This is a genomic window from Cupriavidus sp. GW821-FHT02F09 (assembly GCF_059421605.1).
Map to the genome: position 1 here is coordinate 1 of NZ_JBWKVH010000009.1, position 226,890 is coordinate 226,890.

Sequence of the window (226,890 nt, forward strand, 5' to 3'; positions counted from 1 at the left end):
TCGTGCGCCGTGATCCGCCGCGCGCCGCTGCTGGAAGTGGGCGGCATCGCGGTGGAAACCGTGACCGAGGACGCGCACACCGCGCTCAAGCTGCACCGCAAGGGCTATGGCACCGCCTACCTGGCGATCCCCCAGGCCGCGGGGCTGGCCACGGAAAGCCTCTCCGGCCACGTCGGGCAGCGCATTCGCTGGGCCCGGGGCATGGCGCAGATCTGCCGGGTGGACAACCCGCTGTTCGGGCCGGGCCTGTCGATCCCGCAGCGGCTGTGCTACCTCAATGCCATGCTGCACTTCTTCTACGGCTTGCCGCGGCTGGTGTTCCTGACGGCGCCGCTGGCGTACCTGCTGTTCGGCGCCCACGTGATCCAGGCCCCGGCGCTGACCATCGCCACCTTCGCGCTGCCGCACCTGTTGCACGCGAACATGACCAACTCACGCATCCAGGGCAAGTTCCGCCATTCGTTCTGGAACGAAGTCTACGAATCCGTGCTGGCGTGGTACATCATGCGGCCTGTGCTGGTGGCGTTCGTCAATCCCGCGGCCGGCAAGTTCAACGTGACGCCCAAGGGCGGCGTGATCGAGGAAGCCTACTTCGACTGGGTGATCTCGCGGCCTTACCTGGTGCTGCTGCTGTTCAACTTGCTGGGCGTGGTGGTGGGCTTCCTGCGGCTGTTCCTGTGGAACCAGTTCGAGGCCACCACGGTGGTGCTCAACCTGATCTGGACGTTCTACAACCTGATCATCCTCGGCGCCTCGATTGCGGTCGCCAGCGAGACGCGCCAGATCCGCGTGGCGCACCGCGTGGCGATGAAGCTGCCCGCCACGCTGCACTTTCCCGATGGCCGCACGCTGGTGTGCGAGACCATCGACTTCGCCGAGGGCGGCATCGGCATGCGGCTGCCGCCGGGCATGAAGGCCGCCGTGGGCGAGCAGGTGCAGATCTCGCTCTACCTGCAGAACGACGAGCACATGTTCCCCGCCAAGGTGGTGTTCCAGGGCGACACGCACACCGGCCTGGAGCTGGCGGAAATGAGCCCGCGCGAGGAGATGGCTTTCGTGCAGTGCACCTTTGCGCGAGCCGACGCGTGGATCGATTCGTGGGGCCGCAAGCGGCCGGATGCCCCGGGGCTGGCCGCCGGCCAGATCCTGCGCATTGGCCTGCTTGGCTTCCATAACGTGATGTTCCACCTTGGGCGCGAGATGCGCCAATTGTTGCGCCGTCCAGAACCTGGCGCTTCCACCCGTTGATCGGCCTCGTCGGCCCAGCGCCGCGTCCCGCAACGGTTCGGGTCGCGGCTTGAACACGCACCGGACCACTGGCAAAAAGACAGAGAATGCGTTTGACCAAGACACCACGCCTGACCGATCGCACGCCTGCGCGCTCAACCGCGCACCGCACCGCGCGCCTGCCCGCCGCGACCCGCCTTAGCGCATTGCTCGCGCTCGCCATGCTGACGGTGACCCCGGCCGGCGCCCAGCGCGCCGGCGTGCCCGACACCACGCGCGACGCGGTCGCCGCGCAGTCGCCCGCCGGGGTGGCGGCGCAGGCCGCCGCCGCAGCGCCCCGCAGCGGCGCGCGCACCGTGCAGCTCACGCTCAAGCAGCTGGGTGCCACCGCGCCGTTCCAGTTGCGCGGCGTGGACGCCATCAACGGCGTGCCGTTCTCGATCCGCGCCGACGAGGTCGTGACTGGCGCGCGCCTGAAATTGCGTTACACGTATTCGCCCGCGCTGATACCGGCGCTGTCGCATATCAACGTGATGGTCAACGGCGAGGTTGCCGGCGCCGTGCCGGTGCCCAAGGACACCGCGGGCACCAGCCTGGAGCGCGATGTGCCGATCGAGCCGCGGCTGATCACCGAGTTCAACCGCCTCAACCTGCAGCTGATCGGCCACTACACCACCGATTGCGAAGATCCCTTCCACTCCAGCCTGTGGGCCACCGTTGGCAACAGCAGCGTGCTGGAGCTCACGCTTACGCCGGTGGCGCTGGCCAACGACCTGGCGCTGCTGCCGCTGCCGTTCTTCGATCGCCGTGACGTTAGCCGCCTCAGGCTGCCCTTTGTGTTCGCTGGTGCGCCGTCGACGGCTACGCTGGAAGCCGCGGGCACGGTCTCGTCATGGTTCGGCGCGCTGGCCGGCTATCGCGGTGCGTCGTTTGCCGCCACGCTCAACCAGGTACCGGCTACCGGCAATGCGGTGGTGTTCGTCACCAACGAGGAAAAGCCCGCCGGCGTGCAGGTGCCCGCCATCGGCGGGCCGTCGATCGCGGTGGTGCCGAATCCGGGCGATGCGAACGGCAAGCTGCTGCTGGTGATGGGCCGCGACAGCGCCGAGCTCAAGACCGCGGCGCAGGCGCTCACGCTCGGCGCGCGCGCGTTGTCCGGGCAGAGCGCCACCATCAACAAGCTCGACGACGTGGCGCCGCGCGTGCCCTACGACGCGCCCAACTGGATCCGCAGCGACCGCCCGGTGCGCTTCGGCGAGCTAGCCGAAGTGCGCGACCTCAATGTCTCGGGCTACAACCCGGACCTGGTGCGGGTGAATTTCCGGCTGCCGCCCGACCTGTTCGGCTGGCGCAGCAAGGGCATCCCGATCGACCTGAAGTACCGCTATACGCCGCGCCCGGTGGTGGACAAGTCCACCCTCAACATCAGCGTGAGCAACCAGTTCCTGCGCGCCTACGCGCTGCGCTCGGTCAAGAACCAGGAGGGCCGTGCCAGCCAGTTGCTGGCCAAGGTGCTGCCGGATGGCTCGGTGCCGGTCGACGAGCGCATCGCGCTGCCGCTGTTCATGCTGCCCGCGCAGTCGCAGCTGCAGTTCCATTTCTACTACGACTACCTCAAGCAGGGCGCGTGCAAGGACGTGATGCTGGACAACGTCAAGGGCGCGATCGACCCGGACTCGACCATCAACATCACCGGCCTGCCGCACTTTATCGCGCTGCCTGACCTGGCGGTGTTTGGCAACAGTGGCTTCCCCTTCACGCGCATGGCCGACCTCTCCGAGACCGCGGTCATCCTGCCGGACAAGCCCGCTGCCGAGGACTACTCGACTTACCTCACGCTGATGGGGCGCATGGGCGAGTCCACCGGCTATCCCGCCACCGGAGTGGCCGTGAGCGGCGCCGCGCAGGTCGACAAGCAGGCCGCGCGCGACCTGCTGGTGATCGGCACCACGCAGAGCCAGCCGCTCTTCACGCAATGGGCCGAGCGCATGCCGGTCACGCTGGCCGGCAATGAAAAGCGCTTTGCGCTGACCGATCTGGTCTCCGCCGTGACGGGCTGGTGGAACGGCGCGGATGGCACGCGCAACCACCCGGTCGAGACGCGCATGTCGATCAGCAGCGCCAGCACCGATGCCGCGCTAAGCGCCTTCGAGTCGCCACTGGCGTCCGGGCGCAGTGTGGTGGCCGTCACCAGCAACGCGCCGCAGGGCCTGCAGACCGTGACCGAGGTGCTGCTCGATCCCGACCGGGTCACGAAGGTGCAAGGCAGCCTGGCGCTGGTGCGCGGCAAAGAGATCGACAGCCTGGCGGCACAGCAGAACTACCACGTGGGCCAGCTGCCGCCCTGGACCTATGTGCAGTGGTGGCTATCGCAGCGCCCCCTTGTCATGGTGCTGATGATCGGCGGCGCTGCGCTGCTGCTGGCGGTGTTGATGTATCTGTCGCTGCGGGCGCGCGCCGCGCGCCGCAAGCTGGGGGAACACAAGTGAGCGTGAACCGCACACGCCGCCGATGGATCGCGGGCTTGCCCGGCCTGGGCGCGCTCGGGGTGCTGGGTGGCTGGCCCGCGCTGGCGCATGCCGCAGCGCCGAAGGCATCGCCGCAGGCTGCCTGTGCGTGGCCGCTGTACCAGCAGTTCCTGTCCCGCTTCGTGCAGGCCGACGGCCGCGTGCTCGACCCGTCCACCAAGGAGCAGCAAAGCACCTCCGAGGGCCAGTCCTACGGCATGGTGTTCGCCCTGATGGCCAACGACCGCGCTACCTTCGACCGCCTGTGGCAATGGAGCGTTGCCAACCTCGGCGCGGGCAACCTGCAGGACAAGCTGCCCGCCTGGCAGTGGGGCCACCGGGCCGACGGCTCGTGGGGCGTGATCGATGCCAACCCCGCATCGGATGCCGACCTGTGGTTCGCCTTCGCGCTGCTTGAAGCTGCACGGTTGTGGAAGCAGCCGCGTTATGGCGAGCAGGCGCGCGCGCTGCTCAAGCTGGTGGCCAAGCAAGAGGTGGTGTCGCTGCCCGGCTTTGGCACCATGCTGTTGCCGGCGCCGCAGGGCTTTGTCCAAGGCAATGCCGATGGCCCGCGCCAGTGGCGCCTCAACGCCAGCTACCTGCCGGTGCCGTTGCTGCGCCGCCTGGCCGCTGTCGAGCCGTCCGGCCCGTGGGGCACGCTCGCCACGCAGGCCGGCAAGCTGGTCGACGCAGTGGCCAAACAGGGCATCGTGCCCGACTGGTCGGCCTACCGCAGCGACGCGGCCGGCACCGGTTTTCTCACCGACCCGGACAAGGGCGACGTCAGCAGCTATGACGCCATCCGCGTCTACCTGTGGGCCGGCGTGACACCGCGCGGTGACGCTGCTGGCCGCATGCTGATGAAGGCACTGGCGCCGCAGGCGCAGCGCATGGCGGGACGCGCCGCGCCGCCCGAGCGCATGCACGCCGACAGCGGCGCAGTGGACGGCGACGGCCCGGCGGGCTTCTCCGCCGCACTGGTGCCGTTCCTGCAGGCGGCTGGATCGCCGGCGGCCGCGGTGCAGCGCACCCGGGCGGAGACGATGATCGACTCGGCCACGGGCAAATCCGCCGCCACGTACTACGACACCGTATTGGGATTATTCGGCCTCGGCTTTGCCGAAGGCCGCTACCGGTTCGCGCCTTCGGGGCAACTGGAGCTGGAGTGGGAGAAGACATGTCGAACCGCAAGCGCCCGGCCATGAACGGACGCGCGAACACCCCCCGCTCGGCGAGCGGGCAGCACATTGTTGCGGACACCGCGCGCGGCAAGGGCCTGCGTGCCAAGACGCTGGTGCTGAGCCTGCTGACGGCGTTCGCCGCGGCCGCCACGGCGCAGGAAGACCCGGTCAAGCTGTTGGTGGACCAGGGCAAGTACTGGCAGGAACGCGGCCGCAGCGACCGCGCTGCCGAAGCGTGGCAGAAGATCCTGCGCCTGAATCCGGCCCAGCCGGAAGCCCTGTATGGCATGGGCGTGGCCGAAGCCGAGGCGGGCCGCCCCGATGGCGCGCGCACCTACCTGGAGCGCCTGAAGAAGGCCCAGCCCAACTCCCCGCTGGTGGCGCGCCTCACGCAGGTGATCAGCAGCGGCGGCGCGACCCGGCAGGTCGAGCAGGCGCGCCAGCTGGCGCGCAGCGGCCAGAGCGAGGAAGCGGTCAAGCGCTATCAGCAAGCCGCGGGCGGCGCGGTGCCGCAAGGCAACCTGGCGCTGGAGTACTACCAGACGCTGGGCGGCACGGCGCAGGGCTGGGATGAAGCCCGCAAGGGCCTGGAGCAACTGGCCCGTGCCAATCCGTCGGACAACCGCGCGCAGCTCGCGCTGGCGCAGCACCTGACCTATCGCGAGTCCACGCGCCGCGACGGCATTCGCCAGCTGGAGGCGCTGTCTAAAAGCAGTGACGTAGCTGCTCAGGCCAGCGAGAGCTGGCGGCGGGCGCTGACCTGGCTGGGCGGCCGCCCGGCGGATGCGCCGCTGTACCAGGCCTGGCTGGCAAGCCATCCCGACGACGCCACCATCCGCGCCAAGCTTGATGCGGTCAAGGCCCAGCAGCAACAGCAGCAAGCCACGCAAGCGGCAGGCGCCGCTGGCAACCCCGTGCGCCAGATCGTGCAACAAGGCTTCGATGCCATGGATGCCGGCGACCTCGAACGCGCCGGCGACCGGTTCCAGGCCGCGCTGCAGGAGCGCCCCGGCGACGCAGACGCGCTCGGCGGCATGGGCGTGCTGCGCCTCAAGCAGGAGAAGTTTGCCGAGGCCCTGGATTTCCTCGACCAGGCCGCCAAGCGTGGTGCCGGCGGCCGCTACCGCAGCGCGCAGAACAGCGCCACGTACTGGCTGCTGTCCGAGCAGGCCAGCACCGCGCGCGGCGCGGGCAACCGCGCCGAGGCGCGCAGCCTGCTGGAGCGAGCGGTCAAGCTCGACCCGCGCGAGCCTTCCGCCCAGGTGGCGCTGGCCGACGTGATGGCCGAGGAAGGCCAGTACGCCCCGGCCGAAGCCGCGTATCGTCGCGTGCTCAAGCAGCAGCCCGACAACCCCGACGCTACGCGCGGCCTGGTTGGCGTGCTGGCGGCGCAGAACAAGAGCGCGGAAGCGCTCGCCATCGTGCAGAACCTGACGCCCGCCCAGCAGGACAAGGTCGGCTCGCTGGGCAAGCTGCGCGCCGAGGAGGCGCGTGGCCAGGCCCGCGCCGCCTTGCAGCGCGGCGATGCCGCCGGCGCGCGCCGCGCGCTGGAAGACGCGATGGCGGCCGACCCGACCAACCCTTGGGTGCGCCTGGATGTAGCGCGCGCTTATGCGTCGATGGGCTTGAAGGAGCAGGCGCGCAGCGTCATGGACGGCCTGCTGCTGTCCAACCCCAATATGCCGGACGCGCTGTATGCCAGCGCGTTGCTGTCCGCCGAAACCGGCGACTGGCAAAGCGGGCTTGAAGCGCTGGAGCGCATTCCCCCGCAGAGCCGCACCCGCGACATGGGCACCCTGCAACGCCGCCTGTGGGTGCACGCCGAAGCCGAGCGAGCCAGCGGGCTCGCCGCCGCCGGGCAGCAGGCCGCGGCGCTGGGCGTGCTGCAGCAAGCGGAACGTTACGCCCAGCAGGACCCCGACCAGCTCGGCGCGCTGGCGCTGGCTTACGCCGATGCGGGTGACGAGGCGCGTGCGCTCTCGCTGATGCGCAACGTCATGGGCCGCACGGTGCGCCCGGACGTCGGCATGCAACTGCAGTACGCCGCCATTCTGCTCAAGACCAGGCAGGACGTGGAACTGGCCGGTGTGCTGCGCCAGCTCGCCAACGCCAGCCTGAGTAGTTCGCAGCGCCGTGACTATGACGATCTGCGGGTCGCCTACATCGTGCGCCAGGCCGATGCGCTGACCGAGAGCGGCGACCTCGTGGCTGCCTACGACATGCTGGCGCCGGCGCTCTCCGAGCGCCCCGGCAACAGCGCCGTGCGCGCCAGCCTGGCGCGCATGTACGCGCAGGCGGGCGAGAACAAGAAGGCTCTGACGCTGTACGAGAGCGTGCTGGAGAAGGATCCGCGCAACCTTGACCTGATGCTGGCGGCGATCGGCACCGCCACCGCCGCCAAGGAGTACAGCTGGGCCGAAGGCACGCTGCAGATGGCGCTGGCGCAGGCGCCCAGATCGCCCAAGGTGTTGACCGCCGCCGGGCGGCTCTACCGCGCCCAAGGCAAGACCTCGCGCGCCGCCGAGTACTTCCGCGCAGCAGTGGCGGCAGAGAATGCCGCGGGCATAGCCTCGGCCGGCGCGCGCCCGGATGGCGCGGGCTTCGACCGCGTGCCGTCCAACCCGTTTGTCGGCCTGCCCGGCCAGCGCGGCAGTTCGCAGTTGCCGCCGCCCGGGTCGCAGGCGCCGTACCTGATCGTGCCCGGTCCCACGCGTGCCGCGGCCGCGCCCCAGCCGGCAATGGCGCCCGCGCCGGTGATGATGAACGCCGGTGCACAGGCCTCGCAACCCTACATCCCGGCGCCGGTGTCCGCCGCCGGGCAGGGCATGGCACCGGAGATCCAGCAGCCGCAGGCCTACTATGCGCAGCAGGTGCAAGCGCCGATGCCGATGCAGGCGCCCGCCAGCACGCGCGGCAAGAATACGCGCGCGGCCAAGGCGCCGGCGCAGGCTTATCCAGCCAATCAGGCTTATCAGACTGGTCAGGCTGGCCAGGCCTACCCCGCCTATCCAGCCAACGCGCAGGTCGCCCAGCAACCGGGTGTGCCCTATCCCGTGCCGCAGCAGGCCATGGCACCTCAGTATCCCGCTGCGCAGTACACCGCGCCGGCGGCCGGCGGCTACGCGGCGGCACCCGTGCCCGCCGCGACTGCGCGCCAGCCGATTGGCGCGCAGTCGCGCGCGCCCTGGCTGGCCGAAGCCGATTCGCAGGCCAACCCGACCGGCCCCAAGACTGCGCAGCAGGAACTCAACGAGATCGAATCGCAGCGCACCAGCACGCTCGCCGGTGGCCCTGTGCTACGCGGGCGCAATGGCGACTCCGGCATGAGCCAGCTCACCGAGATGCAGGTGGTGGCCGAAGCCAAGATAGCCGTCGGCAACGGCAAGCTGGTGGCGCGCGTGACACCGGTCGCGCTGGACGCGGGCTCCGTCGGCAGCGACTTCAACAGCGCCTCGCGCTTTGGCGGCGGCCCGCTGGCGGTCCCGGTGGGCGGCGCGCCCGTCAACTCGGCCGGCACGCCGCTGCGGTCCACTTCCGCCGGCCAGCAGAATGCCTTTGGTGTGGCGCTGGGCGTGGCCTATGAATCGGACCGCATCAAGGCTGACATTGGCAGCACGCCGCTGGGCTTCCGCTACACCGACGTCAATACCGGCGTGCGCTTCAACCTGCCGCTGACGCAACGTACCACGCTGTCGCTTGGCGCATCGCGCCGCCCTGTCACCGACAGCTTGCTGTCGTACGCGGGCGCGCGCGATGACCGCACCGGCCTGCAGTGGGGGGGCGTGATGAACAGCAGCGGGCGCGTCGACCTGGGTTGGGACGATGGCTTCTTCGGCATCTACGGCTACGGCGGCTATGGCTTGCTGACCGGCCACGATGTGAAGCGCAACACGCGTTGGGAAGGCGGTGGCGGGTTCTACCTGCGCCTGATCGACAGCACCGAGCAGCGCCTGATGAGCGGGGTGAACTTCACCTCGATGGGGTACGCGGATAACCTGCGCTACTTCACCTTCGGCCAAGGCGGTTACTTCAGCCCGCAGACCTACTTCGCCGTGACCGTGCCGCTCTCGCTGGCAGGGCGCAGCGGCCGGCTGGCCTACAATGTGCGCGGCGCGTTAGGCATGCAGGCGTTCCGCGAGGATGCGTCGGACTATTTCCCGACCGATCGAGCGGCCCAGTCGGCGGCCGGCAATACCGTCTATCCTGGCCAGTCCAAGACCGGCCTGGCCTACAATCTGGTTGGCTCGATGGAGTACCAGGCGGCCCAGCAGCTGTTTGTCGGCGGCATGCTTGGCATCGACAACGCGCGCGACTATCGCCAGTGGTATGCCGGCGTCTATGTGCGCTACGCGTTGCAGCGCCAGACCGGGCTGATCGCGTTCCCGCCGGTGGCGCCGCAGTCGGCCGTGGGCCCCGCGCCGTTCTGAGGGGCGCGCAACGGATGAATCAATCAAGTGAAGCGCAGCCAGGCGGCTGCGCAAAGGAAGTCCATCATGGGTGAAGCAAAACAACGGGGCAGCCAGGCAGAGCGTGCCGGCCAGGCCCGCGCGCGGCTCGAAGGCATGCGGCCCGCGCAACTGGTGTGCGGCGCGTGCAAGACGGCGTTCAGTACCTTCGATGCCATCGACGCCCCCAACCTGCGCGGCATCGATGCCGTGTTTGGCGGGCAGTGCCCGAACTGCGGCAATGACGTGCTGGTGTTCAAGGGCGAGCCTCAAGCCGTGGCGGATGCCATGGTGGCATGGGAGCGGATGATGGGCGCGGACACCAAGCTGGGCTATCAGTCGCGCGACGGTAAGCATGTGCCGTTCGAAGAAGGCAAGTAAGTCAGCCAGGCGAGCTAAGTCAGCTGTCCAGTAGTTCCGGCGGTCCCATCTCGAAGCGGCCCCGGCCTGCCGCCTTGGCGCGGTAGAGCAGGGCATCGGCCTGGCGCATCAGCTCCTGGTCCGGCATGGGTGCGCCCTTGTAGAGCGCCACGCCGATGCTCACATCCACATCGGCAAACACCCCGTCGATGAAAAAGCGCCGGCTCACCGAGTGCACGATGGCCTGCGCAATGCGCTGGGCATTGGCCGCGCCGCCGATATCCTCCAGCACTACCGCGAACTCGTCGCCGCCCAGGCGCGCCACCGTGTCGCGCTCGCGCACGCAGCGCTGCAGGCGCCGCCCGAAGGCCTGCAGCAGCAGGTCGCCGGTGATGTGGCCGTGGAAGTCGTTGACCGCCTTGAAGCGATCCATGTCCAGGTAGAGCAGCGCCATGAGCCGGCCGTCTTCGCGGCTGCGCGCCATGGCGGCCTGCAGCAGCGCCTCGAAGGCGTTGCGGTTGAGCAACTGGGTCAGGTGGTCGAGCCGGGAGATGCGCGATAGCCGCAGGGTCTCCAGCTTGCGCTGGGTCACGTCCTGCACATGCACATGCACGCCCACCACATGGCTGCCATCCGCGCTCCATTCGGGGCGCAGGCTGGTCTCCATGCAGCGGTAATCCGGATCGCTTTCTTCCGTCTCGAACGTCACCGCGTTGCCTGCCAGCGCTTTTTGCAGGAACGGCCGGGCGCGGGCATAGCGGGTGTCGCCGATCACCTCGCGCACGGTCATGCCGCGCAGCGCCTGCACCGTGATGCCGAAAGTCCGCTCGTAGGCGAGATTGTTGAAGACATAGCGCTCGTCGGGCCCGATAAACGCCAGCAGCGCAGGCAGCGTATCGGTGACCGCGCGCAACTGGCGCTCGCTCAGGTCGAGCTGCTCGCGCCGCTCGCGCACGTCATGCATCAACTGCCCGAAGGCGCGCGCCAGATCGCCGATCTCGTCACGCTGCTGCGCTGGCAGTTTCTCGTAGGCCGCGAGGTCGTGCGCGCTATCGCTTACCACCTGGTGCAGGCGCGTGAGCGGCGTCAGCAGATGCCGCACCGTCAGCCAGATCAGCAGGGCCACCACCGCCAGCGACAGCAGCGCCAGCGCGAGGAAGCGCACCTGCATGGCGTGCAGCGGCGCGAACGCCTCCTGCGCTGGCAGCACCGCCACCAGCTCCCATCCGGTGCTCTCCATCAGGTAGCGCGAGATCAGCGGCCTGGCGGGCGAGAGAAACTCGACGCGCCCGCTGCGGTCGTCGACGCCGCAGGTGTCTCCCAGCGCGCGGGCCGGCTGCGTGGCCTTGGCCGGATCGGGGTGCCGCACATAGACCGGCATCCGCCCTCCCGATACCAGGCAATAGAAGCCGGTGGTGCCGAGCCGGTTGTGGGTGATCTCCACCAGGAAGTTGGCGCTCGACAGGTCGAGCCAGCCCCCCAGCAGGCCAAGGAATTCGCCCTGCTTCGAGACGATGGGCACCGCCACCAGCACGCCGGTCGCGCCATTGATACGGGCGCGGATAGGCGGGGTGATCACAGGCTCAAGGGTGCGCGCGGCTTCGCGGAAGTAGTCGCGGTCGGCAATGCTGACCTGCACGCCATCCCGGGCCAGCACGCGGCCCTGGGCATCGGCCAGCATGAACGCATTGAAGGTGCCGGGCACGGGAATCCGCCGCTCCAGCAGCAGGCGCAGCTCGGCGCCCGGGCGGGAGAGCTCGCTGGCCAGTTGCGGCGCTACATGGGACAGCAGGGTGATGCGGTCTTCCATGGCAGTGTCGAGCTGGTCCGAGGCTAGCTTGACGATGGAGTCCTGCTGGTCTTGCAGCGCGGCGCGCAAGTCGTCGTGTGCGTAATAAAGCGATGCCAGCACGATGCCGGTACCAAGCACGGCGGCAAGCGCCGTGGTAATCAGCGCGAGACGCGCCTTCAGGGAAAGCGAAACTTGGGGCATGCGAGCCGGCGGAGTCGGGGGACGGCGCGCGCCTTCTGGACGGCCGGCCCGCATGGTTGCCGGGAGTCGGGCTTCGGCAGGCTTGCAGGCCCGCCAACCCTACCACAAGCGCCAGCCCCGCGCGAGTCTGGCATGGGCGCACGCGGGCCGCGCCCGCCAGCGTGTGGCGCCGCACGTTACAGTGGCGCGCCGGGGGTGGGCGAGCCATTGCCGCCACGGTATAGTGGACCGTCGCCCTGCGGCGGCTGGGCGAGGCCACCGAGGGCTCCCATCCGCACTCCCAAGTCATGAAACTGCCCTCAATTTCGCCAGTCCTGCTGTCCCTGCTGGTCGCCGCGGCCGGCGCCCTGGCGACTGGCGGCGCCTGGCGTGGCATGCATACGCTCGAGCGCGAGGTGGCGCGGGGCGATTTCGAGGCGGTGTTCTCGCCGGTCTTCTCCGCCTTGCAACGGCGCCTGCTGGACAACGAGCAGCTGCTGCGCGGCACCACCGGGCTGTTCGCCGCCGATCCCGCCCTCACCCGCGAGCAGTGGCGCAACTACCTGTACACCACCCAGCTGGATGACCTGCCGCCCGGCACGCATTCGATCGGTTATGCGCGCCTGACCCCGCCACGGGAGCTCGACTGGCTGGTGGAGACGATGCGCCGCGAGGGCCAGCCCGGATTCGAGGTCTACCCGCTGGGCCCGCGCGACGTGTACGCGCCGGTTGTGTATGTCGAGCCCTTCGCCGGGCGCATCACGCGGGCGCTTGGCTTTGACATCATGTCCGATCCCGTGCGCCGCGCTGCCGCCGAGGCTGCCCGCGATAGCGGCGAGGCGCGCCTGAGCGGCGGCGTGGAACTCACGCGGGAGAGCGAAACGCAGGCGCCGCAGCGTGGCGCGGTGCTGTACCTGCCGGTGTACGGCAGTGGCCTGCCGCTGAACACCCCTACCCAGCGGCAGCTGGCCGTGACCGGCTATGTCTATACCTCGCTGCGCCTGGAAGACCTGCTGCGCGGGGTCAGCCTGCCCGCGGCCGGCACCTTGTCGCTGCTGCTTTATGAAGGACGCGACACCAAGCCCGGCGCGCTCCTGGCCGGTGACGCCGAGCCCTTGCCGGCTGGCGCGCCGGTCCTCGCGCCATTGCTGCAGGCCGAACGCGAGCTGACCTATGGCGGCAGGGTCTGGACCTTGCGCGCCACCACCACGCCGGCCTTCGAATCGGCGCATCGCCCGCGACGCTCCATGCTGGTACTGGCGCTCGGCACGGCAGGCACGCTGCTGCTAGCCTGGATTGTGTTTGGCCTGGCACGCCAGCGGCGCAGGGCGTGGCAGCTCGCGGCGCGGGCGCGCCAGGGCCGGCAGGCGGATGGCGCCCTGCAGCGCGCGGGCCTGGCCAGCGCCAGCGATGCCTTCCTGGTATGCGATGCCGGCGGCCGTGTCCAGATCGCCAGCGCGGCGGCCACAGGGCTGTTCGGCAAGGCGCCGGACCAGTTCCCCGGCACCATCATCGCTACCTTGCTGCCCGATGCCGCCACGCTGGCCGCGACGGCGCTGGAGGGGCGGCTGGAGAGCCACGCCCGCAGGTCCGACGGCACCATCATCCCCGTGCGCGTGGCGGTGGCGCCGGTGCCTGCTGCCGGGCCCGGCCGGGTGCTGTGGGTAGTGACCGACCTGAGCGCCATCCGCCGCGCCGAACTGGCGGCCGCCGATGCGGCAGAGCGCAGCGCGCGCGTGCTCGATCACACCGCGCTGTGCGTCATCACTTTCGACCGCAACGGCACGGTGACCGGCATCAACCGCGCCGGCCAGCGCATGCTGTGGTACCAGGCCAGCGAGGTGGCCGCAGGCATGCGCTATCTGGACTTCCTCGATCCCAAGGAGGTTGCGGCGCGCGCTGCCGTGCTCACCAACGAGCTGGGCGAGCCGGTGGCGCCGGGCCTGGCCGCCGTGGTCGGCAAGGCCCGGCACGGGCTGACCGACGAACAGGAGTGGACCTATGTCCGCAAGGGCGGCTCGCGCCTGCCGGTGCAACTGACGCTGACCGCGCTGCCCGAGGCGCACCTGCCCGGCGGCACGGGGAACCCGCCGGCCCCGGCCTTTGCTGGCGAGGCCGGCAACGGTGGCCTGGATGCCGGCGGCTATCTCGCCATCGCGCATGACCTGACGGAGCGCAAGCGTGCGGACGAATACATCCGGCACCTGGCGCATCACGACGCGCTTACGGGCCTGCCCAACCGCGCCCAACTGCATGCGCGCACGGAACTGGTGCTGCAGCGCGCGCTGCGCAAGGGCGAGCGCATCGCGCTGCTGTTGCTCGATCTCGACCAGTTCAAGCGCATCAACGAATCGCTCGGCCACCACATCGGCGATGAGGTGCTGCGTATCGTGGCCGATCGCCTCAAGGCCGCGGTGCGCCACGCCGACCTGGTTGCCCGCATGGGCGGCGACGAGTTCGTGGTGGTGCTCGACCCGTTGAGCCAGGACAGCGAGGCCGAGCTGGTCGCCGCCAAGATCCTGGCCCGCCTGTCGGAAGACCTGCAGCTAGGCAACCAGCGCCTGCGCGTGACGCCCTCGATCGGCATGGTGCTGTGCCCCGACGACGGCGACAACCTGGCCGACCTGCTCAGGAACGCCGATGCCGCCATGTACGCGGCCAAGCGCCGCGGCGGTGCGCAGCTCAGCCGCTTCTCCAGCGAGATGGCCGAGGCATCCATGGCGCGTTTCACCATCGAGGGGCTGCTGCGGCGCGCGCTGGCCGCGCAGGCGTTCAAGCTGCGCTACCAGCCCATCGTCGACACGGCCACCTTGCGCATTGCCGGCGTGGAAGCGCTCATTCAATGGGAAACGCCCGAGCGCGGCGTGATCCCGCCAACCGAGTTCATCCCGATTGCCGAGCAAAGCGGCCTGATCATGCCGCTGGGCGAGTGGATCCTGGCCACGGCCTGCCGCGAGATCCAGCACCTGCGCAGCGAGCTTGGCGTGGAGCTGGATGTGGCGGTGAATATCTCGCCGCTGCAACTGCGCCAGGAAGGGTTTCCCGCTATGGTCACGCAATGCCTGGCGGCCGCCGGGCTGCCGGCTTCGAGCCTCACCATCGAGGTGACGGAGGGCATCCTGATCGAGGGCGGGAGCAAGACCATCGACACCTTCGAGCGCGTGCGCGCGCTCGGCGTGGGATTGTCGATCGACGATTTCGGCACGGGCTATTCGGGCTTGAGCTACCTGACGCGGCTGCCGATCGACAAGCTGAAGATCGACAAAGCCTTCGTCGACGACGTCGCGCACGATGAACATCACCAGGCCGTGGCGGCCGCCATCATCACCCTTGGCCACCAGCTCCACCTGCAGGTGGTGGCCGAAGGCGTGGAGTCGCCCGCGCAGTTCGCCTTCCTGCGCGAACACGGCTGCGATGCCGTGCAGGGCTACCTGTTCTGCCAGGCGGTGCCGCTGGCCGGCCTGATGGAGATCTGCGCGGCAGGCGGTGAAGCGACCATGCAGGCCTGGGCGCAACGGGTGCCGGCCGCGGATTGAGCCGCATCCCCAAAATCCGCCGATACCTGCATCGGGATTCTTTGCCCAACTGCCACACGGCTGGCATGCGCCGCTCCTATGCTGCCCGCTGTTATCAAAGCGCAGAGGGTTGTCCATGCAAGCAGGTGAGTCCGCGCCGGGCCGCGCGTTCCTGGCGGTCGAGCAGGTAGGCAAGCGTTTCGGAGGGGCGGGAGGGTTCCAGGCGCTGGACGGCGTTTCGCTGTCGGTGGCGCAGGGGGAACTGCTGTGCCTGCTGGGCCCTTCGGGTTGCGGCAAGACCACTTTGCTGCGCATCATCGCGGGGCTGGAGCGCGAGGACACGGGCCGTATCCACGCCGGCGGGCGCGAGCTGACAGGCTTGCCACCGCAGGCGCGCGACTACGGCATCCTGTTCCAGTCCTATGCGCTGTTTCCCAATCTGCCGGTGGCCCAGAACGTGGCCTACGGCTTGCAGGGCCGGGGCATGGGACGTGCGCATCGCGAAGCCCGCGTCGCGGAAATGCTGTCGCTGGTAGGCCTGGCGGGCAGCGAGCGCAAGTTCCCCGGCCAGCTCTCGGGCGGCCAGCAGCAGCGCGTGGCACTGGCGCGCGCGCTGGCGCCGGCACCGTCGCTGCTGCTGCTCGATGAGCCGATGTCGGCACTCGATGCGAGGGTGCGCGAGCATCTGAGGCTGGAGTTGCGCCAGTTGCAGCGGCGCTTGAACGTCACTACCGTCATGGTCACGCACGACCAGGATGAAGCCATGGCGATGGCGGACCGCATCGCCGTGATGGAGGGCGGGCGCATCGCGCAGGTCGGCACGCCCGGCGAGATCTACGAGCGCCCGGCCTCGGCCTTCGTGGCCGAATTCATCGGTCAGGCCAACTGGCTGGATGGCCGGCTCAGCGGGCGCGATACCTTCAGCGTGGGCGAGCTCGACCTGGCCGTGTCCCCGGCCCGCGCCGGCGAGGTGGCCGAAGGCGCAGCCCGGCTGTGCTGCCGCCCGGAAGCCATCCGGCTGCACCCCGTGGAAGGCGAGCCCAACCGCCTGCTGGCGCGCATTGTCGACCAGACCTATCTGGGCAGCCGCTATCGCCTGATGCTGGAGGCCGACCGCCTGCCGGGCCACACGCTGTTTGCCGACGTACTGCGCGAGGAGCGCCACCTGCTGCCGGCGCCGGGCAGCCACAAGTTCTGGGTGTCGCTGCCCAGCCAGGCGCTGCAGGTGTTCGCATGACGCGCGCATTGCCCGTGGCCGGGGCGAAGGCCGATCGCGATGCCACTGTCAGGCGCGGGCGTGGCGCCGGCAGCGCGGCGGACCGCATCGCGCATGCCGCGCCCGCTGCGATGAAGTGGCTCTGGCTTGCCGGGCTGGCCGTGGCGCTGGTACTGCCGCTGCTGGCGCTGTTTGGCCAGGCATGGTTCGATGAAGCCGGGCGCTGGGCCTTGCCTGCGCGCGTGGCCGAGATGGTCGCCAACGCGAATTTCCTGCCGCTGCTGGGCCGCAGCGTGGCCGTCTCGCTGACCGTGGCCGCGCTGGTGGTGCCGCTGGCCTTTGGCTTTGCCTACGCGCTGCAACGCTCCCGTATCGCGTTCAAGCCGCTCTGGCGGGGCATTGCGCTGCTGCCGCTGTTCGCCCCTTCGCTGCTGCCGGGCATCGCGCTGGTTTACCTGTTCGGCAACCAGGGCGTCTTCAAGGGGGCATTCGGCGCAGGCGGCATCTATGGTTTCTGGGGCATCGTGCTGGGCGAGGCCTTCTATACGTTTCCCCATGCGCTGATGGTGCTGATGGCCGCGCTCTCGCTGGCCGACGCGCGCCTGTACGAGGCCGCGCGCGCCATGGGGGCCTCCGCCTGGCGCACCTTCCTCACGGTGACGCTTCCGGGTGCGCGGCACGGCCTGTTTGGCGCGGCGTGCCTGGTGTTTACGCTGGTGGTGACGGATTTCGGCGTGCCCAAGGTGGTGGGCGGCGGCTATCCGGTGCTGGCGCTGGAAGCCTACAAGGCCGTGGTGGGGCAACAGCAGTTCGCGCGCGGCGCGCTGATCGGCATGCTGCTGCTGTTGCCGGCGCTGCTGACGTTCGGCGTGGACATCGCCATGCAGCGCCGGCAACGCGCGCAGATGTCGAGCCGTGCCCAGGTCTATGTGCCGGGCCGCGACGGGCTGCGCGACACGTGTTGCACGCTGGTGGTGACGGTGATCGGCGCCGCCTTGCTGATCATGCTGGCGGCGGCGGTGGGCGCTTCGCTGGTCAAGCTGTGGCCGTACAACCTGCAGCTCACGCTGGCGCATTACGACTTCGACAATATGGATGGCGGCGGCTGGCTGGCCTACCGCAACAGCTTGCGCCTGGCCGCGCTGAGCGCACTGGCCGGCACGCTGGCGATCTTCTTCGGCGCGTGGCTGACCGAGCGCACGCGCGGGCCGGCGTGGTTGCATGGCGTGCTGCGCGCCGGCTTTGTGTTGCCGATGGCGGTGCCCGGGCTGGTACTCGGGCTGGGCTATGTGTTCTTCTTCAACGCGCCCTCCAATCCGCTGCACGGGCTCTACGGCACCATGACGCTGCTGGTGATCTGCAACGTGGCCCACTTCTACACCACCGGCCACCTTACCGCCGCCGCCGCGCTGCGCCAGCTCGATGCCGAGTTCGAGGCCGCCGCGCTGTCGCTGGGCGTGGCGCCGCTGGTCACCTGCTGGCGGGTGACGGTGCCGATCTGCCTGCCCGCGCTGATCGATATCTTCCGCTACCTGTTTGTCTCGGCCATGACCACGGTATCCGCGGTGATCTTCCTCTATAGCCCCGATACCGTGCTGGCCGCGATCTCGGTGCTGAACATGGATGATGCCGGCGACACCGCGCCAGCCGCGGCCATGTCCACGCTGATCCTGCTGACCTCGGCGCTGGCCTGCCTGCTGCTGATGGGCGCCGCGCGCGGCTGGCTGCGCCGCACGCAAGCCTGGCGCGCGCCGGCGCCTTGATTTGCCGTCGCTAACCAGCGCCGGCGCCGCGATACGCATTTCACGACCCGAACTTCACGACACGCCTTCCACCAAGGAGAAACCATGACTCACCTGTTCCGCACCGCCACCGCCGTGGCCGCCTTCGCGCTGCTGGCCGGCGCCGCCCATGCCAATACCGTGCTGACGGTTTACACCGCGCTGGAGGCCGACCAGATCGCCGCCTACAAGGCCGCGTTCGAGAAGGCCAACCCGGACATCGAGATCAAGTGGGTGCGCGATTCCACCGGCATCGTGACCGCCAAGCTGCTGGCCGAGAAGGCCGCGCCGCGCGCCGACGCGGTGTGGGGCCTGGCCGGTTCCAGCCTCGCCATCCTCGACAAGGAAGGCATGCTGCAGCCGTACGCGCCGAAGAACCTGGCGGCGGTGGACGCGCAATACCGCAGCGCCGCCAATCCGCCGGCATGGGTTGGCATGGACGTATGGGGCGCGGCAATCTGCTTTAACACCATCGAGGCGCAAAAGCAGGGCTTGCCCAAGCCCACGTCGTGGGCCGACCTGGCCAAGCCGGTATACGCGGGCAAGATCGTCATGCCGCATCCTGCGTCGTCGGGCACCGGCTACCTGGACGTGAGCGCCTGGCTGCAGATGATGGGCGAGCAAAAGGGCTGGTCCTACATGGACGCCCTGCACAAGAACATCGGCCTGTATACGCACTCCGGCTCCAAGCCCTGCAAGATGGCGGCGCAAGGCGAGTTCCCGATCGGCATCGCGTTTGAATACCGTGCGATGAAGTCCAAGAAGGAAGGCGCGCCGATCGACATCGTGCTGCCGTCCGAAGGGCTGGGCTGGGACATCGAGGCCACCGCGATCATCAAGGGCACCAAGAACCTGGATGCGGCGCGCAAGCTGGCCGACTTCTCCGCTTCGTCCGACGCCATGGCGCTGTACGAGAAGAACTTCGCGGTGCTGGCCATCCCGGGCATCGCCAAGCCGGATCCGCTGCTGCCGGCCGACTACGAGAAGCGCCTGATCAAGAATGACTTCACGTGGGCCAGCGCCAACCGGGACCGCATTCTCGCCGAGTGGAGCAAGCGCTACGAAGGCAAGGCCGAGAAGAAGTAAATCAGTAAAGAAGCAAAGAAGTAAAACCTGGCGATCAGCGTCAGCCGGTAAGCCCGGGCAAGCGGTGCGCAATCCAGCGCGTACGGCTTGCCCGGGCGCTTTCATTGATGCAAAGCATGGTGGTCCACGCAGAAACGGGTACGTTATTCGTCGCATGACGAGTTGCGGCAAAACGACCCCGTTTGGACGTTTTGGGTGGGCAGCGTGCGGGGGGATTGTGAGGAGAGGCGAGGGCGTGAGTGTGGACTCACGCTGCCCCGGCGCGAGCGCCGCCGGGGCGCTGCGCAAAAGCGGCCAAGCCTGGCCGCCCGTGCTGGCAATCAACCGTGGGACGCTTCCGAGGGATCGTTGCGCGAGTGCAGCCGGCGATACAAGTCGTCAACATGGCTGCGGCTGCTGCGCAGCTCTTCCCGGCCACGTTCCGTGATCAGGTAGACACGCCCGATGCCGTCACGCAGGACGCTTTCCATGTAGCCTTCCATCTGCAAGGCGCGCAGCAAGGGACGGACGGTGCCAATATCCACCTGGAACCCGTACTCCATCAGCATCTCGGCGAGCATGGCCACGGTGGCCGGCACCTCGACGGCAAATTGGAGGACGTAAATGCGGGCTAGCAAGCCAAGGAACTGTCGTTTCATGACGCTGCAAACGCGTCATCTCCCATTGCGGTTGACGTTGATTTATAGTTGTGAACCGTGCGCCGCAAAAAAAAGAAGCCGCCACGTAAGTGGCGGCTTGTCGGGAATGCGTCGGAGGGGTCAATTAACTCTGGCGCAGATCAGATTTTAAAATAACTAAACACGACTTGTCACGCAACTCATGTGACTGCCCCCTCGTCAGTAGGGTGTCAGTGTGGCGATTCCTCCAAAAAGCGCATTAAAACGCACTTTTCAGCGGTAATCTGGGACAGGGAGATGTCCGAAACCAGCTTGCGGCCACACTGGCACCGGGGTTTAATCCGGGCACGCCATCCTCGTTTTCTCTCCCCACCATGAAACCCACCGACCTGATCCGCCTGCTCAGCCTTGCCGCCATCTGGGGCGCCAGTTTCCTGTTCCTGCGGATCAGCGCGCCGGTGCTTGGTCCCCTGACCGCCGCCTTTCTGCGGGTACTGATCGGGGCGCTGACGCTCGTGGCCTGCCTGGCGATGATGCGCGTGCGCTGGAACATGCGCGGCAAGTGGCGGCAGGTCATGGTGCTGGGCGTGATCAACTCCGGCATCCCATTCGCCATGTACTCGTTCGCCGCGCTGTGGCTACCGGCCGGCTACTCCGCCGTGTTCAACGCCATGACGCCGCTGATGGGCGTGTTGATCGGCGCGCTGTGCTTTAGCGAGCGCCTGACGCTGGCCAAGGCCGGCGGCGTCGTCCTCGGCGTTGCCGGTGTCGCGGTGCTGACCCGCACCGGGCCGGTAGCGTTCTCGCCCCAGGTGCTGCTCGGCGCCGCCGCCTGCCTGGTGGCGACCGCATGCTACGGTCTGGCGGGCTTCCTCGCGCGGCGCTGGATCACCGCGCAGGGCGGTCTGGACGCGCGCCTGGTGGCAACGGGCAGCATGGTTGGCGCCACCCTGTTCCTGCTGCCGTTCAGCGCGGTTGCACTGATGCGCGAAAACACGCTGCCGGCCGCCGGCCCAGGCGTTTGGATGGCGATGCTGGGGGTGGGGATGCTTTGCACGGCGATTGCGTACATCCTGTACTACCGGCTGATTGCCGACCTGGGCCCGGTTCGCTCGCTGACCGTGACCTTCCTGATCCCGCCGTTCGGCATCGTCTGGGGCGCCATCTTCCTTGGCGAGCAATTGTCGTGGGCACACGCCGCCGGCGGGGCGCTGATCGGGATGGCCGTCTGGCTGGTGCTGCGGCCCGCGGCCCCGGCTGCCAGCGCGAATGTGGTGGCGCCGGGGCCGGGCCGGCCCTGACGGCGAAAGGCTCGGCCATCCCGCTCATCTAGCCCATCTCGCGCTACCTGTGCTCCCCGCGCTTAGCGGAACCGGTAGGTCACGGCCCCCATGGTGGTCCATTGCTGGCGCCGCTCGGTGATCGGGCTGCTGGCCGCATCGCCCTGCAGCCGGGCAAAGGTCACGGAGGCCAGCGCGGACCAGTTGCGCGAGATCTCGTAGGTGACGATGCCATTCGCATGCCACTCGCGCAGGCCAGCACCCACGGCATGCGTCTGCAGGCCGGAACGCGCGCTTTGCTCCGCCGTGACGCCGAAGAACGTCTGCATGTACTTGCTGTTGGTCCAGGTCACCCCTGGCCCCAATGTGAATAGCCACTTACCGGCTGGCAGGCTGAACAGCACATCGCCATTCGCAATCAAGCCCTGGCCCTGGCCAGCGATATCCTGCGCCACATCCGCCGAGAACGTTACGAACGACACCTGCGCCTGCGCGAATGCGCGCGCCCGCATGGTCATGTTGACGTCGCCCAGGCCCCTGAGCCGGCTGTCATTCTTGCTTTTGCGCCAGGTCGGGTCGAACTGGAAGTCGGCGCCGATCTGCCAGATATCGTTGTTGACCGCGTAGACCCCTAGCAGGTCGAAGCCGCGCGAGAAGAAGCGGCCGCCGTAGTCGATGTCCTGGTAGATGATCGGATAAACAAGCGTGCTGCGGGAGCCGGGGAAATCCGGCGCGGCGTACACGCCCGGGCCGGCCGAGATCTTCCAGTTACTGGTGGGCGCGGTGGTGGCCGGCGCGTCAGGCGCTGCCCAGGTGGCTGTGGCGCCCAGGGTGAGGGCTAGAGCCAGAAGTGCGCGGCGGGGCGCGAAGGGGATGGGCATTTGGACGCGGAGCGGGTTTGAGTGGGGCCGCGCTGCGCGCGGGGGCTAGCGGGGGATTTTAACTGGAGGGGGAGGGGGTGGGGGGATTTGGCAGGGTGGAAAACGCTCACCCATGTGCCTGCACTCAAGTGCCACCTGCTTGTGTGAACTGTGCCGGGGGCTCAAGCCAGGCTCAAGCCCGGTTCGCCCATGTTCATCCGCTCCACATTGAAGCGCTCCCTGACCATCACGACTACCCGGCGTGCCAGTGGCAAGCTCCGCATCGCTTCTTCGTCGCTCGTCCCGGGGAAATCGACCTCCGCGCTCCAGTTGCACCCGGTGTGGTCCGGCCGGTGCACGCACACGGCGTGCAGCTGGCAGCCCTGGCAGCCGGGTTGCGCATGCAGGCAATCGTTCAGCAGGCGCTTGAGTTCGGTCAGGGGCTTGGTCTGGCGATCCATGATGGACTCCGGTTGCGCACCCGTGCCCGCGACGGGCGGAGACGGGCGAGGCCGTGGTTCCGACAATGGGGGGCGGTGGAACGAGGGCCGTATCAGTTGATGGATTTGTCGGCTCGGCATCCAGGGCAAAGGCCGTATAGCACCAGCATGTGCTCGCGCAGCACGAAGGCATTGGCGCTTGCCACTTCGCGCTGGCGGATTTCGATGGCTTCGTCGCGGAATTCTTCCACGCGGCCGCAGGCCACGCAGATCAGGTGGTCGTGGTGGCCACCTTCGTTGAGTTCGAACACTGCGTGATCGGCTTCGAAGCTGTGGCGCAGCAGGATGTTGGCCTGCACCAGCTGGTTGAGCACGCGGTAGATCGTCGACAAGCCGGCATCGACTTCCTGTGCCAGCAGGATGCGGTAGACGTCTTCGGCGCTGAGGTGGCGCCGTGGGCTGGCACGGAAAACTTCCAGCACGCGAACGCGCGGTGACGTTGCCTTGAGTCCGGCACGCTTGAGGTCAATGGGTTCGGTACTGTTGGGAGGCATCAGCATGCTGCGGCTTAGCGCCCGCACGGGGCGCATCAATCGGAAATGAAGGTGTCTGGGCCGGCTGCGCCATCACGCGCATTGGGCGGACGTTCGCGATTCCAACCGTAGGCGTGCAGCGGGCGGCGTCCTGCAAGGAAGGCCGCCCGCTGCTGCGAGCCGTGGCGCACGGCTCGCGGAATAAAAAAATGGCTTGGCTTGTCGGCCGAAGAGGCGATCGGGAAAGCGGGGTCTGGTTGCTTTCCCGATCCTCCGGTGACTGGCTACTGCCAAACGCTCCGCGGTACGGAGCGGTCCCCACAAAAGACGGTGATGGATGCCGCGTTGCGACATCTCAAAATTCTTGTTGCCGCGGACTTGCCGCTGGCCTTGCTGTGTTCTGGTGCCTGGCGCCAGGCCAAGCTTGTCTTGCTTCCTTGCTCGCCTGCGTCAGTCAGTGAGGCCATAGTAAATGGGAATTAATCTCATTACAAGGAAAATTTTCAACTTATTTCGGAAGGGCTTTGCGGATGGCGCGGCCACCAGTTGCGTGCAAGCGCGGGAGGAAACGCAGGGAGGAGCGCGGAAAAAGAAAACGTGCGCCGGGCAAGCGGGGAAAGTCCCCGGCGCACGCGAAGCGCGCAGTCAAGCGCGCGATGGCGGCGCCCGGCATGCCGAGCCCGGGGCGCCGCTGGTTACCGCCCTATGCGGATCTCACGCGCCCGCCAGCCGGAACGTGCCAACGGCGCGGTGCAGCGCATCGGCCTGGTCTTCGAGGGAGGCGGCCGCGGCGGCTGCCTGCTCCACCAGCGCGGCGTTCTGCTGCGCCATCTGGTCCATCTGCGTCACGGCCTGGTTGACCTGCTCGATGCCGCCGGTCTGCTCTTCGGTGGCGGCGCGCATCTCGCCCATCAGGTCGGTCACGCGCTTGACCGCTTCCACGATCTCGTCCATCGCTTGCCCGGCGGTTTCCACCAGCGCCGAGCCATCATCCACCCGCTGCGCGGAGTTGCCGATCAAGGCCTTGATCTCCTTGGCGGCGGTAGCGCTGCGCTGCGCCAGGCTGCGTACCTCGCCGGCCACCACCGCGAAGCCGCGGCCCTGGTCGCCCGCGCGGGCGGCTTCCACCGCCGCGTTGAGCGCCAGGATATTGGTCTGGAAGGCGATGCCTTCGATTACGCCGATGATGTCGACCACCTTGCCCGAGGCGGCCTTGATCTCGCCCATGGTGTTCACCACCTTGCCCACGATGACGCCGCCGCGCACCGCGATCTCCGATGCGCCCTCGGCCAGGCGGCTGGCCTGGCGCGCGTTGTCGGCGCTCTGGCGCACGGTGCCGGTGAGCTGCTCCATGCTGGCCGCCGTTTGCTCCAGCGACGCCGCTTGCTCTTCGCTGCGGCGCGACAGGTCGGCGTTGCCGGTGGCGATCTCCCTGGCCGCTCCGGCGATCGAATCCGCCGAGCCGCGGATGCTGCCGATGGCGCCGGTCAGGCGGGTTTGCATCTGCTGCATGGCGAACAGCACGCTGTGGTTGTCACCGGGCGCGGTGTGCACTTCGCTGGCCAGGTCGCCTTCGGCGATGCGCGCGGCGATGCGTGAAGTCAGCGCCGGCTCTCCGCCCAGCTGTTTATGCAGGCCGTTGGCGATGCGCAGCACCACCACAGTCATCACCGTGCCGATGCCCAGCAGCAAGGCCAGCGACTTGAGCAGCGCCTGGCGGAACGCCGCGTCGATATCGTCCAGGTAGACCCCGGCGATGAAGTTCCAGTCCCACGGCTTGAAGTTCGCCACGTAGCTCAGCTTGGGCTGCGGCGCCTCGGCGCCAGGCTTGGCCCACAGGTACTGCACGTAACCCTGTCCCGCGCCTTTGCCGATCGCGGCAATATCGCGGAACAGATAAGTGCCCTTCGGGTCCTTGGTGTCTTCCATGTTCTTGCCGTTCATCTCCGGTTTGAACGGATGCATCACCACAACCGCGTTGGAATGCATCAGGGTGAAGTAGCCGTCCTCGCCAAAGCGGATGGCGCGCACGCGCTCCAGGGCCTGCTGCTTGGCCTCTTCCATCGGCATCTTGCCGCTGCGCCCCAGTGCCTCGTACGACTGGACCATGGACAGCGCGGTTTCGGTGACGTGCGCCAGGTCGAGCTTTCTCTCCGCCAGGCGCAGCTCGCGCATCTGCCAGGCGTCCCATAGCGTCAGCCCGAGCAGGCAGACCCAGCTCAGCAGCAATGGCAACAGCAATTTTTTCCTCAGGCTCAGGCGCTCCAGCATTCTCTCTCCCCTTTTTCTAGCTATGGATTTACGGCACTGCTGAGGCGATAACGGCGGCCCGGAGGACAAACTTGACGACCGCTCGCTAGGGGATTTCCTCAGGTGCAGCAAGGCTCGCAGGGGAATTTGGCAGTGGCATGCACGCAACCGCACAAATGATCTTTTGGCTGCGGATGACGCTGCACTTTAAGGGGCGTTCCGAGTGTGGAGCGTGTAATGGAACGTAATGCCTGATCGCCAGCGCAAGCATTGCGATTTCAAATGAGAACCATTATCTTTTCGCTTTGCTTGCCTGGGCCGTCACCTGGCATGGGGCGCGGCACCTTCGCGCGGACGCGGCAAGCTGACCAGTGAGGCACCGGAGCAGCAGGTTGCCGGGCGCCGGAAGATCAACAGACATGACTGAAACATCGCTAGCGGCAGGCCAGCAGCGCCGGGCATTCTGGCTCAAACACCTGCATCAGTGGCACTGGATCAGTTCGGCAATGTGCCTGATCGGCATGCTGCTATTTGCCGTCACCGGCTTCACGCTCAACCACGCTGGCCAGATCGAGGCTCGCCCGCAAGTGGTCACACGCACGGCGAGCGCGCCGGCCAGCCTCACGGCGGCCTTGCGCCGGGCCACGCACGCAGACAAGGGCCCGGTGCCAGCGGCGCTGGCCAACTGGCTGTCGCAGGAACTCGATATCAACGCCCATGGCCGTGAAGCCGAGTGGCAGGCCGATGAGATCTATGTCGCATTGCCGCGCCCGGGTGGCGACGCCTGGGTCAGCGTGGCACTGGACAGCGGCGATGTGCAGTACGAGAAGACCACGCGGGGCTGGATCTCCTACCTGAACGACCTGCACAAGGGCCGCAACACCGGCCGCGCATGGAGCCTGTTCCTGGATGTGTTCGCCGCAGCCTGCCTGATCTTCAGCGTGACCGGCTTGTTCCTGCTCAAGCTGCACGCCGGAGGCCGCATGGCGACCTGGCCGCTGGTCGGGCTGGGCGTGGTGGTGCCGCTGCTGCTGGCGCTGCTGTTCATCCACTAACGATCACTAGCGATTACTAACGATCACCTGATCCCATTTACCGTTCAAAGACGAGGTCCCGTTATGCGCCGATTGCTTACCGTCACCCTTACCGGCCTGGCCGCGGCTCCATTCGCCAGCCCGGCCGTGGCGGCCGAAATGAACGTCAAGGTAGAGATCCCGCGCCTGAACGTCGCGGAATACCACCGGCCCTATGTCTCGATGTGGATCGAGCGCGCCGACCAGAGCCCGGCCGCCACGCTGGCCGTCTGGTATGACGTCAAGCACAAGGACGGCGAAGGCACCAAGTGGCTCAAGGACATGCGCCAGTGGTGGCGCAAGGCCGGGCGCGACATGCAGATGCCCGCCGACGGCATCTCCGGCGCCACGCGCGCGGCCGGAGAGCACACGCTCACTTTCACGGATGCCAAGGCGCCGCTGGGCAAGCTGCCCGCCGGCGAGTATCAGCTCGTCGTGGAAGCCGCCCGCGAGGTCGGCGGCCGCGAACTGCTGCGCGTGCCCTTTGCCTGGCCGCCGAAGGCAGCCGCTTCGGCCAAGGCCAAGGGCGAGCATGAGCTTGGCGGCGTCTCGGTCGACCTGAAGCCCTGAAGCCCTGAGCCCCGAACCCCGAACTGATCAACCAGCCCCGCATTCAATAGCAAGAGGAATAGGAGCATGACGATGAAGACCTTCGCCACCAAACTGTCCGTCCAGGCCGCCGCGCTGGCCCTGGCCGCGCTGATGCCGCTGGCCGCCCACGCACACCGCCAGTGGCTGCTGCCGTCGGCGACCGTGCTGTCGGGCAGCGACCCGTGGGTGACCGTCGACGCCGCCGTGTCGAACGACCTGTTCTACTTCGAGCACGTGCCGCTGCGCCTCGATAACCTCGCCGTGACCGCGCCGGACGGCGCCGCGGCCAAGGTCGAGAACGCCAGCACCGGCCGCTATCGCAGCACCTTCGACGTGCACCTGACTCAGCCCGGCACCTACAAGGTGGCCATGGTCAACCACGGCCTGTTTGCCAGCTACAAGGTGGACGGCCAGGCCAAGCGCTGGCGCGGTTCGCCCGAAGCCTTCGCCAAGGAGGTGCCGGCCGGCGCGCAGGACCTGCAGGTGACGCAGGCCGACAGCCGCCTGGAAGCCTTCGTGACGGCGGGCAAGCCCACCGCCAAGGTGCTGCAGACCACTGGCCGGGGCCTGGAGCTGGCGCCCGTGACCCACCCGAACGACCTGGTCGCCGGCGACGCCGCCAGCTTCCGCCTGTTGCTGGACGGCAAGCCCGCCGCCAACGTCAAGGTAGCCGTGGTGCCGGGCGGTATCCGCTATCGCGACCAGTTGCAGGAAATGGCGTTCACCACCGACGCCGACGGCAAGTTCAGCGTCAAGTGGCCGGCCCCGGGCATGTACTGGCTGGAAGCCGAGGTGCGCGACGACAAGGTTGCCGTCAAGGAAGCCAAGACGCGCCGCGCCAGCTATGCGGCCACGGTGGAAGTGCTGCCGCAGTAAGCGCAATGCCACGCCGGCAGGCGGCGGGGCGTGAGTCCCGTCGCCTGCGCAAGCCCTAAGCCCCCAGCGGGCTTTTTGTGTTTTCGTCATTTCCGTCTCCTGTCCGTCTCCCGTCCGTCTCCCGTCCGTCTCATATGCAGCGTGTCCTGGTTCCCCTTTCGCTTGGTGCCGTTCCGCCCGTGCCTGCCGCGGCGTCACGCCTGTGCTGGCGGCAAGGCGAGACCATGGGCACCACATGGTCGGTGGCGTGGGCCGCATCGCCCGTGGCAGTCGATCAAGACACGCTCGACGCCGGCATCCGCGCCGTGCTGGCCGAGGTCGTCGCGCAGATGAGCAACTGGGACGAAGCCTCGGACGTGAGCCGCTTCAACCGCGCCGCGGCCGGCAGCTGGCAGGTGCTGCCAGCCGACTGCTTCACCGTGCTGAAGGCGGCGCTGCAAGTGGCGCGCGACAGTGGCGGCGCCTTTGACCCCAGCGCGGGGCCGCTGGTCGACCTGTGGGGCTTCGGCCCGGCGCCGCAGCGTGCCCAAGCGCCCGCGCTGGCGGCGCTGGAGCAGGCGCGCGCGCAATGCGCATGGCAGCGCATCGCCATCGACGAGGCCGGTAGCCGCGTGCAGCAGCCCGGCGGCATCCGGCTGGATTTCTGTGCCATCGCCAAGGGCTTTGGCGTGGATGCGGTGTCGCGCTACCTGAGCGGGCAGGGCATCGACAACCACCTGGTGGAAATCGGCGGCGAGCTGCGCGGCCATGGCGTCAAGCCCGACGGCATGCCGTGGTGGGTCGCGCTGGAAACGCCGCCGGGCGGTGGCGCGGCGGGGCACGAGACGCTGGTCGCGCTGCATGGCTTGTCGGTGGCCACCTCGGGCGACTACCGGCGTTACTTCGATAGTGGCGGTCGCCGCTATGCGCACACGCTGGACCCGCGCACGGGCTACCCGGCCAGCCACGCGCTGGCCTCCGTCACGGTGCTGCACCCGCAATGCATGATGGCCGATGCGCTGTCCACCGCGCTGACCGTGCTGGGCCCCGAGGCGGGCATGGTATTCGCCCGCCGCCATGCGCTGGCCGCGCGCTTCCTGATCCGCCGCAGCGACGGCTTCGACGAACGCTTGTCGCCGGCCTTCGAGGCCATGCTGTCATGACCACGCCTGATACCGCCTCCTCCCTGCCTATGGACCCGCCGGCCGCGGCTAGCTCGCGCCGGCAGGGCCACGAAGGCCATGCCGGCAATTCCCGCAAGCGCTTCCGCGTCATCGACGCCGTGATCCTGCTGGGCGCGCTGGCTGGCGTGGCCGGCACCGCTCTGGGCTTTCTCGCACCCAGCCGCGCGGGCATGGCCGCCGGCGTGGTAATAGCCTATGCCGGGTTCTGTGCCGCCGTGATCGGCCGGCATCGCCGGCGGCGTCCGCGCGCCGGCCAGCTATCGGAAGCCAAGGACGGCGCCACGGTCGTGGCCTACGCGAGCCAGAGCGGCTTTGCCGAGCAGCTTGCGCTGCAGACCGCGCAGGCGCTGCAGGATGCCGGCGTGCCCGCGCAGTTGCTATCGTTCGACCAGCTGGTGGCCGGGCGTCTTGCCCATTGCCGTCAGGCGCTGTTCGTGGTCAGTACCACGGGCGAGGGCGATGCGCCAGACAGCGCCTCGGGCTTTGCACGCCGCCTGACGGCCGCCGCCGGCGCAGGTGGCCTGCGCGCGCTGCGCTACGGCATCCTCGCGCTTGGCGACCGCAGCTACGCGAACTACTGCGCCTTCGGCCACGCGCTGTCGGCATGGATGCAGCGCCAGCATGCGCAGGCGCTCTTCGACATGGTGGAAGTGGACAATGGCGATGCCGGGGCCCTGCGCCACTGGCAGAACCATCTCAGCGCACTCGCCGGCGGCGCCGAAATCGCCGACTGGGAAATGCCCCGCTACGCCGACTGGCGCCTGCACGAGCGCAGACTGCTCAATCCGGGCAGCCCGGGCGCACCAGCCTTCCACCTTGCGCTGGTGCCGGCCACAGTGGGCGGGGGCGCGCCGTCGTGGCAGGCCGGCGACATCGCCGAGATCGGCCCGCGTCTTGCGCCGTCCGAAGTGGCGCGTGTGCTGGCAAAGCTCTCGCTGGACGGCGACACCGCCGTGCGCTGCGATGGCGCATCCACCACGCTGGCGCAGGCGCTCGCCATGCGCATCGTCCTGCCCGATCCGCATCTTGCCGCACTGGCCGGCGTCACGCCGCAACGGCTGGTGGATACGCTGCCGCTGTTGCCGCACCGCGAGTATTCGATTGCCTCGCTGCCGGGCGACGGGCAACTGGATTTGCTGGTGCGCCAGACGCGCCATGACGATGGCCGGCTCGGCCTGGCATCCGGCTGGCTCACCGCGCATGCGGAGCCAGGCGCGGGCATCGCCCTGCGCATCCGCACCAATCGCGGCTTTCATCCGCCTGCGGATGATCGCCCGCTGATCCTGATCGGCAACGGCACCGGCCTGGCCGGCCTGCGCGCGCACCTGAAAGCCCGCGCCGCGGCCGGGCATCATCGCAACTGGCTGCTGTTTGGTGAGCGCACCGCGGAGCACGACGCGTTCCACCACTCTGAGCTCACCGCATGGCAGGCCAATGGCGTGCTGCAGCGGCTGGACCTGGTCTACTCGCGCGATGGCGGCTCGCTCCATTACGTGCAGGACGCCGTGCGCGCATCGGCCGACGCATTGCGAGAATGGATCGAAGCCGGCGCGGCCATCTACGTTTGCGGCAGCCTCAAAGGCATGGCCGGTGGCGTCAACGCGGCGCTGTCGGAGGTGCTGGGCGAAGAGGCCCTGCTGCGCCTTGGTGAGCAGGACCGGTATCGGCGCGATGTCTACTGAGCCTGGCTGGAAAGCGATCAGGCTGGCGTAGCGTCCCCTGCCACCTCCATCAGCGCATCCACCACCACCGCCCCGCCCGCACTCACCATCACCGGGTTGAGGTCAATCGAGCGGATCGCACCGTTGGCGTCAAGCATCAGCTGGCCCACGCGCACGGCGATCCGGCATAGCGCCGCCACATCGACAGCCGGCTCGCCGCGCACGCCCGCCAGCAGTGGCGCAATGCGCAGGCCGGCCACGGCGCGCGCCACCGCGGCCTCGCTGCACGGCGCCAGCAGCACGGCCGTGTCGCGCAGCACCTCCACATATTTGCCGCCGTCTCCCACCAGCACCACCGGCCCGAACACCGGGTCCCAGTGCGCGCCCACCATGCATTCGCGCTGGCCGCGTTCCATGCGCGCCACCACCACGCCCTCGCAGGCCGCGCCGAGCTTGTCCAGGATGTCGGTCTGCGTGAGGAAGGCCTGCGCCACGGCGTGTTCATCGTTGCAGTTCAACGCGACAAGGCCGTGCTCGCTCTTGTGCGGCACTTGCGGCGAGCTGGCCTTGACTGCGACGGGCCCTTTCAACTCGCGCCACGCCGCGACCGCTTCATCCACGCTCTGGCACAGCTTGTGCGCTACCACCGGGATGCCCGCCAACGCCAGGCGCGCGAGGCTCGCCGCCTCGCTCAGCGTGTGGCCGGTAGCGCTCGACGCAGCGCCTGCTGCATCGCTTGCCGCGGGCCGATGCGCGGCGACGGCCGTGTCTTGCGCGGCCACATCGCGCAGTTGCTGCTGGTGCGTGACCAGTTGCGCGAACGCAGCCAGCGCCTCGGCGCCGCTGGCATAGGTGGGCACGTTGGCCGCGCGGAACGCAGCTGCCACCGGCGCCTGCCAGGCCGCCACGGCAATCGGCTTGCCGGCGCTGTCTGCAAAGCTGGCGGCGTCGCGTGCAAAGCGCGGCAGGTCGTAGCCCATGCCCGCCACCGGGATATCGAGCAGCAGCAGGTCGGCGGCCGGGTCGGCGGCCACCACCGGCAGCACGTCGCCAAACAGCCCGCTGTTGGTCAGCAGCGCGGCGGTGACATCGACCGGGTTTGCGGTTGAGGCGAATCCGGGCAGGCGCTGCGCCAGCGCCGCTTGCGTGGCCTGCGACAGCGGCGCCAGCGCAAGCCCGAGCGGCTCCGCCGCGTCGGCCGCCATCACGCAGCTCGCGCCGGAATTGCTCACCACCACCAGTTGCCGCCCGCTGGCCTGCCAGCCGCGCAGGTAAAGCGGTGCACAGCGCGCCAGCGCGTGCGCATCATCCACGCGGCAGATGCCGTGCCGCGCCAGGAAGGCACCCACCGCGAGGTCTTCATTGGCAATGGCGCCGGTGTGCGACGCTGCCGCGCGCTGGCCCGCGCTGGAGCGGCCCGCCTTGACGGCAACGATGGGCACGCCACGGCGGCGCGCCACCGCGGCGGCTCGCGCAAGCATGGCCGGATCGGTCAGGCTCTCCAGGTACAGCAGGATCAGTTGCACATCGGGATCGTGCGCCACGGCCAGCGCCAGCTCGCTCACTGTGATGTCGGCTTCGTTGCCGGTGGCGTGCATATGGCGCACGCCGATGCCCTGGCCGCGCAGCAGGCCGTAGACCATGGCGCTGACGCCGCCGCTCTGGCTCACCACCGCCACCGGGCCATCCTGCGGCGGCACTTCGATAAACATGGTGGAGAAGCTGGCAATGGTGCCGGTGCCGAAGTTGGCCAGGCCCTGGCTGTTCGGGCCAACCAGGCGCAGCCCCGCGCCGGCGGCAATCCGCACCATCTCGTCCTGCTGGCAGCGGCCTTCCTCGCCGGCTTCGCCGAAGCCCGAGGCGATCACGATCGCGGCCGCCACGCCCAGCCGCGCGCAATCGCGCACCGCCGACACGGCTGCGTCGCCGCCCACCACGATGATGGCCAGCTCCGGCACCTCGGGCAGCGCATCGAGCGAGGCAAAGGCGGGCAGGCCCTGGATGGTGTCGCGCTGCGGGTTCACCGGGAAGAGCTTGCCGGCGTAGCCATGCTCGCGCATGTAGTAGATGGGCCGGCCACCGATCTTGTGGATATGGTCGGAGGCGCCGATCACCGCGATCGAGCGCGGCGCCAGCAAGGCTTGCAAGGTCTGGTTCATGATGAGTGCGATCCGGAATCAAAGGCCGGCATGTCCGGCTTCAGGGAACAGCGTGAATGGCTCAATCGATGGTGGCGCCGGAGGCCTTGACCACCTTGCCCCATTTGTCGATCTCCCGGGTCAGGAACTGCGCCGTGGCGCCAGGCGCCGTCCATTCCGCGGCGAAGCCCTGCGTAGCGAACTTGGCGCGTACATCCTCCTGTTCAAGCACGGTCTTCAGCGCGCTGCTCAAGGTGGCGATCACGGCCTGTGGTGTCGCCGCCGGCGCGAGCAGAGCGTTCCACGCGGTGGCTTCGTAGCCGGGCAGGCCAGCCTGCGCCATGGTGGGCACATCGGGCGCGGCGGGCGAGCGGGCTGCGCCGGTGATCGCCAGCGCGCGCAGCCGGCCCTCGCGCACGAAGGGCATGGCGGAGAGCATGGTGTCGAACATCACTGTGGCCTGCCCGCCCATCACATCGGTGAGCGCGGGCGCGCTGCCTTTGTACGGCACGTGGGTCATGTGCGTGCCCGCCATGCTGTTGAACAGTTCGGCGGCGAGGTGCGTGGACTGGCCGTTGCCGGAGCTGGCAAAGCTGACTTGTCCCGGCTTGGCCTTGGCCAGCGCGATCAGCTCCGCGACATTGGCCGCCGGTGTGGCGGGCGCCGTGACCAGCACCAGCGGGCCGCGCGTCAGCAGCGAGACCGGGGCGAAGTCCTTCTGCGTGTTGTAGCCGGGCTTGGTGAACAGCGTCATGTTGATGGCGTGCGCCGTGGTCGCCACCAGCAGCGTGTAGCCATCCGGCGCGGCCTTCGCGGTGGCCTCGGCACCGATATTTCCGCCCGCGCCGGGCCGGTTCTCGATCACCACGGGCTGCTTGAGCTGCTCCGACAATTTCTGCCCGACCACGCGCGCCACGATGTCGGTGGGGCCGCCGGGCGGGTAAGGCACAACCAGCCGCACCGGACGCGTTGGCCAGTCCTGCGCGCGTGCGCCGGGCGCGGCCAGCAGCACGGCGGTCATTGCCATCGCGCCCACCAGCAAGGCGCGCGCGGGCCGCCGAAGCGGCAAGGTTCGGAGCATGTCGGTCTCCAGGGTGTCGATGTATGTTGCTGTGTCGTGCTGTGTCGTGCTGTGTCGTGCTGCGTCGGGCCATGCGGCTTACTCGCGCTGGAAACGCAGCAGCGTGCGCTCGCCATGGCGCATGAACCCCGCGCGCACGCGCTCGCCGATCGTCACGCCGGGCTCGGCATGCCCCATCACGCGCGGGCCTTCGTCAAGCGTGGCCAGCACCAGCGTGTAAGGCGCCAGCGCGCGGAAATCCTCGGTGGGCGCGCGCGCGACTTCGGTGACGCTGTGCACGGTAGCGCGACCCGTGGCGTCGCGCCACGTCAGCCGCGTGCTGCCGCAAGCGCGGCATGCATGGCGCTGCAGCGGTTGCCACGCGGCGCAGTCCTCGCACGCCTGATAGCGCACCACGCCTGCGTCGAGGCCGGCTTGATAGGGATGGTCATTGCTCATGGCGATGTCCTTGGCGAAGCGGTGGGTATTGCAAGCGTTCCCGCCTCCAGCACCAGGCTGACATGCGAAGACAGCACCCCGCCATCCGCGTGAAACAGCGCGCGCTTGCGCGGCGGCAACTGGCGCGCGCCAGCCTTGCCCGCAAGCTGCCGCGTGGCTTCCGCCAGATGCATCAGCCCGCCGGCCACGCCCGAGTGCCCGAAGGCAAGCAGGCCGCCGTGCGTGTTGAGCGGCAGCGCGCCGTCGCGCGCAAAGTCGCCTGCCGCAAGCCGCTGCGGCGAGCCGCCGCGCGGGGCTATGCCAAGCTCTTCCAGCAGCATGGCCAGCGTGATCGTGAACGAGTCGTAGATTGCCAGGTAGTCGATCTGCCCGATCGTGTTGCCCGCTTGCGCGAGCGCGCGCCGCGCGGCGTCTGCAGCGCCGGTAGCCAGCACGCTGTCGAGCGCGCACAGATGCTGGTGGCGATGTGCCTGCCCCGCGCCCGTGATGCGCACGGGTGTGCCGCCACCCGGCTCGGCGGACACCACCAGCGCCACCGCGCCATCGGAGATCGGGCAGCAGTCCGACAGCCGCAGCGGCGTGGCGATGGGCTTGGCGGCGCGTGCCGCATCCAGCGTGAGCGGCTCACGCAGGTGCGCATCGGGGTGCCCCGCCGCGTGCTCGCGCATCAGCACCGCGAAGCCGCTGAGCGCGTCGGCGTGCATGCCGGTCTCGGCCAGATAGCGCGAGGCCAGCAGCGCGTAGTAAGCCGGCACGGAAGCGCCGTTGGGCACTTCCATGTCCGGCTCGCCAACCTGGGCCAGCGTCTGGATGGACTGGTCACGGCTCTGGCCGGAGAGGCGGTTCTCGCCGGCTACCACCAGCACGTTGCGGCAGCGCCCTGCGCCCACCAGCTCGCGCGCCAGCATGGCCATCACGCCGCCGGTGGCGCCGCCGGAGGCCACGCCGTGCGCGTAGGCCGGATCGAGCGAGGCGTACTCGCAAAAGCGCGTGGCCAGCATCAGGTGCGGCAGCGTGGTGGCGTAGCCGCACAGCACGCCGTCGATGTCGGCGCGGGCCAGGCCCGCGTCGGCCAGCGCGGCGTCGGTGGCCTGCGCCATCAGCGTCAGCGGCGTGCTGCCCTCGACGCGGCCAAAGCGCGTATTGCCCGCGCCGCGCAGGTAAGCTGCGTGTGGCATGTCGTCTCGCTTCACCGTCACCGCTTCACCGTTTCAGCAGCGGGCACTGCGACTTGGCCACCGGCATGAAGGCCTGGTCGCCTGGCACCGTGGCCAGCAGCTTGTAGTAGTCCCATGGGTACTTCGATTCCGCCGGCGTCTTGACCTCGAACAGGTACATGTCGTGAATCATGCGGCCGTCTTCGCGGATACGGCCGTTCTTGGCGAAGAAGTCGTTGATCGGCATCGCCTTCATCTGCTTCATGACGGCAGCGGTTTCGTCGGTGCCCGCGGCCTGGATCGCCTTGAGGTAATGCATCACCGACGAATAGGTGCCGGCCTGGCTCATGTTCGGCATCTTCTTGAGCTTCTCGAAGTACCGGCGCGACCACGCGCGCGTGGCGTCGTTCATGTCCCAGTAGAAGCCCTCGGTCAGCAGCAGCCCGGATGCGGTCTTCAGGCCGATGGCGTGGATGTCGTTGATGTACAGCAGCAGCCCCGCCATGCGCTGGTTGCCACCTTTGGTCAGGCCGAATTCGCTGGCCGCCTTGATGGCGTTGACGGCATCGCCGCCGGCATTGGCCAGGCCCACCACCTGCGCCTTGCTGGCCTGCGCCTGCAGCAGGTAGGAAGCAAAATCGCTGGCGCCGATGGGATGGCGCGCCGCGCCGAGCACCTTGCCGCCGGTCTCGTTGATCACGGCGGTGGCGGACTCCTGCAGCGTGTGGCCGAAGGCGTAGTCGGCGGTCAGGAAGAACCATGTCTTGCCGCCGCGCTGCACTACCGCGCGCGCTGTGGAATTGGCCAGCGCGTAGGTGTCATAGGCGTAATGCACCGAAACCGGCGTGCACAGGTCGTTGGTGATGCGCTCGGTGCCGGGGCCGGAGAACACCACGATCTTGTTCTTCTGCTTGGCGACCTCCAGCACCGCCAGGGCCGGTGCCGAGGCGGCCACGTCCAGGATGGCGTCGACGTGGCCCGTATCGAACCACTCGCGCGCCTTGCTGGCGGCGATGTCGGCCTTGTTCTGGTGATCGGCCACCACCAGCTCGATCTTCTTGCCCAGCACCTTGCCGCCAAAATCGTCGATGGCCATCTGCGCGGCGGTGGCGCTGCCGCGCCCGGTCACGTCGGCGTACAGGCCGCTCATGTCGAGGATCAGGCCGATCTTGACCTCGTCATCGGAAATGCCGGCCTTGGCCGGCTGCGCATTGGCCTGTCCTGCGCCGCACAGCAGCGCGGCGGCGATGGCGAGCGCGCCCAGCGGGCGGCGCAGCAGCGATTGGTTTCGGTTCATGGTGGTCTCCTCCAGCTTTGGTCTTGTTGACTTGCTTTCTTGTGGGTGCCTAGACGGTAGCGATCGGCGTGGTGGGCGAGCCCACCGCGCCCGGCAGCCGCAGCGGCGGCGCGGTCAGCATGAAGCGCGAGCGCTGGTTGGCGCGCAGCCACTGCGCGAGCTCCTTCAGGTACCAGAGTTCGCCCAGCGGCAGGCCGAGCTTGAACAGGCAGTGATGGTGCAGCGGCAGCAGCGGATGATTCGGCTGGTCGGCCGGCGCGGGCCGCGCCGGATAGCGCTCCACCGCGTAGTTGTCGGCGATCAGCGCGGCGATGCCCGCATCGGTGATCCAGTTCAGCAGGCGGTCGTCGCGGCCGTCCAGCGCGCAACAGCTGTGATGCAGCACGGCTTCATCCGGCTCGCGCTGCATCGACAGCACCACTTCGGCAAAGCCCGTGCGCAGCAACAGCATGTCGCCGGGTTCCACCTCCACCCGGTCGGCCTCCAGCACGTGCATCAGGTCGTCGTAGCCCACGTTGCGCAAATCCTGGCCAAACGCATTGGCCAGGTCCACCAGCACGCCGCGCCCCTGCATGCCCTTGACGGCGAAGTTCTCGATGCCGAGCGCGCGCGCCTCGCTGTGGTCGTGGCCGCAGGCGTGCGCGGCAAAATGATCGTCCTCCGCGTAGTCCACCGGGCCCACGATGTGCTCGTTGGCCCGGTAGCCGTTGTAGTAGACCCGCTCCGGGCGGCCATCGCCATCCGCATCGAACAGCGCGCCCACGTGGGCGAGCGAGTCCCACTGCGTGGAGTACTGCAGCGACAGCAGCACCTGGTCGTCGCTGATCACGTCGGTGGCGCTTGGGTCGACCTTGGCCAGCGGGAAGTTCACATAGGGTATGTCGTCGCGGAAGGTGGGGCGCAGCACTGGCGGATGGCGGCGCGGGTTGAGCTTGTTGCCGCCGGGATAATCAAGCGGCAGCGACAGGCAGAACGACAGCCCGGCCTGTATCTCGCGCGCGCCCTTGCGCACCTGCTCTGCGCCGATCAGGTTGACGCGGCCAAGCTGGTCGTCGGGGCCGAAGTCGCCCCAGTTGGAACCTTGCGGTCGTTGCTTCCAGCGCATGCTGTCTGTCTCCGGTTACAGGTCGGTCGTGATGGTTCGCCGCGTCTTGCGCGCAGTCGGGGTCTTGGTCGTTGGCGTGGCGCTGGCCATGGTGGCGTTGCGCCGGCGTGCCGCCGCCGAGTTGGGCGCCGGCGGTGTCCAGGCAGCGCAAACGGTTTCGGCTTCGCGGCGCAGCGCGCGCGCGAGCGCCGGCTCGCGCTCACTGATGCGCTCATTGAGCGCGGCAATGCTGATGGCGCCAAGCGGGTAGCCATCCGGGTCCGGCAGCGCGATGGCGATGCCGCCCATGCGTTCCACCACCACATCCAGCAGCACCGCGTAGCCGCGCGCGCGGGTGGCCTCCACCTCGCGCAGCAGCATCGCCGCGCTGATGCGCGGATAGCGCTTGAGCGCGGGTGCGATGGCGTGCAAGGTGGCTTCCACCTCCGCATCGGGCAGTGCCGCCAGCAGCGCCAGGCTGCCCGCGCCGACCCCAAGCGGGCGCCGGCTGCCCACGTCAAGGTAGTTGGCGCGGATCGGGAAAGTGCCGGGGCGCAGTTCCAGGCAGACGGATTCCCAGCCGCTTGGCACTGACAGGATGGTGGTGTCCTCGAAGGCTTGGGCAAGCCGGATCAGCGCCGGCCGCACGCTGGCGCGCGGGTCGATGCGGCGCACGCTGGCCGCGCGCAGCGCCAGCCATTCGGGGCCCAGCGTGAACGCCTTGGTGTCGGGGTCACGCTCGATAAAGCCTTCGGCCGCCAGCGTGTCCAGCAGGCGCAGCGCCGAGGCCTTGTCGACGCCGGCCGCCACGGCCAGGTCGGTCAGGCGCGTATTGCGCGCGTCCGACAGCACGCGCAGCAGCCTGCAGGCCTTCTGGAGGGAGGTAGTCGGTACCGTCACGCGAGCGCACTCCGGAGTCGGCCGGTTTCGAAGAGTGAAACCGGTTTTGGGGTTATAGGCTTCCACGTGTGCCCCGTCATTCTGCACTGCATCAAAGTTTTGCCTGATGAAATTCATGGAAAGCCGCGCCAGTTGGGTGTTCGCGGCGGTTCCCGGAGCGTGAGCCGGGTTGCAATCCCGCAAAAACGGGTAGCCCGATTAGGCTCGCCGGTGCGACTTCCGCTATCCTTGGCGGCGATTCGCCGCGCCAGCACGGCTCGCGACACCCGATTTTTACCTGATGCGATCCCCACGTCCCCAAGGAAACACCATGGTTTGCCGAGCCCGCCGCCTTGCCGCGCTGCTCATCCTGAGCACTGCCGCCGCCCAGGCCGTGCCACCGGCCGCCACAACCGCAGCAACCGCCGCGGCCCCCGCCAACGAACGCTTCCAGGTGGCGGGCCTGGAGAAGCCCGCCAGCATCCTGATCGACCGCTGGGGCGTGCCGCATATCTACGCCAACACGCTCTACGACGCCTTTTATGTACAAGGCTTCATGGCCGCGCGCGACCGCCTGTGGCAGATCGACTTGTGGCGCAAGCGTGGCCTGGGCGAGATGGCCAAGGACTTTGGGCCGGCCTATGTAGAAGGGGACCGCATGGCGCGCGGCGTGCTGTTCCGCGGCGACATGTACCGCGAGTGGCTGGCCTATGGCTCGGATGCCAAGCGCGTGGCGGAGGCGTTCGTGGCCGGCGTGAACGCCTATGTGGCGCAGACGGAGAGCAGGCCGGACTTGCTGCCGCCGGAGTTTCGCGTGCTGAACTACAAGCCCGCGCGCTGGCGTGCGGAAGATATCGTGCGCATCCGCCATCACGGGCTCACGCTCAATTTCATGGGCGAGGTCAATCGCGCGCAGGTCTACTGCCAGGTCAAGCCCGACGCCGCCCGCACCGACTGGGTGCAGCGCGAGCTGGATCCGCCGATCCAGCCCAAGCTGCCGGACGGCCTCGACCCCTGCGCGCTGCCGACCGTGGAGCTGCGCCGCGCCTATGAACTCGCCACCGCCGCGCCGCGCTTTCCGAAAGAGTGGTGGGCTTCGGCCAAGGCGGAGGGCATCCCGCACGAAGCGTTGTATGCGGTGCTTGACACCAACAGCGACACCGCGCGCAGCCTCGGCTCCAACAACTGGGTGATCTCGGGCTCGCGCACCAGCACCGGCCGGCCCATCCTTGCCAATGACCCGCACCGCGCGCACGGCGCGCCCAGCCTGCGCTACATCAGCCACCTGAACGCGCCGGGGATGTCGGTGATCGGAGCCGGGGAGCCGTTCCTGCCGGGGATCTCGATCGGGCACAACGACAACATTGGTTTTGGACTGACCCGCTTCTATATGGACCAGGAGGATCTCTACGTCTACGAGACCAACCCGGCGCAGCCGCATGAATACAAGTACCGCGGCCGTTGGGAACCGATGGAAACCGTGACTGAGGAGATCGCTGTCAAGGGCGAAGCCGCGCCGCGCAAGATCAGCCTGGAATTCACCCGCCACGGCCCGGTGCTGGTCACCGATGCCAAGGGCAATCGCGCCTACGCGCTGCGCGCGGCCTGGCTGGATCTGGGCATGGCGCCGTACTTCGGCTCCATGGACTACATGCGCTCCCAGAACTGGGACCAGTTCCGCGCCGCGATGAACCGCTGGGGCGCCCCGGGCGAGAACCAGGTCTACGCCGACCGCGAAGGCAACATTGGCTGGATCCCCGGCGGCCTGACCGTCATCCGCCCCAACTGGGATGGCCTCACGCCAGTGCCGGGCGACGGCCGCTACGAGTGGGCGGGCTACCGCAACATGGACGAGCTGCCGTGGGCCTACAACCCGGCCGCCGGCTATGTGGTGACCGCCAACGAGAACAACATCCCGCCCAACCACCCTGCAGCCAAGATGGGCGTGGGCTACGAATGGAGCGACACGGCGCGCGCGCGGCGGCTCAAGAGCCTGGTGGCGGCGAACCCGCATTCCTCGGTGGCGGACAGCATGGCGTGGCAGAACGACACCACCTCGCTGCCGGCGCTGCGCGCGGTGGCGTTGCTGGCCAACGTACGCACCGAGGACGCCCAGGCGCGGCGGGGACTCGACCTGCTGCGCGGCTGGGACGGCAACGAGCGCGCCGACAGCGCGCCGGCGGCGTTGTTCGAAGTCTGGTTCAGCAAGTACCTGCGCCCGGCGGTGGTGCGCGCGGCGCTGTCGCCGGAAGGCGCCAAGCTTGCGGGCTACGGCGACGCCAGCCGCGTGCTGGCGGTGCTGGAAAAGCCCGAGCCGTGGATGCCGGTGGAGCGCCGCAACGAAGTTATCGTGGCCTCGCTCAAGAGCGCCATGGCGGAGGTGGAGCGCAAGCTCGGCCCGGACCCCAAAGCCTGGCAATGGGGCAGGCTGCACACCGCGGTGTTCAATCATCCGCTCGACCCGCTGCTGGACAACGCGGCGCGCCAGCGCTACGACGTCAACGCCGGGCCGATCGGCGGGTCTTCCTTCACGCCGATGAACACGAGCTACCGCAACAGCGACTACCAGCTCACCGCGGGCGCGTCGTTCCGCATGGTGCTGGACGTGGGCAACTGGGATGCCTCGCGCGTGGTCAACGCACCCGGGCAATCCGGCAATCCCACCAGCCCGCACTATCGCGACCTGGCGCAGATGTGGGCCAGGGGCGATTACTTCCCGCTGCTCTACACGCGCAAGGCGGTGGAGAAGGAGACGCGGGAGAAGGTGGAACTGGTGCCGCAGTAAGCCCGCGGCGGGCTCGTTCAGCTCGGGCCTGGCTGCAGGCATGTGGCGCGCCGGCCCGCGCTATGACAAACTGGATGGCTATCATCAGCCCGAGCCACCATGGAAACGTTGGTCATTCGCCGAGCCGGCACCGAAGACGCTGCCGCCATCAGCGCGCTTGCCATGAGCGTCGCGCACTATTTCACGATCGAGGCGTCCGGGGCCGGCGCGGAGGACTTTCTCGCCAGCCTCTCGCCGGATGCGATTGCCGGTTATGTCACCAGTCCGCGCTTCCACTATCTGGTTGCCTACCGCGGCGAGCAGCTGGCCGGCATCCTTGCGATGCGTGACGTCAGCCACCTCTTTCACCTGTTCGTCGCTCCACAGATGCATCGGAGCGGCGTTGCCGGATCCCTCTGGCAAGCCGCCAGCCAGGCCGCGATCGCCAGCGGCGAGGTGCGTGCATTCACCGTCAATTCGAGCCCGTTCGCAACCGTGGTGTACGAGCGCTTCGGCTTCCAGGCCATCGGCCCTCGCGCACAGACGAAAGGCATCGCCTATGTGCCGATGCGCCTGGCGCTCGAGGACGCCAGGGGCTAGCCCACGTACCAGAGAATGCTGACAAATTGGCAGGCGCTGCCGGCCAGCACGAACAGGTGCCAGATGCCGTGGAAGTGCCGCACCTTCTCGTCGAACAGGAAGAACCCGATGCCGGCCGTATAGAGCGCACCGCCCGCCACCAGCCAGTACAGGCCGGCAGCCGGCAGCGCCGCCACCAGCGGGCCAAAGGCAAACAGCACCAGCCAGCCCATCAGTACATAGATCAGCAGCGAGAACACGCGCGTGCGGTGGCCAATCAACAGCTCCTGCGCGATGCCGATCACCGCCAGTCCCCAGTTCACCCCGAACAGCGTCCAGCCCCAGGGCCCGCGCAGCGTGACCAGCGCGAAGGGCGTGTAGCTGCCGGCGATCAGCAGGTAGATGGCGCAGTAATCGAGCCGCCGCAGGATGTCCTTGGGGCGGCCGCGCAGGCTGTGATAGAGCGTGGAGATGGTGTAGAGAAAGACCAGCGTGGCGCCGTAGACGATGGAGCTGACGACCTTCCAGGCGTCGTGGTAAAGGGCAGAGCTGGTGATAAGGACTGCTGTGCCGGCCGCGGCCAGGACGGCGCCCGCCAGATGGCTGTAGCCGTTGAAACGTTCTCCACGGTACATGTTGTTCATTCTCCTGTAGTGGTCGCTGGTAGGGGCGATTGCAGGGGGCTTTGTTGCGGTGCGTTATCGGGGTATTTTTGCATGTATTTCGAAGGGGCGTGGAAAGTGGGCCGTCGGGGCCTGCCGATGGGGCTCCCCGGGATGGCATAACCATCTGCAAAACCATTCGTTCCCGGCCTGGGTTCCCACCGCTATCGTCTCGCCATCCAACCCTTAGCGAGACTCCCCATGCGTATCCCTTCGCCGCTGTTCAAGGCTGCCCTGACGCTGCTCACCGGCCTCACCGTCCTCGCTTCGAGCCCCGCCATGGCGGACCGCCTGGATGACATCAAGAAGGCCGGCGTGCTGCGCGTGGGCGTGTTCGACGCGAACCCGCCGTTCGGCTTTGTCGAGGCCGGCAGTACCACCCCTGTTGGCCTCGACGTGGACTACGCGGCCGAGATTGCCAGGCGGCTGGGCGTCAAGCCTGAGTTCCGCGCGACCAACCCGGCTAACCGCATTGCCCTGCTGGCATCGCAGAAGGTAGACATCGTTGCCGCCAATTTCACCATCACCGATGAGCGCCGCCAGCAGATCGGCTTCTCCACGCCGTACTTCGCCAGCGGCTTGCAGTTCATCGCCAGGAAGGGCGCGCTTAAGCAGCCGGACGACCTGAAGGCCTGGCGCCTCGGCGTGGACAAGGGCACCACGCAGGAGACCACACTGCGGCAGAAGTATCCGGACGCGCGCGTGATTGCGTATGACGATTCCCCGCTGGCGCTGACCGCGCTGCGCAGCGGCGCGATCCAGGCGTTTGCGCAGGATGGCGCCAAGCTGGGTGCGTTGCTGGCGACGTTGCCCAACAAGGATCAGTTCGAGATTTCGTCGTTCACGCTGACGCGTGAGTACATGGGCGTGGGCGTTCCCAAGGGCGAGGACCGGCTGACCGCGGAGATCGATCGCATCCTGGCGGAGCTGGAGAAGAACGGCACGGCGGCGCGCATCTACGACAAGTGGTTCGGGCCGAAGAGCACGGCGCCGCTGGCGCGGGATTTCACGATTGGCAGCGCGCTGAAGTGAGGATGGCTTTCTTCTTTCCCGGCAAGGGCTAGCCATGCAGGGACCAGCGATCCTGCTGCAGTCGCTGCCGGCAACGTACGTCGGCTGGATCACCGCCGGCTTTGGCCTGACCGTGGCATTGTCGGTGGCGGTGTTTGTGCTTGGCTGCGCGATTGCCGCCGGCTGGCTGGTGCTCGCGCGTAGCCCGATCATGCCGCTGCGCCTGGCGGCGCGCGGCGCCGTTGGTTTCCTGCGCCGCACGCCGTTGCTGGTGCAGTTGTTCTTCTGGTATTTCGGCGCGGCGCAGCTGCTGGGCGAGGGCGCCATCGGCGCGCTGTATGACTGGCAGGGATGGCGCATCGGCGGCTTGCACGTGCCCGCGCCTTCGCTGGAGGCGCTTGCGAGCCTGGCCGGCATCGGCCTTTACGCCAGCGCATTTTATGCGCGCGAGTTCGAGGCGGGCCTCGCCAACGTGCCGGCGGGCCAGGGCGCGGCGGCGCTGGCGCTGGGCTTTACGCCCGCCGCCGCATTCTGGCGCGTGGTGCTGCCGCAGGCGCTGCGCGTTGCCGCGCGGCCGATGGTGGGGCAGTTCTGCCAGACCATCAAGAACACATCGCTGGCGATGGCGATCGGCTTTGCGGAGATGTCCTACACCGCCCGGCAAGTGGAAACCGACAGCCTGATGACCTTCCAGGCCTTCGGCCTGGCCACGCTGCTTTACGTCGCGCTGATCCTGTTGTTGCAGGTGGCGGCGCCGGTGCTGCTGCGCCGCCTGGGATGGACGGAGGCAGCGCGTGCCTGATGCCGATCTCTCCGGCTGGGCCGTCGTGCTCAAGCAGTTGCCCTATCTGTTGGCTGGCACGTTCCCCAACGGTCCCCTGGCGGGCGCCGCGCTGACCTTGTGGATGGCGCTGCTGGCCTGCGCGGGTGCCACCGTGCTGGGCATTGGCGTTGCCGTGCTGCTTGACCTGGCGCCGGCACCGCTGGCGCGTGCCGTGCGTGCGTTGCTGGCCTGCCTGCGCGCGATTCCCGTGTTGATGCTGATCTTCTGGGCTTACTTCCTGTTGCCGATGCTGGCGGGCGTTCACGTGGGTGAGGTGCAGACCGTGGTGCTGGCGCTCGCGCTGATCGGCGCAGCCTACATCGCGCAGGTCATGGCGGCGGGCTTCGACGCGATTGGGCGCGGCCAGCGCAATGCGGCGCTGGCGCTCGGCATGACGCCGTTGCAGGCACTCTGGCAGGTGGTGTTGCCGCAGACGCTGCGCGCCATGCTGCCGTCGCTGGGCAATGTGTGGGTGTCGCTGGCCAAGGATACGTCGCTGGCCTATATCGTGGGCGTGGTGGAGTTGTCGACCGCGGCAACGCAGGTCAACGGGCGCAGCGTGGGCTATGCGGCGCAGGTGTTCCTTGCCGTCGCGTTGCTCTACTTCCTGATTTGCCTGGCGATCGAGAGCGTGGCGGCGCTGGCCTGCCGTATGACGCAGCGGCAGGCCGCCGTCTCCGCGCGGCGAGGCCTGCCCGAGGCGCATGCGCTTCCACCTGTCCGGCCAAGGCCCGGGGCCGGCATGTAGCGATCGGACCCCGCTAGCTGCGGTGCGCTTCATCGTGCCGGTGTTACGTCCGCGCTTTGCGCCACGGCGGCCGTGTGCTCCGACCATCCTCCGCCAAGCGCCTTGTACAGTGCGACACGGCTGGTCAGGCGGGCCAGCCGGATGGTGGCCAGGGTTTGCTGCGCGGTATAGAGCTGGCGCTGGGCATCGAAGACGGCAAAATAGTCGTCCACGCCATTCTTGAACCGCATCTCCGACAGGCGCTGGGTTTCGCTGGCTTCCTTGACCAGGGTTTCCTGCGCGGCGGCCTCCCGGTCATAGGTCCCGCGCGCGGCCAGGCCGTCTGCCACTTCGCGAAAGGCCGTCTGGATAGTCTTTTCGTAGGCGGCAATATTGATGTCCTTCTGCACCTTGGAGGCATCGAGCCTGGCCTGGTTGTTGCCGGCATTGAAGATCGGCAGGGTGATCTGCGGCGCGAAGGTCCACGCGCCCATGCCTGCGGAGAACAGCCCTGCCAGATTGGTGCTGGCCGAGCCAACCGCGCCGGTCAGCGAGATGGTCGGGAAGAAGGCCGCCCGCGCGGCGCCGATGTCGGCGTTGGAGGCTTTCAGGCGGTGCTCGGCGGCCATGATGTCGGGCCTTTGCTGCAGCAACGCCGAAGGTAGGCCGGCAGGCAGCTCGGCAACGAGGCTTGTCGACTCGAAGGGCTCGGGCGGTGGCAGGTCTTGCGGCAGCGGGCCGCCGATCAGCAGGCTGATGGCATTCTCGTCCTGCGCGACCTGCCGCGTGTATTGCTCCACGCCCACGCGCGCGGTCTGCACCTGGGTCTCGGCGCGGTGCAGGTCCAACTGTGCCATGGCGCCCGCGCGCTTGCCGCGCCCGATCATCTCGGCGGCAGCTTGCTGGCTCTTCAGCGTGTCCTCCGAGATTTGCAGCAGCACCTGGTCGGCGCGCCAGGTCAGGTAGGCGCTGGCGACTTCGGCGACCAGGCTGATATGGGCGCTGCGGCGCGCTTCCTCCGTGGCGAGATATTGTTCGAGTGCCTCGTGCTTGAGGCTGCGCACGCGTCCGAAGAAGTCCAGCTCGAACGCGTTGAATCCCACGCCCGCGCTGTACTGCGTGATGACCGCCGGCTGCCCGGGCGCGCGCAGTTCGCTGGGCACGCGCTGGCTGAGCACGCCCGCGCTGGCACCGATCGCGGGGAACTGCGCGGCGCGCTGGATACGGTACTGGGCGCGTGCCTGTTCAATGGCGAGCGTGGCCACGCGCAGATCGCGGTTGTTGGCCAGCGCCAGTTCGATCAGGCGCCGCAGGCGCGCATCGACGAAAAAGTCCTGCCAGCCCAGGTCGGCCGCCGCTGTGCTGGTTTCGGCCGCTGCCGGCGTGCCGGCAGCGTAGGCCGGGCCGGTGGGCCAGGCCTCTGGCACTGGCTGCGCGGGGCGCTGGTATGTTGGCTCGAGGGTGCATGCGGCCAGCGCAAGCGGCAGGGCCATGCCGAGAATGCGCAGCATAGGGGCGAGAGTCTTGTGCATGGGATTCATCCGGAAAAGGCGCGCCACACGAGCCGCGAAATGGCCAGCCGGGGATTGCCCTGGCTGGCGACGTTGTGGGTGGGCTCGCTGAAGAGCAACCGTATCAAACGGTGGCGCGTCGCCATGTCCAGATGCAGGGCGAGCCCAAGCAGCTTGCCCTGGCGGCGCGCGATCCGGCATGGCACCCAGCCGGTCGCCTCCATCCAGACCGCGCCCTCGGCGCCGACCGGAATCGCCGCCGCCATCGCGCTGGTAATGGCGACGCCATTGCAGGACAGGTTCACGGTAGTGGCGGTGTACTCGTGCCCGCCGCAAGCTGCCTTGCCGTTGATCCGCAGCAGGGCTCGCTCCCGGTAGGGGAAGCGTTCCTCCTTGCGCGGCCGTGGCAGTTCCACGCAGACCAGCAGCGAGGTAAGGTAGAGCACCATCGACACGGCGGTCCACGCGATGTTGAAGACGAGTCCCGAGGCTGCCGCGTCGGCGGCCACCGCGCGCGCCAGGCCCATGCCCGAGAGCAAGATCAGGCAGCCGTAGAGCGTGGCGAACTTCCCGTGGATCACCAGCTTGCTGCGATCCAGCCCCTTGTTGGTGACCTTGAAAGGACGCCCGAACGGCTTGAAGAACGCGCTGACCAGCGTCGCGCTGACCGCCAGCGCGGATACGATCTGCGTGACTTCAGTAAAGATGGGCAGTGCGCGCGAGCCGGTTACCCAGATGCTGTAGGCCCAGTAAAGCAGCAGCGCCGGCACGCCATAGGCAAGGAACTGCATCGGTTCGCCGTACAGCGTCGGCACGTCGAAGTACCAATACAACAGTGGCCCGGCCAGCAGCATGAGCGTGAAAGGGCGGCTCAGCCAGTGCAGCAGGCCGTGCACGTAATGCACGCGCTGGCCCAGCGTGTAGCCGCGTCCGCGCAGCGGCCCGTCGGCCGTGAGCGCCACCTGGATCGTGCCCAGTCCCCACCGGCTGCGCTGGCTGATGTACTCGGGCAGGCCTTCGGCGGACAGGCCCACGCTCAAGCGTTCGTTGAGCCAGCGCGTGACATAGCCGTGGGGCATCAGGCGATACGTCAGGTGGATATCCTCCGTGACCGTGCCGGTCGGGAAGCCGCCGATCAAGCCTAGTGCCTCGCGCCGGACCACGAACGACGTACCGATGCAAAAGGCGGTGCCCCAGGCGTCCTTGGCGGGCTGCATCACATCGAAGAAGGCCCGCTGCTCGTCGACCCAGCATTCGGTCGAGCGCAGGTTGTACTGGATCGGGTCCGCGTTGTAGTAGAACTGCGGCGTCTGCACTACGCCGACCTTGGGGTCGGCGAACAGGCCGATGGTACGCATGAGGATGTTCTTGTTCGGGGCGAAGTCGGCGTCGAGCACCATGATGTAGGGTGCGCCGCCGCCATGCTCCGCACGGGCGCTATGCTGCAGGCCATTGTTGAGGTTGCCCGCCTTGGCATGCGTGTTGTCGGGACGCGTGACGTAGTTGGCGCCGACCTGCGCGCAGAACGCCTTCAGCCAGTCGCGCCGGGTGTCGTCGAGTACCCACAGGCGAAAATCCGGATAGTCGATCGCCAGCGCGGCAACAATGGTCTTCTCCAGAATTTCCAGTCCTTCGTTGTAGGTTGCGATGAAGATATCGACGCGGGGCACCGAGCGGCTGCGCCGCAGCGCTGCCTCGCCTGCATCGGCCGCTGGCGCGTGGTTGCTGCCGCGCGTCAGCGTGACGATGGAGATCACGGTGTACGCGATCGTCATGATCTCGAACCCGAAGAAGGCATGTGCCCACAGGCTCGGGAAGGTCATTTGCCATTCGGGCAGCGTCTGGGTCCAGCGCCAGGCGAGGTAGACGAGCAGCAGGGTCGCGGTGATGGCACCGAACACGCAACGGTCAGAGTCCCGGGCGCGGTCTGCCCGCATGCAAAGCCAGGCGAGCAGCAGTGTGGCGGCGTTGATGAGGAGCAGCGCCCTGCCATCGAGGAAGAATGCAAACATCGTTACTCCTTGGACGGAGAGGCGGAAATGGCGCTGGTGCAAGCGGCATCGACACATCCGGAAGGACGGAAGGGGTTCCAGCCTGCGGCGGCCAGCACCGCCCATGCGGTCGCGCCGAGGTGGGGCAGGTGGTAGTAGTAGAAGTCCTCCGTGGTGGAGGTCGGCCCGATCGAGAGGCCGGTGCGGATGCGTTGTTCCGGCGTGGCGTAAAGCAGGCCGGAGGGCGCGCGCTGTGACAGCAGCAGTGGCCAGAGCGATGAGGCATCCTGCACGCGGCTGCTGGCGCGCAGCACCAGCGCGGCCTGCCCCGTGCCTTCGGTCCAGACGCCGTCGGGGTTGCCGTTGAAGCCGTAGCCGCCCTTGACGCCATGACGCTCGCGGGTCCAGTCCAGGCCCCTGCGCCAGTCCGCGGGCGCGTCTGGCACGGCGATCAGCGGCCATAACACCGCATCGAGAGCGGAGGGGCCGCTATTGAGCGAGCGGCCATCGTCGCGCGTGCCGATCACGAAGCGGCCTTCGCGCGGCTGCCACATCGCCTCGACGAAGCCGCGCGCGCGCCGCGCCGCCACCGGCCAGCGCGGATCGTTGCTGAGGCGGGCCAGCCAGCTGAACGCGGCATAGGCATCGACGTTGTGCTCGGTGGATTTCCAGGACTGGCGGGTGGGGCTGGGTTCCTCGCCGAAGTAGCCGCCGATGAAGCCGCCCGGGGGACCGGCATCGAAGAGCGTGGCGTCGACCCAGCCCATCAGCGCCGCGGCACTGTCGAGATAGCGGCGTTCGTGGGTGCTGTCGTAGACGGCCAGCAGCATCAGCGCGGCCCACGCCACATTGCCCGTGGCTGTGCCGGCCTGGTACGCGTCCTCGAACCAGCGCTGGCTCGGCGCGTCCCACCAGCCGGGCAGGGGCGCGGGGCCCGCCGGCAGGGCGCCGGCGCGGTAGGCATTGCGCAGCCGGTTATCGTGGTAGTGACGATCGCGCGCGCTGGCAGCAACCATGGCGTCCGCTATGCGGCGCGCATCTCCAACGCGGCGGCAGGCCACCAGCGCGATGCCGGCGAGCGCGTTGTCATAGACGAACGCCGCTTGCTGCAAGGCGGGTGCGAGCGGACCCTGCCCCGGTGCAGGCTCGTAGCTGCCGAGCATCACCGGGCCCTGGCCTGGCACCGCCGCGACCCGCGCGGCAATGGCCTGGCAGGCGCCTGCCAGCAACTGCTCGCGCGCTTGCGCTGGGGGCGCCTGGGCGGCAGCGGGCGGCGCCAGGATCGTGGCCAGGCCGGTCATGCCGGCTAGCAGCGGCGGCAGCATTCGGCGGCGTAAGGTGAGTAAAGTGGATAAGGTGGGTAAGGCCCGGTTCATGGCGATCTCCTGCCTTGCGTCGGATTCGCTGCCGTCAGATCAGCGCGCGCATATGGCCCCACCAGGGCTGGTCGAGGCTGACCTTGGCCCAGCGGCCCAGCGCACAGCGATCCGCCGCCGCGCCGGCGCTCTGCTGGGGCAACGCCGGCAAGCGCTTGTCCAGTTTGGCGATCAGGTAGATCTCGTTTTTCTCGATGGGCGGGAACGGCACGAAGTAGCGCGCCTGCTCGCCATCTGGAGCGCGCGGCAGGATTTCAGCAACCTTGCCGGCCAACGGCGCGGCCACGCCATCCACGCGCACCGTCACCTTGGTGCCGGGCAACAGGTCGTTGCTGAGGCTGCGGGGGAACACGGCCACCACCCGGGGTTGCGCGCAATTGGTACTGCGCAGCAAAGTCGCGCCGGCCGCGACGCGCGTGCCGGGTGGTGCCAGCACGTCCTGGACCATGCCGGAATCGTAGGCTTTGATATCCAGGTTGGACATGCGTTGGACGCGCTGCTCTTCCTGCGCGATCAGGGAGTCAACCGACTTGCCATACTGCTCAAGCTGGGTCAGCTCCGCTTTGAGCTGGGTGATCTCCGCGCTCAGTTCGTCGTGCCGCTGCGCCAGCGTGGAGACCGCGCCATCGGTGCTGGAGAGGTACACCTTGCCCTTGGCTGCCTGGCTGTTGCTAAGCGCGTTGTCGAGCTCGGCGCGGATCGCTTCCTTGGAGTTCGACAGGATCGACAACTGGTATCGGGAGGCGTTTGTGTAGGCCTCGCTGACCGCGCCCGCCCATTGCATGGCCTGGTTGCGGTTCACCACGTCTTCCTGCTGGTCCACCTGTTCCTTGGCCATTGCCATGCGGGCCTGGATGCCGCGGATCTTGGCGGCGTGCTCGGCTTGTGCGGCTGCCTGGTATTTCTTGGTCTCCTGGTCGGTTGCATCAAGGCGGGCCTGATCGCCTTCGAGCTTGGCTTTGGCCGCATCGTAGCGCTGCTGGTTGTCCAGCTTCTTGCCCGTCAGTTCCACCAGCAAGGCGCGGTCGATATTCTGGTTCTGCACGCTCATCAGCGTGTCTCCCGGTGCAAATGAGGCGCCCACCGAAATCCGCTGGCCTGCCACCACGCCTTCGACCGGCGTGGTGACCAGGTTGACCGGTCCATCGACCACGGCGCGTTCCGACGAGCGCGTAAACACGGGGGGGAACATCACGGCCAAGATCACCCAGACAATAAAGGCGGCTACGCCGTAACTGGTCAGGCGAGGCACCACATGCCAGAGGGGGCGTTTGCTCAGCTCGCGGCTGCCTCTCGCAGGCGCCAGATGGTCTGTGCGCAAGTCCGGCAGGTGCGTGGCCGGGGGACGGCTTTGTTCGATTTTGTCGCTCATGGCATCCTCACTGGCAAGTTTGCGCGATCGGGTTCGCAAAACGAGCGGCAAGCCGTTGGCACCGGGCGTGTCGGCAAGACGCACGTTCCCTGTAAAGCAAGTCCCCCAATTTTTCTTCCGCGATGCGTTGTTTCACGGCCCAGCCGGACCGCTTGCGCATCTGTGTGTGGACCAGGACATGCCGGGTCCGTTGATCTGCCCGCGCTCCGGCTGAGCACAGGAGCGGGGCGAATGCGTATGGCCCGAGGGCCATCGACGATACTCGCGGATGTGCAGGACTCGGGTTCGCTGCACGGTGGCGAGTAAATGAAGGCTAGCCAAGAAGCGGCGCTAGTGCTGTAAGAATGTGTAAGAGCAGGATGTCACACCGTTGAAATCAACGGCATCCGATACCCCCATTTCCCACGCGGGCAGAGACCTGGCTTTCACATGCGCATGGGCACATTTTCGGAGGGTGAGGCATTCCCCGCGGCCTCTGCAGACATTGTTTCTTCTCATCGCGCGATGGCCTGTGCGCCATGCTCGCCACTTGATCGCTTGCCGCCCGGCGGGGCGGGCAATGGGTGTTTTCTGTCTTCTGTTTGCAACACGCACTGTGAAGAAGCAGCGCGCATGAAAAAAGGCCGGCGCAGGGCCGGCCTCTCGATCATGCCACGGCGACGAATACACGCCATGGCACTCGGCAATTCAGCACATCAACATCAACGTGCGCTTGCGTCCGCGTACACGCGCTCACCTGCCACCCACGTCTGCGTCACACGGGTCTTCCAGATCTCGGCCGGCGCCACCTTGAACAGGTCCTGGTCGATCAGGATGAAGTCGGCCCACTTGCCCGGCTCCAGCGAGCCCAGCGTCTTCTCCTGGTGCTCCGCGTAAGCAGCGTCCAGCGTGAAGGCGCGGAAGGCCTGGGTCAGGGTCATGGCTTCCTCCGGATGCCAGCCCTTGATCGGGCGGCCTTCGTGGTCGGTACGCGTGACCGCCGCATGCAGGCCGTAGAAGGGGTTGGCGGATTCCACCGGGAAGTCCGAGCCGCCGGCAATCACGGTGCCTTGCTTGAGCATGGTCTGCCAGGCGTAGGCGCCCTTGATGCGTTCCTTGCCGATGCGGTCCTCAGCCATGTTCATGTCGCTGGTGGCATGGGTGGGTTGCATCGAAGCGATCAGGTCGAGCTGCTTGAAGCGCGGGATGTCCGGCAGCGCAACCACCTGGGCGTGCTCGATGCGGTTGCGCAGTTCGCGGCCGCCGACTTCCTTGTAGGCGACCTCAATCGCGTCCAGCACCTGGTGGTTGGTGGCGTCGCCGATGGCGTGCACGTTGACCTGGTAGCCGGCCTTGATCGCCATCTTGACGCTCGCCTGCATGGCCGCGTCGCTCATGAACAGCAGGCCGCTGTGCACGTGGTCATCCGAGTACGGCGCCATCAGCGCCGCGCCACGGCTGCCGAGTGCGCCGTCGCCGTACAGCTTGACCGCGCGCAGGTAGTAGCGGTCGTTGCCGTAGCCGGAGAGCGGGCCCTTGGCGCAGAGCGCCTTGAAGTCGTCGCCGGTGTCGCGGATCATGCCGTAGATGCGCGTGGTCAGCTTGCCCTGGTCGGCGAACTCGCGGTAGATGCGGTCTTCCTGCGCGGTCACGCCGGCGTCGCCCGCGGCGGTCAGGCCGAGCGCGTTCATGTGCGCCAGCGCGGCGGCCAGCGCGGCGCGGCGGTCGTCGTCCGAGTACGGCGGGATCACGTTGTTGACCAGCGCCATGGCCTTGTCGACCAGCACGCCGGTGGGGTTGCCGTTGGCGTCGCGCTCGATGCGCCCGCCCGCCGGGTCCTTGGTGTCGCGCGTGATGCCGGCGGCTTGCATGGCCTTGGTGTTCAGCCAGGCGGCGTGGCCGTCCACGCGCACCAGGCGCACCGGGCGGTCCGATACGGCGGCGTCCAGCTCGGCGGCGGTGGGGAAGCGGCCCAGCTTCCAGTTGACCTGGTTCCAGCCGTAGCCCAGCAGCCATTTGCGCTGCGGGTTCTTGTCGCCGTAGGCGCGGATCATGCCCTGCGCTTCGGCCAGGTCCTTGGTGCCCGACAGCGAGATCTCGGTGGTCTTGAAGCCCAGGCGGAACACGTGGCCGTGGGCGTCGATCAGGCCCGGAAGCAGGGTCTTGCCCTGGCCGTCGATGCGCCTGGCATCGGGGTATTGCGCGCGCAGCGCGGTGGCGTCGCCGGTGGCCAGCACCTTGCCCTGGTCGAACACCAGGCCGGAAAAGCTGGCGACCTGGTCGTTCTTCAAGGTGTAGCCCTGCACGGATTCGATCAGCGTAGGCGCGGCGTGGGCCGACATCGTGAAGCCGACGGCCACTGCCAGCAGGCTCTTGTGGATCGCGTGTTTCAAGTCAACTCTCCTTGTTGTTGTCGTACTGCGGCTGTAATACAGCGCTTTGGTTTTCTTATGTGTTCTCAGGATGCTTACTGCTTACTGCTCTTTATTCGCCGGTCGCCGTGGCGGGAAAGACGGAACCGGTTGCCTGCGTGCCGCGGGCCGGCGGCAGCGGCGGAAATTGCATGTCCGCGTAGCGCACGAAGCGCGTCTTGCGTACGAGGCGGTAGCCTAGCCAGATGGCGAGGAAGATCGGGATGCCGATATAGGTGGCGGTCACTGCCACCCAGTCGATCTTGCCGTCCATGAAGGCCTGGTAGTTCTGGCCCAGCGTGACGATCAGGCACAGCGCAAAGGCAAAGATCGGGCCGTACGGGAAGAAAGGCGAGCGATACGGCAGGCGGGAAAGGTCCAGCCCTTGCGCGACAAAGCCGCGGCGGAAGCGGTAATGGCTGATGGCGATGCCGAGCCAGGCGATGAAGCCGGTCATGCCCGACAGGTTCAGCAGCCACAGGTAGACGGACTTGCTCTCGAACATGGAGGTCAGGAAGCACAGCGCGCCCACCGCGGTGGTGGCCAGCAGTGCCGCCAGCGGCACGCCGTTGCGCGTGAGGCGTGCGAAGATGCGCGGGGCGCGGCCTTCGGTCGCCAGGTTGTAGAGCATGCGGGTGGAGGCGTACATGCCGGAGTTGCCGGCCGACAGCACGGCGGTCAGGATCACCGCGTTCATCACTCCTGCGGCAAATGCCAGTCCCGCATGGCGGAACACCAGCGTGAACGGGCTCACGCCCACCGTTTCCACATCGCTCTTGAGCAGGCTGGAATCGGTGTAGGGAATCAGGATGCCGATGATCAGGATCGCCAGCACGTAGAACAGCAGGATGCGCCAGAACACCTGGCGCACGGCGCGCGGGATGTTCTTGGCGGGATCGGCCGATTCACCGGCGGCCACGCCGATCAGCTCGGTGCCCTGGAAGGAAAAGCCCGCGATCATGGCCACGCCGATCATCGCCGGCAGGCCGCCGACGAAGGGCGCGTCGCCTGCCGTCAGGTTCACCAGCCCGGCCGGCACGCCGCCCGTATCGCCGCGCAGGATGCCGAAGATCATCAGCACGCCGATGACGATAAACGCGATCACCGTCACCACCTTGACCAGCGCGAACCAGTATTCGGCCTCGCCAAAGCCGCGCACGGAGATGGCATTGAGCAGGAACATCAGCGTGAGGAACAAGGCGCTCCACAGCAGCCCGGGCGTATCCGGAAACCAGTACTGCATCACCAGCTGCGCCGCAGCCAGTTCCACGGCGATGGTCACCGCCCAGTTGTACCAGTAGTTCCAGCCCAGCGCGAAGCCGAAGCCTTCCTCCACGTAGAGCGCGCCGTAGGTGGCGAACGATCCCGACACCGGCATGTACGCCGCCAGCTCGCCCAGGCTGGTCATCAGGAAGTACACCATGGCGCCGATCAGGATGTAGGCCGCCAGCGCGCCGCCCGGGCCGGCCTGCGCGATGGTGGCGCCGGAGGCCACGAACAGCCCGGTGCCGATCGAGCCACCGATGGCGATCATGGTGAGATGGCGCGCGCGCAAGGTGCGGCGCAGGGCGGGTGGCGGAGGGTGGGATGCGGGTTGCTGGCTGGTCATGGATAAGAGGAATTGGAGCGCGGAAGCAGGATGTGCCGGCGTGGCCCGCATTGACTGGCGCTGCCGGCATCCGACCGGGCCCGGCCAGCACAAGGCAGGATGCACGGCAGTACATTTACCGGCTGGTACATTGGGCGGCATCATAAGAGAAAAAGCCGCCTGGGGAAAGGCGCGGGGCGGGGCTGCGGCGGGTTTTGCCCTGGTTGCGGTGCGGCATGGCTAGAATCTGGGGTTTGCATCCTCGCGGTATCCGGACCGATCCTCATGAACCTGCCCTTCAACGACAGCTATCTTCTACACATCGCGCTTAGCGTCGGCATCGTGCTGGCCGGCATGCTGGCAGTGAAGTTCATCAACCGCTTTTTCCAGGCCCGCCAGCAGGGGGACAAGGACAACCGCGGCAGCTATCGCACCTGGACCGTGGCCTCGCGCAATGCGGTTGCCGCGGTGGTGTTCCTGCTGCTGCTGGGCATCTGGGTGTCCGAGCTCAAGAGCGTGGCGATCTCGCTGACCGCCTTCGCGGTGGCCCTGGTGATCGGCGGCAAGGAACTGGTGATGTGTTTCCTTGGCGCCTTCCTGCGCATGATGGCGCGCCCCTTCCAGCTTGGCGATATCGTCGAGATTGGCCCGCATTCCGGCGAGGTGGTGGACATGGACGCGCTCACCACCACGCTGGTGGAAATTGCCGGGGCGCGCCAGTTCACTGGTTCCACGGTGCAGATTCCCAACAGCATGTTGCTGACAGTCGCCGTGCGCAACCACTCCCAGGCGGGCAAGTACACCCTGGACACGCTGCGCATTCCGTTGCCGGAGAAGAGCGACCCGGACCGCGTCGAGGCCGACCTGATCGCGATCACGGAAGAGGTGTGCGCCGGCTTCCTGGCCGAGGCCCGGCACAGCCTGGAGGAATACGGCGGCTCGCGCTTTCTCGATCTCTCGCAGTTCGAGCCGCGCGTGATGTTCGAAGCCATGGCGGCGGACCGGCTCGATGCGCTGGTGCGGTTCCCGGTGCCGGTGGGCTCGCGCCTGTCGATCGCGCAGCAGATCCTGCGCAAGTACCACCAGCGGCGCAATGCGGAACCGGCCGCTGCTGCTGCTGCTGCTGCGGAGCCGGCGCCCGCGCAACAGGACAAGGCGGCGTCGCATTCCTGATCCTCGGGCGCGTGGCCGGGCGGCAGGCCGGGGGCGGGCGCTGTTTTATGGCTTCACTGAACGGCGTTTCGGTTGTATGGTAGCCGTGCCGCCGCCGTTGCCGGGGACGGGAATCTTAGCGAATTGTGCCGAACAAGATCGAACAACGAGGAGACCCATGAAAGCCGCTGTCCTGCATCAACCCAAGACCCCGCTGGTGATCGAAGACGTCGCCATTGGCAAGCCGGGCCCGCACGAGGTGCTGCTGCGCACGGCGGCGGTGGGCGTTTGCCACTCGGACCTGCATTTTCTAGATGGCGCCTATCCCTTCCCGATGCCGGTGGTGCTTGGGCACGAGGCGGCCGGCGTGGTCGAGCAGGTGGGTTCCGAAGTGCGCACGGTCAAGCCCGGCGATCACGTGATCACTTGCCTGTCGGCCTATTGCGGCCATTGCGAGCACTGCCTGACCGGCCACCTGTCGCTGTGCGTGGAGCCGGACACCAAGCGCCGCGAGGGCGAGGAGCCGCGCCTGCTGGCGGGCAAGGGCGGGCCGATGAACCAGTTCCTGAACCTGTCGGCCTTTGCCGAGCAGATGCTGATCCACGAGCACGCGCTGGTGGCCATCCGCCGCGATATGCCGCTGGACCGCGCCGCGCTGATCGGCTGCGCGGTGACCACCGGCATGGGCGCGGTCATCCACACCGCGCGCGTGAGCCCGGGCGAGACCGTGGCGGTGATCGGCTGCGGCGGCATCGGGCTGGCCACCATCAACAGCGCGGCCATCGCCGGCGCGGGCCGCATCATCGCGATCGACCGGGTGCCTGGCAAGCTGGAGCTTGCCAGGCAATTCGGCGCGACCGATGTGATCAACGCGGCTGACGTGGATGCGGTGGAAGCCGTGCGGGAGCTGACCCGTGGCGGCGTGCACCATGCGTTCGAAGCCATCGGCCTGAAGCAGACCGCCGAGCAAGCCTTCTCCATGCTGCGTCGCGGCGGCACCGCTACGGTGATCGGCATGATCGCGCCAGGCGTGAAGATCGAGATCAAGGGCACGGACTTCCTGGCCGAGAAGCGCATCCAGGGCTCGATGATGGGCTCCAACCGCTTCCCGGTGGACATGCCGCGGCTGGTCGATTTCTACCTGTCGGGCAAGCTCAAGCTGGACGAGCTGATCTCGCGCCGCATGCCGCTGGAGAACATCAACGAGGCCTTTGACGAACTGCGCCGCGGTGAACTGGCGCGCTCCGTGATCCTGTTCGAGCACTGAAGCCCTGCGGCGGCCTGGGCCGCCGTTTTCCCCGCCACGCCAGCGCGCGCTCGCAACAGGCCGGCACTGGTGCTTGGCTTCATGGCAAAAGCTCCTCCCGCTCTCCGTGCGGGAAATTCGCCACAGATCGGGGACAAACGCACCAGAAGCCTGTGGGGCCGGGTGGCTATCCGGCTATGCCAGCGGCCGGCCCGGCGTGGCCGACGCCGCTGCCTCGGCCGCCCGCCGCACAGCTTCCGGGTAGCGCACCGTGAAGATGACGGCGCCGGCGAACGCAGCCACCGTCGCCGCCACGTCGACCCACAACGGGATGGTGCTGACATATTCCGCCGCCGCGTCGGCGGCTACCATCACCGCCAGCGCGGCGGCCCACGCCAGCGTGATATGTCGGTTCACCGCCAGGAAGCGCGGCGATTCCCAGTATTCCTTGGGCACCTGTTCGCGGGCATATTGCAGCGTGAACGGGCGTCCGATCGCCAGCGAGACCAGCACGATCGCCAGCAGGCCTGCATCCACCGCGAGCCGCACCGTGGCCACCGTCCATTGCGGCGCGGCGCTGACCGTATAGAGCAACAGCAGCGCGAACAGGGCCAGGCTGCCCAGCTCCAGCACCTTGAGCGATTCGCCGCGCCGCCACATGCGCAGGCACAGCAACAGCGAGACCACGAAGGCCGCGGCCAGGCCGGCCAGCGGCGAGATGCACCGCATGGCGATAAAAAAGGCGACGAACGGGGCAAAGCCAATCAGTATTCCCATGCTGCTCTCCTTGGGTTGGTTGCGGCCCGGACCAAGCCCGGCCGCCAGGCAGTGGATGTCGATGCGTGTCTTGTTGCGGGATCAGTCCGCGCCGCACCAGTTGCCATGAAAGCCGAACGGCACCCGGTGCGAAAGCTGTACCGTGGCAACCGGCCCATCGGCAACCGCGCCGGCATCCAGCACGACCAGGTCGCTGCGCGCTTGCGCGCCCCGGTAGACGGTGGCCAGCAGCCAGCCATCGCCTTCGGCGCTGTCGGCTGCGCGCGGCACAAACACCGGCTCGGAGAAGGCATCGCCCTCGGGCAACTGGCAGGTGGCGCGCTTGCCGCTGCGCAGGTCCAGGTGGGCCAGGCTGTCGTAGCTGCCACGCTCGCTGCTCTCGTACTGGCGGAACGCGTAGTAGCCATGGTGATAAGGCAGCGTGGAGAAGCGCTCGTCGAAGCGCGGGAACTCGCCCGCCGTGTCATCCAGGTATTCGCGCGTGAACGTGTCTGACTTGCCGGCCATGTCGAAGGTCCAGCGGCACAGCCGAGCGCCGCTGCCGCTGCCGTCGGGATTGAAGATGGGGGAGGATTCATACTGCATCACGTCAGCGATGACCTTGTTGCCGGCGTCCCAGGCATTCATCACGTGAAACACGTAGCAGGCCTCGCCGCGGAACCAGCGCATCTGCACGGTGCCGCCATTGCGCGGCATGATGCCGATGTGCGAGCCCTTTTGCGGCTCCCACGCGTAGGCCGGCTCGCCGCGCATGGCGCGCTCCATGCTGCCGGCCAGCGGCAGGATGGGAAACAGCACATGCTTCTGCGTGACCATGAAATCGTGGACCATGCTGGGAAACGGCGCTTCGAAGTGTTCGAGGCGCTGCAGCTGCCCGTTGCGATCCACTACGCCGTAGCGCATGCCGGGGGTGAAGGGGCCATCGGCCGAGTACGCGAAGAACACCATCTCGCCGGTCACCGGGTCCACCTTGGGGTGCGCAGTCATCGCGCCGGTGAGCTTGCCGCCGTAGTCGACATCGCCGCGCGTGGCCAGGGTCTGGGCGTCCAGCTCCACCGGCAGGTCGGCTTCTTCCAGCGCCAGCAGGCGGCCGGCGTGGCTGAGGATATTAGTGTTGGCCACGCCGTCGTTCTGCCCGAGCACTGACGGATCGGTGGTGGCCGGGTTGCCCCAGCTGCCGAACAGCGCCTGCCCCGCGGCCTGCTCGCGCTGGAACTTGTTGGTGCGTACCCAGCGGTTGCGGTAGCGCACGCGGCCGTCTTCAATGTGGAAGGCGTGCACCATGCCGTCGCCGATGAACCAGTGGTAATGCGCATCGCGCGGGGCGTACTGCGGGTTTGGCCCGTTGCGGTAGAGCGTGCCGCGCAGCGCGCGCGGCAGCTCGCCAAGCACCGGCAGGTCGGGCGCATCGCACTCCATCAGGATGGGGGCGAAGTTGCCGCTGAGATAGGGCGTGGACGGGAACGGCTGGCTCATTGGGAGCTCCTTTTGCGCTGCTGCCGGATTGGCTTTGGCGTAGCTGGGGGGGCGGGTTCGTTAACAGGTTCGTTATCGGCTTCGTGACCTGCTTCGTGATCCGCATCGAACCTGGCCTCGGGCATGGGCGCGCGCATGCCCGCAGCCAGCAGCCGCAACATCTCGGCGTGGATGACGCGGAAATCGGGGTCGCCGGGCAGCTTGCCGGCCAGGCGCAGCATCACCAGCCCGTGGATCGAGGCCCAGATCACATAGCTCAGCACCTGCGGGTCGCCATGGATCAGGCCGCGCTGCGCCATGGTCTCCAGATGCGCGCTCATGGTGCGGCGCGCACGCGAGCCGGCGCGCTCCAGGTCGGGGTAGCGGTCGTCGTCCGGCTGGGTCATGTCGAACATCAGCCGGTAAGCATTGGGCTCGGCAAAGGCAAAGGCGAGATAGGCCTCGCCCACCGCGCGCGCGCGTTCGCGCGGCTCGGCAACGCTGGCGCCGGCGGCTTCGAGGGTGGCGGCGAAACGGTCGAACGCGGCGGTGCGCACCGTGGCCAGGATGTCGTCCTTGTCCTTGAAGTAACGGTAGGGCGTCATCGGGCTGCAGCCCAGTTCCTCGGCGAGCTGGCGCATGCTCACGCTGGCTACGCCGCCTTCTGCGAAGCGCCGCTCCGCTACCGCGCACAGGCGGGCCTTGAACGCGTCGATCTCTTCCTGGGTGAGGTTTCTTGCCATGTCTGGTGGGGTGAGGCGATCAGTGTGTGTGCTGATTGAAGCATGTCGCCTTCTGCTGCGATGCTGCTTCGGCAACGATAATTTACAGTGTAGATTTACGATGTAAATAGTCAAGGAAAGAATTGAAGGCAACTCTGCCCGCTAGTCGCCCGCGCGTCATTGTTCGCCGCATGGGACAATCCGCAACATTGACGCGCACGACTCACGAGGCGCGCCACGTGGCACGGGGATGGCGAATGAAGACGATCGAATGGAAGGACTGGGAGATTTTCTGCCGGGTGGTGGAGGGCGCCAGTTTCACCAAGGGGGCGGATCTGGCCGACGTGCCGAAGTCATCCGCCAGCGCGGCGGTGTCGCGGCTGGAAGTGCAGCTGGGCGTGCGCCTGTTCGAGCGCACCACGCGCCGCGTGCGGGTGACCGAGCGGGGCCAGCAACTCTACGACCGGGTCGCGCCCCTCTTTAACGAGCTGCGCGAAATCAGCGCCGAGGCGGTGTCGGTCAGTGAGCAAGTCAGTGGAACGCTGCGCATTTCCACACCCTACGAGGTCGGCTCCCTGCACATCTCGCCCATCCTCACGCAGTTGCTGCGGCTGCATCCCGAGCTGCGCGTGCAGGTCGACGTGAGCTGGGAGCAGCCCGACCTGGTCGAGCAAGGATACGACCTGGCCTTTGTGATGACGACTACCGGCCTGCACGACAGTTCTTTTGCCAGCAAGCGGGTGGTGCGCATCGAGCGTGCCTTTTTTGCCGCGCCATCGCTGATCCGCGCGCGAGGCTTGCCGCGCACGCCACAGGAGCTGGCCGGCTGGCCCATGCTGGGCGACGCCGAGGACCGGCGCTGGGAGTTCCAGCGCGATGGCGTGGAGGTGGCCAGCATGGCGGTGGAGCCGCGCATGCGCACGCAGAGCGCGGAGATCCGCCTGAAAGCCGCCACCGATGGCCTTGGCGTGGCCCGGCTCTCGCCACGCTACGCGCAGGATGAGCTGGATCAGGGGCGCCTTGTGCGGGTGCTGCCGGCGTATACGTCGTCGCCGCTGAAGGTGTTTGTGCTGATGCCCGCGCGCAAGCTGATGCCGGCCAGCGTCAGGGCATTTCTCGATGTGCTGGAGCGCACCTTGGGTGCCACGGATCGGCAGGGCGCGGTTGGCGTGGGGATCACTGGCTGAGGCCGCGGCGCGACCCGGGCCAGCTCGGCAGCCTCAATACGCCTGGTCGCCGGTCCTGATCTCCAGCCCCAGCGTTTCGGCCAGGGTGGTCATTTCTTCATCATCCTCGCCGCGGGCGATCCAGCCCGCATAGGCATCGCCATCGGTGTTCCAGTTCCAGAGCGTGATGCCCGCCAGCCGCAACTGCTCATGAGCCAGTTCCATCAGATCCGGCACGCTGGCTTTCTCCAGGAACTCCTCGTCCTGCGGATCCTCCACGCCCCAGTCCAGCTCGATATCGACCCTGGCGCACAGCTCGTCCATGCAGCTGATGAAGGACGTGGTGTCTTTCCAGTCCACATAGAAGCCCGCTTCCCAGTCGATCACGTCCTTCAGGATCCAGAGGAGCTCCTGGCCTTCGACCGCATCCGCGTCGTCCGAGTTGGCGAGGGCTTCGTCGAACAGCATCTGGTGCTTCTCCACCATGGCTGCGTCGTCGAAGTCGATCAGCTCAATCAGGCGCCAGAGCGCCTCGCGCGCCTCGTTACTCAGTTCGTCGCTCATTGCATCAGCCCTCCATCGGTGCGGCGCCGGCTTGGCGCATTGAAAATGGAAATGGTGTTGTCCACGGATGAGCCTGTGCTCAGCCGGCAATGCGCACGATCTCGCGTTGCCCGTGCGGCGTCACACGCAGCGCGCGCGATGTGGTCGTGGGCTCGATCCAGCTGTTGGCCATCATGCTATCGAGCAGCGCCGCGCCAAGCGCGCCGCCAAGGTGCGGCTTGCGCTCGCTCCAGTCGGGGCAGGTGCAGGCAAACTGCCGCCGCTTGCGGCGCGCCAGATCCAGATCCACGCCAAGCTGCATCATGCCCGCACTGCCGCTATCGGTGAGGTCCACTGACGTGCCGTCCACCACGATCCAGTTGGCATGCGACATGCGTTCGAACAGGGAAACCGCAAGCTCGCCCGCCAGGTGGTCATAGCAGGTGCGCGCCTGGCGCAAGGCTGCCGGCGCGGTACGCGACGCGGGCACCGCGCGCACGCGCGGCGGCTGGCTGGCCAGCGATGCACTGGCGAGCGCCTCGATGGCGACGCCGATCTCCGGCGTGGCGAGCCGGTAGTATCGATTGCGCCCGCGCGTCTGCACGGCGAGCAGGCCGCCTTCACTGAGCCGCGCCAGGTGGCCGCTGGTGGACGATGCCGACAAGCCGGCGATGGCCGCAAGCTCGCCGGCCGGGCGGGCGCTGCCGTCCATCAGCGCCCACAACATGGCGGCGCGTCCCGGGTCGGCAAGCAGGCCAGCCATCTGGCTGATGCTGGGAGCGTATTCCATAGTTCATTCCGCAGTGAAGCAACGAATGCAGTATAGACTGTCGGTGGGCGACGGGTGGACCTTGGACTTCAATGTGCTTGCAAGACATTAAAACCCTTCCAGCGACATTAAAGCGCTTGCAGAAACATCAAAGAACTTCCGGAATGTCTTTTGTACAGGTTCCATCGAAGACAAAGTGCTTTATTCGTGCCATTTTGTGACGGTCACGACGACTCCACGACCGCTCGCCTAGGGTCGCTATATAGGGTTAGCTCCGCCGAGCTCGCGCGCGCCCTTGATGTCTCACGCCACCCACTCGAAATTCAAAAGATGGCAGAAATGTTACGGCAACGACGAGGGCCGACCCGGCGGCGCACTCTGCCATAGAGTTCGATGGAGTTTCAATCAGAACTGCAAACAAGGAAGCCGTGAGAGCCAATCGCTGGACTATCTTTGCGATTGGGGACCTCCCCTCACTCCCGGCCGATGGGGTTCTTTCTCGCACCTACATCGTGCCTGCCTCACCTGCATTGCCAGCCTGCATACTAGAGCCCCCGGTTGAGACGAAGCCGGATAGAAGGTAGCGAATTGCAGAATTCTTGGATGCGGAGCAAAAGGAGACCAGGCTGGACGTAGAAGAGACACCGAGGGCCCCTGGGAGGAAGCGGTACCAGCGAAAGTACGTGATTCCAGAGAGGTAACCGGGAGAAAGCACATGAGCGCAAGCACAATCATTGAAGAGCCGGCGCCAGCAATCCATCTCGTGACCAAAGCGTATTCACATTTTTTGGTTGTCGGCTTTGCACTGCTCCCAGCTTACCTTATTGCCACTCACCGGAGCGGCGAACCGCCGCACGTTCATCGAGCGTGTCGACGCCGAAATTGCGCGTGCCAAGCGAGAGGGGGCACCGTTTTCTCTCCTCGCGCTCGACCTGGATAATTTCAAGCAGATAAACGACTACTATGGACATCAGGTCGGCGACAAAGTCCTGCAGGGGTTCGTGCAGCAATGCCTCGATGCAATCCAGCCGTATGACGGCGTAGCCCGTGTGGGCGGAGAGGAATTCATGGTGTTGCTACCTCAAGTTGCCCTGGGGTTCGCTTGTTCGATTGGCGAGCGCATTAGGTCAGCCATAGAATGCGCCGTGTTCGAAAGCGCGATCGGGCGCAAGGTCGGAGTCACGCTCACTGTCAGCATCGGTGTTTCTCAGTTCGGGCGCGACGGTAGCACAATCGACGCGATTCTGCGCGCCGCTGACGAGCGTCTCTATCGCGCGAAGGCTGGAGGCCGCAACCGCGTAGTCGCAATGTAACGCGGCTTTCGGTCAGCCTCAAGCTGTACCAAGATTTGACGGGAATGGAGCCCGTTGTGTTTGAGCGTGTCAGTCCGAGGGGGCGAAGGCGGTAGTGGACAGTGCGACGCTAGCCAAGAAGGGCGAGAACCAGACCGCAACACGAAATTAGCGGCGGCAGAACGGAAGCGGATTTGAAGGCCGTCGTGCTGAACCAGAGCACAAAGGCGGAAATCAACTCGATTCACAAGAAGTGCAACAAGTTCATCTCGGGCACAAGTTCGTCCTTCAAGAAATAAAAAGACTACCTCTTATGCCTGCCTGGCTAATACCGCGCGGGCTTTTTTTCGGTGTGGTGAGCAGTGTCAGCTTTCGTTTTCGTGTTGGCTGCGTTCCTCACGGCTGCGATGGCCTTGGTCGCTATGCTCTTCCTGTTCGCGCCACCTCCGTTCACTCCAGTATTCCTCCCGTTGTTCGCTTTCACCCCTATAGGGTGAGTATCGCGAGCTTGGAACAACAACATAGACAGGCCGGGGCGCAACATAGACTGGGGTGGGTTCCGCATGTGCAACACCAGGAACGTCAACGCCAATGTCGACATTCGCTGCGGCAAAGGCCGACGAGACGACGACGAACAGCGTGCCGACAATGGCCCTACCGATTGCACGGCGCTTCATTCCCGATTTCTCCTGGCTTTTCGCGGTCGCCATTCTATGGATGCAACCTCGTCCCTTGGATGACGATTGCTAACTCGCTCTTTCGAGGCGAGCATTTGGGCGTGGCTCAATCCTCCTCCCCATCATGCCAGCGACGCCACTCCCGATGGTGAATGCGCCACTCACGCTCGCGCCAACGCCTTTCTCGCCACTGCCGCTCTTGCCACGCACGAGCGCGCCAATCGCCGTAATAGCCGGGTGCAACAATAATCGGCTGCGGTTCGACATAAACGGGGGCCGGCTCATAGTAGACGGGAGGCGGCGGGTAATAAACGGGAGGCGGTGGAACCACGTACGCTGGCCCGGGAAGGCCAATCCCAATGCCCACATCCACACGCGCCTCAGCGACGCCGGAGGTAAGGGCGGCACCTGCAGCCAGTAAGCAGATGGCCAAGGCCTTTTGCATGATAATGCTCCTTACGTTTCTACCGGCACTCTATACCGCCAAACGGGGCCGTCAATCTGGCCGTCTCCGCGCTAGCGCAATTCGCACCGCATGCAGAGTGCGGACGTTTGAATAGCACGTCGAAATGCTCTTGAGGCCGTGACTTCCGGTGGCGCTTCTTCGGCAGGGATTAGGGAGAATCCCCAACGCGCGAAATAGGCTGGGGCCGCAGTGGAGAGGAGATAGGCGTCTCGTACTTCATTGCCGCGTGCACGTATCAAGAGCGCCTCAACCAATCGGCTGGCGATGCCTCTTTCGCGATATGCGGGTTCAACTGCTACGGAGCGGAAGAGGATGGCCTGTCCATGGGGCTCTGTCGCTGCGCAGCCAACGACGCGGCCATCACACAGGGCGACGTGGAAGTTCTCGATAATTTCGACAACATCTGCGGCAGGTAGCCTGCAGCGCTCAAGCAATGCAACGATTTGCTGCAAGTCCGAGTGAGAGGCCGAGCGTAGGTGAACGTCGGTCAACATGATGAAGTGACTCCAATCTGCGTTTCCTTAGGCTAGGAGAAGCCTGCGGCACGCTCGCGTATTACTAAAGGCATATGTTTGTTTTCTTTGTCACCTAACAGCGCTAACGGCGCTAACAGCGCGATGGTCATGCGCCACCGTCGACAGTCATGGTGCTAAACCTAGCATCGAACATGCAATCGACTTGTAAGCGATTGTGAGGCTACTCGCGGTGCGGTTGTTTCCACGCAAGCTCCGGCTACCAGCTGATGACAATCGTGTTCTCGCCGAACTCGCCCCACCGTTCGCCGGGGTATGCAACCAACGCAGGAACGGGGGGACTATGACGCCCAACGATGGGGCGCAGACAGGTGCCGGAGCGTAGCGGCTACCTCTCAGCACTGGCTTCCGGTCAACGTGATTCTCGAACAGGCTGTAGTGCCCATTGGGCTGTGGAGGCGCTTCCGTCCACGCTCGCGACTTCGGCTTACCTGTTTCAGAACTTACGGATTGTCACGAGTTTTGAGTCAACTCGGGTCGGGACAGTACCGTTTCTACCGGTAAGCACGGCGCATTGCCGAGCCGCTCAAAAATCCTCAGGAGTTCACGTCATGAAGAAGCTGTTCGCTGCTCTCGCCTCTGCAGCCCTCGTCGGTACCGTTTTCGCTCAGGCTGGTGTGCCAGCTTCCGCGACTCAGCCGCAAGCAGGGGCGATGAAAGACCAGGTAAAGGTCGTCAAGGAAAAGAGCGCCACGCAGGCAAATGCCGACAAGGACAAGAAGGGTGTCAGCGCGCAGGGCGATGTAGCAAAGGCCCAGGCCAGCGCCGGCAAGGAGAAGGCTGATGTAAAAGCTGACGCCAATAAGTCCGCCGCCAAGGGCACCCACCACAAGGCGAGCAAGATGGGGGCCGCCAATACCGAGGGTGGTAAGGCGAAGGTTGAAGTAAAGAATGATGTCGACAAGGCGAAGGCCAAGGTAGATATTCCGAAGCCGGAGGCGCAGGCCGACGCAGCGAAGGCTGCAACCAGCGCCAACGTAGACAAGACGAAGAAGCAGTAAGCTGCTCCCATCGAGCGGACGGGGGTACGTCGCCAAGGCAAAGGCCAGCGCGACGAAGCTCGAGTGCAGGAGCTTTTTGGAGAGCGCCAGTTTGCTGGAAGGCCCAGCCTGGCCTCTCCGCGCTTGTTCAAGATGAGGGAAGCGTCATGAAAGCCTTTCTCGCATTACTAATTGTCGCATCCACACTGCTCGGTGGTTGCGTCGTGGTGCCATACGATGGCGGGTACTATGGTGGATACGGGTATTGGGGCCACGGGCACCACGGATACCATGGACACGACTAACGCGGAATTTGACGCTTTCGTTGCAACCGAAACTCTAGCCATTCATCCTCGGCATTCGATAGAACGGCATCGGCCTGCGCGTGTCGCCAGTTATGGGAGCATAGGTCGCAATAGCTCCGTTGTGCCCTTGACTTAGGAACTCAGCAGAAATTCCGGCTTCATGTAGCCAGACTGTCCAGCATGGGTGATAGGTCGACGAGGTGCTGCGCAATGAGATGTCGAACCTCTCCGTCACACTGCCATTTGCCATTTGCCATTTGCCATTTGCCATTTGCCATTTGCCATATGCGCCGACGAGCGTGGCGGTCAGTACTTCACGGCGTTGCCTCTCAAGGACCGATGGCCAAGCGATGACATCAATGGGTTCGGTCTCATCTTCCAGGGTCAGAAAGACGACGCCTTTGGCCGTGCCAGGGTTTTGAATCGGAATGGCCATCGCACAGCCGCGTGCGTGGAAAGAAAGGTGATCTCCGGTATTCCTCGCTAAACGGCGGCCTCAGGCCTTAGCCTGTCTTCATGCAAGGACGCAAGAGAGATGGCGCGGCTAACGCAGGTTCATCGCGCCTTCAGCTTCATCTTGCCCGCCAGCCGCATACCGTCACGAAAGCTCATGCCAAGCAGGGTCAGCTGCAAGGCACCCATTGCCAGTTCGATGGCCTGGACGACGTAGAACAACGTGTCGAACTCGCCGGCCTGCGCCTTGGCGCTCAGGAAGAGCGCGCAGGGCAACAGGATCAGCAGGCCGTTCGCGGCGATCAGGGGCATGCGTTTCTTCTTGGCGTGCACGATGCGGCCCCGCCTGTGCCGGGAGAGGGCAAAGCCGGACGCGCCGGTGGCGGCCATGGCCGTAATCAGCAGCACCAGCCCGTACACCACACATTGCTTGACCAGCGCCACGGCAGCGTGGTCGAAGAACGCCTCGGAGATGACCGTCGACATCCAGAAGGTGGCTACGGTCAGCATTGCCACGCTGCCGGCGATGCCATGCACGATCGGTTTCATGGATCTCCTCCTTCTGCTTTCAAATGTTGACAACTAGTTTCCATAAATGGAAACTAGTTGTCAATATAGGGTTCGGCAGAAGAATGCAAGGAGGCGCGACGCCACCAGCATGCCAGGCGCCTGCTGCTGTCGCCCCCCTATGATCGTGCTTTCCCAGGCGCGTGTGCGCTATGCGCCGGCGTCCACTTCGGCGTCGACCTCGGCATGCATCGCAGCAAGCCCCTCGACCACCCTGGCGGCGGCCTCCAGATCGGCCGCGCTGAACGCGGTGGCAAGCTTGGCCGCGTGCTCCCGCCACTGCTGGTCCACCGTGCGGTAGGTGCGTTGGCCGCGCTCGGTGAGCACGTATAGTGGCGAGCGCTTGTGCAGGGGGTTGGGACGCGCTTCGATGAAGCCCTCATCGGCAAGCAGATTGAGCTGCTTCAGGGCGCCTTGCCGGGTCACGCCCATCTTGGCCGCGATCTGCGGCGCGGTCAGTGATTTGCCGGCAAGCGCAAGCGCGCCGAGCATTTGCCAGCGCGCGCTAGTCAATCCCAGTGGGGCCACGAAGCTGTCGCCCCAGGCCAGGAGCCTGCCGTTGAGCTGAAACACCGACAGGACGATGCTGGTCAATTGTTCGCTCTTCTGAATTCGCATGAAGGTCCTCGTAATTGACAACCAGTTTACGATGATGGGGTGAATTGTCAAACGCCCGTACCGCTTGGCGCGGGCGCATGGCGGGCATGGTGGACGTGACATCCCCCGCCTTTGCTGCCCCTGTCCGCATTCCACATTTCACATCGTCATGAAACGTCGCGCGGCGCGCGACGGCATACTGCTTGTGTGCTCTCGATCCGCCTCCCCATGCCCTTGCCGACCGCCATGCCGATGCCGTCCGACCCGCTTTGCGCCGTGACGCACCCCGATCCGGCGCCGTATTACCGCACCCTTGCCGCGCAGCGGCCGTTCTATCGCGATGAAACGCTCGGGCTATGGGTTGCCGCCGGCGCCGCCGAGGTGCAGGCCGTGCTGACCCATCCCGCTTGCCGCGTGCGGCCGCCCGCGCAAGCCGTGCCGCCGGCGCTCGCGGGCAGCCCGGCCGGCGCACTGTTCGGCGGGCTGATCCGCATGAACGATGGGGACTGGCATGCGCCACTCAAGGGCGTGCTGCGCAAACGCATGGCGTGCCTGGCGTTTGCCGGCATGGGCGCGCGGGTATTGGCGCTGGCGCGGGATCTGCCGTTCGACGCCGTCCGGCCCGGTGCCGCCGTGAACCACTGGATGTTCACCTTGCCGGTGCTGACGGTGGCTGATGCACTTGGACTGCCGTTGGCCGGCAAGCCCGGCGTAGCGGGCCAGGTGGCAGCCTTCGCGCGGGCCATGTCGCCGCTGGCGACAGCGCAGGAGATTGCCGCGGGGAGCGAGGCCGCCACATGGCTCCAGGCCTGGATGCGCACGAGCCTGTCATCCGCGCCGCCGCTGGACGCACTGGTGCAGGAAGCGCTTGCCGCCGGCGTGGCGCGGGAGATCATCGCAACCAATGCGATCGGCCTGCTGATCCAGGCATGCGAGGCCACCGCCGGCCTGGTCGGCAACATGCTGCTGCGCCTGGGCCGGGATACGTCCCATGGGCGAGAGCTGCCCGCGTTGGACTGCGTGGCCGCACGCGTGCTGCGGGAGGATCCGCCGGTGCAGAACACCCGGCGCTTCCTGGCCGCCGATGTCCGCCTGTGCGGTGCGCAACTGATGGCGGGCGATACGGTGCTGGTCGTGCTGGCGGCCGCCTCGCTCGAACAGAGTGAGGCGACGACGCCTGCGCCCTGGACCTTCGGGCGCGGCCACCACGCCTGCCCCGGCGACGCGCTGGCGTCCACGGTGGCGCAGGCCGTGGTGGCCGCGCTGCTGGCGCGCGGTGCGGATCCGGCGCCGCTGGCGCGCGCATTCCGCTATCGGCCCTCGGTCAACGCGCGCATTCCGCATTTTCTGTGAAGCAAGTCAAATCAATAGGACCCCACCATGATCGCAGTCATCTTCGAAGTCGAACCGGCCGAGGGCCGCAAGGACACGTACATGCAGATCGCCGCGCAACTGCGGCCCACGCTGGAGGCCATCGACGGCTTTATCTCGGTGGAGCGCTTCCAGAGCCTGACCAATCCGGGCAAGCTGCTGTCGCTGTCTTTCTTCCGCGACGAGGCCGCGGTCATGGCGTGGCGCAATACCGAGGAGCACCGGCTGGCGCAGTCGGCCGGGCGGGGCGGCGTGTTCGCGGGCTATCGGCTGCGCGTGGCGCATGTGCTGCGCGACTACGGCCTGAAAGAACGCGACGAGGCGCCGGCGGACAGCCGCGCCGTGCACGCACCCATTGCGGCGCCCGCGTCGCCGGCCCGGTGAGGGCGGCATGGAGTCGACTTTCCTGAATGGGCAGGCCACGCTGATCGGCTTTACCTTCTTGCTTGCCGGCCTGGTCAAGGGCGTGGTGGGGCTTGGGCTGCCTACCGTGGCGGTAGGGCTGTTGGGCCTGGCGATGCCGCCTGCGCAGGCCGCCGCGCTGCTGGTCGCGCCTTCCATGGTAACCAACGTCGTTCAGCTCTACACCGGGCCGCGGCTTGGAGAGCTGGCGCGGCGGATGTGGCCCTTGCTGGCCGCGATCTGCGTGGGCACGTGGCTGGCCGCCGCGCTGCTGCCGCCCAGCCTGATGGTGCATGCCACCGCATGGCTGGGCGCGGCGCTGGTGCTGTACGCGGTGCTGGGGCTGGTGGCTTTCCACCCCAAGGTGCCGCCGGCCGCCGAGGGCTGGCTGGCGCCGCTGATCGGTGTGGTCACCGGTGCGATCACGGCGGTCACGGGCGTGTTCGTGATTCCGGCGGTGCCGTATATCCAGGGGCTGGGCCTGGAACGCGAGACGCTGGTGCAGGCGCTTGGCTTGTCGTTCACGGTGTCCACCATCGCGCTCGCGGTGAGCCTGGCGATGCATGGCGCGCTGTTGCACACGCCGGTGCTGGGGGCGTCGCTGCTGGCGCTGGTGCCGGCGCTGGCCGGCATGTTCATCGGCCAGTGGCTGCGCCATCGCATCAGCGCGGCGCGTTTTCGCAAGCTGTTTTTTTGCGGGCTGCTGCTGCTCGGGGCCGAGCTGGCGCTGCGCGGGTTGTTCTGATCGGGATGGAGGCGAAGGCGCATTCTCTCGGGGTTGCGCGCGACGCGCCGGTGCCGCTGCCGGATGCGTGCCGCGTCGTGCTGTAGGAATGCGCCCACGTGGCGCGGTTTGCACGCAATCGGGCTGACAGCACGTCCTTGCGCGCGGCATACTGGCTGCTGCGCCGCGGCGAAACACCGCGCATCCAAGCCGGATGCGCACCGCAGGCCGCGCATTCCCGCAACCCCGCGCTGGAGATGCCGCCAATGGCATATCGCCGATGACACGACGCAATCGCAGCGGCACCAAGCTCTGGAATACCCTGAGCAAGATCGCCACCCGCAATGTCCGGCGTGCGCAGCGCACGGTCACGAAGTCCGCGATCCGTTCAGCGGTCAGGCAGGGCGAGGCGATGAGCAAGGCGGCGCAGCGCGTGCTGACCGGCGTTGCCTCGCCGGTGCCAACGCCGGTCAGCCGTGGCGGCGGACGCTGGGAGGAAGGCAGCTGGGGGCTGGGGCCGCTCGTGCAGCGCCGTTACCGGCTGTTTATCCCACCGGGCGTGAGCGCGTCGCGTCCCGCGCCCTTGCTGGTGTTGCTGCACGGCTGTGGCCAGGACACGGCCAGCTTTGCCGCTTGCACCCGCGCGGCTACGCTGGCGCGCAGCGCGGGCTGCGTGGTGCTGATGCCGGAGCAATCGTCGCAGGCCAACGCCCAGCGCTGCTGGAACTGGTTCCGCTCCGCGGCGCGCGTGGTGGCAGAGGCCAGCCTGTTGATGTCAATCGTCGAGCATGTCTGCCAGCAGCAGCCGGTTCGGCGCGAACGCGTCTTCGCGCTCGGCTTGTCGGCGGGCGGGGCCATGGCGGTGATACTGGGGCTGCGCTACCCGGACCGTTTTGTCGCGGTCGGCTCGCATTCCGGGGCGGTGCCGCTCAGCGCGTCCAACGCCGCGCAGGCGGCGCGCGTGATGCACGGCAAGGGCCAGCCGGATGTGGACGCGGCGCGGTTTCAACTAGCGGGGCGCCGCCCGCCGCCGTTGTTGCTGCTGCACGGCGATGCCGATCATGTGGTGCACTTCGATAACGCGCTGGCCAGCGCTGCCCTCTGGCAGCAACTGTTGCCGCAGCCGCCCGTGCTGGCCAAGCCGCGCCGGGTCCAGCGTGGGCAGCGCCGTGCCTACAGCATCTTTCCCTGGTCGAGCGAGGGCGAGCCCTACATCCGGCTGGTGCGCATCGAAGGGCTGGGGCACGCGTGGAGCGGCGGCCCGTCCAGCCAGGCCTTTGCCGATCCGTCCGGCCCGGATGCACTGCGGATCGCGTGGCAGTTCTTCATGCAGTGCCTGGCGGCGCGCCAGCGTGCCGCGCCAAGGCGGGTGCGCAAGGTGGCCGCCTGACGCCTGTGCCTGGCTAGGGCAATTGCGGCGCTTCTATCACCACGTCGCTCTCGGGGTACGCCACGCACGGCAGGATGAACCCCTCGTCGCGCTCGTCGTAGCTCACGCCCGGCCACTCGATGCGGTAGCCGATCCGCCCGGCGGCCAGCCGGCACAGGCAGGTGCGGCAGGTGCCGTTGCGGCAGGAACTGGGGAATTTCAGGCCGGCCTGCAACGCGGCTTCGAGCAGCGTCTGCGTGGGCAGGGCGGGAAAGGTGCTGCCCTGCGGCTCCAGGCGGGCGACAAACGCTGCCGGGACCACCGGGGCTGCGGTGATGTCGCGGCTCATGACTGCGCTTGCCCCTCGTCCGCTTCGGGAAAGCGCGCACGGCCATGGGTGGCGTCGCGCAGCGCGGCCCGGGCCGGTGCCAGCAGGCTGGCCGGCAGCCGAATGGTCAGCCGGGCGGCAGCACTGTGTTCGGCATGCGCCAGCTCGTGGCTCTCCTGCTCGATCCAGCGGCGCACGCGGGCTTCGTCGGCGTAGTCCACCTCCACAACCAGCTCCGCATAGGCGATGCGCTCGATGCGCTGCGCATCCTTGAGCGCCACCGCAATCGCGTCCGTATAGGCGCGTACCAGCCCGCCCGCCCCCAGCTTGACGCCGCCGTAATAACGCACCACGGCCGCCAGCACGCCTTCCAGCTCATGGTGGCGCAGCACTTCCAGCATGGGCCGGCCGGCGGTGCCGGATGGCTCGCCGTCGTCAGACATGCCCGACTGGCCCCCCGCGAGCAGCGCCCAGCAGACATGGGTGGCGGTAGCGTGGTCGGCGCGCAGGCGCGCCACTTCGGCCATGGCTGCGGCGCGGTCGGGCACGGGCAGTGCAAAACCGATGAAGCGGCTCTTGCGGATTTCCAGGTCTGACTGGACGGGAGAAGCGAGGGTGTAGGTCGGCACGGGTTGGGCCGCGTCACGGCGCGCGATGCGCGGCGCCGGCGGGCTGAAAGCTAAAGGAATCGGGGCACCGGATTGGGGCCTGCGCCAGTGTACCGCAGCCGGCCCGGCCGCCCGGATTGTGCGAGAGGCCTCCTGGATGTCTGCAAGTTCAGTCAGTTTAAACAAGCTGTAACAAATCATTCATAGGATACGCATCGGCCTGAACGCCGCGCGGTTGTCCCCACGAGCGCGCTGCATGGCAGCGCGCATGGCGCGCCGCCTAATCCTTCACATAACGAAACGGGAAAGAAGAATGCTCGACAAACCGGACGCATCCCGCCGCAAGGCGCTTAAATTCCTGGCTGGCGCCCCCATGCTGCCGCTGGGCCTTGGCGCTACCGCCTTTCTGGTCGGTTGCGGTGGCGATGGCGACGCAGTAGCCGCAACGGCTCCGGCGCCGACGCCCGTCACGCCTGCCGGCGCTACGTTTACGACCGCCGAATTCACCGGCATGGCCGCGCCCGCGCTGACGAACGCGGCCGCGATGGCTACCACCACGGTGGGTTCCAGCCTGAAGGTATCGTTCAGCGACGGCAGCAGCCAAACCTACAAGCTGGCCTACCAGCCCTTCTTCATCACCGGCGACATGGTCCCGGATGGCAAGGGCGGCAGCATCCTCGCCGGCGGCTACTTCGACATCAACAACCAGCCGATCATCGACAAATCGGTGGCCGGCAAGGAACGCCAGTTCTACTCCGATTCGCCCGACGGCACCTCGCTGCTCAAGATCGACGGCGCCAAGGTGGCCGGCGTGAAGGGCAACACGGTCTTCGCCGTGGTCCAGTTCGAGTACACCACGCGTGACCAGGCCGGCGCGAGCGCCTACGGCCGCCTGCCGTCCCCGATCGGCGTGCTGACGCTGGACCAGGACCCCGCCACCGGCAAGCTGACGCTGGTCAAGTACCACAACGTCGATACTTCGTCGGTCAATGGCCTGTGGATTACCTGCGGCGCCAGCCTGTCGCCGTGGAACACCCACCTGTCGAGCGAGGAGTACGAGCCGGACGCCTTCACGGCCAGCACCAACGCGCAGTTCCTGGCGTTCAGCAAGAACCTGCTCGGCACCGCAAGCGTCGTGGCCAACCCGTACTTCTATGGCCACATGCCTGAAGTCACGGTCAATGCCGACGGCACCGCCAGCATCAAGAAGCACTTCTGCATGGGCCGCATCTCGCACGAGCTGGTGCATGTGATGCCGGACAACCGCACGGTGCTGATGGGCGACGACGCCACCAACAGCGGCCTGTTCATGTTCGTGGCCGACAAGGAGAAGGACCTGTCCGCCGGCACGCTGTACGTGGCCAAGGTGGGCGCGGGCTTCTCCATCGACCCGGCCGCCCCCGGTGCCGACCTGACGTGGGTCAACCTGGGACACGCCACCAGCGCCGAAGTCGAGGCCATGGCCAAGTCCAACCTGCCCACCGACATCATGGACGTGCGCACGGTCGACCCCTCGGACCCCACTTTCACCAAGATCTTCGTTGGCGGCACCGCCAACTGGATCAAGGTCAACCCGGGCAAGGAGAAGGCCGCGGCCTTCCTGGAAACCCATCGCTACGCCTACCTCAAGGGCGGCAGCATGGGCTTCACCAAGATGGAAGGCACCACCGTCAATATCAAGGACAAGGTGGCCTACTCCGCGCTGCAGAACATGATCGACTCGATGGTCGTCAACAACGCCAAGGGCTGGAACGCACAGAGCAACATCACGATCCCCGCGCCGCTCAACGCCGGCGGCGTGATGCAGCACAATCTTGCCGGCGGCCAGAAGGATCTGGGCGGCGCCGCCATCAATAGCGAATGGGTGCCGGTGCATACCAAGGCGCTGATCGTGGGCAAGGACATCAGCGCGGACGCACTCGGCAACACCGCCGATCCGGACCAGATCGCCAACCCGGACAACCTCAAATTCTCGGAAAAGCTGCGCACCCTGTTCATCGGCGAGGACAGCGGCCAGCACGTCAACAACTTCCTGTGGGCCTACAACGTAGACACCAAGAGGCTGTCGCGCGTGCTCTCGACCCCGGCTGGCGCGGAATCCACCGGCCTGCATGCGGTGGACGAGCTCAACGGCTGGACCTACATCATGAACAACTTCCAGCACGCGGGCGACTGGAGCGGCCTGCACGCCAAGGTCCAGGCTACGCTGGATCCGCTGGTGCGCGCCAACTACAAGGACCGCTTTGGCGCCGCCGTCGGGTACCTGACGGCCGATACCACGAGCGTCAAGACCACTAAGGCGTAAGCGCGGGACAGCTGTTACCCCGGCGCTTTGTTGGGCCCCCGATGACTTTGTCATCGGGGGCCCTTTTTTTTCATTCGCGCGGGAGCTGGCTAGCGCGGATGGGGATACTCCAGTTGCAGGGCGACGAATTGCGCGGTGGCGTGGCCGTAGCGGTCCTGGATTCCGGCCAAGGCAGCATCCAGCGCCGCCGCCGGCAAACCAGCGTATGGCGGCAAGTCATGGCGGCTGGTTGTTGGCTTGTCGTCCGCGCGCGTGGTGATGGTGTCAGCCTCAAGCCAGAGTCCGTGGCGCGAGCGCAGCGTTGCCGCCGTGCCAAGTGTCAGCGCCGCGGAGCGATAGGTCCGTGACCAGGCATCTGCCTGCAGCGCCAGCGCGATCTCGTCAAAGCCCGCTGCCACGGCGATACCGATGGCCTCGTGCCGCCACCAGGCGAGGCGGTTCGAGAGTGCGATGCCGATGCTCGCGGCGCCTAGCTTGAAGGGGGCCGAATCGTGACGTGGGCTCCACTCCGTCACGCCGAGGCGCGCTGCGGTTGCCGCCGCCACTTGTTGGCCGGCAATCGCTTCGACCAACGCTAGCGACAGCGGCAGCGAGGCAGTCACGCCGCTCGAGGTGACAACGTTGCCATCGGCCAGATAGCGCCTGTTGCCCACCCAGTGGGTGGCTGGAAATTTTGCGGCGACACGGCTCATCGCATACCAATGTGTCGTGGCCGAGCGGCCATCGAGCAGTCCGGCGCTCGCGACCACGCGCGCGCCTTCGCAGACCGCCACGATGATCGCTCCCCGTCCTGCCTGCGCGCGCAGCCACGCTAGCGTGGCCGGCGTGTCCTCATGATGCATCGCCGGCACGATCACGATATCGGCGCCTTCAGGAAAGGCGGCGTCGAAGGCCGCCACTGTCAGGTCGGCCCGCACGCGCAGGGCCGGCATCAAGGTGACGGTGCCGGGGCCGGTCGATACTGCATGCACGTCAGCCACGCCTGCCTCTCGCAGCACGCCAACCGGAATCACGAAATCGGTGACTTCGGTGCCGGCGTTGTCGGCCAGTATGGCTACCAGCGGTCGCGCGTGGCCGGCCTTCGGCGCGGGCAGCGTGAGCGTCGCCGGCACACCGGTAGACGCCGCGGATGCGGCGTGGCGTGCTTCTTCGGGTTCAGTCGAAGCGGGGTTTTGCGCGGCGGGCTTGAGGCAGCCGCACAGCGAGCAAGTGCACAGCGCGAGCGCGGCAAGGCGGGTCATGATGGCGTACTGCATGGTGTCCTCGGTTGGTGCGTTTCGTACCAGATGCACATGGATCGAATTTACCCTCCGCCGGGACTGGCAAAAAGGACAGAATTGCCGCATTCTTTGCCATGGCTTATCTACAGCAAACAACACGAAAGGTGGTAGTGCTCGGCTTCGAGGGCGTGCAGTCGCTCGACGTCGTGGGGCCGATGGAGGTCTTCGCGGTGGCGAACTTGCATAGCCCCGCGGGCCGCCGCAAGCCCTATGAGGTCAGGCTCGCCACGCAAGCCGGTGGCGAGCTTGGGACACATGCCGGCCTGCGCCTGGCCGGCGCGGTTGCGCTTGCCGACTTGCCGGAGCGCATCGACACGCTGGTGGTCGGTGGCGGCAGCGAGGAGAGCCTGCGCCGCGCCGCCTCAGACCCGGACCTGCTAGCCTGGTTGCAGGCGCGCGCCCGGCGTACGCGTCGAATCGCCAGCGTTTGCACGGGGGCGTTTGTTCTAGCCGCGGCCGGCTTGCTCGACGGGCGCCGTGCCACCACGCACTGGAACGCTTGTGGCTTGCTGAAGACATTGCGCCCCGCGATTCAGGTGGAGCCGGACGCGATCTTCGTCGCCGATCCCCCCTTCTATACATCGGCCGGCGTTTCCACCGGCATTGACCTGTGCCTCTCGCTGGTCGAGGCCGATTGCGGTCCCGAGGTGGCGCTGGCGGTCGCGCGCGAGCTGGTGCTGTTCCTGCGGCGCCCCGGCGGGCAGTCGCAGTTCAGTACCGGCCTGCGCCTGCAGTGCAGTGCCACGCCCAGGTTGCGCGCATTGCTGGCCGCCATTATCGACGACCCAAGGGGCGACCTGAGAGGGCCGGTGCTGGCCGCCCGCGCAGGCATGAGCGAGCGCACCTTCGCGCGTGCATTCGCCAGGGAGACCGGCGAGCCGCCTGCCCGCTTCGTCGAGTGCGCGCGCGTGGAGCGTGCCAAAGCCCTGCTGGAGGGCTCGGATTGGCGGCTGGAGCGTATCGCCGAGCGCGCGGGCTTTGGTAGTGTGGACGCTTTGCATCGTGCCTTTCTCAAGCGCATCGGCGTCACCCCAGGCGAATACCGGGAACGTTTCGGGCCACCGGCGCGGATTGGCTGAGGCAACATGGGCGCGGGACCGGTCATGCCTGCTACGCTTGCGGTATTGAGCGGTCGCCGGGCCAACGCGCCACCGCGGCCCAGACCCATGCCCAGACCCACAGCCCAACAGGAGCAAAAAGATGCCGAACCAAGACGGCCAACACGACGCGCGCCGCATGGCGCCGGCCACCGACCGCAACCGCGACGCCATCCTGGCCGTGCTGCGGCGGGTCTTGCCGCAGAGCGGCCTGGTGCTGGAAATCGCCAGTGGCACCGGTCAGCACGCCGCATATTTCTCCGCCGCGCTGGCGGGGCTGACCTGGCAGCCGAGCGACCCCGACGCTGCGGCGCGCGAGTCGATCGCGGGCTGGGCCGAGCATGCCGGGCTGGCCAATGTGCTCGCGCCGCTGGTGCTGGACGTGCGCCAGCAGCCCTGGGGCATCGAGGCGGCGCAGGCGGTGGTCTGCATCAACATGATCCACATCGCGCCATGGTCTGCGGCCGAGGCGCTGTTCGCCGGGGCCGGGCGTTTGCTGCCAGCCGGCGGCGTGCTCTACCTGTATGGCCCGTATCGGCGCAACGGCGAACATACCGCGCCGAGCAATGCCGCCTTTGATGCGCAGTTGCGCAGCGCGAACGCCGATTGGGGCGTGCGCAATATGGAAGATGTGGCGGCGCTGGGCGAGGCCGAGGGCTTTCGCATGGACGAGCCAATCCCGATGCCGGCCAATAATTTCAGCCTGGTATTCCGAAAATAGGAACTTCATCGCCGAACGCAAGCGGATTGGGCCGCGTGCAATGCGTGGCCGAAATTCGACAAAGCGCGATTGAGGGCTGGCGCGGAGTGGGGATAAGTCTTCGCCGCATTGTCTTTGCGCATGCAGCGTTAAGCGTTGGCTTAAGACGCGGCGAACGTCCTGGCGGGCAATGCGTGGAATGTGGAAATGCGGAAAATGTGGGAAATGACAGGCGAAGCCGGGCGGCGCTAATCGGGAAATGCCGATCGGCCAGGGCGTCTTGAATAACCGGGGATATTGTCTGGATCTGTCTGGCTGGCCCTGCAGAGCGCCAGCCAGTTCGCACAAAAGTGGTGCGCGGCGGGGACCGGAGCACGGCGCGGATTACCGCGCGCATGTCCGGGCCGCCTGCCGCGCTGGCCCTTGCGCGATTTACTTCGCGGCGACAGGCGCTTCTGCCTCGACCTTGACGGCCACGGCCTTCTTCGGTGCTGCCGGCTTGCGGGCTGCCTTCACGACGGCCTTCTTCGGTGCTGCTGCCTTCGGAGCAGCTGCCTTCGGGGCTGCGGCCTTCGGTGCTGCTGCCTTGGGAGCTGCTGCCTTCTTGGCGGCGGCCGGCTTTGCGGCCTTCTTTGCCACGGCAGCCTTCACCACCGGCTTCTTCGCAGCCGGCTTGGCCTTGGCCTTTTGTGCAGCCAGCTTTTCCTTGGCGGCTTGCTTCTCAGCCAGCACGGCCTTCTTGGCGGCTTCAGCTGCGACCTTGATTTCGCGCTTAGCAGTTTCGATCGCCTTCTTTGCATCAGCGCGCAGCTTCAGCAGGCCCTTCTTTGCAGCGGCCAGTTCGCGAGCCAGCACGCTGGCCTTCTTCGCGGGAACTGCTGCCTTCTTGGCGGCTGCCGGCTTGGTCTTTGCTGCTGCGCTGGTTGCGACTTTCTTTGCTACGGCCATTTGTATTTACCCGTTAGTTGTGGAGCGCGGAGTATAACCGGTCGAGCGACATTGCTCGCGCGGTGTGAATTAACTGCGCAAATTTCTGGTATGAATGCGTGCGCGGATACAACATGTTTTGCACGGCGACGGCATCGGCATTGGATACGAATAGGGGGTACGTATTGCGTTTAACGCGTATTGACCTGGACTTTGATGCCGTCGGCCAGCACGGTAATGGCGCCCGGCTCGACGTCTTTGCCGGCAACGTGCAATTCTTCCGGCTTGAACGTGTAGAGCGGGTAATCGCGCAGCAGTTGCTGCGCCACGACGGCGCCGATGGCGTTCAGTTGCTCGCCATATTGCGCCGGCATGCCGGCAACCTGGACGCGTTCGACGGAAGGATTGTCGAGCAGCACGGCGCGTTTGGCCGGGTCGTACCTGAGCCCGCTGCTCAGCGAAAGCGTGCCGTTGATCGGTGGCGCGGGCAGCAAGGTGTTGCTGACCTGTGCATCCATCTGCGTGGTCACGCGGTTGTTGGCTTCGTCGAGCAGCAGGCGCGGATGCGTCAGCTGGACGTCGAGCACCTGGGCGTAGCGCAGCCTTGCCGGGAAACGTTTGTCGACGGCGTCCTGCAATTCCTGGCGGGAGAATGTGTAGTCGCCGGTCCAGACGTTATAGCCGGCCCAGGCGCTGGCGGCGACCAGCATGGCAAGCGCGCCGGCGGCGGCTTTGCGTGTTGTCAGGGATTTGCGGGGCCGGGTGCGGCGTTGCGTCGTCGGCATGCTGCGGTGCCTCCAGGTTGGCGTCTTGCGCGTTATCCCTTCTGACCGCGCCTGCGCCGGCTTTGTTCAATTGTCCAGTCTGGCCGCCGGCCATGCGCACTATCAATAGTGCGGCGGGAGTTCGTGCTGGGGGCCGTTTTCGCCGCCGCCCGTGCCGCTGGAGCGCATTTGCTGGTAAAGCGCCTGGAGCTGTTCCTGCAGCAGGTCGATCTGCCGCTGCTGGCGTGCCACGGCGAGATTGAGCGTGTCGAGCAGGTCGTCCTGGAAGGCGACCTTGATTTCTAGTTCGGTCAGGCGGGATTCCATTTTGTGTTCTCCATTGGGCCGCGCATTGTAAGGCAGGTGCGGCGCGGCCTTTACTGCATAGTCAGCCTGGCCAGCCGGCCTAGCGTGGCGAGCGCGGCGTCGGTCCGGTCGTCGAAGTCGTGGCCGCAGTTGATGCGCAAGCAATGCCGGAAGCCGCCATGCGCGGAAAAAATCGGGCCGGGCGCGATGCTGATGCCATGCGAGAGCGCATAGCGGTGCAGTGCAAGGCTGTCGGTGCCGGCCGGCATCTCGATCCACAGGAAGTAACCGCCGGCCGGCCGCGTGGCCCGCGTGCCCGGCGGGAAGTGCCGCGCGATGGCCTGCGCGAAGGCGTCCTGCCGCTGCATCAGCGCCTGGCGCAACTGCCGCAGGTGCCGGTCGTAGCCGCCCTTCTCCAGGTAGTGAAGGATAGCGGCTTGCGTTGGCGCCGCCACTGTCAGCGTGCTGGTGAGCTTGGCGCGCGCCACTTCGCGCGCGAAGCGTCCGGGCGCGGCCCAGCCGATCCGGTAGCCCGGCGCCAGGCATTTGGAGAAGGACCCGCAGTGCATCACCAGCCCCTGCGTGTCGAACGCCTTGGCCGGGGTGGGGCGCTTGTTGCCGAAGTACAGCTCGCCGTAGACGTCGTCCTCGATCAGCGGCACTTCGAAGCGCGCCAGCAACCGCACCAGTTCGCGCTTCTTGTCGTCGGGCATCAGGCTGCCCAGCGGGTTCTGGAAATTGGTCATCAGCCAGCACGCGCTCGGGCGGTGGCGTTCCAGCGCGCGGGCGAGGGCGTCGAGCTCGATGCCTTCGCGCGGATGCGTGGGCACCTCGATGGCGCGCAGCCCGTGGCGCTCCAGCGCCTGCAGCGCGCCGTAGAAGGTGGGCGACTCGATGATGACCGCGTCACCCGGGCGCGTGACGGCCGCCAGGCACAGGTTCAGCGCCTCCAGCGCGCCGTTGGTGATGACGATCTCGTCGGTGTGCACGGTAAGCCCGTCGATCAGGTAGCGCAGGGCAATCTGGCGGCGCAGGCCGGCGTTGCCCGGCGTCATGTCGTCCACCGAACTCCAAGGGTCCAGTTGCTGGACGACTGCCGCCATGGACTTGGCGAGGCGCGGTAGCGGAAACAGCAGCGGACTGGGAAACGCGGAGCCGAGTGGCACCAGCTCCCGCTGCTTGGCCGACGCCAGCACGTCGAAGACCAGTTCGCTGACATTCAGCGTGGTGGATTCGTCCGCCGGTTGCGACGCGGCCTCGGGCTCGGGCGGCAGCACGCGGCTGGTGCTGGCCACGAAGTAGCCCGAGCGCTGGCGCGCGATGATCAGCCCGCGCGCTTCCAGCAGGTAGTAAGCCTGGAACACCGTGGAGGGGCTGAGCCCGCGGCTGGCGCTGGCCTGGCGCACGGAGGGCAGGCGGTCGCCGGGCCGCAGCGTGCCGGCCTGGATCGAGTGCGCGATATCGTCGGCCAGCGTTTCGTAGAGCGTGCCGGGCGTGGCTTCCCCGTCTTTTAGCTGGGGGGTGTCTGGCTTGCTGGGCGGCATTGGCGATCCACTGTTTGGCGTATGTCCGATTTCCGGCAACTGTATCGTATCGGCGCGATGCACGACACAGCGCATGGGGATATTCCAATGTGGCAGATTTGCTGCGGCAACATGTCACGCCGGAATCCCTCTGATCCGGTTGTATCGATCCAATCTGATCCTGTTCGGGCCGGCCTTGTCTCCTTAGCATTCAGTGCTGTCCTTAAGAGGCTGTTTCAAAATGAAGCGAAGCGGTTCTGGCTAGGCGCGCGGCCGCAGGCAGTACAAGCGGTACGGCAAGGCCGCGCAACGACGCCAGAATCGTTTTGAAATGGCCTCTAAGCCGCGGCCGCCACGGCGCCGTCATGGGAAGTGCAAGGAAATCCATGGATCCCACGAGTCTGTTGTTAGCTACCTTCCTGCTGTCGGTTGGTGGCCTGTTTGCTTTCATCTGGTCGTTGCGCAAGGGTTTGTTCGATCTCGAAGCCGCCGGTGCGCGCACCATCTTTGCGCCCGGCGAGGTCGGCCAGCCCGAGGAGCCGTCGAGCGATGCGGCGCAGCGCCAGGCGCTCTGGGTGGGCGCCGCGTCCAGCCGGGAGGCGCCTGCCGCGACCGCCGCCGCGCGCGCCGATCTCGAGGCGGAGCTGGCGGCGCGGCATGAGGCCGATCGCTCCAGCGCCCTGCCGGCCCTGCTGATGCTGAGTTGTGCCGTGGCCTGGCTGGTGGTGGCGTCCGCCGCCGGCCTGCTTAGTTCGCTCAAGCTGCATATGCCCGACCTGCTGACCGGGCAGGCGTGGCTTTCCTTCGGCCGCTTGCGCACGCTGCACCTGAACGCGGTGGCGTACGGCTGGGCGCCGATGGGGCTGCTCGGGCTGACGCTGTGGATGCTGCCTCGCCTGCTGCGCACGCCGCTGCTGGGCGGGCGCTTTGCCATGATCGGCGCGCTGGTCTGGAATGCGGGGCTGGTGGCGGGGCTCGGCAGCATTGCCGTGGGCATCAACGCCGGCCTGGAGTGGCTGGAGATCCCCTGGCAGGTGGGCCTGCTGTTCGCGCTCGGCGGGATGATGATCGGCCTGCCGCTGGCATTCATGCTGCAAAAGCGCCGCGTACATCATCTGTACGTGTCGGTCTGGTACATCGGCGCGGCCCTGTTCTGGTTCCCGGTGCTGTACGTCGTGGCCAAGATCCCGGGCGTGCATTTCGGCGTGGAACAGGCCACCATGAACTGGTGGTTCGGGCACAACGTGCTGGGCCTGTTCTATACGCCGCTGTCGCTCGCCTCGGTCTATTACTTCCTGCCCAAGGTGATCGGGCGGCCGGTGCGCTCGTATAACCTGTCGCTGCTGGGCTTCTGGACGCTGGCGTTCTTCTACGGCCAGGTCGGCGCGCACCACCTGATCGGCGGCCCGATTCCGCCGTGGCTGATCACGCTGTCGATCGTGCAGAGCGTGATGATGATCATCCCGGTGACCGCGTTCTCGGTGAACCAGCACCTGACGCTCAAGGGCAATTTTGGCGCGCTGCGCCACTCGGCCACGCTGCGCTTCATCGTGTTCGGCGCCATCATGTACACGCTGGCGTCGGTGCAGGGCTCGTTCGAGGCGCTGCGCTCGCTCAACGCGGTGACGCACTTCACGCATTTCACGGTGGCGCACGCGCACCTGGGCATGTACGGCTTCGTGTCGATGGTGATCTTCGGCGGCATCTACTTCGCGCTGCCGCGCATCGTCGACGCGCCGTGGCCCCGGCCCGCGCTGATCTCGCTGCATTTCTGGCTGGTGGTGGCGGGCTTCTCCACCTACCTCATCACGCTGAGCATCGGCGGCGTGCTGCAGGGCCTGGCGCTGCTGGACCCGGCACGTCCCTTCATGGAATCGGTGACGGTCACGCTGCCTTGGCTGCAGGGGCGCTCGCTGGGCGGCGCGCTGATGACGCTCGGCCATCTGGTCTTTGCCTTTCACTTTGCCTTGATGGTCTTGCGTCCTTCGGCGCTGGCGCAGACCGATCGCATGGTTTCCCAAGCGGCTGCCTGAACATGGAAAACGAACTCAAACTTGTGGGCGGGGCCATGGTCACGCTCTCGCTCGCCACCTCGGCCATGATCGTGGTGCCCTTCCTGCAGCTCAAGGATGTGCCCGCGCCGGCGGCGCTCGCTCCCTACACCAGCGAGCAGCTGCGCGGGCGCGAGGTGTATCTCGCCAACGGCTGCATCGCCTGCCATACGCAGCAGCCCAGCTCCACCGGCGCGGGCCGCGCCGACGGCGCGCGTGGCTGGGGCCGCCCGTCCGTGGCGGCGGACTACCACTATGACAGCCCGCCTTTGCTTGGCACCATGCGCACCGGCCCCGACCTGTTCAATATCGGCGTGCGCCAGCCGAGCGCCGACTGGCACCTGGGCCATCTCTACCAGCCGCGCGCCTACGTGGCGGACAGCATCATGCCGGGCTATCCGTTCCTGTTCGAGCTCAAGCCGGAAGGCGCCGTTGGCAAGAGCGACAAGGTGGTCGCGCTGCCCGGCGGCACGGTGCCGCCGGGCAAGGTGGTGGTGGCCACGCCCCAGGCGCTGGACCTGGTCGCCTACCTGATTGGCCTGCGCCACACCTACCCGGTGGTGGAGCAGGCCGCAGCGGCGGGCGCAACCAGCCAGCCGCCGCAGCGCGCCACGCTGGCGTCCGTTTCGAGCGCGCCGTCCAACCCGTTCGGTGCGATCGCTTCTTCTCAATCCACCTCCAGCCCGCCGGCGCCACGCGCGCCCGGTGCGCAAGCCAGCCACGATGACCCGCTCGCAAGCCCATAAGACAGAGAACGCCGATCCCGTTGAGCAGCACAACCCGGTGCCCAAGATCGTGCTGGCGCTGGTGTGCGGCCTGCTGGTCTGGGCCATCAGCTACATCCTGATCGAGCGCGCCGACGGCAGCGCCGCGCTGGGCGACCGGCGCGACCTGGCCGCGCTGGCAGCGCCGGCCGGGCAGGGCCGCGTCGCCGACGGCAAGCTATTGTTCGCCGCCAATTGCCAGGCTTGCCACCAGGCCAGCGGGCAAGGCATTCCCGCCGTGTTCCCGCCGCTGGCAGGCTCCCCCTGGGTCAACGACGATCCGGACCGCCTCGCGCAGATCCTGCTGCATGGCATGACCGGCCCGCTGGAGGTGCTCGGCACCACCTACAACGGCGCCATGCCGGCCTTTGGCGAGCAGTTTTCCGACCAGGAGATCGCGGCGCTGGCCACGCATATCCGCAGCCAGTGGGGCAATGGCGCTGCGCCGGTCGAGGCCGCGCAGATCGCGGCGGCGCGCGCGGCTTCCGTCGCGCAAAAGGCGCCCTGGCACGGCGGCGACGCGCTGCAGGCATTCATGGCCACGGGAGGTGTCCCCAAGCCATGACGCGTGCGTGGAGCAAGACGCTGGCGATGGTTGCGCTCGTGCTGTTGTTGGCCGGTGCGGCGGTGTTCGCCACAACGCGCGGCTTGCGCACGGTCAGCGCCGATGGCGCCCGGCGCCTGGACCTGGCGCGCGCCCCGCGCGTGCTGCCGGCGCTGGCCTTGTTCGACCAGGCGGGCCGGCAGCTCGCTTTTGGCGGCCCCATGCCGCAGGGCGAGGGCGCTGGCAAGCGCGACAGGCCCGTCACGCTGGTGACCTTCGTCTATACCCGATGCCTGGCAATCTGCCGCACCAGCGCGTCGGGGCAGGCCTGGCTGCAGCAGCAATTGCGCGAGCGCGGCCTGCAGGACCGCGTGCGCCTGCTGACGCTCTCCTTCGACCCGGCACGCGATACGCCTGCCGTGCTGCGGGCCTATGCACGCACGCTGCGCGCCGATCCTGCCATCTGGACCTTCGCCACGGTGGCCGAGCCCGCGCGCTTGCGCGGCCTGCTCGACGCCTTCGGCATCGTCGTGCTGCCCGATGGGCTGGGCGGCTACTCGCATAATGCCGCGCTGTTCCTGGTCAACGCGCAAGGCCGGCTGGCTGCCGCCTATGACGTGGAGCGGCCGGACCTGGCGCTGGCCGACGTGCTGCGCAGCCGGCTGTGAAGGTGCTGCTTGCACCTGGCTGGCAAGCCTGCTTGCCCGGCTTGATGCTGGCCGTGGCCGCGTTGTTGCGCCCATGGCTGGAGGCGACCATGGCCAGGCATATGGGCCTGGAACTGCCGCTGCTGGCACTTGCCGGCTGGTGGGCGGCGCGCTGTGCCGGGCCGAGGCTGGCGGCCTGGCTGGCGCCATGGAACGCGGCGGGGCTGCCGGGCCTGCTGGCGGCGTGGTGCATCGTCAGCTACTGGATGCTGCCGGTGGCGCTGGACGCAGCCACGCTGGCGGGCCCCATGGGCATGGCCAAGGTGGCGAGCATGGTGCTGGCGGGGCTGCTGGCGCGCGCCTCGTGGCAGGCCGCCGGCCCCGTGGTGCAGGGCTTTTTTGTCATCAACGGCGCCTGGATGATGCTGAGCGCCGGGTTGCTGTACCAGGAGGCGGAGTCGCAACTGTGCAGCACCTACCTGGTCGACGAGCAACTGGCGGCGGGCCGGGTGCTGGTGCTGTGGGGGCTGGCCTTGCTGGCGATGTGGCTGTTTGCCGTGGCTAGCCGGCTAGCGGTGGATCGCGAGCCGCTCACCTAGGCCTGCAAGACCACCCGCGGACCGGACAGCATTGCCATGCGAATTGACGTGGTGTAACGTTATGCGGTCCTCCGGGACCCGGGTGCTTGTTTGTTTCTCCGCCCCAGCCTGCTTACGGATTCCCATGCATCAAGTTGCGCACAACGCCTTTGCCGCCATCGCGACCCGTCCGGGCGCGGCGCGGCCGTGCGCCGCCTTTGTACCGTTCGTACCGCTCGCACCGCCTGTCACTGCTGCGCCGCGCACGCGGGCCGGCCTTGCGCCGCCGCCCCCAGCCGTGCTGGGCTGATCGTCAGCCCGTCTTTTTTCGGCTTCTTCCTTCTTCGGCTGGTTCCCGCCTGACGCCAGGGCGCGTTCGCGTCCGCGCGGCGTCAGTGTGCCGGGGCGCGCCGGAGTTTTACGGATTACCGTGACAGGTGAAACCCATGGATTCGAACAAACACGCACTGAGCGCGCATGGCTCGACCACGCTCTTCGTGCTGCTATGGAGCAGCGGCGCCATCTTTGCGCGCCTCGGGCTTGAATACGCTTCTGCCTTTGCCTTGCTGGCCGCGCGCTTTGCGCTGGCGCTGGCCGTGCTGCTGGTGCTCGCGGCCTGGCGGCGGCGCTGGTTGCCGCAGCCAGGCACGCGCGTGCAGGTGGTCTGCTCCGGGCTGCTGCTGACCGGCGCGTATTCGATCTTTTACCTGCTGGCGCTGGCGCGCGGCATGACGCCGGGCGTGCTGGCCACGCTGCTGGGCGTGCAGCCGATCCTGACCTTGCTGCTGGTGGAGCGGCGCTTTTCCGCGCGCCGGCTGGCAGGCCTGGCGGTGGCGTTGGGTGGGCTGGTGCTGGTGGTCTACCAGGGGATAGCGGTGGCGCGGATCTCGCTGCCGGGCATGGGCTTTGCGCTCTGCGCGCTGGCGTGCATGACGATCGGCGCCATCCTGCAAAAGCGTATCCGGCAAGCACCGCTCGACGTGATGCCCTTGCAATACGGCGCGGGCCTGGCGCTGTGCCTGTTGTTCGTGCCGTTCCAGCCGATGGCGGTGGTGCCCTCGGCGGGCTTCGCGCTGTCGCTTGGTTGGCTCGCGCTGGTGATTTCGGTGGGCGCCACGTTGCTGCTCTACCGGCTGATCCAGGCGGGCAACCTGGTCAACGTCACCAGCCTGTTCTACCTGGTGCCGGCCGTGACCGCGCTGATGGATTACCTCTTCCTGGGCAATCGCCTTGCCGCGCTGAGCTTGGCAGGCATGGTGGCGATCGTGCTTGGGTTGGTGCTGGTGTTCAGCCAGAAGGCAGACAGCCCGGGGTAGCCCGGTCGCCTGATAGCCAAGCCGGCCCCGGTCGCTACGCGCCGAAGAGGCGCGCCGCGGCCGGGGCCGGCTTGCATCGGCGTGCAGCGTATCAGGCGTGTGCGAGCAGCTTTTCCGTGCGCCGCGCCGGCAGCGCAAGCGTTGGCACGGCTTGCAGCAAGGGCGCGGCAACGGTGCCCACCTCGAAACGCGCGGGCGCTTCCTTGGCCAGGCGGCGCAGCCGCTCCAGCCGGGCTTCCACGCGCGCGTCGGGCTGCGTGTCGAGGCACAGGGTAGACGGGCACGCCACGCCAAGCATATCCAGCGCTTGCTTGAAGTTGGCGGGCGTCAGGCCCTCGGCCGGATTCACACTGACCACGTGCGGCAGCAGGTGCGCGTATTGCGGGTCTTGCATCGATGCCGTGTCGCAGGTCAGGATGGCAAAGGCCTGCGGTGCCGGGCGGTGCGCAAAATACGCCGCGATGCGGGCTGCGTGGCCGCCGGGCACGTCGGGGGTCATGCCCTCCACCTGCAGGTCGAGCTGCTGCAGGATGGCGGCGGGAACGCCGCGGCGCCATGCCTCGGATACCACCACGCGCGCACCGGCCAGGCCGAACAGGCGCCGCACGAATCCGAGCGCGACGGGATCGAAGAAGCGGACGTCGCGCAAGGTGCCGGTATCGGGGATTCCGCCCAGCCGAGCCTCGGAGCGGCTCGAGTAGAGGACACCGGGGACGTCAAGCATGATGAGGCGTTCGGACATGATTTCCTATTGGGTTGCAGCGCCGGTTGGCACGTTTGAAGATTACGACGCATCCGGGGAAATCTGGAGAGCCGAGAAGTGCTTAAGTTGCAACATATTTGTAACTTGAGATGCGACTTCGTAAAAATCAGCAATTCGCCCGGGCTAGTTGTTTCGGTGCGAAACAACTAGCCCGGGCGATTCCGGTTTTCATCAACCCGACAAGCGGCGCCAGCGCGGCTCTACAGCATGCCGGTAACGGTTGCCAGCCGCTCGATGCTCCAGCCTTTGCCCAGCAGGATCATGCGCGTGTGCAGGTCGTCATGCACTTCGCGGCTGACGTCCTGCCCGAGATAGGTCAGGGTCTTGTAGCGTAGGTCCACATAACCCAGCACATGGTCCTTCGACAGCGAGTGCCACAAGGCATTGGCGCCGGCGGACTGCCGCGCGCCCGTTATCAGGCACAGGCCGGCGTCCAGGCCCCAGCGGTAGATCGCAGTGGCCAGCCCGCGGCGCTGGTAGGTCGTCTCGTACTTGGAGTGCGGCGCGCGCAGGTAGAGGTCGGCGCGCCGCCCCACCTCGATCAAGCGGTTGAAGACCGTGTAGCCCGCCAGGCGCTTGCGCGCCACGTCCTCCACATAGACGTAGTACTCGCCATCCGCCTCGCGGTAGCGGATCACCAGCTCCGGCGCGTCGGTGGCGATTGCCGGGATGCCGTGGAGGCGGTCGCCCGGCCGGTGCAGGCGGCCGTAGATGGAACCGAACTCCTGGTCGAGCTCGGCGGGGCGGTGGCTGACATCGATGCGCAGCTCTAGCCTGCGCGCAAACCACGGAAGCGCCATGGCCGGCGCCATGATGGACATGTCGTTCTTTCTCCTGGAGGCGCGGCGGTTAGACCGGCATGTGCTGGAAGCCCCGTGCCAGGGCAAACACCACGACCATGAAGAAGGCCAGGACCAGCAAGACTTTGTAGAACATTGCTTATCTCCCAAGTGAAGGGTGAGAATGATGAGAACGCGAGAACGGTGAAGGAACAAGGGCAAGGCGTGCGGTGGCATATCAGCACATGGCAGGTTCCTCCCACCACCCGCTCACCAGGCCTTCGGGCTTGCGCACCGCCAGCACCTTCGCGCAAGCCGGCCACGCATCGACCCTGACATCCAGGCCGGCGTACACGCCATAGCCAATGCCCGCGCGGATCTCGTCGCCCGCCTGCAAGCCTTCGCCCGCCTTGATGGCGCATTCGGCAACGATGGCCTCGAGCGCCTTGATGCCCCAGCCGGCCTCCAGATGCATGCCGCAGCGAATGGAAGCGCCGCACTCGATGCCGTGGCCGGCGCGCACTGTGTGGCGCGCATCGATGACACCCCCGGCGCGGATGCTCTTGCCGCAGTGAATGGCCGCTTGCCCGATCAGGTCTTGCCCGGCCACCGCGCTGCCGGCGAGCGCGATCTTGCCGCCGCACAGCACATCCCAGCCGGCCTTGAGGTTGCCGCCGCCGGTGATCGCGTCCTGCACGTCGATGCCCCATGCGGCCTTGATATCGCCGCCCGCTTCGAGCACGCCGCCACTATGGATGCCGCCGGCCGCCGCGAGACTGTCACCGGCCACGATGGCCCGGCCCGCGCGTATGCCGCCGCCGGCCTGGATGCTGCCCCCGGCGCGCAGCGTGGTCCCGACGTCGATGCAGCCGCGCACCACCAGCGAGCCGGCAAAGACCACGGCATCGGCGTCGATGCTGTCCACGGCGAGTACGGCATCGGTGGGGCCGAACTGTGTGAGCAGCCAGCAGGCGTCGTCAACGCGGCCGTCATCGACGAGGGCGTCGAGCAGGTGCTGGTAGTCGCTGCCGCCCTGGCGATTGCGGACGAACCAGCGGTAGCCATCGGCGCAGGGGCGCTTGGCTTTGACAAAATTCTTGGTGAGCTCCATGGCGATGAAGGCGTGCGAAGTGAATGCCGCGAACGCGCCGCGGCAGGAAAAAGGCGTGCAGGGCCATGACGGGGCGACGGCTAAGCCGTGGCCCCGTGCTCAATCAGAGATTGATGAGAAAGTAGACGACGGCGACGGTGCCGATCGCACAGAGGGTCTTGTGATAGATCGAAGACGAAGACATGGCTTTTCTCCCAGGTTGCACATTGGACAAGGGGCGCGATGCGCGCCCTCAGGCAAAGTGCCGTGCGGGGAAAGTCAGGACCTGGCTGGTGTGTCCTGGTTTCCCCGCACGGCCTGGAAAAGCACGGCGGCGAAACCATAGGTGTTGACCGCGGCCGTTGTGGCGCGGAGCGAGCGCACGCCGCCCTTGGCCGCGCACGCACGCGTTGCCACCGCATGCATGGCATGGCGGCGGACTGCGTTGCGGTGCGAGGCGAGGAGCATGGGGTCTCGAATGAAGGGTGGAAAATCCTGGCAAGCGTGCTGCCGTTTTTTAATGCTGCCGTTTTTTAAGGCAGCACATACCCTTATGCCATATCGGGCAGGGATTGTCCAGCCAGCCCCCTCGCGGGAGGACGCGAGGGGGGGCATCCTGGCCGGGCACCTCGGCTAGAATCGTGTGTCTTCACGAGAGGGGGCGCCACATGCTCGAAGCCATCGGCCTGGGCAAATCGTATGGCACGCGGGCGGTGGTGAAGGACGTTGCCTTCACCGTCGCTGGCGGCGAGATCACGGGCCTGCTGGGGCCCAACGGGGCCGGCAAGAGCACCACGGTAGCGATGCTGTGCGGCCTGGTGGCCCCCGATGCCGGGCGCGTCCTTATCGGTGGCAGCGCGCTGCAGGATGCCGGCGCGCGCTCGGTGGGCCTGCTCAAGCGCCGCATCGGGCTGGTGCCCCAGGAGCTGTCGCTCTACGAGGAACTGCCGGCGCGCGCCAACCTGGAATTGTTCGGCGCGCTCTATGGCTTGTCGGGTGCCTTGCTGCGTGAGCGCACGGCCCAGGCACTTGCGCTGGTGGGTTTGTGCGAGCGCGCGCGGGACAAGCCTGCGCATTTCAGCGGCGGCATGAAGCGCCGCCTGAACATTGCCTGCGCGCTGGTCCACGATCCCGACATCCTGATCTTCGACGAACCCACCACCGGGGGCCGGGTGCTAATGGACTCGTGCCGTAACCGGTTCAGAACACCACGACCCAGCCAATGCCCAGGGATTCGTGGTGGTCCCCCCGGTAGCGGCCACCACGAACTTCAAGCCGTCTGTCGCTCGCGGAGTGACTGGCCACGAAGTTGCAAGCGTCCCGTTTTCGTCGTGGGCGCGGTGGCACCGAATTGAAAGGCCGAAGAGTTCTTCCACTGCGCCCACCCCACCACGAAATCGTCACGGCGTGATATATCGTGACACTTTGCGCCGGTACCGGCAGATGGATGAATGAGCAGGGATGCCGCTACCGAGCAGCCTCACCACGAAACCAGCGCCATCCGCAGGATCGTGGCCACTCAATCCGGTAACGGCATGAGGCCATTAGAACCCAGGGCCTGACGACGAAACCACCGGGCTACGCAACCCCGACACGCCAGCCTCCTGCAAGGATCGCTTTCTCTTGGTTACTTCTCTTTACGAGTAAAGAGAAGTGACATCTCACACGTTCTAAAACGGCCAACCCCGTACAGCCGCGACAGCAGCTAGAAGCAAGAAAACCCCGCCCCAAAACGCCTCCCCAGTCAGCGGGCTACAAGCAATGCAAATCGCATACGCGCATACATACCCAACCCCGCACGGCCCGTCCGCGCTGGCATATGCACTTTACGCCGACCTACAATTCCTTCTCCAAGCACAACAGACTTTGCGAACGAATCAGCGGAACGGGACACTAGAGTCCCGTCCTCAAGGGAGATCCCATGCATCTCGAAGGTTCCTGCCATTGCGGCGCGGTCAGCTTCAGCCTGGAGTCCGGCTCGCCTTATCCGTTCATGCATTGCTACTGCTCGATCTGCCGCAAGACGGCAGGCGGCGGTGGCTATGCCATCAACCTCGGCGGTGACGCCGCCACGCTGACGGTTCGCGGCAAAAGGCATGTCGGCATCTATCACGCGGTGATGCGGGAGCCGGGAAAGCGCGCGGGCCGCTCGCCGGCGGAGCGGCATTTCTGCCTGAAATGCGGCAGCGCGTTATGGCTCTGGGATCCGCGCTGGCCGGAGTTGGTGCATCCGCAGGCGTCCGCGATCGATACGCCGCTGCCCAAGCCGCCGGAGGTGGTGGAGGCCGCGCTGGATTTTGCCGCGCCCTGGGTCGATGTGCCCAAGGGGCGGGGCCATGTGCACTGCGGCACCTGGCCCTCCGAGTCACTTGCCGAGTGGCACAGGCGCCGCGGCCTGCAAGGTTAGCCGCGCGCCAGCATGATCCCCGCGGTGGCGATCAGGCACAGGGCAAACGCGGCGCGCAGCCGCCGCTCCGGCATGCGGTGGGCGAGCGCCACGCCCCACGAGATGGTCAGCATGCCGCCGAGTGACAGCGGGATGCCGCTGGCCCAGTCGACATGGCCGGCATGGGCATAGGTGGCCAGCGCCACCACCGCGCCGGGCGTGACCAGCGCCAGCGCCAGGCCTTGCGCAGCCGCCTGCCGGAACCCGAACAGCCCGACCAAGGCCGGCGCCGCCACCACGCCGCCGCCTACGCTGAAAAAGCCCGAGAACGCGCCGCCGACCACGCCCAGCGCCGGAATCCAGCGCGGTGACAGGCGCGCCTGCTGCGCCGTGGCGGCGCGCCCTGGCAGCAGCCGCCAGAGGAAATAGAGCGCCAGGCCGATCATGAAGCAGGCAAAGATGCGGCGCAGCAACACGGCGTCGATGGCGGTGGCGAGGCGTGCCGAGGCATAAGTCGCCAGCACCGCTGACAGCCCGAGCACGACCGCCGTGCGCAGCGCGATGTCGGCGCGCCGGCGGTATTGCCAGAAGCCGATCAGCACATTGGGCGCAATCATCACCAGCGCGGTGCCCTGCGCCAGTTGCTGGTCCATGCCATAGAGCAGGCCCAGCGCGGGAATGGCAATCAGCCCGCCGCCGATGCCGAACAGCCCGCCCACGGCGCCCAGCGCGCTGCCCAGGCCAAAGATCAACAGGGCGGACAGCAAGGACGGCAGCAGGGAATGGTCAAGCATGGAATACGGGAGGCGGCTCTAACGGCAACAGCGTGGCGATGGCGTGGCAACAACGTGCACTGCGAGGTGAGTGATAACGCCCCGGGCCGGCGTTCCGGAGGGGGCAAAAGGCGCGAAGCGCGTAATGATACGCGGCTTTGGCGACCCGCCTGCTGGCCACTTCGTTTTGTCATGAAAGCAGCGTATTTGTCAGGGTTTTCCCTCGAAACTGGGGTGTTCGAGGGGTATTTCCCACATTTGTTGGCAGTGTGAAAGGCGTTTGTAATGCAGTTCGGTTTGAATGCGCTCGGGAGATCGTTCGCCGTTGCCGGATACCGGCAAGAACACGTCGGGTTCCACGGAGATGCGTGAATATTCGCTAACTCGGTGCACCGATGGGCGGGTATGGTCGTTTACCGCACACTTAAGTCGAACCGAGCCAGATTGATCGTGTCTTTTTCCATTCCTCGTTTCCTGCTGCTAAGCCTTCTCGGCGCCGTTGCGGGCGCTGCCGCGGCCGGCTCGAATGTGCCGCAAAGCGCACCTTTGCCGATGGATGGCCCCTGTGTGGCGCCGCCGTCCAAGGCTACCCTGACCCTCGCCCAGGTGCGCGTCGATGCCGTGCGCTGCAACCGTGACATCATCGCGGCGCGGCGCAATGTGGAGGCCAGCCAGGCCGATATCCAGATTGCGTCGCAACGGCCCAACCCCGTGCTCAGCCTGGGCGTGGCCAATATCAACCCGCATGCCGGCTTCAACTCGGGCGGCCCGCGCAGCAAGACGGTGGATTCCACCCTGCGTGTGGACCAGGTGATCGAGACCGCCAACAAGGCAGGCTTGCGGGTGGATACCGCGCAAGCCTCCAGCCGCGCCGCCGGCGAAGTGCTGCAGGCGGTGATTACCCAGCAGGCGAGCCTGGTGGACCAGGCGTTCTATGAGGCACTCGTGAGTCAGGAGCGGGTTGCCGTGCTCAACGAGACGCTGGCGCTCTACGGTCGCACCCAGCAGGCCAACGAGGCTCGCCTGAAGGCTGGCGATGTGTCGCGCGCCGATGTGGCCAAGCTGCAGCTCGATGTGCTGCGCGCGCAAGCCGATCTGCGCAGCGCCATGGCCGACCATGCCAGCGACAAGGCCGCGCTGGCGCAAGCCATCGGCGTGCCCGGCACGCTGGCCGACAATCGCCTGACGCCCGACTGGCCCGCCCTGGACGTGCCGGTGCCCCAGCCCGACGCCGACACCGTGCAGCGCCGCGCGGACGTGGCGGCGGCGCAAGCCCGCCTGGCTGCGGCCGCCAGCGCGCGCGACCTGGCCCGCGCGGGGCGCGTTCCGGATGTCACCGTGGGCGCGCAGGCGGAGCACTACCCTGTCTCGGCCGCCAACCAGACCGGCAGCGGCAACAGCTTCGGCGTGTTCGTGTCGATCCCGCTCTACGTGCGCCACAGCTTTGGCGGCGAAGCCCGCCGCGCCGAGGTGGATTACTACGCCGCGCTGGATGATCGCAACCGCGTGCTGCTCGAGGCGCAGAACGAGCTGGAGCGCTCGCGCAACCAGCTTGAAGCCGCGCGCCTGTCGCTCAAGCAGATGGTCGAAGGCGTGGTGCCGACCGCCGAGAGCGTCGCCGGCAGCGCCGAGTTTGCCTATGCCAAGGGCGCCAGCAGCGTGCTGGACCTGCTCGATGCGCGCCGGGCCTTGCGCCAGACGCGCCTGGACGCTGTCAACGCGCAAGGCGATTTCGCCAAATCCCTGTCGGCTTACCGCGCCGCCCTGCAGTCCTCACCCAATTCCCAGGCTCGCCCCGATGTACCGCGTCCTTAATTCCGTGTCTGCTCCGATGTCCGTCCCGATGACTGCTAAGCCTGCTTCGATGTCCCCCGTACGTGCCGCGGCCCGCCATGGCGTCGCCGCCCGGCTGGTCGCGTTTTCGCTGGTCGCGCTGGCGCTCGCCGCCTGCGGCAAGAAGGAAGCCCCGCCCCCCAGCGACGAACCCAAGGTCAGCGGTAACACCGTTGAGTTTCCGGCCACGGTCAGGACGCTGCCTGGCATCGTGGGCGAGACCGTCAAGAGCGGCGGCGAGCGCATGCTGAGCCTGCCAGGCCGCCTGGTCTGGAATGAAGACCGTACCGTGCGCGTGACGACGCCGTTTGCCGGGCGCGTGACCGAGGTGTTGGTGCAGCCGGGGACCAACGTCAAGGCGGGGCAGGCGCTGGCCATGCTGACCTCGACCGATTTCGGCGTGGCCCAGGCCGACGCCCGCAAGGCCGCGGCCGACGCCGCCTATGCCGGCAAGGCGCTGGCCCGCCAGCGCGAGTTGTACGGTGCTGGCGTCGTGGCGCAAAAGGACCTGGAGCAGACCCAGGCCGATGCCGCCCGGGCCAATGCCGACCTGCAGCGCACCCAGGCTGCCTTGCGCCAGTACGGCGCCGGCGCGCAGGGCGAGGGCGCGAGCAACCGCTTTGCCTTGCGTACGCCGATCGATGGCCTGGTGGTGGAGCGCAATATCAATAACGGCATGGAACTGCGCCCCGACCAGCCGCCCACCGCGCCGCTGTTCCTGGTGACCGATCCCGGCGAACTGTGGGCGCAGGTCGACGCGGCCGAGGCCGATATCGCCCTGTTCAAGCCCGGCGTGACCGTGCAACTGGTGTCGGCCGCCTATCCCGGCGAGACCTTCGCCGGCAAGGTGGTCAAGGTGGCCGATTACGTGGATCCTGCGGCGCGCAGCATCAAGGTGCGCTTGTCGGTGCCCAACCCGGACCGTCGCCTGAAGGCCGAGATGTTCGTCACCGCCAAGCTGCAGGCCGCCTCCTTCCAGGGGATCGCGGTGCCGTCCAAGGCGGTGTTCCTGGCCGAGAACCACCACTTTGTGTTTGTGCGCACGGCCCAGAACCGCTTTGAGCGCAAGCAGATCAAGCTGGGCGTGTCGTTGCCCGGCATGACCGAGGCGGTCGAAGGGCTCAAGGATGGCGACGTGGTGGTGACCGACGGCAACCTGTACCTGCAGGACATCCTGCGAGACGCCACCGCGGTCAACGCGGCGCGCGCCAGCGAAGCCAGCAGCGCCAGCGCGAAGCAGTGAGGAAGACCGCCACATGATTTCGCGCATCGTCCATTTTGCCCTGCACCAGAAGCTGTTCGTCTGGCTCGGCCTTGCCATCTTCATCGGGGGTGGCCTTGCGGCCTTCAAGAACCTGCCGATCGAAGCCTTCCCGGATGTCTCCGACATCCAGGTCAACGTCATTACGCTGTACCCGGGCCGCGCCGCCGAGGAAGTTGAGCGCCAGGTCACGATCCCGATCGAAACCGCGCTGGCCGGCACGCCGAACTCCGTGCGGGTGTTCTCGCACACCCAGTTCGGCCTGTCCTTCCTGATGGTCACCTTCAATGACAAGGCCACCGACGTGGTGGCCCGCCAGCAGGTGATCGAGCGCCTGCGCGGGGTGGACCTGCCCGACGGCGTGCAGCCGGAGCTGGCGCCGCTGTCCACCGCCATCGGCGAGATCTTCCGCTTTCGCCTGACCGGCAAGGGCTACAGCGCGCAGGAACTGCGCACGCTGCAGGACTGGGTGGTGGAGAAGAACCTGCGCCAGGTCCCGGGAGTGGCCGACCTTGTCACCATTGGCGGCACCATCAAGCAGTACGAGGTGAACCCCAACCTGGCGAAGATGCGCGACGCCAAGATCTCGCTCTCGCAACTCTTTACCGCCCTGCAACGCGCCAACTCCAACGCCGGCGGCGGCGCCGTGGCCAACGGGCGCCAGCAATTCCTGCTGCGCTCGCTGGGCAGCTTCCGTACCTCGGCCGATATCGCCGATGTGGTGGTGTCGGAAGTCAATGGCACGCCAATCCTGGTCAAGGACATCGCCGAGATCAGGACCGGTTCCGCGCCGCCCCAGGGCCTGATGGGCCAGGACGACGAGGACGATATCGTCTCGGGCATCGTGGTGATGCGCAAGGGCGAGAACCCCTCGCTGGTGCTCGAAGCGCTCAAGAAGAGGATCGACCTGCTGGACAACTCGATCCTGCCCAAGGGCGTGAAGATCGTGCCCTACTACGACCGCTCCACGCTGATCGACAAGACCCTGCACACGGTGTTCGGCAACCTGGTCGAGGGCGCGCTGCTGGTGATGGCCGTACTGTACCTGTTCCTGGCCAATGTGCGGGCCGCGGCCATCGTGGCAATCGTGATTCCGTTGGCGCTGCTGTCCACGTTCATCGGCCTGACCTGGGTGGGCATTCCCGCCAACCTGCTGTCGCTGGGCGCGATGGACTTCGGCATCATCGTGGACGGCGCGGTGATCGTGGTGGAGAACATCTTCAAGCGGCTGGGCGAGCTGAAGGAAGCCCAGATCAAGGACAGCCGCGCGCGCATGCACGCCATCCTGCAGGCCACCACCGAAGTGGGCCGCCCGACCGTGTTCTCGATGATCATCATCATCGCCGCGCACATCCCGATCTTTACGCTGCAGCGCCACGAGGGCAAGATCTTCGCGCCCATGGCCTACACCGTGACGGGTGCGCTGGTCGGCTCGCTGATCATCTCGCTGACGCTGGTGCCGCTGCTGTGCCACCTGCTGCTGACCAAGAACATCGCGCATGAAGACAACTTCATGGTGCGCCATAGCAAGCGCCTCTACGAGCCGATGCTGGCCTGGGCGCTGGACCACAAGCGCACCGTGGTGGGCATCGCCGTTGGCCTGCTGGTGGCAACGGTTGGCGTGGGCAAGTTCCTCGGCAGCGAGTTCCTGCCGGAGCTGGATGAAGGCTCGATGTGGGTCAGCTTCGACCTGCCGGCGTCGGTGTCCATCGACGAAGCGCGCGACCAGGCCCGCCGCCTGCGTGGCGTGATTCGCAAGACGCCCGAGGTCAATACCACCATCTCCAAGGTGGGCCGCCCGGACGACGGCACCGATCCAAAGCTGATCAACACCGTCGAAATCCTGGTCGACCTGAAGAACGACAAGCAATGGCGCGCGGGCTACGACAAGCGCAAGATCATCAACGAGATCAACGCCAACCTGCGCCAGCTACCCGGCATCGAGCCGAATTTCTCGCAGCCGGTGCGCGACAACATTCTTGAGAGCATCTCCCAGATCAAGGGCCAGATCGTGATCAAGGTGCAGAGCGACAGCTTGCAGCAGAACAAGCGCGTGGCCGACCAGATCCTCGCCAACGTGCAATCGGTACAGGGCGTGATGCGCGCCTTTATCGACCGCGACGGCGAGCTGCCGCAGTACGTGCTGGACTTCGACCGCGCCCAGGCCGCCCGCTACGGCATCAACGTGGGAGACGTGCAGGACCTGATGGAGACCGCGCTTGCCGGCAAGGCAGCCACCGAGCTGTGGGAGGGCGAGAAGCACTTCAGCGTGGCGGTGCGTCTCAAGCCTAACGAGCGCCAGCTGCCAAACCTGCCGAATATCTTCCTGCAAACGGCGGACGGCGCGCAGGTGCCGCTGTCGCAACTGGTGCACTTCCGCGCGGCTTCCGGCGCGATGAACATCAGCCGCGAGAACGGCCAGCGCACCACGTCCATCGGCATCTTCATCCATGACCGCGACATGGGCAGCGTGGTGAAGGACATGCAGGAACTGGTCGCCAAGAACGTCAAGGCCGATGACGTCAAGATCAGCTGGTCGGGCGAGTTCGAGAACCAGGAGCGCGCCATGGCGCGGCTGTCGATCGTGGTGCCGCTGTCGGTGCTGGTGATCTTCCTGCTGCTGTTCAATGCCTTCAAGTCGTTCAAGAGCGCGACCCTGATCATCTCGAACATTCCGTTCGCGCTGATCGGCGGCGTGTTCGCGCTGTTCATCACCGGCATTCCGCTGTCGGTGTCGGCTGCGATCGGCTTTATCGCGCTGTTCGGCCAGGCCGTGCTCAACGGCGTGGTGATGGTGACCTACTTCAACCAGCTGCGCGACGAAGGCATGCCGGTGCGCCAGGCCGTGCTGACCGGCTCGATGGACCGCCTGCGCACGGTGCTGATGACCGCGCTGCTGGCCATGCTGGGCCTGTTCCCGATGGCCATCTCGCGCGCCATCGGCTCGGAGACGCAGCGCCCGCTGGCCATCGTTATCATCGGCGGCCTGATCACCGCCACCATGCTCACGCTGATCGTGCTGCCCACGCTGTATGAGTGGATGGTCGGCCGCAACTGGCCGGACGAAGAGAACGGCAACGGCAACGGCAACGGCAATGGCAAGGAGAACCGCTTGTCGGATTCGCTGCCGGCCTGATCTTCCCGTAGTCGCCTGCCTCGAAAGCCCGTCACCTTGGTGGCGGGCTTTTTTTCATCGGAGGTTGCGCAGCGCACGGGCGCAGATGCGGCGGGTGGCGGCGGGCGGGTCGCCTCGCTGCCAGCGTTCGCACAGGCTGCGCACCCAGTCGGGACTGTCCTTGGCCGCATCGTTGAGCCAGTTGGCCACCGAGTCCTGCACATAGGCCGAGGGGTCGGCCTTCAGCGCGTCCAGCAGCGGCAGGGCTTGCGCGGGCTGCTTCTTCAGCGCGGCGATATGCGCGCACCATACTCCACGCGGGCGCAGTGCCTCGGTGGCAAAGCGGCGCAGCCGCTCGGATGGCGACGCCGTCCAGGCGGCAAGCAGCGCGATGCAGGTGTCCAGGTCCGCCGCGAGATGCGGCCGCGCTGCCATCCAGGCCCATTCGCGCACGCCGAAATGCGGGTCGTCGGCCAGCGCCCGGATGGCCGCGAGGCGCTGGCTCAGGTCCAGGCCCGGCCGCATGCCGACCGTGAAGCAGGCCCAGCCGCGCACGGTATCCGATGGATGCGCCTGGCAACGTGCGATGCCCGCGGCGCCAAGATGCTCGATGAGGATGGCGCCGATGCTGGCCATGCGCTTGAGGATGCCAAGCTGGCTGGCGGCTTCGGCTTGCTGCATGGCGGCTGGCGGGAGTTTGGGAAACACGGCGCGCAGCAGCGTGACTTGGTTCAACGCCAGGCATTCGGTGAGCGTGGCGCTTTGCAGCTCGCCACGCTCCAGCGCGGCGAGGATGTCGGCGGGAATGTCCGCCGCCCGGCTCGCGCCTTTGCGTGTTGCCGGCTGGGCCGCTGACTGGTTCATGCCGAATCCCCCGGCACGCCATTGCGCTTGGCCATGCCCGCGGAAACCTGGCTTAGCAGGCCGTCGAGCAAGGCGCGCTCCTGTGCGGATAAGTCACGGAACAGGCTTGCGATCCAGCGGCCATGCTCGTCAAACACCTTTTTGGCGACCTGCTTGCCCTTGCGGGTGAGCCGGATGGTCAGGGCACGCCGGTCTGTGGTGTCGGCATGGCGCTCGATCAGCGCCTCGCGCTCCAGCCCGTCCAGCAGGCCGGTGATGGTGGCGCGCGTGACGCCGGCTTGCTCCGCGAGCGTATTGGGCGCCAGCCCGTCCTTGGCCGCGTTCAGCAGGAACAACAGCACGAAACGGCCTTCGGACAGGCCATGCGGAGCCAGCAGCGCACCGCAGTCGCGGTCGATTGCGGACGCCAGCGACAGTGCCCGGAAGCACAGCTGGATGCTGTCCAGGTCGGGCAGCTGGCGTCGTTCGGCTTCGTTGAGCAGGGCGAGGTACTTCTGTTCGAGTGCTTGCATAGTGGCGCCATATTATATGCCGCCTAACTAGTTGGCAAGCACGCCGCCAGCTGCCTTCAAGGCAATCCGGTCGACCAGCAACACGATGACGGCCCCGATCACCGTCGCCGCCGCGCGGTCCATCAGCATGCCGCCGTCGGCCGGCCGGCTGGCGCCCATGATCATCACCATCAGCGGGGTCATGACCGCCGAGTAGGCCAGGTAGTTGCGCAGGCGCAGCAGTGGCCGGGTGCCGGCCACCCGCTGCGTGGCCTTGACGGCGAAGCCCTCTGGCTGCCGCTGCAGCAGGATCGCCACGGTCAGCGTGATCCATTCGAAGTGATGGCCCGGGAGCAACCAGCGCAGGATACAGGCGCAGCCCAGGCCGAGCACCAGCCGCAGCGTGTACTGCCATCCGGCCCACTGCGACAGCGTGTGCCGCCATCGCCGCAGGCGCTGCGCCGTGGTGGGCAACGGCAAGGGCGCGCCGGGTTGCGGCAGCGCTCGGGCCCTCGGCGCGAGGCACAGGCACAGCAGGCAGGTCCAGAGCGCGCCGGCCAGCGTGAGCAGGAGAAAGGCTGCTCGATGTGGCGCAGCGCTTGCCGCACCTGTGGCAATGATCAGGAACAGGATGAAGCGCGTGGCCGCGATCGCGAGCGGGCGGCTGTAGCCGCCGATGCAGGCCGCCGCACCGGCCAGCAAGAGGACGATGACATCGGTCAGGGCGCCGTGCCCCGCCAGGGCCGCCGCGATGGCCGCGGCAGCCGCAACCGGTGCAAGCAGGGCCGCCAGCGGCCTGATGCGGGATTCATCTTGCGTGTCGATCCCGGATCCGGCGACCGCCCCGGCGCCGATCGCCAGGCTGCCTAGCGCGGCGGCCTGGCCAAGTGCGATCCGCCCCGTGGCGCCGGCAAGCAGCAGCGGCATGCCCATGCCCAGGGCTGCCGCGAGCATCTCGCGAGGATGCACCTGCGCGCCGGCGGGCCAGTGGATGGCTTTGGCAAGATGGGTCTTTGCGCTCAATGTCCCCTCCCGTGATTGCGGGACTCCGCCGCCAGAAAATCGCGCGGCGCCTGTCCCAGCGCGCGCCGGAACATGGTGGAGAAGGCGCCGGCATTGGCATAGCCGGTTTCGGCCGCCACGTGCGCGAGCGGCTTGCCGCGGCTCATCAGGTCCACGGCGTGCGCCAGCCGCAATTGCTGGCGCCAGGCGGCAAAGCTGGTGCGCAGCTCGGTGCGGAACAGCCGCGCCAGGGTGCGCTCACTGGCGCCCGTCAGCTCGGCCCATTGCGCCAGGCTCAGCGCCGACCCTGGCTGCTCCATCAAGGCGTCGCACAACGCTTTAAGGCGGCGGTCGGTGGGCAAGGCCAGCCCAGGCCAAAGCGTGGGCGCGGTGCGCAACTCCTCGAGCAGCAGGGCCGCGCTTAGCTGGCGCCGTGGCGCGGACTGGCTGGCGGCGTCGGTCAGCGCCACCATCAGGTTGCGCATCAACGCCGACACTTCCACGACCGCGCAGGCGGTGAGCGACAGCGGTGCCGCTTGCGGCAGCACATAGCAGGCGTGCAGCGCTGCCTCGCCCAGCGTGACCACCTCGTGTTCCACATCCGGCGGAATCCACACCGCGCGCATGGTCGGCACCACCCAGGTGGTGCCTGCCGCGGTCACCCGCATGCTGCCGCGCAGGGGGCACGAGATCTGCCCCCAAGCATGCCGGTGGCGGCGAATGATGGCGTTGGGCGGCGGCAGGCGCAGATGCACGATGACCGGTTGCTCGGCGGTGGGCTGGGTCAGCGGGACGGGCTGGTAGGTGGTGCGTGGCATCTGGCTCGGCGCGGCTTTGGCGCAGGTTTTTGGGTGTGGCTGGCATTCGTAAGAAATTGCCCGAGAAGTGTAACCCGGCCAGATTGGCGCGTCCTACGATGGCGCTCATCGCATGGCACCACGGAGTTCCCTCGCATGAGCAATACCAGTCAGCCCGGCTTGCCGCCCCCGGCCAGCCTTCCCGGCAATCCCGCCGCTTCCAAGGCGCCACCCGCCGCAGGCCCCGCGCCCGCGGGCAAGCTGTCGGACAGCGCGCGTGCCGCCATCGTCATCGCCCTGTGCGTGGCGGCGGTATGGCTGGTGGGGCGCGCCACCGGCGCACCCGGCGGCCTGGTGCTGGCGGGGGCGCTGGTGGCGTCCACCGTGTGCTGCTGGGCGCTGGGCGTGCTGCCCGAGCCGGCTACGACGTTGCTGTTCTTCCTGTGCGCCGTCGTGCTGCACGTGGCGCCGGCCCCCGTGGTGTTCTCGGGCTTTGCCTCTACCGCGTGGTGGCTCATGTTCGGCGGCGCGGTAACCGGCGTGGCCTTGCGCCAGACCGGGCTGGCGCAGCGCCTGGCGGCCATCATCTTCCGTGGCCGGGTGGGCAGCTACCGCCAGGTGATCGGCACCGTGGCGGTGAGCGCCGTGGGGCTGGCATTCCTGATGCCGTCGACCACCGGGCGCGTGCTGCTGCTGATGCCGATCGTGCTGGCGCTGGCCGACCGGCTTGGCTTTGCACCGGGCTCCAACGGCCGCATCGGCATGGTGCTGACGGTGGCCGCCGCCAGCTACATGCCGCCCACCACCATCCTGCCAGCCAATATCCCCAACAGCGTGTTGCTCGGCGCGGCTAGCTCCCTGTACGGCGTCAACCTGAGCTATGGCAGCTATCTCCTGCTGCATTTCCCCATCCTCGGCCTGCTCAAGACCGTGATGCTGGTCTGGCTGGTATGCCGGCTGTTTCCCGAGCACGGGCCGATCGCGGCACTCCCGCGCGAGCAAGCGAGCGCGCCGAGCCGGCAGGAGAAGTTGCTGGCGGTGATCCTGGTGCTGGCCGTGGCCGGTTTTGCCACCGACGCGCTGCACGGCATCTCGCCGGCCTGGATCTCGCTGGCGGCATGCATCGTCTGCCTGTTGCCGGGCGTGGGCCTGGTTTCCTCGCGCATGCTGGCCGAGCAGGTGCACCTCACGCCCCTGATCTATGTGGCCGGCTTTCTCGGCCTGGGCGCCGTGGTGGAATCCACCGGGCTGGGGACTGCCATCAGCACGGCACTGCTGCGCTGGCTGCCCCTTTCGCCGGGGCACACCGCCGCCAATGTGGCCGCGCTTGGCGCGGTCGGGGCGAGCCTGGGGCTCATGACGACGCTGCCCGGACTGCCGGCCGTGCTGACGCCGCTGGCCAAACAGCTGGCGCAGGCCACGGGTTTGTCGCTGGAAGCCGTGCTGATGCTGCAGGTTCCCGTGTTCTCCACGGTGTTCTTCCCTTACCAGTCGCCACCCATCGTGATCGCCATGCAGCTCGGTGGCGTGGGGCTGCGCGACGGAACCCGCATGTGCCTGGCGCTGGCCGCGCTGACCTTGCTGGTGCTGCTGCCGCTGGATTACTTCTGGTGGCGTTTGCTGGGCTACCTGCCTTGAGCGCGCTGTCAGCAAGCTTGCGCTAACTGAGGCATGATCTCGGCCTTCGACTTCTGGTTAACCCCAGCCCCGGGTGGGCTGGCATGCGGGTAAGCCGAGCTCCACTGTAGAAGGCAACCATGACGACAAGAGCGCACTGCGCGCCGCAAGCGCAAGCCGGCCCCGTGGGCGGCGCAAGCTGGATGACCCTGCTGCTGGCCACCGCCTGCGGCCTGATCGTGGCCAACCTGTATTACGCGCAGCCGTTGATCGGCCCGATTGGCCACGCGCTGGGGCTGTCGCCGCAGGCGGCGGGCCTGATCGTGACCCTGATCCAGGCCGGTTACGGCGCGGGCCTGCTGCTGATCGTGCCGCTGGGCGACATCATCGAGAACCGCCGGCTGATCTGCAGCCTGCTGGCCGCGAGCGCCCTGGCACTGGCCGGCGCGGCGCTGGCCGGCCATGCCGGGGTGTTTCTGCTGGCGGCCGTCTGCATCGGGCTGAGCTCCGTGGCGGCGCAGGTCCTGGTGCCGTTTGCCGCGCACCTGGCGCCTGAGCACGCGCGCGGCCGTGTCGTCGGCAATGTCATGAGTGGCCTGATGCTGGGCATCATGCTGGCCCGCCCGGCCGCCAGCCTGGTCACCGACCTGTGGGGCTGGCATGCCATCTTCGCGGGCTCGGCCGTGGGCATGGCCTTGCTCGCCGCTGTGCTCATGCGGCTGCTCCCGGATCGCCGCCCGGCGCCCGCGGTGCGATATGGCGTGTTGCTGGTGTCCATGTGGCAGTTGCTGCGCTCGCAGCCCGTACTGCGCCGGCGTGCGGCCTACCAGGCATGCATGTTTGGGGCGTTCAGCCTGTTCTGGACTACCGTGCCCCTGTGGCTCGCCGGCCCCGAGTTCGGCCTGAGCCAGAAGGGCATCGCCCTGTTCGCGCTGGCTGGCGTGGCGGGAGCGGTGGCCGCGCCCATCGCAGGGCGCCAGGCCGATCGCGGCCGTGGCCGGGGCATGACCCTGCTCGCCATGTTGCTCGCGGCCGGCGCCTTTGTGCTGGGCCAGGCTGGCATGCCCGGCTCGCCCTTGGCCCTGGCGGCGCTGACGATTGCCGCTATCGTGCTGGATTTTGGCGTGGCGGCCAGCCTGGTCGTCGGCCAGCGCGCCATCTTTGCGCTGGGCGCTGCCTATCGCAGCCGCCTGAACGGGCTCTTCATGGCGATTTTCTTCACCGGCGGCGCCGTGGCATCGGCCGTCGGGGCATGGGCCTTTGCCCAAGGCGGCTGGACGCTCACCAGCTGGATCGGCTTCGGCCTGCCGGCCATGGCGGGCCTGTACTTCGCGACGGAGCCACGACTCGCAGGCGCGCCGCCGCGCTGATCCCGGATCGCCGGGGCCAAGGCGCGCGTCCTGCGCGCTTGATCCAGGCAGCGACCTGATCTATCGATGTTCCCGGGCGCCCCGCCGAAATTTTTTTTCGGTCCAAGGGAAATGACTGCATTTCCTGTCAACCGGACGTATTACTATTCGTTACGAAATATTACGGGGCTGAAACACTTGGCCCGGTGGCCCCCCACGCTGCCAGCCTTGCCCCGTGATCCAGGCTACGCCTGGCCGCCTGCCCCGTCGCCGTCGTGGCGGGCGCGGCGATTTTGAATCGTAAGCGCAGCACCACAAGACCGGATACCGGCTTTGCTGCATTGGGAACAGGGGAGCGTCAAGTGGTGCAAGGACCAATCTCGAGCCTTCAATGGCTGTCGGGGCTGAATGCCAGGGGATTTTTTCACGATCTCGGGCCTTTTTTCTATTTTCGCTATCTGGCGGCGCTCACTGCGTTGTCGGCGTTTTGCCACCCGCCGGGCGGCAAGAAGTGGGTTTTCAAGCGTTTCAAGCTGATCTGCCGGTCCGCATTCCGCTTTGCCGCGGTGCGCAGCTGGTTGCAGGCGGTCGACTCCTGCGCGCTGATGCGGTGCGTGGCCATGGCCAAGCCTTCGCTGCTCGAACGCCCGTATCGCCCGCTTGGCGCATTTGGGCTGAGCTTTCGCGAGCGCATGCGTACGGTGCTGGATCACTACCGTGCGATGAGCACGCTGGTGCCGCTGGCGCTGAGCGAACGCGTCTACGTGGGCGGCGGGCTCGAATGGGCGACGGGCGATGGCCGCTATAGGCTGCGCCTGGCGGATTCGGGGCCGAATCCCAAGGAAGGCGAACTGGCCTTTTATTGGCTGGACACGGCCAGCGGCGTGTGCCTGAGCCAGCTCAGCTTCTACTTGGCGCAACGCAAGGGCGGCACGGAGATCTTCGTCGGGGGCCTGCAAGGCCCCATGGGCGAGAGCAGCCGCGACCTGATCCGCGAAGCCACCAAGGCATGCGAAGGCCTGCGTCCCAAGGACGCGGTCATGGAAGCGCTGCTCGGCTTTGCCGCCTTACTTGGGGTGCAACGCATCGTAGGCGTCAGCAAGAAAAATCACGTGGGCCGCCAACGCCATACCCCGCGCGAGATCCGCTGCGACTACGAGGGCTTCTGGATGGAGTCCGCGGGCCAGCCAATGCCTTGCGGCAATGTCGAGGTGCCGGTCAACCAGCCGCGCCGCGATGTGATGGCGCTGCCGTCCAAGAAGCGCTCCGCGTACCGGCGCAAGCTGGCCCAGGTAGAGGCCATCCACGCGGCCGTGCACGGCTGGTTCGCGGCGCCCGCCGTGCCGCAGGCAACCACCCCGGCGCCCACCCTGACGCAGGTCATTGCGCCGGGCAGCGCGGAGCCGCTTGCAGCGTGAGGCAGGGCGGCGACAAGCCGCGACGGACACACAAAGAAAAGCGCGGGCTTCGGCCTGCGCTTTTTTTTGCGCCAGTGACGGGGCTGCAGTAAACCCTAGTAGTCTAGGTTTATAGACCTTATTAAAGTAGGCCACTTCTGTAAGCCACTTCCAGCCGGCGATAACACGCTGGCGCCCCCGGCTTTCGCAGTTGCTGCGTTGCTTCCGCCATCGATGTCGAATCCAGCTTTCACCGCCTTGCCCGCTTCCAGCGACCTCTTGTCCCGCAGCCGCCAGCCGGTCTACCTCCAGCTCGCCACGATCTTCCGCCGCCATATCGAGAGTGGCGAGTGGCGCCAAGGCGAGCGCATTCCGTCGCTCGAGCAGCTTTGCCGCGAGTTCGGCGTGGCGCGCATGACCATGCATCACGCGCTCTCCCTGCTTGACGAAGAAGGCCTGCTGATCCGCGAGCGCGGGCGCGGCACGTTCGTCAAGGCAAGCTGCCGCGAGCGCCGCGCCATGAGGCTGCCGGTGAGCTGGGACCAGGTGGTGGCCGTCGGCGAGCAGCTCGACACCGAGGCGCTGTCCGAGTCCGACGGCACCGTCACCTTGCCGGACGAACTGGGCATGCCTTGCGCCGCCGCGCGCGCGCCGGGCTATCACTTCCTGCGCCGTCTGCACACGATCGAGCTGCGCCCGTTCGCGCTGGGCGAGGTCTTTATCGAGGCCAGCGTGTTTGCCCGGGAGCCGGAAGCGTTCCGCCACGGGGCTTCGGTGCCGGTGCTCGACCGTTTCCCCCAGCTGAAGGTCACCGCTGCCAGGCAGCGCCTGTCGATCATTGCGGCGGGCGCGGAATCGGCCGCCCGGCTGGCCTTGCCCGTTGGCGCGCCGGTGGCCGAGTTGCGGCGCTATGCGTGCGTAGACGGCGTGATCGTCTATTACGCGCGCATCGAATTCCCGAGCGAGTTCGTCTGCCTGGATTTCGACCTGCTCGCGCACGGCGCGGGCGCCACGCCGGCACGCCGCTCACGCAGTCCTGACTAGCCTATCCCCGAACCCATCCCCGAACTCATCCCCCAACGCGCCAAATGGAAAAGAACAAGATGCCGAATACCGATCGCAACCCAGGAACCCCCGCCAGCCATGGAGACAACGGGCGGGGCGAGATGAACGGCGCCGAGAGCCTGGTCAAGACGCTGCTGGCTTGCGGCGTGGACACCTGCTTTGCCAACCCCGGCACCAGCGAGATGCACTTCGTGGCCGCGCTCGACCGCATTCCCGGCATGCGTTGCGTGCTCGGCCTGTTTGAGGGCGTGGTGACCGGCGCGGCCGATGGCTACGCGCGCATGGCTGACAAGCCGGCAGCCACGCTGCTGCACTGCGGCCCGGGCCTGGCCAATGGCCTGGCCAACCTGCATAACGCGCGCCGCGCGCAGACGCCGGTGATCAACATCGTGGGCGACCAGGCTACCTATCACCGTCCGTTCGACGCACCGCTGACGGCCGATACCGAAGGCTGGGCGCGCCCCGTCTCGGTCTGGACCCGCACCGCCACGGATGCCGCATCGGTCGGCGCCGATGCCGCCACGGCCGTGCAGGCCGCGTGCGCCGCCCCCGGTGGGGTCGCCAGCCTGATCCTGCCCTCGGATGTCTGCTGGGATGCCGGCGGCAAGGTAGGCGCGCCGCTGGCGCCGCTGCCGGTGCCCAAGGTCTCGCCCGATGCCGTCCAGCAAGCTGCACGCCTGCTGCGTTCGGGCCAGCCCACGCTGATCGTGCTGGCCGGCACCGCGCTGCGCGAGGCGCCGCTGGCCGATGCACACCGCATCGCCGCTGCCACCGATGCGCGCCTGATCACGCCGATGTCCAACGCCCGCGTGTCGCGCGGCCGTGGCCGTTTCAACGTGGATCGGGTGCCCTATTCCGGCGACGTGGCGCGTGACAAGCTGGCGGGCATCCGCAACGTCATCCTGGTGGGCGCGCCGCCGCCGGTGACGTTCTTCGCCTATCCGGGCAAGTCGCCGCGCCCATATCCGGAAGACGCTGAGATCCATGTGCTGGCACGTCCGGAACAAGATCTGGCCGAAGCCCTGGCGCGTCTTGCCGACGAGCTTGGCGCCCCCTCGGTGTCGGTGCCGGCTTCGGTCGCGCCGCGTGGGATCGCCAAGGGCGCGGTAACCTCCGAGGCGGTCGCGCAAACGCTGACCGCACTGCTGCCGGAGCAGGCCATCGTGGTGGAAGAGAGCGTGAGCTTTGGGCGTGCGTTTTATCCGGGGACCGTGCATGCCGCGCCGCATGACTGGCTGCAACTGACTGGTGGCGCTATCGGCGATGGGCTGCCGCTGGCGACTGGCGCCGCGGTCGCCGCGCCGGGGCGCCGGGTGGTCGCGTTGCAGGCCGATGGCTCGGGGATGTACACGCTGCAATCGCTGTGGACGATGGCGCGCGAGAAGCTCGACGTTACCGTGGTGATTCTGGCCAATCGCAAGTACGCGATTTTGCTGGGTGAGCTGGCTGGGGTTGGGGCCAATCCGGGCAAGACTGCGCTTGATATGCTGGATATCGGCAATCCGGATCTCAACTGGGTGCAGTTGGCCAATGGGATGGGGGTGGAGGCTGCGCGGGCTGAGGATATGGAGCGGTTTGCTGAGTTGTTTGGTATGGCTAATGCTCGGCGGGGGCCGTTTGTTATTGAGTTGGTGATTTGAGGTTGGAGGTGGGTTGATGGTCCCAGCTGCAGCTGCTTAACTTCAACGTCAAGAGCTTAAAGTCAAAGGCAGTTTCACCACGCCTGCGGGGCGGCGACCTACTTTCTTGTCTTGCCAAGAAAGTAGGCAAAGAAGGCGCGCCGGATGGGGCGACTACCCCCTCGGGCTTCGGCGAAAAGAGCGGCCGGGACCCAAACTCGCATCGCCTTAGGGCGATACTCAGACATGGGTCCCTCTTTTCCGCTCTTTTCGCCGAATCCCGAGGCGCCCCATACGGCCTCTGAACACCTACACGGCTCGCTTCGCATCGCGTGTGGGTGTCTCCCGCCTGACCGGCGGGAGACACGGCTACACCGAATCGATGTTCTGACTCTCCCGCTGGGGAGAGGGCGGGCGCTCGCAGTATCGCGCTCGCTCGTATGCCCGGGCCGGGCTTTACGCTGCCATCACCTCGCCATATCGCTGCACATGGAAATCGCTGTCGCCCAGCAACGGGTCGATCATCGTCAGCCGCTTGAAGTAATCCCCAACCTCCAGTTCGTCTGTCATCCCCATGCCGCCGTGCAGTTGCACGGCTTGCTGGCCGACGAGGCGGCCGGCCTTGGCAACCGTGACCTTGGCGGCGCTGAGCATGCGGCGGCGTTGGGCGGGGTCGGTTTCGTCCAGGGCTTGCGCTGCCACGTAGGCCATCGACAACGCCAGTTCCTTTTGTACGAGCATGTCGGCCATGCGGTGCTGCAGCGCCTGGAACACGGCTAGCGGCTTGCCGAACTGCTGCCGCGTGCGCAGGTACTCGGCGGTGATCTCGATCAGTTTTTCCATGGCGCCGGCGGCTTCGGCGCATAGCGCGGCAATGCCGTGGTCGATGCCGTGGAGCAGGGCGGGCAGGCCGTCGGCTGCGTTGCCGATCATGGCGCTGGCGTCCACGGTGACGTTCTGCAGGGCGAGGTCGGCGGCGCGCAGGCTGTCCATGGTGGGATAGCCGCGCACGGTGAGGCCGGCGGCGTTGCCGGGTACCAGGAACAGGGCTAGCTCGTTGCTGCCGCACACGCGCGCGGTGAGCAGGAAGGCGTCGGCGGCTTCGCCGTGCCAGGCCAGGCTTTTGTTGCCGTTAAGGACGTAGCCGTCGCCCTTGCGCTCGGCGCTGGCGCGCGCCGTCTCGGGGCGGTAGCGCGTGGTGGGTTCGAGGTAGGCGAGGGTGACCACGCGTTCGCCGGCGGCGATGGCGGGCAGCCAATCGTTTTTCTGGGCGGCGCTGCCGTAGGCGCTGAGCACGGCAGTGGCCATCACCGCGGTGGGCGTGACCGGTTCCAGCACCAGGCCACGGCCCAGTTCGCGCTGCACCACCAGCTGGCTGGCGGCGCTTTCGCCGAAGCCGCCGTATTCGCTGGGCACGGTCAGGCCGAGCACGCCCATTTCGGCTAGCTGCGCCCAGGTGGCGCGGTTGAGGCTGCCGCCGCCGCGGGCGCTCTTGCGGCGTTTATCGAAGGTGTATTCGGTATCGATGAAGCGGCGCAGGCTGTCCGCCAGCATCTGCTGTTCTTCGCTGTAGTTGAAGTCCATGACTGTGCTTGTTCCGTCTGTGCTCTCAGAAACCGAGGATCATCTTGGAGATGATGTTCTTCTGTACTTCGGTAGTGCCGCCGTAGATCGATGTCTTGCGCATGTCGAAGTACGTGGACGCGGCGGACGCGGCCCAGGCCGGGGCGTGCAGCGGTGCGTCGGCGGGCGGTGCTTCGCCGGCTTCGAGCCAGCGCGGGGAGTAGGGCCAGGCATTGGGGCCGGCCACTTCCATCTGCAGCATGGCGAGGTCCTGCTGGATCTCGGAGCCACGGATCTTGACGATGGAGGCTTCCGGGCCGGGGCCGCGGCCGGCGTCTTGCGTGGCTACGCGCAGCAGCAGCATTTCCAGCGCCATGATGTCCATCTCGATGCGCGCGATCTTGTCGCGCATGCGCACGTCGTCGATCAGCGGGCGACCCGCGCCGTCGGTGGCTTGCGCGGCGTAGTGCTTGAGCTGGCGCAGCTCGCGGTTGCAGTGGCCGATGCCGGCAATGCCGGTGCGCTCGTGGCCGAGCAGGTACTTGGCATAGGTCCAGCCGCGGTTTTCTTCCCCCAGCAGGTTGCCCGCCGGCACCTCCACATCCTCGAACCACACCTCGTTGACGTCGTGGCCGCCGTCCAGCGTGACGATGGGGCGCACGGTCACGCCCGGCGTCTTCATGTCGATCAGCAGCATCGAGATGCCTTCCTGCGGCTTGGACTCGCTGTCGGTGCGCACCAGGCAGAAGATCCAGTCGGCGAAGTGCGCCATCGTCGTCCAGGTCTTCTGGCCGTTGACGATATAGCGGTCGCCCTGGCGCACGGCGCGCGTCTTGAGCGAGGCCAGGTCGGAGCCGGAGCCGGGCTCGGAGTAGCCCTGGCACCAGAAATCCTCCACCGTGGGGATGCGCGGCAGGAAACGTTCCTTGTGCTCCTGGCTGGCGTACTTCATCAGCACCGGGCCGATCATGGTCAGGCCGAAGGGCAGCATGCGCGGCGCGCCCGCACGGAATGCCTCGATCTCGAAGATCAGGCGCTGCAGCGCGTTCCAGCCCGTGCCGCCCCATTCCTTGGGCCAGGTCGGCGCGCCCCAGCCCCGCGCGTGCAGGATACGGTGCCAGCGCACATAGTCATCCTTCTCCACGCGCTGGTGAGCCAGCACCTTGTCGCGGATATCCGCGGGCAGGCTGGCCTGCACGAAACTCCGAACTTCTTCGCGGAACGCTTGCTCCGCCGCGCTGAAACGCAGGTCCATCTGTTTGTCCCCTCGGTTGGGAAGGCGGGCCGCCACCGGCCGCCGATTTGAGTCGTTGCGGGGATTTTATGGGTGGCAGGGCATTCGGTTCTTCCGCAATGGCAAAGCCGTCCTTCCGCGCTTGCGAACCGATGGACTGCGCAAGCCAGCCGCCTGCTAGCGCACATGCCAAGCAGAACACGGCCTTAGCCAAATCCAAATGGCATGCGGCTGACGCCTGCCGCACACTGGCGCAGTGCCGTCGCAGCACAAAGACAATTCACGCCGAGGAGACAGGCGATGCACCGCTGGACCATACGTTGCACCCGATGGCTTGCCCTATGCGGCTGGCTGGCGGCCACGGCGAGCGCATTCGCCGCTTATCCCGACAAGCCCGTCCGGCTGGTGGTGCCTTTCCCGCCGGGCGGCGCCACCGACCTGCTCGCGCGTGAAGTCAGCCATGCACTTTCCGTGCGGCTCGGCCAGTCGGTAGTGATCGAGAATCGGCCCGGCGCGGGCGGCAACATTGCCGCCGTGGCGGTGGCGCGCGCGCCGGCCGATGGCTATACCTTGCTGTTCGGCACCTTCGGCTCGCTGGCCGTCAACAAGAGCCTGTACGACAAGCCGGGCTACGACCCGCTCAAGGATTTCGCGCCGGTGGCCTCCGTGGCCTACCTGCCCAACGTGCTGGTGGTCCATCCCTCCGTCCCGGCCCGTAACGTGGCCGAGCTGCTGGCGCTTGCACGGCGCGAGCCCGGCAAGCTGACTTACGGCTCCTTTGGCAACGGCTCGTCGTCGCACCTGGCCGGCGAGCTCTTCACCCACATGGCGGGCGTGCGCATCGACCACGTGCCGTACAAGGGCAGCGCCCCGGCCATGACGGACCTGATCGGCGGGCGCCTGACCATGATGTTCGACAGCATCTCCACCGCCTTGCCGTACGTGCGGGATGGCCGCGTGCGTGCGCTGGCGGTGACAACCGCCAAGCCGTCCGAGCAGTTGCCCGGCGTGCCGACGCTGGCCGCTGCCGGTGTGCCCGGCTATGAACTCACCGCGTGGTTCGGCGTAGTGGCGCCGGCCAATACCCCGGCCGCCATTGTCGATCGCCTCAACGCCGAGATCGTGGCGTCGCTCGCGCAGCCCGAGCTGGCGGCGCGGCTGGCCAGCCAGGGCACGGTGCCCTTTCCTTCGACGCCGGCGCAGTTCGGCACCTATATGCGCACCCAGTACCAGAAGTGGGACGGCCTGATCAAGTCAGCGAACATCCATCTGGATCAGTGAGTTCGCCACTCCCAACCATTCCCAGCCATTCCCAGCCGTTGCAACAGCCAGTCCGGTTCCAACCTAATCATCGCTTGCATCATGTCCTCTTTCCGCCCCGAGTTCATCCACGACATCCCCCGGCACTGGGCCGAGCAATCGCCCCAGGCGCCTTGCCTGCATGAGGCCAGCGGGGTGATTAGCTACGGCACGCTGTGGCAGCGCATCACCGCCACTCGCGACTGGCTAGCCGCGCAGGGCGTAGGGCAGGGCGACCGCGTGATGGTGGTGGGCGAGAACTGCGCCGAGATGGTGGTGATGCTGTTTGCCTGCAGTGCGCTGCATGCGTGGCCGATCCAGGTCAACGCACGGCTCTCGCCGCGCGAGATCGACGGCATCCGCGCGCATGCGCAGCCGTTGTTGACGTTCTTTACCAACCATGTCTCCGACGTAGCCGAGGCGCATGCCAGGCGGCTCGGCGCACAGCCCACCGATTGCGTGGCGCTCGATCCCGGCCTCGCCAGCCTGCGTGCCTCGGAGGCGCCGCCGCGCGTGAGCGCCGCCGAGGCGCGGGACGTGGCCACGCTGATCTATACCTCCGGCACCACCGGCGCGCCCAAGGGCGTGATGGTGCCGCACGCCGGCCTGACCATCTTCGCGCGGATCTCGGCCACCTCGCGCCATCTCGGTCCCAACGACATTGCCTACGGCGCGCTGCCGCTGTCGCATATCTTCGGCATCGCCACCGTGCTGATGGCCACGCTGTACGCGGGCGCCAGCCTGGTGATGCGGCCACGCTTCGATGCGGCGGACGTGTTCGCCGCGCTGGAGTCCCCCGGCGTCACCATGCTGCAAGGCGTGCCTACCATGTTCACGCGCATCATGGCGGTGGCGCGGGAGTCGGCGCTGGAGAGCGGCGCCGCCGCGTTTCCCCGCCTGCGTTATCTCTATACCGGCGGCGCGCCGCTGGACCCGACCCTCAAGCGCGACACCGAGGCATGGTTCGGCCAGCCGCTGCATCACGGCTACGGCATCACCGAATACGCCGGTTCGCTGTTCATCACCCGCATGGACGCGCCACGCGCCGATTGCTCCGCCGGCTACATCGTCGAAGGCGTGGAGATCAACATCACCAGCGAACAGGGCGAGCCGATGCCCGCGGGCGAACGCGGCCAGATCCGCGTGCGCGGTCCCGGCGTGATGCGCGGCTATTTCCGCAACGCGGAGCAGACCGCGGAGGCGCTGCTGCCGGGCGGCTGGCTCAACACGGGCGATCTCGGCTTCCTCGGTGAAGACGGCGCACTGTTTATCGTTGGCCGCTCCAAGGACCTGATCATCCGCTCGGGTTTCAACGTCTACCCGATCGAGGTGGAGTCCGTCATCAACGCCTTCCCCGGTGTGCGCCAGTCCGCCGTGGTCGGGCGCGCTGCCGCCGATGGCAATGAAGAAGTCGTGGCCTTTATCGAAACGCAGCCGGGCGCAAAGCTGGACACCGCCGCCCTGGAGGCCTACCTGCGGGAGAGCCTGGCGCCGTACAAGCGGCCCGCGCAGATCCGCGTGATCGAGACCATTCCCACCACCGCCAGCGGCAAGCTCTTGAAGCAGCCGCTGCGCGCCATGCTGGACGGCACCGCCGTAGCGGCGTGACCCCCCGGCGGCGGTTGCGTCCATGCACTCGCCGCCGCCAGCGCTTCGCCGCGGGCCGAAGCGTTCTCGCAGCCAGCGCCCCTGCACGCCCCGGGCACCGGCAAGACGCACAATAAGGAGGAGACTGATGAAACGATGGATGATGGCTGGCATGCTGCTGGCCTTGGTGCAAGGCACCGCAATGGCGGACAACTATCCGGCGCGCCCGGTGAAGCTGATCGTGGGCTACGCCCCGGGAGGCCCGGTCGATACCGCCGCGCGCATCTACGCCGACTTCCTGGGCCGCACGCTCAAGCAGCCGGTGGTGGTGGACAACCGCGCCGGCGCCAGCGGCGCCATTGCCGCGGACCTGACGGCAAAGGCAACGCCGGACGGCTACACGCTGTACTTCGTGGCCAGCCCCACCATGACCATGACGCCGCTGATCCAGAAGTCGGTGAATTTCAATCCCACCAAGGATTTCACCTATGTCGGCCTGATCACCGATTACACCAACGTGCTGCTGATCAACAAGGATTTCCCCGCCAAGAACGTCACCGAGCTGGTCGAGTACGCGCGCAAGCATCCGGAAGGCGTCAGCTTCGGCTCGGCCGGCGTGGGCGCGTCCAACCATCTGTCCGCCGAGCTGCTCGCGCAGATGGGCGGGGTGAAGATGCTGCACGTGCCGTACAAGGGCAACTCGCCGGCGATGGCTGATGTGATCGGCGGCAAGGTGACCTTCATGTTCGACATCACCGGCACTGCCATCGGCCATATCCAGGGGGGCAAGGTGCGCGCGCTGGCCGTGACGTCGAAGACGCGCAACGCGGCACTGCCGACCGTGCCGACCATGATCGAGTCCGGCATGAAGAACTATGACCTGACCGGCTGGTACGCGCTGATCGGCCCGCAGAAGCTGCCCGCCGATGTGGTGGACAAGCTGGTCAAGGCGCAGAAGTCGATCGGCGACGATCCTGCCTTCCAGCAGCGCATGACGCAGGGCGGCTATGACCTTGATATCACCGGGCCCAAGCCGCTGGCCGACCGCATCCAGCGTGAACTGAAGCTGTGGGCAGGGGTGGTGAAGACGGCGAATATCCAGGTGGATTGAGGCCGGATGGCTCCCCTCACCAGCTTGCGGGAGAGGGGAGCGCGGCGCCGTTCAGGCGCCCGGTGCGCGCTTGCGCAGCAGGTAACGCTGCAAGCCGTCGAGCACCAGCACGCCGTGCTGGTTATGCACCGTCGAGCGCAAGGTCAGCACGCCGGTGGTGCGGTTCGGCGTGAGCTCGCTGACTTCCAGCGCGCTGTACAGCGTATCGCCCACATAGACCGGATGCAGGAAACGGCTACTCTGGTCGAGAAACCCCTTCAGCGATTCCTCCACCATATGCGGGAACAGGCCGGCGCCCGCCGCCGTCTGGATCAGCACCTGGTAGCCGTGCGCCAGCATGTGCGGCATGCCGTGGGCGCGGCAATACTCTGCATCGTAATGCACCGGGTGGTTGTCGCCGCTCGCCAGCTGGAAGGCGGCGAACAGTGCCTCGGTCATGGTGCGCGAGGGCAGCACAAAGCGTTCACCGGGCACAAAATCGTCGAAATAACGTTGTTCGCACATGCGGTGGGCGCGCGGGTCGAAGCTCGTCGCGTCGGGGTTCGCTGTGGATGGCTTGATGGTCATCGATGGGTGTCGGGGTTGGTGGCGCGAAGCAGCGCGCCAGCAGAAGAAACCACGCTGCACCATGGCCTGGCGCAGCGCGGGTGCAGGGTCAATCCGGTCAATCCGGCTTGAGGCCCAGCCGCTCCACCAGCGCCTTCTCCTGCGCGATCTGCTGCAGGGCAAAGCGGGTGTAGCCGGCGCTGTCCAGGTACATCAGGTCCTGATCCTGCTGCTTGAGCGCGGCCAGATGCTGGGGATCTTCCGCGGCGCGCCGCAGCGCATCCTGCAGGATGTTGACCACCTTGGGATCCATGCCCTTTGGCCCGGCCACGCCGTAGGGCGAGTTGGAGACGATGTCATAGCCGAGCTCGCGCAGCGTGGGCGCGTCGGGCCAGCGCGGGGAGCGCTGCGCCGTCCATAGATTCAGCCAGCGCAACTTGCCCGCATCGACCAGCGTGCCGGCGGCGCTGCCGGCGGCGCAGAGCTGCACATGATTGCCCATCAGCGAGTTCAGGCAGTCGGCATCGCCCTTGAAGGGCACGTGGTTGACGGTGAGGTTTTCCTTGGTCACCAGCTCGATCATGGTGATGTGCGGCGAGCTGTACTGGCCCGGCGAGCCGTAGCTCACGGTTCCCGGCCTGGCGTGCGCATCGCGCAGGAAATCGCTCCAGTTCTTCCATGGGGAATTGGCCGGCACCACAACGCCAAAGGTATAGCCGGTGATGCGCGACAGGTAGGTGAAATCGCGTGCCGGGTCAAAGGCGGTCTTCTGGATGAAGGGCTGACGGAATACGGTGACCGGCATCATCGACAGCGTGTAGCCATCGGGTTTCGCTTGCCGCAGGGCAAGCGCGCCCATGGTGCCGGCCACGCCCGGCTTGTTGTCCACCACCACGGTCTGGCCGAGGGACTTCTGCAAGGCCACGGCAAACTGACGGACTACCACGTCGGTGGTGCCGCCCGGCGCATAGGGCACGATCAGCGTGACCGGGCGGGTGGGATAGGTGGGAGCGGACTGCGCCTGGACCAGCGTGGCGCAGCCTAGAACGATAGCGGCGCTAGCTACGCGCCATGGATTGCGGACTGCATGCATCGGAAGTCTCCTCTTGCTGTTGTTCCCTTCGATCCCGATGTTGTCGTTGTTATCGTTGTTGCTGTCCTTGCGCGGGTCAGTGCTCCACCACGGCCCATGCGTCCATCGCCTGGCCCCCGGCATCGTCACCGGTCCACAAGGTGACCTTGCCTGGCGTGCCGGCATCGGCTGCGCCGCCCACCGTCACCGTGTCGTGATCGAATATCGGGGCCAGCCCGCGGAAGCCGAAACGGCGTACCGTGGCGCCGGGCATCTCGCGCGCCAGCAGGTCCAGCGTGAGCATCGCTTGCAGCGGGCCGTGCACGACCAGGCCGGGGTAGCCTTCCACGTCGCGCACGTAGTCGTGGTCGTAGTGGATGCGGTGGCCATTGAAGGTGAGCGCGGAGAAACGGAACAGCATCACCGGGTCGGCGCGCAACTGGCGCTGCCATTGCACCTGGTGCGCCAGGCGCGGCCGCGCGGGCAGTGGCTGCCCCGGCTCCGGCATGGCGCGATAGACCAGGTCCTGGCGCTCGGTCAGCGCGACCTCGCCCTTGACCGTGAGCACATGCTCCACCGTGACAAACCACAGCTCTCCGCTGCGCCCGCTCTTGTGCTCGACATTGCGGATGGTGGAGGTGCGCGTCACCGTATCGCCCACGCGCAGCGGCTTGCGGAAATCCAGTTCGCCGCCGGCCCACATGCGGCGCGGCAGCGGCACCGGCGGCATGAAGCCGCCCAGCGCCGGATGGCCGTCCTGGCCAAGCTCGCGCTGCGGGGCGCGCGGCAGGAAGTAGAGCCAGTGCCATAGCGGCGGCAGCGGGCCGCGCACCAGCGCGCCGCCGTCGAGGTCGAGCGTGGCCGCGAGGCCGATCACGGGTTCCGGGGCGAGCGTCTCGGTGCGGCTTTCACTGCGGCCGATCCAGGTGCGCAGGGATTCGAGTTGGGTCATGGCTGGGTGATCGCGGGTTCGGTGCGGGGTTAGCCTGCCAGCGCGAGAATGCGCCGGGCCTGTTCGATGACAGGACGATCGACCATCTTGCCGTCGACCTGTACCGCGTGGCTGCCGCTGGCGGTGGCGTCCAGCACGCGCTGCGCCCAGTCCAGTTGCTCGGCCGTGGGCAGGAAGCCCGCGCGCACCGCGGCAAGCTGGGCCGGATGAATGCACAGCTTGGCGGCAAAGCCGAGGGCGCGCGCGTGGGCTACATCGTCGGCCAGCACGGCTTCGTCCTTGAGCGCGGTGGTGACGCCATCCACGGGCGGCGGCAGGCCGGCCACGCGTGAAGCCAGCACAATGCGCGAGCGCGCCATCAGCAACGCTTCGCGGGTATGGGCGCAACCCAGGTCCACGGCGAAGTCCAGTGAGCCAAAGGCCAGCCGCGACACGCCTTGCGCGGTGGCGACCGCATCAATGCCGTGCAGGCCGCACGCGCTCTCGATGATCGCTACCAGGCGGCCCTGCGGGTTGACCTGCGCCAGTGCCCGGGCGATCTCGCCAAGCGCGGCCGGGTCTTCTGCCTTGGGCACCAGCAAGCCGGCCAGCGGTGCGCCGGGCGGCAGGGCGCGCAGCCACGCCATGTCGGCGGCAAAGGCCGCCGAGCTGGCGTCGTTGATGCGCACATAGGCTTGCGCCTGCGCGCCGCGTTCCAGCAGCCACGCGGCAATAGCCGCGCGCGCGGCCGGCTTGGCGTCCGGATGCACGGCGTCCTCGAGATCGAGGATCAGCGCATCGGGCGCGGCGGCCGCGGCTTTGTCGAAGCGTTCGGGCCGGTCGCCCGGCACGAACAGATAGGTCATGGCGGTGGTGACGGCGGACATGGAGCGAGCCTCGGTAGGATTGGCCACGTTATCAGGCGGTGGGCAGCCAGTCGTTGACGTTCGCCTGTGTTTCCAGCGCCCACACGCGGGCGATGATGGCGCGCATCTCGGCCTCGCTCGCGCCGTGGCGGAACGCGCCCAGTTGCAGCGCCTTGGCTTCGAGTTCAGGGCGCGACAGCGTATTGCCCGGATCGCCCTTGGGTACGTCCACGCGGCCCGCCAGCGTGCGGCCGTCGGCGGTCTTGACCGTGACGCGGCCAATCCACTGGCGCGGATACGCGGCATTGATCTCGTCGTCGAGTTCCATTTCCACCTTGTCGCGGAAGACAGCCACCTTGGCATCCTGCAGCGCATGGTCCTCGAACTCGCCCAGGCCGGCGTGCGCGTGCACCGCTACCAGGCCCAGCACCGTGCCCATGGAGAACTTGGCCTGGTGGATGGTCTTGGGGTCGGTCACGGGGCCAAGGACGTCGATGGCGCCTTGGTGCACGTGGGCGGTCACGCTGGCGATCTGGTCCGCGCTGATCTTCTCGCGCAGCATCAGGTCCTTGAGCGCATCGGCCGCCGGGTGCGTGTGGCGGCACGAGGCGAAGAACTTGAACGAGGTCTCGGCGGTGGCCCAGCGCTCGCCCAGGCCGTCGGTCAGGGCGGCGGGGTTAGCGTCGCTGGACATGCCGGCGGCCATGCCCTGCGGGCCTTCCAGGATGCGCTTCGCGCCGGTAAAGCCAGCGCGTGCGATCCAGGCGGACATCAGGCCGTCGGCAGCTGCCTTGGCGGTGTGCAGTTGCTTGGAGTCCGCGGCGTCGCGCAGGAATTCCCACAGGCCGGCGGCCTGCGTGCCGGCCGAGCCGAGCGCCTGGTTGATGCCCTCAGCGTCCATGCCATACAGCTTGGCGACAGCGGCGGCGGCCGCCAGCGTGCCGACGGTGCCTGTGGTGTGGAACACGCGATAGTGCGAGCGGCCCATGAATTCGCCGATGCGGATGCCCGCCTCGTAGCCGGCGATGGACGCCAGCAGCACTTCGGCACCGCTCTTGCCTTCGGCCTGCGCGGCAGCGATCACGGCGGGGAACACTACAGCGGCGGGATGCAGCACCGAGCCGTTATGCACGTCGTCCTGCTCCACCACGTGGGAGGAAGCGCCATTGATCAGCGCGGCAAAGTACGGCGAGGTGCGGCGGCGATCCACCAGCACCTCGGCCGGGCCCTGCTGCGGGCCCATCGCGGCGACGAACTCCTGCAGCTTGCGCACCGCCGGTGCATCCTTGCCGGCGATGGCGGAGGCAATCCAGTCGAGGAACAGGTCCTTGGTGCGCGCAACCACGTCTGCGGGCACGTCGGCCAGCGTGAAGCGGGCCAGGAATTCGCACAGCTGGCGGGTAGGGTAGGTGTGGTCAGTGGCTTGGCTCATGCCGGCTCCGGGCGGTGTTCTGGGGTGGTGGTCTGTCTTTCTGTTCCTCCCCTCTCCCACACCAGTGGGAGAGGGGAGTCACGCCTGCGCGAGGCTGCGCGTTGGCGTCATGGCTTCGTGCTGTTGTTCAAATCGTCTTGCTGTCCGTCATCCTGGCAATCTCGCCCGCGCCGTAACCCAGCTCGGCCAGGATGGCCGCGCTATGCGCGCCCAGCGCCGGGACGTCGCCCATCACCGGTTCCACGCCCGACAGGTTGGCCGGCGGCAGCAACGCCCCGATGGGGCCGCCGGGGCTGGCCACTTCGCGCCAGCGTCCACGTGCGGCCAGTTGCGGGTGGTTCCACACGGCCTCGATATCGTTCATGGGCGCGTTGGCGATCTGCGCGTCGTCCAGCAGCGCTTCGACCTGCGTCACCGTCATCGGCGCGAAACGCGCTTCGATCAACGCGGTCAGCTCGGTGCGGTTCTTGACGCGCCCCGAGTTGGAGGCGAAGCGCTCGTCCTTGAGCAGCGCCGGCTGCGCCAGCACCTTGTTGCAGAAGGCTTGCCATTCACGCTCGTTCTGCAACCCGAAGATCACGCTGCCGCCGTCGCCGGTACGGTGCACGCCATACGGCGCGATGGCCGGGTGCGATGCGCCAAATCGCGCCGGCGCGTTGCCGCCGTAGTGGCCGAAGTACAGCGCGTAGTTCATCCACTCGGTCAGCGCCTCCAGCATGGTCACCTCCACGCGCAGGCCCTGGCCGGTGCGCCCGCGCTGCAGCAGCGCGGAGAGGATGCCGCTATAGGCGTACATGCCGGCCGCGATGTCGGCGATGGAAATCCCCGCGCGCGATGGCTCATCCGCGCCGCCGGTGATGCCGATCAGGCCTGCGGCCGCCTGGATCAGCAGGTCATACGCCTTCTTGTCGCGATAGGGGCCGGCGTCTCCGTAGCCGGAAATATCGCAGACGATCAGCTTGCCGTAGCGCGGGTGCAGCGTGTCGAAATCCAGCCCCATGCGTGCAGCCGCGCCGGGCGCGAGGTTCTGCACCAGTACGTCCGCGTCGGCCAGCAGGCGGTGCAGCACGGCTTGCGCCTCGTCCTGCTTGAGATCGAGCGTCAGGCTCTCCTTGCCGCGGTTGAGCCAGACGAAGTGCGAAGCCTGGCCATGGACGGTCTCATCGTAGCCACGCGCGAAATCGCCCACGCCGGGGCGTTCCACCTTGACCACGCGGGCGCCGAGGTCGGCCAGCTGGCGGGTGGCGAACGGCGCGGCCACGGCGTGTTCGAGGGAGACGACGCGGATGCCATCGAGCGGGCGGATGCCCTGGTGCGTAGCAAGCATGGGGGCGGCCCTCAGAACGAACGTGGCAGCTCGAGCACGTGCTCGGCCACATACGACAGGATCAGGTTGGTGGAGATCGGCGCGACCTGGTACAGGCGCGTCTCGCGGAACTTGCGCTCGATGTCGTATTCGGCGGCGAAGCCAAAGCCGCCGTGCGTCTGCAGGCAGACGTTGGCCGCTTCCCACGACGCATCGGCCGCGAGCAGCTTGGAGATGTTGGCCTCCTTGCCGCAGGGCTTGCCGGCATCGAACAGCGCGGCGGCCTTGTAGCGCATCAGGCTGGCCGCTTCCACGTTCACATAGGCTCGCGCGATGGGGAACTGGATGCCCTGGTTCTGGCCGATCGGGCGGTCGAACACGATGCGCTCGCGCGCATAGTTGCTGGCGCGCTCGATAAACCAGTAGCCGTCGCCGACGCATTCGGAGGCGATCAGGATGCGCTCGGCGTTCAGGCCGTCCAGGATGTACTTGAGGCCCTTGCCTTCCTCGCCGATCAGGTTCTCGGCGGGGATTTCCAGGTTGTCGAAGAACAGTTCGTTGGTCTCGTGGTTGACCATATTGCGGATCGGCCGCACCGTGAGGCCCTTGCCGATGGCCTCGCGCAGGTCCACCACGAACACCGACAGCCCCTCCGACTTGCGCTTGACCTGGTCCAGCGGCGTGGTGCGCGCCAGCAGCAGCATCAGGTCCGAGTGCTGCACGCGCGAGATCCACACCTTCTGGCCGTTGATGACGTAGCGGTCGCCCTTCTTCACGGCGGTGGTCTTGAGCTTGGTGGTATCGGTGCCGGTGGTGGGCTCGGTCACCGCCATCGACTGCATGCGCAGCTCGCCCGAGGCGATGCCCGGCAGCCAGCGCTGCTTTTGCTCGGCCGAGCCGTGGCGCAGCAGGCAGCCCATCACATACATCTGGCCGTGGCAGGCGCCGGAGTTGCCGCCGGTGCGGTTGATCTCCTCCATGATGACGGACGCGGCGGTCAGCGGCAGGCCCGAGCCGCCGTATTCCTCCGGGATCAGGGCGGACAGCCAGCCGGCCTTGGTCAGCGCCTGCACGAACTCTTCGGGGAAGGCGTTCTGCTCTTCCACGCGTTGCCAGTAGGCGGAATCGAAGCCGGTGCACAGGGCACGCACGGCTTCGCGGATGTCGGGATACGGCTGGTCGTGCGATGGTTCTGCGAACATGAAAAGGGGCCCCGGTATGGACGTTATATGGACGTTATGGGATTTAGCTTGCGGCCATTATTCCCGAGGGCCTGCCGTGCGGTAATTCGGATTTGCGAAAGAGCGGCTTAGCGCCCCCGGAAGCAGGCCGGGCGGGCACAGCACGGGTTGGGGCGGCGCCGCGCGCACTCGCCGGCGCCCGGTGGCTTCTGGCCGGCCTTGCCCACCCTTAGGGAAATCCGTATTGCATATGCGTCGCTTTATCGCCACGCTTGCCGGAAACAATAACGCGATAACGCTGCGCGGCCGCACAGGCCGACGCGGGCGGGTGCTAGCCGGCATAACCCGGCCAATCCACCACGATGGAGACAAAAGACATGGCAGGCAGCAAACAGCAGCGGCACGGGCAGGGCGGCAGCGAACACGCAGCGCAGGCGAAGCGGGCCCAGGCACCATGGCGCTGGACGGCGCTCGCCGCGCTGGGCGCGGCAGCAGCACTCACCGCACCTGCCCCGGCGCGCGCCGCCGATGCCTACCCCACCAAGCCGATCACCATGGTGGTCCCCTTTGCCGCGGGCGGCCCCACCGACGTGGTGGCGCGCACCATGGCCGCGGCCATGTCCAAGACCCTGGGCCAGAGCGTGGTGGTGGAAAACCGGCTCGGCGCCGGCGGCACCGTCTCCGCCGCCTACGTGGCCAAGGCCGCGCCGGACGGCTACACCATCCTGATCCATCACAACGGCATGGCCACCGCGCCGGCGCTGTACAGCAAGCTCCCCTACAAGCCGCTGACGGATTTCAGCTTTGTCGGCCAGGTGGCCGACGTGCCCATGACCCTGCTCGGCCGTCATGACCTGCCAGCCAGGACTTTGCCCGAGCTGATAGCCTATATCCGCCAGAACCAGGGCAAGGTCAACCTGGCCAATGCCGGGCTGGGCGCGGTTTCGCAGCTGTGCGGCATGCTGTTCCAGAAAGCCATCGGCGTGGAGCTCACTGCCATTCCCTACCAGGGCACCGCGCCCGCGATGACCGCCCTGCTGGGCAGCCAGGTCGACATCCTGTGCGACCAGACCACCCAGACCCTGCCGCATATCAAGGCCGACAAGGTCAAGCTCTACGGCGTCACCACCAGCACGCGCATCAAGGCCTTGCCCGACACCGCCACGCTAGCCGAGAGTGGGCTCAAGGGCTTCGAGGTCAAGGTCTGGCACGGCATCTATGCCCCGCACGGCACGCCGCCCGCGGTCATCGACCGGCTCAACGGCGCCTTGCGCACCGCGTTGAAGGATCCGGCGGTAGCGGCGCGGCTGGCGGACCTGGGCGCCGAGATCGTGCCGGAGGACAAGCAGACGCCGGAAGGGCTGCGCACCTGGCTGAAGTCGGAGATCGAGAAATGGTCGCCGATCATCAAGGCGGCGGGGGTGAAGGCGGATTGAGCGCCGGGCGCGGGATCGCCGCAGCGCAAAGATAGTAAGATTTCCGGATCCATGCGCCAGTGCTGGCCCATCGGCTGAAGCTGATCGCGCCAGCACTGGCTCTTCCACTACGGATCCGGGAGCCCCCCTTGTTCGATCGCGCCAGACAGCACTTCGCTGCGCTAACCACCCGCGCCGGGTTTCACTCGCTGCGCCTCGTGCGCCAGACCGGCGAGCACTGCGTGATGCGGCGCGGCGTCGCCGAGCCGCCGTCCTTCATGCAGGACATGGGCGCCATGCTCAGCGTGCGCCTGGATGGCGTGGAGGCCTACGCCGCCACCAGCGATCTCAGCGTGGCCGGCTTGCAGCGTGCGCTCGACAGCGCCGAGGCACTCGCCCGGCGGATCGCCGGGCGTGGCCTGGTCGACCTGCGCGGGCTGGAGCCGCCGCAAGGCCAGGCCCGCTACGAATCCCCCGGCTGGCATGGCGCGTTTCCCGGGCTGGCCGAACGCTTCGCCCTGCTGGCGGCGGTGTCCGCCAGCGTGCCCGCCGATCCGCGGCTGGTGAACTGGCTGGTTTATCTCGATCACCAGCGCCATGAGCAGCTCTACCTGAATAGCGCAGGCGCCGAGCAATGGCAGGCGCTGCGCTTCGTCTATCCCGGCATCAGCGTGACCGCCTTCGACGGCAGCGACAGCCAGACCCGCAGCTTTGGCGGCTTCGGCAGCGGCCAGCAGGGCGGGGCGGAGGTCATCGCGCGGCTCGGCTTCGCTGGCGCCGCATCGCGGGTGGCGGACGAAGCCTTGCAGTTGCTGCTGGCGCCCAACGCGCCGAGCGGCCCTACCGACTTGCTGCTGATGCCGGACCAGATGATGCTGCAGATCCACGAATCCATCGGCCATCCGCTGGAACTGGATCGCATCCTCGGCGACGAACGCAATTACGCTGGCACCAGCTTTATCGGGCTGGAGGACTTCGGCCGCTACCAGTACGGCTCGGACCTGCTCAATATCAGCTTCGACCCGGGCATTCCCGAGGAACTGGCCAGCTATGGCCACGATGACGAAGGCCAGCCCGCGCAGAAGGCCTTCCTGATCCGGGATGGCCTGTTGCTGCGCCCGCTGGGCGGCGCGCTGTCGCAATGGCGCAGCGGGCTGCCGGGCGTGGCAAACAGCCGGGCCTGCAACTGGAACCGCCCGCCCATCGATCGCATGGCCAACCTCAACCTGGAGCCGGGCGACCGCACCATGGCGCAACTTATCGGTGGCATCGAACGCGGCATCCTGATGTCGTCCAACCGTTCGTGGTCCATCGACGATGCGCGCAACAAGTTCCAGTTCGGCTGCGAATGGGGGCGCCTGATCGAGGACGGCGAGCTCAAGGGCGTGGTCAAGAACCCGAACTATCGCGGCGTTTCCGCGAATTTCTGGCGCAGCCTGGCCGCCGTTGGCGATGCCAGTACCTTCGAGGTGCACGGCACGCCGTACTGCGGCAAGGGCGAGCCCAACCAGGTGGTGCGCGTCGGCCATGCTTCGCCGGCCTGTATGTTCAAGCAAGTGGAAGTCTTTGGAGGTGCCGCATGATGGCGGATGCGCAGTCGTTGTTTGCGGCACTGGCCGAGGATGTGCGCAAGGCGCTGGGAGAGGGCGAAGCCTTCACGCTGTGGTACAGCGCGGAGGCGTCCGAGTTCATCCGCTTCAACCGCGCGAAGGTGCGCCAGGCCGGACAGGTGCGGCAGGCCACGGCGCGGCTCCAGCTGATCCGCGACGAGCGCCACGCCAATATCGCCGTCGCGCTCTCGGGCGATCCCGCGACCGATCGGCAGCGCCTCGCCGACGGCTTGCTGCAGTTGCGCGAGGCCATCGGCCAGTTGCAGCCGGACCCCTACCTGATGCTGGAGCGAGAGCCCTGGCAGCGCACGCTGGCCGATGCAGCCGCGCCGCCGGACACCGCAGAAGTGCTCGCGCAGATAGAAGCGGCCGCGCATGGGCTCGACCTGGTCGGCATCTATGCCGCCGGCCCGCTCTACCGTGGCTTCGCCAGCAGCTTCGGCGCTTTCGGCTGGCATGCCGCGCAGGGCTTCCACTTCGACTGGAGCCTGTTCCACGAGAACGGCCAGGCGGTGAAGGCCGACTACGCGGGCTCGCGCTGGGACGCTGCCGAGTTCGCCAGCCGCTTTGCACAAGCGCGCCGGCAGCTGGAGCACCTGGGCAAGCCGCAGCGCGTGCTGCCGCCTGGCGACTACCGGGCCTACCTGGCCCCCGCCGCCCTCGACGAAGTGCTCGGCATGTGTTCCTGGGGCGGCTTCTCGGCCCGCGCGCTGGCGCAGAAGGAAAGCCCGCTGCAGCGGCTGTACGATGGCGGCGCCCGGCTTAGCCACTTGCTTGACCTGGACGAGCGCGCGAGCGGCACGCTGGCTCCGGCCTTCGGCCCGGAAGGCATTCCACGCAGCGACGTGACGCTCGTCCAAGCGGGGCTGCCTGCTGGCCGCCTGGTCTACCCACGCAGCGCGCGCGAGTACGATCTCGCCGCCAATTCCGCCAGTGCCGGTGAGGCACCACAGGCCCTTGCCGTGGCGGCTGGCAAGCTCGCGCAGGATGAGGTGCTCGCGGCGCTCGGCACGGGCCTCTATATAGGTAACCTCTGGTATCTCAACTGGTCCGACGCGCCGGCGGCCCGCATGACCGGCATGACGCGCTTCGCCACGTTCTGGGTGGAAGATGGCCGCATCCAGGCACCGCTTGGCACGATGCGCTTTGACGACAGCATCTACAGCTTCCTGGGCGAGCACCTCGAGGCGCTGACCAGCGAGCGGCAGTTGCGCGTGTCGAGCAATACCTATGGCGAGCGGCAGACCGATTCGGCGCTGTTGCCAGGTGCGCTGACCGGAAAACTAACGTTGACGCTCTGAGCCAATGAGGAGCTGGCGCACTGGCTCCTCAGCTTTGCCCAAACTGCATCCTCGAACGCAAAAGGGCTGAGTCACCATGGCCTCGTAAGCCGCCGGCTCAGGAATTCCTCGAAGTCCTGGACTTGCCCGCAAATGATGTGGATGTAGACGGTGTCGGTGTCGGGAGCGATCCTGTAAATGATTCGCTGCTGATGTGTCAGATGTTGCCTGAAGCCATCCGCGAAGCCTGCCAGCTCGTCGGGGCGAGTACCGGATGCGGGAAACTCGGCAATGTACGCCACCTTCTCCTGAATCTGCCTCTTGACGGCCAGCCAGGTCCCCTCGGGTTTGAATCTGACCAGATAGCGCCTAAGGTCGAGCAAGTCTTGCTTGGCGGATTCGAGAAAGACTACCTTCATGCGCCGTCTTGTTCGTCCAGCCGATCCAGTTCAGCAAAGACGTCTGCCGCCGTTGCCACCTTGCCCTGCGCGATCTCTTTCTCGCCGAGCGCCAGGATCTTCAATAGCGCGATGGTTTGCTGCTGCGCTTCATAGCTGGCAATGTCTTGCACGACGAGTTTGGCCTCGCCATTCTGGGTAATGATCAAAGGCTCGCGCGTCTCGCTGAGTTCCGTGACGATACGGGCCGCATCGCTTTTCAGAAAGCTGATTGGCTTGATGTTTGAGAGTTTCACGGGGGCCATGTGGAGGGAATGGGGTGACTGAATATAGTTCGAATTCGGTCCGGCGTCCACTTTGCGAACAGTGTTGTTCCCCCGCCCAGCTTGCGCTTTCCGCAAAACGCAGCTGCCACTGGTGCGCTCGGAGCTTCAGTGTCAACTTTCTGGTCACCGCGGGTATTAGTTACTTTCGCGGTTATGGCCTGGTCGCTTGGACCTGCTCACCGCGTTGTTCACAAATTCTGGACATTTCTTGATGGCGATCCGGGGCATGATCGAGTATTTGCTACAGAGACGCTGATGGACAGCGGGAGGAGCGATTCATGACTGGCAAGCGTATTGCCGCGCAACATCACAAAACCTTCGAGGGGCTGCGCCAGTCCGATGCCGAGGGCAACGAATTCTGGGTGGCGCGCCAACTGGCCAGGGTGCTGGAGTATTCCGAGTACCGACACTTCCTTCCGGTCATTGATCGTGCAAGGGAGGCCTGCCGCAACAGCGGCCAGCCGGTGGCGAACCATTTCGAGGACATCCTCGAAATGGTCGGGATCGGCTCGGGGGCCAGGCGACAGATCGCCGATATCCGCCTCTCGCGCTATGCCTGCTACCTGATCGTCCAGAACGGTGACCCCGGCAAGCCGGTCATCGCGAATGGCCAGACCTATTTTGCCTTGCAGACCCGTCGGCAGGAACTTCGCGACGACGAGGCCTTCGCGCGGCTAACCGAAGATGAGAAGCGGCTGGCGATCCGCAACGAGCTTGCAGCTCACAATAAACACTTGGCGGCGGCGGCCAGGGGCGCGGGCGTCGAGACGCCCCTGGATTACGCGATCTTTCAGGATCATGGCTACAAGGGGCTGTACGGCGGTAGAGCGGCCAAGGACATTCACGCCATCAAGGGCTTGAAGAAGAGTCAGAAGATTCTTGACCACATGGGCAGTACCGAGCTTGCGGCGAACCTATTCCGCGCCACACAGACTGAAGACAAGTTGCGGCGAGACCTGGTGCGTGGCAAGCAACAGGCCAACCAGACGCATTTCGAGGTTGGCAAGAAAGTACGCCAGACCATTGCCGAGTTGGGTGGCACCATGCCGGAAACCCTGCCGACACCCAAGGAAAGCATCAAGCAGCTAGAGCGCGACAGGAAGAAGAAGGTCAAAGAATGAACTGAGGTATCGATGCCCGATATGACGGGACCAGTCCCAGGCTGGCCGCTCCTTTGTCAAACCGGTTCCCGCGCCGCATCCGTCAAATACTGAATCAACGTCTCCGCAAACTGCGGCAACTCCCGCCCCGGCCGGCGCACCAGACGCAGATCGCGCTTGGCCCATTCATCCTCAAGCGGAATAAACCGCAGCACCTTGCGGCTGGCATAACGCCGCGCGCAACTGTTTGGCACGATGGCGATGCCTGCCCCTGCCTCCACCATCCGGCACACGGCGTCGAAGCTGCCCAGCTGGATGCGCAGGCTGATGCGCTTGCCCATGCCGCTGGCGATGCGGTCCAGGAAGGACTGGATGGCGCTGAACTGGTTGAGGCCCACGAAGCGGCAGGTATCCAGCAGGTCGGCAAAGTGCAGGCTGGTGAATTGCGGCAGCGGGTGGTTGACCGGTGCGATCACGATCAGTTCGTCGCTGCAGAGCTGCATGACCTCCAGGTCATTGGTGGCGACCTCGCCGGCGACGATGCCGAGGTCCGCCGCACCGGCGCTGATGGACGAGACGATGGCCTGGGAAAGCTGCTCTTCCAGTTCGATATCCACGTCCGGGTTCTCGGCAAGGAAGCGCGACAGCGCGGTGGCGAGGAAGGAGTTGGTGGCGGTGGTGTTGGCCAGCAGGCGCACGCGGCCCTTGACGCCCTTGGCGTAGGGGCGCAGGTCCGAGTGCAGGCACTCCAGTTCGCGGAACACTTCGCGCGCGTGGCGCAAGAGGGCGTCGCCGGCGGGCGTCAGGCGCACGCCCTTGACCTGGCGGATCAGCAGCTGGGTCTGGAAGGCTTCTTCCAGTTGCTTGATGCGGGTGCTGGCGGCGGGCAGGGAGAGGAAGCTGCGCTCGGCGGCGCGGGTCAGGTTTTCGGTCTCGCCGACGTTGAGGAACAGGCGCAGGTCGGTCAGGTCGTAATGCATGTGTTTCGCTGGGCCAAAGGCCTCTTTTGTCAATCGTGAATAGCAATGTCCCCGCCGTCAATTTATCGTATTCGGCGTGGCAAGAGAACCATAAAGGCCGGCTCGTCCGTATTGCGCGGGCGGTTACCGGCTTGCCTTGCGCAAAGGCGGCGCGAAACCCGAGCCGCCGCGCAGCCACCCAGGAGGACGACACATGACAGTTCGGCGCTACAGCGCAAGCAGGCTGGCGGGCGTGGCCACCATGCTGGGCGTGGCTACCTTGGCCACCATGGGCGGCGCTGCCGCAGCCGACTATCCGGACAAGCCGGTGCGCCTGATCGTGCCCGCGGCGGCGGGAGGCACCACCGATATCGCCTCGCGGCTGGTCGGCAAGCGCCTCTCCGAGCTGCTGGGCCAGCCCGTGGTGGTGGAAAACCGTGCCGGCGCGGCCGGCATTGTCGGTGTGCAGGCACTGCGCCAGGCCGCGCCAGACGGCTATACGCTGATGATGGGCAATATCGGCCCCAATGCCATCAACTACGGCCTGTACAAGCAACTTCCCTACCGTGCCGAGGACTTCGCGCCGATCACCATGGTGGTCTTGGTGCCCAATGTGCTGGTGGTCAACGCCAAGGTACCTGCCCGCAACGTGGCGGAACTGGTCGCGCTGGCCAGGTCCCAGCCGGGCAAGCTCTCGTTTGCCTCGTCGGGGACCGGGCAATCGGTGCACCTGTCCGGCGAGCTGTTCAAGAAGCGCACCGGCATCGACATCATCCATGTGCCATACAAGGGTGCCGCGCCGGCCGTGGCCGACCTGGTCGCCGGGCAGGTGACGATGATGGTGGACAACCTGCCCAGCTCGCTGCCGCATATCCAGTCCGGCAAGCTGCGCGCGCTGGCGGTGACCAGCGCCACGCGCGTGGCCGAGTTGCCCGACGTGCCCACCATGAAGGAAGCCGGCCTTGACGACTTCCAGGTGACCGCATGGTTCGGCCTGGTGGCGCCGGCGGGCACGCCGGCCGCGGTGGTCTCGCGCCTGCAAAAGACGGTGGCCGGCATCCTGGCCGAGCCCGAAGTGAAAACGCGCCTGGCCGATCTCGGCGGTGTGCCGGGCGGCGATACGCCCGAGCATTTCGCCAGGTTCATCGACGCGGAGCGCGTGCGCTGGGCCAAGGTGGTGAAGGACACCGGCATTCCACAGCAATGAGGGCGAGCCTGAGGCACGGCACGCAACACCACACCACATCACAACGCAACGCAACGAGAGGGCAAGGCATGCAAGCACTGAAAGCGCGCCACCGCAGGTCATGGCTACAGGCCGTGCTGATTGCACCGCTCGCGGCGGGGCTGCTGGGCGCGAGCGCTTCGGCGCTGGCCGACACCTGGCCCAACAAGCCGATCCAGTTGCTGATTCCCTATCCGCCGGGCGGCAGCGCCGACCTGCTGGCGCGCCCCGTGGCGGCCAAGCTGCAGGAGCGGTTGGGCCAGCCCGTGGTGCTCGACTACCGGCCGGGCGCCGGCGGCACCATTGCCTCGCAGCAACTTGCGCGCGCCAAGCCGGACGGCAACACGCTGATCGTGGTGCTGGCCGCGCACGCCATCAATGCCAGCCTCTATCCCAAGCTGCCGTATGACACCCGCAAGGATTTCGCGCCGGTATCGCTGGTGGCCAACCTGCCGCTGATCCTGGCCGGCAGCCCCTCGCTGAAGGCCAGGACCGTGCCTGAGTTGATCGCCGCGGCCAAGGCTGCGCCGGGGCAGCTCACGTTTGCCTCCGCGGGCAACGGCAACACGGGCCACCTGGCCGGCGAGCTGTTCGACAGCCTGGCCGGCGTCAAGATGACCCACGTGCCGTACAAGGGCAGCGCGCAGGTGGTCAACGCCATGCTGGCTGGCGAGGTGCAGCTGACCTTCGACAGCATTTCCACCTCGATGCCGCATATCCGCAGCGGCCGCCTCAAGGCGCTGGCCGTGACCAGCGCCAGGCGCGCCACGCTGGCGCCGGACGTGCCCACGCTGTCCGAGGCCGGGGTGCCGGGCTTCGATATCAACGGCTGGTATGCGGTGCTGGCGCCGGCCGGCACGCCGAGCGCCATTGTCGAGCGGCTCAGCAAGGAGATCGCGGCTGTGCTGACCCAGCCCGACCTGCGCGCGAACCTGGCATCCAATGGCTATGAGCCGGTGGGTTCCACGCCGGCCGCGCTGGGCGCGCATATCGATGCGGAGATCACGCGCTGGAGCAAGGTCGTGAAGGAATCGGGCGCACGCCTGGAATAAGAGATCAACCAAAAGAGATCAACCAATATCCGGCCTGGCGCGTGCCAGGCCGCCGAGCAAACAAACGTGTAGACAGGAGCATGAGCATGAGTGGAGTGATGGCAGGCAAGGTAGCGCTGGTGACTGGCGCGGGTGGTGGCATCGGGCGCGGCGTAGCGCTGGAACTGGCCAAGGCCGGCGCCAAGGTGGTGGTCAACGACATCGGCGTATCGCTCACCGGTGAAGGCGGCGATGCCGGCCCCGCGCAGCGCGTAGTCGACGAGATCGTCGCCGCCGGCGGCATTGCGGTAGCCAACACCGACAGCGTATCGAGCTGGCAGGGTGCCAACGCGATCGTGCAATGCGCGATCGACAACTTCGGCCGCATCGATGCCGTGGTCAATAACGCCGGCAATCTGCGCGACCGCATGTTCTTCAAGATGAACGAGGAAGAATGGCGCTCGGTGATCGACGTCCACCTCAACGGCACGTTCTTTGTCAGCCGCGCCGCCGCCAACCACTTCAAGGACCAGGAGAGCGGCGCCTATGTGCACATGACTTCCACCTCCGGCCTGATCGGCAACCTGGGCCAGGCCAACTACTCGGCTGCCAAGCTTGGCATTGCCGCGCTGTCGAAGTCGATCGCGCTGGACATGGCCCGCTTCAACGTGCGTTCGAACTGTATCGCGCCGTTCGCCTGGAGCCGCATGACCAGCTCGATCCCCTCCGAGACCCCGGAAGAAAAGGCACGTGTCGCCAAGCTGCAAAAGATGGAAGCCAACAAGGTCGCGCCGATGGCCGCCTTTCTCGCCAGCGATGCCGCGCATGAAGTCAACGCGCAGATCTTCGCCGTGCGCGCCAACGAGATCATGCTGATGAGCCAGCCGCGTCCAGTGCGCTCGGTCCACATGAGCGAAGGCTGGACCCCGGAATCCATTGCCGAGATCGCCATCCCCGCCATGCGCAACAGCTTCTTCAAGCTCGAGCGCTCACCCGACGTGATCAGCTGGGACCCGATCTGACGCCATGCCGCTCGACTACAACCGCATCAAGAACTGGGACTTTCCGCAGGTCACGCAAACCTACGGCGAGAAGGATTCCATCCTCTACGCGCTGGGTCTTGGCCTGGGCGAGCAGCCCACCGATCCGCGCCAGCTGCAATACGTTTATGAAGCGCAGCTCAAGGCCTTTCCAACGCAGGCCGTGGTGCTGGCCTATCCCGGCTTCTGGATGCAGGACCCGAAGAGCGGCATCGACTGGGTGCGCATCGTCCACGGCGAGCAGCGCCTGCGCCTGCACCGGCCGCTGCCGGTGTCCGGCACCGTGCGTGCGCGTGCACGAGTGACCCATGTCATCGACAAAGGGGCCGACAAGGGCGCGCTCGTGATCGTGGAGCGCACGCTGGTGGATGCGGCCACCGGTGCCGAACTGGCTACCGTAAACCACACCACCTTCTGCCGCGCCGATGGCGGCTTTGGCCAGGGCGATACCGCGCCCGAAGCACTGCCGGCAGCGCCGGCCCGCGCGCCAGATGCGGTTCGCAGCCAGGCGATCATTGCGCAGGCCGCGTTGTTGTACCGCCTCAATGCCGATCCCAACCCGTTGCATGCCGATCCGGAAGTGGCGCGCGCGGCGGGCTTCGACGCGCCCATCCTGCACGGCCTGTGCACCTATGGCGTGGCGGCGCGCGCGTTGGTCGACACCTTCGCCAACGGCGATGGCGATCAGCTGCTCGAACTCAATGTGCGTTTTTCCCGCCCGGTATTTCCCGGCGAAACCCTCGAAGTGCGCATGTGGCGCGAAGGCGGCGGCCGCGTGTTGTTCGACGCCCGCGTGCCCGCGCGCGACGTCACCGTGCTCAGCAACGGCGTAGCGGAGTTCCGCGCATGACAACAACGACAACCATGAAGAGCGCGCTTGACGGCGTACGCGTGCTGGATCTTTCGCGCATCCTGGCCGGCCCCTGGTGCGCCCAGAACCTGGCCGACCTTGGCGCCGAGGTGATCAAGGTAGAGCGACCCGGCGTGGGCGACGACACCCGCTCCTGGGGCCCGCCCTGGCTGCCCGACGGCGACGGCAAGCCCTCGCGCGATGCCACCTACTACGCTGGCGCCAATCGCGGCAAGCGCTCGGTCACGCTCGATATCGCCAGCCCCGAAGGGCAGAGCATCGTGCGCGAGCTGGCGGCGAAATCGCAAATCGTGCTGGAGAACTACAAGGTTGGCGACCTGAAGCGCTACGGCCTGGACTACGACAGCCTCAAGGCCATCAACCCGGCGCTGGTCTATTGCTCCATCACCGGCTACGGCCAGGAAGGCCCGAGCGCGCACAAGCCCGGCTACGACTTCATCTTCCAGGGCATCGGCGGGCTGATGAGCATCACGGGCGAACGCGACGACCTGCCCGGCGGCGGCCCGCAAAAGGTCGGCGTGGCCGTGGTCGACATGCTCACCGGCATGTATGCCACCGTGGCCGTGCTGGCCGCGCTGCGCCATGCCGAGCGTACCGGCGAGGGGCAGCGGATCGACATGGCGCTGCTCGACGCGGTGGTGGCGGTCGGGGCGACGCCAATCCTGGCGCAGAAGATCACCGGAAAGACGCCGCAGCGCTTCGGGAACGCGCATGCAAACATGGTGCCGTACCACGTGTTTGCCACGGCGGACGGCTACATGATCGTGGCCGCAGGCAACGACGGGCAATGGCAAGGGTACTGCCGGGGCGTGGCGCGTCCGGACCTTGCCACGGACGAACGCTTCACCACCGGCACTGGCCGCATCGTCAATCGCGATGTGCTGGTGCCGCTGCTCGAAGCCCATATGCGCACGGGCACGACCGCGCATTGGGTGCAAGCGCTGGAACGCGAGGGCATTCCTTGCGGGCCGATCAACGACTATGCGCAGGTGCTGGAGGATCCGCAGGTCAGGTACCGTGAACTGCAGGTGGATATGGTGCGCAGCGATGGCGGGGTTTGTCCCACGGTGAAGAGTCCGTTGCGGCTTTCGGCCACGCCGGTGCGGTACGACGCGGCGCCCCCGCGGCTGGGCGAACATACCGAGGCGGTGCTTTCGGGCGTGCTGGGCATGTCGGCAGCGCGGATCGCGGCCCTGCGCGAACAAGGCTTGATCTGAGGCCGGTTCCGGCGGTACGCGTTACCCGGGTGCAGCCGCCGGGGTGCGTACCATCGGCCTGCGGACGGCGGCGCATAAGATGCCGCCAGCCGTCAGGACCCGAACAGCATCAGGCCAATCTTGACGGCCGAGACCACGATGGCGAGCAGCAGCCCGCAAATCAGCTGCTGGCTGTCTCGTGGCTCCCACGACAGTGCGGCGGCTACAAACGCCTTGCGCTGGTATCGCGCCTTGTCGGAGACAACCCCCAGGTCGTTCGGTATGCCTTTGGCGATCATTGCGCCCCTGAGGCGCCGGGTCATGCGCGCGGCGGGACGCCAGATCAGAATGACGCTGAGCAAGGTCATGCCTTCGATGACGATCTCCGTCCAGTGCCCGAAGAAATTCGCCATTGCGTGCGCAATCAAAAGACACCCCACAGCCGTACCCTGCTCATATCCGACACGGCCTTCGCTTCATCGGCTGACTCATCGGCAGGCTCGACCAGTTCAAGAGGCAGTTTGGCTTCGCGCGGCTTCAGCATCAATACGACCTCCATGTCGAGCGCGTGAGCGTAATTCACGATCGTTTCCATAGAGGGTCCGAGCGAACCGCCGCCGTTCTCGATCCGGCTGATCTCGGATTGCAGCATGCCGCTGTCGGCGGATTGCTGCGCCTGTGTTTTGCCGCTCTTCTGGCGCGCGGCGCGCAGGATGCTTCCGACCCGGCCAGCCATCGCAAACCGCGTATCGGGATCTTCGTCGAGCTTCTGCACTTCCGCCAGATAGGCGCGGCGTGTCTCAGGCTTATCGAGAGCCCGTTTGCGAAACTTCTCGAACGAATCGGGATTCAAAACGTTCTTGTCATCTTTGGCCATGATGCGCTCCTTTGCTTCCAGGTACGTTCCTTCGCATGGCGCTCTGCCCGGGCGGCGTTCGTGTCGATAAGACAAGGCACCTCATTATTATTGGTTATTTCCGATAATTTGCAAGTCCCGTGGAGTCGCGTGCATCTTTCTGCCCATGGATCGAGGCTGGTCTCTTTGTTTTTAGATCGAACTATCAGGCGCTATTCCCGTGACGTCCAGAAAACTTTTGTTGCCATGGACGGCCGGTCAATTGCAATCAGGCATGGCTACGCCCGGGATAAGGCCTGCCGGCAAGAACGGTGCCCCCGCCGGGTTCCCAGCCCACCGGACATGATCCATATCAAGCCTCGTGTGCCTGGTTACCGGCACAATGTCCCTGAACTCCCCAGCCTTCCAACTCCCACCCAAGGTGAGGCCCATGTTTCCTGAATTCCGCGATCAGATATCCATCCTCAAGACCCAGGACGCCCACTTTGCGCGGCTCTTTACCCGCCACAACGAACTGGACCATGAGATCAAGAACATGGAGGCGGGCACGGTTCCCGCAGATGGCACCGCCATCGAGGTCCTCAAGAAGGAAAAGCTGCTCCTGAAGGACCAGCTCTACGTCATCCTGCGCAAGGTCTCGGCTTCCTGAAGCCAATTTCAAATCCGCCAATCTGCCAATTGAAAGGCCATCCCATGTTCAAACATATCCTGCTCCCCATCGACGGATCGGAACTCTCGCAAAAGGCCTTCCCGGCGGCCGTCGAGTTCGCGCGGACGACCGGCGCCAAGCTGACTCCGTATATGTGCCTCGAGGAGTATCCGTTCCTGATGTCCAGCGACGCGGGCCATGAGAAGAAGTCGGTCTTCGAGCATCGCATCGAGGCGGCGGCGCGCGAGGAACTGGCCAAGGTGGAATCGGCCGCGGCACTGGCCGGCGTGCCATGTGCGGGTGCCACGTCCATTGCGTCCGCTCCCTATCGGGGCATCATCGGCATGGCGAAGGAGCTAGGCTGCGACGTGATCTTCATGGCCTCGCATGGGCGGCGCGGCATCAGCGGCCTGCTGCTGGGCAGCGAAACCCAGAAGGTGCTGACGCATAGCGATATTCCGGTGCTGGTGTTCCGCTGAGCGCGGCACGGCATGGCGCCCGTCCGCTTGCGGGCGAGGCGCCGCGTGCCGCAAGGCCAATGCCGCTGGATCGCCCTCGTGTGAGCTGGTGTTGCTACTCCCCAACCACCACCGCCACTACCTCCCCCTCATTCACGCTATCCCCCTGCGCCACGCTGATCTCCCCGACCCGCCCACTCACCGGCGACTCGATCGGGATCTCCATCTTCATCGATTCCATCACCATGATGGCCTCGCCTTGCGCGACGGCGTCGCCTTTCTGTTTGTCGATCTTCCAGACCTTGCCGGTGACGATCGATTCGATGCGGGTGGCTGCCATAGTCGTTGTTCCTGTGCGTTTCGAGAAAATAGGGTGGTTCAGAAGTTGGTCGGCCATGCCGCCAGCAGATGCTCGCCGATGCCGCCGTTGCGCTCGCCGCGTGCCAGCGCCAGGGCGCTGATCAGTGTGCTGCGCGTCGACTCGGGCGCGATCACGTCGTCGAGGTAGCCCAGGCCGGCGGCGCGCCATGGTGCGCTAGCGCTGCGCAGTTCTTCATACAGCTTTGCCTTCTCGGCGCGCTCGTCGGCCTGCTCCCCGTCCGAGGCGTCGTGCCGTTCCGCTGGCCGAATCACATTGACCGCCACTTCCGGAGACATGAAGCTGATATCCGCTCCCGGCCAGGCAAAAACAAAGTCCGCATCCATGCCGGCGCCAGCCAGATTGGAATAGGCCATGCCGTACGATTTGCGGATCACCACCGAGAGCTTCGGCACGGTTGCCAGCGCCAGCGCTTCGACGAAATTGATGATCTTGCCGGGCATGCGCTTTTGCTCGGCCGCGCGGCTGACAAAGAAGCCGGGCGTGTCGTGCAGGAAGATCAGCGGGATGTTGAAGGAGTCGCACAGGCAGATGAAGCTGGTGCATTTGTCACAGCCGTCCGGGCCCATGGCGCCGGCCGAGTAGGTCGGGTTGGTGGCAATGATGCCCACCGTCTGCCCGTCCAGGCGCGCGAGGCAGGTGATCACGCTGCGGTCGAATTCGGGCTTGAGTTCAAGGATCTCGCGGTCGTCCGCCAGCGTGCGGACCAGCTCGCGCATATCGTGGGCGCGCCGCGGGGAATCCGGTACCAGGCGGGCGATGTCGAGCTGGCGGGCTTCGGCCTGCTCGGCGGTTTCCCGCGGAGACTGCAGCGGGGGCAGTTGTCCCGCGTGCGAGGGCAGGTAGGCAAGGAACTTGCGGATTGTCTCCAGGCAGCCAGCCTCGTCGTCGGTCACGCGGTCGACCAGACCGGTGGTGCGCGCATGCACCTGCCAGCCGCCCAGCTCTTCGTTGGTGACCTTTTCTCCGGTGGCGATTTCCAGCACGCGTGGGCCGGACACCGCCATGCAGCTGCCCTTGACCTGCACCACGAAATCGGCGAAGGCCGCATGCCACGACGGGCTGCCGAAGCATTCGCCAAGAATGGCGGCGGCCATCGGCACGCGGCGCACGCGCCGGGCGAGGCTGGTGCCGACCGTCATCGAGCTGAGGCCGTCGGCGCCCTGGATATCAGGCAGGCGCGCGCCGCCGGCTTCGCCCAGGTTGACGATCGGATAGCCTTTGTCGAGCGCGAGCGCGACGAGCTGGCGCGATTTCCTGCTGCCGATGCGTCCCCCGGTGCCGGCTAGCACGGATACATCGTCGGCCTTGACCACGACGGGGCGGCCGTCGATGCGGCCCACGCCGCAGATTTTTCCGTCGGCGGGTGTCTTGCCTTCCATGCCCGACACGTCGGAGTGGTTGAGCATGCCGATCTCGAAGAAGCTGCCGTCATCCACTAGCGCCTCGACGCGTTCGCGCGCGTTGAGCGCGCCGCGTGCCTTGATGCGCGCCAGCTTGTCGGCGCCGCCCATTTGGGCCGCCTGTGCCTTGCGCAGGGCAAGCTCTTCGGCACGGTTGTGTACGTTCATTCTGTCTGCTCCCTTGCTAGGTTCGTGGCATCCGGCCTTTCAGGCCAGGAATTGCTGAAGCTCGTGCTTCTTGACCTTGCCGGTGGCCGTCATCGGCAGTTGCTGCACGAAGCGGATCTCTGGCACCTTGTAGGTCGCCATGTTCTGCTTGCACCACAGCGCAAGCTCGCTGGCGGAAAGGCTGCCCTGCGCATGCGGGTGCAGCCGTACGAATGCCACCGGCACCTGTCCACGTTCGGCATCGTCCCGCCCGATCACGCCGGAGCCCACCACGGCCGGATGCTGGCCCAGCAGCGCTTCGATCTCGGCGGGGAACACGCTCATGCCCTTGACCTTGAGCATTTCCTTGCGCCGCCCGAGAAAGTGGAGGTAGCCCTGCGGGTCGTACACGCCGATATCGCCGGTGTGGAACCAGCCGTCTCGGATGGCTTCGGCGCTGGCATCGGGCTTGTTCCAATAGCCCTTGAACAGCGAGGGCGTGCGCACCACGATTTCGCCTTCCTGCCCGAGCGGAAGCGGCGCGCCGGATTCGAAATCGCAGATCTTGATGCGGGTGCCGGGCATGGGCAGGCCGACAAAGACGGGCTGGCCCTTGAGGTCCATGTCGTCGTCCTGCATGCCGGTGGTGAAGGTGTCGCTGGTATGGGTCTCGGTCATGCCCCACGCGCCTTCGGCCATCACGCTGCCGGTCAGGTCGAGCCAGCGGCGGCGGAAGTCCGGGTTGACCTTCTTGACGAAGGACGAGACGCGCGTGGCGCGCAGCGAGCGCAGGTCGTAGCGCGCGACGTCGGGATGGTCCATCAGCTCGGCGGCATTGTCGACCAGCATCACCGTGCGCCTGACCTGGTAGCGGTCGATGGCCGCCATTACGCCCATCGGATCCCAGCGCGCCAGCAGCACCAGCGTGCCGCCGGCGAAGATCGGGTAGATCAGGCCGATGTTCTCGCCGGCGATCCAGAACATCGACATGAAGTTAAGCGAGACGTCATCCAGCGCTGCGCCGCTGCCGTCCGGCGCGAGCGCGCCCGACATGGTACAGCCGGTGGCGGCGGTGTAGATCATGTCGCGCTGCGTATGCACGCAGCCTTTGGGCATGCCGGTGGTGCCCCCGGTGTAGTTGAGCGCAGCGACCGCGTCGAGGTCGGGCGTCCCGGCCGGCGTGGGCGCATCGCATGCCGACAGCGCGGGCATCAGGTCGATGGTGCCGGAAGGCACCGTGCGCGGCGTGTCGATGCCGGGCGGCAGGGGCAGCGTGGGCGATTCGGGAAGCAGGTCGCTGTAGCCGGTGACGAACACCGTGCGCACCGCCGTGCGCTGCTGCACGGATTGCAGTAGCGGCGCGAGCTGGTCGAGCACGAGGATGGTGGCGGCGTCGGCGTCGTTGAGCTCGTGGATCAGTTCCTGTTCCTTGAAGAGCGGGTTGACCGGCACGTGCACAGCGCCCAGCTTGAGGATGCCGTAGAAGGCGATATGGAACTGCGGACAGTTGCCCAGCATCACCGCTACGCGCTCGCCGACGCGCACGCCGTGCTGGTGGAGCAGCGCGGCGAAGCGGTCGCTCAGGCGATCCAGCTCGGCATAGCTCAGCTCGCTGCCATAGAAGATCACGGCGGGGTGGTTGGGGCGCTGCCTTGCCCACGCTCGCAGGTATTCGGTCAGCGCGATTTCGCCGTGCGGCCAGCTAGCCTGGCGCGGCACGGCGCCGGGCCAGTGCTGTTGCTGCAGCTGGTCGAGTTGCTGGAAATAGTCGGAATCCGCTTGGGATGTCAGCGCGTGGCTCATGACGCAATCAACTCCTGCGTAGGTTTGGCGGCCGGGTTGGCGGGGAGATCGGGATCTTGCAAATGACAAGCGGCGAGATGGGCGAGCGGTGCCCCTGGCTCGCCGGGCATCGTGCGCGGCGCCGGCACGCGCTCGGCACAGGCCGCCATCGCATGCGGGCAGCGCGGATGAAAGCGGCAGCCGGATGGCGGGTTCAGCGCCGAGCCGATCTCGCCGTGGATCAGGCCGGGCGTGGGCTGGTGATCGGGATCCGGCCGGGGCGCGGAGCCGAGCAGGGCCTGCGTATAGGGGTGGCGCGGCGAACTGAACACACTGGCGCTGGGACCGCTCTCGGCCATCGCGCCGAGGTACATCACGCCCACCGCCGAGCTGAAGTGCTCCACCAGCGCCAGGTCGTGCGCGATGACCAGGTAGGCCAGGCCAAAACTGCGCTGGATATCCGATAGCAGGTTGATGATCTGCGCGCGGATGGATACATCGAGCGCGGAGGTGGGCTCGTCCAGCACGATCAGCTTTGGCTGCAGCGCCAGCGCGCGGGCCACCGCGATGCGCTGGCGCTGGCCGCCGCTGAACTCGTGCGGGTAGAGATCGAGCGCGCTGGCGGGCAGGCCGACGATGTCCAGCAGCTCTTCCAGCCGGCGCTGCACAGCGGCTCGGTTGCCACCCTCGCCGTGCGCCAGCAGTGGCTCGGCCAGCAGCATGCGTACTTTCAGCCGTGGATTGAGCGAGGAGGATGGGTCCTGGAACACCGCCTGCACCTGGCGGCGGTACGACAGAAGGCCTGTCCCCCGCAGGCCCAGCACGTTCTCGTCCTGGAAGCGGATATTGCCCCCGGTGGGGCGCTCCAGCAAAAGCAGCAGCTTGGCGATGGTGGTCTTGCCGCAGCCGGATTCGCCCACCAGCGCGAAGGTCTGGCCGGCATCGACGGCAAAGCTCACGCCGTCCACCGCACGCACGACCTGCTTCGTGCCGCGTACCGCGAAGTGTTTTTGCAGGTCATTGACTTCAAGCAGCATGGGACCTCGCTTTTGCCTCGTTGAATGCGGCGCTCATGCCGACACCAGCCAGCAACTGGCCTTGTGGCCCCCGCCGAGGTCGATCTCGGGCGGATACGCGTCGTCGCACAGCGGCTTGCGATGCGGGCAGCGCGCGGCAAAGCGGCAGCCCGGCGGCGGATCGATCAGGCTCGGCGGCGTGCCCTGGATAGCGAAGAGGCGCTCCTTCTTCTGGCCGAAATGCGGAATCGATTCGAGCAGCGCCCGCGTGTATGGGTGGGCCGGATGGCGGTACAGCGTGCGCACGTCGCCGGTCTCGACAATGCGCCCGGCATACATCACCGCCACGCGCTGGCAGATGCTGGCGGCCACACCCAGGTCGTGCGTGATCAGGATGATGCCGACGCCCGTCTCGTCCTGGATGCGGCGCAGCAGCGCCATCATCTGCACCTGGATGGTCACGTCCAGCGCGGAGGTGGGCTCGTCGGCCACCAGCAGGCGCGGAGAGCTGGCGATGGCCATGCCCGTCACCACGCGCTGGCGCATGCCGCCGCTGAACTGGTGCGGGTAATCGTCCAGGCGCGTCTCGGGCGAGGGGATGCGCACACGCGCCAGGACCTCGGCGGCATTCTTGCGCCGCTCGCCGCGCCCATGCGTGATGCCGTGGTAGCGTCCAGGCGCGCCGACCTGATCGCCCACGGTGAAGACGGGATTGAGCGAAGTCAGCGGATCCTGCGAGATCATCGAGATCCTGCGCCCGCGGTAGACCTCGCTCATGGTCTTCTCCGGCACGGTGAGCAGGTCCACGCCATCGAGCAGCACCTTGCCGCCCAGGTGCACGGCATCCGGGCCGCCCTGGCGCGGCAGCAGCCGCATGATGGACAGGATGGTCATCGATTTGCCGGAACCGGACTCGCCCACCACGCCGAGCGTCTCGCCCGCGTTCACATGCAGGTCCACGCCGTCGACCGCGCGCACCACGCCGCGGCGCAGCCTGAGGTGGGTGGTCAGGCCCTGCACTTGAAGCATCGGTTCGGCGGCCGGTCCCGCTGGCACTTCCTTGGTTTGCGACATGTCGTTCATAGCTGCCTCCGGCGCGGGTCGAAATGGTCGCGCAGCCAGTCGCCCAGCAGGTTGGACGCTAGGCAGGTGGCCATGATGGCCAGGCCCGGCATGGTGATGACCCACCATGCGTTGGTGATGTAGTTGCGCGCATCCGCCAGCATCAGTCCCCAGGACACGTCGGGTTGCTGGATGCCCAGGCCGAGGAAGCTCAGCGAGGCCTCGAAGATGATGACCTGCCCCACTTGCAGCGTGGCCAGCACCAGCAGCGTGTTGAACAGGTTGGGCAGCAGGTGGCGGCGGAAGATCACTAGCGTGCCGCAGCCGGCCACGCGTGCTAGCGCCACGTAGTCGCGCTGCTTGAGCGACATCACCTCGCCGCGCACGATGCGCGCGTACCAGGTCCAGTAGGTGACCACGATCACCAGCACCACGGTCTCGAAGCCGGGGCCGAGCACGGCGGCTAGTACCAGGGCGAGCGCCAGCGACGGGATCGACATCTGGATATCCACAAGCCGCATGATCAGCGTGTCGACACGGCCGCCGAAGTAACCGGCGACCATGCCCACCAACGTGCCGATGCCGCCAGACAGCACGATGGCGTAGAGCGCCACCACCAGGGAGATGCGTGTGCCGGCCATGATGCGGGCCAACACGTCGCGGCCCATGTTGTCGGTGCCTAGTGGATACGCCCAGCCGCCGCCCGCCAGCCATGCGGGCGGCTGGAAGGCCAGGCCGAGATCAAGGCCGTTGGGATCGTGCGCCAGCAGATGTTCGCCGCCGAGCGCACATACCAGCAACAGCACGAATACCAGCGCGGGAAACCACGGCAGGCCGTTCGGCAGCAGCCGGCGCAGCCTCTGATCAGGAAAGGCGCGAGAGCTAGCGGTATCAGCCATGGCGGATCCTCGGGTCGATCAGGCTGTAGCTCAGGTCGACCAGCAGGTTGGAAAGCACGAACAGCACGGAGGTCAGCATGACGCCCGCCTGCACCACGGGGAAGTCACGGGCGAACACGGCTTCCACCACGGTGCGGCCCACGCCCGGCCACGCGAAGATCACCTCCACCACGAATGCCCCGCCCAGCATCGCGGCGAAGTACACGCCAAGGATGGTCACGAGAGGAATGGCGGCATTGCGCAGCGCGTACTTCCACACCAGCACGCGTTCCGGCACACCCATGGCGCGGCCCATGCGGATGTAGTCACTGTCGAGCACATCGAGCATGGCCGAGCGCACGATGCGCGTCTGCGCTGCCACCGGGTACCAGCCGAGTGCGACTGCGGGCAGCACCAGGCTGCTCCAGCCTTCATGCCCGAAGGCCGGTAGCCAGTTCAGCCGCACCGCGAAGAACAGGATCAGCAGCAGCCCGACCCAGAAGTTCGGCATGGCCTGGCCGAGCATGGCGAAGATCTTGGCGAAGCGGTCGAACCAGGAGCCGCGGTGCAGCGCGGACAACACACCGAAGGGCACGGCCATCGCCACGGAGAACAACAGCGCTGCCACGGCCAGCTCCACCGTGGCGGGCAGGCGCTCCAGGATCAGGCCCAGGGCAGGCACCTGCCAACGATAGGAATTGCCGAAGTCGCCGCCTAGGGCGTGACTGACGAAGTAGAAGTACTGCATCAGGACGGACTGGTCGAGCCCAAGGTGCGCGCGGGTCTGCGCGATCGCCTCGGCCGGCGCATCCGCCGGTAGCAGCAGCGCGAGCGGGTCGCCCGAGAGCCGCGAGATGATGAAGATGATGACGCTCGCGCCAATGATGCTGACAAGACCCTGCATCAGGCGTCTGGCGATGGCGGTTGGCATGGGGACTCCTTCGTTGGGAGATCGGCGCGGCCGTGCGCCGCGCGCCGCGCGAAGCGCGAGGATCAGCGTGCGCGGCCGCGCCTGGCTGCCGGATGACATGTGCGTTTGGCGGTGTGGCCGCCGTCAGGCTATTTCTGTTTCCAGCCCACCTGCTGGAAGGCGCGCCAGTAGTCGCGGATAGGCCAGGGCACGTAGTCGATCTTGTCCGCGCGCCAGGCGAATGTCACCAGCGGCCGGTAGGTCGGCAGGCCGCCCAGCACGCGCTCCTGCTTGATCCGCGCGATCTGGCGCAGCAACTCGGCGCGCGCGGCCGGGTCCATGGTGCCGCGTTGTTTTTCCAGCAGGGCGTCGACTTCCTTGTCGGTGGTATAGGAGTACGTGCCCCAGCCGCCGGCCTGGTAGCTGTGCAGGTGCCCGGACCATGCCAGGCCCGGGTCGCCGGGCAGGCCTTGCGACCACATCCAGCTCAGCACGCCATCCATTTCCGGCGGGCCGCTGCGCCCGCGCTTGCCCAGGCTGATCCAGGCGCCATATTCCAGGTTGCGCACCTGGCAGCGGATGCCCACCGAAGACAGGTAGGCGTACATTGCCTCGCCAACCTCCTTCATGCCCGGCTCGCGCGGGGTGGTGAGGTTGTAGCAGGGCGTGTCGAAGCCGTTCGGGTAGCCGGCCTGTTTGAGCAGTTCGCGGGCCTGTTTGGGATCGTACGTGTAAGGCTTGAGCGCCGGATCGTAGCCGGTGGACTCCTTGCCGATTTGCGCATAGCGCTCGCCCTGGCCGAACAGCACGCGCTTGATGATGGCGTCGACGTCGATGGCGTGGGCGGCAGCCTGGCGCACCCGCACGTCGTTGAACGGCGACTTCGGCATCTGCGTGTTGAAGTTCAGGAAGAGGTTGTTGCCGCTCACCACGGTGGCGGTCTTGACGCCCGGCATCTTCTTGAACTCTTCCACCATCGACGGCGGCACATTGTCGATCCAGTCCACGCGCCCAGTCTTGAAGGCGGCCACCCGGGTCAGGTCCTCCGGGATGATTTTGATCGTCAGTTCCTTGACGGTCGGGCGCGCGGCCTGGTTCCAGTAACCGTCGAAGGCCTCCAGCTTGAGTTCGTCCTTAACCGTGCGCGAGACGAATTTCCATGGACCGGTCCCCACCGGCTTGCGCGCGAACTCCTCCTCGCCCACCTTCTGGATGTACTTCTTAGGCATGGCCCAGAGCTGCATGTTGCCGACGATGAACTGCGCGTCCGGCTCCTTGAAGACCAGCTTGAAGTGAAGCGGGTCGATGGTCTCGAAGCGCTCGACGGACGACACATAGTGCGAGAAGAAGCTGCTCTTGGGGTCGCGCTGGCGCTGCCAGGAGAACTCGAAGTCCTCGGCGGTGAGCGGGTCGCCGTTGTGGAATTTCACGCCGCGCCGCAGATGCACGTCGAGCACCGGCTTGCCGTCCTTTCCGGGTTCCAGCTTCCACGATTCGGCCAGCCAGTTCTCGTCCTTGAGCGCGGCATTGCGCCGCGTCAGCATCTCGAAGATCTGGCCCACGAAATAGTGATCGACGCCCGCGGAGATCTTGACCGGGTCGAGCGTGGTGGACTCGGCGCCGAAGGCCACGCTCAAGGCCCCGGTGGCGGGTGCGGCAGATGTTGCAGGGGGGATGGTAGCTTGCGCGAGCGCCGTTGACGCGAACGCCCCTAGCAAAAGCCCGCCGATCATGGTTTGCAGCGAATGCTCGCGCATCGTGCTTCTCCGGTGGCGCCGGCGTGCGCCGGCTGGGTTGTCTCCGCCCCCGATGAAATATGTTGTCCGGTCGCCACGGGGTCGGGCCGCAATGCGCCGCATCGCTGTGGATGCGTGACTGTGGCTACCCCGTCGGTCGCCGCGGGTGGCAAAAAAAGTATGCGAGCACTTAAGAGTTACGTCAACGGTTAATTGTTAACAATCGACGATTTACGCGAGAAAGCCCTCTGTATAGAATGGGCCCAATCCTATATACCCCTCTTAACCCACCCCTCTTAACCGGCCTCCTCATGAGCGGACTCTTTGGAATACAGCCAGCCGCGCCCGAGCCGGATGCGCCCGATCAGGATCTGCCGGCGCAGGCGCCATCGCCGCGGCGCATGACAGCGGCCACAATCCCCGAGCAGGTCGCCAAGCATCTCGGCCAGGCCATCCTCAACGGCCAGTACGCGCCGGGCGACCAGATCAAGGAACAGGCGATCGCCGAGCTCTTCGACATCAGCCGCGGCCCGGTGCGCGACGCCTTGCGTGTGCTGGAGAAGCAGGGCCTGGTGGAGATCTCACCCCGGCGCGGGGCGTTCGTGGTGGAGTTGCGGCAGGACGACCTGATCGATATCTTCAATATCCGCAGCGCGCTGCTGTCGCTGGCCGTGCGCTACCTGGCGATCAATCCCGACAAGGCAGCCCTGCCGCCGTTGCAGGTTCGTCTGGATGAATTGCGCGCGCTTGGCAGCGAGCCCGAGCCGGCATTGATCGATTTTGTGCGGGCTGTCGGCCGCATGGGCGTGGGCCTGATGAATGCCTGCGGCAACCGCCAGCTCATCCAGGCTTACCGTACCTTGCCGCACGATGGCGTGTGGCAGATGCTGTGGGTTACCAGCCAGCCGCTGGACTACATCACGGCCCAGCGCCGTGTGGAAAGCGTGGGTGACTACGAACAGGTGCTGGCCGCCATCGCCGCCAGCGACGCGGAAGCCGCCGAGCGCGACATGCGCAAGATCATGCAGGACTCGCGCAACGAGGTGCTCTCGCATATGCAGCAGGCGCACCCGGAGCCGATAGAGCGCTTCCGTCTGCAGACGATCTAGCGCATCCCCGGCCCCAGGGCTATCGATTCAGGCCGCGGACGCCATCATCTGCCGCTGCCGGTACTCCCCGGGCGCTACTCCCGTCCATTTCTTGAACGCCCGATGGAACGTGCTGGGTTCTGAAAACCCCACGCGCAGCGCCACCTGCTGCAGGGCAAGGTCCGTGTGTTCCAGGAAGGCGATGGCCGCGTCGCGGCGCAGGCTGTCTTTGATGCTCTGGTAGCCGCGCCCTTCTTCGCGCAGGCGGCGGCGCAGGGTTTGCGGCGTCAGGCGCAGGGTCTCGGCCATTTGTTCCAGCGAGGGCAGTTCATCGTCGAGGTGGCAGCGCAGGTGGCGCCGGATGCGCTCGGCGAGGCAGGAGTCGTCGCGGTAGCGGGTGAGCAGGTTGCGCGGCGTGTCGTTCAGGAAGGCTTGCAGGCTGCTGGCGTCCTGGACCACGGGCAGGCGCAGCCAGCTGGCGTCGAAGTGCAAGGCGGTGTGCGGCTGGCCATAGCGGACCTGGGTGTTGAAGACCCGTTCGGTGTCGGTGAGCCGGGATGGCCCGCGCGCTGGTTCCGGCGCGCGCGCGGCCAGGTCGACGCCGGCGAGGGGAATGCGCTGCGCCACCAGCCAGTTGGCCACCCCGTAAGCCTGGAAGGCGAAGGTGGATTGCGCGTACTGGCGGCACGCCGTGGCGGGCGCGCGAGGCAGCAGGAGCAGGGTGGCGCGGCCGTCGCGCTGTTGCAGCCGAGGCACGAAATCGACCAGGTGCAGGCGATACTGGTTCAGCCCGGCGCGCATGGCGTCTTCCAGCGTGGCGCAGTGGATCAACGCCTGGCAGGCCTGGGCGAACACGCCCGGTGCCACGGGCCGGCTGAGCAAGCCCCAGAACTCATCGCGCGTGACGCGCCGCATCGAGCGCATCAGCGCGGCAAACTGGCCCTCGCTCACGCGCGCGTTGGGCGACTGCAGCAACGCGGGCGAAATGGCGGCGCGGCGCAGCAGGGCGTCGATGTCGCAGCCAAGGCGGCGCGCGCCTTGCACGATCTGGTGCAGCTGCAGCACGGAAATGGTGTGGCGCGTGGGCGGCTGAGCAGCGTCAGCGCCCGGTGTGCCTGGCGGGAGGGAACTGAGCGGCACCGTCATCGATGACGGCGCGGATGCCCTGAGTGCGGCGATTTGCATTGTCTCCTCGTTCTCAACGGACTCCCCGGTCCTGGTCCGGATCTCCCCTGGGCTGCATCTCGCTGCACTGCAGCGCAACGCGCGGGCTTGCCGGACCGCTGCCGGTTCTGTGCCGGCTATGTGCGCCAGTTAACCCGATGCTGCGCCCCAGCACAATCCGGATTTACCAAAGGCAGGCTTTTCCCTGAACGATTCGGCCAATCATTTTGGGCCGAATGGTCATTGTCCACGCAGTGCACCATCGCGCAATCTCATCCCTTGCTGGCCTGTGCATCCGCAGGGCGCGGCGTGGCGGTTCAAGAGGGGAGAAGCAGGATGCAGATAGGACGTCGCAGGACCCTGTTACGGCTTGGCGCGGCCTCGTTGGCCGCTGGCGGCGGCATCTCCGGGATCGCCAGCGCGCTCGCGCAAGGCGCCGTGCCCACCGGATACCCCGCCAAGCCGGTGCGGCTGGTGGTGCCTTATCCGGCGGACGGCGCCACCGACGTGCTCGCCCGCGCCATTGCCGCTCCGCTTGGCCAGCAGTGGCAGCGCACGTTGGTGGTGGAAAATCGCCCGGGCGCCAGCGGCATGATCGGTGCCGATGCGGTGGCCAAGGCGCCTGCCGATGGTTACACCTTGCTGCTCACGCTGACCAGCGTGGTGCAGTTGCCCAGCCAGTATGCAAAGCCGCCCTTTGACCCGATGCGCGACCTGGTTGCGCTGTCGGAACTGGCGACTTCGCACCTCGTAGTGGCCGCCAATTCGTCCATGCCTGGCAGCCTCGCCGAGGTGGTGCAAATGGCGAAGGGCAAGCCGAAAGGGTATTCCTACGGCACCTACGGCACCGGCAGCGGTGCGCACCTCTATATGGAAGTGTTTACCGGCGCCGCCGGGCTGGACATGATCCATGTCCCCTACAAAGGCGAGGCGCCGCTGCTCAACGACCTGCTGGGCGGCCAGGTGTCGGTGGGCACCATCTCCGTGATGGGGATCAAGCCGCATATGCGCACCGGCCGCCTGCGCGCGCTGGCCGTGGTGGGCAACACCCGGGCGCCCATGCTGCCCGAGGTGCCGACCTTCCAGGAACTGGGCTACAGCGGCCTGGACGGGCCCGGCTGGTTCGGCCTGTTCGCCCCGGCCGGCACGCCGCGGCCGATCGTGGACAAGGTTTCGGCGGACGTGAACGCCATCCTGGCCACGCCCGATATCCGGCAGCGCATGACCGACCTTGGCGTGATCGTCAAAGGCACCCGGCCGATGGAGTTCGCCGAGGTGGCGCGCGCCGACCAGGCTTACTGGAACGGCGTGATCCGCAAGCTCAATATCCGGCTCGACTGAGCCTGCAGCATTTCCCAACCCTCTCGTGCCCGTTCGGGGCGGATTCAGGAGCAGCGATGCAGCACACGCGCCGCAAGGCATTGCAGCAGATCGGAGCCGGTGCCCTCGCCGCCGGCGGCCTGGGCCTGGGGCTGAGCCCCGCGCGTGCCGACGCTTTCCCGGCCAAGCCCGTGCGGCTGGTGGTGCCCTACCCCGCGGGCGGCGCCACCGATGTGCTGGCACGCGCCATTGCCGAGCCGCTCGGCAAGATGTGGCAGCGCCCCATCGTGGTGGAAAACCGCCCAGGCGCCAGCGGCATGATCGGCGCCGACGCCGTGGCCAAGGCCGATGCCGACGGCCATACCGCGCTGCTTACCATCACCACGCTGGTCCAGGCCCCGAGCCTCTATGCCAAGGCGCCGTTCGACCCGGTGCGCGATTTCGCTCCGGTGTCCAATCTTGGCACCACCAGCCTGGTGTTCGCGGTGCACAACTCGGTGCCCGCCACGACGCTGGCCGAATTCATCGCGCTGGTGAAGTCCAGGCCAAGGCAGTTCAACTATGGCTCCTACGGCACCGGCTCAAGCGGCCATCTCTACTGCGAAGTGTTCAACGAGGCGGCGGGGCTGGACATGACCCACGTGTCGTACAAGGGCGAGGCGCCGGAACTGAACGACCTGCTCGGCGGGCAGATACCCGCGGCGATCATCTCGGTGATGGGCGCGCGCCCGCACACGGCAACCGGCCGCCTGCGCGCGCTGGCGGTGACCGGCCCCGCGCGCGCGCCGCAACTGCCAGACGTGCCGACCTTTCGCGAGTCTGGCATCGCGGGCATGGATTCGATGGGCTGGTTCGGGCTGTTGCTGCCGGCCGCCGCGCCGCGCCCGGTGATAGAAAAGTTCTCCTCGGACGTCAACCGCGTGCTGGCCATGCCAGCCGTGCGCGCGCGCATGAACGACATGGGCGTAGTGCTTGCCGGCAGCACGCCCGATGCCTTCGCCGAGACCATGCGCAGCGATTACGCGCGCTGGGGCAAGGTCATCCGCACCCGGAACATCCGTCTTGACTAACGCCGTCCCGATGCACGCCGCCTTGATGGGCGCCGGGCCGGTGGCGGCCTGCAATTTTCCCACTTTGTGTTTCTTATGAATCAAGCTGCTTCTGCTACCCGCGCCCCGGCCTACCGTTCTCCCCACTGGCCCCCAGGCATGCCCGCCGAGGTGTGCGTGCCGCGCACCAGCCTGGCCTACAACGTCGAGGTGGCCGCCCGGCGCTATCCGGACAAGACCGCGATCCAGTATTTCCATACGGCCATCTCCTACGCCAGCCTGCATGCGCAGATCGAGCGCATGGCCGGCTACCTGCAGCAGGCTTGCGGCGTGGCGCCGGGCGACCGCGTGATGCTGTTCAGCCAGAACTGCCCGCAGTTCATCGTCGCCTACTACGCCATCCTGCGTGCCGAGGCGGTGGTCGTGCCAGCCAACCCGATGTGGCTGACCGGGGAGCTCGAACACGTGGCCGCGGACAGCGGCGCGGTGGCGGCCTTCGTCGCGGCGGAGCTATATCCGCAGATTGCGCCGCTGCATGGCGCCGGGCTGGCGCATGTCATCGTGCATCAGTATGGGGACATGCTCGAGGCGGCCGGCGGCGCCGACAGCGTGCCCGCCTGGCTTTACGAGCGCACCCCGCTACCCGAACGCGCGCCCGCAGGCGCCACGCTGGCGACATGGACACAGGCCGACGCCGCGGGCCATGCCCCACGCGCGCACGAGGCCGGCTACGACACGCTGTGCATGCTGGCCTACACCTCGGGCACCACTGGCCATCCCAAGGGCTGCATGCACACACACGGCACGCTGATGAGCGCGGCGGTGGGCTCGCAGCTGTGGCGCAGCGCAAGCCCGCAGAGCGTGTGCTTGTCGGTCGCACCGATGTTCCATCTGCTGGGCATGCAGAACGGCATCCACGCGCCCCTTTACCTGGGTGCCACCATCGTGCTGCTGCCGCGCTGGGATCGCGCGGCAGCAGCAGACCTGATCGAGCGCTACCAGGTTTCCACCTGGGGCGCGCCGCCCGCCATGCTGGTGGATTTCTTCGCGCAGCCGGGCATCGGCGAGCGCAACCTCTCCAGCCTTGCCTACCTGGGCGGCGGCGGGGCCGCCATGCCGGACGCCGTGGCCACCATGCTGCAGGAGCGCTTTGGCCTGCCTTACGTGGAGGCGTACGGCCTGACCGAGACCGCCGCCTTCCTGCTGTCCAATCCGCGCCACCGGCCCAAGCGCGAATGCCTGGGCATTGCCACGTTCGGCGTGGACGCGCGCGTGATCGACCCGCACACGCTGGCCGAGCTGCCGCAGGGCGAGTTGGGCGAGATCGTGACCCATGGCGCGCAGGTGATGCGCGGCTACTGGCGCAACCCGCAGGCCGACGCGGAATCGTTCATCGAGATCGATGGCAAGCGCTTCCTGCGCACCGGCGACCTCGGCTTCATGGATGAGGAAGGCTATTTCTTCATGCGCGACCGGCTCAAACGCATGATCAACGCATCCGGCTTCAAGGTCTGGCCGGCGGAGGTGGAGAACCTGCTCTACGGCCATCCCGCCATCCATGAAGCCTGCGTGATCGCCGCGCGCGATGCGCGCCGCGGCGAGACCGTCAAGGCCGTGGTGGCGCTCAAGCCGGCCGCGCGCGGCACGCCCGAGGCCAGCGCCGAGCAGATCATGGCGTGGTGCCGCGAGCGGCTGGCGGCCTACAAGGTGCCGCGCATTGTCAGCTTTGTCGACGCCTTGCCCAAATCGGCCACCGGCAAGATCCAGTGGCGGGCACTGCAGGAGCTGGAGCAGGGCCAAGGCGGAGATCAGTCGGCCGCCGCCGGCAGCGTGGCCTGAACCAGAACAACGAGAACACCGAGAACAACGAGAACGATGGGAGACATCATGAAGACATCGAGACGAAACTGGCTGGGCCAGGCGGCAGTGCTGGGCGGCGGTGCGTTGCTGGGCGGATGGCAGTGGCCCGCGCAGGCGCAGGGCACCTATCCAGCGCGGCCCATCCGCATGGTGGTGCCGTATCCCGCCGGCGGCGGCACCGATACCATCGCGCGCATGATCGGCCAGCGCCTGACCGAGGCCTGGGGCCAGCCGGTGGTGGTTGACAACAAGCCCGGCGCCAGTGGCATGCTGGGCAACGACATCGTGGCCAAGGCGCCGCCCGACGGCTACACGATGCTGCTCGGCATCACCGCCATGATCCAGTCGCCCAGCCTGTACAAGCGCATTCCGTACGACGTGGCCCGCGACTTCGCGCCGGTTTCACTGCTGGCCAGGTCCTCCGACCTGTTCGTGGTGCCCAACCGGGTGCCGGCCAGCACGCTCGCTGAGTTCGTGGCCCTGGCCAAGGCCGGCAAGCTCAGCTACGGCTCCTACGGCAACGGCACCTCCTCGCATTTGCATGGCGAGCTGCTCAAGATGCAGGCGCACGTGGACCTTGCACACATTCCATACAAAGGCGCCGCGCCGCTGATGAGCGACGTGCTGGGTGGGCAGGTGGATTCGGCGTTTGTCGATGTGACCTCGGCCAACAGCTATCTGAATAGCGGGAAGTTCAAGATCCTCGCCATCACGGGCGCCCAGCGCTACAAATCGATTCCCTCGGTGCCGACTTTCGCGCAGGCCGGCTTCACCGGGTTTGAGCCGAGCGGCTGGTTCTCGATGTTCCTGCCCGCCAATACGCCGCGCGACGTGGTTACCCGGCTCTCCACCGAGATCGCCCGCATCGTGCGGCTCCCGGACATCTCGCAAAAGCTGGTGGCGATGGGGCTGCAGCCGGTGGGCTCGTCCCCGGAAGAACTGGCCGCGGTGATCGCGACGGACACGCCCAAGTGGGCGCGCATCGTCCGCGACGCCAACATCCAGCTTGACTGACGCGCCGATTTTATGACTGCTACTGCATTTACTCACCGAGCCAACCCAGAGGAGTTCGCCATGGAGACCATTCGCTACGCCGTTGCCGACGGGGTTGCCACCCTCACGCTCGACTTCCCGAAACGCAAGAACGCCCTGAACGGCACCATGCGCCGCGAAATCGGCGAGGTTGTGCACCAGTTGCGCCAGGACACCAGCGTGCGCGCGCTGATCCTCACCGGCGCGGGCACGGATTTCTGTTCCGGCGGCGACATCAGCTCGATGCAAGGCGAAATCAGCGCTGACCAGGGCCGCCAGCGCTTGGCGGCCATCCATCCCTGGCTGGAAGACCTGATCCACCTCGACCGTCCCGTGATCGCGGCGGTAGACGGCGCGGCCTATGGCGCCGGCTTCAGCCTGGCTCTCGTGGCCGACATCATCCTGGCCACGCCGCGCGCGCGCTTTGGCCTGCCTTTCCTGCGCCTGGGCCTGATCCCGGATTGCGGTGTGTTCTACACGCTGCCGCGCATGATCGGCCTGCAGCGCGCCAAGGCGCTGATGTTCTCGATGCGTGAACTGAGCGCCGCAGCGGCGCTGGAGCAGGGCATCGTGATGGAAATCGTGCCGCCGGAGGATCTGCATGCCCGCGCGCTGGCGCTCGCCTCGGCCTTTACCGAAGCTTCGCCGGTAGCGGTTGCGCTGACCAAGAAGGCGCTCAATGCCTCGCTGAACCAGGACCTGCACAGCATGCTGGAGATGGAGGCAGACGGCCAGGGTATCGCTTTCGCCACCGAGTACCGCAAGGAGGCCGCCGCGCGCTTCCTGGAAAAGCAGCCGCCGCGCTATCGCTGGCCCGACTGAACCACCACACAACCACACAACAACAAGCGCGTGGTGCTGCAACGCAACACCGGCAACACCGGCAACCATCAAGGAGAACAACATGGGAAATTCCGACAAGAACATGGCGATGGCCGCCCGCAAGGTGCCCTGGATGAGCGAAGACCTGGTCATGTTCCAGGACACCGTCCGCCGCTTCGTGGAGCGCGAGCTGGTGCCGAACGAGGCGCGCTGGGCCGAGCGCGGCTACATCGACCGCGAAGTCTGGAACCGCGCCGGCGAGGTTGGCCTGCTGTGCGCCAGCATTCCCGAGGAGTACGGCGGCGGCGGCGGGAACTTTGCCCACGAGGCTGTGATCTGTAACGAAATGGCACGCGCCATCGCCACCAGCCTGGGCAATGGCGTGCACAGCGGCATCGTGGCCCATTACTTGCTCAACTACGGTACCGAGGCGCAGAAGCGCAAATGGCTTGCGCAGATGGCTTCAGGTGCCATGGTGGCCGCCATCGCCATGTCGGAGCCCGGCGCGGGCTCGGATCTCAAGTCGGTACGCACCCGAGCGGTGCGTGAGAAGACCCAGAACGGAGACATCTATCGCATCAACGGTGCAAAAACCTTCATCACCAATGGCTACCACGCCGACCTCGTTTGCGTGGTAGCCAAGACCGATCCCGATGCCGGCGCGAAAGGGGTCTCGCTCATCATGGTCGAGACCCGGGACCAGCCTGGCTTCAGGCGCGGCCGAATTCTGGAAAAAATCGGGCAGAAAGGCCAGGACACCGCCGAGTTGTTCTTCGACGACGTGTGCGTGCCGGTGGAGAACCTGCTGGGCGACGAGGAGGGCAAGGGCTTCTATCAGCTGATGCAGCAACTGCCGCAGGAGCGCATGATCATCGCGCTTGGTGCGGTGGCGAGCATGCAGCGCGCGATCGAGCTCACCACCGACTACGTGCGCGAGCGGCAGGTGTTTGGAAAACCGCTGATCGATATGCAGAACACGCGCTTCAAGCTGGCGGAGTGCAAGACCGAGGCAACCATCGCCGCTACCTTCGTCGATGATTGCATGGTGCGCTTGCTGAGGGGCGAGCTCGATGCGCCCACGGCGGCCATGGCCAAGTGGTGGTGCTCGCAGAAGAACTGCGAAATCATCGACGAATGCCTGCAACTGCATGGCGGGTACGGCTATATGCTCGAATACCCGATCGCGCGCATGTATGCGAACGCGCGGGTCAGCAAGATTTATGGCGGCTCCAACGAAATCATGAAGGAGCTGGTGGCACGCACGCTGTGATGCGTGTGTGCGGGGCCATGCGGCAAGCCTCTCATGCCAACGTCGTAGTACGTTGGAAGTAGGCCGGCCGCAAAGTCCCGCCCAGTGGGGGTTGCGAGGGGGCAAGCGCGTTTCTCGTTACAAAAGCAGGTGTGCACGGAATAACGGAAAGGTGTAATGTGTGTCACAAGACATGGTTCAAATGCCCGTCGCGAGTGGGGCCTGAAGTGGTAGTACGGTGAGTCGAGCTGATCCGTTGCGCCATTGCAAAGCTCGTCAACCGACTCTCAGCTCTCGCCGTTATTTGACTATGATTAAGTAAAGATTTCGCAACATGGCAGCACCGCCAAGCCGGGGTGGCGGAACCGCAAGCGCTGCCGCGAGATCTTGAGTTGTAGTAGATCTACCTTCGCCTCGGACGGGTCTCTGACGGGAGTGAGGTATGGACATTTTCGGCCACTACGCCACACGCTTCGAAGGTCGCAAGGAAGAGGAATACAGCATCCAGGAGTACCTGGATATCTGCAAGAAGGATCCTTCCGCCTATGCGACCGCATCCGAGCGCATGCTCGCCGCCATTGGTCAGCCCGAACTGGTGGATACCCACCACGATCCTCGGCTGTCCCGCCTGTTCTTCAACAAGGTCATCAGGGTCTATCCGGCCTTCCGCGAGTTCTACGGCATGGAGGACACGATCGAGCAGATCGTCGCCTTCTTCAAGCATGCCGCGCAAGGGCTCGAGGAGCGCAAGCAGATCCTTTACCTGCTTGGGCCTCCGGGGGGAGGCAAGTCCTCGCTCGCGGAAAAACTCAAGGCGTTGATGGAGCAGATTCCCATCTACGCATTGAAGGGTTCGCCTATCCATGAATCGCCGCTCGGGCTGTTCTCCCCCGAGGAAGACGGCAAGATCCTGGAAGAGGACTACGGCATCCCGGTGCGCTATCTCAACACCATCGCCTCGCCCTGGGCGGTCAAGCGCCTGCATGAGTTCAACGGCGACATCACGCGCTTTCGCGTGGTCAAGCTGCGCCCGTCGGTGTTGTCGCAGATCGCGATTTCCAAGACGGAGCCGGGAGATGAAAACAACCAGGACATCTCCTCGCTGGTCGGCAAGGTAGATATCAGGAAGCTGGAAGATTTCCCGCAGGACGATCCGGACGCTTACTCATATTCCGGCGGGTTGTGCCTGGCCAACCGCGGGCTGCTTGAGTTCGTGGAGATGTTCAAGGCGCCGATCAAGGTGCTGCACCCGCTGCTGACCGCCACCCAGGAGGGCAACTACAAGGGCACCGAAGGCTTCGGCGCGATCCCCTTCGACGGCATCATCCTGGCGCACTCGAACGAAGCCGAGTGGACAACCTTCAAGGCCGACAAGAACAACGAGGCTTTCCTCGACCGGATCTACATCGTCAAGGTGCCGTACTGCCTGCGCGTGTCGGAGGAGGTGAAGATCTACGACAAGCTGTTGCGCAGCAGTTCGCTGTCGGCCGCGCCTTGCGCGCCCAACACCTTGAAGATGATGGGGCAGTTCGCCGTGCTCACCCGCATCAAGGAGCCGGAGAATTCAAACATCTTCTCCAAGATGCGCGTCTATGACGGCGAGAGCCTGAAAGATGTCGACCCCAAGGCCAAGTCGTACCAGGAGTATCGCGACTACGCTGGCATCGACGAGGGCATGAACGGCTTGTCCACGCGTTTCGCCTTCAAGGTCTTGTCCAAGGTCTTCAACTTCGACAATACCGAGGTGGCCGCCAATCCGGTGCACCTGCTCTATGTGCTCGAGCAACAGATCGAGCGCGAGCAGTTCCCGCCGGAGCAGGAGGCCAAGCTGCGGTCGTACATCAAGGAGTACCTGACCGCACCGTTCGTGGAGTTCATCGGCAAGGAGATCCAGACCGCTTACCTGGAGTCGTACTCCGAATACGGCCAGAACATCTTCGATCGCTACGTGGTCTTTGCGGACCTGTGGATCCAGGACCAGGAATATCGCGACCCGAATACCGGTGAGATTCTCGATCGCAACGCGTTGAACGACGAGCTTGAAAAAGTCGAGAAGCCTGCGGGGATATCCAACCCCAAGGACTTCCGCAACGAGATCGTCAACTTCGTGCTGCGCGCGCGGGCCAACAACGCGGGCAAGAACCCCGCGTGGACCAGCTACGAGAAGTTGCGCATGGTGATTGAGAAGCGCATGTTCTCCACCACCGAAGATCTGTTGCCCGTGATCTCGTTCAACGCCAAATCCTCTCGCGAGGATCAGGACAAGCACGCGAACTTCGTCAACCGCATGGTTGAGAAGGGATACACCGCGAAGCAGGTCCGCTTACTTGTGGAGTGGTATTTGCGCGTAAGAAAATCATCGTAACGGCGCCTGAACGAGGCCTCTAAGCGAGGGCAAGCATATGGCCACGGTCATCGATCGGCGCGAGAACGGCGGCAACAAGAGTGCCGTCAACCAGCAACGCTTCATCAAACGCTACCGCGAACAGATACGCCAGGCGGTAGCGAAGGCGGTGTCCGGCCGGAAGATCATGGACATCGAACAAAGCGGGCAGGTGTCCATTCCGGTCAAGGACATTTCCGAGCCCGCTTTTCACCACGGCCAGGGCGGCCGGCGGGAGTGGATCCATCCGGGCAACAAGAAATTTGTCCGGGGGGACAGTTTCGACCGCCAGCAGCAAGGCGGGGGCGGCGGCGGCTCCAAGGCGAGCGATTCGGGTGAAGGCGAGGATGATTTCGTCTTCAGCCTGTCGCGCGAGGATTTCCTCAACTTCTTCTTCGAGGACATGGCGCTGCCGGACATGGCCAAGCGCCACCTTGCCAAGATCGCCGAGGTCCGCAAGGTCCGGGCTGGCTTCTCGATCGACGGCACGCCGTCCAACCTGTCCATCCTGCGCACGATGCGAAGCTCGCTCGGGCGGCGCATTGCCTTGTCCAGTCCTTACCAGAAAAAGCTCGCGGTGCTGGAGCAGGAGTATGGCGAGGTGCTGGAGCAGGACGGGCCTTACTCGGCACGGGCGCTGGAGCTGATGAAGGAAATGCGTCACCTGCGCGCCTGCGTGGAGCGCGTGCCCTTTATCGAAAAGCTCGACCTGCGCTACAACAATCGCGTGCTGAAAAAGCGCCCGCAGGCACAGGCGGTGATGTTCTGCCTGATGGATGTGTCCGGGTCCATGGATGAGAGCCGCAAGGATCTCGCCAAGCGCTTTTTCATGCTCCTGTACCTCTTCCTCAAGCGCAACTACGATCGCATCGACGTGGTGTTCATTCGTCATCACACGGTGGCGAAGGAAGTGAACGAGGAAGATTTCTTCCATTCGCGCGAATCCGGTGGTACGGTCGTATCGAGCGCGCTCAAGCTGATGGTCGAGGTAATTCACGACCGCTATCCCGCCAGCCAGTGGAATATCTACTGCGCCCAGGCCTCGGATGGCGACAACTGGGCGGGCGATTCGGAGTTGTGCGGGCGCTTGTTGCGCGAGTCCATCCTGCCGCTGGTGCAGTACTACGCCTATGTGGAAGTGGCTTCGGAAGAGCCGCAGAACCTGTGGGAAGAGTATCTGGCGGTCAAGGACCGGCATGAGAACTTCGCCATGCAGCGCATCATCGGGGCGGACGAGATCTACCCTGTGCTGCATGACCTGTTCCAGAAAAAAGCGGCATGGCCATCCAGCCGCTGAAGTCGCCCTGGTTTTTTGCAGGTGTTTTCCCCTCTCCCGCAGTGTGGGAGAGGGGCGCAACCCTAGCTTCACCCGCAACGGGGGTCGTAAATGGCATATCTCTCTACCGGCTCGGAGTGGACCTTTGAGCTGATCCAGCGTTATGACCGCGAAATCGCACGCATTGCCGGCGATTTCGGTCTGGACACCTATCCCAACCAGGTTGAGATCATTACCGCGGAGCAGATGCTCGACGCCTATGCGTCGTCTGGCCTGCCCGTGGGCTACAGCCATTGGTCGTACGGCAAGCATTTTCTCGCGTCCGAGCGCAGCTACCAGCGCGGGCACATGGGCCTGGCCTACGAGATCGTCATCAACTCGAATCCCTGCATCGCGTACTTGATGGAGGAGAACACCATGCCCATGCAGGCGCTGACCATCGCGCACGCCTGCTACGGCCACAACTCCTTCTTCAAGGGCAACTACCTGTTCCGCACCTGGACCAACGCCGATGCCATCATCGACTACCTGCTGTTCGCCAAAAACTACGTAGCCGAATGCGAGCAGCGCTATGGGGAGCAGGAAGTCGAGGCGCTGCTCGATTCCTGCCACGCGCTGCAGAACTACGGCGTGGACCGCTACAAGCGGCCCAAGAAGCTCTCCATTGCCGAGGAGCAGGCGCGCCAGACCGAGCGGGAGAACTACCTGCAGACGCAGGTCAACGACCTGTGGCGCACCCTGCCCAAGCACCGCGCGCATGCGCTGGAAGACGATGAAGGGTTCGAGCGCGACGCCGCCTTCCCGCCGGAGCCGCAGGAAAACCTGCTCTACTTCATCGAGAAGAACGCGCCCAAGCTGGCGCCGTGGCAGCGCGAGATCGTGCGCATCGTGCGCAAGATCGCGCAGTACTTCTACCCGCAGCGCCAGACCAAGGTCATGAACGAAGGCTGGGCCACGTTCTGGCACTACACCATCCTGCACCAGCTGTATGAAGAGGGCCTGGTCAACGACGCCTTCATGATGGAGCTGCTGCAGGCGCATACCAATGTGATTTACCAGCCGCCGTACAACAGCCCTTACTACAGCGGCCTCAACCCGTACACCGTGGGCTTCCTGATGTTCCAGGACCTGCGCCGGATGTGCGAGAACCCGACCGAGGAAGACTACCGCTGGGCGCCGGAATTCGCCGGCAGCGACTGGCGCAAGACGCTCGACTTCGCCATGCGCAACTTCAAGGACGAGAGCTTCCTGCTGCAGTTCCTGTCGCCGCGCGTGATCCGCGAGCTCAAGCTGTTCTCCGTGCTCGACGACGACCGCGAAGGCAAGCTACGCGTGACCGCTATTCATGACGATGAGGGTTACCGGAACATCCGCCAGTTGCTGGCCAACCAGTACGACCTGTCGAACATGGAGCCCAACATCCAGATCACCAATGTGGATGTGGGCGGAGACCGCTCCCTGACTCTGCGCCACCTGCAGAACGACCGCCGCCCGCTGGCGCAGAATTTCGACGAGGTGATCCGCCACGTCACGCGGCTGTGGGGCTTTACGGTGCGCCTGGAAGTGGCCTATGAAGATGGCCGGCGCGAATCCAAGTACGAATGCAAGCCGGAACGCCGGCATCGCAAGGCGGCTTGAATGGGCATGGCAGCGTCAGCCTGCGCGGGCGGTGGATGACACCGCCCGCATGATGGCCTGCGCGGCCCACAAGCCGGTAGCCGCGGCAGCGTCCGTGAAGGGCGCATTCACGTAGTCCCCCGCCAGGAAGACCCGTTGCCGCGATGCCGGCGCACGGCTGCGGTACGCCAGCACGTCGGCGGCGCGGCCGACCGGCACCGTGGGCATTGCCTGCGCCCAGCGCGTGACCAGGCAGTCCTGCAATTGCCGCGAGATGCCCGGCAGGTAATGTTCGACCCCGGGCAGCACGTCGGCGAGGATCTGCGCATCGCTCGCGCCCAACCGATCCGCGGCGGCGCGGTCTTCCAGCATGACCTGGATGACTTGTCCATGTCCGCCGGCGGGACGCGCTAGCGGGCGCTTGCCGGCGTCCAGCGCCAGCGCGGCTACGTACCGGCGCTCGGCACGCGGCACCAATACGCCGTAGACGCTCGCCAAAGCGGCCGGCACACGAAACCCCGGCCGTGTGAGCAAGGACAGGTTGATGGTGCGGCTGTAGGGCGTGGCGAGCAGGCGGCGCTCCAGCGCATCCCCGCCCGTCCAGGCTTGCCGGGCAAAGGGTGCCGGCAGGGCGCACACAACGTAGTCGGCCGTGGCTTCGAAGCCCGCGCCGCTCACCACCACGCCCGTGTCCTGCTGGCGGATCGATGCGACCCGCCGGCCGGTCTCCACCTGCAACGTGCGCGCCAGCGCGCGTGGCAGGCTTTGCAGGCCGCCGACCAGCGAAGTGTTGACACAGCGGCGCCAGCCGAAGCCGCTAGCCATCAGCATCAGCGCGGCGGAGGACGATTCAGGCGTGAGGAAATAGAATCCCTGCAATAGCGGCTCCGTGACATAGGCGAGCGCCTCGCGGCAACCACGCTGGCCAAGCCATTCGCTGGCGGAATCCGCATCGTAGCGCGCCCATTGGCCAAGGTCGTCGAGCGGCAGCGTGCGCAGCGCGCGGCCTTCGCGGCCCAGCGCCAGCCCCAAGCCGAGCCAGGCCGGCAATCCGAGCAGGCCGCTGCGCAGCGGGTCCAGCAGGCTCTGTGCGCGCACGCGGCGCGGCCGGCCTTGGCGCACCACCGCGTTGAGGTCGCTGGCGGCTTGCAGTCCGCCGTCCAGGCCAAACCGCCGCGCCAGCGCCGGCAGCACCGTGTAGCCGCTCGACAGGAATTGTGCGCCGCACTCTATGCCATGCGGCCCGAGGGTTTCGCTGCGCATGCGGCCGCCGACATCCCCGGCGGCCTCGAACACGCGCACCCGCGCGCCGGCGCGGGCGAGCGCATCGGCCGCGCACAGCCCGGCAATGCCGGCGCCGGCCACGATTACTTCGGGGGCGCGGTGCGGGCCGGGCGAATGCGCCGGCAGCGCCGATGCGGGTGGAACGGGTGGAGCAGGTGTAACGGGTGAAGTGGGTGAAGTGGGTGAAGGCAAGGCAGTGGTGTGCATGTTCTGGGACTTGTCCGGTTAGCCCGTGCTTGGGGCACCGTGCGACAATCTATCGGCTTGCCGCGTCGCAGCCAATTCGCTTTCTCCTCAGATTCCATCATGCCTGCCGCCACCGAACCGCCGAAGCGCCGCCAGCCCTCGCAGCAGCGCGCGCAACATACCGTCCAAGCCATCTTGCAAGCCGCGGCGCAGCTGTTCGCCGAACACGAGATGCGTGCCCAGCCTGAGCCCACCACCGAGCAGATCGCTGCGCTGGCAGGGGTTTCGGTTGGCTCGCTTTACCAGTACTTTGCAGACCGCGCGGCGATTGGCCGCACCTTGATCGAGCAACAGCGCGAGGCGGCGTTGGTGGCCCTGGAAACGATGCTGGCTGAACGCCTGGCCGCCATGCCGGCAGCGGCGGGACTGGCGGAGCCGCAAGCCGCGCGCGCCGCGCTGCGGGCTTATGTGCAGGCCTATGTGCTCAGCTTTGGTGGCTATGACGCGCATAGCCGCGCGCTGGCCCGCCTGGCCTGGCGCCATGATCGCGACGAGGATGCCGTGGCGGCGCTGCGCCTGGCCAGCGAACGGATCGGCGCGCAGTTGCAGGCGCTGGGCATGAGCGCGCTGCGCTTGCCCGCCCCGGCCCAGATGTTCGCGCTCACACGGGCCATGTTCGGGGTAGTGCGCTCGGCCGCGCTGGAGGGCTCGCCCTTGCTCGGCAGCCCGGCCCTGGAGGACGAGCTGGTTCGCCTGTGCTGGAGCCTGCTGCAGCGCGAGCCCGATGCCGGCTGATCCTGGCCGGCCCCGGTCCCGTCCGGGGCTCAGGCCGCGTCGGTGCTCCAGCTTCGGGCCAGATCGACCACGCCCGATCCAGGCTGGCCGCACACCGCCTCGCCCACCACCCTTGCCCAGTAAGCCTGCGACCCGTCCGCCAGTTGCCAGGCATGCAGGCGGCGGGTGTAGATCTGCAGGTCGTACTCCTCGGTGATGCCGATGGCGCCGTGCACGGCATGCGCGATGGCGGCCACTGGCGTGACCGCTTCGCTGGCGTTGAGCTTGCCGATGGCCGCGCGCAGCGGGTCCGGCTGCCAGCCGCCGCCGCCGCCGCCGCCGGCGCAGGCGATCTGCGCGGCCATGCGCGCGGCGGTGACATGTTCCGCCATCACGCTGATCTGGTGCTGGATGGCCTGGAACTTGCCGATGGCGCGGCCGAACTGCTGGCGGTCGTTGGCATATTGCAGCGTCATGTCGAACACATGCGACATGGCGCCGGCCAGCTGCACAGCGTGCAGGCAGGCCCCGATCTGGCGCAGCGTGCCCGCGGGCAGCGTAAACAGTGGCAATCCGTCCGATGCGGGGCGCGGCAGGACCACGGCCAGATCCGCATGGGCGCCGGTCGGGCGGACTTGCGCGCGGGCACGTGGCAGCAGCATGCATTGCGCGCCTTCCTGCACCAGGAACCAGGCCGCTTGCGCGCCGCCTGCGACGAGGACTGCATCCGTGGCGCCCTCATCCATATCGAAGGTCGCCAGCGCGATGGGCTCGGCCGGCACCGCCAGCCCGGCGGCGTGCAGCAGCGCACGCGCGAACAAGGTCTGGCCCAGCGGCAAAGGCAGTGCGTGGCGGCCCAGCGCGAACAGCACCGGCGCCAGTTCGTCCAGCGGCAGGCCCGCCCCGCCGGCCGCCTCGGGCAGGAGGCAATCGGCAAAGCCGCTGTCTTGCAGTGATTGCCACAGGGGTAGGTGGTCGTCGCCGCGTTCGATGGCGCGGATGACGGCGGGCGTGCAGCAGTCGCGCAGCACGCTGTCGAGCGCGTCCGAGTAAGCGTTATGCATAGGGAACTCCGGTTCAGCGCAGGCCAAGGCCCCGGGCGATCATGCCGCGCAGGATCTCGCGCGTGCCGCCACGCAGCGAATAGGACGGGGCGACCTGGCTGACATAGGCCAGGGTGCGGTACAGGTCGGGATCGGCGGCGAGGTGCGGGTCGTCGCCCAGCGCGGCCTGCGCCAGCGCCGGAATGGACTGCTCGAACTCCGTGCCCAGGTCCTTGACCAGCGCGGCTTCCACCACCGGGCTCTCGCCTGCGGCAAGCCGGGCGGTCACCGCCAGCGACATGGCCCGCAGCACCGCCAGCCGGCCAGCCAGCCGGCCGATGGTGACGGTGTCGCGCCGTGCAGCCGGCGCGCGCCGCAGCGCCGCAATCCAGGTATCGAGCAGCACCACGCTGGAGTACAGCCGCTCCGGCCCGCTGCGCTCGAAGGCCAGCTCCGCGTTGACCTGCTCCCAGCCGCTGCCTTCGCGGCCCACCAGCGCCGCTTCAGGCAGCATCACGTCCTCGAAGCTGACTTCGGAGAAATGTGCGTCGCCGGCCAGGTCGCGGATCGGGCGCACGGTCACGCCCGGCGCGCACAGGTCGATGATGACCTGCGACAAGCCGCGCTGACGGTCCTCGCCCGTGCCGGAGGTGCGCACCAGCGCCAGCATGTAGTGGCAGCGATCGGCGTTGGTCGTCCAGATCTTGCGGCCGTTCAAGCGCCAGCCGCCGTCCGGCTGCGGCGTGGCGCGGGTCGCGACGCTGGCCAGGTCGGAGCCGGAGTTGGGCTCGCTCATGCCGATGCAGAAGAAGGCTTCGCCCTTGCAGATGCGCGGGAGATAGAAGGCCTTCTGCGCGTCGCTGCCATAGCGCAGGATCAGCGGCCCGCTCTGGCGGTCGGCGATCCAGTGGGCCGAGACCGGCGCGCCGCAGGCCAGCAGCTCCTCCACCAGCACGAAACGCGAGAACGGATCGAGCCCGGCGCCGCCATGTTGCGCGGGCAAGGTGATGCCCACCCAGCCGTGGCGCGCCAGCGCGCGGCTGAAATCGGCGTTGAAGCCCATCCATGAACGGGCGCGGACTTCGGGCGCAAGGGCCGGCAGGTGTTCGGCCAGGAATGCCTTCACCTCGTGCCGGAAGGCGGCGGCGGCCGGCGGCAAGGCAGTCAGCTGGAACGTGCTGGGCAGTGAAGTCAAGACAGGGGTCTCCGTGTGGCTAGCGGCCGGCCAGCAAGCGCCGGGCGGAATAAGTCATGACACGCTCATGGCGCTGGTTGAAGACTTCGATGTCCGAGTCCACCACGGCGCGGCCATTGCGCGAAGTGGGGCGGATGCCGGTCACCGTGACCGTGGCCCAGATGGTGTCGCCCACCATCACCGGGGCGTGGATCTTCTGCGTCAGCTCCAGCATGGCCAGCCCCGTGCCCTGGATCATGGTCTGCAGGATGAAGCCTTCGATCATGGCGTAGGTCAGCGCGGCGGGCACGGGCCGGCCATGGATGGCGCCGCCTTCATAGCCCGCCTCGATAAAGATCGCTTCCAGCATGCCGGTGACCGAAATGAAGTTGATCAGGTCGGTCTCGGTCACGGTGCGGCGGAAGGTCTGGAACGCCTGGCCTTCCTTGATGTCTTGCCAATAAAAGCCCTGGCCGAGGCGGGGGAGTTGGGTATGGGGCACGGCGTCTCCTGTTGAGGGCCGCCATCGGCGGCCGGCTTCCTTTATGTTAGGAGCGGGAATGCGGCAGGGTTAGGCATTAGTGGCCGGCGACGCACAATAGGCCGCGCCGGTGCGGCCCAGCTCATCGATCTGCTCGCCGCTCAGGCCCGCCTCGCCAAGCAGGCTGCGGGTGTGCTGACCCAGGCGTGGCGGCAGCGCGCTCGCCGCGCGCTGGCCGTCAAAGCGCACCGGCGCGCCGGTAAAGCGCAGCGTGCCCATGGCCGGGTCGTCCAGCGTGTCGAAGAAGCCGGTGGCGCGCAGGTGCGGGTCATCCACCAGCTCAGCGAGCTGGTTGACCCGCGCCACCGGGATCTGCAGCGTTTCGCATAGCGCCAGCCAGGCGCCGGTGGTGCGCGTGCGCACGATCTCGCTGGTCAGCTCGTAGAGGGCTTCGATATGCTGCGTGCGCGCGGCGATGCCGGCAAAGCGCGGGTCGGCGGCCAGGTCGGGCCGGCCCGCGGCGGTGAAGAAGTCGCGCCAGTGGGCATCGGTGTACGGCATCATGCAGACGTGGCCGTCGGCGCTCTGGTAGGGCCGGCGCAGCGGCGCCAGCACGCGCGGATAACCGGTGGGCCCGCGCGGCGGCTCGAAGTGCTGGCCATAGAGATGCTCGACCAGGTTGAAGGCCACCATCGATTCGAACATCGGCACTTCCACCAGCGCGCCCTTGCCGCCCTGGCGCTCGCGCCCGGCAATGGCGGCCGAGATCGACAGCGCCGCCACCAGAGCGCTGGTCTTGTCGGCCGCGATGGTGGGGAAGTAGCGCATGGTGCCGGTCTGCGCGGCCATCAATGCGGCATTGCCGGACAGGCCCTGGATGATGTCGTCGTAGGCCGGGCGGCCGCCATAGGGGCCATCCTCGGCAAAGCCCAGCAAGCTCACGTAGACCAGGCGCGGGTGGCGCGCCATCACGTCGGCGGGGTCCAGCCCGAGGCCGGCCAGCTTCTGCGGGCGCATGCTGTGCATGAACACATCGGCGCTGGCCAGCAGGCGCTCCAGCGCGGCCTGCGCCGCGGGCAGCTTGAGGTTGAGCACCACGCTTTTCTTGCTGCGGTTCACGCCCAGGAAGATGGCCGACATGCCATCCTCGGCGGCCGGGCCGGTGCGCCGCGTGGAGTCGCCCTCGGGGGGCTCCACCTTGATGACTTCGGCGCCGAGGTCGGCCAGCCACTGGCTGGCGTAAGGGCCCATCACGACCGTGGATAGGTCGATGACGCGGATGCCTGAGAGGGGCAACATGCCTGGGTGTCTCCTGTCTGTTCTTGTGCCTGGCTTGCGCCGGATGCCACAGGGTAGATCAGGCGGGTCGCTTGCGTCTAATATTAGATTTTTAGGATTCGATATCTTCCAGATATCAATACGGACATCAGCGTGGACCTTCGTCAACTTCAGCAGTTCGTCGCCCTGGCCGAAACCGGCAACTTCCACCGCGCGGCCGAGCGCCTGCACATGGCGCAGCCGCCGCTCTCCATCTCGATCCGCAAGCTCGAAGATGCGCTCGGCACGCCGCTGTTCGTGCGTACCTCGCGCGGGGTGCGGCTGACCCAGGCTGGCGAAGCCGCGCTGCATGACGCGCGGCGCGCGCTGTTCCATGCCGGCCAGGCTCGCGCGGCGGCGCTGGCGGCGGCGCATGGCGAGCGCGGTGCACTGCGCGTGGGTTTTGTGGGCTCGGCAACCTACGCCTTGCTGCCCAAGCTGATCCCGGCGTTTCGGGCCGCGCACCCGGGGATCGAGCTGATCCTGCATGAATCCACCTCGGCGTCGATCCTGGACCGGCTGGAGCGCCATCAGCTCGATGCCGGGCTGGTGCGCTTTCCCATCTTGCACAGCGGCGGCTACACGCTGATGCCGCTGGAGAACGACGAGTTCGTGGCGGCGGTGCCGGCCGATAGCCGCTTTGCCGAGCGCGACGCGATTGCGCTCAAGGCGCTCGCCGGGGAACCCTTCATCATGCATCCCAGCGCCGAGGTGCCCAACCTGCAGGCCATCGCCATGCTGCTGTGCCAGCAAGCCGGGTTCGTACCGCGTGTGACGCAAGAGGCGGTGCAGGTGCAGACCATCGTCAGCCTGGTGGAAAGCGGCCTGGGGGTGGCGCTGGTGCCGAGCGTGGCGGCGCGCTATATCAACCGGCGCGTGCGTTTCCTGCGGCTGGCCAGCCCGCGGCCGGTGGCGCGCATCGGCATCGCGCTGGCCACGTCCACGGATAGCGACGACCGGCAGGTGCAGCGCTTGCTGGAGGTGGCCAGCACCGTGGTCGCCTAGGCCAGCGGATCAGGCGCGCGCGCGCTCGCCACGCGCCGCGCCGGCGCGCTCCAGCGCCACGCCTGGCAGCAGGTGCAGCAGGCGCACCAGCTCGCTCTGGCGATGGGTGCCGGTCTTGCGCAGGATGTCGCGAATATGCACGCGCACCGTGTGCGGCGAGACGAATTCGTGGTCGGCGATCTCGGTCAGGGTTTCGCCGGCGGCAAGGCGGATGGCAATCAGGCTTTCCTTGCGCGACAGGCCGAACAGCGACGTCAGCACCGAACTGTCGAGCACCGAGCGCGATTCGGAATTGCCCATCAGCACCATCGCGAACGGCAGTTGCCACGGGCCTTCCACCGGCTGGCGGGCCACCAGCGGCAGCACGATGATGGGTACCGGCTGGCCGCCCGACGTGATGTGCATCCACGAGCCGGCCGCCGCCTCGCCGCCACGGGATTGCATGGCGCGGTCGAGCAGCTTGTGCAGGGTGGCGTGCAGGGTCTGGTCGTGGGCCTTGAGCACGCCGTTTTCCAGCGCGAGCTGGCTGTCGGCCTGCACCAGCGCCTCGGCCCAGATATTGGCGTAGCGCACGCGCATATCGGCCTGCAGCACCATCACGCCGAAGTCGAGCGTATCCAGCCCGGCCAGGCCAAGGGCCGCCAGGCCGCTCAACTCGAAGTTGCGTTGTTGCATGCGCGCGGCGCGGGCCCAGTGCGGCAGCACGCGCGCGAGCCGCTTGCTGCGATGGCTCAAGCCCTCCGTCCCGTCGAAACCGGTGTCCAGGCGGCCGCCCCGGTCCGTGCCGCCCATCAGCACGCAGACCTCAGCGGTATCGAGCAGGCGCACGCCATGCTCCAGGTCGGCGCCATGCGCCGGCGCGCGCCAAGGTGCGCCGTCCTGCAGGTCGCCAGGGTGATCGCCCGCGAGCGCGCGCCTGGGCAGGCTTGCCAGCGCATGCAGGCCTTCCGGCACGTAGGTGCCCTGCGCCGGGAAGCAGCCATGCGGGGTGACGCCGAGGCGCGCTTGTCCGGACAGTTTGTCCCAGACCAGGTAATGCGGGCTTTCGATATCGGTATAGCGGGAGAAGAGATCCAGCGCGGCTGGCATGGCAGTGACGTCAAGCGCCGACTCGTAGATCGAATCGATCAGACGATGGAAGTCTTCATCCGCCGACGGATGCTCGCCCATAGTATTTTCCCCGGTGGCTCTCGCCTGATCCTGCTTTGCTCTTTTTATTGGCCCGCTGGTAGCGGTACGGCTGGCTCGCTGTGGCCGGCTCCGAAGTGGCAGACGCCACCGGACGGGGTCAGGCGCCCGGTATGCCGGGTACGTCAGCGCTGCGCGTTACCGTGTGGCGGCATTATGCGGATGCGAGCATAACTTCGCAAACAGGGAATGTCGCCTGGGCAATTATTAAAAATTATTTCAGCGCTGAAATGCCCGCGAAGCGGGGCACGGCCGCGCAAAGCGTACCCGTTTCTGCGTGCGCTTTGCGAGCCGCATAGTGACTCGGCCGGCTCAGCCTGGCCCCGGCGCACCCTTTGAAAGCGCAGCAGCGCCCCCGGCGCCGGCCGCCAGCTCAGTGGCCTGCGCGTCCTGCGCCGGGGGGAGCCCCAGGCCGCCCTCGACCTGCACCGTTACCCGCTGCGTGGCCATGCTGATGCCATGCTGGTCGAACTTGCGCTTGAGCCGCACGTTGAACGCGCGCGTGATTTCCGCCTGGGTCAGCGGGCGCGTCCTGAACTGGGCCAGCACCACCGAGCCGTTGGGGTCGAAGCGATCGAGGCCCAGGATGTCGAGTCCGGAAAGCAGGTTGCGCGCGTAGCGGAAATCGCGCGCTACCTCCGCGCCGGTCTCGCGGATCAGCTCAATGGCCTGGTCGAGGTCGCTGCCATACGCCACACCGATGTTGAATACGGCAACGGCATAGCCGCGCGACATGTTCTTGATGGCCTTGATCTGGCTGTAGGGCAGGATATGAAGCGCACCCTTGCCGTCGCGCAGCTTGACGGTGCGGATGGTCATGGCCTCCACCGTGCCAATATGGTCGGGCAGTTCCACCGAGTCGCCGATGGCGATCGAATCCTCCACCACGATGAACAGGCCGGTGATCAGGTCCTGCACCAGGCTTTGCGCGCCAAAGCCGATGGCCAGGCCGACCACACCGGCGCCGGCGAGCAGCGGCGTCACGTTGACGCCGAGGTTGGCCAGCACCACGATCAGCGTGATGACCAGCAGCGCGACGAATAACGCGTTGCGCACCAGCGGCAGGATGGTCCTGGCGCGCAGGCTGGGCGGCTGCCCGCGGCCGTGCGCGGGCGTCAGCGTCTGGGTGATGGCCGTATCGATCAGCAGCCATGCCAGCCACGACAGCAGCACGGTGGAGGTCACGCTGAACACGGCCTCGCCGATGCGCTTGCCGAGCGTGGTGGATTCAATCACCGAGAGCAGCGACACGCCCCAGATCCGGCTGGCCAGCTCGAAGTAGGCGAACCAGATCACCACCCGCACCAGCGCTACCGCGAAACGCCCGAAGCGCGCCAGGTAGGCCGAGCGCTGGCGGTCGCGAAAGCGCGGCGCGCGGTGCGTGGCCTTGGGCGAGCGGCCGGTGATCAGCGTCAGCAGCAGCGCGGCGACGAACAGCGCCACCGAGCCCACCGTGCGCCGCAGGAAGATGTCCGCGTAGCCGGTGGCCAGCAGCGTGCCGGCCACCGAGGCCACCACCACCGCCAGCACCGGCAGGTGCCAGCTCGCGCCTACCAGGCGCAACAGGTCCATGATTGCGGGATGCTCCTGACGGAAAACCAGCGGCCGGTTGCTGATGATCTGGCCGATCTGCCGGCGAAAGCGCAGCGTGAAGGCGCCGATCAGCAGCGCCGCGGCGATGTTGGCCACGGTGGAGGTCAGCGCCGACAGGTTGGTGCCGAGCGAGGCGATCACACGCGCGTCGGTCGTGACGTCGCCCAGCGCCGCCAGCGCGCCGGTGGCGAACAGCAGCCTGCGGGAGTGCAGCAGCAGGTCGCGCACCGCGTGCGCACGGTGCGCCGAGGTAAACAGCGCGAAGATGACCTGGCACACCGCGCCCATCACGGCGCCGGCCACCACCGAGTAGGCAATCACCATGCCGGCCATGCTGGCGGGCGAGCGTCCGAACATACTGCTCGAGAGCAGCATCGCCAGGGCGAAGGCCACCACCCACGGCGCCACCCTGCGCAGCATGTAAAGCCCGACGTCCATCCAGGACGGCACTGCGGGCAGCTCATAGCGTACCGCTGGCTGCAGGCGCCGGTTGCGCACGCGTCTCACCGCCTCCCGCAACAGCCATCCGGCGCAGAACCAGGCCGCGAGCACGGCGGAGAACTCCCGTGCCGATTGCCAGGGCGAGCGCGTCCCGTTGATGGTCAGTGCGGCCAGCCACTCCTCGCCCGCGAAATCGATGCGCCAGCGCCAGTAGTGCCACGGCCCCTTGTCCTTGCCCAGCGACGCATCGAGATGGTCGACCGCCTCAGCCAGCGCCCCGAGCAGGCCGGGCTGTGGCGCTGACGCCGCACTGGCCCCACCTATGCCCTTGCGCAGCGTTTGCAACTGGTCGACCAGGGCCTTGCGGTCCTTGTCGCTCTGCAGCGTGGTAATGACCTGGTCGAGCGACTGCGCGAGTGGCTCGCTGGCCGCGGGCTGCGAGGCCGGCGCGGACTCGGCCTTGACGACCGCCGCCAGCGAGGCCAGTCCGGCCGGCGCCGCCAGTGCCGGCTGCGCTGCCAGCGTGGCCAGCGCCAGCCAGATCATCAGCGTCAGCATCGGCAGCAGTGCGCCTGGCCGGCATGCAGCCGGCAATGTGAATTGGGACCTGATCACGAGCGTCATCTCATGCGGGTAGATAGAGGGTGCCGGGCAATCCCGGGGGATGCCTGACACTGTAGCGCATTGCGGATACCGCACACGCCGCGGATTCGTGCGGCGCCGCAATCGGTGTTGCCGCTCGCGCCGGGCACCCGGCAACGCGTGTCGCATGGCCGCAGCAGCGGGTGGCGTGCAGCAGGCGTACCATGGCAGCAAGCCCGTGCTGGCTGGTTGCGGTCAACGGAGTGACGGTGCGGGCCGTTGAGTGAGGTATTGCGTGTCGGTCGGGTTGCGGCTGTATGCAGCCCTGTCGTTTCGTTGTCCCAATGGCATTGTTACCGCAGGAGCCTGTCATGAATGCTATGAAAGCCTTGAACGCTATTACCGCCGTTACCGTTTTGCCTGCCTCGCCCGCCTCGTTAGGCCGGCGCGTCGGCTTGCCTATGCTGCTGGCCGCGGCGCTCATCGCCTCGGTCCCGCACCTGGCGCGCGCTCAAGCCACGCCAGCCGCTCCCGCCGCTGCCGCGCCGATGGCCAAGCCTGCCGCGCCCGCGCCCGCAGCTTCCATGCCGATGGCCAAGCCGGCCGCGCCCGCCGCCGCCGCGGCTCCGGGTGGCGGCCCTGGGCAGGTATGGGCCAACAAGTCTTCCAAGGTCTATCACTGCCCTGGCACGAAGTACTACGGCAAGACCAAGAACGGCGCCTACATGAGTGAAGCCGACGCCACCGCGCAAGGTTTCCACGCGGATCACGGCAAGGCATGCAAGTGAGCCGCGGGAAGCGCCGCCGGGAGGGCATGACATGCACCTGATCTGGATCATTCTCATCGGCTTTCTCGCCGGCCTGGTGGCGCGCATGCTCACGCCCGGGCGCGGGCCAAGCGGTTTCTTCCTGACAGCCGGCCTGGGCATCGTCGGCTCGCTCGCTGCGACCTTCCTTGGGCAGGCCCTGGGCTGGTACCGCCAGGGCCAGTCCGCCGGCTTTATCGGCGCCGTGCTGGGCGCTGTGATCCTGCTGGCGCTGTATCACCTGGCAACGCGGCGCTAGACAGGCCGCGGATTCTTCAAATGGCCAATGCTGCTGCCCGCAGGCAGCAGCATTCGCGCCGCGCGCTGGCGTGCTCACGCTTTCATGCGCTTCACGTGTTTGATGTGCTTTCATGCATTCGTCGCTTCGGACGATGCGTTGCGCGCCGTCATCCCTGAATCTCCATACCACGCTGGCAAGCCCGTTTATTCGGCTCGCCGGACTCAGGCATTCCGCCCAGGCGTAGCGCTGCGCGCCGACGGGGAACGGGGAATGCGGGGAATGGTTCAGCACAGATTCAACACACATCATCAACACACATCAAGACAACGCGGAGACAAGATGGAACTCAATGCATCGGTAACGGCAGTGATCACGGGCGGCGCGTCGGGCCTGGGCGAAGCCACCGCGCGGGCGCTGGCGGCGCATGGCGTGCGCGTCGCGCTGTTCGACATGAACGCGGAAAAGGGCGAGGCCGTGGCGCGTGAACTCGGGGGCGTGTTCTGCCAGGTCAACGTGACGTCGGAAGCCGAGGTCGAAGCTGGTTTCGCCAAGGCGCGCGCAGCGCTCGGGCAGGAACGCATCCTGGTGAATTGCGCCGGCACCGGCAACGCCATCAAGACCGCATCGCGCGCCAAGGAGGCGCCGGACCAGATCCGCTTCTTCGCCTCGGACGCGTTCGAGCGCATCATCCAGATCAACCTGATCGGCTCCTTCCGCTGCCTGGCGCGCTCGGCCGCCGGCATGCTCACGCTGGATGCGCGTGACGGCGATCGCGGCGTCATCATCAATACCGCCTCGGTGGCGGCGCAGGACGGGCAGATGGGCCAGGCGGCGTACTCCGCCTCCAAGGCCGGCGTGGTCGGCATGACCCTGCCGATCGCGCGCGACCTGTCCGGCGAAGGCATTCGGGTCAATACCATCATGCCCGGGATCTTCAACACGCCGCTCTTGCAAGGCGCGCAGGAACACGTCAAGGCTGCGCTGGCCGCCTCGGTGCCGTTCCCCAAGCGGCTCGGCGCGCCGGAAGAGTTTGCCTCGCTCGCGCTGGAAATGTGCCGCAACAGCTATTTCAACGGCGAAGCGGTGCGGCTCGATGGCGCCATCCGCATGGCCCCGCGCTGATCCGGCAGTTCACAACAATAAAAAGGACGCGCGCATGCAGCAGGACCGAGAGAAGGAGACGCTGGTGGATTTCAGTTATCTGACCACACTGCCGCATGCGCTGCGCCACTTCGCGCTGCGGCGGCCTGATGCCGTGGCCTATGCTTTCGAAGGCAGGCTGACCACGTATCTGGCGCTGGACCGCCAAAGCGATCGTGTCGCCCAGGCGCTGGTGGCAGCCGGGGTCGGGCCCGGCGATCGCATCGGCTATATCGGCAAGAACTGCGATCACTACTTCGAGCTGCTGCTGGGGGCAGCCAAGATGGGCGCTGTGATGGCGCCCGCGAGCTGGCGCCTGGCGCCGCCGGAGGTGGGCTATATCGTTGGCCACTCCGATGCCGCGCTGCTGTTCGTTGGGCCGGAATCGGCAGACCTGGTGCGCAAGCTGTTGCCCACGCTGCCGCTGGTGCGCGGGGTGATCGCCATGGAAGGCGGCCAGCCGGACTGGCCCGCCTATGTGACGTGGCGCGACGCGCATGCGCCCACGCCACCGGCGCACCAGAGCGCCGCGCACGACGTGGTGCTGCAGCTTTATACGTCGGGCACCACCGGCCGCCCCAAGGGCGCCATGCTGACCCACCGCAACCTGACCGCCGGCACCGAGGCCAGCGAGCGAGAAGATATCTCGTGGTCGCGCTGGACGGACGACGATGTCTCGCTGGTGGCCATGCCGGTGGCGCATATTGGCGGCTCGGGCTGGGGCCTGCGCAGCTTGCTTGCGGGGGCCAAGGGCGTGGTGGCGCGCGATTTCGATCCCGGCGCGGTGCTGGACTTCTTTGAGCGCGAGCGCATCAGCAAGCTGTTCCTGGTGCCCGCGGCGATGCAGTTCGTGCTGCGCGATCCGCGCGCGCGCCGCATCGACTACTCCCGCCTGAAGACCTTGCTCTATGGCGCGGCGCCGATCCCGGCAGCCTTGCTGCGCGAGGGCATCGAAGTCTTCGGCTGCGGGTTTGCGCAGCAGTACGGCATGACCGAGACCACCGGCACGGTGGTGGCCCTGGCGCCGGAAGACCACACCACCGACGACGTGCCGCGCATGCGGGCCGCCGGCAAGCCGCTGCCCGGCGTGGAAGTGGTGGTGGTGGACTGGGAAGGCCGGCGCTTGCCGCCGGGCGAAGTCGGCGAGCTGATGATCCGCTCGCCGCAGAACATGGCGGGCTACTGGAAGCAGCCCGACGAGACCGCGCGCACCATCGACGCCGACGGCTGGCTGCGCACCGGCGACGCCGGCTTTCTCGATGCCGAGGGCTATGTCTACATCCACGACCGGGTCAAGGACATGATCATCAGCGGCGGCGAGAACGTGTATCCCGCCGAGGTCGAGAGCGCGATCTACGGCCACCCGCAAGTGGCGGATGTGGCCGTGATCGGCGTGCCCGACGAAAAATGGGGCGAGGCGGTCAAGGCCATCGTCGTGCCCCGTCCCGGGCAGGCGCCGGATCGCGACAGCATCGTGGCGTGGGCGCGCGAGCGGCTGGCCGGCTACAAGATCCCCAAGAGCATCGAGTTTGCCGATGCGCTGCCGCGCAACCCCTCCGGCAAGCTGCTGCGCAGGAAGCTGCGCGAGCCGTATTGGGAAGGGTACAACCGGCGGGTCAACTGAGGCTGGCGCACAGCAATGCAAGACGCTCGGTACGCTGACAGGCCAGGAGCACTAGCCGAAGCCGCCGAACGGGCCAAAGCCGCGCGCCATGGCGACGGCTGTTACTCCCTCTCCCCTCATGGGGAGAGGGTTGGGGAGAGGGGCGGTTTGGCTAGGAGCCACGGGAAGCGAAGCCAGTGGTTTATTCCACCGCGACGGCATAACGAGCGCCCGCCCTCTCCCCCGTCCCCTCTCCCACAAGTGGGAGAGGGGAGCAAACCGGCAGCATCGGTCGAAGCCGACGAGTGCGCCAACGCCGCTTGAAATGACGACGGCTGTTACTCCCTCTCCCCTCATGGGGAGAGGGCCGGGGAGAGGGGTGGCTTAGCTAGGAGCCACTCAAAGCGAAGCCCGTGGTGTTTTCCAGCACGACAACGCAGAGCCGGCTTTGTCAGCAAGCTGACATTCTCCCTGAATGCCCCCACCTGCCCCGCGGAACGCGTTACGTAACGCGTAACACGCAGCCGGCCCGCCGCTCGCGCATTCGCTGCTGGCAAGGGGCGCCGCCAGGTCCCTCCTGCCTGGCATGCCCTCCCGCCAGCCGTTATGGCGCCTGCCTTCCCGGCCGGCGCCACCCCTGCCGCAATCCCCTTCGCACCCGCCGCGCTCAACGCCTTGCCGCTGGCACGCGGCTTGCGGTATTGCCTGTGACAACGCTGCCGCGAATACCAGCCAAGCCGGATGGGCACGTCGTTGCCAAAGGGGGAGCAGATGGAACCGGAACGCAGCAGCTCGCACGGAGGCACGCTGTCATGAATGCACTCCTGCTTGAAGACAACCCGCTCTTGCGGCTCGGCCTGCTGCGCATGCTTGGTGGCGTCGAGGGCCTGGGCCACGTGATCTGCGTGGATCCGGCCGATCTCGCCATGCTGCAGGGGCAGATGAACGACATCGGGCTGGTGATCCTCAGCTTGCCGCCGGTGCAGGATCGCGCGCGCGCGTTGCTGGAGACCGCACGCACCGTGCTATCGGCGCAGTACCTGCTGCTGCTGGTCGATGGCACGTTACCGCCCGTGTTGCCGCCGGACCTGGCCTGGGGCATCTGCGCGTGGCTGCCGAAGGCGTCATCGCTGGCGGCGATCGAGGCGGCGATCCGGCTGGTACTGGCCGATGACGCGCGCTGGCGCCAGCCGGCCCCGCACCCCTCCGCGCCCTTGCAGGTTCTGGCGACGGAACGCGCCCGCATCGACCTGCTGCGCGACGAGGCGCGCATGTTGAAGCTCACGCCGCGCCAGTACGAGGTGCTGGTCCTGCTGTCGCAGGGCTATGCGCTCAAGACCGTGAGCCGCCTGCTCAATATCTCGGTGGCGACCGTGAAGAGCCATGTCGCGCTGCTGTACCAGCGCCTGCAGGTCAGCAACAAGAGCGAAGCCATCCATGCCGCGCGCCAGCTCGGCGCCAGGTTCCAGACGGGCAGCAGCCACGGCAGCAACGATCGTGGCACGGCCCGCGCCTGGCCCTAACCCCAGTTTCCCGTTCAGGAGAGCACCATGCGCAATCAGACCGTGAGGGACGCGGACATCGCCGCCGCCATCGACGCCACCCTGCTGCGCCGCCGGCAACAGTTCGACGGCCAGCCAGCCGCATGGCATGTGCTGTGCGAAGCCGCACACGTCGCCACGCTGGGCGAACCGGCGCGCCGGGCCTTCATTGCGCGCGTGGCGGCCAGCCGTGGCGCCGACATCGCCCTGCGCCTGCTGCTCAAGGCGGAATCGATCCGGGCCACGGTGACCGAGGCGCTGGAAGCCGGCGATGAGGTGGACGCCGGCCAGGAGCGCAGCCCGGCTGGCGGGCTGCTGCACTGACCTGGCTTACAGCCCTAGCACCAGCTTGGCGATGATGTTGCGCTGGATCTCGTTGGAGCCGGCGTAGATCGATGCCTTGCGGTAGTTGAAATAGCGCGGCGCCAGCGGCGCGGCGTAGTCGGGGCCCGCTTGCGGGCCCGTGGCGCGACCCTGCAATTCACCCCAGCCATCCTGCACGAAGGGCAGCGCGTACGGGCCGGCTGCTTCCACCGCCAGCTCGCTGATGGCCTGGATGGTCTCGGTGCCCACCAGCTTGAGCATGCTGGAGGCGGCGCCGATCGAGGTGCCCGACGTCACGTTGGAAAACAGCCGCAGCTCGCTCGCCTCCAGCGCGGCCGCGCGCACGTGCAGCTCGGCCAGCTTGCGGCGAAAACCCGGGTCGTCGAGCAAGCGCCCGCCATCCTCGCCGGGCTCCTTCTCCGCGATGCGCGCCACCTTGGCCAGTTGCTGGCGCAGCATCGGGCCGTAGCTGCCGCCGCGCTCGAACTCAAGCAGGTATTTGGCGTAGGTCCAGCCCAGGCCCTCCTCGCCGATACGGTTTTCCACCGGCACGCGCACATCTTCAAAGAAGACCTGGTTGACTTCCTGCTGGCCCTCGACCGGGCCATCCAGCGTGGGCAGCGGCGCCACCGTGATGCCGGGCGTGCGCATGTCCACCAGCACGAAGGAGATGCCGTCCTGGCGGCGCGCGTCGCGGCTGGTGCGCACCAGGCAGAACATCCAGTCGGCCCATTGCGCGTGCGTGGTCCAGATCTTGGAGCCGTTCAGGATGTAGTGCTCGCCATCCTGGTCGCGGCCGCGCTCGGCGCGCATCTGCAGCGAGGCCAGGTCGGAGCCGGAGTTGGGTTCCGAGTAGCCCTGGCACCACCAGATGTCGGAGCGAAGGATGGGCGGCAGGAAGCGCGCCTTTTGCTCGGGGCTGCCGTATTTCATGATCACCGGCGCCACCATCTTCAGGCCCATCGGCGACACGGTCGGGCAGCCGGCGGCGGCGGTCTCGGCCTGGAACAGGTAGCGCTGCGCCGGGGACCAGCCCGGGCCGCCATATTCCTCGGGCCAGTTGGGCGCGGCCCAGCCGCGCTCGAACAGCTTCTTCTGCCAGCGCACCTGGCCCTCCTTGTCGAGATAGCCATTCTTGGTGCGTGCCATCAGGGCCTTGAGGCCGGGGTCGAAGGCTTCCTTGATCCAGGCACGGACCTCGTCGCGGAACTGCAGCTCTTGCGGGGAGAAATCGAGATTCATCGATGGGCCTCGGGATGTTCGTCAGTGCGGGGCAGGAATGCGCGGGCTCACGCGGCAGCCGGATACAGCAGGTCGGCGTAACGGCGCAGGTGGTGTTCGGCGGAGCCAAACTGCAGGTCGATCGCGGTGACGCGCTTGAAGTAATGGCCAACCGCCAGCTCCTCCGTCACGCCCATGCCGCCATGGATCTGCACCGCGGCCTGGCCGACGAACCTGCCGGCCTGCCCGGCCTGCGCCTTGGCGGCGCTGGCCGCCAGCGCGCGCTGCGTGGGCTGCGCGCCAGCCTGCATGGCGGCGACTTGCGTCAGCGCCACGGTTTGCTCCAGTTGCACGTACATGTCGGCCATGCGGTGCTGCAGCACCTGGAAGGTGGCAATCGGTACGCCAAACTGCTTGCGCTGGCGCGCGTAGTCGACCGTGTCGCCGAGCATGCGGCTCATGGCGCCACCGGCTTCGGCGCACAGCGCCACCGCAGCCTCGTCGCTCAGGCGCTCGATCAGCGCCAGCGCCTCGCCCTCGGCGCCCAGCAAGCCGCCATCCGGCACGAAGACGTTGTCCAGGCGTATATCGGCGGCCCGGGAGCCATCCACGCTGGGGTATTCCTGCAGCGTCACGCCGGGCGCGTTGCGCGCGATCCAGAACAGGCTGATGCCGTCCCGGTCGCGCCGGCTGCCGCCGGTGCGCGCGCTCACCACCAGGTGCGTGGCCCACGGCGCGGCCACCACCACGGCCTTGTGGCCGTCAAGGCGCCAGCCGCCTTGCACGCGGGCGGCGCTGGCCTGTACATCGTGCAGGCAGTAACGGCTGCGCGGCTCGGCGTGCGCCCAGGCCACGGTGGCCTCGCCGCCGATGATGGCAGGCAGCCAGTTGGCGGCCAGCGTCTCGCTGCCATGCAGCAAGGCCCCGCCGCCGAGCACAACGGTAGACAGGTAGGGCTCGACCACCAGGTGGCGGCCGAACTGCTCCATCACGATCGTGTGGTCGACGGCATTGCCGCCGAGCCCGCCAAAGCGTTCCGGGAACGCGGCGCCCAGCAGCCCTAGCTCCTGCGCCAGGGCTTGCCAGCAGGACGCCCGCCAGCCAGCGGGCGAGCGGATTGCCGCCTGGCGGGCTTCGAAGCTGTAGTGGTCGGCCAGGTAGCGCGCGAGCGTGTCGCGCAACATCGATTGTTCTTCGCTGAATTGGAAATCCACGGTGGTTCCTTGGCGCGGTTGCTGGGGCACTTGCCATTATGTGAAGAGGCCGCCGGTTCGCATCGTCGGATGCGACGAATCGCCTTGGCGCGCGGCGCGCCGCACGGGCGGCCACATCGGCGTTTGCGGCATTGCACCAAGGCGCGTTCGTCGCATCCGACGATGCCCGCCCGGGGTACCTGTCCCGACAATGTGCCGCACGCAATGCCATCCCTGCCGGTTCCGCGATACCGAAGTTTCCAACGCACCCAGTCACCCAGTCATCGAGTCACCCAGTTCGGCCACACCCACTTCCAGGAGGGTCAGTCATGCACCCGCATGTTCATGCGCAGCGCACCCCGGACAAGCCGGCCATCATCATGGCCGGCGGCACCGTCGTTACTTACCGTGAGCTTGACGAGCGCTCCAACCAGGCGGCGCGGCTGTTCCGCGACCACGGGCTGCAGCCGGGCGACCGCGTGGCCTTCCTGCTGGAGAACCACCCGCGCCTGTTCGAGCTGTGCTGGGGCGCGCAACGCTCGGGGTTGATCTACGTGTGCATCAGCACGCGCCTGAACGTGGACGACGCGGCGCATATCGTGGCCGACAGCGGCGCCAGGATGCTGGTCACCTCGCATGCGCAGGCCGCCGTGGCGCAGGGGGTGGCGGCCAAGGTGCCATGCCTGGTTGCGCGCCTGATGATGGACGGCGCGGTGCCGGGCTTTGCCGCCTACGAGACGGCGCTGGCCCAGTACCCCGGGTGGCGCATCGACGACGAATGTGCAGGCACCGACATGCTGTACTCCTCCGGCACCACCGGCCGCCCCAAGGGTGTCTTCACGCCGCCGGCCAACCAGCAGATCGACGTGCCTGGCTCGCTGGTGCTGATGTGCCGGTCGCTTTACCAGTTCGGCTCAGACACGCGCTACCTCTCACCCGCGCCGCTCTATCACGCGGCGCCGCTGCGCTACAACATGGCCGTGCAGCAACTCGGCGGCACCTCGGTGGTGATGGAGCATTTCGACGCGGAAGCATTCCTGCGCTTGCTGGCAGAGCACCGCATCACGCATACCCAGGTCGTGCCCACCATGTTCTCGCGCATGCTCAAGCTGCCCGAGGCGGTGCGCCAGCGCCACGACGTGTCCTCGCTGCGCTTTGCCGTGCATGCCGCTGCGCCCTGCCCGGTGGCCATCAAGGAGCAGATGATCGACTGGTGGGGGCCGATCATCTGGGAGTACTACGCCGGCACGGAGGGCAACGGCTCCACCGCCGTGGGTTCGGCCGACTGGCTCACCCACAAAGGCACCGTGGGCCGCGCCTCCGTTGGCCAGCTGCGCATCTGCGACGACAGCGGCGCGCTGCTGCCGCCGGGCGAGCCCGGCACCATCTACTTCGCCGAGGGGCGCAGCTTCGTCTACCACAACGATCCCGACAAGACCGCGCAATCGCGCCACCCGGTGCACGCCGGCTGGACCACGCTGGGCGACGTCGGCTACGTGGACGAGGAGGGCTTTCTCTACCTGACCGACCGCAAGGCGAACATGATCATCTCGGGCGGGGTCAACATCTATCCGCAGGAGGCCGAGAACCTGCTGATGACCCATCCCGAGGTCATGGACGTGGCAGTGATCGGCGTGCCAAACGAGGACTTTGGCGAGGAGGTCAAGGCGGTGGTGCAGCCACTCGACATGGCTCGCGCCAGCCCGGCCCTGGCCGACGAGCTGCTGGCCTTCTGCCGCACCCATCTGTCCGCCATCAAGTGCCCGCGCTCGGTGGACTTTGCCGCCGAGCTGCCGCGCCTGCCCACCGGCAAGCTGCTCAAGCGGCTGCTGCGCGAGCGCTACTGGGCGGGGCGGGAGAACAAGCTGGTATAGCTTGCTTGTGTGGCCGGCATGGGGGGAGGCATTGTGGCCGGCATCGAGGCCGCCCGCCCGGCATCGCGGCCGCGTCGCATGCCGGGCGGGCGTTTACGCCATAATCAGCCGTTCGATCCCTGGCGCATGTGGCGCCAGCAGCCGGCAACCATAAGCCGGCGCCGATCGCGTGGCATCCACCGCTCGTGGGTGCCGCCGCCAACAGGAAGACACGGCGAATGGCAACAATCGAGGAGACCAGCGCGGGCCATCGGGGCGCCGCCCGCGCCGCCACGCTGGTGGCAAAGCTGCGCCCGCCCATGCTGACCCCGTTCCAGGTGGAGCGCCGCGCCATTTGCGACGCCGTGTGCGCGGCCGGCTTCGTCAAGCTGGTGCTGGTGCGCGCGCCGGCCGGGTTCGGCAAGACCACCGCCATGCTGCAATGCCGGGCGCGGCTGGACGCCGAAGGCGTGGCCACCGCCTGGCTCACGCTGGACCGCGCGGACAATGACGCCACGCGTTTTCTGGGCTCGCTCGAAGCCGCCTTCGAGCTGGTGCTGCGCAAGGGCGGCGCGCCGCTCGCCGCGGCCCAGCCCGCGCCGCAGTCGGCCGGCGAGCACGCGCTTGCGCTGATCGACCGCATGGCGGCCCACGACCGCCCCTTCACGCTGTTCCTGGACGACTTCGAGGCCTTGCAGAACCCCGCCGTGGCCGGCCTGGTCTGGCAGGTGGTGGAGCAATTGCCACCCGGCGCCCGCCTGGTGGTGGGCACGCGCTGGGTGCCGGAGTCCGGGCTGGCGCGGCTGCGCGCGCGTGGCGAGCTGCTGGAGATCGAGCCGGCCCAGCTGCGCTTCACCGCCGACGAGACCGATTCCTTCCTGCGCCGCGCGCGCGGCCTGGCGCTGCAGCCCGCGGCTATCTCCACGCTGCACCGGCGCACCGAAGGCTGGGCCACCGCGTTGTGGCTGGCGTCGGTGGCGCTGGAGCGGCGTGGCCAGCCGGACGCCTTCATCGCCGGCTTCTCCGGCTCGAACGCCGCGATTGCCGATTACCTGGTGGAGGACGTCTACCTGCACCTGCCCGATGCGGTGCGTGCATTCCTGTTGCGCACGTCAATTCTCGACCAGCTCAGCGGGCCGCTGTGCGATGCCGTGAGCGGCACCGCCGACAGCGAGGAGATCCTCGCCTGGCTGGAGCGGGCCAACCTGTTCCTGATGCCGCTGGATGGCGAGCGCCACGGCGGCGCGGAGCCGCCTGCTCAGGCCCATCAGCCCAATGCGCGCTGGTACCGCTATCACAGCCTTTTCTCCAGCTTCCTGCGCGCGCAGCTGCAGCAGGCCATGCCGCACGAAGTGCCCGCCTTGCAGATGGCCGCCTCGCGCTGGTATGAGCAGCAGGGCCGGCCGGTGCCGGCCATCGAGCATGCGCTGGCGGCCGGCGCGGTGGACCACGCGCTGCCGCTGCTGGCGGGCAAGGTGGACGAGTTGCTGGCGCAGGGCCGCATGCGCCTGCTGACGCGCTGGCTGGACGCGGTGCCGGCCGACGCGCTGGCCGCGTGGCCCAAGCTGCAGATCGCCCATGTGTGGGCGCTGTCGTTTACGCGCGGCCCGGCCGACGCCATTGCGCTGCTGCAGACCATCCCGCTGGCCGGCGCCGAGGGCGACCTGCTGGCGCATGTGCGCGCGCTGCGCCATATGCTGCTGAACATGATGGACCGCTTCGACGAGGCGCGCGCCTGCAGCCGCGACGATCCGCTGCCGCTGCCCATGGGCTATCCGTTCCCGGACTCCATCCTTGCCACCTCGATGGCGCGCATGGCCGCCGTCACCGGCGACTACCGCGAGGCGCGGCGCCTGCTGGGCGTGGCCCGGCAGGTGGTGCGCGGCTCCGACAGCAACTTCAACAAGATCTTCTCGGAATCGGTGGAGGGGCTGATCGACCTGCGCCAGGGCCGCCTGCAGCAGGCGCTGGCGCGGTTTCGCATTGCCGCCAGCACCATGCTGCCGAACCGCTACGGCCCTACCAACGGCAACGCCATGGCCGGCATCCTGCTGGCCGATGCGCTCTACGAGATCAATGAGCGCGAGCGCGCGGAGCGCCTGCTTACAGTGTACGTGCCGCTTGCGCGCGACCTCGGCCTGCCCGACCAGATCATCACCGGCCATACCGTGCTGGCCCGCATCGCCTGCGACCGCGGCGACGTGGACGGCGCGCACGAATGGCTGGCCGCCCTCGAGCACCTTGGCCATCATCGCGGCCTGCCACGGCTGGTGCTGGGCGCCATGCTCGAGCGCGCCCGCCTGGCGCTGCTGCAGGGCAATCAGCATGCCGCCGAGCAAGCGCTGCAGCACGCAGCCGACCCGGCGCTATGGCGCGCGCGTCCCGGCCTGAGCGCGGTCAGCTCTTTTGCCAACGACCTGGAAGACGTGGTCATGGGGCGCCTGCGGCTGGCGCTGTTCACCGAGCCCTGCGTGCGCACGCGCGAGGCCATCGAGACGGAACTCGCCGCCACCGAGCGCGCGCAACTGATGCGCAGGGCGCTCAAGCTGCGCATCCTGCTGGCGCTGGCCTGCCAGCGCAGCGGCGAAGCCGCCCAGGCGTTGCAGGCAATGGGCGAAGCGCTGCGCTTCGGCGCGGCGGAAGGCTTCATCCGCATCTTCGCTGACGAAAGCGCGGAGGTGCGCCGGCTGGTGGCCGAAGCCTGCCTGCGCCAGGGCAGCGCGTTGCCCGCGGGGTACGTGGAGCGCCTGCTGCAAGCCTGCGGCGGCGCGCCGGAGCCGGTGGACCCGGCCGCCATGCAGGCGCGCCATGGGCTGCTGGAACCGCTTACGCCCAAGGAGCAGAAAGTGCTGCAGCTGCTGGCCGAGGGTTTCTCCAACGTGGCGATGGCGGATCGGCTCTTTGTCTCGGAGACCACCGTGCGCACCCACCTGCGCAATATCAGCGCCAAGCTGCGGGCCAGCAACCGCACGCAGGCGGTTGCCATCGCGCGGCAACTGGGTTTGCTGTAAGGAAGCGCGGGCGATTAAGCGAGCCCAGGCAGCGTCCGGGGGGATGGAAACCCCTGCAAAGGGCACTCGGACGTGCCGCTGGCTTGTGGCGTTTCGCGCAACCCGATAACGGAATCGGCATGGTCATGGCGCTTAGCCGTTCAGCCATTCACCCGTTCACCGGTTCACCCGCTCAGATGCCGATGAACTCGGCATACTCCGCCAGCGGCGCACGCGTGGCGCGCAGCTGGTTGACCGCCGCTGCCGGATCCTCGTAGCCGATCGCCATGCCGGTAAACAGCATGCGTTCGGCGGGCAGGGAGAGGAAGCCCGCAATGGTTTCCGGATACATCGCCCAGCATTCTTGCGCGCAGCTGTCCAGCCCATGCTCGCGCAGCAGCAGCATCACCGTTTGCAGGTACATGCCCAGGTCCGACCATTGCGGCGGGCCCATGCGGCGGTCCACGGTGCAGAACAGCGCTAGCGGCGCGCCGAAGAATGTGAAGTTATTGGCAAACTGGGCAAGGCGCGCCGGCTTGTTCTCGCGCGGGATGCCCAGGCAGCGATAGAGGTCCTCGCCCACCTGGAAGCGCCGTTCGCGATAAGGCGAGACCAGCTCGCGCGGGTAGACGTCGTATTCGGTCCCTTCGCCGCGGGGCGCGCCGGCGACGCGCTCGCGCATGGTGGCCTTGAGCCGCGCCAGCGGCTCGCCGCCCACCACGTGCAGGTGCCAGGGCTGCAGGTTGCCGCCCGATGGCGCGCGCGCGGCCTGCTCCAGCACGTCGCGGATGATCTCCGGCGGCACCGGCGTGGGAAGAAAGCCGCGTACCGATTTGCGGCTCTGGACTGCCATGCTGACTTTCACGCGGCTCTCCTTGGGGCTTGGCAGGGGATCCATTGGGGATCAGATAAAGGGCGGCTCGTTGCCCCAGTCGAAGAAGTCCGGCATGTCCTGCGACACGCGCTCGGGGAAGCTGGCCGGGCGCTTTTCCAGGAAGGCGCTGACGCCTTCCTTGACGTCGGCCGACTGGCCGCGCGACTGGATCGCGCGGCTGTCCAGGCGGTGCGCCTCCATCGGGTGGCTGGCCCCGGCCATGCGCCAGATCAGCTGGCGCGAGATGGCGACGGATACCGGCGCGGCATTGTCGGCGATCTCGCGGGCCAGCGCCTGCGCGGCTGGCAACAGGTCCTCGGGCGCGTGCAGCGAGCGCACCAGCCCGCGCTCCAGCGCCTCCTGCGCCGAGAACACGCGGCCGGTGTAGCACCATTCCAGCGCGGTGGAAATGCCCACCACGCGCGACAGGAACCACGACGATGCCGCCTCGGGCGTGATGCCGCGGCGCGCGAACACAAAGCCGAACTTGGCATCGGTTGCGGCCAGGCGGATGTCCATCGGCAACTGCATGGTCACGCCGATGCCCACCGCCGGCCCGTTGACCGCCGCGATGACCGGCTTGAGGCTGCGGAAGATGCGCAGCGCCACGCGTCCGCCGCCATCGCGGTGGGCGGCTTGCTTGCTGGCGCCGTAGCGCTTCTCGTAATCGAAGGTGGAGCCGCCGGAGGACAGGTCGGCGCCGGCGCAGAAGGCGCGCCCGGAGCCGGTGACGATCACCGCGCGGACGTCGTCGTCGGCGTCAGTGGCGTCAAAGGCGTCGATCAGGTCCTGCATCATGCGCGGGGTGAAGGCATTGAGCTTTTCCGGGCGGTGCAGGGTGATGGTGGCGACGCCCTTGTCGACGGCGTATTGCAGGGTCTCGAAGCTGGGGGGGACGGCTGGGTTCGGGGTGCTCATGGCTGGCCTTGGCTCTCTCGAAATGGGTGTGGGTAAGGTAGTGCAGAATCGGGCGCCTGCAATCGTCGAATCCGACGAGGTAGGGACGGCAGCGCCGCCGTAGACTGGCGCCAGGACGCCTGGCGGCCTGAGCCAGGCAGAAGACCGAGCATAGAACACAAAGACCAGAAGCCAGAAGGAACATCATGAAGACGCGCATCACCGAATTGCTGGGCACCCGCTACCCTATCATCCAGGGCGGCATGCAGTGGGTTGGCTACGCCGAGATGGCCGCCGCGGTCTCCAACGCCGGCGGGCTTGGCGTGCTCACCGCGCTGACCCAGCCCACCCCGGAAGCGCTGGCCGCAGAGATCCGCCGCACCCGCGAGCTGACCGACCAGCCCTTTGGCGTCAACCTGACGCTGCTGCCCTCGATCAACCCGCCGCCGTACGCGCGCTACCTCGACGTGATCATCGAAAGCGGCATCAAGGTGCTGGAGACGGCGGGCAACAATCCCAAGGAGCACATCGCGCGCGCCAAGGCGGCCGGCATCAAGGTGATCCACAAGTGCGTGGCGATCCGCCATGCGATGTCGGCCGAGCGCCTGGGCGTGGACGCGGTGTCCATCGACGGTTTCGAGTGCGCGGGCCACCCGGGCGAGGACGACGTCCCGGGCATGGTGCTGATCCCGCTGGCCGCGCGCCGGCTGGGCATTCCGGTGATTGCCTCGGGTGGCATTGCCGACGGGCGCGGCATGGCGGCGGCGCTGGTGCTGGGCGCGGAGGGCATCAACATGGGCACACGCTTTTGCGCCACGCGCGAGGCGCCGATCCACCACAACGTCAAGCAGGCCCTGGTGGACGCCAGCGAGCGCGACACCAACCTGATCTTCCGCACGCTGCACAACACCGCGCGCGTGCTCAAGAACGCCGTCTCCGATGAGGTCGTCACCATCGAGCGCCAGCCGGGCGGCGCCCAGTTCGAGGACGTCAAGCACCTGGTGGCGGGCGTACGCGGCAAGGCCGCGCTCGCCGCTGGCGAGACCGACGGCGGCATCATCAGCGCCGGCCAGTGCGTGGGCCTGATCGACGACATCCCGACCTGCGCCGAGCTGATCGAGCGCATGGTGGCCGAATGCCGCGAGCAGCTCGGGGTGGCCTCGCGCTACTTCGCAGCATAAGGCGGCGCAGCCATGGCTGAAGCCAGTCAACCTTCCGATGCCGGCCCGGGCGCAGGGCAATCCGAAGTGGCCGAGGCGCCGCCGCCGGGCTTTGTCGCGTTGCGTGGCGCCAAGGGCTTCCTCGAGAACTTCGGGCAGATCTACGTGGATCGGGAACGGCGCGTAGTGGCCATCCGCATCGGGCCGCATCACCTTAACCCGCTTGGCATCCCGCACGGCGGCATGCTGGCCACGCTGGCCGACACCGCCATCGGCATGATGATGGCGCTGGAGACCGACCGCAAGCAGCCGGCGGTGACGGTCAACCTCAGCATGGACTACTTCGATGCCGCGCGGGTGGGCGACTGGGTGGAGGCGCACGTCGAGTTCGACAAGCTGGGCTCGCGGCTGCGCTTCGGCGGTTGCCGCCTGATGGCCGGGGAGCGCTGCCTGCTGCGTGCCACCGCCATATTCTCGGTGCTCACGCCGCGCGCGTGATGCGCCGCCGCCGCTTGGGGCGTCGGCCGCGCCGCGCAATCGTCGCTTCCGACGACGCCGGGCGCCCCGCTGCTGGGCCAGAATCCGCAACAGGATAACGAGGCTTGGCCGTGCCCTTCCCAGGACACGGCCATTACGGGCGGGTTCGCCCCGGAACGACAAGAGGAGACGACATGGCAGAGGCATACATCGTAGCGGCCGCGCGCACCGCGGGCGGGCGCAAGGGCGGCAAGCTGGCAGGCTGGCATCCGGCGGATCTCGCCGCGCAGGTGCTGAACGCACTGGTTGAGCGCAGCGGCGCCGATCCGGCGCTGATCGACGACGTGATCATGGGCTGCGTCGGTCAGGCCGGCGAGCAGGCCGGCAACGTGGCGCGCAACGCCGTGCTGGCCTCGAAGCTGCCGGAAAGCGTGCCCGGCACCTCGGTCGACCGCCAGTGCGGCTCGTCGCAACAAGCCCTGCACTTCGCCGCGCAGGCGGTGATGTCCGGCACCATGGACATCGTGATCGCCGCCGGCGTGGAAAGCATGACCCGCGTGCCGATGGGCCTGCCCTCTACGCTGCCCTTCAAGAACGGCTTTGGCAGCTCGATGAGCCCGGCCATGCAGGAACGCTATCCCGGTGTGAAGTTCAGCCAGTTCACCGGCGCCGAGATGATGTCGCGCAAGTACGGCCTCACGCGGGACGACCTGGACCGCTACGCGCTGGAAAGCCACCGCCGCGCCATCGCCGCCACGCAGGCAGGCCGCTTCAAGGACGAAATCGTGCCCGTCGCCGTGCGCGCCGCGGACGGCAGCGCCAACGGCGAACTGCATACGGTGGACGAAGGCATCCGCTTTGAAGCCAGCCTGGAATCCATCTCCAGCGTCAAGCTGATCGAGGAAGGCGGCACCGTCACCGCCGCCAGCGCCAGCCAGATCTGCGATGGCGCGGCGGGGCTGATGGTGGTCAACGAAGCCGGCCTGAAGAAGCTGGGCGTCAAGCCGCTGGCACGCATTCACCATATGTCGGTGCTGGGCCATGACCCGGTGATCATGCTGGAAGCACCGTTGCCGGCAACGCTGCGGGCGCTGCAGAAGGCCGGCATGAAGATCGGCGATATCGACCTGTTCGAGATCAATGAAGCGTTTGCGCCAGTGCCGCTGGCTTGGTTGCAGACCACGGGCGCCGATCCGGCGCGCATGAACGTGAACGGCGGGGCGATTGCGCTGGGGCATCCGCTTGGTGGATCGGGGGCTAAGCTGATGACTACGCTGGTGCATGCGCTGCATGCGCAGGGGAAGCGGTATGGGTTGCAGACGATGTGTGAGGGTGGGGGGATGGCGAATGTGACTATTGTTGAGAGGTTGTAGGCTGATCGGCTGCCTTCGCTGTTTCTTTAAGCGGCGATGGCGCTTGCACCCAAAAGCCATACGACATCCCCCTGCGGGGGCTGCCGGTCACTCTTCTTTGCGTCGGCAAAGAAGACTAACGAGAAGAAAGCCGACCCTGCCGGGGGCAGAGCAGTCGGGCTTGTGGGCCTCGGTGGTTTCGTCGTACGGCCCGGAGTGTTGGCTGGCCTTTGCCTTACCGGCTCACAGATCATCATAACTGCATGACCCAATGGTCACGTGGTGGTGCCCCTGATCGCTTTGCGCGGTGACCATTCACACATCTGCCGTTCGCGGTGCGTAGCGCCGCGATCCTGCCTTCCTTGGTGGTTTCGTGGTTTTGTCTCTGGCGGCGGGCGCCCGGCCTATTTGACGCCCTGCCGTACCGGCTCTATCTGCGCCTTGCTCTCGGCTTCCCGGGTTTCGTGGTGGGCACCGTGGCCCGTCCGCGAGGGGCGCGCTCACACCCACGGTGCTCGCCTTCGAGACAAAACCACGAAACCAGCGACACCCGAAACGGCGCAGCCCCTTGCACCGCGAACGGCAGATGTGTGAATGGTCACCGCAAGCGAGGTCAGCGGCTGCACGACGTAACCCATGGGTCATGCAAGTTCGATGACCTTCGAGCCGGTTGGACACGCCAGCCAACACTCCGGGCCGTACGACGAAACCACCGACGCCAACAAGCCTGATTGCTCTGCCCCCGGCAGGGTCGGCTTTCTTCTCGTTAGTCTTCTTTGCCGACGCAAAGAAGAGTGACCGGCAGCCCCCGCAGGGGGATGTCGTATGGCTTTTGGGTGCAAGAGCCAACGTCGCTTAAAGAAACAGCAACCAACCCCGCAGGGCAATGTCGTACAGCTTTTGGGTGCAAAAGCCAACGCCGCTGCAAAAACGACCAGAAAACGCTAGCCAACCCCAGCCCGGCACCCCTCAAGCAAACGTAATAGCATCCCGCCGATCAACCCGATCCAAATGCGGCAAACTATTAAAACTAAGCAACCTCTGCATCCCACGCCCAGAAATAATCTCGCAAAACGCCGTATTCCGAAACTGCAAATTCAACTCGATCGCACTCTGCGCCGGCGCACCCAGCAAATCCGCGGTAGCCCGTCCGATCGCCCCGCCAGAACTGACAACCAACACCGCATCCTCTCGCGAAGCCCCTTCCGTGGCATGCAGCAAACCATCGCGGATCCGTCCCCCAAACTCCGCCCACGACTCCGGCATGCCCGTCAGCTGATCCAGCGTCCAGGCCTGATACGCCGCGCGGAATGTGCGCCAGTAGTCGTTGTAGTCAGCGTTCTGGTGCGCGCGATGATCCGCCCCACCGGTATGGCTGCGGTACAGCGCTTCGCCATCGTATTCGTTAAGGCCGAGGTGGGTTTCGATGTTCGTCTGGACCGGCACATCGCCGGCCCCCATGCCGGCCAGGATCTCCAGCGCGGTGTCCTGCTGGCGCACCAGCGAGCCAGCAACCACCCGCTTGAACGCGACGCCGCGCTCGCGGAAATATTCGCCCAGCCAGCGGGCCTGTTGCCGGCCGGTGTCGGAGAGGCAGTCGTAGTTGGCGGCGCCGAACGAGGCTTGACCGTGCCGTACCAGGAAGAGCGTTGCCATGCGTGATGTCGGCGCCGGTGGGCACCCGGGAAGCGGTAAAACGGGAATCGGCACGCGAACGCGGGGGCGCCGCGCGGGGTGCAGCCATTGTATGAGTGCCGGGCGCGGCGGCCAAGCTAAGCCGCGCCGGATTCATAGCGGTCATTGCCGCGCTGCATTATTCCGTTGCATAGCGGCAGGGTCAGTCCAGCCTTAGTTCGCCCTTAGTCCAGCGTGACGCCGGTGTCCGCGGTCAGTTTGAGCACGCCCGGCAGGTAGGCTTTGTAGGCAGCCACGGCTTCTGCCGGCAGGTTGCCGATCGGCTCCGCACCCATGTCCTCGATGCGCTGGCTGATCTCCGGCGTCTTCACCAGTGCGCTCACCTCGCGGCCCAGGCGCTCGACGATGTCGCTGGGCGTGCGTGCCGGGACCAGCAGCGTGATGGGTCCGGTCAGCTTGTACGGCTCGTCGGGATAGCCGGCTTCGGCAAAGGTTGGCACGTCGGGCAAGGCCTTGGCGCGCCGGGTGCCGGTGACGGCCAGCGCTCGCAGCTTGCCGCTGGCGAAGTGCTGCTTGAGCGAGGTTACCGAGCCAACCGTCATGTTGACCTGGCCGGCGAGCAGGTCGCTCACCATCGGGCCTTCGCCGCGATACGGCACGTGCAGGATATCGACGCCGTAGGTTTTGTCGAGGTAGGCCTGGATGGTGTGCGGCTGCGTGCCCGGGCCCCAGGAGCCCATGCGCAGCTTGCCGGGATCCTTCTTGGCATAAGCGATCAGTTCCGCCACGGTCTTCACCGGCAGCGTGCCGTTGACGGCTAGCACCGTGCGCGCCATGGCGATGTCGGACACCTGGCGCAGGTCGGTGCGCGGGTCGTAGGGCAGCTTCTTGTAGAGGGCGAGATTGGCGGTGATGGGACCGGGGATGGTCAGCAGCAGCGTGTAGCCATCGGGCGCCGACTTGGCCACGTAGTCGGTACCGATGATGCCGCCGGCGCCGCCTTTGTTCTCCACCACCACGGTTTGTCCCAGCCGCTTGCCCAGGCCTTCGGCCAGCGTGCGCGAGAGCGTGTCGGTGAGGCCGCCGGCCGGGTAGGGCACGATCAGGTGCAGGGGCTTGGCGGGATAGCTGGCTTGCGCCTGGGCTGCCAGCGGCAGCAGTGCCGCGCAGGCGCAGGCCAGCAGGACGGCGGCCTTCCCGCAGAACGGGCTGCGTATTGTCATGTCTTGTCTCCTCGGGGTTTTATAGGATCCGGCGTGCGCTCCGAGCAAAATGCGCGCGCCGATATCGGGTCAGGCTTTGAGACGGGAAAGAACGCGCAGGACCGCGCGTAGTGGCGCTATGGCGTCAGGCCGGCAGCGCCAGGTAGCCGGCCACCAGCCGGGTCATCTCGCCGGGCAGCCGTTCGTCGTCGAGCGGCAGCGGGCCCGCGTCGTTGAGGATGGCATTGACCACGATGCTGAACACGGCTTGCATGGCAAAGCGCACGCGCATCTCCGCCTGCTCTGGCGGCACCGGCATGCGCGGCACCAGCAGCGCCACCATGCGTTCCACCACGTCTTGCCCGCTTTCGCGATGCGGCAGCCACTCTTCCGGGCGGACGGAGGCGTGCTTGAGCGATGCCTTGATCACGCCGCGGTTGGCGTGGCAGCCGACCACCACGTAGCGCATGATTTTTTCCAGCATCACATCGGTGGGCACGTCCTCCCAGCGTTCCACGCGCAGGTAGCGCGCCACGGAATCGCCGGTTTCCTGCATCACCAGCGCGCGCAGGGATTCGAAGAACGCCTGCTTGTCGCGGAAGCGGCCGTAGAAGGCCCCGACCGACACTTCGCAGGCGGAGGCGATCTGCGCAACCGACACCGCGGAGAAATCCCGCTGCGCCAGCAGTTCGCGGCCGGCGTCCAGCAGAGCCTGCTCGGTCTCGCGCGCACGGCGCTGGCGCGGTGGCTGCAGGATCGACGGGGTCGCTACGGTAGGGAATGCGGAAGTCCCCTTGGACGGCTTGGCGGGGGACGCGGCAGAGGACGAGAGGGGCATGTTAATTCCGTATGCGAATTCTGATTCGGTTTTGTGAACCATATGGTTACCACGGCGTTTCGTCAAGAAACGGTCTACATTTCCAATATGTGGAAATACATTCCGTTCTTTGACACAGAAAATGACGCCGCCCACACTGCGGTGCAAGGAGACAAGATGAACACGTCGGTCGAACAGTTCATAGCCGAGCGCAGGAAAGAGGACCCGTCCTTCGGTGGCTTGCTGGCCAAGGGCTTTGCCTTGCTGCGCTGCTTCATCGACGAGCCGCGTCCGCTTGGCAACGGCGAGCTCGCCGAGCGCCTGCAGATGCCTCGCGCCACGGTGTCGCGTATCTGCCGCACGCTGTTCGAGCTGGGCTATCTGGATTGGGACCCCAAGCTCGACAAGTATTTCGTCGGCGCCCAGGTGCTGGCCCTGGGTTATCCCTACCTGGCCGGGCTGCCGGTGCGTCACGTGGCACGCCCGCTGATGCAGGCGCTGGCGGATCGTATCGAGGGTGCCGTATCGATGGGCGTGGCACATCGGCTGGACGTGACCTACCTGCAGAGCTGCACGCATCACGAGGGCACGGCTGCACGCCCCGGCGTGGGCGCGGTGCGCTCGGTGCTCAGCACCGCGATGGGCCGTGCTTTCCTGTGCACGCTTTCCAAGAGCGAGTTCGAGCAACTGATGCAGGCCGCTCGCCACGAACGCGCCGAGGAGTACGCCGCCTGCTACGACACCATTTGCCACAACGTGGCGCATTACCCCAAGCGCGGCTTTGCCATCAATGAAGGCGACGCCGGCAGCGGCGTGCATGGCGTGGGCGTGTACTCGCGCATCGTCTACCTGAACCGCCCGCTGCTGTTCAACTGCGCGATCGCCGGCTCGCAAATGCGGCGCGGCATGCTGGAAAAGAAGATCGCACCGCTGCTGATGGAGATGACCCGCACCATCGAATCCATGACGGGCCTGCGGCAATAGCCGGGCCGGCAGAGCAAGAAACACGAAGCTACACGAACGCATACGAAGCCACACACAGCGCCGGTACAGGCGCAAACAAGACAAGCCATTCAAGGCCATCCGGAGACAACGCCATGCCTAGTCTAGATTTCCTGCTGAAACCGCGTTCGGTCGCGGTCATCGGCGCATCCACGCAGCCCGAGAAGGTCGGCGGCATGCCGATTCGCCTGCTGCGCGAGCTCGGCTACGCCGGGCGTATTTTTCCCGTGCATCCCACCGCCGGCGAGATCCAGGGCTTGCCCGCCTACGCGACGCTGGCCGCGATTGGCCAGGGCGTCGACCTGGCCATCGTGGCGGTGCCGGCGGTGGCGACGGAGTCCGTGATGGCGCAACTGGCGCGAAACGGCACGCGCGCCGCGATCTTCTTCACCTCGGGCTTTGCCGAAGTGGGCGATGAGGGCCTGGCCATGCAAGTGGCGCTGGCCGAGAGCGCGCGCCGCCACGGCGTGGCCCTGCTCGGCCCCAATTGCCTGGGCGTGATGAATCTGCGCGAGCGCATGTTTGCCACTTTCTCGCCGATCCCGCTGACTGGCGTGCCGCCTGCGGGCGACGTGGGGCTGGTCAGCCAGAGCGGCGCGTTTGGCGCCTACGCCTTTGCGCTGGCGCGCGAGGCCGGGCTGGGCCTGAGCCATTGGGTGACCACTGGCAACGAGGCCGGCCTGCAGGTGGCCGATGTGATCGAGTGGATGGCGCAGGACAAAGATACCCGCGTGATCCTGGCGTATATGGAAGGTTGCCGCGATGGCGCGCGCTTGCGCCAGGCGCTGGCCGCCGCGCGTGCCGCCGGCAAGCCGGTGGTGATCACCAAGGTGGGCACCACCGAGGCAGGCGCGCGTTCGGCGCAGTCGCACACGGCCAGCCTGGCAGGAGAAGACGCGGTGTATCAGGCGGTGTTCGACGAGTACGGCGTGCATCGTGCCCATACGCTCGAGGATTTCTTCCGCCTCGGCTACACGCTGTCGCGCGGGCGCCGGCCGGCGCGCTGGGACAGCCCGAGCGGGTTGATGGCCGACGCGGTGGCGCCGGTGGCCATCGTCACCGTGTCCGGCGGCGTCGGCATCATGATGGCCGATCGCGCCGAAGAACTTGGCATGCCCATGCCGCCCATGCCCGCGGCAGCCGCCAAGGCGCTGCGCACGAGCATCCCCTTTGCCAGCACCGCCAACCCGATCGATGTGACGGGGCAGGTGGTGGCCCAGCCCGCCGTGCTGCTCGACGCGATGGCCGGCGTGGCCACCTGCGGCGAGTACGGCAGCGTGGTGGCCTTCCTCGCCGGTGGCGCCAACGCGCCGCGCTTGTGGGAAGAACTGCAGCGCACCATCGGCGCGCTGCATGAGGACAAGCGCGCCGCGCCGCTGCTGCTTTCCGGCGTGGTCGACGACGACAAGCGGGCGTGGCTGGAGGCGCATGGCTGCCTGGTGTTCCGCGAACCTGCCCACGCCATCGAGGCCGTGGCCGCGCTGGCCCGCGCGGCAGCGTGGGAAGCCGCCGCGAGCGCGCCGGTTGCCGAGGCCGCGGCGCCGGTCGCCGCGCTCCTGCGCGATGTGCCGGACGATGCCAGCGCGCTGTCCGAGTTCGACGCCATGCGCCTGCTGGCGGACGCCGGCGTGCCAGTGGCCGCGCACGGCCTGGCACGCGACGCCGATGAAGCCGTGGCGCTGGCGCAGCGCATCGGCTACCCGGTGGCGGTAAAGCTGTGCTCGGCACAGGTGCTGCACAAGAGCGACGTAGGCGGCGTGGCGCTCAACCTGACGGACGACGCCGCGGTGCGCAAGGCCTTTGCCGCGATGCAGGCGGCGCTGGCCCGGGCCGACGCCAGCCTGCCCTTCGAGGGCGTGCTGGTGGCCCGCATGGTGCGCGGCTGGGGCGAACTGATGGTGGGCGTGCGGCGCGATCCGGTCTTCGGGCTGGTGGTGCTGGCCGGCATCGGCGGCACCGCAGTGGAGATCTTCAGGCAGATGGCCTTCGGCCTGGCGCCGTTGTCGCCCGAGCGCGCCCGCGCCATGCTCGAGCGCAGCCGCGCGGCGGTGCTGTTCGCCGGCCATCGCGGCAACCCGGTGCTGCCGCTGGCACAGGCTGCCGACTTGCTGGTGCGCGTGTCGAAGGTGGCCGCGGCGCTGGGTCCCCGGCTCGACACATTGGAGATCAACCCGTTCATCATCGGCGCCAATGGCGCGGTGGCGGCGGACGCCGTGATCACCTTGCTGCCGGCGGGCGGATCGGGGGCATGACCGCGATGGCGTAGCAAAGACGCTTGACCCCACCGCGCAACCCGATACCGGCACAGACCGGCAGCGCGGATGGGGAACCACCAGAACTGGAGACAAACCATCATGCATTTGCAAGCTGCAAGGACCGCGCGCGCGCCGGCGGCAGGCGCACTCGCCGTCGTCATGCTGACGGCGCTGGCCGCCACACCGGCGCACGCCGCATCACCGCAAGCCACGAAATACCCTGACAAACCGATCCGCCTGGTGGTGCCCTTTCCGCCGGGCGGCGGCACCGACGTCATCGGGCGGCTGGTGGCCGCCAAGCTGTCGACCGCGCTGGGCGGCACCGTGCTGGTGGAAAACGTGGCGGGCGCCACCGGCACCATCGGCTCGGCCCAGGTGGCGCGCGCCGCGCCGGACGGCTACACGCTGTTGCTCGGCATCTCCGCCACGCATGCCATCGCGCCGGCGATCTTCCCCCGCCTGCCCTACGATCCCGTGCGCGATTTCGTGCCGGTGGGCCGGCTGGCCTACGGCGGCAACGTGCTGGTGGCAGGCCCGGCGTTCACGGGCAAGGACCTGCCAGCGCTGATTGCAGCCGCCAAGCGTCCGGGCGCTGACCTCACCTATGGTTCCTGGGGCCCCGGCTCGGGCGGGCACCTGGCTGGCGAGAGCCTCAACGTCAGCAGCGGCATCCATCTGCGCCACATTCCCTACAAAGGCGTGAGCCCGATGCTGACCGATGTGATGGGCGGCACGCTGCCGGTGGCCATGTCCGACCTGGCCGGCACCTTGCCGTTGATCCGCAGCGGCAAGGTCCGGGCGCTCGCAGTGACCGGCTCGGAGCGCTCGGTGGCGCTGCCCGATGTGCCCACCTTCGCCGAGTCCGGCGTGCCGTTGCGCATCGACAGCTGGTACGCGCTGTTCGCGCCGGCCCGCACGCCGGCCCCCATCCTCGATCGCCTTGAGCGCGCGGTCGACGCCATCATGGCCGAGCCTGCCATGCAGGCGCAGGCCGCCACGCTGGGCATGCGCTTCACCCCGCAGCCGCGCGCCGTCTTTGCCGCCCAGATGCAGGACGACGTCCGCGCCTGGGCCGCCCTCGTCAAGTCGAGCGGCGCCGCCCTCGAATAATCCCGCCAGGAGCCAACCCATATGAACATGAACCCTCCCGCCGCCCCCGTCACGCACGCCAGCCCCCAGCAGGCGCTGGTCGCCGGCGCAGCGCTGCCGCTGGTGATCTACGGCTATGCGCTCATCGAGACGCTGCGCACCTGCCGCCTGCAGACCTCGGTTGCCGCTGCCACCGGCTATGGCCGCGCGCCGATGAACACGTTGTCCGCCAGCGAGCGCCAGTGGACGCATGAGGACCGCGACATCGTCACCCCGGCCAACGACCTGCTGTACTTCTGCGGCTGGGTCAACCTGGCCGATGGCCCGGTGACGCTGCGTATTCCGCCGCTGCCCGACGCAGGCCGCTACTACGTGATCGAGCTGCTCGACGTGCACACCAACAACTTCGAGAACCTGGGACCACGCAATGTCGCTGCCGAAGGCGGCGAGATCGAGCTGGTCGGCCCGGGCCAGAAGGCCAGCGGCGCGCATGCGGTGTCATGCCCGAGCTCACTGGTCTGGCTGCTCGGCCGCGTGCTGGTGCAGGGGCCGGATGACCTGGCGGTGGCGCGTGCCTTTGAGCAGGGCTTCGCGCTGACCCGCACGCCGGGCGCGGCGCGTCCGCGCTGCGTGGACCAGTGGCACGACAGCGGCCGGCCCGCGCTGGACTTCTTCCACAACCTCTTCAACGCGCTGCGCGAGTTCCCGCCGGCGGCCGAGGAACTGGGGATCCTGACGCTGTTGCGCAAGGCCGGCATCCGGCTGGAAGACGAGACCGATTTCGCGGCGCTGCGCCCGGCCATCGTGGCCGGGCTGGAAAGCGCTTACGCGCAAGGCATGGCGGTGATCGAGGCCCATACCCGCAGCCAGGGCCGCAAGAGCTGGGGCTACAGCCTGAAGCTGGGCATGTACGGCGACGACTGGCTGCAGCGCGCCTGCACCGCGATGAAGGGCCTGGGCGCCCTGCGCGCGGACGAGGCGATCTACGCCATGGCCGATTTCGATGCCGACGGCGCGCCGCTTGATGGCCGTCGCCGTTATGAGCTGCGCTTCGCGCCCGGCATGCTGCCGCCCGCGCAAGCCTTCTGGTCGGTGTCGCTGTACGGCGAGGATCGTTACTTCAGCGCCAACGAGATCGGCCGCTACGCCGTGGGCGACCGCACGCCGGGCTTGCGCATGGAGGCCGATGGCAGCCTGGTGATCCCCATCTCGCACGCGCGAGCGCAGCAGCAGGAGAACTGGCTGCCCGCGCCCGCTGGCTCGTTCTACCTGATCCTGCGGCTCTACCATCCCGCGCCGTCTTTCCTGCAAGGCCAGTACACCATCCCGGCCGTGCGCCGCGTCGATTGAGTCAACCAAATTATGGAAGCCACCATGTACCAGACCATATCCGCCGTGCCCGCCGCGCCCGCCGCGCCCGCCCTCGACGCCATCCGTTACACGCTGCCCCTCTACGAAATGGCGCGCATGCGCGCCGCCACCTGCCCGCGCCGCAATAGCGCCGGTGTGTTTGCCGCGCAGCAGCCCGATGCCCCGGTGCGCTGGATCAATCATTTCATTCACACGCGCCAGCTGCTTGGCCCGCAGCATCGCCAGGTGGTCACGCCCAATAACGACACGCTCTACAGCAACGCCTGGATGGACCTGTCGCAAGGGCCGCTGCTGCTGGACGTGCCCGACAGCTTGGGCCGCTACTACGTGCTCGGCCTGCTCGATTTCTATACCAATCCCTTTGGCTATATCGGCACCCGCACCACGGGCAACGGGCGCGGCCGCTTCTTGCTGCATGGCCCGCGCTGGCAGGGCGACGTGCCGGCTGGTGCTACCGCCATCGCCTGCCCCACGGACGCGGTGTGGCTGCTCGGCCGCGTGCTGGTGGATGGCGAAGCCGACCTGCCGGCCGTGCACGCGCTGCAGGACCAGTTCCGCCTGAGCACGCTGGCCGGGGCGAGCGCCGCGCGGGCGTTCGATGTGCGCATGCAGCCTGGCGAGCATCTGGGCGATCCGCGCCGCTATGCCGAGGTGGTCAACCAGGCGCTGCGCGAGAACCCGCCGCCGCCGGCTGAGGCAGGGCTGGTGGCAGCCTTTGCGCCTTTTGGCATTGGCGCGGATTGCGATGCGGCCGCGCTTGGCGACGATGCGCTTGCCCGCCTGGGCGACGCCATCCGGGCAGTGCTTGCCGAACTGGCGACGCCGCTGCCGTCCGACCTCGGCGGCGGCTGGACCCTGCCGGTGGAAATCCGCGAATCGTTCGGCACGCGTTTCGCCGAGCGCGCGCTGGTGGCGCGCAACTATATCGGCGCGCTCGGCGTGCAAGAGGCGATGTACGTGATGGCCGACCGCGACAGCGAAGGCGCGCCGCTCGATGGCCGCGCCGGCTACGAGCTGGTCTTCCCGGCCGATGGGCTGCCGCAGGTGGGTGCGTTCTGGTCGCTCACCATGTATGGCAAGGCCGACTGCATGCTGGTCGATAACGTGCTGGGGCGCTACTCGCTGGGCGATCGCTCGCCGAGCCTGCGCTACGGGCCGGACGGCAGCCTGCGGCTGCGCCTGTCGGCCACGCCGCCGGCCGACCCGGCGGACGAAGGCAACTGGCTGCCCGCGCCCGCAGGCCCGTTCTACGTGACGCTGCGGCTCTACGTGCCCCAGCCCGCGCATCTCGACAAGACCTTTGTCTATCCGCCGATCCGCCCGCTGGCAGCTGCGGCTGCTTCGGTCAAGGAGCTGTCATGACATTGAATTCGCACAAGCGCAGGCAAGTGCTGCGCCTGGCCGGCAACGCCGTGCTGTTGGCCGCGGGCTGCGGTGCGCTGGCGCCGGTGCAGGCCGAGGAATTTCCGTCGCATCCGGTGCGCCTGGTATCGCCCTACGGCCCGGGCGGCTCCAACGACATCTCGGCGCGCCTGCTCAGCGAGGGGCTCAGCCGCAAGTACAAGCAGCAGTTCGTGGTGGAGAACAAGCCCGGCGCTGGCACGCGCGTGGCCAACGAGCAGATCGCGCGCGCCACGCCGGACGGCTACACCCTGTTGTGGGCGGCGGCGCCGTTTGCCATCAACGCGGCAGCAGGGCTATCCCAGCATTACGACATCCACAAGGACTTCGTGGCAGTAGGGCCACGCGTGCTCGGGCCGATATTCCTGATCGTCAACGCCGATTCGCCGGTGCGCACGGTGGCGGATTTCGTGCGCATGGCGCGTGATAAGAAGGACGGCGTGACTTTCGCCTCGCCGGGCATCGGCTCGGGGCCGCACCTGACCGCCGAGCTATTCGCCGCCCAGGCGAAATTCAAGGGCCTCAACGTGCATTACCGCGGCGACTCCACGGCCTACACTGAGTTGCTCGCTGGGCGGGTCGACGCGACGTTGACCGCCATCACCACCGCGCTGCCATTTATCAAGGCCGGCAAGCTACGCGTGATCGCGGTGTCCGCCGAGCAGCGCACGCCGGTGTATCCGGACGCGCCCACGTTCGGCGAGCAAGGGTATCCCGGCGTGGTGGGTTACGGCTGGTTCGGGCTGATGGCGCCGGCGGGCACGCCACCGGCCATCGTGCAGCAGCTCAACCGGGACGCCAACGCGGTGCTGGCCGATGCGCAGACGCGCAGCAAGCTGATCGGCCTCGGGCTGCAGCCGGAGGCGGGCGACAGTGCATCGTTCGCGCGCTTCGTCGACGCCGAGGTGGCCAAGTGGGGGCCATTGATCAAGTCGGCGGGGATCAAGCTGGAATGAATAGGGTAGCGCGCGGCGTTCGTTTCCGGCGTTCGCTACCGGCTTTCGCTACCGGCTTTCGCGCAACGGCCCGCTCGCTGCCTGCTGGATTTAGCCGCGGACGGCGCCTTGCTGCGCGTCGCGCGCCGCGACAAAGGCCAGCAGCAGCACCCTCGTCTGCTCGAAAATCACGTCTCCAAGCTGGGCCATCTCTTTAGGGCCAATCGTTTCCCATTCGAGGGCGCTGAGCACGTTCCGGCGAAACATGCGGAACACGGCAACCTGGCTGTCTATCGCGATGGTCCGGATCTTGGTCACATCATCGGTCGGCTTGCGTCCGGTCAGCCGGCCGATGATCGACGCGGTCACGGGGAACAAGCGGCGGTTGAGGCGTTCGTCGATCACCGCGAAGGCCGACGGCGGACCAAGGCCCGCGCGTTCGCGCGCCATGAAGAGTTGCCAGTCGCGCGCCTCGGGTGAGTCGCTCAGGAACGAGACGAAGCAGCCCTGGAGTCCCATGTAGGCTTCGATCAAGTCCGAGTCATCGGCGTCGGGGTTGGCCAATGTCGCTTGCGCCGCGCTCACCGGCGCGGCCAGGTACTCCCAGACGCGTGCGACGAAGTGCTCCACGCAGGCAATGTAGACCCCTTCCTTGTTGTCGAAGTAGTACTGCAGCGCAGGCGCATTGACGCCGGCCTCTTTCGCGATGTCGCGCGTCGACGCCCCCTCGAATCCCCGTTCCCCGAAGAGTCGCAGCGCCGCCTCGACGATGCGCAGGCGCGTTTCCTCGCCTCGCTGGTAGCCGCCTTCGGCGGCCGGTCGGTGTCGTGCCATGGGATTCGTCGCCATCCTTGAGATCGTGCCAGGGGAGAAATATATCACTTGACACAATTTGTCCGACTGGAATAATTGTGCCGTTTGGAATAATTTGGAGCCCCCATGTCTACCGCCGCGCCCGCCGATTCGCCAGCCGACCCTCTGTTGCGAGGCGAAGCCACGTCAACCCCAGCGAAGCCTGCGGTGCGCCATCGCCGCCGCACGGTGCTGCTTTTCCTGGCTGGCAGCGCGCTGGCGGGGGCGGCGGCCTGGGGCGGGCACTGGTGGACGGTGGGCCGCTTTATGGAAACCACCGACGACGCCTATCTGCAGGCCGACAGCGTGACGGTGGCGCCGAAGGTGAGCGGCTATGTGGCTGAAGTCCTGGTGCGCGATAACCAGGCGGTCGTTGTCGGGCAGGCGTTGGCAAGGCTCGACAGCCGTCAGTACCAGGCAGCGCTGGACGAGGCCACGGCGACCGTTGCCTCGCGCCAGGCCGACGTGGCGCGTAGCGAGGCGGACCTTGCACAGCAGCAGGCCACTATCGCGCAGGCCCGTGCCGAACTCGACGGAGCGCGGGCCAATGTGCGCTACGCGGCATCGCAGGTGGATCGTTATGCGCCGCTGGTCAAGTCGGGCGCCGAGACGGAGGAGCGGACCGCGGAGTTGCGCAACGCGCAGACACGTGCCGCCACGACGCAGCAAGCGAACGAGGCCGCCTTGCGCGCGGCCCAGAGCCAGACGCTCACGCTGCAGGCAAAGCTGCAACAGGCACGCGCGCAACTGGCGGTGGCCGAGGCGAGCGCGCGCCGCGCCCAGCTCGACCTGCAGGATACGTTGGTGCGCAGCACCCTGGCCGGCCGCGTCGCGGATCGCGCCGTGCGCGTCGGGCAGTTCGCGCAGCCGGGCACGCGCCTGCTGACGATCGTGCCGCTGCAGGATCTCTACCTGAGCGCCAACTTCAAGGAAACGCAGGTCGGCCACATGGTGCCGGGCCAGCCCGTGACAATCCATGTCGACGCGCTGCCGGATGCCGATCTGCACGGCACCGTCGAAAGCCTGTCGCCCGGCACGGGCTCCCAGTTCGCCCTGCTGCCCGCGCAGAACGCCACCGGCAATTTCACCAAGATCGTGCAGCGCGTGCCGGTGCGCATTCACCTGGATGTGTCTGGCGAGGCGCGCAGGGCGCTGGTGCCGGGGCTGTCTGTAACGGTGGAGGTCGACACGCGCCACGCGGCGCCCACGCAAGCGCACGCTGCGGCCGGGGGCGCGCGTGGCTAAGGCGCCGCGGTCCGGTGCCGGCGTGTCCGGGGGCAACCCGGCATCCGCGCCCGCAGTGCCCAACGCTTCCACCGCTGACTGGATCGCGGTTGCGGCCGGCGCGCTCGGCGCGCTGCTCGCCACGCTTGATATCTCGATCACCAACTCGGCGTTGCCGCAGATCCAGGGGCAGATCGGCGCCGCGGGCACGGAGGGCACGTGGATCTCCACGGGCTACCTGATGTCGGAGATCGTGATCATCCCGCTCGCCGCGTGGCTCACGCGCGTGTTCGGGCTGCGGCGCTTCCTGATGTGGAACGCGATCCTCTTCACCGCGTTCTCGATGATGTGCGGGCTATCCCACAGCCTGGCCGCGATGGTCATCGGCCGCATCGGCCAAGGCTTCGCCGGCGGCGCCATGATCCCGACCGCGCAGACCATCATTCGCACGCGCTTGCCCCGGCACCAGATGCCGATCGGCATGTCGGCGTTCGGCCTGATCGTCCTGCTCGGCCCATTGCTCGGCCCGGTGGCTGGCGGCTGGCTGACCGAGAACGCCGACTGGCGCTGGTGTTTTTTCCTGAACCTGCCGATCTCGGTGGCGCTGGTGACGCTGCTCTATCTTGGCCTGAAGCCGGAGCGCGCGAACCTGCAGGCGTTCGTCAAGGCGGACTGGCTCGGCATCGCGGGGCTGGCCATCGGCCTGAGCTCGCTCACGGTGGTGCTGGAGGAGGGGCAGCGCGAGCGCTGGTTTGAATCGCCGACGATCGCATGGCTATCGCTGCTTTCCGCGGCCGGCATCCTGATGATGGTCGTTGGCCAGTTCACGGCGAACACGCCGATCGTGCGGCTGCGGCTGCTGCTCAACAAAAACTACGCCAGCGTCATCCTGATTGTCTCGACGGTTGGCGCCGGGCTCTATGGCGTGTCTTACCTGTTGCCGCAGTTCCTCGCCACCATCGCCGGATACAACGCGGAGCAGGCGGGCTCGATCATGCTGCTCTCCGGTCTTCCGGCATTCCTGATGATGCCGATCCTGCCCCGCATGCTTGGCAAGTTCGATAGCCGTTGGCTCGTCATCACCGGGCTGTTGTGTTTCTTCGGCAGCTGCATGCTGGATATCTCGCTCACCACGCAAAGCGTCGGGCACGACTTCATCGGCTCGCAGATCCTGCGCGGCTTCGGGCAGATCCTGGCGATGATGCCGCTCAACCAGGCATCGATGGCGGCTGTCGCCACCCATGAGGCGGGCGACGCGGCTGGCCTGTACAACATGGCCCGCAACCTGGGCGGCTCGGTCGGGCTCGCGCTGCTCGGCACGCTGATCGACCGCCGCAATACGTATCACGACGCCGTGATCCGTGAATCGGTCAGCGCCAACAGCGCGATCGGGCAGGAACACATCTCGTCCAGCGCGGCGGGCTTTTTCGCGCAGCACGGCGATATGGCGCATGCGAAGCTCCAGGCCATGGCACAGATGGCCGGGGAGATCGCCAGGCAGGCGGCCGTCATCACCTTCTCCGAGACCTTCTTTGTGCTGGGCATCGCGCTGCTACTATGCGTGCCGCTGGCCTTCCTTCTCAAGCAACCGGGTGCCGGCACGCCGGTGTCCTCCGGTCATTGATCGATCATGCACGACATCAAATCAAATACGCTGCCGGGCCCTGGCCGGCTGCGCACGGTCTCCCTCAGTGCCGCGCTGGCGTTTGCCATGAGTGGCTGCGCGGTCGGGCCTGACTATCACGGCGCGCCTGAAGTCGCGGCCGACGCCATGCGCGCCACGGCATTTCCCCATGCCCCGCACAGTACCGAGCCGGCTGCGCCGCGCGTCGCAACCTGGTGGCGCGCGCTGGGCGATCCCCAACTGGATGCACTGATAGAAACCGCATTGGCGCATAGCCCTGACATTCGTGCAGCGCAGGCCAGCGTGCGGCAGGCGCGTGCCGGCCTGCGCGGGCAGCAAGCCGATGCACTCCCCAAGGTGGGGGCAACCGCCGCCACGCTGCGCACGCGCTCGCCGAATTTGTCGTCGTTTTCCGGTGGCGCGACGTCTGGCGGCCGCGGACCATTGGCGCTCTATCTTGCCAACTTCGATGCCAGCTGGGAGATCGATCTGTTTGGCGGGACGCGGCGTGCCATCGAGGCGGCCGCGGCGCAGGCGGACGCTTCCGCCGAACAGCTCGCGGACGCCCACGTGCAACTGGCAGCCGAGGTCGCCCAAGCCTACATCGGCCTGCGCGAGCAGCAGGCGCGCCTGACGCACCTGCGCGCCTCGGAAAAGCTCGAAGCCGACATGCTGGAGCTGACGCAGCAACGGCGCGAACGCGGGGTGGCATCGGCGCTGGAAGTGGAGCGGCTCCTGACCCAGGTGGAGGGCACCCGCTCGCAGATCGCGCCCATCGAGGCGCAGATCACGGAGTCGTTCGATGAACTCGCCGTACTCACGGGGCGCGCCCCCGGCGCACTGGATGGCGAACTCGGCCCGCAACGGCCATTGCCCACGTTGCCGGCTACGGTGTCCGTCGGTAACCCAGCCGCACTGCTCAAGGCGCGGCCGGACATCCGCGCGGCGGAGCGTACCCTGGCCGCGCAGAACGCGCAGATCGGCGCTAGCAAGGCTGACTGGTTCCCCAAGCTGTCGCTGTTCGGCTCCCTGGGCTACAGCGCGATGGACCCCGGTCACCTGGTCCGCAAGGACAACGCCACCTGGCTCGCCTTGCCGCGGCTGCAGTGGAACGCGCTGGATTTCGGCCGGGTTGCCGCCAGCGTGGACGGTGCGCAGGCAGGACGCGACAATGCCGAGGCAAGGTACGAGAGCGTGGTCCTGAAGGCGCTGCGCGATGCCGATGTGGCCTTGTCCCGCTACGGGCACCAGCGCGAGAACGTGGTCCTGCTGCGCCGGGTGGAGGCGTCCGCCGAGCGCGCCGCCGTGCTGACCCAGCAGCGCTACCGCGCCGGTACGGCCAGCATGCTTGACTGGCTGGATGTCGAACGCACCCGGGTACGTGCGCAGCAGGATCGGATCGCCGGCGATGCCAACCTGATCAAGGACTTCGTGTCGTTGCAAAAGGCACTGGGACTGGGTTGGCAGAACGAGGGCTAGGACGGACGGCGGCCGTGGCGTTTCAGTCCGCCACGTTCCCTTTGTTGTATTCAGCATACGTTTACCCACCCTGGCAAATTGTGGATCAAACTGCTCTGCGCCGAGGGTTTGCACGGATAACCCGCGCGGCCGCTTGGCGCACGGGGCAGCGACAGCCCCGCAGGTTAGGCAACCGGCACTCCGCCGGTGCATGCGCCGCTGTTCAAGGACGGGCAATTGCCCTATCGTGACGACCTTCCCCGCCAACTCTGCGCGGCGATTTCACCGTCTTGTCCCGTCTTGCCGCGGATTGTCCAGGTTTGTCCATGTCCCGCTCTCTATCATGCATCGCGCGCCGCTTGCGCACGCTGGTGTCCGGTTGTCAGGTGCTGCCGATGCTGCTTGCATTGGCGGCGCTAGCCTTGGCGCCGCAGCCCGCCAGGGCCGCGGATCACCCTGCGCAGCCGGCCAGGCAATCCGCCGCCGACGCTGCCACCGACGTTGCCACCGAAGTTGCCGAGGAAGCCGCCCCCCCAGCCGTCCCGGGCAAGCGAGCGCGCGTGTGCCTGGTGCTGTCCGGTGGCGGCGCGCGCGGCTACGCGCATATCGGCGTGATCCGGGCGCTGGAGAAAATGCACGTGCCGATCGACTGCATCGCGGCCACCAGCATGGGTGCCGTGGTGGGTGGCTTATACGCCAGCGGTTTGTCGGCGGGCGAGCTGGAGGCCAAGCTGTCGCATACCAACCTGAGCGATATCGCCTTCGACCGCAACGAACGCGCCGAACTGCCGCAGGCGCAGCGCGAGGATGACCTCCAATATCCAATCGGCATTTCGGCCGGCTACGGTGACGGCAAGATCAAGCTGCCCACCGGCCTGGTACAGGGCAACCGCCTGCTGGCGCTGCTACAGAACCTGACCCCGCATCTGCCGGCCGACGGCGCCTTCGACAAGCTGCCGACGCCGTTTCGCACCATTGCCACTGACCTGGGCACCGGGGCCCCCGTCGTGCTGGACCACGGCTCGCTGCCGCGCGCCATCCGCGCCAGCGTGGCCGTGCCGGGCTTGTTCGCGCCGATCAAGGTGAACGGGCGCGTGCTGGTCGATGGCGGGCTGGTCAGCAACCTGCCGGTGCAGCTTGCACGCGACATGGGTGCCGACGTGATCATCGCCGTCAATATTGCCTCGCCGCTGGATGACCCCGAGAGCTTGGACTCGCCGGCGGCGGTGACGCAGCAGATGGTCACCATCCTGACCAACCAGAACGTGGCCACGCAAAAGGCGCTGCTCAAGCCGGGCGACGTGCTGATCGAGCCCCAGCTGGGTGACTTGTCCTTCACCGACTTCTCGCGCGCCAACGACGGCATCCAGGGCGGCTGGAACGCCGTGCTGGCGGCCGAGCCCAAGCTCGCGTCGCTGACGCTGCCGGCGGACGCCTGGCAAAGCTACCTGGCGGCGCGCAAGGGCAGCCAGGCGGTGGCGGGCCCGGTGCGCATCGATGCCATCCAGATCCAGTCGCACGGCCGCATTCCGGCCAGCTTCGTGCGCAAGTACCTGGGCGTAAATGAAGGCGACACCTACGACGCGGTCACGCTTAACCGCGAGATGGCGCAGCTCTCCACCTCGGGCGATTTCGAGAGCGTGACGCAGGAGATGGTCACGGAGGACGGGCGCAATGTGCTGAAGGTCGAGGCGCAGCAGAAATCCTGGGGCCCGCAGTTCCTGCTGTTCGGCTTCGGCGTGTCCAACACCTTCAATGGCCAGGGCGGGTTCAACCTGCAACTGGGGCATCGGTATCCGTGGATCACGCCCGGCGGGCTGGAGTGGCGCAATGACATCGTGCTGGGCAGCACCCAGGCCAAGTGGCACACCGAGCTGCGCCAGCCGGTATTCGACCGGCTTGGCTTCTATGTCGCGCCCTATGTGGAATACGGGCGCAAGCGCGTCGATCTCTATGGCGACACCGCGCCCAACCGCAATACCGACCCGATCACCGCCTTTCGGATCGACACGGCCGTCGCGGGCCTGGACCTGGGTGTGCCGCTGGGCCGGCTGGGCGAGTTCCGGGCGGGCGTGAACTACCAGCAGGTCAACTACTCGGCCGTCTATAACCTGCCCATCGGTACCGGCCGGCTATTCTCCCAGGCCCGTGTGCGCCAGCCCACCATGCGTGCCCAGCTCACCATCGACCAGCTCGACGATCCGCTCTTCCCGCGCACCGGCTACTATCTGCTGGCGACCAACGAGCTGGCCTTCGGCGGCACCGACAACCGCTTTAACGATGCACATGCCAAGGCGCTCTGGGCCACCAGCTACGGCCGCCACACCCTGAACCTGGCGGCGGAGGCCGCGGCCACCTATGGCGATCACCGCAGCGACAACAGCGTCAGCGGCGGGCTGGGCTTCACGCTGGGCGGCTTCCAGCATCTTTCGGCCTACGCGCAGGACCAGTTCTCCGGCAACTACCTGCTGTACGGGCGCATGACGTACCTGAACGACCTGCGCGAGTTCATCCTGCCCGGGCTGCGCACCACCGTGGTGGGTGCCAGCCTGGAGGCTGGCGACGTCTGGCTGCGGCGCAAGAACTTTGGCAACGGGCCGTTCAAGACCAGCGCCAGCCTGTTCATCGGCGGCAACAGCGCCATTGGCCCGCTGTACTTCGGCTTTGCCGCAGCGCCGAACGGGGTGTGGAACCTGTACCTGCAGCTAGGCCGCGTGTTCTAGCCCGCGGGCGCTGGCAGGGGCTCGGTGGCGCTCACCGCGTTATCAGCGCTGTCGGCCGGGCGGAAGGTCACCGCGGAGATGCGCCCGTTGCGCATGCGCAGGGTTTGCGTGCCCTGGCTGTGCCGGGCCTCGCCGTTCATGACGGAGGAGGCCGAGACGTCGATCTGCGCGGTGGCGCCCTCGATGCGCGGCGGTGCGGTGATGGCGATGCGTACCGTCTTGCCGGCGATTGCCTCCAGTTTGGCAAACATGCCGATGACGGCGTCGCGGTCGTCATAGCTTCCCGCCAGCGGATGCTCGCCCTGGTGGCGCCAGCGCACGCCGGGCTCCAGTAGCGGGAACAGCGCTTCGAACTGTCCGCTGGTGAGGGCCTGCAGGTATTCGTTCACCACGGCGGTGACGGCTTCCTCGGTCATCGGCACTTCCACCCTGGCCCGCGCCGGGCGGCGCGCCTGCGCCGGGTCGAAGCCAAGGAACTCGAGCACGTTGCTGACCACCTGCTCGCGGTCGTTGTCCACGCAGATCATGTGATAGCTGTTTTCCACCACCACCTTGCGCACGTCCGGGACCGTGGCTTCCAGGAAGTCGGCCGAACGCAGGCTGGTCAGCTCGTCCTCGCGCGCGTTCACCACCAGCGTGGGGCAGGCGATGCGGTGGGCGCCGTTGAGCACCCAGCCGCGCAGCCGGTCCACCTGGCGGATGCAGGCCAGCGGCACCCAGCGGTAGTGGAAGTTGTCGCCGCGTTCGAACTTGGCTTTGACGATCGCGCGCACCAGGTCGTTCTTGATGCCGAATGGCTCGTCTTCCTCCACCCGCATGCGCGCTGGCAGCGTAGGGATGTGATAGACCAGGTGCCGCAGCGCGCGGTACCAGGGCGTGGACCAGCCGTCGATGTAGACCGGGGCCGCCAGCGCGATCAACCGGCCCTTGGTGTGCTGGCGGCGCTCGGCCAGCGCCAGGGCCAGAAGCCCGCCCAGGCACATGCCCATGATGTGAAAGGTTTCGTACTGCCCGGCCAGCTCATCGTATGCCTGCGTGACGGTGTCGAGCCATTGCTCGGCCCGCACGGGCACCAGGTCCTCGGGCGTGCCTGCGTGTCCTGGCAGCGTCACCGCGTGGGTTTCCACCCCGGCGCGCCGCAGGGCCTTGTGCATCGGGCCGAGGTCGAACTGCGTGCCGCCCAAGCCATGGATGAGCAGGGCCCCCGTGCCGCTGCCCTTGAGAGCCGTCATGCTGCGTCGCGCTCCTCGATCACAGCCGCGCCTTGCAGGCGCCATGCGCCGGCAATGACCGCCACGGTTTCGTCGCCGTCCAGCAGCGGGCTGCTCATATCCAGGACCATGGTGCAGTCGCCCGCGGGCAGCATCAGGCGAAAGAGCAGGTCGGTGCGGGCTGCGCCACCCCCGTCGCCGTCGCTCTCGCGCAGCCAGCGGTCGCGCACCCGGGACCGGTCGTCGGCATGCACGTGAGCCAGTACATTGTCGAGATTGCCGAAGGTATCTTCTCGCACCCCCAGCGAGCGCTCCACGTCGCCGCTCCAGCGCAGCGTGCCACTGCGCGGGTCCAGGCAATAGACCAGCTGGCCGCTGGCCGCGAGTGCCAGCTTGACATCGTTCTGGCGCTGCGCCGACTGCAGGTGCAGTTGCTCGCGGCTGGTGCGCAGCGTGCTGATCAGCAGCGTCAGCAAGGCGGCCACGGCCAGGTATAGCTGGGCCTCCATCAGCGAGCGGCCATGGTGGGCCGCGCTTTCGGCGAACGGGCCATCGCCCTGGCCGGTATTGACCAGCACGAACAGCGCCAGGATCGCCACTGCGACGGAGCCGCCCCGGCCCCCCCACAGCAGCGTCACCACTGCCGCGAAGAACAGGGGGATATAGGTCAGCGCAAACACCACGCCGGCAGGCAGCGGGCCCAGGCTCTTGTTGTCGAAGATAAAGAAGGTGGTCAGCACCAGCGCGGCGAACGCGCCGAGGCCGAACAGGAAATCGCCGCCGCTCATGCCGCCTGAGCGCATGGCGCGAAAGCGCGACCAGCCCGCCAGCACCGGCGTGACGATCAGCACGCCCACCAGGTCGGCCGCGGCCCAGACGCGCGCGGTGCGCCAGAACGGCACGTCCTGCATGATCGTGAACCAGCCCGCGCCCACCGCGGCGCTGGCTGCGCTGCTGACCACCCCGGCGATCAGCAAGCCGCGCACGAAGGCCAGCCCTTCGAGCGAGAAGTGCGTGCGCCTGACCAGCGCCACGCCCACTGCCGCAAAACCGATCTCGTCGAGCGAGAACAGCATCAGGCGCAGCGTGTCGCGCCCCTCTACCCAGCCCAGCAGCATCTGCGCGGCGAAGAACGCCAGCCCTACCGGCAGCCAGCGCGGCATCGGCGTCAGCATGAACGCGGCCACGGTCACGCCGGCCGGCAGCCAGATATAGCCAGTGGCGGAGAACGGGCCGTTGAGCTTGTGCGAGATGTAGCCGGAGCAAAAGTACAGTGCCGCCCACAAAAACAGGACGACGGCTCGGTTGGTTGGTTTCACGTTGGCTTTCCTTGGCTGATGCCCGGGCACGGATGCGAGGCCGGCGCGCAGCGGCCAGCCGTTATCTGAACGCGCCAGGCCGGCAAGCGGCTGACGCAATGGCGCGGCCGGGCAGGGGCATCATAAGCCTGCACAGGGATTTCTAGCATGGCGCCATGTAATAAAATCGTCACAATTAAGGGTGTTCGCGGGTATCCGGCCACGAGCCCGGCCAGGACTCGCCCCGGTGCACGCCGACAACGCAAGGCCGCAATATAAACGAGGAGAAAAGACCTGATGGCGAAGTACACATTAAATAACCGATTCCTGCCCGGCTTGCCGATGCTGCTGGCCTGCGCCGCACTGCCGCTGGCACTGGGCGCGGCTCCCGCTGCTGCCGCCTGGCCGGAAAAGCCGATCCGCCTGGTGGTGGGCTTCCCGCCGGGTGGCCCGGTCGACACCCACGCCCGCCTCCTCGCCGAAAAGCTGCAGCCGATCCTGGGGCAGTCAGTGGTGCTGGACTATAAGGCCGGCGCGGCCGGCAACATCGGCTCGGATTCCGTCGCCAAAGCCGCGCCGGACGGCTACACGCTGCTGCTGGCCAATACCGGCCAGATGGCCATCAATGGCGCGCTTTATCCCAAGCTGCCGTACGTGATGCCGCGGGATTTTGCGCCGGTGGCCCGCACCGCGCTGATTCCGCTGGTCATGGTGGTCAATAACAACGTGCCGGCCCGCAACCTCAAGGAATTCATTGGCTATGCGCGCGCCAACCCCGGCAAGCTGAATTTTGCCTCGGGCGGCAACGGCGGCATCTCCCACCTGATGCCGGAGATGTTCAAGCAGGCCAGCGGCACGTTTATCGTCCACATTCCCTACAAGGGCAGCGCCCCGGCTCTGACCGATGTGATGGGCGGCCAGGCGCAGATGATGGCCGACTCGATCCCGCTGTTCACGCAATACATCAAGGCCGGCAAGGTGCGCGCGCTGGCGGTGACGTCCAAGCATCGCTCGCCCGCCTTGCCTGACGTGCCGACCATGGAAGAGGCCGGGCTGAAGAACTTCGAGGTAGTCGGCTTCTACGGCATGCTGGCGCCCGCGGGCACGCCCAAGGAGGTGGTGGCCAAGTTGTCTGGCGCGCTGCAGGCCGTGCTGGGCGAAGCCGATACTCGCGCCAAGCTGGAGCAGCAAGGCGCCGAGGCAGCCTGGCAAGGCCCGGAGGCCTTCGGCCAGACCATTGCCGCCGAGCAGAAGCGCTGGGGACAGGTGATCAAGGCTTCGGGCGCGAAGATCGACTAAGCGCGCCCTGACGCATCGGCCGGTGTGGCAAAAGGCCGATGCGCGGCTGGGCTCAGGCGGCGACGATCAGGATCGGGTGGTATTGCGGCAGCCTGGCATCGTCGGTGAGCAGCACCATGGCCTCCTGCAGCGCTTGTGCAACCAGCATGCGATCGAATGGGTCCTTGTGGTTGGCAAAGGCCGGCAGATTGTCCATCGCACCCGCGTGGGCGGCAGTGACGTCAAGGAGTTTGTAGCCGCACAAGCGGAAAACAGCGGCGGCTTGGCCACCGTTGAACATGTCCAGCTTTCCCAACCCTGCCTTGATGGATATCTCCCACACGCTGGCAGCGCTCACATAAATCTCATTGGAAGGCTCCGCGATCATCGACCGGGCTTTGGCCGACAGACGTGGATCGTTCAGGCTCGCCCAGATAGCGATATGCGTGTCGAGCAGCACCTTCACGAGTGGTCACTCTCTGTCCCGTTCTCAAAGAGCGATGCCACGTCTGCATCGAGTGCATTCCATTCTTCCAGGCTGACAGACGGAAACTGGCCGAGCAGCGCAAGCCCGCCGCCGATTCTCCTGGAAACGTCCGGCTCGCCGATGGGCACCAGCTTGGCGGCGGCCTTGCCATTGCGCGCAATGACAATGACATCTTGCGCCCCGCTTTCCAGCGACTCCACTAGCCGTGACAATTGGCTTTTGGCCTCGTGCATGTTGATCGTGAGCATGTGGTCATCCTGACTTAGCTAATTCAGTTGGCTAAGTATAGTCTGGCCGACAAGGCAAGGCAACGCCCATATCAAGGTCGGCCACAGGCCAGCAGTTAGTTTAGGGACCACTGCGCAAGCGACGCGCCCAGCCTGTCCGCTGGACGGTCCCACACCATTGGCGCACCCTGCACAGTTGCTGGGGACCTGAGCCGTCGCGCAGGTCCCCAGGCAGTCGCTTCAATCGTTTCTGCCAGGTCCGCCGGGGCTTCAGGCGGGAACAGGGATGCTTCGTCTTGCGCGCCCGTCACCAAAAGATGCGCCGTGCGCGCCAGCGAGGCCCGCACCTCGCAGCCGGCGCCGGTCGCCAGGCGCTGCGCCAGCCCGCGGATGGCCGCTGTTGCCATCAGGTAGCCGGTCGCGTGGTCGATGGCCTGCACCGGCAGCGGCTTGGGATGGTCCAGGCCTGCGGCGCGCATGCCCGCATCGGCAATGCCGGTGCTCATCTGGATCAGGCTGTCGAAGCCGCGCCGGCCCTTCCACGGCCCGCTCCAGCCATAGGCATCGAGCGACACATCCACCAGCGCGGGATTGATCTCGCGGCGCCGCCGCGCGTCCAGTCCAAGCCGCGCCAGGGCTTCGGGACGGTAGCCGTGCACCATCACGTCGGCCTGGCTCAGCAACTGCTCCAGCACCTGCCGGTCCGCCGCGCTCTTCAGGTCGAGCCGGGCGCAGCGCTTGCCGAGCACCACTTCCGGCACTGTGCCTGGCTCTTCCCAGCCGGGTGGGTCGATGCGGAGCACATCGGCGCCGAAGCCGGCCAGGAAGCGGGTGGCCACCGGACCCGCCAGGATCCGGGTCAGGTCCAGCACGCGGATGCCGCGCAACGGGCGATCCGGGGTGATGGCCCAGGCTGGCCGAGGCCCAGCAGCGCACGTCGTCCAGTGCATCAGCGGTTCGCTGTTGACGGCGATCCCCTGCGGATGGACTGCCCATTCGGCCTCGGTGCGCATGGCCGCCGAGCAGCCGCCGTTCTCGACGATGGCGGCTTCCAGCGCGCTGGCTTCCCATCCGGATACGGCCCGGGCAACGGCGGCCTTGTCCGCTTGCGCCGCCACGCCAAGCACGGCGAGGGCAGCGTCGCGGTGATGTGGGGCGTTGGTGTGAAGACGGATCCAGCCGTCCTTGGCCCGGTAGTCGCCGGCAACGGGATCCCATTGCGGCGGCAGTTCCCAGCCCTGTGGCCGCAGCGAAGTGCCGAACCATAGCGAAGCGAGACGTTGATCTGCCTGGACATGCGGCGCATGCCCGCAGGCCCGGTGGATCAACTCGGCAATGGCCAGGGCGGCTGCGCCGACGGCGGCGGTGGCCAGGGCGGTGACGGGGAAGACCGCGGGCAAGTGACCGGTGCCGGCCACGGCAATGTGTTCGAGCCACGCGGCGTCCCCGTGCACGCTGCGCCAGATCTCACCAAGGAAAGGGGTGACGGCTGTCGTGGGACTCGTGGCTGAAAGCATGGATTCTCCGGGGCCGGGCATGGTGCGTTCTCCGTTGGGGTGGGTCGGGAATTCGTGCTTTGCAGCATAGGCTCCTTGTTTTAATAGTCAATATTGATTAACTTAATCAACCTATCGATCGATTTCGTCGCCCGTGCCCCGCTACCTGACTTCCTCCGAAGCCGCCGCCCAGCTTGGCGTGTCCCGCCAGACGCTCTATGCCTATGTCAGCCGTGGCTTGCTGCACGCGCACGATAGCGAAACCCACCGCGAAAGCCGCTATCTCGCCGACGACGTTGCGCGCCTGGCTGGCCAGCGCACGCGCGGCCGCAAGCCTCGCGAGGTGGCCAAGGCCACGCTGAGCTGGGGTCTGCCGGTGCTGGAATCGGGGATCACCTTGATTGAGGACGGGCGGCTCTACTACCGGGGCATGGATGCCGTTGCGTTGGCCGCGTCGGACACCGTGGAAGCGGTGGCCGCATTGCTGTGGCAGTGCCCCCAGGACGCGGCGTTTGGCGCAGCGCCGCTTGCGCCGGCGCACCTCGCGGCAATGCAGGCGGCCTTCTCCGGGCGCCGCAGCGAGGCGGCGCTGCTGCCGCTGTTTACCATAGCCAGCGAAGACGACCCCACGGCGCAGTGGCAAAGGTCACCGCAACGCCTTGCCGAAGGCTGCGGCGTGCTGGTGCGTCTGCTGGCGGCCTGCCTGCTGCACACGGCGCCCGCCAGCGCGCCGGTCCATCGACAATGCGCCAGCGCCTGGCAGGTGGGCGAAGAAGGCGCGGACCTGATCCGCATGGCGCTGGTGCTCTGCGCGGACCATGAGCTGAACGCGTCGAGCTTCACGGCCCGCTGCGTGGCGTCCACCGGCGCCAGCCTGCGCGCATCCGTGGTCGCGGGCCTGGCCGCGCTGACCGGTGGGCTGCATGGCGGGACCACCGCCCGCGTGGAGGCTCTCTGGGACGAGCTCGGCGAGGCGCCGCCCGCATCGAAGCTGCGCGAGCGGCTTGCCCGCGGCGAGAACCTGCCGGGGTTTGGCCATCATCTCTACCCCGCCGGCGACATCCGCGCCGCCGGCCTGCTGGCGCGGATACTCCCGCATCACCCGCAATGGCAAGCGATCATCGACGACGCTTTCGCGCTGCTGGGGCAGCGGCCATCGATCGATTTTGCACTGGTGGCGCTGCGCCGGCATCTGCGGCTGCCGCCCGGCGCGGCCTTCGGCATGTTCGCGCTTGGCCGCTCCATCGGCTGGATCGCGCACGCGCTGGAGCAGCGTGCCGATGCCGAGCTGATCCGCCCGCGTGCCGCGTACGTCGGCCCGCGCCCCGGCTAGCCTGGATCAAGCCTCAGTTTCGGCGAACCGCAGGCCGATCAGCCCCACGAGCGCCAGGCTCAAGAAAAAATCCGCTGCCGGTTCGCGCCTTCCTGCATCAACGACGTGGCGCCGCGGGCTATGCGGCGCGCTGCTGCAAGCGCAGCACTGCGTCGCGCGCGGCAGCGCCAAGCTCGCCAAGGTCCAGCCCCGGAATCGCATCATGCTCCACCACCACGCGGCCAGCCACCAGCAGCGCGCGCAGAGCCGGCCGCCCACCGCTGGCCACGGGGGCGATGGCCGGATCGTGCAGGCCAAAGCAGCGCGGGTCGTCGAGCCGGTAGATGGCGAGGTCGGCCGCCTTGCCCGGCTGCAACGTGCCCACCGCATCCAGGCCAAGCACCGCCGCGCCGCCCGCCGTGCCCCAGCGCACGACGTCTTCTACACGCGCGGCGTCGGCGCCGCCCTCATGGTCGCCACCCTCGGCGCGTGGGCGGGCGCCATGGCCTCGCCGCGCGCGCTGCAGCAGCCACGCCGCATGCGTTTCGGAAATCATGTCGGCCGCTTCGTTGGAGGCGGCGCCGTCCACCCCGATCGACACCGGCACGCCAGCGGCTTCCAGCGCCGGGATGTTCGCAATGCCGCTGCCCAGCCTGCCGTTGCTCTGCGGGCAGTGCGCGATACCTGTGCCGGTTGCGCCGAGCTGGCGGATTTCGTCCGTGCCCAGTTTTACCAGATGGGCGAACCAAACGTCGCGGCCCAGCCACTCGTGCTCGCCGCAGAAGGCCACGGGTGTCGTCTGGTATTTGTCTCGCGCGGCGTTCTGGTATTCCACGGTCTCCGACAAATGGCTGTGCAGCCGGATGCCAAGCCGGCGCGCGGTGCGCGCGCAGGTGCGCAACTCCTCGGGCGACATGGAGTAGAGCGGCGTGGTGGGCGCCATCACCACGCGGCGCATCGCATCCGGCGCGGGCTGGTGGTAGCGCGCAGTGAGCCGTTCGCAATCACTCAGGAACTGGTCGAGCGTTTCGGGGCGCAACGCCTGCGGCAGTTCGCTCTCCAGCTGGCGCGTGCGGGTGGCGCCGCCGCGGCACAGCACAAAGCGCAGCCCCAGCGCCTCGGCTTCCTCGAACAGGATGGCCGAGCTGTCGTAGGGCATGCCGGGATAGTAGAGATAGTTGTGGTCAGCCACCGTGCCGCAGCCGCTGCGCACCAGTTCGATCAGGCCGATGCGGGCGGCAAGCCGGAAGGTGGTTTCGTCAAAGGCGGCGCGGAAGCGGTAAGGCGTAGCGCCGAGCCACGGCGTGAGCGTCAGGTTCAGTCCCGGCGGATCGCCCTTGAGCAGTGACTGGAACAGGTGATGATGGGTGTTGACCCAGGCCGGGTAGACCACGCAGTCGGTGGCATCGATGACTTGTTCGCCGGGGCGCGGCGCCAGCTTGCCGATGGCCTCGATGGTGCCGCCGGCCACGCGCAGGTCCGGGCCGGCATGGCGTTCGCCTTCACCCTCGCCCCCACCCTTATCGTTACCAGGAAGGCCGGTCAGGATGGCGGTGGCATTGCGGATCAGGATGGTGTTGGTCGTCATGCCAGCTCGCTTTCGTGCCAATGGGACAGTGCCATGCGTGATACCACCACCATGGCGCCGAACAATGCGACGCCGGTCAGCGTGATCAGGAACAGCGCGGCGAACAGGCGCGGGATATTGAGGGCGAAGCCCGCCTGCAGGATCTGGTAAGCCAGCCCCGCGCCCGTGCCGCCGGTGCCCGCCACGAATTCCGCTACCACCGCGCCGATCAGCGCGAGGCCGCAAGATATCCGCAGGCCACCGAAAAAATACGGCAGCGCGCTGGGAATGCGCAGGCGGCGCAAGGTATCCCAGCGGCTCGCGCGGTTGATGCGGAACAGGTTGAGCAAGCCGGGGTTGACGCTGCGCAGGCCCAGCACCGTGTTGGAGATGATCGGGAACACGGCCACCATGGTGGCGCAGATCACTAGCGCCAGCGTCGGCTGCTTGACCCAGATGATGATCAGCGGCGCGATCGCTACCACCGGCGTGACCTGCAGCAGGATCGCGTAGGGAAACAGGCTGGCTTCGATCAGGCGGCTCTGCACGAAGATGAACGCCGCGGCGGTGCCAACTACCACGGCCAGCGCAAAGGCCAGCATGGTGATGCGCAGCGTCACCCATAGCGAGCCGCATAGCAGGCTCCAGTCTTCCACCAGCGCATGGCCGATGGCGGTGGGCGTGGGCACCAGGTACGCGGGCACGGCGAGCACAGTGCATGTCGCCTGCCAGGCGAGCAACAGCAGCACGCCGACGGCAAGCGGGGCGGCCACGCGCTGTACGGCGGGGCGCGACAGTAGCGGGGGATTCATGGGGGCTCCTTGTTGTTTGTGGGATCGATGCTGCTGCCGGGCTCAGTGCTCGTTGGGGTCGACGCCGGTGTTGGCCTGCGCGAGCAGCGCCGACAACTGCGCGCAGTACTGCATGAAGGCGGGCGAAACACGGAAGGCCTCATCGCGGACTTCGGGGCCCTCGATGGCCACGTCGGCAATTACGCGGCCCGGCCGCGCCGCCATTACCACCACGCGGCTCGACAGGTAGACCGCCTCATAGATGCTGTGGGTGACGAAGACCACTGTCAGGCCGCGCTCGGCCCAGAGCGCGCGCAGGTCGGCGTCGAGCTTGTTGCGGGTGAACTCGTCGAGCGCGCCGAAGGGCTCGTCCATCAGCAGCAGGTCCGGGTTGGTCGCCAGCGCCCGCGCGATCGACACGCGCATCTGCATGCCACCCGACAGCTCACGCGGATAGACCGCGGCGAAGCGGCCCAGCCCCACCAGCGCCAGCGCGCGCCGCACGCGTTCGTCGGCGTCGGCGCGCGGCATGCGGGCGAGGTCCAGCGGCAGCCGCACGTTGTCGGCCACGCGTGCCCACGGCATCAGCGTGGCCTCCTGGAACACCATCGCCAGCGTGCGGCCTGCGCTGTTGGTGGCGCCGTTCGTTCCGGCGTTCGTTCCGCTCGGAAGGGCGGGGTTGCCCCACCAGCGCATATGGCCCGCCGACGGCGCCTCCAATCCGGCAAACAGCTTGAGCAAGGTGCTCTTGCCGCAGCCGGACGGCCCCAGCAGCGAGACGAACTCGCCGGGCTTGATCGCCAGCTTGACGCGCTCCAGCGCCACGGTGCCGTTGGGATAGGTCTTCTCGACCTGGTTGGCGAACAGCAGCGGCGCGTCGGCATCGCGCCGGCTGGTGCCAGCGGGCTCGCCGTCGGCGTTGGGCGCAAGGCCGCCGGGGCTCGGGGCTGCAGCGCGGGCTTGCGTGGCACTGCGAAAGAGGACGCTCATGGCTGTCTCCGTATGGAATGGTTCGGGGACTATCCGAAGTCCGGCCTAAGCGCGAACCACGGGAATGCGGAAGGTCTCCTTCTCGCCATGCCGGGTGAACAGTTCCATCAGCATCTTGCGCATCAGCAAGCCGGGTTTGTCGGATTCCATATGGAATTCAACGCGGCGGCGCGTGTCCACGCAGGCGTCGTAGTCGGTGGCTTCCAGGATGTCGCGGTCCTCGGCGACGATGGGCGCGTCCCAGTCGATCAGCTCCTGGGTCGAGCAGTCTTCCTCGCTGTCATTGCGGTACAGCCATTGCGACAGCATCACGCTCTTGTCGTCGATCGGCGTGGCGCAGTTGTAGATGATGTGATGGCGCCCGCTGGCCGGATAGGTGCAGCCGAAGCGGCGCGTGAACGGCAGATCCCAGCGGTTGAACATATGGCGATGCGTGATCGGCTCGGTGGTGCCGGTAACACGGTGGCCCGCCTCGATATTGCGGATCGGCACCAGCGTCTCCGCCTCGAAGCCCCACTCGCGCTGCTGCAGCTCGTACTTCTGCGGCTTGGGCTGCTCGGACAAACCAAAGTTGGCGCGGTGCACGAAGCTGAAGTGCGAGTTGTCGAAGGCGTTCTCCATCACGCGCAGCGAGCTGGTGTTCCACTTCTCGTAGAACTGGAAGATGCGGCGGTAGGTGGGGTCGCCATCCTCGGGGAAATCGGGGATGGGCTGCAGCGGATCGTCCAGCGCCACCCACACGTAGCCGTATTTCTCTTGCACGTGATAGGCCTGCACCTTCGCGCCAGAAGGAATGGCGTTGTCCGGCGCCTGCGGAATCCGCACGCAGCTGCCCGAGCAGTTGTATTCCCAGCCGTGGTAGCCGCAAACGATGTCGCCGCGCTCGTTGACCCAGCCCTTGGACAGGCGTGCGGTGCGGTGGCAGCAGCGGTCCTGCAGCGCCGCGGGCTTGCCGTCGATGCCTTTCCAAAGCACCAGGTTCTCCCCCAGCAGGGTAAAGGGCTTGGGGCCGTCGTCGAGCATCGAGATCGGCATCAGGGCATACCAGAAACGGCGCAATACGGGCTGTTGGGTGACCAGCATGTCAAATATCCTTGTATGGGGTTGAGCTTGAACGGTGAAGCTGCGCGCTTCAGGGCATGACCTTCAGGTCTTTCACGAACTGCGTGGTGTAGGCTTGTTTCCAGTCGGTATCGGCCTTGAGCAGCCCGGCCCCCACCATGAAGTCGCGCGTCTTCTGCCAGCGTGCATCGGTCATCACGCCGATGCCGTAGCGGGCCGCATCGCCACCGCCGACCATGTGGTACTCCTTGAGTTTGTCCACGCCCCAGGCGAGCTGGTCGTCCTTCATGTTGGGGTTTTCCTGCTTGATCAGCGCATTGGCCGGGGCGGGGTCCGCCAGGTAGCTCTTCCAGCCTTCCATGCTCGCCTTGACGAAGCGCGCGACCACGTCCGGCTTCTCCTTGACCATCTTTTGCATGGCGACGATGGTGGTGCCGTAGGGCGGATAGCCATCGTCGGCGAACAGGAAGAAGCGCGTCTTGGCACCGGCCTTGCTGGCCGAGAACACTTCGGAAGAGGCATACGCCTGCTGGGCCGATTGCGGATCGGCAAAGAAGGGCTGCAGGTTGAAGGTGTAGACGCGCGACTGCGATTCCTCCAGCTTGTACTTGCCCTTGAGCCACGGCCACCAGGTGGTGCGTCCCGAGGTGGAGACCAGCACCGTGCGGCTCTTCAGGTCGGCCAGGCTCTTGACGTCCTCGTGGGTCATCATGCCTTGCAGGTCGGTCTGGAAGGAGGTTGCCACGGTGGTCACCGGCACGCCTTGCTCCACGCTCTTGAGCACCTGCAGGTCATAGCCCATCAGGAAATCGGCCTGGCCGCTGGTGAGGATCTGCATGCCATTGACCTGCGGGCCGCCCATGCGCACGGTGACATCGAGGTCGTACTTCTTGTAGATGCCTTTCGCTACCGCCTGATAAAAGCCGCCATGCTCCGCCTGGGCATACCAGGAGGTGAGGAACGTCACCTTATCGGCAGCTAGCGCGGGGGCGGGGATGGCGGCGAGCGTCAGCGCGGCGCAGGCGCCGGTAATCAACAGGCGGCGCAATGGGGAAGGCGTCTTCATGGGGGCTCCTGTGCGGATGTTTGCGGGGGAAACCAGGATGGGCACGGCGACAGGCGGGCGACGACGCGGGACGCAAGCGGCGCCATGGCCGGCAGATGTGTCCGCGAAATGGAATAAGGGCGTGAAGATGGGGGACATCGTGGGCGCTCTCTTTTCTCTCGTGCCCGGCCTGGTGGCCGGATCCAAACGCCCGGATGCCTCGCGATGCGAGTCAGCCAGGCGTGCGACCGGATGGTCGCGAGAGCAATGTCCCGCGCCGGCATGCGCCTGCCCACTGGGGGAGGCGCATCGGCGCTAACCGCTTCTACTCGATAGTTTGTTCAGCAAGAGGTGTGCCAACGGCAGCGGTGAACGCCGCGCCCCAAATGCGCCGGATCGTGGCAAGCCCCTGAGTGGCACTGGTGCATGATCCCCTGCTTCGACGCGCGATGTGCACCAATTCGGTGAGTGGCGCGGTGGCCGGTGCGATCAGGGGCTGGTGCTGGTCCTGACCAGCCCGCTGCAGCGGCCTAGCGCGGTGGTGACACAGCACGCGTTGCCGGACCAGTCGCCACCGATCACCAGGCCAGTGGGACCAGCGATCAGGCGGCGATGGCACAGGCCGGGCACCAGCAGGGGCTCCGGTGACGTGGGCGCGCGCGCATCGCGCGGGCCGCCGCCCGGCGCACGCGCTGGTGGCACCTCCTCGGTCCACAAGTAGGCGGTGCCGCCCGGCACGGCCTGCACGGATTGCGGCGGGCCCCACTGTGCCTTGGCTTGTTCGATCGGGGCGGCTTGCCACGAATCCAGGATGCGCTGCATGGCGGATTGCTCGACGCTTGCGCAGCCGCCCAGGGCGATGGCGGCGAGTGGGGTCAACCAAAGGCGAGGGGAGATGGAGAGACGGCGAACGACAGACATGGCGACTCCAGGGGGAGCAGGCATGCTCCCTCCGTGCAGCCTAGCCTAGCCGCCGGCCTCGCCGCAAGCGGCCGCAGGCGCCTTATGCGGGCTTGCCCACAGTCGGCGCCAGCACGGCCTTGTTGGCATCCCGGGACAGCTCGTGCGCGCCGTCGTCATCGCCGCCGGCCTGGCCCAGGTCCATGCCCTTGGTTTCCGGCAGCAGCAAGGCGGCGCCCATCACCATCATGTAGCCGACGCCGGCCACGATGGCGATCGCCAGTGGCAGCGAGGTGCGGCCGGTGCTGAGCCAGCCTACCGTCAGCGGAAAGAGCGAGCCGATCACGCGCCCGACGTTGTACGAGACGCCATAACCCGTGGCGCGGATGTCATTGGGGTAAGACTCCGAGATGGTGGCGCCGATGCCGGCGAAGACGCCCTGCATCAGCACGCCCAGCGGGAAGCCCAGGAACAGCATCGACGTGTTCGATACCGGGATCACCATATAGACCAGCGCCATGACAAAGGCGCCGGCGGCAAAGGCGATATAGGTCAGGCGGCGGCCCCAACGGTCGGTGGCATAGGCGCCGGCCACATAGCCCACCAGCGAGCCAACGATCGTCATCGCCAGATAGGAGCTGGTGCCGAACACCGACAGCCCGCGCTCGGTCTTGAGGAACGTCGGCAGCCAGGTGGCAATCGCATAGTAGGCGCCCAGCATGCCGCCCGACAGCAGGCTGCACAGCACGGTCTTGCCCAGCAGCGGCCTGCGGCCGAGCCGCGCCAGCTGCTGCCAGGCGGTGGGCCCGCTGCCGGCGCCACCGGCGGCGCGTTCGGCCTGGCTCTTGGTGAAAACTTCCGGCTCCTCCAGGTTGCGGCGCAGGTAGATCACCACCAGCGCCGGCAGGATGCCCATGAAGAAGCAGACGCGCCAGGCGGTTTCGGCCGGGAAGATGCTGAAGGTGATGGCGTAGGCAATGGCCGCCGCGCCCCAGCCGAAGGAGTAGCTGCTGGCGGTGAAGCCGGAGTATTTGCCGCGGTGCGCCGGGTTGCGGATCATTTCCGTCACCAGCACCATGCACAGCGAGGATTCGCCGCCGAAGCCCAGGCCCTGGAGCATGCGAAAGGCCAGCAGTTGCTCGGGGGTGTTGGCCAGCCCGCACAGGAAGCAGGCAA

General features: G+C 67.2%; 192 protein-coding genes and 2 pseudogenes (1 of these 194 only partly in view). 97 read left to right on the forward strand and 97 right to left on the reverse strand.

Translation table 11 applies throughout. The annotated features are described in order from the left end of the window. From AC07XB_RS12645 to AC07XB_RS12665, 5 genes are all read left to right on the forward strand, one after another. On the forward strand, positions 1-1,248 hold a 1,248-nt coding region (locus tag AC07XB_RS12645; RefSeq protein WP_494752795.1), incomplete at its 5' end, for a PilZ domain-containing protein. Positions 1,249-1,448: 200 nt separating this feature from the next. After that, entirely contained in the window at positions 1,449-3,716 is a 2,268-nt protein-coding gene (gene bcsB / locus AC07XB_RS12650) for a cellulose biosynthesis cyclic di-GMP-binding regulatory protein BcsB (protein ID WP_493688062.1), read from the forward strand. After that, positions 3,713-4,939, forward strand: a complete 1,227-nt coding sequence (bcsZ, locus tag AC07XB_RS12655; protein ID WP_492371943.1) for a cellulose synthase complex periplasmic endoglucanase BcsZ — start codon at positions 3,713-3,715, stop codon at positions 4,937-4,939. Before bcsB ends, bcsZ begins: the two co-directional genes overlap by 4 nt. Further along, positions 4,912-9,342: a cellulose synthase subunit BcsC-related outer membrane protein gene (locus AC07XB_RS12660; protein ID WP_492827993.1), complete on the forward strand. Its 4,431-nt coding sequence runs from the start codon at positions 4,912-4,914 to the stop codon at positions 9,340-9,342. Before bcsZ ends, AC07XB_RS12660 begins: the two co-directional genes overlap by 28 nt. A gap of 66 nt (positions 9,343-9,408) precedes the next feature. Then, positions 9,409-9,741, forward strand: a complete 333-nt coding sequence (locus tag AC07XB_RS12665) for a hypothetical protein (RefSeq protein WP_441632494.1) — start codon at positions 9,409-9,411, stop codon at positions 9,739-9,741. A gap of 19 nt (positions 9,742-9,760) precedes the next feature. On the opposite strand, the gene AC07XB_RS12670 is transcribed toward AC07XB_RS12665, so the two are convergent. Beyond that, positions 9,761-11,713, reverse strand: a complete 1,953-nt coding sequence (locus AC07XB_RS12670) for a sensor domain-containing diguanylate cyclase (protein WP_492827991.1) — start codon at positions 11,711-11,713, stop codon at positions 9,761-9,763. A gap of 287 nt (positions 11,714-12,000) precedes the next feature. Here AC07XB_RS12670 and AC07XB_RS12675 point away from each other — a divergent pair, with 287 nt between their 5' ends. The 4 genes from AC07XB_RS12675 (at position 12,001) to AC07XB_RS12690 (ending at position 19,290) form a co-directional block, all read left to right on the forward strand. Further along, positions 12,001-15,228 carry a bifunctional diguanylate cyclase/phosphodiesterase gene (locus AC07XB_RS12675; protein ID WP_492827988.1) on the forward strand — a complete coding sequence of 1,076 codons (3,228 nt, stop codon included), beginning with the start codon at positions 12,001-12,003 and terminating at the stop codon, positions 15,226-15,228. A gap of 115 nt (positions 15,229-15,343) precedes the next feature. Then, positions 15,344-16,444, forward strand: coding sequence for a putative 2-aminoethylphosphonate ABC transporter ATP-binding protein (locus AC07XB_RS12680; protein WP_492371947.1), 1,101 nt, complete (start codon positions 15,344-15,346; stop codon positions 16,442-16,444). Then, on the forward strand, positions 16,441-18,186 hold the full coding sequence (locus AC07XB_RS12685) for a putative 2-aminoethylphosphonate ABC transporter permease subunit (RefSeq protein WP_492811078.1): 1,746 nt from the start codon (positions 16,441-16,443) through the stop codon (positions 18,184-18,186). Before AC07XB_RS12680 ends, AC07XB_RS12685 begins: the two co-directional genes overlap by 4 nt. An 84-nt stretch (positions 18,187-18,270) precedes the next feature. Next, the gene (locus tag AC07XB_RS12690) at positions 18,271-19,290 is read left to right on the forward strand and encodes a putative 2-aminoethylphosphonate ABC transporter substrate-binding protein (RefSeq protein WP_492371949.1); all 1,020 of its coding nucleotides are present in this window, start codon (positions 18,271-18,273) and stop codon (positions 19,288-19,290) included. Positions 19,291-19,610: 320 nt separating this feature from the next. Here the strand turns inward: AC07XB_RS12690 and AC07XB_RS12695 are convergent, their stop codons facing one another. Then, on the reverse strand, positions 19,611-19,928 hold the full coding sequence (locus tag AC07XB_RS12695; protein ID WP_150985106.1) for a PadR family transcriptional regulator: 318 nt from the start codon (positions 19,926-19,928) through the stop codon (positions 19,611-19,613). Positions 19,929-20,281: 353 nt separating this feature from the next. On the opposite strand from AC07XB_RS12695, the gene AC07XB_RS12700 reads away from it, so the two are divergent. Then, positions 20,282-21,208, forward strand: a complete 927-nt coding sequence (locus tag AC07XB_RS12700; RefSeq protein WP_492371950.1) for a DMT family transporter — start codon at positions 20,282-20,284, stop codon at positions 21,206-21,208. Positions 21,209-21,270: 62 nt separating this feature from the next. Here the strand turns inward: AC07XB_RS12700 and AC07XB_RS12705 are convergent, their stop codons facing one another. The 4 genes from AC07XB_RS12705 to AC07XB_RS12720 form a co-directional block, all read right to left on the reverse strand. Then, positions 21,271-22,068, reverse strand: coding sequence for a MipA/OmpV family protein (locus AC07XB_RS12705; protein ID WP_492827986.1), 798 nt, complete (start codon positions 22,066-22,068; stop codon positions 21,271-21,273). 161 nt (positions 22,069-22,229) lie between these two features. Beyond that, complete coding sequence (locus AC07XB_RS12710; protein WP_492375640.1) at positions 22,230-22,508, reverse strand: hypothetical protein; 279 nt, start codon at positions 22,506-22,508, stop codon at positions 22,230-22,232. Positions 22,509-22,600: 92 nt separating this feature from the next. Continuing rightward, the gene (fur, locus tag AC07XB_RS12715) at positions 22,601-23,047 is read right to left on the reverse strand and encodes a ferric iron uptake transcriptional regulator (RefSeq protein ID WP_492811074.1); all 447 of its coding nucleotides are present in this window, start codon (positions 23,045-23,047) and stop codon (positions 22,601-22,603) included. A 687-nt stretch (positions 23,048-23,734) separates the two neighbouring features. Next, positions 23,735-25,291, reverse strand: a complete 1,557-nt coding sequence (locus AC07XB_RS12720; RefSeq protein WP_492375638.1) for a methyl-accepting chemotaxis protein — start codon at positions 25,289-25,291, stop codon at positions 23,735-23,737. Positions 25,292-25,689: 398 nt separating this feature from the next. On the opposite strand from AC07XB_RS12720, the gene AC07XB_RS12725 reads away from it, so the two are divergent. The 5 genes from AC07XB_RS12725 to AC07XB_RS12745 all read left to right on the forward strand — a co-directional run bounded on the left by AC07XB_RS12725 (position 25,690) and on the right by AC07XB_RS12745 (position 30,655). Then, a complete protein-coding gene (locus tag AC07XB_RS12725; RefSeq protein ID WP_492375637.1) occupies positions 25,690-26,325 on the forward strand; it encodes a PepSY-associated TM helix domain-containing protein in 636 nt (211 codons plus the stop codon). Positions 26,326-26,388: 63 nt separating this feature from the next. After that, entirely contained in the window at positions 26,389-26,913 is a 525-nt protein-coding gene (locus AC07XB_RS12730) for a DUF2271 domain-containing protein (protein WP_150985118.1), read from the forward strand. A gap of 72 nt (positions 26,914-26,985) precedes the next feature. Beyond that, positions 26,986-27,810: a DUF4198 domain-containing protein gene (locus tag AC07XB_RS12735; protein ID WP_492811179.1), complete on the forward strand. Its 825-nt coding sequence runs from the start codon at positions 26,986-26,988 to the stop codon at positions 27,808-27,810. Positions 27,811-27,944: 134 nt separating this feature from the next. Continuing rightward, positions 27,945-28,952, forward strand: a complete 1,008-nt coding sequence (locus AC07XB_RS12740; protein WP_492827984.1) for an FAD:protein FMN transferase — start codon at positions 27,945-27,947, stop codon at positions 28,950-28,952. A 191-nt stretch (positions 28,953-29,143) separates the two neighbouring features. Continuing rightward, positions 29,144-30,655 (forward strand): sulfite reductase subunit alpha, encoded by a 1,512-nt coding sequence (locus AC07XB_RS12745; RefSeq protein ID WP_492828003.1) that lies wholly within the window; start codon positions 29,144-29,146, stop codon positions 30,653-30,655. Positions 30,656-30,672: 17 nt separating this feature from the next. Here AC07XB_RS12745 and AC07XB_RS12750 read toward each other — a convergent pair whose 3' ends face one another. From AC07XB_RS12750 to AC07XB_RS12780, 7 genes are all read right to left on the reverse strand, one after another. Continuing rightward, positions 30,673-32,793 (reverse strand): acetate--CoA ligase family protein, encoded by a 2,121-nt coding sequence (locus tag AC07XB_RS12750; protein WP_492827983.1) that lies wholly within the window; start codon positions 32,791-32,793, stop codon positions 30,673-30,675. A gap of 61 nt (positions 32,794-32,854) precedes the next feature. Then, on the reverse strand, positions 32,855-33,853 hold the full coding sequence (locus AC07XB_RS12755; protein WP_492827981.1) for a tripartite tricarboxylate transporter substrate binding protein: 999 nt from the start codon (positions 33,851-33,853) through the stop codon (positions 32,855-32,857). 78 nt (positions 33,854-33,931) lie between these two features. After that, positions 33,932-34,291 carry a Zn-ribbon domain-containing OB-fold protein gene (locus tag AC07XB_RS12760; protein WP_492827979.1) on the reverse strand — a complete coding sequence of 120 codons (360 nt, stop codon included), beginning with the start codon at positions 34,289-34,291 and terminating at the stop codon, positions 33,932-33,934. After that, positions 34,288-35,469 (reverse strand): thiolase family protein, encoded by a 1,182-nt coding sequence (locus AC07XB_RS12765; RefSeq protein WP_492811062.1) that lies wholly within the window; start codon positions 35,467-35,469, stop codon positions 34,288-34,290. The genes AC07XB_RS12760 and AC07XB_RS12765 overlap by 4 nt, the downstream gene beginning before the upstream one ends. Before the next feature lie 25 nt (positions 35,470-35,494). Beyond that, positions 35,495-36,745, reverse strand: coding sequence for an ABC transporter substrate-binding protein (locus tag AC07XB_RS12770; protein WP_492375631.1), 1,251 nt, complete (start codon positions 36,743-36,745; stop codon positions 35,495-35,497). Positions 36,746-36,794: 49 nt separating this feature from the next. After that, positions 36,795-37,850, reverse strand: coding sequence for a cyclase family protein (locus AC07XB_RS12775; protein ID WP_492375630.1), 1,056 nt, complete (start codon positions 37,848-37,850; stop codon positions 36,795-36,797). Positions 37,851-37,865: 15 nt separating this feature from the next. Then, positions 37,866-38,729 (reverse strand): IclR family transcriptional regulator, encoded by an 864-nt coding sequence (locus AC07XB_RS12780; RefSeq protein WP_492375629.1) that lies wholly within the window; start codon positions 38,727-38,729, stop codon positions 37,866-37,868. A gap of 310 nt (positions 38,730-39,039) precedes the next feature. Between AC07XB_RS12780 and AC07XB_RS12785 the strand changes: the two genes are divergently transcribed. Both AC07XB_RS12785 and AC07XB_RS12790 read left to right on the forward strand, forming a co-directional pair. Further along, positions 39,040-41,493: a penicillin acylase family protein gene (locus tag AC07XB_RS12785; RefSeq protein ID WP_492827977.1), complete on the forward strand. Its 2,454-nt coding sequence runs from the start codon at positions 39,040-39,042 to the stop codon at positions 41,491-41,493. 99 nt (positions 41,494-41,592) lie between these two features. Next, positions 41,593-42,072 carry a GNAT family N-acetyltransferase gene (locus tag AC07XB_RS12790; protein ID WP_492827975.1) on the forward strand — a complete coding sequence of 160 codons (480 nt, stop codon included), beginning with the start codon at positions 41,593-41,595 and terminating at the stop codon, positions 42,070-42,072. Here AC07XB_RS12790 and trhA read toward each other — a convergent pair. Further along, positions 42,069-42,686: a PAQR family membrane homeostasis protein TrhA gene (trhA, locus tag AC07XB_RS12795; protein ID WP_253929680.1), complete on the reverse strand. Its 618-nt coding sequence runs from the start codon at positions 42,684-42,686 to the stop codon at positions 42,069-42,071. The two genes, AC07XB_RS12790 and trhA, sit on opposite strands and share 4 nt — an antisense overlap. A gap of 228 nt (positions 42,687-42,914) precedes the next feature. On the opposite strand from trhA, the gene AC07XB_RS12800 reads away from it, so the two are divergent. The 3 genes from AC07XB_RS12800 to AC07XB_RS12810 are packed head-to-tail and all read left to right on the forward strand — an operon-like array spanning position 42,915 to position 45,295. Further along, the gene (locus tag AC07XB_RS12800) at positions 42,915-43,745 is read left to right on the forward strand and encodes an ABC transporter substrate-binding protein (protein ID WP_492375626.1); all 831 of its coding nucleotides are present in this window, start codon (positions 42,915-42,917) and stop codon (positions 43,743-43,745) included. Between the two features lie 34 nt (positions 43,746-43,779). Continuing rightward, positions 43,780-44,526: an ABC transporter permease subunit gene (locus AC07XB_RS12805; RefSeq protein WP_492827973.1), complete on the forward strand. Its 747-nt coding sequence runs from the start codon at positions 43,780-43,782 to the stop codon at positions 44,524-44,526. Then, positions 44,519-45,295 (forward strand): amino acid ABC transporter permease, encoded by a 777-nt coding sequence (locus AC07XB_RS12810; protein WP_492375624.1) that lies wholly within the window; start codon positions 44,519-44,521, stop codon positions 45,293-45,295. Before AC07XB_RS12805 ends, AC07XB_RS12810 begins: the two co-directional genes overlap by 8 nt. 29 nt (positions 45,296-45,324) lie before the next feature. Here AC07XB_RS12810 and AC07XB_RS12815 read toward each other — a convergent pair whose 3' ends face one another. The 6 genes from AC07XB_RS12815 to AC07XB_RS12840 all read right to left on the reverse strand — a co-directional run bounded on the left by AC07XB_RS12815 (position 45,325) and on the right by AC07XB_RS12840 (position 55,523). Next, a complete protein-coding gene (locus tag AC07XB_RS12815) occupies positions 45,325-46,806 on the reverse strand; it encodes an efflux transporter outer membrane subunit (RefSeq protein WP_492375623.1) in 1,482 nt (493 codons plus the stop codon). A 5-nt stretch (positions 46,807-46,811) separates the two neighbouring features. Then, positions 46,812-48,797: a glycosyltransferase family 2 protein gene (locus tag AC07XB_RS12820; RefSeq protein WP_492827970.1), complete on the reverse strand. Its 1,986-nt coding sequence runs from the start codon at positions 48,795-48,797 to the stop codon at positions 46,812-46,814. Between the two features lie 2 nt (positions 48,798-48,799). Further along, the gene (locus tag AC07XB_RS12825) at positions 48,800-50,152 is read right to left on the reverse strand and encodes a hypothetical protein (RefSeq protein ID WP_492827968.1); all 1,353 of its coding nucleotides are present in this window, start codon (positions 50,150-50,152) and stop codon (positions 48,800-48,802) included. Between the two features lie 34 nt (positions 50,153-50,186). Continuing rightward, positions 50,187-51,524 (reverse strand): HlyD family secretion protein, encoded by a 1,338-nt coding sequence (locus AC07XB_RS12830; protein ID WP_492375620.1) that lies wholly within the window; start codon positions 51,522-51,524, stop codon positions 50,187-50,189. 701 nt (positions 51,525-52,225) lie between these two features. Beyond that, positions 52,226-53,896, reverse strand: a complete 1,671-nt coding sequence (locus AC07XB_RS12835; protein ID WP_492375619.1) for an amidohydrolase — start codon at positions 53,894-53,896, stop codon at positions 52,226-52,228. Positions 53,897-53,987: 91 nt separating this feature from the next. After that, positions 53,988-55,523 (reverse strand): amino acid permease, encoded by a 1,536-nt coding sequence (locus AC07XB_RS12840; RefSeq protein ID WP_492827966.1) that lies wholly within the window; start codon positions 55,521-55,523, stop codon positions 53,988-53,990. Between the two features lie 264 nt (positions 55,524-55,787). Between AC07XB_RS12840 and AC07XB_RS12845 the strand changes: the two genes are divergently transcribed. Further along, a complete protein-coding gene (locus tag AC07XB_RS12845) occupies positions 55,788-56,675 on the forward strand; it encodes a mechanosensitive ion channel family protein (RefSeq protein WP_492827964.1) in 888 nt (295 codons plus the stop codon). 157 nt (positions 56,676-56,832) lie between these two features. After that, positions 56,833-57,921, forward strand: a complete 1,089-nt coding sequence (locus tag AC07XB_RS12850) for a Zn-dependent alcohol dehydrogenase (protein WP_492374467.1) — start codon at positions 56,833-56,835, stop codon at positions 57,919-57,921. A gap of 174 nt (positions 57,922-58,095) precedes the next feature. On the opposite strand, the gene AC07XB_RS12855 is transcribed toward AC07XB_RS12850, so the two are convergent. The 3 genes from AC07XB_RS12855 to AC07XB_RS12865 form a co-directional block, all read right to left on the reverse strand. Then, entirely contained in the window at positions 58,096-58,677 is a 582-nt protein-coding gene (locus AC07XB_RS12855) for a hypothetical protein (protein WP_492374468.1), read from the reverse strand. Positions 58,678-58,758: 81 nt separating this feature from the next. Next, positions 58,759-60,153 carry a carotenoid oxygenase family protein gene (locus AC07XB_RS12860; protein WP_492827962.1) on the reverse strand — a complete coding sequence of 465 codons (1,395 nt, stop codon included), beginning with the start codon at positions 60,151-60,153 and terminating at the stop codon, positions 58,759-58,761. Beyond that, positions 60,150-60,875: a TetR/AcrR family transcriptional regulator gene (locus tag AC07XB_RS12865; protein ID WP_492827960.1), complete on the reverse strand. Its 726-nt coding sequence runs from the start codon at positions 60,873-60,875 to the stop codon at positions 60,150-60,152. Before AC07XB_RS12865 ends, AC07XB_RS12860 begins: the two co-directional genes overlap by 4 nt. A gap of 236 nt (positions 60,876-61,111) precedes the next feature. Between AC07XB_RS12865 and AC07XB_RS12870 the strand changes: the two genes are divergently transcribed. After that, complete coding sequence (locus AC07XB_RS12870; RefSeq protein WP_492827958.1) at positions 61,112-62,041, forward strand: LysR family transcriptional regulator; 930 nt, start codon at positions 61,112-61,114, stop codon at positions 62,039-62,041. A 33-nt stretch (positions 62,042-62,074) separates the two neighbouring features. Here AC07XB_RS12870 and AC07XB_RS12875 read toward each other — a convergent pair whose 3' ends face one another. Next, positions 62,075-62,584 (reverse strand): DUF6630 family protein, encoded by a 510-nt coding sequence (locus AC07XB_RS12875; RefSeq protein WP_492827956.1) that lies wholly within the window; start codon positions 62,582-62,584, stop codon positions 62,075-62,077. Positions 62,585-62,663: 79 nt separating this feature from the next. Continuing rightward, positions 62,664-63,353: an ArsR/SmtB family transcription factor gene (locus AC07XB_RS12880; protein ID WP_492827954.1), complete on the reverse strand. Its 690-nt coding sequence runs from the start codon at positions 63,351-63,353 to the stop codon at positions 62,664-62,666. Between the two features lie 806 nt (positions 63,354-64,159). On the opposite strand from AC07XB_RS12880, the pseudogene AC07XB_RS12885 reads away from it, so the two are divergent. Continuing rightward, positions 64,160-64,645: pseudogene (locus tag AC07XB_RS12885) on the forward strand (GGDEF domain-containing protein); the annotation flags it as partial. 344 nt (positions 64,646-64,989) lie between these two features. On the opposite strand, the gene AC07XB_RS12890 reads toward AC07XB_RS12885, so the two are convergent. The 3 genes from AC07XB_RS12890 to AC07XB_RS12900 form a co-directional block, all read right to left on the reverse strand. Next, positions 64,990-65,301, reverse strand: a complete 312-nt coding sequence (locus AC07XB_RS12890; protein WP_492374473.1) for a PXPV repeat protein — start codon at positions 65,299-65,301, stop codon at positions 64,990-64,992. A 106-nt stretch (positions 65,302-65,407) separates the two neighbouring features. Then, positions 65,408-65,746, reverse strand: coding sequence for a hypothetical protein (locus AC07XB_RS12895; RefSeq protein ID WP_492374474.1), 339 nt, complete (start codon positions 65,744-65,746; stop codon positions 65,408-65,410). A gap of 71 nt (positions 65,747-65,817) precedes the next feature. Further along, a complete protein-coding gene (locus AC07XB_RS12900; protein ID WP_492374475.1) occupies positions 65,818-66,261 on the reverse strand; it encodes a GNAT family N-acetyltransferase in 444 nt (147 codons plus the stop codon). A gap of 590 nt (positions 66,262-66,851) precedes the next feature. Here AC07XB_RS12900 and AC07XB_RS12905 point away from each other — a divergent pair. Continuing rightward, positions 66,852-67,301, forward strand: coding sequence for a hypothetical protein (locus AC07XB_RS12905; RefSeq protein WP_492827951.1), 450 nt, complete (start codon positions 66,852-66,854; stop codon positions 67,299-67,301). 318 nt (positions 67,302-67,619) lie between these two features. Here the strand turns inward: AC07XB_RS12905 and AC07XB_RS12910 are convergent, their stop codons facing one another. The 3 genes from AC07XB_RS12910 to AC07XB_RS12920 all read right to left on the reverse strand — a co-directional run bounded on the left by AC07XB_RS12910 (position 67,620) and on the right by AC07XB_RS12920 (position 69,223). Further along, a complete protein-coding gene (locus AC07XB_RS12910) occupies positions 67,620-68,021 on the reverse strand; it encodes an OB-fold nucleic acid binding domain-containing protein (RefSeq protein ID WP_492827949.1) in 402 nt (133 codons plus the stop codon). Positions 68,022-68,140: 119 nt separating this feature from the next. Next, complete coding sequence (locus AC07XB_RS12915) at positions 68,141-68,587, reverse strand: hypothetical protein (RefSeq protein WP_492827947.1); 447 nt, start codon at positions 68,585-68,587, stop codon at positions 68,141-68,143. Positions 68,588-68,755: 168 nt separating this feature from the next. Further along, a complete protein-coding gene (locus AC07XB_RS12920; RefSeq protein ID WP_492374478.1) occupies positions 68,756-69,223 on the reverse strand; it encodes a MarR family winged helix-turn-helix transcriptional regulator in 468 nt (155 codons plus the stop codon). A gap of 207 nt (positions 69,224-69,430) precedes the next feature. Here AC07XB_RS12920 and AC07XB_RS12925 point away from each other — a divergent pair, with 207 nt between their 5' ends. The 4 genes from AC07XB_RS12925 (at position 69,431) to AC07XB_RS12940 (ending at position 73,089) form a co-directional block, all read left to right on the forward strand. Then, positions 69,431-70,555, forward strand: coding sequence for a cytochrome P450 (locus tag AC07XB_RS12925; protein WP_492827945.1), 1,125 nt, complete (start codon positions 69,431-69,433; stop codon positions 70,553-70,555). A 27-nt stretch (positions 70,556-70,582) separates the two neighbouring features. After that, entirely contained in the window at positions 70,583-70,957 is a 375-nt protein-coding gene (locus AC07XB_RS12930; protein WP_492374480.1) for an antibiotic biosynthesis monooxygenase family protein, read from the forward strand. A gap of 7 nt (positions 70,958-70,964) precedes the next feature. Next, complete coding sequence (locus AC07XB_RS12935) at positions 70,965-71,720, forward strand: sulfite exporter TauE/SafE family protein (RefSeq protein ID WP_492374481.1); 756 nt, start codon at positions 70,965-70,967, stop codon at positions 71,718-71,720. Between the two features lie 259 nt (positions 71,721-71,979). Then, positions 71,980-73,089, forward strand: a complete 1,110-nt coding sequence (locus AC07XB_RS12940; RefSeq protein ID WP_492374482.1) for an extracellular catalytic domain type 1 short-chain-length polyhydroxyalkanoate depolymerase — start codon at positions 71,980-71,982, stop codon at positions 73,087-73,089. A gap of 13 nt (positions 73,090-73,102) precedes the next feature. On the opposite strand, the gene AC07XB_RS12945 is transcribed toward AC07XB_RS12940, so the two are convergent. Next, a complete protein-coding gene (locus AC07XB_RS12945) occupies positions 73,103-73,417 on the reverse strand; it encodes a 2Fe-2S iron-sulfur cluster-binding protein (RefSeq protein WP_492374483.1) in 315 nt (104 codons plus the stop codon). Continuing rightward, on the reverse strand, positions 73,414-74,025 hold the full coding sequence (locus AC07XB_RS12950) for an IMPACT family protein (RefSeq protein WP_492374484.1): 612 nt from the start codon (positions 74,023-74,025) through the stop codon (positions 73,414-73,416). The genes AC07XB_RS12945 and AC07XB_RS12950 overlap by 4 nt, the downstream gene beginning before the upstream one ends. A gap of 292 nt (positions 74,026-74,317) precedes the next feature. Between AC07XB_RS12950 and AC07XB_RS12955 the strand changes: the two genes are divergently transcribed. Further along, positions 74,318-76,309, forward strand: a complete 1,992-nt coding sequence (locus tag AC07XB_RS12955; RefSeq protein ID WP_492374485.1) for a PhoX family protein — start codon at positions 74,318-74,320, stop codon at positions 76,307-76,309. A gap of 89 nt (positions 76,310-76,398) precedes the next feature. On the opposite strand, the gene AC07XB_RS12960 is transcribed toward AC07XB_RS12955, so the two are convergent. Then, the gene (locus AC07XB_RS12960) at positions 76,399-77,565 is read right to left on the reverse strand and encodes a DJ-1/PfpI family protein (RefSeq protein WP_492827943.1); all 1,167 of its coding nucleotides are present in this window, start codon (positions 77,563-77,565) and stop codon (positions 76,399-76,401) included. Positions 77,566-77,663: 98 nt separating this feature from the next. Between AC07XB_RS12960 and AC07XB_RS12965 the strand changes: the two genes are divergently transcribed. Next, entirely contained in the window at positions 77,664-78,668 is a 1,005-nt protein-coding gene (locus AC07XB_RS12965; protein ID WP_492374487.1) for a GlxA family transcriptional regulator, read from the forward strand. Positions 78,669-78,789: 121 nt separating this feature from the next. Further along, positions 78,790-79,407: a DUF938 domain-containing protein gene (locus tag AC07XB_RS12970; RefSeq protein ID WP_309407482.1), complete on the forward strand. Its 618-nt coding sequence runs from the start codon at positions 78,790-78,792 to the stop codon at positions 79,405-79,407. Between the two features lie 411 nt (positions 79,408-79,818). Here the strand turns inward: AC07XB_RS12970 and AC07XB_RS12975 are convergent, their stop codons facing one another. From AC07XB_RS12975 to AC07XB_RS12990, 4 genes are all read right to left on the reverse strand, one after another. Then, positions 79,819-80,334, reverse strand: a complete 516-nt coding sequence (locus AC07XB_RS12975) for a fumarate hydratase (RefSeq protein WP_150985169.1) — start codon at positions 80,332-80,334, stop codon at positions 79,819-79,821. 170 nt (positions 80,335-80,504) lie between these two features. Then, a complete protein-coding gene (locus AC07XB_RS12980) occupies positions 80,505-81,023 on the reverse strand; it encodes a DUF1439 domain-containing protein (RefSeq protein WP_254615466.1) in 519 nt (172 codons plus the stop codon). Positions 81,024-81,200: 177 nt separating this feature from the next. Further along, entirely contained in the window at positions 81,201-81,404 is a 204-nt protein-coding gene (locus tag AC07XB_RS12985) for a SlyX family protein (protein ID WP_043357297.1), read from the reverse strand. A gap of 50 nt (positions 81,405-81,454) precedes the next feature. Further along, positions 81,455-82,927: an aminotransferase-like domain-containing protein gene (locus tag AC07XB_RS12990; protein ID WP_193692215.1), complete on the reverse strand. Its 1,473-nt coding sequence runs from the start codon at positions 82,925-82,927 to the stop codon at positions 81,455-81,457. Positions 82,928-83,292: 365 nt separating this feature from the next. Here AC07XB_RS12990 and AC07XB_RS12995 point away from each other — a divergent pair, with 365 nt between their 5' ends. The 6 genes and pseudogenes from AC07XB_RS12995 to AC07XB_RS13020 all read left to right on the forward strand — a co-directional run bounded on the left by AC07XB_RS12995 (position 83,293) and on the right by AC07XB_RS13020 (position 88,806). Next, positions 83,293-84,939, forward strand: a complete 1,647-nt coding sequence (locus tag AC07XB_RS12995) for a cbb3-type cytochrome c oxidase subunit I (protein WP_492811018.1) — start codon at positions 83,293-83,295, stop codon at positions 84,937-84,939. A gap of 2 nt (positions 84,940-84,941) precedes the next feature. Continuing rightward, a pseudogene (locus tag AC07XB_RS13000) lies at positions 84,942-85,544 on the forward strand (cbb3-type cytochrome c oxidase subunit II); the annotation flags it as partial. 136 nt (positions 85,545-85,680) lie between these two features. Beyond that, complete coding sequence (locus AC07XB_RS13005) at positions 85,681-86,286, forward strand: c-type cytochrome (RefSeq protein ID WP_492811016.1); 606 nt, start codon at positions 85,681-85,683, stop codon at positions 86,284-86,286. Further along, complete coding sequence (locus AC07XB_RS13010; protein WP_492827940.1) at positions 86,283-86,933, forward strand: SCO family protein; 651 nt, start codon at positions 86,283-86,285, stop codon at positions 86,931-86,933. Before AC07XB_RS13005 ends, AC07XB_RS13010 begins: the two co-directional genes overlap by 4 nt. Beyond that, the gene (locus tag AC07XB_RS13015) at positions 86,930-87,511 is read left to right on the forward strand and encodes a hypothetical protein (RefSeq protein ID WP_492827938.1); all 582 of its coding nucleotides are present in this window, start codon (positions 86,930-86,932) and stop codon (positions 87,509-87,511) included. Before AC07XB_RS13010 ends, AC07XB_RS13015 begins: the two co-directional genes overlap by 4 nt. Positions 87,512-87,936: 425 nt before the next feature. Continuing rightward, positions 87,937-88,806, forward strand: a complete 870-nt coding sequence (locus AC07XB_RS13020) for a DMT family transporter (protein WP_492811010.1) — start codon at positions 87,937-87,939, stop codon at positions 88,804-88,806. A 91-nt stretch (positions 88,807-88,897) separates the two neighbouring features. Here AC07XB_RS13020 and AC07XB_RS13025 read toward each other — a convergent pair whose 3' ends face one another. The 4 genes from AC07XB_RS13025 to AC07XB_RS13040 all read right to left on the reverse strand — a co-directional run bounded on the left by AC07XB_RS13025 (position 88,898) and on the right by AC07XB_RS13040 (position 91,906). Continuing rightward, positions 88,898-89,548, reverse strand: a complete 651-nt coding sequence (locus AC07XB_RS13025; RefSeq protein WP_492827936.1) for an HAD domain-containing protein — start codon at positions 89,546-89,548, stop codon at positions 88,898-88,900. A 221-nt stretch (positions 89,549-89,769) separates the two neighbouring features. Next, positions 89,770-90,390 carry an N-acetyltransferase gene (locus AC07XB_RS13030; RefSeq protein WP_492811008.1) on the reverse strand — a complete coding sequence of 207 codons (621 nt, stop codon included), beginning with the start codon at positions 90,388-90,390 and terminating at the stop codon, positions 89,770-89,772. Positions 90,391-90,586: 196 nt separating this feature from the next. Beyond that, positions 90,587-91,459: a hypothetical protein gene (locus tag AC07XB_RS13035; protein ID WP_492374495.1), complete on the reverse strand. Its 873-nt coding sequence runs from the start codon at positions 91,457-91,459 to the stop codon at positions 90,587-90,589. 258 nt (positions 91,460-91,717) lie between these two features. Next, entirely contained in the window at positions 91,718-91,906 is a 189-nt protein-coding gene (locus AC07XB_RS13040; protein WP_492374496.1) for a hypothetical protein, read from the reverse strand. Between the two features lie 200 nt (positions 91,907-92,106). On the opposite strand from AC07XB_RS13040, the gene AC07XB_RS13045 reads away from it, so the two are divergent. After that, positions 92,107-92,793: an ABC transporter ATP-binding protein gene (locus AC07XB_RS13045; RefSeq protein ID WP_492827934.1), complete on the forward strand. Its 687-nt coding sequence runs from the start codon at positions 92,107-92,109 to the stop codon at positions 92,791-92,793. 566 nt (positions 92,794-93,359) lie between these two features. Then, positions 93,360-93,845, forward strand: coding sequence for a GFA family protein (locus tag AC07XB_RS13050; RefSeq protein WP_492827932.1), 486 nt, complete (start codon positions 93,360-93,362; stop codon positions 93,843-93,845). On the opposite strand, the gene AC07XB_RS13055 is transcribed toward AC07XB_RS13050, so the two are convergent. After that, entirely contained in the window at positions 93,842-94,618 is a 777-nt protein-coding gene (locus AC07XB_RS13055; protein ID WP_459374774.1) for a sulfite exporter TauE/SafE family protein, read from the reverse strand. The genes AC07XB_RS13050 and AC07XB_RS13055 overlap by 4 nt on opposite strands. A gap of 531 nt (positions 94,619-95,149) precedes the next feature. Between AC07XB_RS13055 and AC07XB_RS13060 the strand changes: the two genes are divergently transcribed. The 3 genes from AC07XB_RS13060 to AC07XB_RS13070 are packed head-to-tail and all read left to right on the forward strand — an operon-like array spanning position 95,150 to position 100,827. Beyond that, positions 95,150-96,412 carry a TolC family protein gene (locus tag AC07XB_RS13060; protein WP_492374510.1) on the forward strand — a complete coding sequence of 421 codons (1,263 nt, stop codon included), beginning with the start codon at positions 95,150-95,152 and terminating at the stop codon, positions 96,410-96,412. A 49-nt stretch (positions 96,413-96,461) separates the two neighbouring features. Continuing rightward, entirely contained in the window at positions 96,462-97,673 is a 1,212-nt protein-coding gene (locus tag AC07XB_RS13065; protein ID WP_492374501.1) for an efflux RND transporter periplasmic adaptor subunit, read from the forward strand. 13 nt (positions 97,674-97,686) lie between these two features. Further along, positions 97,687-100,827: an efflux RND transporter permease subunit gene (locus tag AC07XB_RS13070; RefSeq protein WP_492827929.1), complete on the forward strand. Its 3,141-nt coding sequence runs from the start codon at positions 97,687-97,689 to the stop codon at positions 100,825-100,827. A gap of 54 nt (positions 100,828-100,881) precedes the next feature. Here AC07XB_RS13070 and AC07XB_RS13075 read toward each other — a convergent pair whose 3' ends face one another. The 4 genes from AC07XB_RS13075 to AC07XB_RS13090 are packed head-to-tail and all read right to left on the reverse strand — an operon-like array spanning position 100,882 to position 103,981. After that, on the reverse strand, positions 100,882-101,670 hold the full coding sequence (locus AC07XB_RS13075; RefSeq protein WP_492827927.1) for a DNA alkylation repair protein: 789 nt from the start codon (positions 101,668-101,670) through the stop codon (positions 100,882-100,884). Beyond that, entirely contained in the window at positions 101,667-102,182 is a 516-nt protein-coding gene (locus AC07XB_RS13080) for a MarR family winged helix-turn-helix transcriptional regulator (RefSeq protein WP_492827925.1), read from the reverse strand. Before AC07XB_RS13080 ends, AC07XB_RS13075 begins: the two co-directional genes overlap by 4 nt. A gap of 27 nt (positions 102,183-102,209) precedes the next feature. Beyond that, on the reverse strand, positions 102,210-103,184 hold the full coding sequence (locus tag AC07XB_RS13085) for an FUSC family protein (protein WP_492827923.1): 975 nt from the start codon (positions 103,182-103,184) through the stop codon (positions 102,210-102,212). Further along, positions 103,181-103,981, reverse strand: coding sequence for an AraC family transcriptional regulator (locus AC07XB_RS13090; protein ID WP_492827921.1), 801 nt, complete (start codon positions 103,979-103,981; stop codon positions 103,181-103,183). Before AC07XB_RS13090 ends, AC07XB_RS13085 begins: the two co-directional genes overlap by 4 nt. Positions 103,982-104,116: 135 nt before the next feature. Between AC07XB_RS13090 and AC07XB_RS13095 the strand changes: the two genes are divergently transcribed. From AC07XB_RS13095 to AC07XB_RS13115, 5 genes are all read left to right on the forward strand, one after another. Next, positions 104,117-105,598 (forward strand): SLC13 family permease, encoded by a 1,482-nt coding sequence (locus AC07XB_RS13095; RefSeq protein WP_492827919.1) that lies wholly within the window; start codon positions 104,117-104,119, stop codon positions 105,596-105,598. A 119-nt stretch (positions 105,599-105,717) separates the two neighbouring features. Continuing rightward, positions 105,718-106,947 (forward strand): MFS transporter, encoded by a 1,230-nt coding sequence (locus AC07XB_RS13100; RefSeq protein WP_492827917.1) that lies wholly within the window; start codon positions 105,718-105,720, stop codon positions 106,945-106,947. Between the two features lie 341 nt (positions 106,948-107,288). Then, positions 107,289-108,344 carry a DUF535 family protein gene (locus AC07XB_RS13105; protein ID WP_492827915.1) on the forward strand — a complete coding sequence of 352 codons (1,056 nt, stop codon included), beginning with the start codon at positions 107,289-107,291 and terminating at the stop codon, positions 108,342-108,344. Positions 108,345-108,557: 213 nt separating this feature from the next. After that, positions 108,558-109,367 carry a GntR family transcriptional regulator gene (locus AC07XB_RS13110; RefSeq protein ID WP_492374509.1) on the forward strand — a complete coding sequence of 270 codons (810 nt, stop codon included), beginning with the start codon at positions 108,558-108,560 and terminating at the stop codon, positions 109,365-109,367. A 122-nt stretch (positions 109,368-109,489) separates the two neighbouring features. Further along, positions 109,490-111,028, forward strand: coding sequence for an acetolactate synthase large subunit (locus AC07XB_RS13115; protein ID WP_492811174.1), 1,539 nt, complete (start codon positions 109,490-109,492; stop codon positions 111,026-111,028). A gap of 435 nt (positions 111,029-111,463) precedes the next feature. On the opposite strand, the gene AC07XB_RS13120 is transcribed toward AC07XB_RS13115, so the two are convergent. Next, positions 111,464-112,591 (reverse strand): acyl-CoA dehydrogenase family protein, encoded by a 1,128-nt coding sequence (locus tag AC07XB_RS13120; protein ID WP_492827913.1) that lies wholly within the window; start codon positions 112,589-112,591, stop codon positions 111,464-111,466. Positions 112,592-112,616: 25 nt separating this feature from the next. Further along, positions 112,617-113,825 carry an acyl-CoA dehydrogenase family protein gene (locus tag AC07XB_RS13125; protein WP_492375836.1) on the reverse strand — a complete coding sequence of 403 codons (1,209 nt, stop codon included), beginning with the start codon at positions 113,823-113,825 and terminating at the stop codon, positions 112,617-112,619. A 279-nt stretch (positions 113,826-114,104) separates the two neighbouring features. On the opposite strand from AC07XB_RS13125, the gene AC07XB_RS13130 reads away from it, so the two are divergent. The 3 genes from AC07XB_RS13130 (at position 114,105) to AC07XB_RS13140 (ending at position 117,801) form a co-directional block, all read left to right on the forward strand. Continuing rightward, on the forward strand, positions 114,105-115,085 hold the full coding sequence (locus AC07XB_RS13130; RefSeq protein ID WP_043357257.1) for a tripartite tricarboxylate transporter substrate binding protein: 981 nt from the start codon (positions 114,105-114,107) through the stop codon (positions 115,083-115,085). A gap of 81 nt (positions 115,086-115,166) precedes the next feature. Further along, positions 115,167-116,711, forward strand: a complete 1,545-nt coding sequence (locus AC07XB_RS13135; RefSeq protein ID WP_492375837.1) for a class I adenylate-forming enzyme family protein — start codon at positions 115,167-115,169, stop codon at positions 116,709-116,711. Positions 116,712-116,838: 127 nt separating this feature from the next. Further along, positions 116,839-117,801, forward strand: coding sequence for a Bug family tripartite tricarboxylate transporter substrate binding protein (locus AC07XB_RS13140; protein ID WP_492375838.1), 963 nt, complete (start codon positions 116,839-116,841; stop codon positions 117,799-117,801). A 51-nt stretch (positions 117,802-117,852) separates the two neighbouring features. Here AC07XB_RS13140 and AC07XB_RS13145 read toward each other — a convergent pair whose 3' ends face one another. The 7 genes from AC07XB_RS13145 to AC07XB_RS13175 form a co-directional block, all read right to left on the reverse strand. Next, positions 117,853-118,368 (reverse strand): MaoC family dehydratase, encoded by a 516-nt coding sequence (locus tag AC07XB_RS13145; protein WP_492827911.1) that lies wholly within the window; start codon positions 118,366-118,368, stop codon positions 117,853-117,855. Between the two features lie 97 nt (positions 118,369-118,465). Further along, a complete protein-coding gene (locus AC07XB_RS13150; RefSeq protein ID WP_492827909.1) occupies positions 118,466-119,440 on the reverse strand; it encodes a tripartite tricarboxylate transporter substrate binding protein in 975 nt (324 codons plus the stop codon). 76 nt (positions 119,441-119,516) lie between these two features. After that, positions 119,517-120,371 (reverse strand): HTD2 family dehydratase, encoded by an 855-nt coding sequence (locus tag AC07XB_RS13155; RefSeq protein WP_492375841.1) that lies wholly within the window; start codon positions 120,369-120,371, stop codon positions 119,517-119,519. 29 nt (positions 120,372-120,400) lie between these two features. Then, positions 120,401-121,237: an HpcH/HpaI aldolase/citrate lyase family protein gene (locus AC07XB_RS13160; protein ID WP_492375842.1), complete on the reverse strand. Its 837-nt coding sequence runs from the start codon at positions 121,235-121,237 to the stop codon at positions 120,401-120,403. A gap of 31 nt (positions 121,238-121,268) precedes the next feature. Further along, entirely contained in the window at positions 121,269-122,648 is a 1,380-nt protein-coding gene (locus tag AC07XB_RS13165; protein WP_492827907.1) for an MmgE/PrpD family protein, read from the reverse strand. Positions 122,649-122,775: 127 nt separating this feature from the next. Beyond that, a complete protein-coding gene (locus tag AC07XB_RS13170) occupies positions 122,776-123,975 on the reverse strand; it encodes a CaiB/BaiF CoA transferase family protein (protein WP_492375844.1) in 1,200 nt (399 codons plus the stop codon). An 11-nt stretch (positions 123,976-123,986) separates the two neighbouring features. Then, on the reverse strand, positions 123,987-125,156 hold the full coding sequence (locus tag AC07XB_RS13175) for an acyl-CoA dehydrogenase family protein (protein ID WP_150985202.1): 1,170 nt from the start codon (positions 125,154-125,156) through the stop codon (positions 123,987-123,989). Positions 125,157-125,512: 356 nt separating this feature from the next. Here AC07XB_RS13175 and AC07XB_RS13180 point away from each other — a divergent pair, with 356 nt between their 5' ends. From AC07XB_RS13180 to AC07XB_RS13190, 3 genes are all read left to right on the forward strand, one after another. Beyond that, positions 125,513-126,571, forward strand: coding sequence for a tripartite tricarboxylate transporter substrate-binding protein (locus tag AC07XB_RS13180; protein ID WP_492375845.1), 1,059 nt, complete (start codon positions 125,513-125,515; stop codon positions 126,569-126,571). Between the two features lie 128 nt (positions 126,572-126,699). Beyond that, positions 126,700-128,133, forward strand: coding sequence for a TldD/PmbA family protein (locus AC07XB_RS13185; protein WP_492375846.1), 1,434 nt, complete (start codon positions 126,700-126,702; stop codon positions 128,131-128,133). Continuing rightward, positions 128,130-129,461: a TldD/PmbA family protein gene (locus tag AC07XB_RS13190; RefSeq protein ID WP_492813622.1), complete on the forward strand. Its 1,332-nt coding sequence runs from the start codon at positions 128,130-128,132 to the stop codon at positions 129,459-129,461. Before AC07XB_RS13185 ends, AC07XB_RS13190 begins: the two co-directional genes overlap by 4 nt. 71 nt (positions 129,462-129,532) lie before the next feature. Here AC07XB_RS13190 and AC07XB_RS13195 read toward each other — a convergent pair whose 3' ends face one another. Next, positions 129,533-129,859 carry a type II toxin-antitoxin system RelE/ParE family toxin gene (locus AC07XB_RS13195; RefSeq protein WP_492813624.1) on the reverse strand — a complete coding sequence of 109 codons (327 nt, stop codon included), beginning with the start codon at positions 129,857-129,859 and terminating at the stop codon, positions 129,533-129,535. Beyond that, positions 129,856-130,143, reverse strand: coding sequence for a type II toxin-antitoxin system Phd/YefM family antitoxin (locus AC07XB_RS13200; RefSeq protein WP_492375849.1), 288 nt, complete (start codon positions 130,141-130,143; stop codon positions 129,856-129,858). Before AC07XB_RS13200 ends, AC07XB_RS13195 begins: the two co-directional genes overlap by 4 nt. Before the next feature lie 299 nt (positions 130,144-130,442). Here AC07XB_RS13200 and dinD point away from each other — a divergent pair, with 299 nt between their 5' ends. Then, on the forward strand, positions 130,443-131,285 hold the full coding sequence (gene dinD / locus AC07XB_RS13205; protein WP_492375850.1) for a DNA damage-inducible protein D: 843 nt from the start codon (positions 130,443-130,445) through the stop codon (positions 131,283-131,285). Between the two features lie 56 nt (positions 131,286-131,341). On the opposite strand, the gene AC07XB_RS13210 is transcribed toward dinD, so the two are convergent. After that, the gene (locus AC07XB_RS13210) at positions 131,342-132,244 is read right to left on the reverse strand and encodes a LysR family transcriptional regulator (RefSeq protein ID WP_150985207.1); all 903 of its coding nucleotides are present in this window, start codon (positions 132,242-132,244) and stop codon (positions 131,342-131,344) included. 193 nt (positions 132,245-132,437) lie between these two features. Between AC07XB_RS13210 and AC07XB_RS13215 the strand changes: the two genes are divergently transcribed. The 5 genes from AC07XB_RS13215 to AC07XB_RS13235 all read left to right on the forward strand — a co-directional run bounded on the left by AC07XB_RS13215 (position 132,438) and on the right by AC07XB_RS13235 (position 137,607). Beyond that, positions 132,438-133,430 (forward strand): Bug family tripartite tricarboxylate transporter substrate binding protein, encoded by a 993-nt coding sequence (locus AC07XB_RS13215; RefSeq protein WP_492827904.1) that lies wholly within the window; start codon positions 132,438-132,440, stop codon positions 133,428-133,430. 68 nt (positions 133,431-133,498) lie between these two features. After that, positions 133,499-134,500 (forward strand): tripartite tricarboxylate transporter substrate binding protein, encoded by a 1,002-nt coding sequence (locus AC07XB_RS13220; RefSeq protein WP_492375852.1) that lies wholly within the window; start codon positions 133,499-133,501, stop codon positions 134,498-134,500. A gap of 86 nt (positions 134,501-134,586) precedes the next feature. Beyond that, positions 134,587-135,501: an SDR family NAD(P)-dependent oxidoreductase gene (locus AC07XB_RS13225; protein ID WP_043357229.1), complete on the forward strand. Its 915-nt coding sequence runs from the start codon at positions 134,587-134,589 to the stop codon at positions 135,499-135,501. 4 nt (positions 135,502-135,505) lie between these two features. Beyond that, the gene (locus tag AC07XB_RS13230; protein WP_492827902.1) at positions 135,506-136,369 is read left to right on the forward strand and encodes a MaoC/PaaZ C-terminal domain-containing protein; all 864 of its coding nucleotides are present in this window, start codon (positions 135,506-135,508) and stop codon (positions 136,367-136,369) included. Then, positions 136,366-137,607 (forward strand): CaiB/BaiF CoA transferase family protein, encoded by a 1,242-nt coding sequence (locus AC07XB_RS13235; RefSeq protein WP_492375854.1) that lies wholly within the window; start codon positions 136,366-136,368, stop codon positions 137,605-137,607. Before AC07XB_RS13230 ends, AC07XB_RS13235 begins: the two co-directional genes overlap by 4 nt. 92 nt (positions 137,608-137,699) lie before the next feature. Here AC07XB_RS13235 and AC07XB_RS13240 read toward each other — a convergent pair whose 3' ends face one another. After that, complete coding sequence (locus AC07XB_RS13240; protein WP_459374808.1) at positions 137,700-137,999, reverse strand: hypothetical protein; 300 nt, start codon at positions 137,997-137,999, stop codon at positions 137,700-137,702. Between the two features lie 11 nt (positions 138,000-138,010). Further along, positions 138,011-138,463 (reverse strand): helix-turn-helix domain-containing protein, encoded by a 453-nt coding sequence (locus tag AC07XB_RS13245; RefSeq protein WP_492375855.1) that lies wholly within the window; start codon positions 138,461-138,463, stop codon positions 138,011-138,013. 409 nt (positions 138,464-138,872) lie between these two features. Between AC07XB_RS13245 and AC07XB_RS13250 the strand changes: the two genes are divergently transcribed. Together AC07XB_RS13250 and AC07XB_RS13255 are read left to right on the forward strand one after the other, a co-directional pair. Then, positions 138,873-139,091: an HP1242/YdcH family protein gene (locus AC07XB_RS13250; protein WP_492375856.1), complete on the forward strand. Its 219-nt coding sequence runs from the start codon at positions 138,873-138,875 to the stop codon at positions 139,089-139,091. Positions 139,092-139,135: 44 nt separating this feature from the next. Then, positions 139,136-139,570: a universal stress protein gene (locus AC07XB_RS13255; RefSeq protein WP_492375857.1), complete on the forward strand. Its 435-nt coding sequence runs from the start codon at positions 139,136-139,138 to the stop codon at positions 139,568-139,570. A gap of 94 nt (positions 139,571-139,664) precedes the next feature. On the opposite strand, the gene AC07XB_RS13260 is transcribed toward AC07XB_RS13255, so the two are convergent. The 8 genes from AC07XB_RS13260 to AC07XB_RS13295 form a co-directional block, all read right to left on the reverse strand. Further along, positions 139,665-139,889 carry an acyl-CoA carboxylase biotin carboxyl carrier protein subunit gene (locus AC07XB_RS13260; protein WP_492387285.1) on the reverse strand — a complete coding sequence of 75 codons (225 nt, stop codon included), beginning with the start codon at positions 139,887-139,889 and terminating at the stop codon, positions 139,665-139,667. 38 nt (positions 139,890-139,927) lie between these two features. Next, complete coding sequence (locus AC07XB_RS13265) at positions 139,928-141,499, reverse strand: acyl-CoA carboxylase subunit beta (RefSeq protein ID WP_492827898.1); 1,572 nt, start codon at positions 141,497-141,499, stop codon at positions 139,928-139,930. A gap of 39 nt (positions 141,500-141,538) precedes the next feature. After that, complete coding sequence (locus AC07XB_RS13270) at positions 141,539-143,281, reverse strand: AMP-binding protein (protein ID WP_492374182.1); 1,743 nt, start codon at positions 143,279-143,281, stop codon at positions 141,539-141,541. Next, positions 143,278-144,297, reverse strand: coding sequence for an ABC transporter ATP-binding protein (locus AC07XB_RS13275; RefSeq protein WP_492827896.1), 1,020 nt, complete (start codon positions 144,295-144,297; stop codon positions 143,278-143,280). Before AC07XB_RS13275 ends, AC07XB_RS13270 begins: the two co-directional genes overlap by 4 nt. Positions 144,298-144,330: 33 nt before the next feature. Then, a complete protein-coding gene (locus AC07XB_RS13280; RefSeq protein ID WP_492827894.1) occupies positions 144,331-145,359 on the reverse strand; it encodes an ABC transporter ATP-binding protein in 1,029 nt (342 codons plus the stop codon). Beyond that, on the reverse strand, positions 145,356-146,237 hold the full coding sequence (locus AC07XB_RS13285; RefSeq protein WP_492374185.1) for an ABC transporter permease: 882 nt from the start codon (positions 146,235-146,237) through the stop codon (positions 145,356-145,358). Before AC07XB_RS13285 ends, AC07XB_RS13280 begins: the two co-directional genes overlap by 4 nt. Then, positions 146,230-147,147, reverse strand: coding sequence for an ABC transporter permease (locus AC07XB_RS13290; protein WP_492374186.1), 918 nt, complete (start codon positions 147,145-147,147; stop codon positions 146,230-146,232). The genes AC07XB_RS13285 and AC07XB_RS13290 overlap by 8 nt, the downstream gene beginning before the upstream one ends. Positions 147,148-147,275: 128 nt before the next feature. Then, positions 147,276-148,883 carry an ABC transporter substrate-binding protein gene (locus AC07XB_RS13295; RefSeq protein WP_492827891.1) on the reverse strand — a complete coding sequence of 536 codons (1,608 nt, stop codon included), beginning with the start codon at positions 148,881-148,883 and terminating at the stop codon, positions 147,276-147,278. Positions 148,884-149,173: 290 nt separating this feature from the next. On the opposite strand from AC07XB_RS13295, the gene AC07XB_RS13300 reads away from it, so the two are divergent. After that, a complete protein-coding gene (locus AC07XB_RS13300) occupies positions 149,174-149,971 on the forward strand; it encodes a GntR family transcriptional regulator (protein ID WP_492387284.1) in 798 nt (265 codons plus the stop codon). A gap of 27 nt (positions 149,972-149,998) precedes the next feature. On the opposite strand, the gene AC07XB_RS13305 is transcribed toward AC07XB_RS13300, so the two are convergent. After that, positions 149,999-151,135, reverse strand: a complete 1,137-nt coding sequence (locus AC07XB_RS13305; protein ID WP_492374189.1) for an AraC family transcriptional regulator — start codon at positions 151,133-151,135, stop codon at positions 149,999-150,001. A 315-nt stretch (positions 151,136-151,450) separates the two neighbouring features. Here AC07XB_RS13305 and AC07XB_RS13310 point away from each other — a divergent pair, with 315 nt between their 5' ends. From AC07XB_RS13310 to AC07XB_RS13350, 9 genes are all read left to right on the forward strand, one after another. Further along, on the forward strand, positions 151,451-152,455 hold the full coding sequence (locus tag AC07XB_RS13310; RefSeq protein ID WP_492827889.1) for a tripartite tricarboxylate transporter substrate binding protein: 1,005 nt from the start codon (positions 151,451-151,453) through the stop codon (positions 152,453-152,455). A 56-nt stretch (positions 152,456-152,511) separates the two neighbouring features. Further along, complete coding sequence (locus tag AC07XB_RS13315) at positions 152,512-153,504, forward strand: Bug family tripartite tricarboxylate transporter substrate binding protein (protein ID WP_492813638.1); 993 nt, start codon at positions 152,512-152,514, stop codon at positions 153,502-153,504. Between the two features lie 75 nt (positions 153,505-153,579). Next, the gene (locus AC07XB_RS13320; protein WP_492827887.1) at positions 153,580-155,322 is read left to right on the forward strand and encodes a long-chain fatty acid--CoA ligase; all 1,743 of its coding nucleotides are present in this window, start codon (positions 153,580-153,582) and stop codon (positions 155,320-155,322) included. 48 nt (positions 155,323-155,370) lie between these two features. Further along, a complete protein-coding gene (locus AC07XB_RS13325) occupies positions 155,371-156,357 on the forward strand; it encodes a Bug family tripartite tricarboxylate transporter substrate binding protein (RefSeq protein WP_492374193.1) in 987 nt (328 codons plus the stop codon). Between the two features lie 60 nt (positions 156,358-156,417). Beyond that, positions 156,418-157,197: an enoyl-CoA hydratase/isomerase family protein gene (locus tag AC07XB_RS13330; RefSeq protein WP_492827885.1), complete on the forward strand. Its 780-nt coding sequence runs from the start codon at positions 156,418-156,420 to the stop codon at positions 157,195-157,197. An 82-nt stretch (positions 157,198-157,279) separates the two neighbouring features. Beyond that, on the forward strand, positions 157,280-158,467 hold the full coding sequence (locus AC07XB_RS13335) for an acyl-CoA dehydrogenase family protein (protein WP_492374195.1): 1,188 nt from the start codon (positions 157,280-157,282) through the stop codon (positions 158,465-158,467). 421 nt (positions 158,468-158,888) lie between these two features. After that, positions 158,889-160,811 carry a PrkA family serine protein kinase gene (locus tag AC07XB_RS13340; protein WP_318235460.1) on the forward strand — a complete coding sequence of 641 codons (1,923 nt, stop codon included), beginning with the start codon at positions 158,889-158,891 and terminating at the stop codon, positions 160,809-160,811. Between the two features lie 37 nt (positions 160,812-160,848). Beyond that, a complete protein-coding gene (locus tag AC07XB_RS13345; protein WP_043357209.1) occupies positions 160,849-162,126 on the forward strand; it encodes a YeaH/YhbH family protein in 1,278 nt (425 codons plus the stop codon). A gap of 90 nt (positions 162,127-162,216) precedes the next feature. Beyond that, positions 162,217-163,743 (forward strand): SpoVR family protein, encoded by a 1,527-nt coding sequence (locus AC07XB_RS13350; protein ID WP_043357207.1) that lies wholly within the window; start codon positions 162,217-162,219, stop codon positions 163,741-163,743. Between the two features lie 15 nt (positions 163,744-163,758). On the opposite strand, the gene AC07XB_RS13355 is transcribed toward AC07XB_RS13350, so the two are convergent. Continuing rightward, a complete protein-coding gene (locus AC07XB_RS13355; RefSeq protein ID WP_492374196.1) occupies positions 163,759-165,087 on the reverse strand; it encodes a protoporphyrinogen/coproporphyrinogen oxidase in 1,329 nt (442 codons plus the stop codon). 225 nt (positions 165,088-165,312) lie between these two features. Here AC07XB_RS13355 and AC07XB_RS13360 point away from each other — a divergent pair, with 225 nt between their 5' ends. Further along, positions 165,313-165,987, forward strand: coding sequence for a TetR/AcrR family transcriptional regulator (locus tag AC07XB_RS13360; protein ID WP_492827882.1), 675 nt, complete (start codon positions 165,313-165,315; stop codon positions 165,985-165,987). Positions 165,988-166,016: 29 nt separating this feature from the next. Here the strand turns inward: AC07XB_RS13360 and AC07XB_RS13365 are convergent, their stop codons facing one another. From AC07XB_RS13365 to AC07XB_RS13380, 4 genes are all read right to left on the reverse strand, one after another. Continuing rightward, entirely contained in the window at positions 166,017-167,030 is a 1,014-nt protein-coding gene (locus AC07XB_RS13365) for an acyl-CoA dehydrogenase family protein (protein ID WP_492827880.1), read from the reverse strand. A 13-nt stretch (positions 167,031-167,043) separates the two neighbouring features. Further along, positions 167,044-168,204, reverse strand: a complete 1,161-nt coding sequence (locus AC07XB_RS13370; RefSeq protein WP_492374198.1) for an acyl-CoA dehydrogenase family protein — start codon at positions 168,202-168,204, stop codon at positions 167,044-167,046. Between the two features lie 19 nt (positions 168,205-168,223). Continuing rightward, a complete protein-coding gene (locus AC07XB_RS13375) occupies positions 168,224-168,685 on the reverse strand; it encodes a MaoC family dehydratase (protein ID WP_150985236.1) in 462 nt (153 codons plus the stop codon). A gap of 69 nt (positions 168,686-168,754) precedes the next feature. Next, positions 168,755-169,963 (reverse strand): CaiB/BaiF CoA transferase family protein, encoded by a 1,209-nt coding sequence (locus AC07XB_RS13380; protein WP_492827878.1) that lies wholly within the window; start codon positions 169,961-169,963, stop codon positions 168,755-168,757. Between the two features lie 132 nt (positions 169,964-170,095). Here AC07XB_RS13380 and AC07XB_RS13385 point away from each other — a divergent pair, with 132 nt between their 5' ends. Next, a complete protein-coding gene (locus AC07XB_RS13385; RefSeq protein WP_492374200.1) occupies positions 170,096-170,986 on the forward strand; it encodes a LysR family transcriptional regulator in 891 nt (296 codons plus the stop codon). 9 nt (positions 170,987-170,995) lie between these two features. Here the strand turns inward: AC07XB_RS13385 and AC07XB_RS13390 are convergent, their stop codons facing one another. Next, positions 170,996-172,156, reverse strand: coding sequence for a helix-turn-helix transcriptional regulator (locus AC07XB_RS13390; RefSeq protein WP_492827876.1), 1,161 nt, complete (start codon positions 172,154-172,156; stop codon positions 170,996-170,998). Between the two features lie 330 nt (positions 172,157-172,486). Continuing rightward, complete coding sequence (locus AC07XB_RS13395) at positions 172,487-174,766, reverse strand: mechanosensitive ion channel family protein (protein WP_492828001.1); 2,280 nt, start codon at positions 174,764-174,766, stop codon at positions 172,487-172,489. Between the two features lie 395 nt (positions 174,767-175,161). Between AC07XB_RS13395 and AC07XB_RS13400 the strand changes: the two genes are divergently transcribed. The 6 genes from AC07XB_RS13400 (at position 175,162) to AC07XB_RS13425 (ending at position 180,445) form a co-directional block, all read left to right on the forward strand. Next, positions 175,162-175,578: a signal protein gene (locus AC07XB_RS13400; protein ID WP_492374202.1), complete on the forward strand. Its 417-nt coding sequence runs from the start codon at positions 175,162-175,164 to the stop codon at positions 175,576-175,578. 31 nt (positions 175,579-175,609) lie between these two features. Continuing rightward, positions 175,610-175,855, forward strand: a complete 246-nt coding sequence (locus AC07XB_RS13405) for a GlsB/YeaQ/YmgE family stress response membrane protein (protein WP_441639843.1) — start codon at positions 175,610-175,612, stop codon at positions 175,853-175,855. A 321-nt stretch (positions 175,856-176,176) separates the two neighbouring features. Continuing rightward, entirely contained in the window at positions 176,177-176,959 is a 783-nt protein-coding gene (locus AC07XB_RS13410) for an SDR family NAD(P)-dependent oxidoreductase (protein WP_043357193.1), read from the forward strand. A gap of 64 nt (positions 176,960-177,023) precedes the next feature. Continuing rightward, on the forward strand, positions 177,024-178,601 hold the full coding sequence (locus AC07XB_RS13415; protein WP_492827999.1) for a fatty acid--CoA ligase: 1,578 nt from the start codon (positions 177,024-177,026) through the stop codon (positions 178,599-178,601). A 791-nt stretch (positions 178,602-179,392) separates the two neighbouring features. Continuing rightward, positions 179,393-180,103 carry a helix-turn-helix transcriptional regulator gene (locus AC07XB_RS13420; protein WP_492827874.1) on the forward strand — a complete coding sequence of 237 codons (711 nt, stop codon included), beginning with the start codon at positions 179,393-179,395 and terminating at the stop codon, positions 180,101-180,103. A 27-nt stretch (positions 180,104-180,130) separates the two neighbouring features. Further along, positions 180,131-180,445 carry a DUF7696 family protein gene (locus AC07XB_RS13425; protein ID WP_492374204.1) on the forward strand — a complete coding sequence of 105 codons (315 nt, stop codon included), beginning with the start codon at positions 180,131-180,133 and terminating at the stop codon, positions 180,443-180,445. Positions 180,446-180,451: 6 nt separating this feature from the next. On the opposite strand, the gene AC07XB_RS13430 is transcribed toward AC07XB_RS13425, so the two are convergent. Both AC07XB_RS13430 and AC07XB_RS13435 read right to left on the reverse strand, forming a co-directional pair. Next, a complete protein-coding gene (locus tag AC07XB_RS13430) occupies positions 180,452-181,687 on the reverse strand; it encodes an acyl-CoA dehydrogenase family protein (RefSeq protein WP_492827872.1) in 1,236 nt (411 codons plus the stop codon). A 47-nt stretch (positions 181,688-181,734) separates the two neighbouring features. Further along, positions 181,735-182,880 carry an acyl-CoA dehydrogenase family protein gene (locus AC07XB_RS13435; protein ID WP_492827870.1) on the reverse strand — a complete coding sequence of 382 codons (1,146 nt, stop codon included), beginning with the start codon at positions 182,878-182,880 and terminating at the stop codon, positions 181,735-181,737. Positions 182,881-183,188: 308 nt separating this feature from the next. Here AC07XB_RS13435 and AC07XB_RS13440 point away from each other — a divergent pair, with 308 nt between their 5' ends. Together AC07XB_RS13440 and AC07XB_RS13445 are read left to right on the forward strand one after the other, a co-directional pair. Then, complete coding sequence (locus tag AC07XB_RS13440) at positions 183,189-184,733, forward strand: AMP-binding protein (protein WP_492827868.1); 1,545 nt, start codon at positions 183,189-183,191, stop codon at positions 184,731-184,733. A gap of 218 nt (positions 184,734-184,951) precedes the next feature. Beyond that, on the forward strand, positions 184,952-187,723 hold the full coding sequence (locus AC07XB_RS13445; protein WP_492827866.1) for a winged helix-turn-helix domain-containing protein: 2,772 nt from the start codon (positions 184,952-184,954) through the stop codon (positions 187,721-187,723). A gap of 172 nt (positions 187,724-187,895) precedes the next feature. On the opposite strand, the gene AC07XB_RS13450 is transcribed toward AC07XB_RS13445, so the two are convergent. Continuing rightward, entirely contained in the window at positions 187,896-188,567 is a 672-nt protein-coding gene (locus AC07XB_RS13450) for a nitroreductase (RefSeq protein ID WP_458764515.1), read from the reverse strand. Positions 188,568-188,606: 39 nt separating this feature from the next. Continuing rightward, positions 188,607-189,494 carry a crotonase/enoyl-CoA hydratase family protein gene (locus tag AC07XB_RS13455; RefSeq protein ID WP_492374209.1) on the reverse strand — a complete coding sequence of 296 codons (888 nt, stop codon included), beginning with the start codon at positions 189,492-189,494 and terminating at the stop codon, positions 188,607-188,609. A 185-nt stretch (positions 189,495-189,679) separates the two neighbouring features. Between AC07XB_RS13455 and AC07XB_RS13460 the strand changes: the two genes are divergently transcribed. From AC07XB_RS13460 to AC07XB_RS13470, 3 genes are all read left to right on the forward strand, one after another. Continuing rightward, the gene (locus tag AC07XB_RS13460; RefSeq protein WP_492374210.1) at positions 189,680-190,654 is read left to right on the forward strand and encodes an NAD(P)H-dependent flavin oxidoreductase; all 975 of its coding nucleotides are present in this window, start codon (positions 189,680-189,682) and stop codon (positions 190,652-190,654) included. Between the two features lie 12 nt (positions 190,655-190,666). After that, positions 190,667-191,131 (forward strand): PaaI family thioesterase, encoded by a 465-nt coding sequence (locus AC07XB_RS13465; protein ID WP_492374211.1) that lies wholly within the window; start codon positions 190,667-190,669, stop codon positions 191,129-191,131. 173 nt (positions 191,132-191,304) lie between these two features. Then, on the forward strand, positions 191,305-192,483 hold the full coding sequence (locus AC07XB_RS13470; RefSeq protein ID WP_150985268.1) for an acetyl-CoA C-acetyltransferase: 1,179 nt from the start codon (positions 191,305-191,307) through the stop codon (positions 192,481-192,483). A 948-nt stretch (positions 192,484-193,431) separates the two neighbouring features. On the opposite strand, the gene AC07XB_RS13475 is transcribed toward AC07XB_RS13470, so the two are convergent. The 3 genes from AC07XB_RS13475 to AC07XB_RS13485 form a co-directional block, all read right to left on the reverse strand. Next, positions 193,432-194,118, reverse strand: a complete 687-nt coding sequence (locus AC07XB_RS13475; RefSeq protein ID WP_492827864.1) for a histidine phosphatase family protein — start codon at positions 194,116-194,118, stop codon at positions 193,432-193,434. Positions 194,119-194,321: 203 nt separating this feature from the next. After that, positions 194,322-195,320 carry a Bug family tripartite tricarboxylate transporter substrate binding protein gene (locus tag AC07XB_RS13480; protein ID WP_492827862.1) on the reverse strand — a complete coding sequence of 333 codons (999 nt, stop codon included), beginning with the start codon at positions 195,318-195,320 and terminating at the stop codon, positions 194,322-194,324. Between the two features lie 124 nt (positions 195,321-195,444). Beyond that, the gene (locus tag AC07XB_RS13485) at positions 195,445-196,137 is read right to left on the reverse strand and encodes a TetR/AcrR family transcriptional regulator (protein ID WP_492374215.1); all 693 of its coding nucleotides are present in this window, start codon (positions 196,135-196,137) and stop codon (positions 195,445-195,447) included. Positions 196,138-196,293: 156 nt separating this feature from the next. On the opposite strand from AC07XB_RS13485, the gene AC07XB_RS13490 reads away from it, so the two are divergent. The 6 genes from AC07XB_RS13490 to AC07XB_RS13515 all read left to right on the forward strand — a co-directional run bounded on the left by AC07XB_RS13490 (position 196,294) and on the right by AC07XB_RS13515 (position 204,190). Then, complete coding sequence (locus tag AC07XB_RS13490; RefSeq protein WP_150985276.1) at positions 196,294-197,100, forward strand: IclR family transcriptional regulator; 807 nt, start codon at positions 196,294-196,296, stop codon at positions 197,098-197,100. A 113-nt stretch (positions 197,101-197,213) separates the two neighbouring features. Beyond that, complete coding sequence (locus AC07XB_RS13495; protein WP_492827861.1) at positions 197,214-199,370, forward strand: acetate--CoA ligase family protein; 2,157 nt, start codon at positions 197,214-197,216, stop codon at positions 199,368-199,370. A gap of 102 nt (positions 199,371-199,472) precedes the next feature. After that, positions 199,473-200,483, forward strand: a complete 1,011-nt coding sequence (locus AC07XB_RS13500; protein WP_492827860.1) for a Bug family tripartite tricarboxylate transporter substrate binding protein — start codon at positions 199,473-199,475, stop codon at positions 200,481-200,483. A 27-nt stretch (positions 200,484-200,510) separates the two neighbouring features. Then, positions 200,511-201,812 (forward strand): DUF1254 domain-containing protein, encoded by a 1,302-nt coding sequence (locus AC07XB_RS13505; protein WP_492813699.1) that lies wholly within the window; start codon positions 200,511-200,513, stop codon positions 201,810-201,812. 24 nt (positions 201,813-201,836) lie between these two features. Continuing rightward, on the forward strand, positions 201,837-203,195 hold the full coding sequence (locus AC07XB_RS13510; RefSeq protein ID WP_492827858.1) for a DUF1254 domain-containing protein: 1,359 nt from the start codon (positions 201,837-201,839) through the stop codon (positions 203,193-203,195). Then, on the forward strand, positions 203,192-204,190 hold the full coding sequence (locus AC07XB_RS13515) for a Bug family tripartite tricarboxylate transporter substrate binding protein (protein WP_492827856.1): 999 nt from the start codon (positions 203,192-203,194) through the stop codon (positions 204,188-204,190). Before AC07XB_RS13510 ends, AC07XB_RS13515 begins: the two co-directional genes overlap by 4 nt. 90 nt (positions 204,191-204,280) lie before the next feature. On the opposite strand, the gene AC07XB_RS13520 is transcribed toward AC07XB_RS13515, so the two are convergent. Continuing rightward, entirely contained in the window at positions 204,281-205,018 is a 738-nt protein-coding gene (locus AC07XB_RS13520) for a CerR family C-terminal domain-containing protein (RefSeq protein WP_492813677.1), read from the reverse strand. Positions 205,019-205,108: 90 nt separating this feature from the next. Between AC07XB_RS13520 and AC07XB_RS13525 the strand changes: the two genes are divergently transcribed. The 4 genes from AC07XB_RS13525 (at position 205,109) to AC07XB_RS13540 (ending at position 212,050) form a co-directional block, all read left to right on the forward strand. Next, positions 205,109-206,266: an HlyD family secretion protein gene (locus tag AC07XB_RS13525; RefSeq protein WP_492827854.1), complete on the forward strand. Its 1,158-nt coding sequence runs from the start codon at positions 205,109-205,111 to the stop codon at positions 206,264-206,266. Positions 206,267-206,288: 22 nt separating this feature from the next. Next, a complete protein-coding gene (locus tag AC07XB_RS13530) occupies positions 206,289-207,869 on the forward strand; it encodes a DHA2 family efflux MFS transporter permease subunit (protein WP_492375729.1) in 1,581 nt (526 codons plus the stop codon). Positions 207,870-207,875: 6 nt separating this feature from the next. Continuing rightward, complete coding sequence (locus AC07XB_RS13535; RefSeq protein ID WP_492827852.1) at positions 207,876-209,348, forward strand: efflux transporter outer membrane subunit; 1,473 nt, start codon at positions 207,876-207,878, stop codon at positions 209,346-209,348. Between the two features lie 374 nt (positions 209,349-209,722). Then, positions 209,723-212,050 (forward strand): patatin-like phospholipase family protein, encoded by a 2,328-nt coding sequence (locus AC07XB_RS13540; RefSeq protein WP_492827997.1) that lies wholly within the window; start codon positions 209,723-209,725, stop codon positions 212,048-212,050. Here the strand turns inward: AC07XB_RS13540 and AC07XB_RS13545 are convergent. Together AC07XB_RS13545 and AC07XB_RS13550 are read right to left on the reverse strand one after the other, a co-directional pair. Further along, positions 212,047-213,282 (reverse strand): alpha/beta fold hydrolase, encoded by a 1,236-nt coding sequence (locus AC07XB_RS13545; RefSeq protein ID WP_492827850.1) that lies wholly within the window; start codon positions 213,280-213,282, stop codon positions 212,047-212,049. The genes AC07XB_RS13540 and AC07XB_RS13545 overlap by 4 nt on opposite strands. Further along, positions 213,279-214,580, reverse strand: coding sequence for an MASE1 domain-containing protein (locus AC07XB_RS13550; RefSeq protein WP_492827848.1), 1,302 nt, complete (start codon positions 214,578-214,580; stop codon positions 213,279-213,281). The genes AC07XB_RS13545 and AC07XB_RS13550 overlap by 4 nt, the downstream gene beginning before the upstream one ends. A 276-nt stretch (positions 214,581-214,856) precedes the next feature. Between AC07XB_RS13550 and AC07XB_RS13555 the strand changes: the two genes are divergently transcribed. Continuing rightward, positions 214,857-215,858: a Bug family tripartite tricarboxylate transporter substrate binding protein gene (locus tag AC07XB_RS13555; protein WP_492827846.1), complete on the forward strand. Its 1,002-nt coding sequence runs from the start codon at positions 214,857-214,859 to the stop codon at positions 215,856-215,858. A 52-nt stretch (positions 215,859-215,910) separates the two neighbouring features. On the opposite strand, the gene AC07XB_RS13560 is transcribed toward AC07XB_RS13555, so the two are convergent. From AC07XB_RS13560 to AC07XB_RS13570, 3 genes are all read right to left on the reverse strand, one after another. Further along, positions 215,911-216,303 carry a type II toxin-antitoxin system VapC family toxin gene (locus AC07XB_RS13560; protein ID WP_492827844.1) on the reverse strand — a complete coding sequence of 131 codons (393 nt, stop codon included), beginning with the start codon at positions 216,301-216,303 and terminating at the stop codon, positions 215,911-215,913. Then, the gene (locus AC07XB_RS13565; RefSeq protein ID WP_492375723.1) at positions 216,300-216,572 is read right to left on the reverse strand and encodes a type II toxin-antitoxin system Phd/YefM family antitoxin; all 273 of its coding nucleotides are present in this window, start codon (positions 216,570-216,572) and stop codon (positions 216,300-216,302) included. Before AC07XB_RS13565 ends, AC07XB_RS13560 begins: the two co-directional genes overlap by 4 nt. Before the next feature lie 95 nt (positions 216,573-216,667). Continuing rightward, the gene (locus AC07XB_RS13570; RefSeq protein WP_492827842.1) at positions 216,668-218,068 is read right to left on the reverse strand and encodes a CoA transferase; all 1,401 of its coding nucleotides are present in this window, start codon (positions 218,066-218,068) and stop codon (positions 216,668-216,670) included. 133 nt (positions 218,069-218,201) lie between these two features. Here AC07XB_RS13570 and AC07XB_RS13575 point away from each other — a divergent pair, with 133 nt between their 5' ends. Continuing rightward, the gene (locus AC07XB_RS13575) at positions 218,202-219,380 is read left to right on the forward strand and encodes a citrate synthase family protein (RefSeq protein WP_492375721.1); all 1,179 of its coding nucleotides are present in this window, start codon (positions 218,202-218,204) and stop codon (positions 219,378-219,380) included. A 118-nt stretch (positions 219,381-219,498) separates the two neighbouring features. Here the strand turns inward: AC07XB_RS13575 and AC07XB_RS13580 are convergent, their stop codons facing one another. The 7 genes from AC07XB_RS13580 to AC07XB_RS13610 form a co-directional block, all read right to left on the reverse strand. After that, positions 219,499-220,947, reverse strand: a complete 1,449-nt coding sequence (locus AC07XB_RS13580; protein ID WP_492827840.1) for an amidohydrolase family protein — start codon at positions 220,945-220,947, stop codon at positions 219,499-219,501. Continuing rightward, complete coding sequence (locus tag AC07XB_RS13585) at positions 220,944-221,738, reverse strand: ABC transporter permease (RefSeq protein WP_416051465.1); 795 nt, start codon at positions 221,736-221,738, stop codon at positions 220,944-220,946. Before AC07XB_RS13585 ends, AC07XB_RS13580 begins: the two co-directional genes overlap by 4 nt. Positions 221,739-221,780: 42 nt before the next feature. Further along, positions 221,781-222,707, reverse strand: a complete 927-nt coding sequence (locus AC07XB_RS13590) for an ABC transporter ATP-binding protein (protein ID WP_492827838.1) — start codon at positions 222,705-222,707, stop codon at positions 221,781-221,783. A gap of 45 nt (positions 222,708-222,752) precedes the next feature. Continuing rightward, positions 222,753-223,790, reverse strand: a complete 1,038-nt coding sequence (locus AC07XB_RS13595) for an aromatic ring-hydroxylating dioxygenase subunit alpha (protein ID WP_492827836.1) — start codon at positions 223,788-223,790, stop codon at positions 222,753-222,755. Positions 223,791-223,839: 49 nt separating this feature from the next. Then, complete coding sequence (locus tag AC07XB_RS13600; RefSeq protein ID WP_492375717.1) at positions 223,840-224,835, reverse strand: ABC transporter substrate-binding protein; 996 nt, start codon at positions 224,833-224,835, stop codon at positions 223,840-223,842. A 468-nt stretch (positions 224,836-225,303) separates the two neighbouring features. After that, positions 225,304-225,735, reverse strand: a complete 432-nt coding sequence (locus tag AC07XB_RS13605; RefSeq protein WP_492375716.1) for a hypothetical protein — start codon at positions 225,733-225,735, stop codon at positions 225,304-225,306. An 82-nt stretch (positions 225,736-225,817) separates the two neighbouring features. Continuing rightward, positions 225,818-226,890 carry the 3' portion of an MFS transporter gene (locus tag AC07XB_RS13610; RefSeq protein WP_492375715.1) on the reverse strand. The gene runs 271 nt beyond the window's last position, so only the last 1,073 of its 1,344 coding nucleotides appear in the window; its start codon lies off the right edge, out of view — the gene reads right to left on this strand; the stop codon is at positions 225,818-225,820.

Excerpts from the sequence above, each read along its gene's own strand:
- bcsB (WP_493688062.1), top strand. The coding sequence starts at position 1,449 with ATGCTGACGGTGACCCCGGCCGGCGCCCAGCGCGCCGGCGTGCCCGAC.
- AC07XB_RS12660 (WP_492827993.1), top strand. The coding sequence starts at position 4,912 with ATGTCGAACCGCAAGCGCCCGGCCATGAACGGACGCGCGAACACCCCC.
- AC07XB_RS12665 (WP_441632494.1), top strand. The coding sequence starts at position 9,409 with ATGGGTGAAGCAAAACAACGGGGCAGCCAGGCAGAGCGTGCCGGCCAG.
- AC07XB_RS12670 (WP_492827991.1), bottom strand. The coding sequence starts at position 11,713 with ATGCCCCAAGTTTCGCTTTCCCTGAAGGCGCGTCTCGCGCTGATTACC.
- AC07XB_RS12675 (WP_492827988.1), top strand. The coding sequence starts at position 12,001 with ATGAAACTGCCCTCAATTTCGCCAGTCCTGCTGTCCCTGCTGGTCGCC.
- AC07XB_RS12680 (WP_492371947.1), top strand. The coding sequence starts at position 15,344 with ATGCAAGCAGGTGAGTCCGCGCCGGGCCGCGCGTTCCTGGCGGTCGAG.
- AC07XB_RS12685 (WP_492811078.1), top strand. The coding sequence starts at position 16,441 with ATGACGCGCGCATTGCCCGTGGCCGGGGCGAAGGCCGATCGCGATGCC.
- AC07XB_RS12690 (WP_492371949.1), top strand. The coding sequence starts at position 18,271 with ATGACTCACCTGTTCCGCACCGCCACCGCCGTGGCCGCCTTCGCGCTG.
- AC07XB_RS12695 (WP_150985106.1), bottom strand. The coding sequence starts at position 19,928 with ATGAAACGACAGTTCCTTGGCTTGCTAGCCCGCATTTACGTCCTCCAA.
- AC07XB_RS12700 (WP_492371950.1), top strand. The coding sequence starts at position 20,282 with ATGAAACCCACCGACCTGATCCGCCTGCTCAGCCTTGCCGCCATCTGG.
- AC07XB_RS12705 (WP_492827986.1), bottom strand. The coding sequence starts at position 22,068 with ATGCCCATCCCCTTCGCGCCCCGCCGCGCACTTCTGGCTCTAGCCCTC.
- AC07XB_RS12710 (WP_492375640.1), bottom strand. The coding sequence starts at position 22,508 with ATGGATCGCCAGACCAAGCCCCTGACCGAACTCAAGCGCCTGCTGAAC.
- fur (WP_492811074.1), bottom strand. The coding sequence starts at position 23,047 with ATGCTGATGCCTCCCAACAGTACCGAACCCATTGACCTCAAGCGTGCC.
- AC07XB_RS12720 (WP_492375638.1), bottom strand. The coding sequence starts at position 25,291 with ATGCTGGAGCGCCTGAGCCTGAGGAAAAAATTGCTGTTGCCATTGCTG.
- AC07XB_RS12725 (WP_492375637.1), top strand. The coding sequence starts at position 25,690 with ATGACTGAAACATCGCTAGCGGCAGGCCAGCAGCGCCGGGCATTCTGG.
- AC07XB_RS12730 (WP_150985118.1), top strand. The coding sequence starts at position 26,389 with ATGCGCCGATTGCTTACCGTCACCCTTACCGGCCTGGCCGCGGCTCCA.
- AC07XB_RS12735 (WP_492811179.1), top strand. The coding sequence starts at position 26,986 with ATGAAGACCTTCGCCACCAAACTGTCCGTCCAGGCCGCCGCGCTGGCC.
- AC07XB_RS12740 (WP_492827984.1), top strand. The coding sequence starts at position 27,945 with ATGCAGCGTGTCCTGGTTCCCCTTTCGCTTGGTGCCGTTCCGCCCGTG.
- AC07XB_RS12745 (WP_492828003.1), top strand. The coding sequence starts at position 29,144 with ATGGCCGCCGGCGTGGTAATAGCCTATGCCGGGTTCTGTGCCGCCGTG.
- AC07XB_RS12750 (WP_492827983.1), bottom strand. The coding sequence starts at position 32,793 with ATGAACCAGACCTTGCAAGCCTTGCTGGCGCCGCGCTCGATCGCGGTG.
- AC07XB_RS12755 (WP_492827981.1), bottom strand. The coding sequence starts at position 33,853 with ATGCTCCGAACCTTGCCGCTTCGGCGGCCCGCGCGCGCCTTGCTGGTG.
- AC07XB_RS12760 (WP_492827979.1), bottom strand. The coding sequence starts at position 34,291 with ATGAGCAATGACCATCCCTATCAAGCCGGCCTCGACGCAGGCGTGGTG.
- AC07XB_RS12765 (WP_492811062.1), bottom strand. The coding sequence starts at position 35,469 with ATGCCACACGCAGCTTACCTGCGCGGCGCGGGCAATACGCGCTTTGGC.
- AC07XB_RS12770 (WP_492375631.1), bottom strand. The coding sequence starts at position 36,745 with ATGAACCGAAACCAATCGCTGCTGCGCCGCCCGCTGGGCGCGCTCGCC.
- AC07XB_RS12775 (WP_492375630.1), bottom strand. The coding sequence starts at position 37,850 with ATGCGCTGGAAGCAACGACCGCAAGGTTCCAACTGGGGCGACTTCGGC.
- AC07XB_RS12785 (WP_492827977.1), top strand. The coding sequence starts at position 39,040 with ATGGTTTGCCGAGCCCGCCGCCTTGCCGCGCTGCTCATCCTGAGCACT.
- AC07XB_RS12790 (WP_492827975.1), top strand. The coding sequence starts at position 41,593 with ATGGAAACGTTGGTCATTCGCCGAGCCGGCACCGAAGACGCTGCCGCC.
- trhA (WP_253929680.1), bottom strand. The coding sequence starts at position 42,686 with ATGTACCGTGGAGAACGTTTCAACGGCTACAGCCATCTGGCGGGCGCC.
- AC07XB_RS12800 (WP_492375626.1), top strand. The coding sequence starts at position 42,915 with ATGCGTATCCCTTCGCCGCTGTTCAAGGCTGCCCTGACGCTGCTCACC.
- AC07XB_RS12805 (WP_492827973.1), top strand. The coding sequence starts at position 43,780 with ATGCAGGGACCAGCGATCCTGCTGCAGTCGCTGCCGGCAACGTACGTC.
- AC07XB_RS12815 (WP_492375623.1), bottom strand. The coding sequence starts at position 46,806 with ATGCACAAGACTCTCGCCCCTATGCTGCGCATTCTCGGCATGGCCCTG.
- AC07XB_RS12820 (WP_492827970.1), bottom strand. The coding sequence starts at position 48,797 with ATGTTTGCATTCTTCCTCGATGGCAGGGCGCTGCTCCTCATCAACGCC.
- AC07XB_RS12825 (WP_492827968.1), bottom strand. The coding sequence starts at position 50,152 with ATGAACCGGGCCTTACCCACCTTATCCACTTTACTCACCTTACGCCGC.
- AC07XB_RS12830 (WP_492375620.1), bottom strand. The coding sequence starts at position 51,524 with ATGAGCGACAAAATCGAACAAAGCCGTCCCCCGGCCACGCACCTGCCG.
- AC07XB_RS12840 (WP_492827966.1), bottom strand. The coding sequence starts at position 55,523 with ATGACCAGCCAGCAACCCGCATCCCACCCTCCGCCACCCGCCCTGCGC.
- AC07XB_RS12845 (WP_492827964.1), top strand. The coding sequence starts at position 55,788 with ATGAACCTGCCCTTCAACGACAGCTATCTTCTACACATCGCGCTTAGC.
- AC07XB_RS12850 (WP_492374467.1), top strand. The coding sequence starts at position 56,833 with ATGAAAGCCGCTGTCCTGCATCAACCCAAGACCCCGCTGGTGATCGAA.
- AC07XB_RS12855 (WP_492374468.1), bottom strand. The coding sequence starts at position 58,677 with ATGGGAATACTGATTGGCTTTGCCCCGTTCGTCGCCTTTTTTATCGCC.
- AC07XB_RS12860 (WP_492827962.1), bottom strand. The coding sequence starts at position 60,153 with ATGAGCCAGCCGTTCCCGTCCACGCCCTATCTCAGCGGCAACTTCGCC.
- AC07XB_RS12865 (WP_492827960.1), bottom strand. The coding sequence starts at position 60,875 with ATGGCAAGAAACCTCACCCAGGAAGAGATCGACGCGTTCAAGGCCCGC.
- AC07XB_RS12870 (WP_492827958.1), top strand. The coding sequence starts at position 61,112 with ATGAAGACGATCGAATGGAAGGACTGGGAGATTTTCTGCCGGGTGGTG.
- AC07XB_RS12875 (WP_492827956.1), bottom strand. The coding sequence starts at position 62,584 with ATGAGCGACGAACTGAGTAACGAGGCGCGCGAGGCGCTCTGGCGCCTG.
- AC07XB_RS12880 (WP_492827954.1), bottom strand. The coding sequence starts at position 63,353 with ATGGAATACGCTCCCAGCATCAGCCAGATGGCTGGCCTGCTTGCCGAC.
- AC07XB_RS12890 (WP_492374473.1), bottom strand. The coding sequence starts at position 65,301 with ATGAAGCGCCGTGCAATCGGTAGGGCCATTGTCGGCACGCTGTTCGTC.
- AC07XB_RS12895 (WP_492374474.1), bottom strand. The coding sequence starts at position 65,746 with ATGCAAAAGGCCTTGGCCATCTGCTTACTGGCTGCAGGTGCCGCCCTT.
- AC07XB_RS12900 (WP_492374475.1), bottom strand. The coding sequence starts at position 66,261 with ATGTTGACCGACGTTCACCTACGCTCGGCCTCTCACTCGGACTTGCAG.
- AC07XB_RS12905 (WP_492827951.1), top strand. The coding sequence starts at position 66,852 with ATGAAGAAGCTGTTCGCTGCTCTCGCCTCTGCAGCCCTCGTCGGTACC.
- AC07XB_RS12910 (WP_492827949.1), bottom strand. The coding sequence starts at position 68,021 with ATGGCCATTCCGATTCAAAACCCTGGCACGGCCAAAGGCGTCGTCTTT.
- AC07XB_RS12915 (WP_492827947.1), bottom strand. The coding sequence starts at position 68,587 with ATGAAACCGATCGTGCATGGCATCGCCGGCAGCGTGGCAATGCTGACC.
- AC07XB_RS12920 (WP_492374478.1), bottom strand. The coding sequence starts at position 69,223 with ATGCGAATTCAGAAGAGCGAACAATTGACCAGCATCGTCCTGTCGGTG.
- AC07XB_RS12925 (WP_492827945.1), top strand. The coding sequence starts at position 69,431 with ATGCCCTTGCCGACCGCCATGCCGATGCCGTCCGACCCGCTTTGCGCC.
- AC07XB_RS12930 (WP_492374480.1), top strand. The coding sequence starts at position 70,583 with ATGATCGCAGTCATCTTCGAAGTCGAACCGGCCGAGGGCCGCAAGGAC.
- AC07XB_RS12935 (WP_492374481.1), top strand. The coding sequence starts at position 70,965 with ATGGAGTCGACTTTCCTGAATGGGCAGGCCACGCTGATCGGCTTTACC.
- AC07XB_RS12940 (WP_492374482.1), top strand. The coding sequence starts at position 71,980 with ATGACACGACGCAATCGCAGCGGCACCAAGCTCTGGAATACCCTGAGC.
- AC07XB_RS12945 (WP_492374483.1), bottom strand. The coding sequence starts at position 73,417 with ATGAGCCGCGACATCACCGCAGCCCCGGTGGTCCCGGCAGCGTTTGTC.
- AC07XB_RS12955 (WP_492374485.1), top strand. The coding sequence starts at position 74,318 with ATGCTCGACAAACCGGACGCATCCCGCCGCAAGGCGCTTAAATTCCTG.
- AC07XB_RS12960 (WP_492827943.1), bottom strand. The coding sequence starts at position 77,565 with ATGCAGTACGCCATCATGACCCGCCTTGCCGCGCTCGCGCTGTGCACT.
- AC07XB_RS12965 (WP_492374487.1), top strand. The coding sequence starts at position 77,664 with ATGGCTTATCTACAGCAAACAACACGAAAGGTGGTAGTGCTCGGCTTC.
- AC07XB_RS12970 (WP_309407482.1), top strand. The coding sequence starts at position 78,790 with ATGCCGAACCAAGACGGCCAACACGACGCGCGCCGCATGGCGCCGGCC.
- AC07XB_RS12975 (WP_150985169.1), bottom strand. The coding sequence starts at position 80,334 with ATGGCCGTAGCAAAGAAAGTCGCAACCAGCGCAGCAGCAAAGACCAAG.
- AC07XB_RS12980 (WP_254615466.1), bottom strand. The coding sequence starts at position 81,023 with ATGCTGGTCGCCGCCAGCGCCTGGGCCGGCTATAACGTCTGGACCGGC.
- AC07XB_RS12985 (WP_043357297.1), bottom strand. The coding sequence starts at position 81,404 with ATGGAATCCCGCCTGACCGAACTAGAAATCAAGGTCGCCTTCCAGGAC.
- AC07XB_RS12990 (WP_193692215.1), bottom strand. The coding sequence starts at position 82,927 with ATGCCGCCCAGCAAGCCAGACACCCCCCAGCTAAAAGACGGGGAAGCC.
- AC07XB_RS12995 (WP_492811018.1), top strand. The coding sequence starts at position 83,293 with ATGGATCCCACGAGTCTGTTGTTAGCTACCTTCCTGCTGTCGGTTGGT.
- AC07XB_RS13005 (WP_492811016.1), top strand. The coding sequence starts at position 85,681 with ATGACCCGCTCGCAAGCCCATAAGACAGAGAACGCCGATCCCGTTGAG.
- AC07XB_RS13010 (WP_492827940.1), top strand. The coding sequence starts at position 86,283 with ATGACGCGTGCGTGGAGCAAGACGCTGGCGATGGTTGCGCTCGTGCTG.
- AC07XB_RS13020 (WP_492811010.1), top strand. The coding sequence starts at position 87,937 with ATGGATTCGAACAAACACGCACTGAGCGCGCATGGCTCGACCACGCTC.
- AC07XB_RS13025 (WP_492827936.1), bottom strand. The coding sequence starts at position 89,548 with ATGTCCGAACGCCTCATCATGCTTGACGTCCCCGGTGTCCTCTACTCG.
- AC07XB_RS13030 (WP_492811008.1), bottom strand. The coding sequence starts at position 90,390 with ATGTCCATCATGGCGCCGGCCATGGCGCTTCCGTGGTTTGCGCGCAGG.
- AC07XB_RS13035 (WP_492374495.1), bottom strand. The coding sequence starts at position 91,459 with ATGGAGCTCACCAAGAATTTTGTCAAAGCCAAGCGCCCCTGCGCCGAT.
- AC07XB_RS13040 (WP_492374496.1), bottom strand. The coding sequence starts at position 91,906 with ATGCTCCTCGCCTCGCACCGCAACGCAGTCCGCCGCCATGCCATGCAT.
- AC07XB_RS13045 (WP_492827934.1), top strand. The coding sequence starts at position 92,107 with ATGCTCGAAGCCATCGGCCTGGGCAAATCGTATGGCACGCGGGCGGTG.
- AC07XB_RS13050 (WP_492827932.1), top strand. The coding sequence starts at position 93,360 with ATGCATCTCGAAGGTTCCTGCCATTGCGGCGCGGTCAGCTTCAGCCTG.
- AC07XB_RS13055 (WP_459374774.1), bottom strand. The coding sequence starts at position 94,618 with ATGCTTGACCATTCCCTGCTGCCGTCCTTGCTGTCCGCCCTGTTGATC.
- AC07XB_RS13060 (WP_492374510.1), top strand. The coding sequence starts at position 95,150 with ATGGATGGCCCCTGTGTGGCGCCGCCGTCCAAGGCTACCCTGACCCTC.
- AC07XB_RS13065 (WP_492374501.1), top strand. The coding sequence starts at position 96,462 with ATGTCCCCCGTACGTGCCGCGGCCCGCCATGGCGTCGCCGCCCGGCTG.
- AC07XB_RS13070 (WP_492827929.1), top strand. The coding sequence starts at position 97,687 with ATGATTTCGCGCATCGTCCATTTTGCCCTGCACCAGAAGCTGTTCGTC.
- AC07XB_RS13075 (WP_492827927.1), bottom strand. The coding sequence starts at position 101,670 with ATGAACCAGTCAGCGGCCCAGCCGGCAACACGCAAAGGCGCGAGCCGG.
- AC07XB_RS13080 (WP_492827925.1), bottom strand. The coding sequence starts at position 102,182 with ATGCAAGCACTCGAACAGAAGTACCTCGCCCTGCTCAACGAAGCCGAA.
- AC07XB_RS13090 (WP_492827921.1), bottom strand. The coding sequence starts at position 103,981 with ATGCCACGCACCACCTACCAGCCCGTCCCGCTGACCCAGCCCACCGCC.
- AC07XB_RS13095 (WP_492827919.1), top strand. The coding sequence starts at position 104,117 with ATGAGCAATACCAGTCAGCCCGGCTTGCCGCCCCCGGCCAGCCTTCCC.
- AC07XB_RS13100 (WP_492827917.1), top strand. The coding sequence starts at position 105,718 with ATGACGACAAGAGCGCACTGCGCGCCGCAAGCGCAAGCCGGCCCCGTG.
- AC07XB_RS13110 (WP_492374509.1), top strand. The coding sequence starts at position 108,558 with ATGTCGAATCCAGCTTTCACCGCCTTGCCCGCTTCCAGCGACCTCTTG.
- AC07XB_RS13115 (WP_492811174.1), top strand. The coding sequence starts at position 109,490 with ATGAACGGCGCCGAGAGCCTGGTCAAGACGCTGCTGGCTTGCGGCGTG.
- AC07XB_RS13120 (WP_492827913.1), bottom strand. The coding sequence starts at position 112,591 with ATGGACTTCAACTACAGCGAAGAACAGCAGATGCTGGCGGACAGCCTG.
- AC07XB_RS13125 (WP_492375836.1), bottom strand. The coding sequence starts at position 113,825 with ATGGACCTGCGTTTCAGCGCGGCGGAGCAAGCGTTCCGCGAAGAAGTT.
- AC07XB_RS13130 (WP_043357257.1), top strand. The coding sequence starts at position 114,105 with ATGCACCGCTGGACCATACGTTGCACCCGATGGCTTGCCCTATGCGGC.
- AC07XB_RS13135 (WP_492375837.1), top strand. The coding sequence starts at position 115,167 with ATGTCCTCTTTCCGCCCCGAGTTCATCCACGACATCCCCCGGCACTGG.
- AC07XB_RS13140 (WP_492375838.1), top strand. The coding sequence starts at position 116,839 with ATGAAACGATGGATGATGGCTGGCATGCTGCTGGCCTTGGTGCAAGGC.
- AC07XB_RS13145 (WP_492827911.1), bottom strand. The coding sequence starts at position 118,368 with ATGACCATCAAGCCATCCACAGCGAACCCCGACGCGACGAGCTTCGAC.
- AC07XB_RS13150 (WP_492827909.1), bottom strand. The coding sequence starts at position 119,440 with ATGCATGCAGTCCGCAATCCATGGCGCGTAGCTAGCGCCGCTATCGTT.
- AC07XB_RS13155 (WP_492375841.1), bottom strand. The coding sequence starts at position 120,371 with ATGACCCAACTCGAATCCCTGCGCACCTGGATCGGCCGCAGTGAAAGC.
- AC07XB_RS13160 (WP_492375842.1), bottom strand. The coding sequence starts at position 121,237 with ATGTCCGCCGTCACCACCGCCATGACCTATCTGTTCGTGCCGGGCGAC.
- AC07XB_RS13165 (WP_492827907.1), bottom strand. The coding sequence starts at position 122,648 with ATGAGCCAAGCCACTGACCACACCTACCCTACCCGCCAGCTGTGCGAA.
- AC07XB_RS13170 (WP_492375844.1), bottom strand. The coding sequence starts at position 123,975 with ATGCTTGCTACGCACCAGGGCATCCGCCCGCTCGATGGCATCCGCGTC.
- AC07XB_RS13175 (WP_150985202.1), bottom strand. The coding sequence starts at position 125,156 with ATGTTCGCAGAACCATCGCACGACCAGCCGTATCCCGACATCCGCGAA.
- AC07XB_RS13180 (WP_492375845.1), top strand. The coding sequence starts at position 125,513 with ATGGCAGGCAGCAAACAGCAGCGGCACGGGCAGGGCGGCAGCGAACAC.
- AC07XB_RS13190 (WP_492813622.1), top strand. The coding sequence starts at position 128,130 with ATGATGGCGGATGCGCAGTCGTTGTTTGCGGCACTGGCCGAGGATGTG.
- AC07XB_RS13195 (WP_492813624.1), bottom strand. The coding sequence starts at position 129,859 with ATGAAGGTAGTCTTTCTCGAATCCGCCAAGCAAGACTTGCTCGACCTT.
- AC07XB_RS13200 (WP_492375849.1), bottom strand. The coding sequence starts at position 130,143 with ATGGCCCCCGTGAAACTCTCAAACATCAAGCCAATCAGCTTTCTGAAA.
- dinD (WP_492375850.1), top strand. The coding sequence starts at position 130,443 with ATGACTGGCAAGCGTATTGCCGCGCAACATCACAAAACCTTCGAGGGG.
- AC07XB_RS13210 (WP_150985207.1), bottom strand. The coding sequence starts at position 132,244 with ATGCATTACGACCTGACCGACCTGCGCCTGTTCCTCAACGTCGGCGAG.
- AC07XB_RS13215 (WP_492827904.1), top strand. The coding sequence starts at position 132,438 with ATGACAGTTCGGCGCTACAGCGCAAGCAGGCTGGCGGGCGTGGCCACC.
- AC07XB_RS13220 (WP_492375852.1), top strand. The coding sequence starts at position 133,499 with ATGCAAGCACTGAAAGCGCGCCACCGCAGGTCATGGCTACAGGCCGTG.
- AC07XB_RS13225 (WP_043357229.1), top strand. The coding sequence starts at position 134,587 with ATGAGTGGAGTGATGGCAGGCAAGGTAGCGCTGGTGACTGGCGCGGGT.
- AC07XB_RS13230 (WP_492827902.1), top strand. The coding sequence starts at position 135,506 with ATGCCGCTCGACTACAACCGCATCAAGAACTGGGACTTTCCGCAGGTC.
- AC07XB_RS13235 (WP_492375854.1), top strand. The coding sequence starts at position 136,366 with ATGACAACAACGACAACCATGAAGAGCGCGCTTGACGGCGTACGCGTG.
- AC07XB_RS13240 (WP_459374808.1), bottom strand. The coding sequence starts at position 137,999 with ATGGCGAATTTCTTCGGGCACTGGACGGAGATCGTCATCGAAGGCATG.
- AC07XB_RS13245 (WP_492375855.1), bottom strand. The coding sequence starts at position 138,463 with ATGGCCAAAGATGACAAGAACGTTTTGAATCCCGATTCGTTCGAGAAG.
- AC07XB_RS13250 (WP_492375856.1), top strand. The coding sequence starts at position 138,873 with ATGTTTCCTGAATTCCGCGATCAGATATCCATCCTCAAGACCCAGGAC.
- AC07XB_RS13255 (WP_492375857.1), top strand. The coding sequence starts at position 139,136 with ATGTTCAAACATATCCTGCTCCCCATCGACGGATCGGAACTCTCGCAA.
- AC07XB_RS13260 (WP_492387285.1), bottom strand. The coding sequence starts at position 139,889 with ATGGCAGCCACCCGCATCGAATCGATCGTCACCGGCAAGGTCTGGAAG.
- AC07XB_RS13265 (WP_492827898.1), bottom strand. The coding sequence starts at position 141,499 with ATGAACGTACACAACCGTGCCGAAGAGCTTGCCCTGCGCAAGGCACAG.
- AC07XB_RS13270 (WP_492374182.1), bottom strand. The coding sequence starts at position 143,281 with ATGAGCCACGCGCTGACATCCCAAGCGGATTCCGACTATTTCCAGCAA.
- AC07XB_RS13275 (WP_492827896.1), bottom strand. The coding sequence starts at position 144,297 with ATGCTGCTTGAAGTCAATGACCTGCAAAAACACTTCGCGGTACGCGGC.
- AC07XB_RS13280 (WP_492827894.1), bottom strand. The coding sequence starts at position 145,359 with ATGAACGACATGTCGCAAACCAAGGAAGTGCCAGCGGGACCGGCCGCC.
- AC07XB_RS13285 (WP_492374185.1), bottom strand. The coding sequence starts at position 146,237 with ATGGCTGATACCGCTAGCTCTCGCGCCTTTCCTGATCAGAGGCTGCGC.
- AC07XB_RS13290 (WP_492374186.1), bottom strand. The coding sequence starts at position 147,147 with ATGCCAACCGCCATCGCCAGACGCCTGATGCAGGGTCTTGTCAGCATC.
- AC07XB_RS13295 (WP_492827891.1), bottom strand. The coding sequence starts at position 148,883 with ATGCGCGAGCATTCGCTGCAAACCATGATCGGCGGGCTTTTGCTAGGG.
- AC07XB_RS13300 (WP_492387284.1), top strand. The coding sequence starts at position 149,174 with ATGAGCGGACTCTTTGGAATACAGCCAGCCGCGCCCGAGCCGGATGCG.
- AC07XB_RS13305 (WP_492374189.1), bottom strand. The coding sequence starts at position 151,135 with ATGCAAATCGCCGCACTCAGGGCATCCGCGCCGTCATCGATGACGGTG.
- AC07XB_RS13310 (WP_492827889.1), top strand. The coding sequence starts at position 151,451 with ATGCAGATAGGACGTCGCAGGACCCTGTTACGGCTTGGCGCGGCCTCG.
- AC07XB_RS13315 (WP_492813638.1), top strand. The coding sequence starts at position 152,512 with ATGCAGCACACGCGCCGCAAGGCATTGCAGCAGATCGGAGCCGGTGCC.
- AC07XB_RS13320 (WP_492827887.1), top strand. The coding sequence starts at position 153,580 with ATGAATCAAGCTGCTTCTGCTACCCGCGCCCCGGCCTACCGTTCTCCC.
- AC07XB_RS13325 (WP_492374193.1), top strand. The coding sequence starts at position 155,371 with ATGAAGACATCGAGACGAAACTGGCTGGGCCAGGCGGCAGTGCTGGGC.
- AC07XB_RS13330 (WP_492827885.1), top strand. The coding sequence starts at position 156,418 with ATGGAGACCATTCGCTACGCCGTTGCCGACGGGGTTGCCACCCTCACG.
- AC07XB_RS13335 (WP_492374195.1), top strand. The coding sequence starts at position 157,280 with ATGGGAAATTCCGACAAGAACATGGCGATGGCCGCCCGCAAGGTGCCC.
- AC07XB_RS13340 (WP_318235460.1), top strand. The coding sequence starts at position 158,889 with ATGGACATTTTCGGCCACTACGCCACACGCTTCGAAGGTCGCAAGGAA.
- AC07XB_RS13345 (WP_043357209.1), top strand. The coding sequence starts at position 160,849 with ATGGCCACGGTCATCGATCGGCGCGAGAACGGCGGCAACAAGAGTGCC.
- AC07XB_RS13350 (WP_043357207.1), top strand. The coding sequence starts at position 162,217 with ATGGCATATCTCTCTACCGGCTCGGAGTGGACCTTTGAGCTGATCCAG.
- AC07XB_RS13360 (WP_492827882.1), top strand. The coding sequence starts at position 165,313 with ATGCCTGCCGCCACCGAACCGCCGAAGCGCCGCCAGCCCTCGCAGCAG.
- AC07XB_RS13365 (WP_492827880.1), bottom strand. The coding sequence starts at position 167,030 with ATGCATAACGCTTACTCGGACGCGCTCGACAGCGTGCTGCGCGACTGC.
- AC07XB_RS13380 (WP_492827878.1), bottom strand. The coding sequence starts at position 169,963 with ATGTTGCCCCTCTCAGGCATCCGCGTCATCGACCTATCCACGGTCGTG.
- AC07XB_RS13390 (WP_492827876.1), bottom strand. The coding sequence starts at position 172,156 with ATGGGCGAGCATCCGTCGGCGGATGAAGACTTCCATCGTCTGATCGAT.
- AC07XB_RS13395 (WP_492828001.1), bottom strand. The coding sequence starts at position 174,766 with ATGCTGACGCTGATGATCTGGCTGGCGCTGGCCACGCTGGCAGCGCAG.
- AC07XB_RS13400 (WP_492374202.1), top strand. The coding sequence starts at position 175,162 with ATGAATGCTATGAAAGCCTTGAACGCTATTACCGCCGTTACCGTTTTG.
- AC07XB_RS13405 (WP_441639843.1), top strand. The coding sequence starts at position 175,610 with ATGCACCTGATCTGGATCATTCTCATCGGCTTTCTCGCCGGCCTGGTG.
- AC07XB_RS13410 (WP_043357193.1), top strand. The coding sequence starts at position 176,177 with ATGGAACTCAATGCATCGGTAACGGCAGTGATCACGGGCGGCGCGTCG.
- AC07XB_RS13420 (WP_492827874.1), top strand. The coding sequence starts at position 179,393 with ATGAATGCACTCCTGCTTGAAGACAACCCGCTCTTGCGGCTCGGCCTG.
- AC07XB_RS13425 (WP_492374204.1), top strand. The coding sequence starts at position 180,131 with ATGCGCAATCAGACCGTGAGGGACGCGGACATCGCCGCCGCCATCGAC.
- AC07XB_RS13430 (WP_492827872.1), bottom strand. The coding sequence starts at position 181,687 with ATGAATCTCGATTTCTCCCCGCAAGAGCTGCAGTTCCGCGACGAGGTC.
- AC07XB_RS13440 (WP_492827868.1), top strand. The coding sequence starts at position 183,189 with ATGCACCCGCATGTTCATGCGCAGCGCACCCCGGACAAGCCGGCCATC.
- AC07XB_RS13445 (WP_492827866.1), top strand. The coding sequence starts at position 184,952 with ATGGCAACAATCGAGGAGACCAGCGCGGGCCATCGGGGCGCCGCCCGC.
- AC07XB_RS13455 (WP_492374209.1), bottom strand. The coding sequence starts at position 189,494 with ATGAGCACCCCGAACCCAGCCGTCCCCCCCAGCTTCGAGACCCTGCAA.
- AC07XB_RS13460 (WP_492374210.1), top strand. The coding sequence starts at position 189,680 with ATGAAGACGCGCATCACCGAATTGCTGGGCACCCGCTACCCTATCATC.
- AC07XB_RS13465 (WP_492374211.1), top strand. The coding sequence starts at position 190,667 with ATGGCTGAAGCCAGTCAACCTTCCGATGCCGGCCCGGGCGCAGGGCAA.
- AC07XB_RS13470 (WP_150985268.1), top strand. The coding sequence starts at position 191,305 with ATGGCAGAGGCATACATCGTAGCGGCCGCGCGCACCGCGGGCGGGCGC.
- AC07XB_RS13475 (WP_492827864.1), bottom strand. The coding sequence starts at position 194,118 with ATGGCAACGCTCTTCCTGGTACGGCACGGTCAAGCCTCGTTCGGCGCC.
- AC07XB_RS13480 (WP_492827862.1), bottom strand. The coding sequence starts at position 195,320 with ATGACAATACGCAGCCCGTTCTGCGGGAAGGCCGCCGTCCTGCTGGCC.
- AC07XB_RS13485 (WP_492374215.1), bottom strand. The coding sequence starts at position 196,137 with ATGCCCCTCTCGTCCTCTGCCGCGTCCCCCGCCAAGCCGTCCAAGGGG.
- AC07XB_RS13490 (WP_150985276.1), top strand. The coding sequence starts at position 196,294 with ATGAACACGTCGGTCGAACAGTTCATAGCCGAGCGCAGGAAAGAGGAC.
- AC07XB_RS13495 (WP_492827861.1), top strand. The coding sequence starts at position 197,214 with ATGCCTAGTCTAGATTTCCTGCTGAAACCGCGTTCGGTCGCGGTCATC.
- AC07XB_RS13500 (WP_492827860.1), top strand. The coding sequence starts at position 199,473 with ATGCATTTGCAAGCTGCAAGGACCGCGCGCGCGCCGGCGGCAGGCGCA.
- AC07XB_RS13505 (WP_492813699.1), top strand. The coding sequence starts at position 200,511 with ATGAACCCTCCCGCCGCCCCCGTCACGCACGCCAGCCCCCAGCAGGCG.
- AC07XB_RS13510 (WP_492827858.1), top strand. The coding sequence starts at position 201,837 with ATGTACCAGACCATATCCGCCGTGCCCGCCGCGCCCGCCGCGCCCGCC.
- AC07XB_RS13515 (WP_492827856.1), top strand. The coding sequence starts at position 203,192 with ATGACATTGAATTCGCACAAGCGCAGGCAAGTGCTGCGCCTGGCCGGC.
- AC07XB_RS13520 (WP_492813677.1), bottom strand. The coding sequence starts at position 205,018 with ATGGCGACGAATCCCATGGCACGACACCGACCGGCCGCCGAAGGCGGC.
- AC07XB_RS13525 (WP_492827854.1), top strand. The coding sequence starts at position 205,109 with ATGTCTACCGCCGCGCCCGCCGATTCGCCAGCCGACCCTCTGTTGCGA.
- AC07XB_RS13535 (WP_492827852.1), top strand. The coding sequence starts at position 207,876 with ATGCACGACATCAAATCAAATACGCTGCCGGGCCCTGGCCGGCTGCGC.
- AC07XB_RS13540 (WP_492827997.1), top strand. The coding sequence starts at position 209,723 with ATGCTGCTTGCATTGGCGGCGCTAGCCTTGGCGCCGCAGCCCGCCAGG.
- AC07XB_RS13545 (WP_492827850.1), bottom strand. The coding sequence starts at position 213,282 with ATGACGGCTCTCAAGGGCAGCGGCACGGGGGCCCTGCTCATCCATGGC.
- AC07XB_RS13555 (WP_492827846.1), top strand. The coding sequence starts at position 214,857 with ATGGCGAAGTACACATTAAATAACCGATTCCTGCCCGGCTTGCCGATG.
- AC07XB_RS13565 (WP_492375723.1), bottom strand. The coding sequence starts at position 216,572 with ATGCTCACGATCAACATGCACGAGGCCAAAAGCCAATTGTCACGGCTA.
- AC07XB_RS13570 (WP_492827842.1), bottom strand. The coding sequence starts at position 218,068 with ATGCTTTCAGCCACGAGTCCCACGACAGCCGTCACCCCTTTCCTTGGT.
- AC07XB_RS13580 (WP_492827840.1), bottom strand. The coding sequence starts at position 220,947 with ATGACGACCAACACCATCCTGATCCGCAATGCCACCGCCATCCTGACC.
- AC07XB_RS13585 (WP_416051465.1), bottom strand. The coding sequence starts at position 221,738 with ATGAATCCCCCGCTACTGTCGCGCCCCGCCGTACAGCGCGTGGCCGCC.
- AC07XB_RS13590 (WP_492827838.1), bottom strand. The coding sequence starts at position 222,707 with ATGAGCGTCCTCTTTCGCAGTGCCACGCAAGCCCGCGCTGCAGCCCCG.
- AC07XB_RS13595 (WP_492827836.1), bottom strand. The coding sequence starts at position 223,790 with ATGCTGGTCACCCAACAGCCCGTATTGCGCCGTTTCTGGTATGCCCTG.
- AC07XB_RS13600 (WP_492375717.1), bottom strand. The coding sequence starts at position 224,835 with ATGAAGACGCCTTCCCCATTGCGCCGCCTGTTGATTACCGGCGCCTGC.
- AC07XB_RS13605 (WP_492375716.1), bottom strand. The coding sequence starts at position 225,735 with ATGTCTGTCGTTCGCCGTCTCTCCATCTCCCCTCGCCTTTGGTTGACC.